Source organism: Arthrobacter sp. YAF16, from assembly GCF_052113385.1.
Classification (GTDB): Bacteria; Actinomycetota; Actinomycetes; order Actinomycetales; family Micrococcaceae; genus Arthrobacter.
Window position 1 is genome coordinate 1 of record NZ_JBFRDC010000004.1, and the last position, 228,451, is coordinate 228,451.

The window sequence follows — 228,451 nt, forward strand, 5'->3', positions numbered from 1 at the left end:
GCGTCACCGCACCATCCAACACCCGCGACGGATAATTCAACCGCCCCACCGCATTCTTCGCCTTCGACACCACCCACACACCACCATCGTTCAACTCCACCTCAGCAGTCTTAAACCCCGGATAGATGATGGCCCCCGTCACCAACACCGCAGCAGCAGCCACAAGGCCGGTTGCGGTCAGGTAGTTTTTGCGGTGTTTTGTCCGGGCTGCGGATGCGGTTTTGGTTCGGGCAGGGCGGACGCCGGGGCGTGTTTTTGCCCGCACGGTATCGAGGATGTTTTTCATTTCCTGCTGTCCCCCAGTGTCACGCCCGCTGGACGCAGTGAAGTGCCTTGGCGTGGTCGGATATCCACGACTATGACATATTGACCATCGAATAGAGAAACCTGCGCGCCGCTATTGCGGGCGTTCAGGGTCTTTGCCTGGCCGCCTAATCCAGGACCAGGCCCCTCCCGCTGCCCCGTTGCAGCTCCACGGGGTGGATTTCGCCGAAGCCGCGCACGTTCTCGGCGTCGCGGGGAAGCAGTACGAAGCGTTCGTCGTGTTCCAGCGCCGCCGCGGTCATGGAGTCCACCAGCACGGTGCCCGGATCGGCCAGCGCCGTGAGGCGGGCGGCCAGGTTCACGGTGGGCCCGTAGATGTCACCCAGCCGGGAGAGGATGCGGCCCCACACCATGGCCACGCGCGCCTGCGGCAGGATCTCGTCCTCGTTGAAGGCCTGCGAGAGGGCCAGCGAGATCTCGGCCCCGGCAGCAGGGGTTTCGGCAATGTAGAGGACTTCATCGCCGACCGTCTTCACGAGGCGTCCGCCGCCGACGGAAATGATTTCCGCGCACTTGTTCTCAAAGCGCTGCACCAGCTGGGCAAGCGTCTTTTCGTTCATCCGGCGGGACAGGCTGGTATAGGAGACCAGGTCCGCGAAGCCGACGGCGCGGGCGAGCGGCAGCGGGGCGTCGTCCTCGTCCCCTTCGCGGCCTTCCTCGCTTGAGGCCAGGCCGGCCTCGGCGCGCACGGCCAGGCGCTGCACCCCGGCGTTGAGCTGGCGGCGCCAGGAGTAGACCAGCATTTCCTCGAGTGCGTCCACGAGCGAGGGCAGTTCGCTGACCAACCGCTTGCGGGCCACGGCGTCGGTGACCCCCTGCTGGTGGACCATGTCCTCCACCAGGGCCTCGATCTGCCAGACCACCATGCGGTCCGTCATCTGGCCGATGGCGCGGGTGACGGAGATGGCCGCTTCCTCGGTGAGCTTGCCGGCGCGGACCAGGTCCACAATTGTGCTCAGCGCGGACTGGTCCCGTTCCGTGAACGCCACGTCGTCGTCGCCGAGGTTGGGGAACCCGAGGGCGCGCCAGAGTTTCCGGGCGGACAGCAGGGACAGCCCTGCACCGGCAGCCACCTCGCGGCGGCGCAGCTTGCGTTCGCCGCCCAGCAGCCGCTGCTCGAGGGCCTTGGTGGCGAGGCGTTCCGCGGACATGGTGCCGGTGGGAGGGGTGGCAGGCGGCTCTTCGGCGGCAGCCGGGCCGGCGGCGGCGGCGTCGTCGTCGGTATCAGCGTTGTCGTCGGTGGCGGGGTCAGCAGCACCGGTGGCGGGGTCAGCAGCACCGTCGGCGGGGTCAGTGGCGTCGGAGCCGGCGTCGGTGTCGAAGTCGGCCGGGTCATCCGCGTCGGAAGTTGCGAGGGAGTCCAGCACGGCGGCTTCGAGGGAGGACGCTTCGAGTACCGCTTCGGGCACGTCCGAGGGTTCGGCGGCCAGGAGTCCGGTGTCGGGGTGCACGTTCTCAGCGTTCATCTCTTCCACCTTCTCTCAAGTCCATGGGCCATTCGCCGGGATCGTGCATCGTGTCGTCGGCCTCAAGCAGTTCGTCCTCCGGAAGTTCGTCTAACGCGTCGAGAATGAAGTTCCGGAACGTCATGACTTCGGGGACGTCCGGAATCACCGTGCTGGAGGGGTACCCGGTATCCAAGGATATATTCCCCGAGCGCAGGGTCCGTTGGAGCAGCGTCTGTTCGATGAACACATTACGGACCGCGGCCAGCGGAACCTGCTGGTCGCGCCGCCGCAACATGCCGTATCGGGCAACCAGGCGCCGGCTGGTCAGGGTGTAGCGGCTGGCGTGCCAGGTCACCACCCTGGGGAGGCAGTAGCCCACCAGCACCCAGGCCGCCAGCGCCAGGCAGCCGCCGATCAGCCACGGCGTCCAGTCGGGAGTGACGAGCGGGACGAGTTTGGCCGGCCCGCCCTTCACAATCCAGGCGCAGGCATAGGCGGTGAGGGCGGAGACCAGGATGAACAGCAGGCCCGGGACGATCAGTGTCCGCGGCTGGGGGCGGGTAACGACAATCACTTGCTCGCCCGGGAGGAGCTCCTTACGCATAGCCGCTTTCGCCGCCGGCCTCGCCGGGAGGGGTCCAGGGACGCAGGTGCACGACGTCGCCGGCGGTCACCACGTGCTCGTGCCCGGCCGCATCGACCACCAGCAGGGATCCGTAGTCGTCCAGCCTGTTGGCGTGGCCGATGATCTCGTGGTCGCCGGGAAGCTGGGCCCGGACCTGCTTGCCGAGGGTGGTCAGCACGTGCTCCACCCGCTTGTGCAGCGAAGGACCGCCAGCCATTCCCGCGGCGGGGTCGCCGTCGGCGTTGCAGAAGCTGCGGTAGAGCGTGGCGAAGCGGGAGAGGTAGCTTTTCAGCAGTGCCGTCCGGTCCACCGTCGTCGGGTGTTCCAGCAGCACCGAGGTGGCCGTGGGCACCGGAAGTTCGGCCTCGGTGAGACTGACGTTCAGCCCGGTCCCGAGCACCACGGGGGGAACGGCGCCGTCGCCCATGGGGCCCAGCTGTGCGAGGATGCCGGCGATCTTCTGGCCGCGGACCAGGACGTCGTTGGGCCATTTGAGTTCGGCCGGGATGCCGGCGGTTTCCAGCAGGGCCTCCCGCAGCGCGAGCGCGGCAAGCAGCGAAAGCCAGGAGTAGCTCTGGGTGGGCAGCGGGCGGCCCTCGGCGTTGACCGGCCGGAGCACGATCGAGACCGAAACGGAACTGCGGGCCGGGGCTTCCCAGTGCCGGTCCAGGCGGCCGCGGGCGGCGCTCTGGTACTCAGCAGTGAGCACGGACAGGTCCGGCCAGGCACCGGGATCCACGCTCACGCCGCGCAGCAGGTCCGCGTTGGTGGAGCCGGTGGACTCCACTACGGTCAGTTGCGGGATGCCGTTGGCCGAGAGGAACGCGGCGTCGCTGAGGGCGCCCTGGTCCAGGGGTGGACGGTCCGGTGTCTCCTGCGCGGCTTGCATGCTTGAATCCTACCGAGTTACCGTTCCGCCGGCTGCGGCCCGGTCACCGCGGAACGTCCCCACGTTTGGACGCCGCCGCCGGCGCGTTGCACTGACACGCCGCGGCATTCCGGCGTCGAACCCGCAAAGGTGGGGAGTTTCGGCGGCCCGCACCGCCCCGGAACGGCGAAAAGCGGCCGGAAACTCAGAGGAAAATGTCAGGAACCAGCCGGTCTTCCGGCGCGCCCAGGCTGTACGGCGCGAAGTCCGTGACGCCGGCTGCGGCCAGCACCTCTTCGTCGGTGTAGAAATTTCCGCTCCAGCTGCCGGATGCCGGGATGGCATTGCTGGCGGTCAGCACGGCGTGGGCGGCGTCGGCCATGATCTGCGGGCCGCGCGCACCGCGGACGATCTGCTCGCCGCCGGGCATGTTGCGGATCGCGGCGGTGTCGATCAGGGTGCAGGGCCAGAGCGAGTTCACGCTGATGCCGTCCACCTTGAGTTCCTCGGCCAGGCCCAGCGTGGTCAGGCTCATGCCGTACTTGGCCATGGTGTAGGCAAGGTGCATGCCGGCCCACTTGGGGTCCAGGTTCAGCGGCGGCGAGAGCGTGAGGATCTGCCCGGCCGTGGATTCGCGGAGCGCCGGCAGGGCGAGCTTGCTGAGCAGGAAGGTGCCGCGGACGTTGATGTCCTGCATGAGGTCATAGCGCTTCATGTCCACGGCGTCGGTCTTGGAGAGGTCGATCGCCGAGGCATTGTTGACCACAATGTCGATCCCGCCGAAGCGTTCGACGGCGGCGGCAACCGCGCCGGCGACGTCGGCGTCGTTGCGCACATCGCCGACCAGCGGCAGCGCCTGTCCCCCGGCCTCCTCGATCTGCTCGGCGGCCGAGTAGACGGTGCCCTCGAGTTTGGCGTGCGGCTGGCCGGTCTTGGCCAGCAGCACGATATTGGCGCCGTCCCGGGCCGCACGGAGGGCGATCGCCAGGCCGATGCCGCGGCTGCCGCCGGACATCAGGATGGTGCGGCCCGCCAGGGTACCCGAGGCCTGGTACGGCTCCGGCTGGCGGGGTTCCGGGGAGACGGCCGAAGCGTCGTTGCTTGAAGTCATAGCCCCACCTTAGCCGATGTTACTCACCAGTAACATACCTTTTCGCGGGACGGTCATGACGTTCCCGCCCGGTTATTGCCCGCGCGGACGCGGAAATATGGCCCGCACCCGCGGAATTCCGGGGTCCAGCCCCGGTGCGGCCGGGGGCAACTGGGCTGGAGCGCAGCAGCCGGCGGTGAAGCTTGGGGTGAAAATTGTAGGTTTTCTACAGCGGCGCGGACGAATACCGTCACTAGACTTGCCAGCACGGCCATGTTTTTGTGTGGAATCCACTTAAGCGCCACCGCACAGGCCTGCGACAGCCGTAACGATGAACAGCAGCGAACAACAGAGCCGGAGACACTTGATGAGCCACGATCTGACCACGACCGCGGGAAAGATTGCCGATTTCCGCGACCGCCAGGCCCGTGCCGAGCAGCCCTCCGGCCCGGAAGCGATCGAGAAACAGCACGCGCGCGGCAAGAACACCGCCCGCGAGCGCATCGACCTGCTGCTCGACGCCGGGTCCTTCGTCGAGTTCGACGCCCTCGCCGTGCACCGCTCCACGGCGTTCGGCATGGAGAAGAAGAAGCCGCTGGGCGACGGCCTGGTCTCCGGTTACGGCACCGTGGACGGCCGGCCCGTGGCCGTCTACAGCCAGGACTTCTCCGTCTACGGCGGTTCACTGAGCCAGGTCAACGGCGAGAAGATCGTCAAGGTCCAGGAGTTCGCGCTGCGCAACGGCTGCCCCGTGGTCGGCATCCTCGACGGCGGCGGCGCCCGCATCCAGGAAGGCGTCGCCTCGCTGGCCATGTTCGCGGACATCTTCCGCAACAACGTCCACGCCTCCGGCGTCGTGCCGCAGATTTCGCTCATCATGGGCCCCTCCGCCGGCGGCGCGGCCTACTCCCCCGCCCTGACCGACTACGTCGTCATGGTGGACAAGACCTCGCACATGTTCATCACCGGCCCGGACGTGATCAAGACCGTCACCGGCGAAGACGTCGACATGGAGACCCTCGGCGGGGCGCGGCAGCACAACGCCAACACCGGCACCTCCACCTACCTCGCCGCCGACGAGGCGGACGCCGTCGAGTTCGTCCGCGAACTGCTGGACTTCCTGCCCTCAAACAACCTCGCCGAAGCCCCGGTGCTGGAGCACAGCCAGCAGCCGGAGCTCGACGACGACGACCTGGCCCTCGATGTGCTCATCCCGGACTCGGCCAACCAGCCGTACGACATGCGCAAGGTGATCGAACAGATCGTCGACGACGCGCATTTCCTGGAGATGCAGTCGCTCTACGCGCCGAACGTGATCATCGGCTACGGCCGGGTCGAGGGCCACACTGTGGGCATCGTGGCCAACCAGCCGATGCAGTTCGCCGGCACCCTGGACATCGCAGCCTCGGAGAAGGCCGCCCGCTTTGTCCGGCACTGCGACGCCTTCAACATCCCCATCATCACGCTGGTGGACGTGCCGGGCTTCCTGCCGGGCAAGGACCAGGAGTTCCAGGGCATCATCCGCCGCGGCGCGAAACTGCTCTACGCCTACGCCGAGGCCACCGTGCCGAAGCTGACCGTGATCACCCGCAAGGCCTACGGCGGCGCGTACATCGTGATGGGCTCCAAGAAGCTCGGCGCCGACCTCAACCTGGCCTGGCCCACCGCGCAGATCGGCGTGATGGGCGCCCAGGGCGCGGTCAACATCCTGTACCGCCGCGAGCTCGCCGCGGTTGCGGAGGCCGGCGGCGACGTCGAGGCCAAGCGCGCCGAGGTCATCCGGCAGTACGAGGAGGAGCTGCTCAACCCGTACCAGGCCGCCCAGCTGGGCTACGTGGACGCGGTGATCGCCCCGTCCGAGACGCGGCTGCAGATCATCAAGGGCCTGCGCGCGCTGCGGGACAAGCGTGCCAGCCTGCCCGCCAAGAAGCACGGGAACATCCCGCTGTGACGCCCTCGATCGAACCGGGCACCGAGCCGGAAGCCACCACGCCGGCGGCGCAGCCGGCGCTCGCCGTCGTGAAGGGCGAGCCGACGGCCGAAGAACTCGCGGCGCTGACCGCAGTCGTCCTTTCCCTGGGCAGCGGCGAGACGGCCGCTGCGGAGAAGCCGGGCGTGCGGCACTGGATCCGGCGGCAGCAGCTGCAACTGGCGCCGAAGCCGGGCCCGGGCTCGTGGAAGCGCAGCCGCGGCTAAGAAAAGTTCAGTAACCCTTTCATAACTGGCGCGGCCCGGCTAGTCTCGTTCGGGTGACTACCCAAACAACTCAGAACACCACGCCCGACAATCCGGTTCCGGCACGCCCGCAGACCGCGATCGACGCCGTCGCTGACGCCTTCACGGACACCCTGATCCGGCTCAACCCGAGCTTCGCCACCGAGCTGGGCCTGCCCGGCCACGAAACCGAGTACCCGGACTTCTCCCCCGCCGGCCATGAGGAGTTCGCTGCCGCGGCCCGCGAGGCCCTCGCCGCGCTGGACGGGCTGGAGCCCGCTGACGACGTCGACGCCGTCACCCTGGACGCGATGCGCGAGCGCCTCGGCCTGCAGCTGGAGATCCACGACTCCGGCTGGGACCTGGCCGAGCTGAACAACATCGCCTCCCCGGCCCAGGAGATCCGCGCGATCTTCGACCTGATGCCGATGGACACCGCCGCGCAGTGGGAGCACATCGCCGGCCGCGCGCACAATGTCCCCGCTGCCCTGGACGGTTACATCGTGTCGCTGCGCACGGCCCGGGACGCCGGCCGGGTCTCCGCCGCCCGCCAGGTCCGGATCGTGATCGAACAGACCACCAAGCACGCCGCGGACGACGGCTTCTTCGCCAAGCTGGCCGCCGAGGCAAAGACCGCCGAGGGTCCGCTGCCCGAAGACGTGCAGTCCAAGCTCGACGCCGGAGCTGCCGCCGCCCGCGCGGCCTATGCCCGGCTGGCCGGCTTCCTGGAATCCGAACTGCTGCCGGCCGCCCCGGAAAAGGACGCCGTGGGCCGCGAACGCTATGCCCTGGCCTCCCGCTCCTTCCTCGGCGCCACGGTGGACCTTGAGGAGACCTACGCCTGGGGTGTCCAGGAACTCGACCGCCTGATCGCCGAACAGGAGCGCGTGGCCAACGAGATCCGGCCCGGCGCCACGGTCGAAGAGGCCAAGGAAATCCTGAACAACGATCCGGCCCGCCGGCTCAAGGGCACCGACGCCCTCCGGGCCTGGATGCAGGAGCTCTCCGACAAGGCTGTGGCCGACCTCGCCGGCGTGCACTTCGACATCCCGGACGCCATGAAGACGCTCGAGTGCAAGATTGCCCCCACCCAGGAAGGCGGCATCTACTACACCGGCCCCTCGGACGACTTCAGCCGGCCGGGCCGGATGTGGTGGTCCGTGCCGCCGGGCGAGGACACCCTCACCACCTGGGCCGAGACCACCACGGTCTACCACGAGGGCGTGCCGGGCCACCACCTGCAGGTCGCCACGGCCACTTACCGGCGGGAGCTGCTGAACAAGTGGCGGCGCAACGTCTGCTGGACCTCCGGGCACGGGGAAGGCTGGGCACTGTACGCCGAGAAGCTGATGCAGGAGCTCGGCTATTTGAAGGATCCGGGCGACCACATGGGCATGCTGGACATGCAGCGCATGCGGGCGGCCCGGGTGGTGTTCGACATCGGCGTGCACCTGGAGTTGGAGGTGCCCGAGCGTTGGGGGTCGGGCACCTGGACTCCGGACACGGGGTACGAGTTCCTGAAGCAGAACCTTGCGATCAGCGAGGGCCAGCTGAAGTTCGAGTTCACCCGTTACCTCGGCTGGCCGGGGCAGGCGCCGTCGTACAAGGTGGGCCAGCGGCTCTGGGAGCAGATCCGCGCCGAGCTCGAATCCCGGCCGGGCTTCGACCTCAAGGCCTTCCACACCAAGGCGCTCAACATGGGCTCCGTGGGGTTGGACACGCTGAAGCGGGCGCTGCTGGGGTAGGCCGGGCCTGTTGCAGGCACCCTGCCTGGTGTCCCGGGGGAGCAGCCATCCTCTGCGTGCTCGCTCGTTCCTCGCTTAGACGCACGCTGCCGGATGCCTGCTCCCCCGGGCCTATGGAGAGACAATCGCCACACCTGGGGCCGGAATAACTTCACAAACGGGCAGTCTTCCGGCGTCTTTGCGGGGTTCTTGCGCGCGCCGTTCAATTCGGGGCGCGTAACATTTCTCAACGTTTGTTCGCCGTGTTATGCAGCCCGGTCCTAGCGTATTCAGGTGACCACTCAGACAAGCACCCCCGCAACCGCAGGCAAGCCCGGTTTCAAGCTGCCCAAATGGGCCGGCTCATTCGGCTTCCAAATCATCGCCGCCCTGATCGTGGGCCTGGGCCTTGGCCTGCTCGCGAAATACACAGGCAGCACCAAGGCCAACCCCAACGCCCTCGGCGCCACCCTGCAGACCATCGGCTCGAGCTACGTCTCGCTGCTGCAGACCGCCGTCGTGCCGCTCATCTTTACCGCGGTCGTCAGCTCCATCTCCAACCTGCGCGCCGTCTCCAACGCGGCCCGGCTGGCCTGGAACACGCTGCTCTGGTTCGCGATCACCTCGCTGATCGCGGTGCTGATCGGCATCGGCCTGGGCGTGCTGCTGCAGCCCGGCGCTGGCACCGGCATCACCAAGCAGGCCGAGTACGCCGGCAAGTCCGGTGACTGGTGGGCGTTCCTGACCGGGCTGTTCCCGAAGAACTTCCTGGGCCTCGGCGCGAGCACCACCGTCACGGACGGCGTCGCGACCACCGCCGTGAGCTTCAATGTCCTCCAGATCCTCGTGATCGCGATCGCCGTCGGCATCGCGGCCCTGAAGGTGGGCAAGGCCGCCGAGCCGTTCCTGAACCTCAACGCCTCCGCACTCGCCGTGATCCAGAAGGTCCTCTGGTGGATCATCCGGATCGCCCCGCTCGGCACCGTCGGCCTGATCGGCAACGCCGTGGCAGTCTACGGCTGGGACACCATCGGCTCGCTCGGCAAGTTCACCTTTGCCATCTACGTTGGCCTCGCCCTCGTGCTGTTCGTGGTGTACCCGGTCCTGGTCCGCAGCCACGGCCTGTCCATCAAGCAGTACTTCTCCGGCGTCTGGCCCGCGGTGCAGCTGGCCTTCGTTTCCCGCTCCTCCGTAGGGACCCTGCCGCTGACCCAGCGCGTGACCGAACGCTCCCTGGGCGTGCCCCGCGCCTACGCCTCCTTCGCCGTGCCGCTGGGCGCCACCACCAAGATGGACGGCTGCGCCGCGATCTACCCGGCTGTATCCGCGATCTTCGTGGCCCAGTTCTTCGGCATCCAGCTGGACTTCACCCAGTACCTGCTGATCGCCCTCGTCTCCGTGCTGGGCTCCGCCGCGACCGCCGGCACCACCGGCGCCGTCGTCATGCTGACCCTGACACTCTCCACGCTGGGACTGCCGCTGGCCGGCGTCGGCCTCCTGCTGGCGATCGACCCGATCCTGGACATGGGCCGCACCGCGGTCAACGTGGCAGGCCAGGCCCTGGTCCCCACCATCGTGGCCAAGCGCCAGGGCATCCTGGACGAGTCGCTCTACAACGCCCCGCGCAACGGTGACCCGTTCAGCGACGACGTCGTGGACGCCGATGTTGTGGACGCCTCCCGTGTGGACGCCGACGGCGGTGTCCCGGCTGCCGAGGGACGCGAACTGGCCGGCGCCAAGGCCTAAGCCCAGCGCCCAACGAAAGCAGTCCCCGGGGTTCTCCTCCCGGGGACTACTTTTTTATGGTCCTGGTGCTGCTGCGCCCTAGTGGCCGCCTCCGCCGATAACGCCCTTCTCGATGGCCTTGGTGACCGCGTCGGCCTCGGCCTGGGTCAGGGTGCCGTCGCTGACAGCCTTGTCCAGCCTGGTCTTTAGCGCCGCGGCGCGTTCCGCCTGTTCGGCGGTGCGGAGCTCCGTCAGGGCCGCCGTCACCTTGGCCTCGTCAATGCCCAACGAGGACGCGAGGGACTTGGCCAGCTCCGCCTCCATGGCCGCCCTGTCCGGCCGGGTACCTTCAGCCGGCCGGGCGGTCGGTTTGTGGGCGTCGCGGAAAGCTTTCAGCGCGTCGGTGACCTTGGCTTCGTCCACGCCGAGCTTGGCCGCGAGTTCGGATGCCCGCGCACCGCCGAAGCCTCCGCGTTCGCCGCGTTCACCGCCAGGGCCGTGCCCGCCGCGCATTCCCATGCCGTCACCCTTTGTGCTGCTTCCGTCCGGGGAAGCGGTGGAGCTGGGGGTGGGGGTCGGCGTCGTGGTGGCGGAGGCCATCCCAGCGACTCCGACGCCGGCGCCCAGCGCCAGGGCGGCGGCCGAAATGCCGAGCGTGATTCTCTTGGTACGTGACATGTGCGCTCTCCTGGATATGCCGTACAGCGACGGCTCTGCGGTCAGTGGTCTTTCGCAAGACGTGACTCCAGTGTGTGCCGCGGGCTTCGGCGGGAGCTGTCCAGAACCTTTCATCTTCCTGTGAATGCTTCCAGGCCGTGCCGTTCCCCAAAACCTTCCCTTGTCCCGGGGCGCAAAGTGGCTAGGCTCAGGTCATGCTGATCGTCACCTCGAACGACATCCCCGGCCACCGGATTGACGCCGTCTTCGGCGAAGTCATGGGACTGACCGTGCGGTCGCGGGACGTCGGCGCCCAGGTCGTGGCGGGATTACGTGCGCTGGCCGGCGGCGAGCTGCGCGAACTGACCCAGGTGCTTTACGAGAGCCGGCAGGAGGTCATGGCGCGGATGGTCGCGGAGGCCGCGCAGCGCGGTGCCAACGCGATCGTGGCGATGCGGTTCGACACGGCCCACATGGCCAACAACTGGACGGAGATCTGCGCCTACGGCACGGCGGTGTTTGCCATCCCGCTGGGCGCCGGCGAGCCCGGCGCAACGGGCCAGTCCGTCCAGCTGACGAGCTGAGCCCAGAAACTTGCCCTGAGTGCAAACATGCACATAGTGTAAGTGCATGCCCACTCCGCCCCTTTCCGACCCCGACGGCGGGGCGGCGCCGCCGTCGCGGCGCGAGCTGAACAAGGCCGCCACCCGGCAGGCCATTACGGATGCCGCGCTCGGCCTGCTCCGTTCCAGGGGCCCGGGCAACTTCACGGTGGAGGACATCGCCGAAACCGCCGGCATCTCCCGCCGGACCTTCTTCAACTACTTCAGCAGCACCGAAGTGGTCATCGCCTCGGTAACCCACGGGTTCCTGGACACCGCGCTCCAGCAGTTCCGGCTGCGCCCGGCCGACGAACCGATCCTGGAATCAGCGCAGGCGGCCCTGGTTGAACTCGCCGACCCGATGACCATTGCTCCGCTGGCTGAGCTCTACAGCCTGGGCCAGTCCAACCCGCAGCTCAACCGGTCCGAGCTGGAGGCCTGGGACCACTGCACCGCCGAGATCATCGATGCCGCCCGCGAACGCTTCGCCCGGGGCTCCGGCGTCGAAATCGACGAGCTGTACCTGCGCGCCCTCGCCGGCTCGGTCATCTACTGCGGCAAAGCCGCCATGGATGTTTGGTTCGCACGCTGCGGCGGCTCACTCACCCCCGATTCGCTCTCCACCCTGCGCCAACTCCTGATCGACTCCATGGGCCTGCTGGGCTCCGGATTTGCCTCCCCCGCAGCCGTCCCGGCCGCCACCCCACCCGCCGCCCCTTCCCCAGATCGGTCCTGACATGGCTCTTTTGCTCTATCGACTCGGCAAGTTCTCCTACCGCCACCGCTGGCTCGTCATCTCCCTCTGGCTTGCCGTCATGGTTGCCGTCGGCGGTGCCGCGGCGGCGCTTCACGGCACGCTGTCCAACAACTTCCAGATCCCGGGTACCGAAACCCAGCAGATGGCGGACAAGCTCAAAGAGGAACTCCCGTCCTCCTCGGGCGGCTCCGCGAGCATCGTTTTTGAAGCCAACGACGCGCAGTTCGGCCAGGCCGGCAAGGACGCGGTCTCCGCCGCGCTGACCAAGCTGAAGACCCTCCCCGACGTCCAGGGGACCGTGGATCCGTTCGCCACCCAGGCCCAGCTGGACAAGGCCGTCACGGACCTTGCTGCCGGAGAGCAGAAGGCCGCGGCGGGCAGGGCCCAGCTGGACAAGGCCGCTGCGGAGCTCGCCGCCGGCAAGGCCCAGCTGGCCGACGCCGAGCAGCAGATGGCCGCCGCCGGGCTGCCGCCCGCGGCCGTCGAGGCCCAGCTCGGCCAGCAGAAGGCCGCCCTCGCCGCCGGGCAGGCCAAGCTCGACGCCGGCACCAAGGAACTCGAGGCCGGCAACGCCAAGCTGGCGCTCGGCAAGCGCCAGCTTGAGGCCTCCAACGGCCTGCGCTTTGTCTCCGAGGACGGCAAGGCCGCCATCGCCCAGGTGCAGTTCAAGACCTCGATCAACGGCCTCAAGCCGGAGGTGCGGCAGGAAGTCCAGGACATCGTCAAGGAGGTCTCCGCCGCCAACGTGACCGCCCTGCCCAGCAAGGAAATCAGCGAGGACATCTCCGAGATTTTCGGCACCGCGGAGATCATCGGCATCGCCGTCGCCGCCTTGGTGCTCATCATCATGCTCGGCACCCTCGTCGCCGCCGGCCTTCCGCTGCTGATGGCTATCGTCGGCGTGGCCGTCGGCGTCGGCGGTACCTTCGCGCTCAGCGGCGCCGTCGACATGAGCTCCATTTCCCCGATGCTGGCGCTCATGCTCGGCCTGGCCGTCGGCATCGACTACTCCCTGTTCATCGTCAACCGGCACCGCGGCCAGCTGCTCAAGGGCATGGATCCCGAGGAGTCCGTGGCCCTGGCCACCGGTACCTCCGGCAACGCGGTGCTCTTCGCCGGCCTCACGGTGATCATTGCCCTCGCTGCCCTCGTGGTGCCGGGGCTGCCGTTCCTCGCCGTCATGGGTCTCTCCGCCGCCGCCACGGTGGCCGTCGCCGTCGTCGTCGCCCTGACTTTGACGCCGGCCGTCCTGTCCCTGGTGGGCCGCAAACTGATTTCCAAGCGGGCCTGGGCCAAGGCGGAGCGGCACAACGCCGCCCCGGGCCACGAGACCGAGGACCGTGCCAGGGATGAATACCGCAGCAGCCACGGCTGGGGCGGCGTCGTCACCCGGCACCCCTGGCTGGCCCTGGTGGCCGGCGTGCTCCTGCTGGGCGTGGTGGCTCTGCCCGCCAGCCAGCTCCGGCTCGCCCTGCCGGATGCCAGTTCGGAGCCGGTCGCCTCGCAGGCGTTCAAGGCCTATGACGTCACCAAGCGGAGCTTTGGCGAGGGCATGACCGGGCCGATCATCGTCGTCGGCGACTTCCCCGCGGGCCTCAGTGCCGCCGAGGCGCAGGCCAAGCAGTTCGACGTCGCGGACATCCTGCGCAAGACGGACAACGTTGCCGCCGCGGTGCCGCTGGCGCTGAGCGAGGACCGCCGCACCGCCGTCTTCCAGATCCTGCCGAAGGAGGGTCCGGCCAGCGCCAGCACCGTCGAGGTGGTCTCGGATCTGCGCGCCGAAAAGGGCCGGATCCAGGACGCCACCGGCGTCGGCATCGGCCTCACCGGCCAGACCGCCGGCAACGTCGACGTCTCCAGCAAGCTCGGCGCCGCGCTGCCGCCCTACCTGGCGATCGTCGTCGGGCTCTCGCTGATCCTGCTGCTGCTGGTGTTCCGGTCCATCGTGGTGCCGCTCCTGGCCACCGGCGGATTCCTGCTCTCGCTCGCGGCCGCGTTCGGCGGCGTCGTCGCGGTGTACCAGTGGGGCTGGCTGGGAACCGTGTTCGGCGTCGAGAACCCCGGCGCGGTGCTGAGCTTCCTGCCCATCATCCTGATCGGCGTGCTGTTCGGCCTGGCCATGGACTACCAGGTGTTCATCGCCTCCGGCATGCGCGAGTCCTACATGCACGGCGAAACGGCCAAGCACGCGGTCCGTTCCGGCTTCAGCCACGCGGCCGCCGTGGTTACCGCGGCCGCGATCATCATGGTCAGCGTGTTCTCCGGCTTCATCTTCTCGCACCTGAACATGGTGCGGCCGCTGGGCTTCGCGATGGCCTTCGGCGTGCTGGTGGACGCGTTCGTGGTGCGCATGACGATCGTCCCGGCCGTGATGTACCTGCTCGGCCGCAAGGCCTGGTGGCTCCCCCGCTGGCTGGACCGCATCCTGCCGGACGTCGACGTCGAGGGCGCCAAGCTGCACAAGCCGACGTCCGACGCCGATGCCGACACCGACGCTGCCGGCGCCGGCGAGCCCGAGGAAGTCGCCGCGCGCTAGCCGGCACCGACCAAAGCAACGCGGGGTCACTTCGCGCCTATAAATCCCCTCCGGATGGGCGCGAAGTGACCCCGCGTTGCTGTACCGCCCGTCAACTAGGCTGGAGCCGTGACCCGCCTCATTCTTGCCTCCCAGTCCCCCGCCCGCACCAAGCTGCTCAGCAACGCCGGCATCGCCCACGACGTCCTCGTCTCGGACGTCGACGAGGACGCCGTGCAGGCCCGCTACGGTGTGACCGACCCGCACGACACCGCCCTGCTGCTGGCGCGCGCCAAGGCCGAGGCCGTCGCCTCGCTGCCCGAGGCCGACGGCGCCCTGGTGATCGGCTGCGACTCGGTCTTCGAGTTCGAGGGCGAGGCCCACGGCAAGCCGTACACCGCCGACGTCGCCAGGGAACGGATGCTCCGGATGAGCGGCAGCATGGGCGTGCTGCACACCGGCCACTGGCTGGTCGACTGCCGCGACACGGACACGAAATCCTCGGACGACGACGACGACGACGACGCCGGCACCGGCACCGGCGCGACGCTGGGCGCTGTCTCCTCCGCGGAGGTGCACTTCATGGAGATGAGCGAGGACGAGATCGACACGTACATCGCCACCGGCGAGCCGCTGCAGTGCGCCGGCTCCTTCACGATCGACGGCTACGGCGGGGCCTTTATCCGCAAGGTCGACGGCGACCCGCACACCGTCGTCGGGCTCTCCATCTCCACCCTGCGCAGCCTGCTGGGCCAGGCCAAAGTGAATGTCACCGAACTCTGGACCGGAGGGGCCGCCGACCCCGCCGACATCCGCGCCGAGTGAACTCCGGGGCACCTCCGCGGTCCGTGCCGAGTGAGCCATTTCGCACCACCTTGTAGGAACCCCACAAAGGATCGGCCGTTTACGCGCGGGATCCGCAAGTAATATCGGCGGAACCCACAAAACCGCGCTAGGCTCCCTGAAGGAAAGAAGGAGACGCCTTGTCAGCAAATTCGGAGCAGTCCGCAACGTCAGTGCCCGCAGCCACCACGCCGGGCACCCACCGCCTGAGCAAGGTGCTGATCGCCAACCGCGGCGAAATCGCCGTGCGCATCATCCGCGCCGCACGCGATGAAGGCATCGCCTCCGTGGCCGTCTACGCGGATCCGGACCGCGATGCCCTGCACGTCAAGCTCGCCGACGAGGCTTACGCCCTGGGCGGCAACACCGCCGCCGAGTCCTACCTGGTGATGGACAAGCTGATCGAGGTGGCCCAGCGCTCCGGCGCCGACGCCATCCACCCCGGCTACGGCTTCCTCGCCGAGAACGCCGAGTTTGCCTCGAAGGTGATCGCCGCCGGCATCACCTGGATCGGGCCCTCCCCCGAGGCCATCTCCGCCCTCGGCGACAAGGTCCAAGCCCGCCACATCGCCGAGAAGGTCGGCGCCCCGCAGGTCCCCGGCACCGCCGATCCGGTGAATTCCGCCGAGGAAATCCTCGAATTCGTCGACAAGTTCGGCCTGCCGGTCGCCATCAAGGCAGCCTTCGGCGGCGGCGGACGCGGCATCAAGGTCGCCCGCACCCGCGAGGAGATCCCCGAGCTTTTCGAATCCGCCGTCCGCGAAGCCACCGCAGCGTTCGGCCGCGGCGAGTGCTTCATCGAGCGCTTCCTGGACGCCCCGCGCCACGTCGAGACCCAGTGCCTCGCCGACGCCCACGGCAACGTCGTCGTCGTGTCCACCCGCGACTGCTCTCTGCAGCGCCGCAACCAGAAACTGGTGGAAGAGGCACCCGCCCCGTTCCTCACCGAGGAGCAGAACCAGCGGCTCTACGACTCCTCCAAGGCCATCCTCAAGGAAGCCGGCTACCTCGGCGCCGGCACCTGCGAGTTCCTCGTCGGCCAGGACGGCACCATCTCCTTCCTCGAGGTCAACACCCGCCTCCAGGTGGAGCACTGCGTCTCCGAGGAGGTCACCGGGATCGACCTGGTCCGCGAGCAGTTCCGGCTGGCCCGCGGCGAGGAGCTCGGCTACGGTGACCCCGAGGTCCGCGGCCACTCGATCGAATTCCGCATCACCGGCGAGGACCCGGGCCGGAACTTCATGCCCGCCCCCGGCACCATCACCAAGCTGTTGAATCCCACCGGTCCCGGCGTTCGGATCGACTCCGGCGTGGAGCAGGGCGACGTCATCAGCGGCAACTTCGACTCGATGCTCTCCAAGCTGATCGTCACCGGTGCCACCCGTGCCCAGGCCCTGCAGCGCTCCCGCCGCGCCCTCGAGGAAATGGTGGTCGAGGGCATCCCCACCGTCATCCCGTTCGACCTCGCCGTCGTCAGCGACCCCGACTTCGCCCCCGCCGAAGGCCCGTTCAAGGTCCACACCCGCTGGATCGAGACCGCCTTCGTCAACGACATCCCCGCCTGGACTCCCACCGGCACCGCAGCTGAAGCAGCCGACGCCGGCGAACGCCAGCGCGTCGTCGTCGAGGTCGGCGGCAAGCGCCTCGAAGTGGTGCTCCCGGCGTCCCTCGGCTCCATCTCCGGCGGCGGTGGCGGCAAGCCGGCGAAAGCCAAGAAGCGCTCCCGGAGCGCCGGCACGGCGGCGCCGGCCGGCGGCAACGCCCTGACCTCCCCGATGCAGGGCACCATCGTGAAGGTGGCCGTCGCCGAGGGCGAGCGGGTTTCCGAAGGCGACCTCGTCGTCGTGCTCGAAGCCATGAAGATGGAACAGCCGCTTACCGCACACCGCGCCGGCATCGTGATCGGGCTCTCCGCATCGGCCGGCGAGACCGTCTCCGCGGGCGCCGTGATCGCCATGATCGAGGACGGCGAGCCGGCCGAATAGCGGCATCGCCGGCGGCGGGGGCAGACTTAGTTACGTGAAGCCATTTCTGCTCCTCGCCTCCCGCGCCGAGGACGCCGCCGCCGACGACGAATACCTCGCCTACCTGCGCTACACCGGGCTCGCCGAGACCGAGCTGCACCGGGTCCGCATGGAGGCAGCCCCGCTGCCCCGGCTGGAGCTCAGCGAGTACTCCGGCGTGATTGTGGGCGGCAGCCCGTTTACCTCCAGCGACCCCGCGGAGCATAAGAGCGACGTCCAGCACCGGGTGGAGCGCGAGCTGTTCGCCTTACTGGACCGGATCGTGGCCGAGGACTTCCCGTTCCTGGGCGCCTGCTACGGCGTCGGCACCCTGGGACTGCACCAGGGCGCCGTGATCGACCGGACCTACGGCGAGGGCCTGGGCGGCGTCACCGTCAGCATCACTTCCGCCGGGCAGCAGGACCCGCTTCTGCGCGGCCTGCCGGAGCGGTTCACGGCGTTCGTGGGCCACAAGGAGGCCTGCACTGTGCTGCCCGGCGGGGCCGTGCTGCTGGCCAGTTCCGAGACCTGCCCGGTGCAGATGTTCCGGATCCGCTCTAACCTTTACGCCACCCAGTTCCACCCCGAGCTCGACGCCGACGGCCTCACCACGCGGATCGACATCTACCGCCACGCCGGCTACTTCCCACCCGACTCCGCCGAGGAGCTGATGGCCCAGGCCCGGCATCACAACGTCACCGAGCCGATGGCCATCCTGCGCAACTTCGTCGAGCGCTACGCCCGGTAAGGGCCCCGCCGCAGGCCCGTCGCGGGGCCCCGTCGTCGCGCTCCTGCCCAGTTATTCAGCCGCCACCGCCCCGGGACACGGAAATGCCCGGCGTGTCCACAGAACACACCGGGCATTTCAGCCAATATCCGGGCTGGAGCGTCAGGCTACGTTGTTCTCGTAATCCAGGTCGCGGGTTTCCTTGCTCACAAACAGGGCGATCAGCGTCAGCACGGCCATGGCGGTAAGGTACACGCCCACCAGCACGGGGCTGCCCTTCGCCAGTTCCCAGAGCCAGACGGCGATGAACGGTGCCACAGCCGCGCCCAGGATGCTGGAGACGTTGTAGCTGATGGCCGAGCCGGTGTACCGGACGTTGGTCGGGAACAGCTCCGGCAGCAGCGCGCCCATCGGCCCGAACGTGAGGCCCATCAGGGAGAAGCCGATGATCAGCAGGGCCATGGTGCCGACGAAGCCGCCGCTGAAGAGCGGAACGAACAGCAGGCCGAAGACGAAGATGCCCGCGGTCACGGCAATCAGCATCTTGCGGCGGCCGTACTTTTCGGCCAGCGGACCGGAGACCAGGGTGAAGATGCCGAAGAACACGACGCCGGCAATGAGCATCCAGAGGAAGTCGTTGCGGGTGAAGCCCAGGCCCGGGACAAAGGCAGCGGCTGCTGCCTCGGTCATCGGCTTGCCGGCCTTCTCGGCGGCGGCCTTGGCGGCGTCCAGGCTGGATGCGCGGGTGCCGTAGGTCAGGGTGAACGTGGTCATCAGGTAGAAGAGCACGTAGGTGGCGAGCATGATGAACGTGCCCAGGATCAGCTGGCGCCAGCTGCTCTTGAAGACCCGGCCCAGCGGCAGCTTGGCGACCTCGTTGGATTCGATGACCTTGGTGAAGGCCGGGGTTTCGATCAGCTTGAGCCGGACGTACAGGCCGATGATGACCATGACGGCGCTGAGCAGGAACGGCACGCGCCAGCCCCACGCTTCGAAGGCCGCCGGGCTCAGGGTGTAGCTGAAGACCAGGAAGATCACGTTGGCGATGATGAAGCCGATCGGCGCGCCCAGCTGCGGGAACGTGCCGTAGATGGCGCGTTTGTTGGCCGGGGCGTTCTCGGTGGCCAGCAGGGCCGCGCCGCTCCATTCGCCGCCGAGGGCGAGGCCCTGGGCGAAGCGCATCACGACGAGCAGGGCCGGGGCCCAGAAGGTCCAGCCGGGAACGGTGGCCGTAGGAAGGCAGCCGATCAGGAACGTCGCGATGCCCATGGTGAGCAGCGAGGCGACCAGGGTGCCCTTGCGGCCGAACTTGTCACCGAAGTGGCCGAAGACGATCGAGCCGAGCGGGCGGGCGATGAAGGCAACGCCGAAGACGGCGAAAGAGCTCAGCAGCTGGGTGGTCTCGTTCTGGCCCGGGAAGAAGAGCTTCGGGAAGACCAGGACGGCGGCCGTGGCGTAGACGTAGAAGTCGTAGAACTCAACGGTGGTGCCGATCAAGCTGGCGACGATCACGCGGCCGCGCGAGTTCACCTGCTTGGCGGACCCATGCTCCGTCGAAGTGGCAGTGGATGACATGTAGTGACGCTTTCATGAAGACCGGATCGCCCTGCGGAGAGGCGTCCGGCTAAGGAATGGATATATGTCTGATATTAGTTCCTCGTGTCCACGCAATGGACAAATGTTCCACTATTTGGACAATTCGTGTCGTCCCACCTGTTGGTCGCCCCCGCTGCGGCGCCCACGCCGCCTCACGCCGTCACAAAGGAGCCGATAGGCAAACGTCACAGCACGTTAACAAAGCGCGAGCGTCCCGGAAATGCGGCGTCCCTAGTTTTGAGGGACAACCCCGAAGGAGGTCCCCGTGACTGCTGAACGCATTGCCGACGCCGCAACCGGCGTTTCCCCCAACCACGACGCCGATGCCGCACCCGCCGCCGAGCGCACCGCCGTCGCCGGCCCCGCGCTCGAGTACCGCCCGGGCCGCTGGATCGCCAACTGGGACGCCGAGAACAAGACCCAGTGGGAGTCCCTGGGCCGCGGCATCGCCCGGCGGAACCTGAACTGGTCCATCTTCGCCGAGTTCCTGGGCTTTGTGGTCTGGCAGCTCTGGTCGATAGTGGTGGTCCAGCTCCCCGGGGCCGGCTTCCGCTTCTCCACCAACGAAATCTTCTGGCTGATCTCGATGCCCAGCCTGGTGGGTGCGACGCTCCGGATCCCCTACACCTTCATGGTTCCCCGCTTCGGCGGCCGGAACTGGACCATCGTCTCGGCCATGCTGCTGCTGATCCCCTCGACCGGGCTGGCCCTGTGCGTCGGAAACCCCGGCACCCCGTTCGGCGTCATGCTGCTCGTGGCCGCCCTGGCCGGATTCGGCGGCGGCAACTTCGCCAGCTCGATGGCCAACATCACCTTCTTCTACCCGGCCCGCGAAAAGGGCTGGGCGCTGGGGCTGAACGCCGCCGGCGGGAACCTGGGCGCCGCCGTCGCCCAGCTCGCCGTGCCGGTCGCCATTACCGTGCTGGCCGCCGGGACCGTGAACCTGCCGGTGGCCGGGCTGATGTGGATCCCGTTGATCCTGCTCGCCGCCTTCGGCGCCTGGAAGTACATGGACAACCTGACCAGCGCCAAGGGCGACGTCGCCGGCTCGCTCGCCGCGGTCAAGGAACCGCACCTGTGGATCATGGCGCTGCTCTACATTGGCACCTTCGGCTCCTTCATCGGCTTCGCCGGCGTGTTCCCCAAACTCATCAAGGACTACTTCCCGGCCTTCTCCTCGATCGGCGTCGGGACCGTGGCCTTGTCCCTGGCGTTCCTCGGGCCGCTGGTCGGCTCGCTGGCCCGGCCCTACGGCGGCAGGATGGCGGACAGGCTGGGCGGCGCGCGGATGACCGTGACCGCGTTCGCCGCGATGGCCGTCATCACCCTGACCATGGTCTGGACCCTGCCGCTGGGCAACTTCTGGCTCTTCCTGGCCCTGTTCCTGGCGCTGTTCACCGCCAGCGGCTTCGGCAACGGGGCCACCTACCGGATGATCCCGGTGATCTTCGCCCTGCACAGCCGGGCAGCCCTGTCCGGGGCCAGCACCGTGGCCACCCAGCGGCTGGCGTCCTCCGCGCTGGGCCTGATCTCCGCGATCGGCGCCTACGGCGGCTTCGTCATCCCGCAGGTCCTGAACGCTTCCAACACCGCCAGCGGTTCCTACACCCCGGCCTTTTACGGCTTCGTCGCGGCCTACCTGGTGATGCTGGCCGTCTGCTGGACCTGCTACCTGCGCCCCGCCACCCGCCACGGAAAAGGACACGTCTAAATGAGCGACGGTGCCGCCACGCACTGCCCGTACTGTGCGCTCCAGTGCGCCATGACGCTGACCGTTCCGGAGGTGCAACCGGCGTCGGCAGTTCCGGCGGCTGCAGCTCCGGCACGGCCCGAGGCTCCGCTGGAGGTGGCCGGGCGGGACTTCCCCACCAACCGCGGCGGCCTGTGCCGCAAGGGCTGGACCTCGGCGTCGCTGCTGGAGCACCCGGGGCGCGTCACCGAGCCGCTGCTCCGGGGCCCCGACGGCGTGCACCGACCGGTCAGCTGGGACACGGCCCTGGAGCTCACCGCCGCCGCGGTCAAGAACACCCGCGCCGCGTACGGGCCGGACGCCGTCGGGGTGTTTGGCGGTGGCGGCCTGACCAACGAGAAGGCCTACCAGCTGGGCAAATTCGCCCGGCTGGCCCTGGGCACCTCGCGGATCGACTACAACGGCAGGTTCTGCATGTCCGCCGCCGCCGCGGCCGGGATGCGGGCCTTCGGCCTGGACCGGGGCCTGCCGTTCCCGCTGGCGGACCTGGGTTCCGCCAGCACCGTCCTGCTGCTGGGCTCCAATGTCGCCGAGACCATGCCGCCGTTCGTCCAGCACCTGCAAGGGGCCCGCGACGCCGGCGGGCTGATCGTCGTCGACCCCCGGCGCTCCGCCACCGCGGCATTCACTGCGGACGGCGGCGGCCTGCACCTGCAGCCCCTGCCGGGCACCGACCTGGCCCTGCTGCTGGGCCTGGCCCACGTGGTCATCCACGAGGACCTGACGGACGGCGCCTATATCGCGGAGCGGACCACCGGCTACCCGGCCCTGGTCCGCAGCGTCGGCCCCTACTGGCCGGAGCGCGTGCAGTCCCTCACCGGGGTCCCGGCCGGGCTGGTCCGCGACACCGCCCGGCGGCTGGCCGAAGGTGCACGGCAGGGCGGCAGTTACATCCTCACCGGCCGCGGCGTGGAGCAGCACGTGGACGGCACGGACACGGCCACCGCCGCCATCAACCTCGCCCTGCTGCTGGGCCTGCCGGGCTCGGCGCGCAGCGGCTACGGCACCCTCACCGGCCAGGGCAACGGCCAGGGCGGCCGCGAGCACGGCCAGAAGGCGGACCAGCTTCCCGGCTACCGCAAGATCACCGACCCCGCCGCCCGCGCCCACGTCGCCGGCGTATGGGGTGTCCCCGAATCCTCGATCCCCGGTCCCGGCGTCCCCGCCGTCGAGCTGCTCAAGTCCCTGGGGCGGCCCCACGGCGTCCGCTGCCTCTTCGTTCACGGCGCCAACGTGGCCGTCTCCGCCCCGGATGCGAACGCCGTGATCGCCGGGCTGCGCAGCCTGGACTTCCTGGTGGTCTGCGACTTCTTTATGTCCGAGACCGCGGCCGAGGCCGACCTGGTCCTGCCGGTGACCCAGTGGGCGGAGGAGGAAGGCACCCTGACCAACCTCGAGGGCCGGGTGCTGCGCCGCCGGCGGGCCATCACTCCCCCGCCCGGGGTGCGCAGCGAACTCTGGATCATGACCCGGCTGGCCGCGCTGTTGGACGCGCCCTCGGCCTTCAGCGAGGATCCGGAGACCGTGTTCGAGGAGCTCCGGCTCGCCTCCGCGGGCGGCCTGGCCGACTACTCCGGGATCGACTACGCCTTGCTGGACCGCGGCGAGGAAGCCTACTGGCCCTACCCGGCCGGGAGCTCCGGGACGCCGCGGCTGTTCCTGGACTCCTTCGCCCATCCGGACGGCCGGGCGGTGTTCACTCCGGTGGCGCCGCGCCGTCGAACGCTTCCGGTCGCGGCGGGCGGCGCTGACCCGGCGGGCACCCCAATGACCCTGATCACCGGGCGTCTGCTGGAGCACTACCAGTCCGGCGTCCAGACCCGCCGGGTGGCCGCCCTCGCCGCCGCACAGCCCGAGGCGCGGCTGCAGATCCACCCGGCCGCCGCCGCGGCGCAGGGCATCGCCGAGGGCGACGTCGTAGCTGTCGCCAACGGGCGCGGCGAGGTCCTCTGCCGGGCGGAGCTGAGCGCGGGGATCCGGCCGGAGACGGTGTTCCTGCCGTTCCACTTCCCAGGATGGGAGAGCGCGAACCGGCTCACCGAGGCCGCCACGGACCCGGTCTCCGGGATGCCGGAATTCAAGACCAGCAAGGTATGGCTGCGGCCGGCTGCGGCAGGCTCCCGGGTCGAAGCAGTGCAGGCCGAAGTCCTCCAGATGGACGGTGCATCATGACCGAACGGATTGTGGTGGTGGGCTTCGGCCCGGTGGCGGCGCGGCTGATCGACGAGTTGCTGCCCGCGGTGCGGGGAGGCCTGGTGGAACTGACGGTGGTCGGCGAGGAGGCGGAGGCGGCCTACAACCGGGTGCTGGTGGCCGACCTCGGCGTCGGCCGGACCACGGCAGGCGCCATGGCGCTGGCCGATGCTGCGGCGCTGGTTGCCGACGGCGTGGATGTCCGGCTGGGCACCCGGGTCCGCCGGGTCGACCGCGCCCGGCAGCGGGTCCTCCTCAGCGACGGCAGCTCCCCCGGCTACGACCGGCTTGTCTTCGCCACCGGTTCCCGTCCGGTAATCCCCAACCTCACCGGGTTGAACCCGGATCCGGCCGCCCCGGTGCTGCCCGCCGGCGTGACGGCGCTGCGGGACCTGGCGGATGCCTCGGCGCTGCAGGCGGCGGTAGCCGGCGGAAAGCGCGTGGTGGTCCTCGGCGGCGGCGTTCTTGGACTCGAGACGGCGCTGGCCGCAGCCGAGGAGGGCGCCGCCGTGACCGTGGTGCACAACGGCCCGCACCCCCTGGGGCGCAACATGGACCGCGGCGGCGGCGCCGTGCTGGCAGCTTCGCTGCGGAACTGCGGCGTGAAGGTGGCCGGCAACGCGCGCTCGGTCGCCGTTGAACACAACGCGCCCGACGGCGGCTTCTCCGCGCTACTGCTGGAGGACGGTGCCGCGATCGACGGCGAGCTGCTGGTGCTCTCCTGCGGCGTCCGGCCGCGGACCGAACTCGCCGAGGGCTGCGGACTGTCGACGGCTGCCGGCATCCTGGTGGACCACCGGCTGCGGGCGCACCACGAACCCCACATCTTCGCGATCGGCGACTGTGCCGAGGTCCGCTGCCCCGACCCGGACTGCCTGGACTGCCGGAGCGCCCGGGGCCCGTCCGGGCTGGTGGGACCGGGCTGGCGGCAGGCCGAATGGCTCGCCGAATACCTGACGCTGCTGGCCTCCGGCTCCCCGGCCGGGGCGGAAACCTTGCCGCCGCTGCCGGCGGAACAGCCGGGCGTGCTGGTGCTCAAGGCCCGCGGGCTGACCATGGCCGTGGCCGGGGATGTTTCCGCGGATCCGTGGGACGAGGAAGCCCTGACCGCGGGCGCCGTTGGCGGCCGGGCCCGGCTGCAGGTGGCCCAGTGGGCCGACCCGGAGCAGGGGCGCTACGTCAAGATCAGCACGCGCGCTGGTGTGCTTGAGGGCCTCGTGGCGGTGGGGATGCCGCGCACGGGGGCGGAGCTGGTGCAGCTCTTCGAGCGCGGCGCGGAGCTCCCCGCGGACCGGTCGCTGCTGCTGCGCCTGGACGGCCCGGACCAAGCTGCTCCTACTGCTACTGATCCGGACCGCACGGTGTGCCGGTGCGCCGGGGTGAGCGGGACTTCCATTGCCGCCGCGGTTTCCTCCGGTTGCGGGACGGTGGCCGAGGTCTCAGCCTCCACCCGCGCCGGCACCGGCTGCGGCGGCTGCCACGAGGACATCAAGGGGCTCATCGAGAAGCACTTCCAAGGCGCGGTGGCCTAGGGACCTGCCTTAGAACGGGTTCAGCAGCCGGTCCACGAACTGCCGGGTGCGCTCCTCGCGCGGGGCGCGCAGCACCGTGTCCGGGTGCCCACGTTCCACGACCACCCCGCCGTCCATGAAGATGACTTCGTCGGCAACCTCGCGGGCGAAGGCGAGCTCGTGGGTGACCACGACCATGGTCCAGCCCTCGTCCGCCAACTCCTTGATGACGGTCAGGACGTCACCCACCAACTCCGGGTCAAGCGCCGACGTCGGCTCGTCAAAAAGCAGCAGTTGCGGCCGCAGGGCCAGGGCGCGCACGATGCCGACCCGCTGCTGCTGGCCGCCGGAGAGCTCGAAGGGATAGCTGTTTTCCTTGTCGGCAAGCCCGACCCGGGCGAGCAGTTCCCGGGCCTCCTTGACGGCCTCGGCCTTGGGCCGCTTCTGCACCTGGACCGGGCCCTCGATGACGTTTTCCAGGGTGGTCTTGTGCGGGAACAGGTTGTAGTGCTGGAACACCATCGCGCTGCGGTCCCGCATGGCCGCCAGCTGCTTCTTGGACACCTGCGCCGAAAAGTCGACCGAGAGGTCGCCGTCGAACTCCACGACGCCGGCGTCGGGAACTTCGAGGCCGTTGAGGCACCGCAGGACCGTCGTCTTGCCGGACCCGGAGGGCCCGATCAGGGTGACCACTTCACCCCGGCGGACGTTCACGTCAATGGATTTGAGCACTTCGTGCTTTCCAAACGCCTTGCGGAGTCCGCGGACGGACAGGAGCGGGGTGGCGTCCGGTGCTGCGTCCGGGAGGCCACCGTCCGGGAGATCGGATTCAGTGGGCGACATAGCGGTCCAATCTCTTCTCGAGGACTGACTGGCCGGCGGCGAGGACCAGGCAGATGATCCAGTAGATGACGGCTGCTTCCAGGTACAGCAGCATGAATTCCTGGCTGAAGGCCGCCACCTGTTGCGCCTGGCGGAACAGCTCGGTCACCAGGATCAGCGAAGCCAGCGAGGTGTCCTTGACCAGGCTGATGAAGGTGTTAGACAACGGCGGGACCGAGACCCGCGCGGCCTGCGGCAGGATGATCCGCACCAGTGACTGGCGCCGCGACATGCCGATGGTGTGGCCGGCCTCCCACTGGCCCTTGGGAACGGACAGGATGGCCGCCCGAATGACTTCGGCGGCGTAGCCGCCCACGTTCAGCGAGAAGGCGATGATCGCGCTGGGCCATGGACTGATGGTGATGCCGATGGACGGCAGCCCGTAGAAGATGACAAACAGCTGAACCAACAGCGGCGTGCCTCGGATTACGGAGATATAGATCCGTGCGATCGCCGAGAGGACGGGATTGCGGCTGAGCCGCATCAGGGCGACCAGCAGGGCAAGCAGCAGGCCCAGGGCGAACGAGGCCAGCGCCACGGGAATGGTGCCGGTGATCGCCCCCATCAGGATCGGTCCCAGCGACCCCCAGACGAGATCCCAGTTGATCGTCATGATCGGGAGCCGCGTTCTTCGACGGTTTCCATCCGGCTACTTGGTGACGTCGGCGTTGAAGTACTTCTGCGAAATCTTCTTGAGGGTACCGTCGGCCTGCAGTTCGGTGAGGGCCTTGTCGACGGCGGCGGTCAGGCTGGTCGAGCCCTTGCGGAACGCGAAGGCGCTGAGTGACTTGTCCGTGGTCTCGGCGGCAATCTTGATGCTGTCATCGCGGGCCGTCTTCTGCTGGTCAAGGTATGTGAGCTTGTCGTTGATGGTGGCATCGACGCGGCCCTGCTTGAGCAGCGTGATGGCCTGTGCCCAGCCCTCGACCGCCTGCACGTTGGCTCCGCTCTGCTGTGCCAGCTTGTACCAGTTGCTCGTCAGCGACTGCGCCGTGGTCTTGCCCTTCAGGCTGTCGAAGGAGGTGATGTCCCCGTTGTCGGACTTGGTGACAATGACGCCGGTGCTGACGGTGTACGGCGTGGAGAAGTCGTATTTCGCCTTGCGTTCGTCCGTGATTGAGACCTGGTTGGCGACGACGTCGAACCGCTTGGCCTCGAGTCCGGCAAAGATGGCGTCGAACTGCGTCTCCTGGAAGGCCGGCTTGACGCCGAGCTTGCCGGCGACGGCGGTGATGATCTCCACGTCGTAGCCGGTCAGTTCGCCGCTGCCGTTGGCGTGGAAGGAGAAAGGCTTGTAGGTGCCCTCGGTGCCGACCCTGAGCACCCCGGCGCTCTTGACGTCGCTCAACGAGGTGTCCGGGCCGCCTGCCGGTGCGGAGCTGGCAGGCGTCGTGGACGCCGAACCGCATCCGGCCAGGGCGAGTCCTGCAGCTGCGATGAGGCCGATAACGGAAAGTCGTGTGCGCTTCATGGTGGTCCTTCGTCGAGGAGCCGGCAAGGGCTCGCCAGCTTGGCCGCGTGGCGGCATTCTTACTTGCGACGATAGCAAGACCGCTCCTCGATGGAAGACCCCAAATGACGGCGTATGACGGCCCGGCATGAGACAGGTTTGACGATTGCACTCGTTCGCCCCATCAGGCCTTTCTCCCCTTGGCCGCGCTTCCCCGCTGGGCTTCAATAAGCACAGGATCCCACCGCCCCTGGGAGGCACCCATGTCGGTCCCCATCATCCTGGCCGTGGCCGCCGTCGTCGTGGTCGCCGTCGTGCTCGGAGTTGTGCTCAACCGGCAGAAGGATCCGCAGCGGCGCGCGACCGCGCTGACCCGGACGGGCGCGGTGCTGATGACGGTCTTCACCGTGTTCGGCGCGGCATTCATCGGCGGCTACGCCCTGGAGGAACCGGGCGGGTCGTCCGGTCTGACGGTACTCCTGGCCTGGGCGGTTCCGATGCTGGTCCCAGCGGCCCTCGCCTGGTTCTGGCCGGCGGGGGCAGCTCCCCTGCTGGTGGCACTGACGGCGGCCTTCGTGGCGCTTTGCGTGTGGTTTGCCGTCGACTCGACCATGGCGCGCAGCTTCCAGGAAGTGAACGGACCGGTGCTGGCCGTCGGCGTCGTCGCCCTGGCGTTCCCGGCCGCCATCCTCGGGTTGAAGCGGACCGCCCTGGCGGGTTGGCTGCTGTTGGCCCTGGGTGCGCTGCCGCTGCTGATCACGGTGCTCGGCCGGTCGGGCCCGATCGCCTCGCTCGCGGCGGCAAGCGCGGTCCCGCTGATCACCGGTGCCGTCTACCTGCTGGCGGCCCGGATGGCCAGAGGCAGTTCGGCGTCGGGAAGCGTTCGGACCGCGGTCGTCTAGGCGCTGGCGGCGGGCAAGCCGGCCAGGAAGTCCTCCGCAAAGCGCCGGACGCCGTCCCACTCGGTATAGACGTAGTCGCGGGACATGTCCGTGTCCGGGGAACCCTGTCCGCTGACGATCCTCTTCATCATGTGCCGCTTGAAGAAGCCGTACTCGCTGTACAGCAGGGCCCCGCCGAACAAGCCGACGTGCGCCGGCCGCCACCCCGTTTCCTCCTCGAACTTCTCCACATAGCTTTCCGCCCGTTCCGCGTCCCCGACCACGGCGAGGCTGACCGAGAACAACGCCGAAGGCAAACGTTCCAGCGCGGCCTTGTTCGCGCGGACGAAGTCGGTGACGACCCCCTCGTGCTTGCCCATGTGGACCGAGGCGCCGACGATGACGGCGTCGTACTCATCCGGGAGGGCGTCGCCGGCGGTCTGCAAGTCGGCGGTCCGTGCCTCGTGGCCGTGCTCACGGATGACGTAGGCGATGTACTCGGCGATCCGGGCCGTCTGGCCCTCGACGGTCCCGAACGGAAGGTAAATGTTGGCCATGGTCCACTGTGCGAGCACCGTTTAGCGCCGGACTAGGGCCTAATGTCACCGAGGGTCTTGACGGCGGAGCCGGCACAGCATGTGATGGACGGGATCGGCCCGTACGCTTTCGGCCCGGCGGACGGCCGCACCAGACTGCCTCAGGCAGCCCCACGATGAAAGGACAGACATGTCCCTGCTCGACTCAGCCCTCTGGGAGGGCAAGATCTACCTCAACGGCTGGCGCACCGGCGGCGGTGGGACCGCCGACGCCGTCGAACCAGCCACCGGCGACACCCTGGGCAGCTACGGCGTTGCCTCCGTTGCGGATGTCCGGGAGGCCGCCACGGCCGCTGCCAAGGCACAGAAGGAATGGGCCGCCCGCAATCCCGAGGACCGCGCGGCCGTACTGCGCCGTGCCGGGCAGCTCTGGGAGGAGCACGGCGCGGAAATCCAGGACTGGATCGTGCGCGAATCCGGCGGCATCCCGCCCAAGGCCGGACTGGAAACGCACATCGCCGCCAACGAATGCTATGACGCCTCTGCACTGCCCGCACTCCCGGCCGGCGACGTGCTCACCTCCAACGAAAACCGTTGGTCCTTCGCCCGACGCCGGCCGGTGGGCGTGGTCTCGGTGATCGCACCGTTCAACTTCCCGCTGATCCTCTCGATCCGCGCCGTCGCCCCCGCCCTCGCCCTCGGCAACGCCGTGCTGCTCAAGCCGGACCCCCGCACCGCGGTCTGCGGCGGGGTGACGCTGATGCGGATCTTCGAGGAGGCCGGACTCCCGCAGGGACTGCTCTCGCTGCTGCCCGGCGGCGCGGACATCGGCGCCGCCGTCGTCGAAGCTCCCGAAGTCCGGGTGATCGCCTTTACCGGCTCGACGGCGGCCGGCCGCAAGATCGGCGAAACCGCCGGCCGGCTGCTCAAGCGTGCCCACCTCGAACTGGGCGGCAACAACGCGCTGATCGTGCTGCCCGGCGCCGACCTGGCGAAGGCGGCTTCGGCGGCGGCGTTCGGATCGTTCATGCACCAGGGCCAGATCTGCATGGCGGCCGGCCGGCACATAGTGCACGAGGACATTTACGAGGACTACGTCGCCGCCCTCGCCGAGAAGGCCGGCCACCTGCCGGTGGGGGATCCGAAGAGCGGCACCGTGGCACTGGGCCCGGTGATCGACGAACGCCAGCTGCACCGGGTTGACGGAATTGTCCAGGACGCGGTGCAGGCCGGCGCCCGGCTGGCTGCCGGCGGCACCCACGACGGCCGGTTCTACCAGCCCACCGTGCTGGTGGACCTGAAGGAGGACAGCCCGGCGTGGAAGGACGAGATCTTCGGCCCGGTGGCGCCGGTGATGAAGTTCTTCACCCTTGACGAGGCCGTGGCGCTGGCCAACGACAACGAATACGGCCTGTCGATCGGCATCCTGGGCGACGTCGGCATGGCCATGACCATCGCGGACCGGCTCGACTCCGGCAAGGTCCATATCAATGAGCAGACGGTCTCCGACGAGGCGAACTCCCCGTTCGGCGGAACGAAGAACTCCGGCAACGGTTCCCGGATCGGCGGCCACCACGCCAACATGGAGTCCTTCACGGAGATCCAGTGGCTCACGATGCGCCCGGACATCGCGCCGTACCCGTTCTGAGCGGCCGCCTGAGCGGAACAAAAAAGGGAGGGACCGGCGGGGATTTCCGCCGGTTCCTCCCTTTTCCGCCGGCGCGAGTCGGTAAGGTGCACCGTCCCTGGTGTCGACGTGGCCTACGGCCTGAGCGTTGCGGCTTCCGCCGTCTCGACCAGGGCCTCGAGCCAGTGTTGGTGCTGCCGTTCGATGCTCCGCTTCACTACCGGTCCGAGAAGCCGCGCGATGATTCCGCTTTGGACCTCTTCGGTCACAATGAGCGTGCCGCCGTCGGAGGTGGGCTGCAGATCCCAGCGGTGGTATCCGGAGGACCCGCGCCCGGCGCCCTCCCAGGCCAGCCGGCTGGACGGGGCGAACTCCCGGACTGTGCTCGCCACGCGGAGGCCGAAGGTGATCCAGGTGAAGGTCGATGCGCTGGTCAGCAGTTGCCCTCCGCCATCAATGCTTACGTCGCGGGCATTGCGGTACCACCGGGGCCACGCGGCCGCTTCGATGAGCACCTGCCAAAGCAGTTCGGCAGGCAGGTGGGTGCGGATCTCGTTGTAGGCGTAAACCCGCGCCGTCGAGGGGTCGAAGGGTGCGGGCCAACTGTCGGTGGGCTTCATTTCTTGCTCTTGAACTGCAGGCGGAGGTAGGCATCGAAAAGTCCCGAGCCCAGGAACCGCCGGGACTGGACGATGGCTTTGGCGGCCGGGGTGACGGTATAGCGGGGCCGGGGCCGGCGGGACGTCACTGCGTGCTCAACCGCGCTGGCGACGGCGTCGGGTTCGGCAGCGAGGACCGGCGAGGCGTAGGAGGTGGCCATTTGCTCGTCCGCGGCAGCCCGCAGGGCCGCGTACGGTCCTGCCGCTTTGCCGGAGGCGGCCAGGGTCCGGGAGGCGGTGGCACCAAAGCCGGTGCGGATCAGGCCCGGGGCGATCAGGGAGGTGTGGATGCCGAAGGGCGCGGTCTCGAAGCGGAGCGCGTCAGTGATGGCCTCCACGGCGTACTTAGTGGCGTGATAGTAGCCGCCGACGGGGAACGTGACCCGGCCTCCCATCGAACCGATGTTGACGATCCGCCCGGCCCCGGCGGCCCGCATCCCCGGCAGCACCAGCTGGATCATCCGGGAAAAGCCGAAAACGTTGGTCTCGAACTGACGCCTGACCGCATCCAGCTCGGCTTCCTCGATCGTCCCGTACTCGCCGTAACCGGCATTGTTGATGAGGACTCCGACGCTGCCGTGCTGTTCCTCGACGGCGCCAACGGCCGCGACCATCGATGCTTCGTCGGTGACGTCGAGCGCCAGGACTTTGGCTCCGGCACGCCCAAGATCGGCAATCGCCTCAGGCTGTCGCGCGGTGGCGTAGACGGTGAACCCGGGTTGGGCGAGCAGCCGTTCGGCTGTCGCGCGGCCAATGCCGGAGGAGGCTCCGGTGATCAGTACTGCTGTGGTCATGGTTGTTCCTTCGTAGGAGTGAGGCTGTTGAGACCGGTGACGAAGACTTCGACGCCCCGACGCAGGCGCTCGGGCAGGGCGGCTGGATTGGAAACGCCCGCCTCCAGGCCGCGGGTGAAGGCCAGCAGGATCTCGGCCGCTTCCGGGGCGTCCGCCGCCGGGTAAGAATCGTGAACTGTCCGCGTCAGCAGACCGAGCATTGCCTCGTCGTAGCGTCCAAGCACGTCCGAACTCAGGCGTGTGTCGACGCCAAGGAGTTCTGCCGCATGTGCCGGGCTGTCCCGCCAGATCTGCATCACCAGACCGAGCTTGGCCGACAGGATCCCTGCCAGCCGCGCCTCGGGGAGCCCTTCCATTTCCGCCGCATGTTCGGAGGCGGCGAGGGCACCGGCCAGCAGGCGCTCGACCAGCGCCCGGAACACGTCTTCCTTGTTGCGGAAGTACTGGTACAGGGCCGCCCGGGACATGCCGGCTTCCTCCGCCAGGTCGTGCATTGTGGTCCGGCGGGCACCGTGGCGGGTGAAGCACACGTAGGCCGCGTCGATGATGGCGTCTGGACGGCTATTCATTCTGACAATATATGCATGAAATGTCAGATTGTAAACCGGCACGGAAGATGGCTCCCCTGCTCAAACCAACACACCGGGCTTAAAGCCAAGCACCGGCGCCCTGGGGGGCGCCGGTGCTGACTTTTCGCGGCTGAAAGAAACTCTCGGCCAGCTACATGTGGACGTGCAACCGCCGTGCCGCTTCGGAGATGGAGCCGCTGAGCGACGGGTACACCGTGAAGGTGCTGGCGACGTCGTCGACGTGCAGTTTCTGCGTCACCGCGAGGGAGATCGCGAAGATCAGCTCGGAGGCGTTCGGCCCCACCACGACGCCGCCGATCACAGTGCCGGAGCCCTTGCGGGCGAAGATCTTGATGAAGCCGTCCTTGTGGTTGCGCATCTTGGCGCGCGCGTTGCTGCGCAGCGAGAGCTTGACGACGTCGCCCTGGTATTTGCCGGAGTCGATCTCCGCCTCGGAGACGCCGACGTTGGCGATCTCCGGGGAGGTGAAGATGTTCGAGGCCACTTGGTGCAGCTTGAGCGGGGTGACGCTGTCGCCGAGGAAGTGCGCGATCGCGATGCGTCCCTGCATGGCCGCGACCGAAGCGAGGGCCAGCACGCCGGTGCAGTCGCCCGCGGCGTAGATGTTCGGCGCGGTGGTGCGCGAGACGCCGTCGACCTTGATGTGGCCGCTCTCGGTCAGCGCGACGCCGGCCTCCTCCAGGCCGATCCCGGCGGTGTTCGGAATGGAGCCGACGGCCACCAGGCAGTGGCTGCCGGTGACCTTGGAACCGTCGCCGAGGGTGACCACGACGCCGCCCTCCGTGCGCTCCACGGTCTCTGCGCGGGCCCGGGACAACACCTTCACGCCGCGGCGTTCGAAGACGCCTTCCAGCACCTCGGCCGCGTCCGTGTCCGAGCCGGGCAGCACCCTGTCGCGGGAAGAAATCAGGGTGACCTTGGAGCCCAGGCCGTTGTACGCGGAGGCGAATTCGGCGCCGGTGACGCCCGAGCCCACCACGATCAGTTCCTCGGGCAGCTCGTCCATGTTGTAGATCTGTGCCCAGTTCAGGATGCGCTCGCCGTCCGGCCGGGCCGTGGGCAGTTCGCGCGGGTGGGCGCCTACGGCGAGCAGGATGGCGTCGGCCTCAATGGTCTCGGTGCCCTCGGAAGTGAGGACCTCGATCGTGTGGTTGTCCAGCATCTTGCCGGAGCCGAGCAGGATGCGGACGCCCTGGCCCTCCAGGCCCTTCTGGATGTCGGCGGACTGCTGCCGGGCGAGGCCCAGCAGGCGGTCGTTGATGTGCTTGAGGTCCGCACGCATCGTCGGGCTGCAGTCGCCGCCGTCGAGGTCGAACTTCACACCCAGCTCGCCGGCCTCCCCCACGCGGGTCATCAGGTCCGCCGTCGCGATCAAGGTCTTGGACGGCACGACGTCGGTCAGCACCGCCGATCCGCCGAGTCCGGCGCGCTCAATAATGGTGACCTGCGCTCCCAGCGATGCGGCGACCATGGCGGCTTCGTAGCCACCGGGCCCTCCGCCAAGAATTGCGATCCGGGGGGCACTGAAATCGGGATGCGTAGTCACAATCATCCATTGTCCATCATCCGGACCGGCGCCACCAATAAAGATGCTGTGCGGTGCGGCACGGGCACGGTAGCTTGTACCAGTGAGTAATACAGAATTCCTGAACACGGACCCCTTCGACGCCGCCCGCGCCGCCGCCGACTACATTGCCGAAGAGACCGGCGTCGACAGCCACGATGTCGCGCTGGTGCTTGGCTCGGGCTGGGGCGACGCTGCCGAACTGATCGGCGAGACCACCGCCACGCTCTCCGCGGACGAGGTCCCCGGCTTTTCCTCCCCCTCCGTGGTGGGCCACGTGGGCACCATCCGCTCGGTGCTGACCCGGGAAGGCAAGCGCGCCCTGGTCCTGGGCGCCCGCACGCACTACTACGAGGGCAAGGGCGTCCGCGCCGTCGTGCATGGCGTTCGCACCGCGGCCGCCGCCGGCTGCAAGACGCTGGTCCTCACCAACGGCTGCGGCGGATTGAACGAGAACTGGGCGCCGGGCACCCCCGTGCTGATCAGCGACCACATCAACCTCACCGCCACGTCCCCCCTCGAGGGCGCTACCTTCGTGGACCTCACCGACCTGTACTCCTCGCGGATCCGCGGCCTGGCCCGTGAGGTAGATCCCAGCTTGGACGAAGGCGTCTACGCGCAGTTCACCGGCCCGCACTACGAGACCCCGGCCGAGGTGCAGTACGCCAAGCGGATCGGCGCGTCCCTGGTGGGCATGTCCACCGCGCTGGAGGCCATCGCCGGCCGCCATGCGGGCATGGAGGTCTTCGGCATCTCGCTGGTCACCAACCTTGCCGCCGGCATCAGCCCGGTGCCGCTGAGCCATGAGGAGGTCCTTGAGGCCGGCCAGGCCGCGGGTCCGCGCATCTCCAAGCTGCTCGCGGAGATCATCGCCAAGCTCTAAGCCGGCCCCTGCAGGCCGGGCGCGGGCCGGGGCCCCTAAAGCCCCCAGCGCCCCTAGCCCAGGCCTGCGGTGAGACGGCGGACGGCCTTGTCGCGGCCGCCGGGAAGCCGACGCTCCATCGAGTCTGCGATCCCGGCGATGGTCTGCCGTGCCAGCGCCTGCCGCCAGGCCAGCTCCGCCTGCCGCATGGTCTGGGAGATCAGGCAGGTCCGAACGAAGTTCTCCTGCCGGTCAGCCTCCGGCATGTCGCCGAGGATGGCTTCACAGCGGAAGGCCGGCTCCTGCCCTTCCAGGGCCAGGACCACATCCAGCACGGTGATGTTCTCCGGCCTGCGCGCGAGGTGGAAGCCGCCGCGCGGGCCCGAGACCGAGGTCAGGATCCCGGCGCGGACCAGGGCCTGGAGCTGCTTGTTCAGGTACGCCGCGGGGAGCTTGTACAAGGCCGCAAGCCTGGCGCTGTTCACGGCCTCCCCCGGCGGCGTCCAGGCCATGTTGACGCACGAGTGCACGGCCCATTCCACCCCACGCCCCATTTTCATATTCCAGACGTTACGTGTCCGGAAAAATGCGTGTCAATGACCCGCCACTGCCTTCGCCGCGGTCTTGAGCCGATCCTTCGGAAGACCTGCGCCGAGCCGACCCTTCGCGGCAGCACCGGCCGGAAAACACTGCCGTGATGTGCCAGCCCGCGCGCCCCTGGCCGCCCGGGTGTGATGGAACTGTAAGCCCCGCCCGCGCTTGTCGGGGCGCGCCCGGCCCAGCTTTGACGCTAGTTTGGTACCCATGACGTCTTCCGATGCCGCACTGACCCGACTGTTGAGCGACGCCCGCACCTGGGCGGCCCAGGACCCGGATCCCGCGACCGCCGCCGCCCTGACCGAGCTGGTCCGCCTTACCGACGAGGGAGCAGCGGGAGCACGGCAGGAACTGGCGGACAGCTTCAGCGGCACGCTCCAGTTCGGCACCGCGGGCCTGCGGGCGGCCCTCGGCGCCGGGCCGAACCGGATGAACCGCGTCGTGGTGCGCCGCGCCGCCGCGGGCCTGGCGGCCTTCCTCGGCAGCGCTGTTGCGCAGGCCGCGCCGGGGACCCGGCCGCGCGCCGTCGTCGGCTACGACGCCCGCTACAACTCCGACATCTTCGCCGAAGAAACCGCCGCGATCTTCACCGCCGCCGGCATCGAGACGTTCCTGATGCCGGCGGCGCTGCCCACGCCGCTGCTCGCCTACGCGGTCCGCGCCCTGGACTGCGACGGCGGCGTGATGGTCACGGCAAGCCACAACCCGCCGCAGGACAACGGCTACAAGGTCTACCTTGGCCGCCACGCCGTCGAGGAGAGCGGACGCGGCGCCCAGATCGTGGCGCCCTACGATGCGCTGATCGCCGCGGAGATCGACGCCGTCGGCGCACTGGATTCGATTGCCCTGGCCGCCGGGGGCTGGACGGTGCTGGACCCCTCCATCGCCACCGACTACGAGGCCGCCGTCGCCGCCCTCGCCGTGCCGGAGCGCTTCCCGGCCCGCGAGCTGAAGATCGTCCTGACCCCCATGCACGGTGTGGGCGGCGAGACGGCCGTGGCGGTACTCAAAGCCGCGGGATTCACCGACGTCACGCTGGTGGCCGAGCAGGCCGAACCTGACCCCGATTTCCCCACCGTGAACTTCCCCAACCCCGAGGAGCCCGGCGCGCTGGACCTCGCGCTGGAAACCGCGGCCCGGGTGGACGCGGACATTGTGATCGCCAACGACCCCGACGCCGACCGCGCCGCGGTTGCCGCGAAGGACCCGGACACCGGCGCCTGGCGGATGCTGCGCGGGGACGAGGTGGGCGCCCTGCTGGGGGCACACGTCGTGGCCCGGCTGGCCACCGACGGGGCCGCAGGGGGTGCCGCTGCCGGCGTCTTCGCCAATTCGATCGTGTCATCCCGGCTGCTGGCCCGCATCGCCGCCGCCGCGGGCTACGCCCACGAGGAAACCCTCACCGGATTCAAGTGGATCGCCCGTGTGCCCGGCCTGCTCTACGGCTACGAGGAGGCGCTGGGCTACTGCGTCGCGCCGTCGCTGGTGCGGGACAAGGACGGCATTTCGGCCGCGGTGCTGATCGCCGAACTCGCCGCGGCCGCGAAGGCCGAGGGCAAGACCATCTTCGACACCCTGGACGAGCTGTACCTGGTGCACGGGCTGCACGCGAGCGACCAGCTCAGCATCCGGGTTGCGGACCTGGGCCTGCTGGACGCCATGATGAACCGGCTGCGGGTCAGCCCGCCGGACTCCTTCGGGGGCTCCGCCGTCGAGACCGCGGCGGACCTGGCCGAGGGCAGCGAACAGCTCCCGCCCACCGACGGACTGCTCTACCTGACGAAGGACGGCAGCCGCGTCATCATCCGCCCCAGCGGCACGGAACCGAAGCTCAAGTGCTACCTCGAGGTGATCCGCAGCGTCGGATCCGCCGCCGAATTGCCGCAGGCGCGCCTCGAAGCCCGTGCGGCCCTGGACGGCGTCCTGGCCGACGTGCGCGAGGCGCTCGGGCTCTAGAGCGCCACCTCGACGAAGCCGTCCGTCACCCGGACGGCGTACGTGCCCAGGCGCAGCTCGGGGGTGCCTAGGCACTCCCCTGTCCCGAGGTCGTAGACCTCCTTGTGCAGCGGCGAGGCCAGCGTGGGGCGCGCACCGCGGGAGCCGGTGATGCCGCGGGCCATGACATGGGCGCCGGTGGCAGGATCGGCGTGCTCGACGGCGAACACCTCACCGGCCGCGGTACGGATCAAGGCCACCTGGTGTCCGGCGATCAGCGCGGCCTCGCCCCAGCCGGGCTCCAGGTCTTCCACGGCGCACACCCGGTGCCAGCCGCTTTCGTCGGCGGTTCGCTCCACAAAGCTGCGGGCTGCGCTTTCCAGTACGGCAGTCATGTCGGCCCCTCTCAAAGTTTCCTGGCCACAGCTGCGGCCATGGCTCCACGCTAGGAGCGGGGTGTTTCAACGGCGTGCTGCCAATGTGTCCGGCCGGTAAAAGAGACCTCACGCAGCCCGAAACGCAGCCGTGATGCAGAAGTTAAGATCACGAAACAAAAGGGAAACTGAAGCGAAACTGCCGGTCCCTAGGCTGAACGGACCAGCCGATCGATGCCGCTGACAGCACGGGCCGATCGAAGCAGCTGGATCTAACCGTTGCAGAGCACCGCCTGCGGCCCAACGAAAGGCCACCCGTGACCGGACAGACCGCCAGCCCCGAAAACGAACGCTCCCGGACGGAATCCCGGCAGGTCCCCCGACGCGTCGTCGTCGCCGGCGGCGGACCCGCCGCGCACCGCTTCGCCGACGCCATGCACGCCCGCGGCCTCGACGGCTGGCAGGTCACCGTCCTCACCGAGGAAGCGCACCTCCCCTACGACCGCGTCGCGCTCAGCAAGGCGCTCACCGATGCGGACGTGGACCTCACCCTGGGCAGCGCCTCAATGTGGGACCACGACGCCCTCACGCTCAGGACCGGCGAGCGCGTCACCGGCATCGACACCGCCGCGAAAACCGTGGAAACCGCCGCGGGCACCGTCTACCCGTACGACGAACTGGTCGTCGCGACCGGCTCCGACGCCGCCCGCCTGCCCATCCCCGGCGCCGAACTCACCCACGTCTACCGCACCCTCGAGGACGTCCGGGCCATCAACCAGGCGATCGCCGAACTCACCGCCAAGCTGGGCCGGAAGGTCAACGCCGTCACGATCGGCGGCGGCCTGCTCGGCCTCGAATCCGCGGCCGGCACCGAACAGCTCGGCGCCGTGCCGATCGTCATCAACGGCTCCCCCTGGCTGATGAACACCCAGCTGGACGAGGGCGCCGGGCAGGCGCTCGGCCGACTGATCGAGGCCAAGGGCTTCACCGTCCACGGCGGCGTCTTCCCCGCCGAGGTCCTCTCCGACGACGACGGCCAGGTCACCGGCGTGCTGATGGCCGACGGCCGCACCGTGGAGGCCGACATTGTGATCGTCGCAATCGGCGTACGCCCCCGCGACGAACTGTTCCGGGCCGGCGAGGGCGCACAGCAGCAGTTCGAACTCGGCCCGCGCGGCGGCGTCGTGATCTCCGACGGCTGCCAGACCCAGGTGCCCGGCGTCTGGGCGATCGGCGAGGTCGCCAACTTCGGCGGCATGTGCCTGGGCCTGGTGGCCCCCGCCAACACCATGGCGGAGATCGTCGCGGACCGGCTGCACGGCGGGGGCGCGACCTTCCCGGGCTTCGACACCGCCACCAAGCTCAAGCTCTCCGGCGTCGACGTCGCCAGCTTCGGCGACGCCTTCGCCCGCACGGACCGCGCCCTCGAAATCGTCTACGCGGACCCGGCCCGCGGCGTGTACCAGAAGATCGTCACCACCGACGACGCCAAGACCCTGCTGGGCGGCATCTTCGTCGGCGACGCGACCCCGTACACCTCGCTGCGCCCCATGCTCGGCCGCGAACTGGCCGCCGAACCCGGCGCCTACCTCACCGCGGCCGGCGGCGGCGAAGCCTTGGAGGCCTGCCTCCCGGACGACGCCATCCTGTGCTCCTGCAACAACGTGGCCGCCGGAGCCATCCGCGACGCCATCAATGGCTGCGGCGCCTGCGAGGGCAACGCCCCGGTCCAGGACCTCGGCGACCTCAAGGGCTGCACCCGTGCCGGCACCCAGTGCGGCTCCTGCGTGCCGATGCTGAAGAAGCTGCTCGAAGGCGAACTGGCCAAGTCCGGCGTCGCCGTCTCCAAGGCCCTCTGCGAACACTTCGAACTCTCCCGGCAGGAACTCTTCGACGCCATCAAGGTCCTGGAACTGGCCTCCTTCGAGGACATCCTGGCCCGCTACGGCACCGGCACCGGCTGCGACATCTGCAAGCCCACCATCGCCAACATCCTCGCCAGCCAGCACAGCGCCTACGTGCTCGACGCCGGCCGCGGGACCCTGCAGGACACCAACGACCGCGCCCTGGCCAACATGCAAAAGGATGGCAGCTACTCGGTGGTTCCCCGGATCGCGGGCGGCGAGATCACCCCGAAGAAGCTCGGCGTGATCGCCGCCGTCGCCGAGAAGTACGGCCTCTACACCAAGATCACCGGCGGCCAGCGGATCGACATGTTCGGCGCCCGGCTGGAACAGCTCCCGGACATCTGGAAGGAACTCGTGGACGCGGGTTTCGAGTCCGGCCAGGCCTACGGCAAGTCGCTGCGCACCGTGAAGTCCTGCGTCGGGTCCACTTGGTGCCGCTTCGGCGTCCAGGACGCCGTCGCCCTCGCGATCACGCTGGAGCTGCGCTACCGCGGACTGCGCAGCCCGCACAAGCTGAAGATGGGCGTCTCCGGCTGCGCCCGCGAATGCGCCGAGGCCCGCGGCAAGGACGTCGGCGTGATCGCCACGGACAAGGGCTGGAACCTCTACGTGGGCGGCAACGGCGGCTTCCAGCCGGCGCACGCCCAGCTCCTCGCGCAGGACCTGGACGAGGAGACCCTGCTGAAGTACATCGACCGCTACCTGATGTACTACATCCGCACCGCGGACCGGCTGCAGCGCACCGCGCGCTGGCAGGAAGAGCTCGACGGCGGCCTGAAGCACGTCGAGGACGTGGTGGTGCGCGACTCGCTCGGCATCGCCGCGGACCTTGAGGCAGCCATGGCCAAGCACGTGGACACCTACCAGGACGAGTGGGCCGAGACGCTCAAGGACCCTGAACGGCTGCGCCGCTTCCGCTCCTTCGTCAACGCCCCGGACCAAAAGGACGACTCGATCTCCTTCGTCCCGGAGCGCGGCCAGATGCGCCCCGCCACCGCGGAGGAGAAGGCGCAGGCCGGGCAGCAGCCGGTGCTGATCGCCGCCAGCATCCCGGTCCGTCCCGCCGACGCCGACAGCGGCCCCGCAACTGCCGGCCCCGCCGTCTCGTCTGCCCCTACCGAAAGCCAGGCCTAACATGCAGCTCAGCATCGATCTCAGCGGCCGCGAAGTCCTCGTCACCGGCGCGGACACCGCCGCCCGCCAGGCCGTCCGGCGCTACCAGGCGGCCGGGGCCGTGGTGTCCCGGCTCAGCCGCCCGGACGGCGGAGCGCACGACGGCGCGCTGCCGGAGCGTCCCTTCCTGGTCGCCGCGGTCGACGACGGCCAGCCGGGCTGGGCGGCCCTGCTGGAGCGCTGCCACGAGACCGGCATCCCGGTCGCGGCAGAGCCCGCCGCCGGCCCCGCCGGCCATGTCACCCTGGTGGGCGGCGGACCCGGGACCACTGAATTGCTGACCGTGGCGGCCGTCCAGGCGCTGCGGGGCGCCGACGTCGTGTTCTATGACCGGCTCGCCCCCTACCAGGAACTGCCCGCACTGACGACGGCGGAGCTCGTGGATGTGGGCAAGCGGCCCGGCCACCACCCCGTCAGCCAGTCCGGTATTGAGGAGCTCATGGTCGACGCAGCCCTGGCCGGGAAGAACGTGGTCCGGCTCAAGGGCGGGGACCCGTACGTCTTCGGCCGGGGCGGCGAGGAAGTGGCCGCCTGCGTGAAGGCGGGCGTGCCCGTGCGGGTGGTCTCCGGGGTCACCAGCGCCATCTCCGTCCCCGCCGCGGCCGGGATCCCGGTCACGCACCGCGAGGTCAGCCACATGTTCACCGTGGTTTCCGGCCACGCCCCGCTGACCGAGAAGGAACACACGCACTTGGCCGGGCTGGGCGGCACCATCGTGGTGCTGATGGGCATTGGCACCCTGCACCAGCTGGCCGCGGGACTGCGGCGCGCCGGGATGCGCGCGGACATGCCGATGGCCGTCGTCGAACGCGGCTACCGCCCGGGCCAGCGGACCACCATCGCCGAACTGGGCAGCATTACGACGGCGGCCGCGGACTGCAGCAACCCCGCCGTGCTGGTGATCGGCGAGGTGGTGAGGGTGGCCGAGGCCAACCGCGGCTGTGCCGAAGCCGAAGCCGAACTGGACCGCCTCGCCGCGTCCCTGATGGGAGCGTGAGCGCCGTGAGCGCGCTGGAGGCCATTGCCGCCGCCGGCCCGGGAGCGCAGGCCGCCGGAGCACCCTCGCCCGGGGCAACCGCCACAGAGGAAGCGCCGGAGAAGGCTGAGCTGCCGCTGGAGGGCTTCAGGATCGGGGTCACCTCGCACCGCCGTTCCCAGGACCTGATCGAGGCCCTGGAACGGCGCGGCGCGGAGGTGCTGCACGCCCCGGCGCTGAAGATCGCCCCGGTCCAGGAAGACCTGCGGCTGATCGAGGATACCCGCGCCATCATCGAGGCCCGGCCGGAGCTCTGCATCGCCACCACCGCCTACGGCATGCGCCGCTGGTGCGAGGCGGCGGACACCTTCGGCATCGGCGAACAGCTGCTGGAAACCCTCGGCGCCACCCGGATGTTCGTCCGCGGCCCCAAGGCCCGCGGCGCCGTCCGCGCGGCCGGCCTGGCCGACGTCGGGATCAGCAGCGACGAGACCACCTCCACCCTGGTGGACATGCTGCTGGCCGAGGGGGTGCGGGGCAAGACCGTCGCCGTGCAGCTGCACGGCTACACCGATGTCCGGCAGCTGGAGCGGCTGCGGATGTCCGGCGCCAACGTCATGACCGTCACTCCGTACCGCTGGGTCAAGCCCGACGGCGCGGACCGGCTGCCGAAACTGATCGAGGCGGCGTGCGGCGGCAACCTGGACGTGCTGACCTTCACAAGCGCCCCCGCCGTCGATGCGCTGTGGAGCACGGCGCACGAGATGGGCCTCTACAAACAGCTTGTGGAGAGCCTGAAGACCACGGTGGCCACCGCCGTCGTCGGACCCATCACCGCCCAGCCGCTGCTCGACGCCGGGGTGCAGCCGCTGATCCCGGAACGGTTTCGGATGGGCGCCCTGATCCGGCTGGTCGTGGAACACCTGGCCCTGAACCATGTACGGCGGCTGGATACCGCCTCGGGCGCGGTGGAGCTGCGCGGCAGGTCGCTGCGGATCGACGGCGAGGCCGTGGAGCTGGCCCCGGCGCCGCTCTTGTTGCTGCGGGCGCTGCTGGGTGCCGGTGGGGCCGTGCTGTCCCGCGACGCGCTCTCCGAACTGCTGGAGCTGCGCGGATCGGTCCACGCCCTGGACATGACCGTCAGCAGGCTCCGCTCCGCGCTGCCGGACGGCAGCCTGGTGGAGACGGTGGTCAAGCGCGGCTACCGGATCCGGGTGTGACCCACGGCATTACCAGCTGGTAACAACTGGCGAACGAAGCGCGAAAATACTGCAACACCGCGGAAACCTCCACGAAAAGCCGGCCCCCTACGCTGGGGAACATCAAGAACACGGGCCACATCCGGCCCACCAGCGAAAGGGCCAGCACATGTCCGTTACGGAAGCCTCCGCCATCTCCACCGTGTCCGCCACCGCCCAGACCCGGCCGCGGATCGTCGTCGCCGGGGCCGGCCCGGCCGCCCAGGCGCTGGTCCGCCAGCTCACGCGCACCCCTTTCGCCGGCGGCATCACCGTGCTCAGCAACCGCGACGATGCCCCGGAGGAGCTGCTGGAACTCGCCGCCCTGCCCCAGGTCTCGGTCCGCTTCGGGCAGCCTGCCAGCTTCATCGACGCGACGGAGCGGCGGGTCACCACCGCGGACGGCCTCGAGTTCAGCTACGACCAGCTGGTAATCGCCACCGGTTCGACGCCGGCCCTCGCGCCGATCGAGGGTGCGGGCCGCTGCCTCAGCTACTCCACGATTGATGACGCCACCCGCCTGGGCGACGCCGTCAAGGACGTCACCCGGGTCCTGGGCCGCAGGCCGCTGGGCATCCTGGTGGGCACCGGCACCGCCGCGGGCCAGGCCGAGGCGGTGCTCCGGGCGCGCGGCGTCCGGCCCGTCCGCACCACGCTGCGCCCGTCCGCCGTCGTCCCCACCCTCGCCGGCTCCGCGCTGCCCGCCGCCGGGATCGTGTTCGACGACGGCTCCAGCATGAGCGGGGACCTCGTAGTCCTCGCCGAAGAGCGCGTTTCCCGCGACAGCCTCGCCCGCACCGCCGGCCTGGCCACCGCGCCGCAGGGCGGCATCGTGGTGGGCACGGACTACCGCACCTCCGTGCCGGGGATCTGGGCCATCGGCGACGCGGCGGCGTACGACGGCGTACGGCTGGGCCTGCTGGTCGCCGCCGGTTCCGCCGCCGGCGTCTGCGCCGCGGCGCTGCTTCAGGCGTCCCTCTCAGAGCCCCTCGCGCAGGCGGCGTAGGCCCGACGCCGGCCGGGTGGCGTTATGGCAAGATGGTGCACTGAGAAGCCACGACACACGCCGTGTCAGCACGCCGGACCGGGCATGAACCAGGTCCGCCAGGAAAGGGACCATCATGAGCAACGAAGCCAACACGGCCACCGACGCCGCCGGCACCGACAACCAGGGCGCTGCGGGCAACATTGCCTCGTACATCGACCACACCCTGCTCAAGCCGGAGGCCAGTGAGGCCGAGGTCCTGAAGGTCTGCGCCGAGGCGGCCGAGTACCACTTCAAGTCCGTCTGCGTGAACCCCATCTGGGTCAAGACCGTCAAGACCGCGCTCAGGGGTTCCGGCGTGCTGAGCTGCTCCGTGATCGGCTTCCCGCTGGGCGCCACCCCCAGCGACGTCAAGGCCTTCGAAGCCCGCGGCGCGGTGCTCGACGGCGCCGACGAGATCGACATGGTGATCAACATCGCCGCGGCACGGGCAAACGACAAAGGCGCCCTGGTGGATGACATCCGCGCCGTCGCCGAGGCCGTCCACTCCGGCGGCGCCATCCTGAAGGTCATCATCGAGACCGCACTGCTCGACGACGCCCAGAAGGTCCTCGCCTGCGAGGCCGCCGTCGAGGCCGGCGCGGACTTCGTGAAGACCTCCACCGGATTCAACGGCGGCGGAGCCACGGCCGAGGACGTCGCCCTGATGCGCCGCACCGTGGGTCCGGGGCTCGGTGTCAAGGCCTCGGGCGGCGTGCGTTCGCTCGCCGACGCGCAGGCTATGATTGCTGCAGGTGCAACACGTATTGGCGCCAGCTCCGGCATCGCGATCGTCAAGGGCGAACAGGGTTCGTCCGCGTACTGACCGTGCACCGGTCACAGCCGCTGCCGCCACAGTTTTTGAGCCCCGCGGGGCCGAGGAGGAACGAATGTCCAGCAACACCACCAAGACCCAGCGCGGCGAAAACAGCCTGGCATCCAGCGTCGTGCTGTTTGTCCTGATGATGGCCCTGTTCTTCGGCGCCCTGTATTCGCTGTCCTTCCTCAGCCTGGGCAACCCCTGGCCGATGGCCGCCTGCCTCATCCTGTTCGCCCTGGCGTTCTGGATCCCGCAGACCATCACGGGCCGCTCCGACTCCGCAGGCGAGAGCTAACCACGTTTCGAACTGAAGCCCCGGTTTTCCGGGGCTTCAGTTGTTTAAGCGGCCGGTCCGGACAAGCGCGGCGGATGCGGGCTAAGGCACCCGGGATCCGGGCCGCGCACGTCCGGAACCGCAGCGGAAAAGCGCGGCGGCCCTAGCCGCCGACGACGGCCAGCAGGCGGCTGACCAGCGCGGTCCCCAGCGCGAGGGCGGCCGGGAAGTGCCCCTTGGCCAGGGCAAGCACGGCGGAGAACATCCCGACCATGGCGTACGCGCTGACCGGGATCAGCACGAACCATTCGCGCCGCGAGCCGGCCCGGCCCAGCAGCGGGATGGAAAATGCCCCGTTGGCCTTCCAGACGTCCTTGACCAGCGGCAGCCTGCGCAGGAACTTCGGCGGCTTGACCACCAGCGGCCAGAGCAGCGGCACTCCCCCGGTGGTGATCATGTCGCCCACGATGTGCACCAGGACGCCGGTGAGCATCGACACCGGCAGCCAGGACCACTGGTGCGGCGCGAACCAGGTCACCAGGCCCGCCATGGTCAGGGCGAAGATCCAGTTGCTGATCCAGCCGTACTTGGGAAACAGCTTCAGCGCCTTTGCGGCAATGTTGATCATGAACATGCACAGCAGCCCTGCGCCCACGGAGAGCAGCCCCCAGTCCGTCTGCAGCTGGGCCTGCCCGGCCATGGCCGCGAGCAGCACGAAGAACGCGGCGCCGAGGACCGAGTGGGTGCCCTGGCGGTGGCCGCCGGAGGCATTCTCGATCCCCACGGCGATCATGTTCGAGAGCGGCGGCAGGGCATGCGCCACCGTGCTGGAGCGGTGGTCCCAGTCGCAGACCAGCGCAGTCCCGGCCGTTGCCATCCCGCCGATCACGATGCCGGTTGCATCCAGCGGATACCAGCCCAGCGCGTAGGGCCCGGTCGAGGCAATAGCCACCCACGCCGCGGCCCCGGACGCGGCGTGGTGTCCTCCCATCACGGTTTAGCCCACCGAGAGCGGGACGTCGGAGAAGATCGCCTCGATCACGCCGTTGGCCCAGGCCAGGATCTCGGCATCCTGCAAGTCGCGGCCGCCGATCCGGGCCGTCTTGGGCTTGGGGATCAGCACCGCGTCCAAAGCCGGTTTCGCCTGCGAGCCGGGGTACATCCGGGCCAGCCGCATCAGCTTGGACTCCGGCAGCTGGGCCGGCGAGAACTTGATGAAGTTGCCCTGCAGGGCGACGTCAGTGAGGCCGGCCTCGCGCGCCCCGACCCGGAAACGGGCCACCGCGATGAGGTTCTTCGCCGGCAGCGGCAGCTCCCCGTAGCGGTCCACGAGCTCGGCCTCGACCTCCTCGATCGCCTCATTGCTCAGTGCCGCGGCCAGCTTCCGGTAGGCCTCGAGGCGCAACCGCTCACCGGGTACGTAGTCGTGCGGCAGGTGCGCGTTGACCGGCAGCTCGATCTTCATCTCCGCGGCCTTCTCCTCGGCCTCGCCCCGGTAGTCCGCCACGGCCTCGCCGACCAGCCGGATGTAGAGGTCGAAGCCGACGCCCTGGATGTGGCCGGACTGCTCGCCGCCGAGCAGGTTGCCGGCGCCGCGGATCTCGAGGTCCTTCATGGCCAGCTGCATGCCGGCGCCGAGTTCGTTGTGCGTCGCTACGGCCTTGAGCCGTTCCAGCGCCACCTCGCCCAGCGGCTTTTCGGAGGGGTAGAGGAAGTAGGCGTAGGCCCGTTCCCGGCCGCGGCCCACGCGCCCGCGCAGCTGGTGCAGCTGGGAGAGCCCGTACTTGTCCGCGCCGTCGACAATCAGGGTGTTGGCGTTGGAGATGTCCAGCCCGGTCTCGATGATGGTGGTGCAGACCAGGACGTCGAAGCGCTTCTCCCAGAAGTCCACGATGATCTGTTCCAGCCGGCTTTCGGACATCTTGCCGTGCGCCACCTCGACGCGGGCTTCCGGGACCAGTTCGCGGATCTTTGCGGCCGTGCGTTCGATCGTGGAAACCCGGTTATGCACGAAGAAGACCTGTCCTTCGCGCATCAGCTCGCGGCGGATCGCGGCCGACGTCTGCTTGTCCGTGTAAGGGCCGACGTAGGTGAGCACGGGGTGCCGCTCCTCCGGCGGGGTCGCCAGCGTGGACGTTTCGCGGATGCCGGTCAGCGACATCTCCAGGGTGCGCGGGATGGGGGTGGCGCTCATGGCCAGGACGTCCACGTTGGTGCGCATCTTCTTCAGCGCTTCCTTGTGTTCGACGCCGAAGCGCTGCTCCTCGTCCACGATCACGAGCCCCAGGTCCTTGAACGCGAAGTCCTTGGACAGCAGCCGGTGCGTGCCAATCACGACGTCCACCGAGCCGTTCTTCACTCCCTCGGCCGTTTCCTTGGCCTCCTTGGCGCCCTGGAAGCGGGACAGCGGCTTGACCCGCAGCGGGAAGCCGGAGAAGCGCTCGGTGAAGGTCTCGTAGTGCTGCTGCGCCAGCAGCGTGGTGGGCACCAGCACGGCCACCTGCTTGCCGTCCTGGACTGCCTTGAACGCCGCCCGGACGGCAATCTCGGTCTTGCCGTAGCCGACGTCGCCGGAGACCAGGCGGTCCATCGGGATCTCCCGTTCCATGTCCGCCTTGACCTCGTTGATGGTGGTCAGCTGATCCGGGGTCTCCACGTAGGGGAAGGCCTCCTCGAGTTCGCGCTGCCACGGGGTGTCGGGGCCGAAGGCGTGGCCGCGGGAGGCCATCCGGGCCGAGTACAGCCGGATCAGTTCGCCGGCGATCTCCTTGACGGCCTTGCGCGCCTTGGACTTGGTGCTGGCCCAGTCCGAGCCGCCCATCTTGCTCAGCACCGGGGTGTCGCCGCCGACGTAGCGGGTGACCTGGTCCAGCTGGTCGGTGGGGACGAAGAGCCGGTCACCCGGGGCACCGCGCTTGGAAGGCGCGTATTCGAGCACCAGGTATTCGCGCACGCCGTCTCCCCCGCCCGCGACCTTGCGCTGGATCAGCTCCACGAACCGGCCGATGCCGTGCTGTTCGTGCACCACGAAGTCGCCGGCCAGCAGTTGCAGCGGGTCCACGGCGTTGCGCCGCTTGGACGGCATCCGGCGCATGTCCTTGGTGGACCCGGCGGAGGTGCGGCCCAGCAGGTCGGCCTCGGTCAGCAGGGCCACCTTGAGCCGGTCAAGGACGAAACCGCGGCCGACGGCGGCGGTGGTCACCTCGATCAGGCCGGGCTGCGGGTCGGCGTCGAGGGTTTCCACCCGGGCGCACGGGATGTCGTTGTCGTGGAACAGTTCGGCGAGGCGCTGCGCCGGGCCGGGGCCCTCGGTGGCGACGACGATCCGCCACTGGTCCCGCACGTGCGAACCGATGAAGTCCATCATCTCGGCCACGTCGCCCTGGTAGCCGCGGGGTTCGCGGGCGTGCAGGTTCAGCACGTCGATCTCCGGCAGCAGTTCCTCGTCGCTGGCGAGCGAGGTGATGGACCACCAGGAGACTCCGTGCGCGAGGGCTGTGCTGCGGGTCTCGCCCAGCGAGCGGAAGCTCGCCGAGTGCAGGGCCTCCGAGGCCGCGGAGCTCAAATCCAGCGGGGCGGTCCCGCCGTCGGAGGCCGTGGACCAGGCTGCCTCGAGGAACTCCTCGTTGGTGGCGGCGAGGTCGTGGGCGCGGGTGCGGACCTTTTCGGGTTCAATCACCACCGAGATGGAGCCCTCCGGGAACTGGTCCAGGAAGGGCACCATGGAATCGACCAGCACCGGGGCCAGGGATTCCATTCCCTCGACGGCGATGCCGCCGGCGATCTTTTCCAGCATGTCCGCCGCGGCCGGCAGCTGGGACTTCAGCGTCGCGGCCCGGGACATCACCGAGGGCGTGATCAGGATTTCGCGGCAGGGCGGGGCGTGCAGTTCGGTGGGGTGGTGCACGCCCGGCGCGGTTAGCGAGCGCTGGTCGGCGACGGCGAACCAGCGCATCTGCTCGACCTCGTCGCCGAAGAATTCCACCCGGATCGGGTGGTCCTCGGTGGGCGGGAAAACGTCCAGCATGCCGCCGCGGACCGCGAATTCACCGCGCCGGGTGACCATGTCCACCCGGGCGTAGGCGGCGTCGGCGAGGTTCTTCACGACGTCGCCGAACGGGACCTCCTGGCCGAGCTTGAGGGTCACCGGGACCAGCTCGCCGAGCCCGGCCACGATCGGCTGCACCACGGCCCGGACCGGGGCGACGACGACGCGCAGGGCGCCCCCGGCCTCGGGGTGCGCGAGGCGGCGGAGCACGGAGAGCCGGCGGCCGACGGTGTCCGAGCGTGGCGAGAGCCGCTCGTGCGGCAGGGTCTCCCAGCTGGGGAATTCCGCGACCGTGCCGGCCGGCAGGAAGGCGCCCAGCGCGGCGGCAAGGTCTTCGGCCTCGCGGCCGGTGGCGGTGACGGCCAGCACCACCGGGGCGGCGGCGCCGTCGGCAGCCCCGCCGTCGGACGCGAGGCCGTCGGCCATCTCCGCGAGCAGCGCAGCGCGCAGCCCGGCGGGGGCGCTGATCTGGTAGTCCTCGCTGCGGGCCGTGAACGGCCGGGACGCTTCGGCCTGCACCCGGGCAAAGGACGTGTCCTCGGCGAGGACACGCCGCAGACCGGTGAGAGAAGGGCCGTTGAGGCTCATGGCGGGAACTCCTGGGGTGATCACGGGCATGCAGGCAACACGAATACCCGAAATTCGCAAGAATCCCGGGTACTTCCAGCCTACCGCGACCCGGAGGCGGGCCGGCACCCGGGACTAAGCTGGCAGGACGGGGATCCGGCCGTCCAGGCTGCAGTCCAGCGCGGCCGGCGCTCCGAATGGCTTATATCCGCAATGATGAAGGAGCCACCCATGAACGGCACCCCCAACGCCACGAACCCGAAGACCGTGCTCGTGACCGGCGCCACCGGTTACATCGGCGGCCGGCTGGTCCCCCGGCTGCTTGAGGCCGGCCACCGGGTGAAGGTCCTGGTCCGCACCCCGGCCAAAATCGCCGGCGTCCCCTGGCTGGACCAGGTCGAGGTGGTCCAGAGCAGCCTCGACGACGGCGCGGCGCTGCAGGAGGCGCTGGCCGGCGTCGACGTGCTCTACTACCTGGTCCACTCGATGGCCGGCGGCGCCGGGTTCGAGGCGAAGGAAAAGGCGATGGCCGAGACGGCGGCGCAGGCGGCCGCGGGGGCCGGCGTGGACCGGATCGTCTACCTCGGCGGGCTGCACCCCTCCGGCGCCGAGCTCTCCACCCACATGCGCTCCCGCGAGGCCGTGGGCAAGGTCTTCCTCGACGGCCCGGTGGACGCGGTCGTGTTCCAGGCCGGCGTGGTGATCGGCTCCGGCTCGGCCTCCTTCGAAATGATCCGGCACCTGTCCGAGACCCTGCCGGTGATGCCCGCCCCCAGCTGGGTACGGAACAAGATCGAGGCCATCGCGGTGCGGGACGTTCTGTACTTCCTTGTCGGTGCGGCGTCGCTGGAGGGCAAGATCAACCGCACCTTCGACATCGGCTCACGGCAGGTGCTCAGCTACGCCGGGATGATGCAGGAGTACGCGGCGGAGGCCGGACTCCCGCACCGGGTGGTGCTTGCCCTTCCCATCCCCGCGCCCAAGCTCGCGGGCATGTGGGTCGCGCTGACCACGCCGATCCCGCTGTCCATGTCGCTGCCCCTGGTGGAGTCGCTGCAGCACGACGCCGTCTCCCGGGAGCATGACATCGACTCCTACATCCCGCTGCCGGAGGGCGGCCTCACTCCCTACCGGCGGGCCGTCGCCCTGGCGCTGGGCAAGGAACGGGACGGCCAGGTGGAGACCACCTGGGCCAGCGCCGGAGCCGACGCCGATCCGCTGCCGAGCGATCCGGAGTGGGCCGGCCACCGCGTCTACCTCGACGAGCGCAGCTACTCCAGTGCGGTGGACCCGAAACACGTCTGGACCATCATCGAAGGCATCGGCGGCCGCAACGGCTGGTATTCGCTGCCGCTGGCCTGGAGCGTACGCGGATGGCTGGACAAGCTCACCGGCGGCGCGGGCCTGGCGCGCGGCCGGAGGCACCCGCACCTGCTGGCCGAAGGCGAGGTGGTGGACTGGTGGCGGGTCGAGCGGATCGACCGCGGCCGGCTGCTCCGGCTGCGGGCCGAGATGCGGGCACCCGGCCGGGCCTGGCTGGAACTTTCGGTCGAACCCGAGGGCACCGGCAGCCGCTACCGGCAACGGGCCATCTTCTTCCCGAAGGGCCTCAGCGGCAAGCTCTACTGGCTCGCGGTCCTGCCGTTCCACAGCCTCATTTTCCCCGCGATGTCGCGGAATATCGCGGCAGCGGCGCAGCGCCTCGCAGAGACGGAGCCAGCCGCCGAATCGGAACCGGCGGGGCCCACCGCGTAGGATGTTGGGAGCCCGAAACGTCCAGCCCCACCCCATGGAGGACCCCCAATGGCCCTGAGTGCATCCACCACCCTTCCGCACAGCGTTGAGAGCGTCACGGCAGTTTTCGTCAACGAGGACTTCCTGCGCCACACCAGCGAACTCGTCGGCGGAACCCTTGAATCGTTTACCGTCGACGGCGACCCCTCCGGCGCCTTCAACACCACGACGGTCCGCACCATCCCCACGACCCGGATGCCGGACCTGGCCCGTAAGTTCGTCGGTGAGAGCCTGAAGGTGACGCAGCTGGAGAGCTGGGGCGCCCCGGAGGCCGACGGTTCGCGGCAGAGCAACATCTCGCTGAAGGTCGCCGGCGCCCCGCTGGACGTCAACGCCGTGCAGCGCCTCGTGGCCGACGGCGGCAGCACCCGGATCGAGCTGGAGGGAACGGTCACCTCGTCCGTGCCGCTGCTGGGCGGGAAGATCGCCGACGCGGCCGAGCCGATGGTCGGCAAGGCCCTCAACATCCAGTCCACGCAGGCCCAGGCCTGGCTCGAAAGCCACTAGGCGATGGAGCTGCCCGGTGCCCTGGCCGCCGTCCTGATCGTGGCCGGCGTCTGGTCCCTGGCCGTCTGGCCCCAGTTCCTGCGCCGGGTCATGAAGGACCCGCGGGCGCGCGACGCCGGCGGCAAGGCCACCCGCTTCCTCACCGTCCACGTCGTGCTGGTCAGCATTTCGATGCTGCTCGGCGCGGCGACGGCGGCGATCGGGATCACGGGCCTGCTGAACTGACCGGCTCTCCCCCGGCCAACTGGCTCGCAGTTGTTGACGTTATGACTCTTCAAAACGACAACAACTGCGAGCCAGTTGGGTTAACCCCGCTGCGGCGGCGGGGCTAGACTCAGGAAAATGCCTGTCCACTGCCGAAGGGGGATGCCTTGCGGCCCCAGCGCGTGGCCACGTGGGGACTCATCGCCTACGTCGCGGTGCTGGCTGCCGTCGCCCTGTGGCCGCAGCCGGTGGACCGCCCGGTCGCCGGGCTGCTGCGCGCGGCGTTGAGGTGGCTGCACGGCCGAGGCATTCCCGGCTGGGTCGACTACGGCTTTGTGGAGTCCGCCGCCAATGTGCTGCTCTTCGTTCCGCTGGGCGCCCTCGTGGCCTTGATCATCGGCCGTGGCTACTGGTGGGTCGGCGCGGCCGCCGGGCTCCTGATCTCGTGCGCCATCGAACTTGCACAGTTGCTCTTCCTGCCCGGACGCTATCCCACGATGGCCGATGTCCTGGCCAACACCCTGGGGGCCGTCCTCGGCGCCCTGCTCACATTGCTGGTCCGGCGGCGCCGCTGGGCCCCTTGAGGCCCCTGCGGTCCTGGCCGCTTGGGTCCTAAGAGGTACGGACCTAGGAGGTACGGTTCTGGGCCGCGACCGCCTGGCCGAGGGCGTCCTCGGCAGCGACCCAGGAGAGCATCGCGCACTTGACCCGAGCGGCGTAGCGGGACACACCTTCAAAGGCCGCCGCGTCGCCCAGGATCTCCGGGTCGGCGGGCACCTTGCCGCGGGAGCGCAGCACCTCGCGGAAGCTGTCGATCACGCTGCGCAGCTCGTCCGGATCCAGTCCCTCGGCGAGGTCGGTCAGCACGGAGGCCGACGCCATCGAGATCGAACAGCCCTCGCCGTCCCAGCGCAGCTCGCTGACCTTTCCGCCTGCCACCGACACCCGCAGCGTGATTTCGTCGCCGCAGACCGGGTTGAGCTGGTGCGACTGGCCGCTGCTGGCCCCTTCGGGCACTCCGGCACCGGCCAGGCCGCTGCCGTGGCGTGCTTTGGAGTGCTCCAGGATGATCTGTTGGTACAGCTGGTCAAGACTCATGCAGTGCCGTCCTCAGGCTTGAAAGTATCCGCGGACCCCGGCGACGGCGTCGAGGAACGCGTCGACGTCGTCCGTGGTGTTGTACAGGTAGGTGCTGGCCCTCGTGCTCGCGGTGAGTCCGAGCCGGCGGTGCAGCGGCTGGGCGCAGTGGTGGCCCACGCGGACGGCGATCCCGCGGCTGTCCAGGAACTGCCCGACGTCGTGCGCGTGCACTCCGGCGACGTCGAACGCGGCCAGGCCGATCCGTTCCTCCCCCGCCGCCGGGCCCAGCACGCGGATCCCGGGGATGGCCGCGAGGCCTGCCACGAGCCGCTGGCCCAGTTCCGTTTCCCAGGCGTGGATCCGGGCCAGGCCGGTTTCGCTGAGGTAGTTGGCGGCGGCGGCGAGCGCCACGGCCTGGGAGATCTTCTGGGTGCCGGCCTCGAAGCGCTGCGGGCTGGGCAGGAAACCGGCGCGCTCCATCGTGACAGTGGTGATCATGGAGCCGCCGGTCAGGAAGGGAGGCATGGCATTGAGCAGTTCCGAGCGCCCGTAGAGTCCGCCGATTCCGGTGGGGCCGAGCATCTTGTGCCCCGAGAAAACGGCGAAGTCCACGTCCAGGGCCTTGACGTCGAGGGGCAGGTGCGGGGCGGACTGGCAGGCGTCCAGCACGACGAGGGCACCGACGGCGCGGGCCAGCGGGACCAGCGTGGACACCGGGTTGATGGTCCCCAGGACGTTGGAGGCGTGAGTGAAGGCCAGCACGCGGGTGCGGCCGCCGATCAGGCGCGCGGCGGCGTCGAGGTCCAGGGCGCCGGCATCGTCGACCGGGATGAACTTCAGTACGGCGCCGGTCCGGTCCGCCAGCTGCTGCCAGGGAATCAGGTTGGCGTGGTGCTCCATCTCGGTGACCACGATCTCGTCGCCGGCGGCCAGCGCGAAGCGGGCAGCTTCCGCCGGGGCGCCGGGCAGGGAGGCGTTCAGGAAGGAGTAGCTGAGCAGGTTCAGGCCCTCGGTGGCGTTGGACGTCCAGATCAGTTCGTCCGGGTCCGCGCCGATGAAGCCCGCCACGGTCTCCCGGGCGTCCTCGAAGGCCTCGGTGGCCTCCACCGCGAGGTAGTGCGCGCCGCGGTGCACCGCGGAGTTCCGCTGTTCGTAGAACTCCTGCTCCGCTTCCAGCACGCTGAGCGGATTCTGTGACGTGGCACCGGAATCCAGGTAGACGAGCGGGTGCCCGTTGACGGACCGGTGCAGGATCGGGAAGTCGTTGCGGATCCGCAGGACCTCCTCGTTGCCCAGCGCCGTGGCTGAGCGGAGGAGATGGGCTGGTGTGGCAACCATGGGCAGTAACTCCTGGATCGGCTTTCGCTGGGCGTAGCGGGGGCGCCCGGCCGGGCTGGTCCTATTACGTCACGCAGATTAGACCTAATTATCCCACGTTCCGGCGGCGCCCGGTTTCGGCCCGGCCGTTGTGTCGGGCCAAGCGGGCCACAGGGACATCCGTACCGCTGGCGGCTCGCCGGATTGTGCTCCGCGGTGAAGCCGGCACATGTCCCGAAACGGTTCCGGAACGTCAAATGCCCCGCCGGGTGCCGTGGCACCCTGGCGGGGCTTTGATCCGAACCGTTGCCTCGCCTACTGGGGCGGGCGCAGTGTCCGTTGCCGCGTCTACGGCAGTTCCCCCGACTTTCCGTGCTGCAGACCGTAAAAAGGGAGCCGGCGGCGGCTGGGGGGAGAGCCTCGGTCTCAGAAGGCTCTGACGCCGCCGGCTCCGTCTTTGGGGTACGGCTGCCGCCTGCGGCACCGTACCGTTCCAATGAAGGAGTTCGGGTGTGGGAGGTGTCTACGCAGCCAGCGTTTCCGGTGGCTGCTGCGGTTGCCCGCGTTCCAATACCGCCCTCTAAATACTAATTTTAGGACTTTTTGAGTCGTTCCCGGGACTGACTTAAGTCAATCGCGGGGGCCGGATCTGCACACGAGTAGGATTTACCCGACTTCTCCCTCTTTCCTGGCTGCGGAACTACTTGGCCATACTCGTCCGGCGTTCGTGTCACTCGCTCGATACGCAGGCCACCGGGGGACGCCTGTAGCTGCGGGACTGGGCGCCCTCGATGCCTTGGTTACTGTCGGTCTGGAGGCTAGGGCAAATCAAGATCCTTTTGGATTTCGACGAGTTCGCCGCGGCGACTGACGCCGAGCTTCCCGAAGATCCGGTACAGGTGTCCCTCGACGGTCCGCTGGGAAACGGTGAGTTTGGCGGCAATTTCCGCGTTCGTGTCCCCGGCCGTCACCAGCTTCAGGATCTCGGATTCGCGGGCGGTCAACTCGGCACGGTGTTCACCTTGGGCGTTGCTCAATGGACCGGACATGCCGGCCGCGACCATCCGGCGGTGCACCTTGCGCTGCACGGCTGTGAGCTTCCATTTTTCCGGGTCGTTCTCCAGTAGTCGTGCGGCCTGCTGCGCGGCTTCGAGCGCCAGCAGCAGGTGCCCCGCGTTCACGGCCTGGTCGCTGAGCGCCGTGAGCGCCGTCGAATCCGCGGCCGTGACGGCGAGCGCGTAGGCCCGCAGCAGGCGCGCCTCCGGCACGTCGACGGCGCCGCTGCTGGCCGCCAGCGCCGCGGCGGCTGCAGTGTCCCCACCGCGGAGGGCCAACCGGCGGATGTCGGTCTCGACGGCTCTGAGCCCCTGCTGCTGCGCCTCGTCCGCGAGCCGGCCCAGCTCGCGGCGCGCGTCGTCCGCGTCCCCGCCGGAGGCCTGATCGGCGGCGGTACAGTAAGCCTCTGCGAGGAGCCGCAGTGTCTCCGGCGCCCGGTAGGCGGCACTGCGGAAGGCTTGCGCCTGCTCTGCCGCCTCGCCTGGATGCCCGACGGCGGAGGCGGCGTAGGCTGTCACCGCACGGGCGAAGGCGGACAGTTCCCAGGGGTCGGCGATCAGGAGTTCTTCGACGCCGAGCAGCAGCTCCGCCAGGCTTTCCGGGACCCGCCCCTGCCGCAGCCGGGAGTAGCCGCGCATCACGTGCAGCAGTCCGCCGCTGTACACCAGCCGCGGGGCCAGGTTCGAGGAATAGTCGTCCAGGACCGAAGCGAGTTCCTCCCACTCCCCGGCCCGGACCAGGCTCAGGCAGTACCGCGCCAGGACGTCCTCGTGGACGAGGGGAAGCACCAGGCCGTCCTCCTGCACGTCGCGCCAGGCCTCCCGGCCGAGACCCAGTCCCTCCAGCACCCGGCCTTGCGCGGTCCAGACCTCGGCCAGGCGCGACATCGCCGGGATACGGATTTCCGCGTTGGCGTCGGCGGCGGTGATCAGCTCCCGAAGCCTCTCCTGAAGCTCCGTGGTCCTGCCCTCCCAGTCCTCCAGCAAGAGTGCGGTGGCGAGGCCCACGCTTGCCTCCGCCCAGGCCGGCTCATCCGGGATGCCGGGAATCGGTTCCCCGGCGCCAGCCTCACGCGGCACATCGACGCCTGCCACCAAGTTCCCGAGCCGGGCAGCCAGGAGTGCGGCGAGATAGGACGCGCGGCCGTACCGCCACGGCTGCGCGGCCTCGAGAAAGTCGGCCGCCTCCCCGTGGCGGCCGAGGATATAGCTGGAATAGGCCAGCTGGATCCTGGCCTCCGACATGAACCGGTCCTCCTGGATCGCCCCGGCGGCCCGGATCGCCGTCGCGGCGTCCAGGCCCGCGTTGGCGGCCGTGGCAGCCGCGAGCAGCTCCGGGGACGCTGGTTCCGCGCCGGAATCCAGCGACCAGCGCACCTGGTTCAGGAATGCGTCCGGGTGCACGGCGCCCACCCAGGGAAGGGCCAGGAGGCTGGACCTGAGGCTGACACTCCGGCCCGCAGGGACGCGGCGGCGGATGATTTCGCCGATGAGCGGGCTGGCCGGCCTGACGATGCGGTCCAGGTCCCGCGAGACCGTGATGATTCCGGCCATTTCAAGGGCGTCGACGGCACGGGGGCTGCTGAACCGGAGAATCTGGCCCAGCGACAGGGGCCCGGCCAGGGCGACGATGGCGGCGGCGGTTTTTTCCTCCGCTGACATGGAACGGAGCTGGTGGTCCACCAGATCCGCTGCCGGGACATCGCCGAGGTCCGGCGGGGCCAGGAGGAACCACGTTCCGCGGCGCTTTCCGATCGCGCCCGTGTCCCGTGCATGGTCTATCAGCGACATCAGCATGAACGGATTGCCCGCGGTCATTTTGGCGAACAGTTCGCTCACCCACGGAGACACGTCCGCCCGCAGCACCTGTTCGCAGAGTTGGTGCACCTCACCCCGGCTCAGGGCGGCCAGGTCAAACTTCGAGATGAGGCCGTCGCCCCAGAGCGCCAGGAACTCCTCGGGGACCAGCGGACCAGGCCGACAGGCGGCGAGCAGCCGCGCCGCGCCGGTGGCGACCGCCTGCGCGATCAGCTGGATAGTCCCCCGGTCCAGGTGTTGGGCGTCGTCGATCACGAACAGCGCGAGGGCCGGCTCGGATCTGAGGCTGGCAGTCACCGCCCCCAGCACGGCCGCATAGGAATCGAGATCGTGGTCCGGCAGGCCCGCCAGGTAGGGCGTCAGCGCTCCGAAGCGGACCGCTGCGAGCGCCGGTGTGGCGGCGAGGCGGATCACCGCTCCCTGTGGCCGAAGCTCCGCCAGCACGGCCTTGATGACGACAGTTTTCCCGGACCCCGCTCCCCCGACAATCAAGGCCCCGGCCCTGCCCTCCTCGCGCAGGCAGTGGATCACGTCCCGGACGACGCCGAATCGGCCGATCAGGGTGGCCGCATCAGTCAGGCCTTCCACAGCGGGCCCCTCGCACCGTCGTCGACCGAGCCCCGCGTGCCGGGTCTGCCCCTGCGCCGGTCAGCCGATGCGGGCGCTGGCCGCCGGTGCCGAGATGACATCCTTCAGCTCCGATCGGCTCGCGACATGGAGTTTTGAGTACACCTGGTAAAGGTGGCCTTCCACCGTCCGGACCGAAACGTGCATCTGTTCCGCGATCTTGCGGTTGGATGTTCCGGCCGCCGCCCGGACAGCCACTTCGCACTCGCGGGCCGTCAGCGTGGAGGTGGTCAGCGAATGCAGGCCGTTTCCGGGGCTTCCGAACCTGTCATCGAGGGACTGTTCCGTGCGCTGCGAGATGCGGAGCGCGATCCGGTTCCCGGCTTCATTGGCGCAGTAGACCGCCCGCCGGGCCACGTCGCGGGCAAAGAGCGCGTTCCCGGCGGCATCGGCATCCTTGGCCACAGCCAGCAGCTGCTCGCTGGCGCCGTCCTTCACTCCCTCTGCCAGGCGCAGGCACAGCTGGGCGAACTGCCCGGTGACCTGGGCGGCGAGGCCGGCAAGCTTCTGGCAAAGCTGGCGGTCCCCGAGCCGTGCCGCCGCGGACAGGAAGAGCAGCCCGGTGGCCGGCGAGCCGGCGTCCGCCTCGCTCGCCGCCTCGGCGAGGAGGGTGCGGATGGCAGCTGCGCGTTGGCCGAGTTCAGCCAGCGCGCAAAGCTCAAAGTAGCGCGTCACCCGGCCAACCAGCCAGGAACCGTGGCGTTGCGGCTGCGCCACTTCGGCGAGCAGCAGGCTGGCTTTTTCCTCGTCGCCGGCGAGCCCTGCCGCATAAGCACATGCGGCCGTGGCCAGGCCGGACAACCCGTCGGGATCCTGGGTCCGGAGCTGCCACATCCCGGCCTCCAGCCAGGGAATGGCGCTCTCAAGGCGCCCGGCATGAAGATCGATGACACCCTGGCCGATTTCGAACATCCCCCCGAGGCGGGCGTGCGGCTCGGCCGTGCCGGTCGCGGTCGCAATGAAGGCAGACGCCTCCCGGAACTTCGCGGAAAGGAGCAGGAGCAGCAGGAAGCGTCCCCTGATGTCGCGCACGGTGGTGTCTGCCAGCGGGACGGTCGCGGCCGCCGCCATAATCTGCTTGCCCAGCGCCATGGCGCCGAGGACATTTCCGCTGACGGCCATGGTCTCGCAGAGCAGGCTCGCGGTGAGAATGCCTGTTTCGCTGCCCAGTTCGGGGTCAAGATCGGCACGGACTGCCAGAACGTCGTCATAGCGGCCCTCGAAGGCGGCAAGTTTGACTTCGGCGAGGCGCAGCTGCCCGCGGGCCCATTCCAGTTCGGCCGGATCTTGCGCGGGCTGCCCGTAAAGGCGCTCGCGGACCATCCGCAACCTGGCCGGGGCTTCGGCTGCGGTGGCCGCGCTCCGGTGGTCCAGCTCGGCCCGAAGGAGCTGCAGGGCGACCCACTCGGTCAGCGGGTACTCCTCGGCGGCAGAATCATCGAGTCCGTGGAGGATCCGCCGCGCGGACTCGTTGTTGTTGAACGAGATATGGGCCTTCACCGTTTCGACGACCGCCCCGGCGAGCGCCCCGCAACCATCGATTTCGTGGATGAACCTCAGCGCCGAAGTGGGATCCGAGGCGTTGTTGGCCTGGCGTGCGGCCGCCACGGCGGTTTCCGCGCTGATCCGCTCCCCGCAGTCGAGCGCCCAGGCGAGGTCCGTGGCTCCGCCGGCTTTGGCCTGTTCGGTGTCCGACAGCACGGCCGTGAGCCGGCGCCGGAGTTCCGCGCTGCGGCCCGGAGGGACCACGCTGGCGACGATTGACGCGGTGACCGCGTTGGCGACACTGACCATCGGCGGGTGGTCGTGGCTGACCTGGATCAGGGCGCGCTCCTGCAGGTTGTCCATGTCCTGCGGATTGAAGATCCTCATGAGCGTCTGCAGCGGGACGGCGCCGGCGAGCGCCAACAGTTCGAAGACGTCGCGCTGGCCCGGGCTGAGCCGGTTCAGCCGGGCCTTGACGACGTCCCGCACCTCACCGGTCAGCGCGATTGGGCGTCCGTCCAGGATCCACGAGCCGTCCTGCCGGACGACGGTGCCGAGCTTGATCTGCTCCCGGGCCAGCGAATGCAGGAAGAGCGCGTTCCCTCCGCTGGCAGTCCAGAGCGCCCGGGCGGCGGAATGCGAGAAGTGTCCCCCATACTCCTGGTTGAGCGTGGCCGAGGTCTCGGCGAAGTCGAAGGGTTCCAGGTCCACGCGGCGGAGCAGGTCGTCCTTCCAGAGCCCCATGATGTCCCCGCCAACATGGTGCAGGTCCACGCTGGCGGCGAGCAGCGTCACGTGCCCTCCGGCGCTGAGCTGGGCCACCATCATGCAGGACAGGTCATCCAGGTCGTGGGCGTTGTCCACGAACAGGACGACGCCGCGGCCCTGGGCTTTGGTCTGCAGCAAGTGGGTGAGTCCGCGCAGCACCATGAGGGGGTGTTCCAGGTGCGAGGCATCGAGGTCATTGAGGAGTACGCTCAGGGCGCCGTAGGGCAGCTTTGAGGCTATGGAACTCCCGCGGACCTGGACAACCAGGTAGTCATCGCCGAGCTGTTCGAGGGCGCGCTGGGCGATGAAGGACTTCCCGGCCCCGTGTTCGCCCACGAGCACGACGCCGCAGCCTGCTCCTGAGGTCAGGGTTTCGACGATCTCCGAAACAGTCTGTTGTCGGGTGAAGGGCTTATCCTGCCGTCCCTGGGTTGGCCGGTGTATTGCTAAGAGCGCGTCCGTTTTACCGCTGCCAGCAGGCACGCCGGCTTCTTGCTGAAACATGGGAGAGACCTTCGCAATCAATGTTTAACCAGTGATATCTCCACGGTATGGACTACCCCGGGCAAAGGCATCCGTAGGTAGTACTCGATTGCGGTGCGGGTATCGATCCCGGGTCTACGTGGCTGTACTCGGAAACCCCGAGGCGCCCCCGGGCCGCAAACCAAGTAGTCGCCGGCGGTCTACGAGTGCCGCCGGTGTGGTGCGCTCCGGCGAAGCAGGAAACACCTACTCCCCGGCCACCCTTCGAAGTTCGTCGCGTCCGCTGATGTTCAACTTGGCGTAGCTGCGGTACAGGTGGCCCTCAACGGTCCGGACCGAGACCTGCAGTTCCGCGGCGATCTGACGGTCGCTCAGGCCGCGGACGGCCAGCGCCACGATGTCGCGTTCCCGGCGGGTCAGCAGTCCGAGCGTGTCGTCCGGCCCGGCGGGTTCCTGCCCCGGCAGGCTCTCGGCACGATCGCGGCAGCGCTGCTGCTGCGACACTGCCATCCGCTCCCGCAGCGTGTCGCCGGCGGCGTGGTAGGCGCTCGCGGCGGCGCCGTACGCCAGGCCCGCGAAGCCCCAAAGTTCGGCTTCCTCGCAGCTCTTGGCGGCGTCAATCAGCTGCGCGGGCTGCTCCGTGCCGAGCGCCTCGGCGTAGCCGCAGACGGCCGCGGCCCGGCGGCCCTCCAGTACCGGCTTGAGCTCCCGCAGGCGCACGGCGGCATCCGTATCGCCGAGGGCCAGCCGGAAGGCCAGGGCGTCGAACTCCAGTCCCGCGGTGTCGCCGGCGCCGTCGGGCCTGCCCAGTTTTTCCAGCTCCTCCGCCGCGCGACGGTGGCCGCCCAGCCTGGCTTTGCCGTACACCACTGCCATCTCGGAGAGCGTCCGCAGGTACCTGGAGACAGCCGGCCGGGCGGATTCGTAGTCCGCCAGCAACCCTGCGGCTTTCTCCGTGGCGCCGATCTCGGCGGCGGCGGCGAAGGCCATGGCCGCCGTCAGGGAAAACAGTTGCTGGGGATCCGCGACCCGCAGGGCCTCAAGCGCCGCACGCAGCGTCCGTTTGGCCTCCGCCGCCTTGCCTTGGTAGAGCAGGATGATGCCGGTGGCCGCGTGCACCCCGCCGCCGAACGAGATCAGGCTTGGTCCAAAGGCCGCCACGAACCCTCCAAGCAGGCTTTCCGCCGCGGTCCAGTCCCCTGCGTGGATAGCCGCTGTGACGGCGCGGACCACCAGGAAGTCGGAGAGGAAATACAGTTCGCCGTGGTCGGCCCCGGCTGCTTCCAAGGCTGCCGTGGCCGCCGCGAAGGCGCTGTCAGGTTTGCCCTGAACCAGCAGCTGCTCCGACTGGAGCGCCAGGCTGAAGGCCCTGTCAAGATTGTTGGCGGCTGGCGGCCGGTCATCGTCGCCGCCGGAAACACTGCCGCCGGTTTCACGGTCCGGGGCTCCGGCAGCCGCCGCGCTCTCGCCGTAGCCCGCGAGTGCCAGGACCATGCTGCGGATGGTCCGCACCCGGTCGCGGGTGGCGGTAAGGATGCTGTCGGCGTCGCCGGGGTTCTCCGCGGCGAGTCGCTCGCCGGCGCGCAGCAGTGCGTCAGCGCGCTTAATGATGTCGGCCGGGGAATGGCCCAGCGCGGAGAGGACCGCCGCCCACAGCAGGGACCCGGTGAGCAGGCTCGTCACCGTGCGTCCCTTGGCGAAATCCGCCTCCAGGATGTCCCGGGCAGAGGCATGGTTGGAGGTGTTGTAGTGCGTGCGTGCTATCACCGACCGCGCCGCGATCTGCAGCTCCGGGTCCTTGACCTGGGACGCGGCCTTGCGGGCGAGGTCGTCCTCGAAGAGCCTGCTGGCGAGCACCGCGGCCCGGAGCAGCTGCCGGTCCTCGACCTCGACGCCGCATTCCATCGACCAGCTCACGTGCCGGAGGAGGCCCTCGGCCGACGCCGGTTCCCGGTCCATCAGCCGCAGCAGGCTCTGCCGGAGCTGGAGGCTGCGTGCCGGGGAGATCAGGTTCCGGAGAGTGTCGCCGTAGACCGAATGCCACAGCCGCAGTTCAGGCTGGGGGGCGTCCGAAACCCGGACCAGCTCCTCTTCGATCAGCCCCGCCACGGTGGCTTCGTCCACCAAGGCTTCAATCAGCGTCCGGGACACCGGCTCGGCCAGCGCCACAAGGTTCAGGGCCTTGCGTTCGTCGGCCGAGCGCCGGAGCAGTTGGCGCCGGACGACGTCGGTCAGCCGTTCGCCGTGGCTGTTCAGCGGGCGGGTGAGCAGCCACACCCCGTTGCGCTGGAGCAGCGAACCGTCGTTTTTTGCGTCGTCGACCAGGCAGCTGAGCAGCAGCGGGTTGCCGGCGGACGCCTCCCAGAGCACCTCGGCGACGCTGGGCAGGACCTGGGGACCCAGCTGGTGCACCAGGATTTCGGTCGTTTGCTCCCGGGTGAGCGGACGCAGGTCGTGACGTTCGGCAATGCCCTCGAACCAAAGCTGGAGGAGCGGCTCCGGCAGTCCCGGGCGGGCCGCCGCGCTGACGAGCAGTTTTGCCCAGCCGGCGGCGGCGAGTTCCACGAGGACACCGGCCGTCGCCTCATCCAGGTCATGGGCGTCGTCGACAATCAGCAGGAGAGGTTTCTGGGTCGCCCGCCGCTGCCCCTCGAGGTAGCTCCAGAAGATCCGCAAAACGGCCAGCTGGGAGGTGGCGTCCTCGACGGGCAAGTCGACGATGAACGGCGCCAGGACGCCGTACGGCACGTGGCTCAGGGCCGGGCTGCCGTGCAGGCGCACCGGCGTCACCTCGCCGCTGAGTTTGGCCGCGACGGCCTCCATCACCGTTGACTTGCCGATCCCGTGGTCCCCGAGCAGCAGCACGGCGACCCGCGTGCCGCCCTGGAGTGCCTCCACCGCGGAGCTTACGTCCTCCGAGCGCCCCGTCAGGACGCGGTTCTCCTCCTCCACAGGCGTTTCCGCCCGGGCCCTAGATGAGTCCAAGCAGATCACTCCGCGAGGACACCCCGAGTTTCGTGAATACCTGGTACAAGTGCCCCTCCACCGTTCGAACCGAAATACCCACTTCCAGGGCAATGTCCTTGTTGGAAACTCCATTCCCGGCGAGGGCCGCAATTTGCCGCTCCCGCTCCGTCAGCAGGGGCCCCTTGGTCCGGGGAACGATTGGCAGCGCCGGCACCGATTCGGACAGGACCTCCAGCATGTTGTGCGCAGCAGTCGCGGTCCCCGCCAGCCCGGCCGCCTTGGCAAAGTCGAACGCGAGCGCCGCGCACCTGGCCTGGACGGCGTCGAGCTCCAGCGCGGCCGCCTGTCCGGCGGCCTCGAGCATCACGACGGCGTCCTTCTTCCGGCTTCCGACCGCCACCACCCGGGACAGCTCCGCGAGCGGGCCCTGCCGGAGCGCTGCGATGTCTTCCATGAACTGGAAGTCCTTGACGCTGCCGTTGACCGTGGCGCCCAGCATGCAGATCCCGGCCAGGGTGTAGCGGCCGTTGCGGAAGTGCCGCTCGGCGGCGTGAACCAGCCGGTCTTTCGCTTCGGGGTCGCCCAGCCACCGGGAGGCCATATCCATGCAGAACTCGGTCGAACTGCTGACCACGAAGCGTGCCGGCCCGTCGGCGGAGCGTGCGCGGTCCAGGTAGACGGTGGCCTGCACTGAATTGCCCGTCTGCGCGTACGCAAAGGCCGTTGCGGCGTAGGCCTGCCGCAGCGCATGCAGGCTGGTCCTGACTTCAAGCTGGGCGATCGCGGCCAGCAGCGGGTCAAGGGCCAGGTAGCCCCGGCCCGCGTACACATAGGCGAGCCCGACGGCGAGGTCGGTGGCGGCGCTGCCGGAATGCAGGCCGTGCCCGGCACGCCCGCTGGCGTCCTTGAGCATGTCGATGCTTTGGCGCCACTGGCCCGAGAGCAGCAGGACGTTGAAGGCCCGCCAGGCGAAGTTCTCGCGGATCCGCGGGACGTTGGACCAGTCGCCCAGCTTCCCGCCGATCTCGCGCATCAGCTGGCGGGCCTCGAGTTCCTTGCCCGTCACGCAGAGGGCTTCCATCAGGATGATCGAGGTCCGGAGCCGGTGCACCGGGTCCAGCGCGTCGGCGTCGGCGGCCGTGGCGGCGGCGCGGAGCCGGTCCATCATCGGCTCGTAGTCGCCGATAAAGGACAGGTAATTGAACTCGCACAGGTCCAGGCACAGGCCGGCGCGGGCCAGTGCTTCAGCGCCGGCCGGCGGGTCGCCCTGCCGGAATTCCTGCAGCCGCAGCCGGGCCTGCCGGATAAGCTCCGGCACCTTCCCGCTGCGGTCCTCCAGCCACGCCATGCAATCGGCCTTGGCCGCAACCAGCTCGGCGAAGGTCTCCGGCTCCAGCCCGTTGATCTGTGCCTCGGAAATGTCGTCGAGCGCGGACATCGCTTGCAGGGGAAGCCCCAGCTGCAGGTATGCGGCGGCCTTCTGCAGTTGCCCGGCGGGCCATTCGCCGTCGCCGGAGCTGATGCTGCCGGCGCACTTGAGCGCGAACTTCGGGTCGAAGAGGCGGACAGCGGCCTGGGCTGCCGCCAGCGCGTGGGCCGGCGCCAGCTCGGCGTGGCAGTCGTGCGTCCAGGCCGCGTAGGCCAGCAGGTCCTCGACGGTCAGTTCCGCCAGTTCATGTTCCTGGTGGCCGGGAACCTTGTCGCGCAGCTCCAGCCGGCGCTCGACACTCAGCCAGTTCCGGACGATGTCGCCCAGGTACCGGTCCCCGAGCGTTACGAGGTGCTGGTCGGTGCGGTCGACGACGATCTGCCCGGCATCCTCCATGTCAGCGATGAGTCCCGGGCCGTACATCCGGGCAAGCCGGGACAGGGACATGCAGCGTGCGCAGGAAAGCACCTCGATCACTTCCCGCGCCTCCGGCGATTCCCTGGCGTACCGGGCCCTGACGATGTCCTCCAGCGCCGTCTTCCCGTCCAGCACGACCTCGTCCACCAGCGTCCACACGGAGCCGGACAGCACCAGATTGCCGCGTTCGATCTGCTCCGACACGACGGCCTGCAGGAGCGTGGGGCTGCCGCCGACGAGTTCGTGCATCTGGCTTGCCAGGGCGGTTGAGACCCGGTGCCCGAGCGCGGCCTGGAGCACTTCCCGGGTTTCGATCTCGGTCATGGTGTCGAGCCGGACCTCGGCGAGCTGTCCGGAGGTGATGAGCCAGTAGAAGTCGGGCGGCAGGTCGGTGGCGCGCTGTGCGGTGGCGACGAGCCTGGCCGTTCCGGTTTGCAGCAGGTTCAGCAGCACCCCGGTGCTTTGTTCGTCGAGGGAGCCCGCATTGTCCAGCAGGATCACGCACTTTCGGCCGGCGGCGTCGTTGCGGATCAGCGAGGTGATGCCGTGCAGGATCGCGGTGGGCGATCCGAGGGCGCTTTGCGGGAGCCGGGCCAGGGTGAATGCGAGGCATCCGTAGGGCGTGGCGGAGCCGGACCCGGAACTTCGGAGCTGGAGTGTAAAGACGTCCGGACCGAAGCCGGCGAGGGCACTGCGTCCGACGAGGGATTTGCCGACTCCCCGGTCCCCCGTGATGACCACACCCATGCTGTCGGGCGCGGTCAGGGCGGCCCGCACGCGGTCGGCATCGGCGCCGCGTGCCAGACCGGACCACGCGTGTCTATTCACCGGCCCCGCGGCCTCTCGAACTTCGGCCGGTGCCAATGCAGTGGAAACATTCCCCCAGCCCAGTGAATCCCTCGACATCTAGTTTCCTTCGTACCGCTGTGCGGACGGCAAACCTGAAACCGTCCGCCTAGAAGTAGCGTAACCCTATCCCCCGACAAGTAGACAGATCATAACGGCAAGCCGGGACGCTTGGAAAGGAAGACCGGCCCTTGAGACGGGGCGGGTGTCACTGGGCTCCCGCCGCCTCGGCAGGGCGAGGGCGGCTACTCGGCTTTCGCGGGGTGGAACTTTTGTTGGGCAGACTGGAGTCCGTCACGGACCAGTGCCTCCACCGCGTCGGCAGCCGCGTCGATCAGGAACGGGAGTTCCTTCTTCTCCGGCGCGGCGAAGTCCCGCAGCACGAAATCGGCGGTGTCCATCCGGCCGGGCGGCCGGCCCACGCCCACGCGGACCCGCAGGTAGTCCTTCGTGGCCAGCGCCTTGGAGATATCGCGCAGCCCGTTGTGGCCGCCCTCGCCGCCGCCGATCTTGAGCTTGACGGTGTTGAAAGGAATGTCAATCTCGTCGTGGACGGCAATGACGCGGGCGGGCTCGATGTCGTAGAACTTCGCCAGCGCGGAGACCGGCCCGCCGGAGACATTCATGTAGCTCAGGGGCTTGGCGAGCACCACGCGGGGACCGCCGATACCGAGCCGGCCCTCGAGGACCTGGGCGCGGGATTTGTGCGACTTGAAGCCGCCGCCGACCCGGTGCGCGAGTTCATCGAGCACCATCTGACCCACGTTATGCCGGTTGTGGGCGTATTCGGCACCCGGGTTGCCGAGGCCTACGATCAGCCAGCTGTCAGTCATGGATCAATCCTTCTTGGGGCGTCGGGCCAGGTGCGGCGGGGGGCGGAGACGACGGCGGCCGGGCCCCGTCGGGACCCGGCCACCTGAGAATGCGCCGGAATTACTCGGCGGCAGCCTCGGAGGACTCTGCGGCTTCGGCGGCCGGAGCAGCCTCTTCCGTGGTCTCTTCTTCCTCGACGATTTCGACGGCTTCGGAGATGTTGACAACCAGGGCGTCCGCGTCTGCCAGCAGGAGGGTGCCCTTCGGCAGCACGAGGCCGGACGCGTGGATGTGCTCGCCGGCGCCGCGGCCTTCGATGCTGACCTCGACGGCGGTCGGCAGGTGGGTTGCCTCGGCCTCGAGCGAGACGGTGGTCATCTCGAGGTTGTGGACGTTGCCCGGGGCAACGTCGCCGGTGACGTGAACGGGGACGTCAACGGTGACCTTCTCGCCCTTGCGGACGGTCAGCAGGTCGAGGTGCTCGATGATCTGCTTGATCGGGTTGCGCTGGATGTCCTTGACCAGGGCGAGGTGCTCTTCGCCGTTGATGTCCAGGGACAGCAGGGCGTTGGCGGTGCGGACGGCCAGGGTGGTGGCCTTGGCCGGCAGGGTGATGTGGATCGGCTCTGCGCCGTGGCCGTAGATGACGGCCGGGATCAGGTTGGCCATGCGGGCGCGGCGGGCGAAGCCCTTGCCGAATTCGGTGCGGACTTCTGCTGCGAGCTTCTGCTCAGACATGGATATCTCCTCTGGGACGAACGGTGTTCAGCAAGGGCGGAGGTCTGTCAGCGACCTTCAACGCCGGGCGGCCGGGCCGCCCTTCAGAAGGGAGATTCAGACCCAGTCGATTACGGAGACCAGCAGTACAGCCAACCGCGCACATTTTCCGTGCAAGCGGTTTACCGGTGCTCTCCCTCGCCAAGGTATCGGAACGAGTTTAGCAGTGCCGGGCCCCGTTTAGCGAAAACGGGGCCCGGCACCGGGTACCGGGTGCCCGGACGGGCACGCGGCTGGGTGTTGCTGCTTAGCCGCTAGGCGTTGCCGTCGAAGAGGCTCGTGACGGAACCATCGTCGAACACTTCGCGGATCGCGCGGGCGATCAGCGGAGCGATGGACAGCACGGTGAGCTGCGGGAAGTGCTTGCTCGGGGAGATCGGCAGGGTGTTGGTGACCACGACTTCACGGGCGCCGGATTCGGCGAGGCGCTGCGACGCCGGGTCGGAGAACACAGCGTGGGTCGCGGCGATGATGACATCCTTGGCGCCGGCGTTCTTGAGCACCTGGACGGCGCCGGAGATGGTTCCGCCGGTGTCGATCATGTCGTCGATCAGCACGCAGGTGCGGCCCTCGATCTGGCCCACGACGGTCTTGGAGACCGCCTGGTTGGGCACGGTCAGGTCACGGCTCTTGTGCACGAAGGCCAGCGGCGCGCCGCCGAGGCGTTCGGCCCACTGCTCGGCCACGCGGACGCGCCCGGTGTCCGGGGACACGACGGTGATCTTGTCCGAGCCGACGCGGGTGCGGATGTAGTCCGCGAGGAGCGGGATAGCCATCAGGTGGTCCACGGGGCCGTCGAAGAAGCCCTGGATCTGCGAGGTGTGCAGGTCCACGCTCATGATGCGGTCGGCGCCGGCGGTCTTGTACAGGTCCGCGACCAGACGGGCGGAGATCGGCTCGCGGCCGCGGCCCTTCTTGTCCTGGCGGGCGTACGGGTAGAACGGCGAGACCACGGTGATGCGCTTGGCGGAGGCCCGCTTGAGCGAATCGATCATGATCAGCTGTTCCATGAGCCAGTTGTTCAGCGGTGCCGGGTGCGCCTGGATGACAAAGGCGTCGGTGCCGCGGACGCTTTCGCCGGCCCGGACGTAGATCTCGCCGTTGGCGAAGTCGTAGGCGTCCAGGGGCAGCAGTTCGGTGCCCAGCTCCTTGGCGATCTCGCGCGCCAGCTCCGGGTGTGCCCGCCCGGCGGCGAGCACCAGCTTCTTCTCCCCGTGTGCCGTAATTTCGCTCATGTTTGCTAGCCCTCTTCTGTCGATGCCGGAGTACTGGAAGATGATGAGGTGGCGCCGGCGGCTTCCGCCAGCGCGGCGGAGATGGAGCCCGGGCGGTGCGAGAGGACCCAGCCTTCGGAGTTCCGCTGCTTGGCGATGGTCAAGGCCAGGGCTCCGGCGGGGACGTCGCTGCGGATCACGGCGCCCGCTCCGCTGTACGCACCGTCGCCCACCTGGACCGGAGCCACGAACACCGTGTTGGATCCGGTGCGGACACCGGAGCCGATGACCGTGCGGTGCTTCTTCTCGCCGTCGTAGTTGGCCGTGATGTTGCCGCAGCCGATGTTGGTGTCCTCGCCGATCTCCGCGTCGCCGGCGTAGCCGAGGTGGGAGAGTTTCGAGCCGCGGCCGATGGTGACGTTCTTGGTCTCGTAGAACGCGCCGATCTTGCCGGTCTCGCCCAGGACGGTGCCGGGGCGCAGGTAGGTGAAGGGGCCGACGCTGGCGTTGGCGCCGATGGTGGAGCCGGCCCCGTGGGTGCGGACCACCTTGGCGCCTTCGCCGATCCGCACGTCGGTCAGCGTGGTGTCCGGGCCGACGACGGCGTCGCGCGCCACGGTGGTGGAGCCGTGCAGCTGGGTGTTGGGCAGCAGGCGGACATCCTCGTCGAGGGTCACGGTGGCGTCGATCCAAGTGGTGGCCGGGTCGACGACGGTGACACCGGCGCGCATCCAGGCCTCGACGATGCGCCGGTTGTGTTCGGCGCCGAGGGCGGAGAGCTGAACGCGGTCGTTCGCGCCTTCGACCTGCCAGCGGTCCTCGGTCACGACGGCGGCGACCCGTCCCCCGGCGGCGCGGGCCAGGGAGAGGACATCGGTGAGGTACTTCTCGCCCTGGACGTTGTCCGTGGTGACGTGGACCAGGGCGTCCCGCAGCACGCCGGCGTCGAAAGCGTAGATGCCGGAGTTGACTTCGCGGATTTCGCGTTCGACGTCGCTGGCGTCCTTGTGTTCGCGGATGCCGGTCACGGTGCGGTCCACGCCGCGGAGGATGCGGCCGTAGCCGGTGGCATCGTCCAGGACGGCGGTGAGGACGGTGACGGCGTTGCCGTCCGCCTCGTGCACGGCGACCAGTTCGGAAAGCAGTTCGCCGGTGAGCAGGGGGACGTCGCCGTAGGTGACGACGACGGTTCCGCTCAGCCGGGCTTCGGGGTGGAGCGCGTCGAGGGCCTCGAGGGCGGCTTCGACGGCACGGCCGGTGCCGGGGACGTCGTCCTGGTCGACGATCAAGGCCTGCGGGTCGATTTCGGCGATGTGCGCGGCGACCTGGTCGCGTTCGTGGCGGACCACGAGGGCCAGCTCGCGGGGCCGGATGGCGCGGGCGGCGTTGAGGGCGTGGCCGACGAGGGAGCGACCGCCAATCTCGTGGAGGATCTTGGGGGTACGGGATTTCATCCGGGTACCGGCGCCTGCAGCTAGGACGATGACGGCGGCGGGGCCGGTGTTCTCGGGGCTCACGTACGGGCTCTCCTTGCTCAGTGGCCTGACTCAGTGCCGCTGTTCGGTCGATCTCGGTTGACCCGGGGCGACAGCCAGGTGGTCCACCTTGTTGCCGGCTCCGCGCGGCCGTGCCGGACCGCAATCCGGTCGCGGCATGCTCTTCATCCTACTGGACTTCCGCCGGCCCCCGCCCGCCCGGACCGGTTCCTCCGGCTGCGGGCGCCCACGACAGTTCCGCCCATAGGACTCGAACCTATACTCCACGGCTCCAAAGGCCGGGGTGCTGCCATTACACCAGAGCGGACCATGCCACGGCAGCGAGCCGGTGGCACAAGAGACAATTCTGCCACGAAGGATGTTGCTCGTGCGACACAACGCCCGGGGATGGGCACCGCTGTAAGGCATGATGGTGCTGTGAGCAACAGCGCAGGCGTGTCCGGAGGGGCGGACCACCGCACCGGCAGGCCGGTGCGGGCCTCCGGCTACATCCCCAGGTCGCGAATGACCGGGCCCCAGCGGCGCACCCAGCTGATCGGCATCGGCCGGGGACTCTTCGCCCTCCGCGGCCTCGACGGCACCACCCTCGAAGAGATTGCCGCCGCAGCCGGCGTTTCGAAGCCGGTGATTTACGAACACTTCGGCTCCAAGGAAGGCCTCTACACCCAGGTGGTGGAGCACGAATTCCGGATCCTGCTCGGCTCCATCAATGACGCGCTCTCCGAGGAGGCCAAGCCCCGCGTCCTGGTGGAGCGGGCCGCCCTGGCGCTGCTGGGCTACATCGAGGACCGGACCGACGGCTTCCGCATCCTGATGCGCGACGCCCCGCCGTCACAGCCCGAAGGCGCGTTCTCCACCCTGCTCTCGCAGGTGGCGGCACGGGTCGAGTACATCCTGGCCGACGAGTTCGCCCACCGTGGCTTCAGCGCAGCCGACGGAGCCATGTACGCCCAGATGCTGGTCGGCATGGTCGCGATGACCGGGCAGTGGTGGCAGGACAGCCGGACCCCGGACAAACGCGAAGTCGCCGCGCACCTGGTCAACCTCGCCTGGAACGGCCTCACCGGCCTGCAAAAGGACCCGGGACTCCGCAGCGAGGACTGAGCAACCCCGCCCAATGGTTGGTTGCCCAGCGGTCACTTACGCGGCGCAGCGGCCCTGAGCCCGGAACGGGAGCCACAAGCAATCCTCCGTGTGCCCACCCGCGGGACATGCCCGTCCCTGCTCGCGGGCCGAGGGACATGCCCGGCGGCCCCGCTTCACGCCCACCCGAGGGACATGCCCGTCCCTGCTCGCGGACAATGGACATATCACCAATATGCCCATTCCCGGGGCCGAACGACGGACATGTCCGTGAGTCCTGCAGGGTTGGAGCGGGCATGCCCATTCCCGGGCCCGAACGACGGACATGTCCGTGAGTCCTGCAGGGTTGGAGCGGGCATGCCCATTCCCGGGCCCGAACGACGGACATGTCCGTGAGTCCTGCAGGGCTGCAGCGGGCATGCCCATTCCTGACCCTGCACACGGAACATGTCCGGAGAAGACTCCGCCTTGGGCTTTACTCGCCGAGGACCTCGAGGGCTTCGAGCCATTCGAGTTCGAGGGCCTCGCGTTCGGCGGAGAGCTGCTGCAGCTTCGCGTTCAGGCCAGCCAGCTCGTCGAACTTGGAGGCGTCACCGGCGCCGGCGGTCATCTGGGCGTGGATCTTGTCTTCCTGCTGCTTGAGTTTGCCCAGCTGCCGGTCGATCCGGTTCTTGGCCTTGCGGGCGTCGCGCTTTTCGGCTTCGGACGGTCCGGTGGCAGCCGGGGCCGCAGCGGCGCTGGAGGAGGTGACCGGGTTGCCGCCGCCGGTGATGGTGGAGCCTGCCAGCGCAGCCTCGCGCAGTTCCAAGTACTGGTCCACGCCGCGCGGCAGGGCGCGGATCTTGCCGTCACCGAGCAGGGCCATCTGGTGGTCCGTGACGCGTTCCAGCAGATAGCGGTCGTGGCTGACCACCACGAGCGTGCCCGGCCAGCCGTCCAGCACGTCCTCGACGGCGGCGAGGGTGTCCGTGTCGAGGTCGTTGGTGGGCTCATCAAGCATCAGGACGTTCGGCTCCCCCACCAGCAGGCGCAGGAGCTGGAGGCGGCGGCGTTCGCCACCGGAGAGGTCCTTGACCGGGGTCCACTGCTTCTCGTTCGTGAAGCCGAGCTGCTCCACGAGCTGCCCGGCGGTGAACTCCTTGCCGCCGACGTTGAACGATCGCTTCTCGCGCTCGATCACTTCGATGACGCGCAGGTCCTTGACGTCGTCGAGCTCCTTGACCTCCTGGGTCAGGACCGCGGTGACCACGGTCTTGCCGCGCTTGACCTTCCCGGAGGTGGGCTGGATTTCGCCGTTGAGGAGCTTCAGCAGGGTGGTTTTGCCGGCACCGTTGACCCCCACGAGTCCCAGCCGCTCGCCCGGCGCGAGCCGCAGCGTGATGTTGTCGAAGAGCTTCTGCCCGGGCTCGCCGCCGAGGAAGTCGAGGGAGACGTTCTCGAGGTCCAGGACGTCCTTGCCGAGCCGGGCGGTGGCCATCTTGCTCAGGGCCGTCGAGTCGCGTGGCTCCGGGACATCCGCAATCAGGGCGTTGGCTGCCTCGATCCGGAACTTGGGCTTCGCGGTGCGGGCGGGGGCGCCGCGCCGGAGCCAGGCTAGTTCCTTCTTGACGAGCTGCTGGCGTTTGCCCTCCGTCACGGAGGCAGCCCGGTCACGCTCGGCGCGGGCCAGCACGTAGGCGGCGTAACCGCCGTCGAACGGGTCCATGATGCCGTCGTGGATTTCCCAGGTCTTGTTGCAGACTTCGTCGAGGAACCAGCGGTCGTGGGTGACCACGAGGAACGCACCCTGGTTGGGCCGCCAGCGGGTCTTCAGGTGCCGTGACAGCCACGCGACGCCCTCGACGTCGAGGTGGTTGGTGGGCTCGTCGAGCATGATGACATCGTGGTCCTCGATCAGCAGCTTGGCCAGCGCCACACGGCGCTTCTGCCCGCCGGAGAGCGCGTGCACGTTGGCGTGCCAGTCGACGTCGGACACGAGTCCGCCCATGATTTCGCGGATCTGCGGGTTGCGGGCCCATTCGTAGTCGGCCTGGTCCCCGACGATCGCGGCGCCGACGGTGAGGTCGCCGTCGAGCACGTCGCTCTGGTCCAGGTAGCCGATGTTGACCTCGCTGCGCTTGGTCACCCGGCCGGAGTCGGGGGTGGCACGCATGGCCAGCAGCCGCATCAACGTCGACTTGCCGTCGCCGTTGCGGCCCACCATGCCGATCCGGTCGCCCTCTTCAAGGCCGAGGGTGATGCCATCGAGGACGGTACGGGTTGCGTACGAGACCGTGAGGTTCTCGCCGCCGAGCAGGTGTGCCACTGGGAACTGCTTTCCTAGATGAAATGGTCGAGCTAAAGACGCTGCTTAGCTGACGCAGCTCTGACGTATATGACGTATATACGGTCAAAGCTACTAAAGGAGCGTATCGGAAATGATCCGGGCGCCGTGCACCGGGCCGTGGACCGCCAGGGCGTCGAGGCCGTGGTGGCGCAGGTCTTCGGCGAGTCCCTCGGCCGCGGCCGGGCTGTGCGCCAGCAGCGCCACCGTGGGGCCGGAGCCGGAGACGATTCCCGCGATCGCGCCGCAGGATTCGCCCAGCCCCAGGACGTCGCGGAGCCCGGGTGCCAGCTCGATCGAGGCGCGCTGCAGATCGTTGACCAAGACCCGGCTGAGCGCATCGGCGTCGCCGCTGCGGAGCGCGGCGAGGACGCGGGGATCGACGGCGGTGGGCTCCTCGACTTCCACCCCTTCGTCCGCGCGCAGCCGGTCCAGGGTTTTATAGACCGCGGGGGTAGGCAGACCGAAATCCGCGGTGACGAGCACCCAGTCCGTCTGAGCCTTCACCAGCGCCGGGGAGAGCTCGTCGCCCAGGCCCAGTCCGACGGCAGTCCCTCCCAGCAGGGAGAACGGCACGTCGGCCCCCAGCTCGGCAGCGAGGTGGGCCAGTTCGTCCCGGGAGAGCCCGCTGTTCCACAGCGCGTCGCAGGCCAGCAGGGTGGCCGCGGCGTCGGCCGAGCCGCCGCCCATGCCCCCGGCGACCGGAACCCGCTTGATGATTTCGAGGTGCACGCCGGTGGAGTGCTCCGAGACATCGGCCATGATGGCCGCGGCCTTGTACGCAAGGTTGCGTTCGTCGAGCGGGATGTCGACGCCGTCCAGGTCAAGGGTGCTGGCCGGGCTGATGCTGACCGTTATCTCGCCGGTGTCCGTGCTGGTGGCGGCGACCTCTTCATACAGGGATACGGCAAGGTAGACGCTTGCCACCGAGTGGTAGCCGTCCGGGCGTAGCGGTCCGACATCCAGTGAGACGTTCACCTTGCCGGGTGCCTTGACCCGGACAGTCCTGGCGGCAAAGCGCCCTCTCACTGCGTTCATGGCTCCACGCTATGGCATGGCAGGCTGAGGCTCCAAGCAGAACCGTCGGCCGTGGCGCTCAGGTGCCGGGCCGGGCGTGTGCTTCGGCGATGCGGGCGAAGGCGGTGATATCGAGCACTTCGCCCCGGGCGGTGGGGTCGACGCCGGCGGCCCGGAGACAGCGTTCGGCTTCGGCGGCGCTTCCGGCCCAGCCCGCCAGAGCGGCCCGGAGGGTCTTGCGCCGCTGGGCGAAGGCCGCATCGATGACGGCGAAGACCTCTTCCCGGGTGGCGGAGGTTGCCGGCGGGTCCCGCCGGGTGAAGGCGACGAGCCCGGAATGGATCTTGGGCGCCGGCCAGAAGACGTTCATCCCGATCACACCGGCCTTGCGCATGCCGCTGTACCAGGCTGCCTTGACCGAGGGGACGCCGTAGGTCTTGGAACCCGGGCCGGCGGCGAGCCGGTCGGCCACCTCGTCCTGGACCATGACCAGGCCGTGCCGCAGGCTCGGGAAATGCTGCAGCAGGTGCAGCACGACGGGGACGGCCACGTTGTAGGGAAGATTGGCGACCAGCGCCGTGGGCTGCACCGGCAGCTCGGTCACCTTCATCGCGTCGGCGAGGACCAGGTGGAAATTTTCGACGGCGCCGGGGCGCCAGCGTGCCACGGTGTCGGGCAGTTTGGCGGCGAGGACCGGGTCGATTTCGACGGCGACGACCGAGGTGGCGGCGTCCAGCAGGCCCAAGGTCAGCGAGCCGAGGCCCGGGCCGACTTCCAGCACGGTCTCGTCCGCGCTGATCTCCGCCGCGGCGACGATGCGCCGGATGGTGTTGCCGTCGATGACGAAGTTCTGGCCCAAGGTCTTGGTGGGACGGACCCCGATTTCCTCGGCCAGCCTGCGGATGTCGGAGGCGCCCAGGAGCTGCGCTGGGGCACCGGCGGTCGCCGCGGAGCGCTCGACGGGGGCGGAGGGGGTCGGTTCAGTCACCTAGGTATCCTATCCCGCGGCGGCAACGGCGAAGGCCGGTCCCGGGATCCGGGACCGGCCTTCGAAGGTGCGCCGCGGCGGTGGTCAGCCGATGCGGCAACCGTGGTTGCCTGACCGGCCACGCGGGCCGGAATGGGGTGTCAGCTGGAGGCCGCCCAGCCGCAGCCCCACGGGGACAGTCCGCGCTCAGCGTAGACGCGGTTGGCAATGGCAATCTGCTGGGCCTTGCTGGCCTGGCTGGCGTTGGGGGCATACGCGCCGCCGCCGGCACCGAGCCAGGTCTGGACGTCGAACTGGAGCCCGCCGTAGTAGCCGTTGCCGGAGTTGATGGACCAGTTGCCGCCGGACTCGCACTGCGCGATCTTGTCCCACATGCCCACGTTCATCATCGCCGGGGCCGCGGCGCCGGTGTTTGCGGCGGCCGGGGCGGCAGCCTCCACCTTGGGCTTCTCCTTGGTGCCGATGCTGACCTTTTCGGTGACCGGCTCGCGCGTGACCTTCTGGGCCACGAGCGTCCGGGAGGCGATACGGCCGTCCACGAGGACCAGCTTGAAGCTCTTGCTCATGCTGCCGGCCACACCGGCCTGGATGACCTTCTGCTCGCCCTTCGGCAGCGCCGCGTCCTCGGCGGTCAGCGTCTCGAAGGGTACGGCTTCGGTGGTGGCCGCGGTCTTGGACGTGTCAACGCGGGAGACCTTGACCACCATGTTGTTGACGACCGGCGCGTTTCCGGGCTGCGAGGTGCGGTCGCTGGCGCCGAGCTTGACGCCGGCGTCGGCGAGGACGCCGCCGACGGTCGCCGCCGTCGTCATGGTCTTGGTGGCCTTGCCGTCGGCCACGAGGGTCACGGCCTTCGGCGTGGAGATACTGACGAAGGAACCGGAAACGGCCAGCTGCGCGTCCTTCGGAACGGAGATCTTCGAGGCGGAGGCGACGCCGAGTTCCGTCACGAGCCCTTCGACGGTGGGCGCGGTGGTGGTGATGGTCCGCTCGGCGCCGTCCACGCTGACCTTCACGGCCTTGGCGAGGTTGACGTTGATGACGGATCCGTCCTGCACATGGGATTCAGCCGAAGGCGACACCTTGTCGGCGGCCTGCAGCTCGACCTTGGCGCCGCGGACCACTTGACCGACGGTGCCGCCGAAGGTCTGCACGGAGCTCACTCGTCCGTCGACGTTGAGGGTGACCGTCTTGTTGTTGCCAACGAAGGCGACCAGGCCGAGCACGAGTGCCACGAGCACCACGAGTTGCGCGCCGACCTTGACGAAGCTGAACTTGCCGTCCGATGTGAAGAACTTGACCACGATTGCCCATATCTTTTGGACCATCCGGGCACGGGGAAAAGCGCACACGTTTCCCCGGCGCAAACACCCCCAAGGGCAGCTCCGGAGCAGCTCCGGATATTTGCGGAAAACGCGGGCACCGCCACACTCCCAAACGAGAGCGCACACGTGGATCCTTTGCCACAATGCGCGCCCTGAGGTAGTGAAATTCTCCGAAGGCCTTCCCCGACCCCGGCTAATAGTTGTCCACTGTAACCGTAGCGTTATAAACCAACCAAGATTTTGTGCATACCCGGTATGTTGCCAGAGTGACGGCGGGTGCTGCCTTTAGTCCCAGGATCCGTATGCCTGCAGGGTATTTTCGGCCAACCGCGTGCACAGCGCGGAGAGCTCGCGGCCTGTCAATTCCGCCATCGCCCGAACCGTGTAAGGAATCATGTAGCTGGCGTTCGGCCTCCCCCGGTGCGGGTGCGGAGTGAGGAACGGGGCGTCGGTTTCGACAAGGATGCGTCCGGGCTCGGCGATGGCCAGGGCCGCGCGCAGGTTCGCCGCGTTCTTGAAGGTCACCGTCCCGGCGAACGACATGTACCAGCCCTCGGCGTTGCAGGTCCGGGCGAGCTCCTCGCCGCCGGAGAAGCAGTGGAAAACCACCCGTTCCGGAGCGCCCTCCTCCCGGAGCACCTGTACGACGTCGTCATGGGCGTCGCGGTCGTGGATCTGCAGAGTCAGGCCAAGCCGCTTGGCGATATCGATGTGGCGGCGGAAGGAGTACCGCTGCTGGGCGAGCCCCTCCCCCTCGGTGCGGAAGAAATCAAGGCCGGTCTCGCCGATGGCACGGATCCGCGGGTGGGAGGCCAGCGCCTCGATTTCCGCCAGCGCCTCCTCCAGTTCGCCGCGGGCCGCGTAGGCCGGGGCGTCGTTGGGGTGCAGCGCGACGGCGCCAAGCAGCCGCGAGTCCTCCTCCACCGCCTGCACGGTGAAGCGGGATGACTCAAGGTCGCAGCCCACCTGCACGGCGCCCCGGACCCCCACGGCCTCGGCGGCGTCGAGGGCATCTTTGATGCTGACTGCCGGGCCCCCGTTGGCAAAATCGGCATCCGGGAAGTCCAGGTGGGTGTGGTTGTCCATCACCGGGACGGGCAGCGGTTCCGGCGCCGGCGGATACGGCTTCCGGCCGGACGGGGCAGTTCCGGACGGGCCGGCGCCGCGTCCGTCGCTGCCGGTCTCGCGGAAGGGTGCGGGGATCAGCGGATTGCACATCCTTCCAGCCTAGCTGCGGGCCGGGCGGAGAATTACCCGGAACTCTCTGTCTGCTTTGTCAGTTGTGTTAGTACGCTGATACCAAGACAGGCGTGCAGCAGTGGGGGCCCGGCCTTCCCGCCGCTCCGCCCGGACCGCACCAGGGCTGAAAGGCTGCCGATGGACTACCACCGACGTACCTCCGTTGACGAAGCGCTGCCGGAGCCGCAGGGCCTCCCGGCGCGAGCCGGCGTTACGCCGGCGCCGATGGAGGCCGCGGCATTCCACGCCGCCAGCGAGCGCATCCTGCGGGCCATCAACACGGTGATCGACGGCAAGGCCGAAGCCGCCAAGCTGGCGCTGACTGTGCTCCTCGCCCAGGGCCACCTGCTCCTCGAGGACGTTCCCGGCGTGGGCAAGACGCTGCTGGCCAAGACCCTCGCCCGGACCATCGACTGTTCCGTCAGCCGGATCCAGTTCACCCCGGATCTGCTGCCCTCCGATGTCACGGGCGTGTCCATCTATAACCAGGCCTCCCGGATGTTCGAGTTCCGCCCCGGCGCGGTGTTCGCCAATATCGTGATCGGCGACGAGATCAACCGCGCCTCCGCCAAGACCCAGTCCGCGCTGTTGGAGTGCATGGAGGAGCACCAGGTCACGGTGGACGGGAAATCCTACAAACTGGACGAACCCTTCATGGTGGTGGCGACGCAGAACCCGATCGAGATGGAAGGCACCTATCCGCTGCCGGAAGCGCAGCGCGACCGCTTCATGGCCCGAATCTCGATGGGCTATCCGGACCGCGACGCCGAGATGGAGATGCTGGAGACCCACCAGGCTACGTCCCCGCTGACCAAGGTGACGGCCGTGGTAACCGCGGACGAGGTGGCGTCAATGATCGCCACCGTCCAGCAGGTCTATGTATCCCGCCCGATCAAGGAATACACGGTGGCCCTGGGCCGCGCCACGAGGGAGAGCGCCATGCTCCGGCTTGGCGCGAGCCCCCGGTCCATGCTGCAGCTGCTGCGTGCTGCGAAGGCCACCGCCGCACTGGAGGGCCGGGACTTCGTGCTGCCCGACGACGTCGTGAGCGTGGCGGAATCGGTGCTGGCCCACCGGATCATCCTGGACCGCAAGGCCGCCAGCACCGGAGAGACGCCGCAGAGCGTCATCCGGTCCATCCTCGCGCGGGTGCCGGTCGGGCAGGAAACGGCGCCAGCGCAGGCCCGGACCCGCACCGACGGCGACGGCGGCCGTTCCGCCGCGCGGCCGTCGGCCCTCCCCACCGGCCGCTAGGGGGCTGAGGCGGCCGTGGCGGTGCTGGACCGGTTCCCTAGGCACATCTTCAGCTCGCGCGGCTGGGGCCTGTTGGGAGCGGGCGTCCTGTCCCTGCTGGCCGCTCAAATACTGGGCCGCCGCGACCTGCTGGCGCTGGCGCTCCTGTTGCTGGTCCTCCCGCTGCTGTCCCTTGCCGGCACGCGCGTGCTGAAACCCCGGTTCCGGGTCTACCGCGAGTTCAACCCATCCCCGGTGGAAACCTCCGCGACGACCACCGTCCGGCTGGCGGTGGCCCGCGCCGGTCCGGGCAACGGCCTGGCCCTGATGGAGGAGCAGCTGCCGTCCCGGTTCGGGCAGTCCCCGGTGTTCCGCTTCCCGGCGCGGACCGCCGTCGCGGGAACCAGCCGCTACGAATACCAGCTTCGGAGCGCGAAACGCGGCCAGTTCCTGATCGGGCCGGTCACGGCCGAATTCAGCGACCCTTTCGGGCTCTCCGTGCACCGCCACGCGATCGACGCCGGCGACGTCCTCACGGTGACCCCCGCCGCCGTCGAGCTCCCCGCGACCGGGCTCGCGGGCGCACGCGGCCACGACGGCGTCACCGCGACGCGGATCCGCGCGAACCCCAGCGACGACGACGTCATGACCCGCGAGTACCGGCACGGCGATCCGATGCGACGCGTGCACTGGGCGGCGACCGCCCGGCACGGCTCCCTCATGGTGCGGCAGGAGGAATCGGTCACGACTCCGGAAGCCACGATCATCCTGGACCAGCGCTTCCAGGCCTACGCGCAGGGCGCAGGCTATGTTTCCGGCGGCGCGGCCGCGGACGGGCATGAACTGGTCACCAGCGACGCCTTCGAATGGGCCGTCACGGCCGCGATGTCCATCAGCACCCACCTTGGCGAGCGCAACTACGCGCTGCGCTGCCTGGACCCGGCCGGGGATCCAGCCTTCCTGAATTCGCCGTCGGCGCCGGAGCCGGAGGCCGACGAGTACGCCGGGACCGGTGGCCTGCAGTCCATTGCGGAGAGCCTGGCCGCCATCGCGCTCAGCGGTCCGCGCCACGGCGCAGCCGACGCCGGGCCGCAGCCTTTCGACGACCGGCTGATGGACAAGCTCTCCGCGCACCGCCTGCGGGGGCCGATCCTGGCGATCCTGGGCCGTCTCTCGCCGGCGGAGGCGCGCGCGCTGGCCCCGGCGGCGGGGTTCGGCGCGAATGCCTTCGCCCTCCTGGTCACGGACCGCGCGGCTGACACCGGGCCGGTCCTGGAGATCCTGCGCCGCGGCGGCTGGCGCGCCGTCGCCGTCTCCGCGGCTACCCCGCTGCCGGCCGCCTGGTCCGCCTTCGACCAGGACGGCGCCGCCGGGCTTCCGCCGGCCGCAGGATCAGCGGCGGCCGACGGAGCCCGGCCCGTCGCGGGAGGCCGGCGATGACCCTGACCCCGCAGCGCAACAGGGTCCCGGGACCGTCCGCGGCCGAGCCCGGACGGCCCTCCGTCCCGGTGCCGGGCGCGGCCGCCGGGCCGAAGGGTGCCGGTGTCGAGCCCTGGGCAATGGGGCTCGCCGTCGCGGTGGCCGTCGCCGGCGCGGCGCTGGGGCTCAACGGCGTGCTGCGCGGCTGGGCCTGGTACCCGGCGGTGCTCACCACGGTTTTCACCGTCGCGCTGGCGATGGCGGGGCTCCGGGCCCTGCGGCTGCACGGCGTCCTGGTCGGCGCGGGAGGCTTCGTGGTGCTGGCCCTGGTCCTCACCTTCACCTTCTTCCGCCAGCACAGCATCGCCGGATTCATTCCGTCCGGCGACACCATGGCCCAGCTGCAGCGGTACCTGCGGCGGGCCAGCGAGACCGTGCTCGCCGAGAGCTCACCGGTGGCGCCCAACGCCGGCATCGTCCTGCTGATCTGCGGGGTGCTCGGCCTGGTGGTGGTCCTGGTCGACGCCCTCGCCGTCCCGCTCGCGCTGCCGGCGACCAGCGGGCTCGGGATCCTGGCCATCCTGGTGGTTCCGGCCATGGTGAAACCGCAGAGCGTCGGCTGGCTGGGCTTCACCGGCGCCGCGGCGGGCTACCTCATGATCTTGGCCAGCAGCCACTGGTTCCACCCCAACTCCCGGACCCGGGCGGACACGGCGCGCAATCCCGGCCAGCTCAAACGCGCTTCCCTGACCGGGGCGGTGGCGCTGGTCCTGACGCTGCTGTTCCAGCTGGCCATCCCGGGCTTCGACCAGGGCATCTTTCCGCAGGGATCCCGGCTGAATCCCTGGGGATCCGCGAGCGGATTGAACCCTATGATCAGCCTCGGCAACAGCCTGCGCAGCCCCACCGGCGACGGACGGATTACCTACGCCACCAACGCCTCGCAGGCGCCGTACCTGCGCTCCGTCACCGTGGACAGCTTCGACGGCGATGCGTGGGCGCCGGACGACCGTGACGCCAGCCGGCAGCCGGGCACCGGAAGAATGGACCCGGGGCCCGCCCCCAGCGTGGAAGAACAGGTCCGGGTGGTCACGGCCGTCAACACGGGCCAGTTCACGAGCCCGTACCTGCCCGCCCCCTACGCGCCCGAGTCGGTGAACGGCCTGACCGGCCGGTGGAGCTGGGATCCGGCCACGCTGAGCATCAAGGGCCTGGACACCAACTCGCGCAACCAGCAGTACGTTGTGGCGTCGGTGGCGCCGAAGCTCACCCGGGCCGTGCTGGCTGACTCCCCGGACAGGGCGCAGGCGGTGCCGGACACCTTCACCCGGGTCCCCGCCAACGTCCCCCAGATCGTGCGGCAGACCGCGGACACGGTCACGGCGGGAAGCCGCGGCAACTACGCCAAGGCCATGGCGATCCAGCAGTACCTGCGTTCCGCGGAGTTCAGCTACTCGCTCCAGTCCCCCGTCCAGGGTGGCTACGACGGCAACGGGTTGTCCGTGCTGGCGGACTTCCTGGCCCAGAAGAGCGGCTACTGCATCCACTTCTCCTCGGCGATGGCCGTGATGGCGCGGCTGGAGGGGATCCCGAGCCGGGTCGCCGTCGGCTACGCTCCCGGACGCGCCACCGGGTCCACCGTGACGATCCCGGGCCTGGGGGCGCTGCCCGAGTATGAGGTGGACGCCCGTGACGCGCATGCCTGGCCCGAACTGTACTTCCAGGGCGTCGGCTGGGTGGCCTTCGAGCCGACGCCCTCGCGCGGCGTGGTGCCGGGCTACGCCACCGAGCCGGCGGCGCGCAGCGGCGCCAGCACCAACGAGAACAACGATGGCCTGATCCCCGAGGATGACCTCAAACCCACGGCGGCCCCTGCGCCCGCACCGTTGCCGTTGCCCGCAACCGCGGGCGGGGACGGGTCCGGCAGCAGCTTGGTCCCCCTGTTGTACGGCTCCGGCGGGCTGCTGCTGGTGCTCCTGCTGCTGTCGGCCCCGGCGCTGGCGCGCGGCGGCGTCCGGCGGCGGCGGCTCAAGGCCTCCGGCTTGTCGGGGGCAGCCGCCCCGGCCTGGGCGGAGCTGCGGGACCTGGCCACGGACTTCGGGATCCCGCCGCGCAGCAGCGAAACGCCGCGGCATTTTTCCGCCCGGCTGCGCGGTTCAGCGGCGCTCGGCGAGCCGGGCGGCGTGGACGCCCCGGCCCACGCTGCCGTGGCCTCCCTGAGCGCCGACTTTGAACGGCAGCGCTACGGCCGCCCCGGCCCGGACTCCCCGGCGGGCAACTCCCGGCCGGACTCCCGGCCGGACTCCCTGCCGGGCTCCCTGCCGGACTCTCCCGCGGACAGGGTCGAACAGGTCCGGGACGCATTGCGCGCCCACGCTTCGTGGTGGACCCGTTGGCGCGCCATCTGGCTGCCGCCGTCGCTCACGGCCGGCTGGCGGCGCCGGGCATGGACACCGCTGCGGGCCGTTTCGGTCCCGGCCAGGGCAGCCGGACGCGGCGCCGCGGAATCCTGGTCCAGGGTCCGCGACGCCGCCCGCAGGCTTCGCCGAAGCTAGCCGGCGTAGGGGTCGGCGATGCCGATGTACTGCGTGTAGAGGTATTCCTCGATGCCTTCGAGGCCGCCCTCGCGGCCCAGGCCGGACTGCTTGACTCCGCCGAACGGTGCTGCCGCGTTGGACACGACGCCGGCGTTCAGGCCCAGCATGCCGGTTTCGAGGCGTTCGCCCATCCGGATGCCCCGGTTGAGGTCCTTGGTGAAGACGTACGCCACCAGGCCGTATTCGGTGTTGTTCGCGAGCCGGACGGCCTCGTCCTCGGTGTCGAAGGTGATGATCGGGGCGACGGGTCCGAAGATCTCCTCGGACAGGATCCGGGTGCCCTCGGTGACGCCCTTGAGGATCGTGGGCTGGTAGAAGTAGCCCGGACCCTCGACGGCGGCGCCGCCCAGCACTGTCACAGCGCCGGCGTTCACCGCGTCCGTGACGAGCTCGTGGACCTTGTCGCGGCTCTTCGCGTCGATCAGCGGGCCGACCTTGGAGTCCGCCTCGGTGCCCCGGGCCGTGGTCATGTCCTTCATCTTCGCGGCGAACTTCTCCGCGAACTCGTCGGCCACGGACTCGTGCACGATGAAGCGGTTCGCCGCGGTGCAGGCCTCGCCCATGTTCCGCAGCTTCGCCAGCATTGCTCCGGCTACCGCGGCGTCGACGTCGGCGTCCTCAAACACCACGAACGGGGCGTTGCCGCCGAGTTCCATCGAGGTCCGCAGCACCGTCTCGGAGGCGTCCGCGAGCAGCCGGCGGCCCACCTCGGTGGAGCCGGTGAAGGAAAGCTTACGGAGCCGGGAATCCTTGATCAGCGGGCCGGTCGTGGCGCCCGCGGTGGAGGTCGGGATCACGTTCAGCACGCCCGCGGGCAGGCCGGCTTCCAGCATGACGGCAGCAAAGAGCTGCGAGGTCAGCGGCGTGAGGTTCGCGGACTTGAGCACCATGGTGCAGCCGGCGGCGACGGCCGGGGCGATCTTGCGGGTGGCCATGGCCAGCGGGAAGTTCCACGGCGTGATCAGCAGGCACGGCCCCACCGGCTTCTTGGTCACCAGGAGCCGGGACTTGCCGTCCGGGGAAACCGAGTAGCGGCCAAACGCGCGGACGGCTTCCTCGGAGAACCAGCGCAGGAACTCGGCGCCGTACGTGACTTCGCCGCGGGCTTCGGCCAGCGGCTTGCCCATCTCCAGGGTCATCAGCAGCGCGAAGTCCTCGGCCCGTTCGGTGACGAGCTCGAAGGCGCGGCGCAGGATCTCACCGCGCTCCCGCGGCGGGACCTTGGCCCAGGACTCCTGCGCGGCGGCGGCCGCGTCCAGGGCGGCGGCGCCGTCCTCGGGACCGGCGTCGGCCAGGCTCAACAGCACCTTGCCGGTGGCGGGATCCTCGACGTCGAACGTCTTGCCGGACGCGGCCGGACGCCACTGTCCGTCAATCAGCAGGCCTGTCGGCACGGACGCCAGCAGTGCGGCCTCGCGCTCCGCGGTAACGGTGGGCTGGGCAGTTACAGTCACAATGACTCCCTCGTCAGCAATGGGTTCGGAAAATTTTCTGATCAGCCCCGCACCGGCTTGCGCCGCGGGCCTGGACTACTGCCACGGTACTGCCGGGCTCTCCGGGGTGTCTACGCATCTGCGCACTAGACCAAGCCGGATCTGCTGTGCAGCTGCACAACGGCGGCGCGGCCCCGCAGCCCGCGGCCGGAGCCCCGCGTCAGCGCGCGGCGAGAACGGCGGAATAGAGTTCGCGTTTGCTGACCCTGGCGTCATCGGCCACCGCGGCGACGGCCTCCTTCAGCCTGATGCCCTGGGCGATCAGCGCGTTCACGGCCGCGACCTGGTCCTCCGGCTTACCCGGCTCCCGCTCGGGCGCACCGCCCACGACGACGGCGATCTCGCCACGGACCTCGTTGGTTTCGGCCCAGCGGAGCAGTTCGCGCAGGGTCCCGCGGATGACCTCTTCGTAGGTTTTGGTGAGTTCCCGGCAGACGGCCGCGCGGCGGTCGGCGCCGAAGCGTTCGTGCAAGGCCCGGAGCATGGGCTCCAGCCGGTGCGGCGCCTCGAAGAACACCATGGTGCGACGCTCGGCGTCGAGGTCCGCGAGCCGCGAGGTCCGTTCGCCGGCCTTCCGCGGCAGGAAGCCCTCGAAACAAAAGCGGTCCGTCGGCAGCCCGGACAGGGCGAGCGCGGTCAGTACGGCGGACGGGCCCGGAACGGCGGTGACGGTGAGCCCGGCGGCGACGGCGCCTTCGACCAGGCGGAAGCCGGGGTCCGAGACCGAGGGCATGCCGGCGTCGGTCACCATGACCAGGGTCTTGCCGGAGCGGACCTGGTCCAGGAGTTCGCCGGTCTTGGCTGCCTCGTTGTGCTCGTGGTAGCTGATCACCCGGCCCGCCACGGTGATGCCGAGGCTTTGAACCAGCCGGTGCAGCCGCCGGGTGTCCTCGGCGGCGACGATGTCCGCCGTTTCCAGCAGCCCGATCAGCCGGGCGGAGGCGTCGCCGACGTTGCCGATCGGGGTGGCGGCAAGCACGATCCGGCCCGGTCCGGCGGCCGTCCCCGCTGCCGGAACGGCGTCGGCGGAGGCGGGTGCCGGGGAATTGCCTTGGGAGGTGCTTTGTTCGGGATCCACCCCATAAGCCTACTGCCGGCGGGCGCGCGGGACCGACGATCACGGCCGCGAAAGGTAGCATGGCAACGTGACGCAGACCCCCATGCGGCCTGCCGAGGCCGGTTCAGCCGAGGCCGTGCCCGCCGACGGCAGCCCGGACAGCACCCGCCACCACGCCCGGAAGCCGGACCTGCCGGGCACCGGACGCAACCTCGAGGGGCACCGCTGGATCAGCCGTCCCGGCAAGGCATTCGACGCCGAGGACCTGACAGAGCGGCTGATCGGCAACATCCGCAGCTGGCGCGACTATCCGCCCTCGCTGCGCCTGTGGTTCTGGCTCATCCCGGCCCTCACCGCGGTGCTCGGCGGAATCCTGCGCTTCGTCCGGCTGGACACCCCGCACAACCTGGTGTTCGACGAAACCTACTACGTCAAGGACGGCTACTCCCTCCTGGTCAGCGGCTACGAGCGCGCCTGGCCGGACAAGGCCAACGACTCCTTCATCGCGGGCAACCCCGGGGTACTGCTGGACAGCCCCGAGTACGTGGTCCACCCGCCGGTGGGCAAGTGGATGATCGCCGCCGGGATGTGGCTCTTCGGCCCGGAAAACCCGTTCGGGTGGCGCTTCGGGGCCGCCCTGACCGGCACCCTTTCGATCTTCCTGCTCGCCTTGATTGCGCAGAAGCTTTTCCGCTCGCTCACCCTGGGCGCCGTGGCCGGGGTGCTGCTGGCGGTGGACGGCCACCACCTGGTGATGTCCCGCACCTCGCTGCTGGACATTTTCCTGATGTTCTGGATCCTCGCGGCCTTTGGCGCGCTGTTGATGGACCGCGACGACGGCCGACGCCGGCTCGCGAAGCGGCTCGGCAGACAAGCCGCGGCCTCCGCCGAGGAGCGCCCCTCCCGGCTGCAGCTTGCGGCCGGGCCGTGGCTGGGGATCCGCTGGTGGCGGCTGGCCGCCGGTGTCTGCCTCGGTCTCGCGGTCGGCACCAAATGGTCAGCTCTGTTCTTCCTGGCCGGCTTCGGGCTGATGACGGTCCTGTGGGACCTCAGCGCGCGCCGGATCGCCGGCGTGCTTGGCTGGATCACGGGCGGCATCCTCAAGGACGGCATCGGCGCCTTCCTGAGCATCGTCCCGGTCGCGGCACTGGTCTATACGGCCACCTGGGCCGGCTGGTTCCGCTCCAGCAACGCCTATTTCCGGCACTGGGCCGAAACCAACCCCTCGGCCCAGTGGGGCTGGCTGCCCGATTCACTCCGTTCGTTGGCCCACTACCACCTCGAGGCCTACAAGTTCCATCAGGGCCTGAGCGCGGACCACCCCTACGAGGCGAGTGCCTGGAGCTGGCTGGTCCTGGGCCGGCCTACGTCGTTCTTCTATGAGTCGTCCAAGCAGGGAACGGCCGGCTGCGAGCTGCCCAGTTGCACCTCGGCCATCCTCTCGGTCGGCAACCCGCTGATCTGGTGGAGCGCGGCGGTCTGCCTCGGCATCTTGCTCTTCTGGTGGGCGGGCCGGCGCGACTGGCGCGCCGGGGCCATCCTGGCCGCCGTGGGCGCCGGCTACCTGCCGTGGTTCATGTACCCGGAACGCACCATGTTCTTCTTCTATGCGGTGTCCTTCGAGCCGTTCCTGGTGCTGGCCCTGGTGTACTGCCTGGGGCTGGTCCTGGGCCGGCGCACCGACCCGCTCTGGCGGCGCCGCTCCGGCCTCCTACTCGTCGCGCTGTTTGTCGTCGCGGCCGTGCTGCTCTCGGCGTTCTTTTACCCGGTGTGGACCGCGGAGCTGATTACGTACCAGGACTGGCGCCTGCGGATGTGGATGCCGTCCTGGATCTAGGGCAGGATTACTAGCGGAGCCCGCGTCCGCGGGGCCGCGGACCGGAACGGGAGACACGGGTTGTGAGAGAAGCTAGCACCGGACTGCTCGTCGAGCTGGATCCGGAAAGCAATGTCACGGACCTGCTGCTGGAGCAGCACGCCAAGGATCCGGTGCATGCGCTCTATGCCCGCAAGGGCCCCGCCGGCTGGACAGACATTCCGGCCCAGCAGTTCCTGGACCAGGTCACGGCCCTGGCCAAGGGGCTGATCGCCGGCGGACTTACCCCGGGCGAGACGGTCGCGGTCATGTCCGCCACCCGGTACGAATGGACCGTGGTGGACTTCGCCATCTGGTTCGCCGGCGGCGTCACCGTCCCCATCTATGAGACCTCCTCCGCCAGCCAGGTCGAGTGGATCCTGCACGACTCCGGCGCCCGCCGCGTCGTCGTCGAAAACGCGGCGAAGGCCACGCTGGTACAGGGCGTGCTGGACGGCTCGGAGCTGCTGGCGGGCCGGGTGCTCGGCGTGGTCCGGATGGACTACGCCGGCGCGGCGCCGAACCTCGCCAGCCTGGCTGCCGCCGGCACCGGCGTCAGCGACGCAGAGCTGGAGCGGCAGCGCTCGGCGGCCGGCCTCGCCGATGTGGCCTCCCTGGTCTACACTTCCGGCACCACGGGCCGGCCCAAGGGCTGCGAAATCACGCACGGCAACTTTGCCCTCGTCGCGAAGAACATCGTCCTGTTCCTGCCGGAGATCCTGCTGCAGCCCCCCACCCGGACGCTGATGTTCCTCCCGCTGGCCCACGTCCTGGCCCGCGCCGTGCAGGTGATCTGCCTCAGTGCCGGGACCACGCTGGGCCACACCTCCAATGCCAAGGAACTGCTGGAGGACCTCGGCACGTTCCAGCCGACCTTCCTGCTCGTGGTGCCCCGGATCTTTGAGAAGGTCTATGCCGGCGCCGCGCACAAAGCGGCGCTGGCCGGCAAGGACCGCCTCTTCGAGGCGGCCGCCGCCGTCGCCGTCGACTACTCAAAGGCGCTCGACGCCGCCGCCCGCGGTGAGGGCGCGGGGCCCGGCTGGCTCCTACGCGCCAAGCACGGCGTCTTCGACCGGGTGCTGTACCCGAAACTGCGGCAGGCGTTCGGCGGCCGCCTCGGCTACACCGTCTCCGGGGCCAGCCCGCTCAGTTCCCACGATGCGCACTTCTTCCGCGGCGCCGGCGTCCCCGTTCTCGAAGGCTACGGCCTGACCGAAACGACGGCGCCGTGCACGGCCAACACCCCGACGCGCACCAAAGTGGGGACCGTGGGCATCCCGGTGCCCGGCACCACCATCAGGATCGCCGACGACGGCGAGATCCTGGTCAAGGGCATCGGTGTCTTCAAGGGGTACCACGCCAACGAGGCGGCCAACGCCGAAGCGTTCGTCGACGGGTTTTTCCGCACCGGCGACCTCGGCTCCCTGGACGCCGACGGTTTCCTGACCATCACGGGGCGGAAGAAGGACCTGCTGGTCACCGCGGGCGGAAAGAACGTGGCACCCGGACCGCTGGAGGAAAAGATCCGCGAGCACCAGCTGGTGGCGCAGGCAGTGGTGGTCGGTGACGGGCGGCCGTTTGTGTCAGCCCTGGTCAACCTGGACCCGGAGGGCCTGGAGAACTGGTGTGCCGCGCAGCGCATCCCCGTCATGGGCGCCACGGAGGCGGCGGCCAACGACCAGGTCCGGGCCGCCATCCAGGCCGCCGTCGACGACGCCAACGCCTTGGTGTCCAAGGCGGAGTCGATCCGCACCTTCGTGGTGCTGGACGCCGATTTCACGGTCGAGTCCGGGCACCTCACGCCGTCACTGAAGCTCAAGCGCTCCGCCGTTGTGCGTGATTTCCAGGCCCACATCGACCGGATCTACGGCTAGGGACGCGGCGCCCGGCAGCGGCGCACGCAAAAGCGGCCGGCACTCTCGTGCCGGCCGCTTTTTGTCTCTCCGGGTCTGTGGGTCTCCGGGTCTCCAGGCTTAGGAGGCGCCCTCGCGGCGAGCGGCTGCCGCTTCGTTGCTGGCGGCGTCGGTTCCGGCGTCTGCGTCGCGGCCGGCCGGGCCGTCGACGGCGCCGTTCCGGCTGCGCTTGAAGCGGCGGCCCTTGAGCTCGGCCGGGTCCGCGGCGACGTCCCCGGCGTCCTCGGCGGCGGAGGCATTCCGGACCCGGGGTGGCAGTCCGCGGCGTTTGCGGGTCGGCCAGGTGAGGATCAGCGTGAGCAGGGCTGCGAGCAGGACGAGGGCACCGATCACGATCCCGGCGTCAACCCAGAATTGGCCCGGGAACAGCCGGATCAGGGTGTCCTGAAGGGAGAAGGTCCAGGTGCCGTTGGCGAAGAAGACGCGGTGGAACTCGGTGAAGAACTGCTCCCAGCCCAGCACCGCGAGTACGCCCAGGCCGACGATGATCACGAGCGTGACGATGGAACCTGCGAACAGGCCGGGGCGTACTCCCCCGGTGCTGCGCCGGCGCAGGTACAGGATGGCAACCAGGCTGAGCACCACCAGCAAGGCACCGGCTCCGAAGGCGGAGAGGATGACAAGCTTGACGTCGGCCATGTGGCTGACTTCGCCGTCCTTGAAAAGCGGCTCGCCGGAGCGGTTCACGAGCTCGCCGAGGTAGCGCGGGCCGGACCAGTTGCTCAGGTAGTCGACAGCGTAGGAGCCGTACGTCATCCGGTCGTCGGTGTTGAAGCCGTAGCCGTCCCCCGGGAAGCCCGGGCGGTTGTATTCCACCCAGAGGAACAGCGGGCTGGTCACGGCGCGGACGGCCAGGACCAGCAGGATCACCGGGTAGCAGACCGCGAGCAGGACCTGCATCACCCGGGGGGCGACCGGCTTGGCGTTGGCGGCATGTTCGCGCTCGGCGTTGCGGCGTTCCACCTCTTCGCGCGGCGGCCGGACCTGCAGGGCCGAGGTGGGCAGCGACTCGTTGAATTCTTCGGTCCCGGCAGCGCCGGCCGCGGCGTCGTCGGCTGCCTTCCGTTCGGCGCGCCGGCCCTGGCGTTCACCGGCGGCCGGGGTTCCGGCCGGATCGACCGGAACCGGCGCCGCGGCCGTGCGCTCAGCGTCCGGCGCCGCGGCGGTGGGCTCAGCGTCCGGCGCCGCGGCGGTCCGCTCGGTCTCGGGAGCTCCGGAGGCTGCGTCGGACCGCTTGCCCGCGCCGGCCGGCTTCATCCACTCGAAGGCAGGCTCGCCGGCGTCGTCGGCAGAATCCAGGTGCGGATCCTGCCGATTCGGAGGGGTGGGACTTTTTTCGGTCACTGCAGCTTCGCTTCCGTAGGGTTCCGCGCCGCCGGGCCTTGGGCCGGCGGCGCCACATATCTGACACCGAGCCTACCGTCAGGGCCTCAGCCCCGGCGAGGTGCCACCCCGTGGCCGGGCGGATTCAGGCGGAAATTTCGGCGTAACCGGCGTCCCCGCTGCCGAGGTCACCGGTGGCGCCGGAACGGTGCGCACGCCCGCCAAACACCAGCACGTACGCCCAGTAAGCGGCCAGGACGGCGGCGCCGATGGTGATCTTGGCCCACACCGGCAGATCGCTCGGCGTCACATAGCCTTCAACCACGCCCGAGACCAGCAGCACCAGGACGAGGCCGAGGGCCACGGTGATGAGCGAGCGGCCCTCGGCGGCGAGCGCCTGCGAGCGGCGGCGTGGCCCGGGCGCCACCACTGCCCAGAAGATCCGCAGCCCTGCCGCGCAGGCCACGAAGACCGCCGTCAGTTCCATCAGCCCGTGCGGGAGGATGTAGCTGAAGAACACGTCGAGCTTGCCGGCGCCGGCGAAGACCCCGGCGGCGACACCGACACCCTGGGCATTGCCGATCAGGATCATCGGGACCCAGAACCCGGTGATGCCCAGCGCCACGGCCTGAGCGGCGATCCAGGCGTTGTTGGTCCAGACCAGGCCGGCGAAGGACGCGGCGGGATTCTCCGAGTAGTAGTTGATGAAGTCCTGCTCCACGTAGCGGCGGACCTCGGCATCCGAGCCCAGGGCGCGCAGGGCCTCCGGGGAGTTGCCGATCCAGAGCGCATAGGCGGCGGCGATCAGGCAGAACGCGAGCCCGCACCAGGCGGTCAGCCAGCGGATCCGGTAGAGGGCGGCGGGCAGTGCGACGACGAAGAACTGGGCGAGGTCCTCCATGAAGTTGGATCTCGCGCCGGTGAAGCGGGTGCGGGCCTGAGCAAGGCTGGCGGACAGCGCGGCGGACAGCCCGCTCTCGGGGGCCACGGACCGCAGCAGCGAAAGGTCGGCCGATGCGCCCTGGTAGAGCCGCAACAGCTCGTCGGCGTCGGTCCCGCTGAGCCTGCGCTGGTGCGCCAGCGCGTGCAGCCGCGCCCATTTGTCCCCGTTCACCAGGGAGAACGCCTCGATGTCCACGGCACCACCCTAGCGCCCGCGAACGGGCAGTTGCGGCCCCACCACGGCGCGAACGGGCAGTTCCGGCCCCGGTTGCCCCGGAAAACGTGGCGGCAAAGGTCTGTCCGCGCTCAGGACCGGCACCTGACGATGGTTAGACTGTGCCTGACTGGCAGACGAGCGGGGGTCCGGGTTGAGTTCCATCATCACAGGCGAGGGCGTCGTCCTGGAGTTGCGGCCGGCGTCGTTCGCCGCCCGGGCGCTGGGCCTGCTGCTGGACGTCCTGGCACACACCGCCGTGCTCTGGGGCCTGCTGGTGGTAGTCGGCGCCGCCGCCCCCGAGCTGGATCGTGCCGCCATGGGCGCCCTGGTCACCGTCGTCGTCGTCTTCTGCTTCGTGGTGCTGCCCGTCACGGTGGAAACCCTCAGCCGCGGCCTGTCGCTGGGGAAGCTGGCAACCGGCCTGCGGATCGTGCGCGACGACGGCGGCGCGATCCGTTTCCGGCATGCCCTGATCCGGGGCCTGATAGGTTTCCTCGAGATTTACACGACGCTGGGCGGACTGGCGATCGCCGTCGCGCTCTTCAACGGGAAGTCCAAGCGGCTCGGTGACCTGGTGGCCGGCACCTATGCGTTGCGACGGCGGGTGCAGGCCGAAGCTCCCGTGCTGCACAGCGTGCCGTTCCACCTCCAGCCCTGGGTGTCGCTCGCGGACATTGGCCGGATTCCGGACGCCGCGGCCCGCCGCGCCTCGCTCTTCATCCGCCAGGCCCACCGCATGTCCCCCGGCTCCCGGGTGGCGATGGCGCAGTCGCTGGCCACCGAGCTAGCGGCGCACGTTGCTCCCCCGCCGCCGGCCGGAACCGGGCCGGAGGAATACCTGGCCGCGGTGCTGGGCGAGCGGAGCCGCCGCGAGCTGGACCGCCTGCGGCTCACCCGGGAACGCAACGCGCGCCTCGGCGCACGGCTTGGGCGGCTGCCGCACCAGCGGGCCCGCTGACCTCGTCCGGCCGCGGGGCTCGGCGTTTGCCGGCCGCGCGGGCTCAGCGCTTGCCGTACTGGGCCCAGGGGATGTTCCAGTCACCGAAGCCTTCCAGCGGCTCCACCGGCGCCGCCCCCGTGTTCAGGGTCTGCACCACGTCGCCGGTCCTCATGTTGTTGAAGAACCACTGGGCGTCCGCCGGGAGCAGTCCAACACAACCGTGAGAGACGTTGAACCGGCCCACCGCGCCCCACGCGGACTCCAGTGCCTGGTGGACGTAGACGCCCGACGTCGTCAGCCGGTTGGCGTACTCGACGGTAAGCGGCGGGTAGTAGCCTTTGTCGCCGGGCTTGAGGCCGATGCTGCCGGCGTTGAATTTGGAGCGGCGTTCCTGCTCCATGATGACGGCGTAACCGGAGGGTGATAGCCAGTCCTCGCCGCCCAGGGTGACCGGTGCGGTCTTGACCAGCCGGCCGTCGAAGTAGACCTTCATCGTCTTCGTGACGTCGTCCACGACGGCGAGCCGCTGCGGCCCCACCTTGTAGGACACCGGGACGTTCGAGTTGCCGACCATGCCGTTGCCGAAGTCGACGCCGAACAGCTTCAGGTCCACGGTGATCCGGCTGTTGGCGGCCCAGAAGCGCTCCGGCCGGATCCGGACGCGCCGGTCCGAGTACCAGCGCCAGGCGACGGCCTGACCGGAGGAGACGGTGACCTTCACGGCCTTCTCCATGGCCGCCTTGTTGATGACCGGCTCGCTGAACACGATCTCAATGGGCTGCCCGGCGCCAATGGTGCTGTCGCCCCGCGGATAGACCGCGGCGTCGGCTTCGTTGGCCGTGGCGACGGTCGAGAAGCTTTGGACCTTCTTCGTCTCCCGGCCGGCCAGGTCCACGATCGTGAAGCTGTAGTGGTACCGGGTGTCGAACTCCAGGGGGTCCCCGGCGGTCCAGATGGAGCCGTCCGCGCTGGTGGTGCCGGGGACCGGGGCGCCGCCGGGTTCGGGCCGCAGCACCACGTCCTTGACTACGCCGTTGACGGCTTTGACCGACGGCAGGGCGGCCGGGTTGACGTCCCGGGCGCCGTCGGTCGGCGTTACCCCGAGTTCAACGGCCTTCACGACAGGCGCAACCAGGCCCGAGACGTTGCGCATCGGCGACCCCGCTTCCGAGGGCAGGTCGCTGTCCGCCCAGACCGGGCCGGTGGCGACGCCAATTCCGCCGGCACAGATGGCGAGGCAGATGCCGGCTACTGCCAGCATCTTGCCGGTACTTCGACCGCTCTTGCCTTGCCTTACCGTCTTGGCCATCCCGCATCCCCCAACTGCAATTCCCCCATTGTGCAAATCCCCCGGCGCCTTGCCAGGCGCCCCGGCTCAGTTCGCGTACTTCGCCCAGGGGATGTTCCAGTCCCCGAAGCCGTCGTCGTACGCCGCATAGTCGCCGTCGGTGTTGACCACCTGGACCACGTCCCCGGTCGTCATGTTGTCGAAGACCCACTTGGCACCGGCCGGTCCCAGGCCGACGCAGCCGTGTGAGAGGTTCACCTTGCCGATGTAGGGCATCGCGGAGGCCGTGGCCTGGTGGATGAACTCGCCGCTGGGGGTCAGTCGTGTGGCGTAATTGACGTCGAGCTGCCCGTAGTAGGCCGGGTCGCCCGGTTTGAGGCCGATGGTGCGGGCGTCCATGTGCTCCACCCGGTATTTCTCCATCAGCACCAGGTAGCCGCGCGCCGACGGGAACCGGGTGTCCCCCATGGTCGCGGGCCACCGCCCGACTTGCCGGTCGTTGATCGAGGCCGTGAAGGTGTGCGCCTTGGCATCCGCCACGGCGACCTTCTTGTCGCCAATGTGGACCGTGACCAACTTATTGAAGTTGCCGACCTGGCCCTTGCCCAGATTGACGCCAAAGAGCTTGATGTCCATGGTGATGGTGCTGTTGGCCGCCCAAAAATTCTGCGGCCGGTACCGGACCATGGTGTTGCTGAACCAGTGGAAGTCCCCGACCTGGCCCGAGGTGGAGCTGATCTTGATTGCCTTTTCGACGGCGGCGCGGTTCAGTACCGGCTCGCTGAAGGTGAGCTGGAGCGGCTGCGCGACCCCGACCTTCATGCCGTCCAGCGGATAGATGGCAGCGTCCGCCTCGTTGGCGGTGGTCACCGTGGTGAAGCTGCGGGTGTTCTCGGTTGATCGTCCCGCGCCGTCAACCACTGAGTAGCTGTAGCTGTAGCGGGTGTTGAATTCCAGCGGCCCGGTGGCGGCCCAGCTGGATCCGTCGGCGCTGAGCTTCCCGTCCACGGACTGGCCCGTCTCGCTTGTCAGGGCCGCCCGCTCAATCCGGCCGTTGCCCACCTTCAGGGTGACCGGGGCGGCCGGGTTGACCTGGACGGCGGCGTCGGCGGGCGCGGCGGCGAGCTGGAGCGGGGGCACCACCGGGAAGGCCAGGCCTTGGGTCGATCGCTCCGGCGATCCTGCTTCGGAGGCAAAGGAGGCGTGCGCCAGGGGTCCTGCCGCGGCGAAGACTCCGCCGCCGGCTGCCAGGGCGCATACGGCTGCCAGCACGGCGGCTTTCCGGCCGGTGCTCCAGCTTTTCGGGGCGATCACAATACTCGGGTCCTTCCAGACGTTACCTTGAAAGCATATGTGAATTTCTGGTGCGGCCCGCCGTTGCCAGCGCCACGATACGGTCACAAAAGGGGCCCCGGACGCTAAGTCCAGGGCCCCTTTTGCTCGCAGTGTCGCGCTTAGTAGCGGTAGTGCTCCGGCTTGTACGGGCCGGCGACGTCGAGGTCCAGGTAGGCAGCCTGTTCCTTGGTCAGCTCGGTCAGTTGCACGCCGAGGGCGCCAAGGTGCAGCCGGGCCACCTTCTCGTCGAGGATCTTCGGCAGCACGTAAACCTGCTTTTCGTACTCGCGCTCACCTTCCGGCTGGCCCGCCTTGGTGAACAGTTCGATCTGCGCGATGGTCTGGTTGGCGAAGGAGTTGCTCATCACGAAGGAGGGGTGCCCAGTCGCGTTGCCGAGGTTCAGCAGCCGGCCCTCGGACAGGACGATGATGGAGCGCTCTTCCGCGGTCCCGGCATCGAAGACCCACTCGTGCACCTGCGGCTTGATCTCGACCTTCTTGATGCCGGGGATCCGGGCGAGCCCGGCCATGTCAATCTCGTTGTCGAAGTGGCCGATGTTGCCCACGATCGCCTTGTCGCGCATCCCGGCCATGTGCTCGGCCATGATGACGTCCTTGTTGCCCGTGGTGGTGATGAAGATGTGGCCTTCAGCCAGCACGCTCTCGAGCGTGGCCACCTGGTAGCCGTCCATCGCCGCCTGCAGCGCGCAGATCGGGTCGATTTCGGTGACGATCACGCGCGAGCCCTGGCCCCGGAACGCCTCCGCGGCGCCCTTGCCGACGTCGCCGTACCCGCATACGACGGCGACCTTGCCGCCCATCAGCACATCGGTGGCGCGGTTGATGCCGTCCGGCAGCGAGTGGCGGATGCCGTACTTGTTGTCGAACTTGCTCTTGGTGACGGAGTCGTTGACGTTGATCGCCGGGAACAACAGCTTGCCCTGCTCGGCGAGCTGGTAGAGACGGTGGACGCCTGTGGTGGTCTCCTCGGTTACGCCGAGCAGGCGCGAGCCGATCCGGGTCCACTTCTGCGGGTCCTTCTGCAGCGAGGCGCGCAGCACCTCGAGGAAGACGCGGCCCTCCTCGGACTCATCGTCGCCTGCCGCCGGCACGGCGCCCAGGGCCTCGAATTCCGCGCCCTTGTGCACCAGCATGGTGGCGTCGCCGCCGTCGTCGAGGATCATGTTCGGGCCCAGGTCCGGGTTGCTGTCCGCACCGGGCCAGGTCAGGATCTGCTCGGCCGTCCACCAGTATTCCTCGAGCGTCTCGCCCTTCCAGGCGAACACCGGAACGCCCTGCGGGTCCTCGACGGTGCCCTGGCCGACCACGACGGCGGCTGCGGCCTCATTCTGGGTGGAGAAGATGTTGCAGGAAGCCCAGCGGACCTCGGCGCCGAGGGCGGTGAGGGTCTCGATCAGCACGGCCGTCTGCACCGTCATGTGCAGGGAGCCGGCGATCCGGGCACCCTTGAGTGGCTGGCTCGCGCCGAACTCCTCGCGCAGGGACATCAGCCCGGGCATCTCGTGCTCTGCGAGGCGGATCTGGTGCCGGCCGGCCTCGGCCAGCGAAATGTCGGCAATTTTATAGTCGAAAGTCATGGGGATCCTTTGGGGTAGCCGGAATATAGCTGAAGGGACTGCAAGTGGTTCGGCGCCGGGGCGCCCTCCGATGGGTCGGCTGCGCTTGTTCCGTCCGCCGCCCGCACCGGAGGGCGGGGCTACTCTGCGGCGTGGCGGGGCGCGCCGTCGTGACGGCCGCCGTCGTGCTGATCGGAGGAGGCGGCGGTGGCCGCGGCCAGCAGCTCCGGCGGCAGCAGCAGCGGGATGCCGTCCTCGATCGTGTAGCGCAGCTTCTGCCCGTTCGAGTCGGGCGACGCGGCGACGAGCTCTTCGCCCTCCTGCACCAGGGCTGAGCCGGTCACGGGGCAGCGCAGGACAGACAACAGTTCGGGACTGATCAGTGGCATGGTGAAGGCTCCCTGGGGGCGACGCCGCTGGCGCCGGTGGCGTACGGAAATTTCAGTTCCCAGCCTACCGCCAGTTCGCGGCTCAGGAGGGTTCGCGCAGGACGCGCAGGTGCCCGCGGCGCGTACCGTCGGCGGCGGCCGGGGCTTCGAGGGCCGGATGCGCGGCACGCTGGCCCTGGGCGGGCTCTGCGGCTGCGGGCCGGGCTGCGGCCTCGCGGACCGCATGGGCAAGGGCCAGCAGGTCATCGGGCCCGGGACCGGCCGGAGTGGCCGGCATCGCGAGCCTCAGGACTTCCCAGCCCCGCGGCACGGTCAGGGTGCCGGCGTGTTGTTCGCAAAGGTCGTAGCAGTGCGGCTCGGCGTAGGTGGCCAGCGGGCCGAGCACCGCGGTGGAGTCGGCATACACGTACGTCAAAGTAGCCACCGCCGAATTGCGGCAGGCTGACCTTGAACACTGACGAATTGCACCCACGACATCACAGACTACTCCCCCACCTGCCCGCTCCCGCGCATTGAAACGCCCGTCCGGCCCCGGGACGCTGCGCCCAGGGCGGCCGACGGCGTCGGGCGGGCTCCGACGGCGGGTCGCGGCGGCCGCCATATCGCAGAAATCAGGCGCCGGGTTTAGAGTCAAGATATGCAGTCATCGCACCATGATCCCGGCTTTACGGTCCGGTTGGCTGACCCCGGCGACGGCGGCGCCGCCAAGGGGAAGAGCTTCCGGCAACGCCGCAGGAACCGGCACGGCCGCGGCCTGCGCGGCGAGCTGATGCTCCCGACGCTGCCCGGCTACCGGACACGTTCGGACCGCTTCGATGACTTTGTCCTGGATTCGGCCCAGCGCCTGCACGATATCTGGGGCAAGCCGCTGGACGGGGTCCGTTTTGCGGTCGAGGAAATCCCGCCCGGACTCGAGAAACTCGTAGCCGACGGCACCCCGGCGCCGATGGGCTCCTACACACCGGCGACGGCGGAGGAGGGCCCCGTGATCACACTTTACCGGAGGGTTGTCGAGCAGGCCTGCGGCAGCCGCGACGAACTCCAGGACCTCGTGCATGACGTGGTGGTGGAGCGTACCGCGGAGATGCTCGGCGTCCCGCCCGAGTCGCTGGACCCGGTGTACCGCCGCCGCTATTAGGCCGCCGTTGCTGGGCGCCGGCCGTCGCGGTTAATACCCGAGGGTGACCGGGATCTGTTCCTGGCCGGCCGCCCCGGGGAGAACCGGGATGCTGGCGATGTCGGACCTGCCGCCCTGCTGCAGCATGACGGCCCCGTAGGCCGCATCCCCCGCCGCCGAGACCAGGTACCCCACCAGCGGCGAGCCACCCACGTCCCCGGGAATTCTGACGGAGGCGGTGGTTCCGCCGGCAATGTCCATTGTGGCCGCGGCCCGGACCTTGCCGTCGGCAGTGATCGGCGTGTACGAGATCTTGGCGCGGCCTTCCGGCGCGCCGAACATCAGGAACCGCTCGCCCGTCCGGGGCACCGGAACGACGTGCTGGCTTCCGAGCCTCGCCGAAGACGGCGCCCAGGCCAAATCGGCGGCTTCCTCGGCCTTGAGCCCACGGGTGACCCGGGCCGCGGCGGCGAAGGAAACGTCCGAGCTGGCCGCCACCGTGTAGTGCCCCGCCGGGACGCCCGCGAGGGAGACCTCGGTGACGGCGCCCGACTTGGCGGTGACTACGCCGCCGCCGGGCAGGGCCTTTTGGCCGTCGCGCCCGAATAGTTTCACTTCCACCACGGCGTCCGCGGCGCCGGGGACGGTGATCTGCAGGGCAGGTTTGGCGTCGGCAAAGCCGGTTTTGGCGGCCAGCGCCGCCAGGGCGTCCGGGTTCTGGATATCAATGCCGGAGATGACCTGGCGGGTCGCGGGGGCCGTTCCCGGCGAAATGAAATCCACCCCGCCGGGGGTCAGCCCGCGCAGCACGCTTTGCTGGATGACGGCTGCGACGGGGCCGCCGGTGCTGCGCACCCGCACGCTCAGCTGGTCCTGCCCGGGCGCCAGGCCGGCCAGGATGATGGACCGGGTGCTGCCCGGCGCGACCAGCAGCCCGCGGCTGCCGGGGGCCTGGATGGGGCCTTTGGCGCCGAAGAGATCCAGGCTGACGGTAGCCGGCGTCCCGGAGGCGTTGCTGAGGTTCAGCACGGCGGTCCGGCCGAGGGCGGTGTTCGCCCCGACCAGCCACAGGTCGTTGGCCGGACGCTGGCAGGCGGCGGCAGCCGTGCCGCGCAGATCCCCGTCCGTGGCCGTGTAGCTCATCACGGCCCCGGCAGAGGGCTGCTGGTTTCCCTGGGCATCCGCGCTGAGCACACTGACGGCGTCGACAGCGCGCTGCGGCACCACGCCGGCCCGCAGCGCCGAAGGGGCGCCCGGGGCGGGGCTTGCGGCCGGCCCCGCGGTGGCAGGGGTGGCCTTGGCAAGTTCCACCAGCCGGCTGCCGGCCAGCGCGGCGAGCCGGCTTCCGGGAAGTGCGCCGGTGCTGGAACTGATGACGACGGCGCTGACCGCGCTCTTGGCGGTCGCCGATTCCGGGCTGAACTGCGGGTCGGTGCCGACGGGCGTGCCTTCGAGCAGCCGTGCAGGTCCGGGGCAGATGCCCACGCTGCTGCCGGCCGGAACCGCGGACAGCGGCGCCTCCAGCGGCCGGCTGCCGGTGACCTGCGGGGTGAGTGCGGCTGCCGCGACCAGCCCGCCGCCGGCGGCGACGAGCACTGCGGCGGAGAGAACTCCGCCGACGGCCCCCGAGAGGCTCTTCAGCCGGGCCAACGCGGTAACCCCGGTGTGGGCCGTGTCCGGCTGGGCGCCGCGTGCGCTTCTGTCCCGCCGGCTCTCAACCGCCGGTGTCTGGGGCTGCTTGGCCGGTTCGGGCCGTTCCGGAGGCGTTGGGGCCCCATGGTTGTCATGCATGCTGATGTTCCTTACGCAGGGAGCCTTCGTCCCTGGAGAGCCCGGTGTTCGGGCGGCGGGCAGGCATCGGAATGGCCAGCAGGATTGTCAGGCCGATCACGACGGCCTGGACGATTCCGGTCCAGAGGGCCCACGGGTTTTCGTAGCGGATGCTGAGCTGGCCGCCCTGGGCCGGCAGGGTAAACGCCTGCGCCCAGTCGGCGGTGGTGGCGGTCAGGCGCCGGCCATCGAGCCAGGCGCTCCAGCCCGGATCGGCGCGGTCGGCGAGGACCACCAGCCGGCCTTCGGGCCCGGCAGGCACGGCCGCGTCGGCGGCGACCACCCCGGCGGGCAGCAGCCCGACGGTGGTGCCGGCAGCGTTGACGACGCGCACGCGGTGCGCGACGTCGGCGGCCTTGGCAGCCGTCTCGTTCAGCGGGCTGATCCGCCACAACCAGCCGACGTCGGTCTGGCCGACGGCCACGAGGCCGGGAACGGCGTCCATCCGGCTGGCCGTCAGTTCCGCCGAGCTGTCGCTGGCCTCCAGGACCACGAACCCGACGCCGAGCTGCTCGAGCTGCCAGCGGGGGTCCACGCCCTGGCCGGCGGCAATCGTGGCGACCACGCTGCGCAGGGAAGCCGCGACGGCGTCGTCGTCCCGGACCGTTTCCTTGCCCGGCTCGCCCATCACCTGACGGGCGGAGGCCACGGCGGACAGCTCGTCCAGCCTGGTACCGTCGCCCCGCATGAGCGCGGCCGCGAACGTTCCGTCCTCCTTGGCGGAGAGGACCAGGGTCCGGGTCTGTTCCGGTCCCTCGCCGCGGTCGATGGCCGTCGCCGGGAGCGTGCGGGCCTTGCTGGCCTGGACCAGCTGGCGGGTGCCGAGCGCACCATTGCCATGGTCAGCGTTGGTGTCCGCATCCGCCCCCGCGATGCTGCCGGCGGCGGCATCTGACGCGTCCCCGCCCGGGGCGGCCGCGGCGGCCGGAGGCGGGTCGGACTGCAGCACGTTGTGCGCGGCCCACGCGGCGAGCCCGGCCAGGGGCCCGGCGAGCAGGAGCACCGTTGCGGTGACGGCGGTGCCCCGGATGAGGATTTTGCGAACCAAAAACGCCCGGCCCGGTGCGGCCGTAGCGGTCGCGTCTGCGGCGTCGAGGACGGCTTCGGCGCCGAGCAGCGCCGCCCCCAGCAGCGCGAACGCCGCCGCCGATACCGTCGGCCCGGTGAAAGGGGAGACCAGAACGTCGGCGCTGGCGCCGGTGGCGACGTGCCCGGCCAGCCAGCCGCCCGCCAGCATCAGCACGGCGGCGGCCCAGAAACTGCGGGCCAGCCGCGGCCGCCGGCCCGTGCCGCGCCGGCCCGGGAGGAACAGCGCGGTGAGGGCCAGCAGCAGGAGGGGCAGGCCGAGCAGCAGTGCCAGCAGCAGCGCCCACGGCACGGCCCCCGGCCCGAAGACCGTCAGTCCGGCCAGGCCGGCGCCGGACTCGAACCGCAGCGGCTGCCCCAGCGCCTGCTGCCAGAGCGGCGCGGCATCGAAGCCCAGCGGTAGGCCCGGGTCGGCCAGCAGGGCCCGCGGCCGGTCCAGGGCAGAGAGGGCAAAGGGAAGGAACAGGGCAAGGCTGGGAAGCAGCGACCACCAGACGGTCCGCCCACGGCCTCGCAGCAGCACGCCGCACAGTATGACGACGGTGAAGGAGGGCAGCAGCAGCGACGGCGCCGCCGCGGTAACGACTGCCAGCGCCAGTCCCGCCGCGGCCGCCGCGGTCCAGGACGGCGTGCCGTTGATTCCGGGCTTGACGGGAGGCGCCTCGGTGAAGCGCCGCTCGCCCGGCGCGGGGACGGCGTAGCGTCCGCGGCCCGGGACGGAGCCGGTGGCGCGGAGCAGGGCCATGACTAGCAACGGCATCATCACGTGCGCAATGAGCGCGCCGAGGCGGCCCTGGTTGAGTGCCACCTGGAGGGCGGGAGCGCCGGCCCAGATGAGCGCGGCAACAAGACGCAGCCTGCGCCGGCGCGTCAGGGCGCCGGCGGCGAACCAGGCCCCCAGCGCGGACAACGGCATGGCCAGCACCAGCAGCCAGGCCACGGCGCCGTTGGTGTTGCCGGCGCCAAGGACGCCCAGCCCCCAGAGCACGTAGCCGAACGGGTCGCCGTGGCCCGGCAGGCCGGCACCGAGGGCAATCCACCAGCCAGAGGCATGGTTCCAGATGTCGCCGAGGCGGGCCGAGACCGGGATCAGCGCCCCGCCGGTGACTGCGTCGGCGCGGAACAGGCTCAGCAGGCCGATCAGGGAGGCTGCGGCGGTGAGCAGCAGCGCCAGCAGGGCGCCGTTTCCCGCCCAGCCGCGCCCGGTGATGTCCAGGGCGGCGAAGTCGTCGGCGGAATCACCGCTGGGCTGTTCGGCCAGCGGGTCGTGCCTGGACGACGCGTCGGTATCGTCGGATCCGAGCGCCTCCATCAGCGAACGCCGGTGCGCCCAGACCTCGCGCCGCGGCGTCTGCAGCCCCTTGATGACGGAGCGGCGGATGCGCCGTGTGCGGGCCGCGTTGCGCCGGCCGCGGTACACGGCCGCGGGCCTCCCGAGGGCGCCAAGGGTTGCCAGCAGCTGGGAGAATCCGTGGCCGGGGTCCTTGACGGCGATGCTGAGGACAAGTTTGAAGAGGCTGCCCAGCAGGGCGCCGACGGCGTGCAGCGGAACCTTCCAGGCCGAGGCGTGCTTGAGCCGCAGGTGGACCTGGGCCTTGCGGGCCGCCGTCGCGTTGCCCTGGGCGTGCGGCCGGTGCGACACGTGGAAGATCCGGGCGCTCGGGACCACCACTACGCGGTGGCCGGCGAGCCGGTTGCGCCAGCAGAAGTCGACGTCGTCGCCGCTGCCCGGAAGGGCAGGATCGAAGCCGCGGAGCTCCTCCCAGACGTCGCGGCGCACCAGCATGCCGGCCGAGTTGACGGCGAAGGTGTCGCTGCGGCCGTCGTACTGGCCCTGGTCGAGTTCGTCGGCTTCGATGAGCGTCAGGCGCTCGGCCCAGCGGCTGGTGGAAAGTCCGACGTCGATCAGCCGTCGGCCGGCGTGCCAGTCCAGCTGCTTGCAGCCGGCCACGGTGACCGATGGCGCCCGCTCCACGGCGTGCAGGAGCTCGGCGAGGGCCTCGGGAGCCGGCGCGGCGTCGTCGTGCAGCAACCAGATCCATTCGGAGGCGGCGTGCCCGGCGTCCCCGCGCCAGGGCGCGAGCGCCTTCAGTCCGGCCTGGACGGCACCGCCCATACCGGTCCTGGCCTGGTCGAAGACGGTGACGCTGGCTTTGCCGAGCGCCTGCTCAAGCAGTGCCGCCGAGTGGTCGCGTGATCCGGTGTCGATCCCGATGGCTGCATCCGCTGGACGGGTCTGCGCCGCCAATGCCGCCAGGGTCCTGGGGAGATAGTCACCGCCGTTGTGGGCTACCACAACGGCGGTGACTCGTACTTCTTGAAGAATTAGACTGCCCGCTTCCTAAGCCGGCGGCGTTCCCGCTCGGAGAGGCCGCCCCAGATGCCGAAGCGCTCGTCGTTGGACAAGGCGTACTCCAGGCACTGTGAGCGTACATTGCATGCACCGCACACCTTCTTGGCGTCGCGGGTGGAGCCCCCCTTTTCAGGGAAGAAGGCCTCCGGGTCGGTCTGCGCGCAGAGTGCGTCTGTCTGCCATCCGAGCTCGCCTTCGTCATCGAAGTCCTGCCGGGACGGCAACCCGATCCACACCGGCTGGGCGGTGGTTCCGGAGTGCAGGGTCTGCAGTTCCATTGGCGGGTCGAGCGGATCATTGTCCTGCTCCGGATTCCCCGCCAGAAGTGCTTCATGGGCTGCGAGGAAGGCCGTGGCCTGGTCCTGCAGCGAATCCTGGGTGTGTTCGTTGTACCGCTCCGCGGCGTCCGGATCGGCCGGGTCGACGTACCAGTCACTCGGCACCCCGCGTGAACGGTATTTTGCCGTCGCCTGGCCGGCGACAACTTCATCTTCATGGATACGCTCTGCAAGCCCCATTGGCGTTCCCTCTCTGATTTTGCAGCCTTTGCCTGACCCTCGGACACTCGGTTGTGTGCCGCCTGATGCGCATTGGCTTTCGATACCTAATTACACGCGTGTAAGTATCCGGGAGTCAAGCCGCAGCGGAGATAATAATCAATTCCCGTCAGAATGCCGGGGCACGCCACGCCCGGGAGTTTTCGCGCTCCGTCCGCCCGCTGGCAAGGAATTGACAGCCTGCTGACCACTTTCTTGTGCTTTTTCTGCGATTCTCCTGCGTTCACGCTGATTTTCCGGCGCCGCCCTCCACCGCCCTGCCACCCTCCGGGACGGGTCACCGTTCCGGCTGTGACCGAGATCACGCCCGCGCCGCCGTGGCAAGATGAGGGCATGAGCATCCCGGCAATCGAACTGATGAAAGCCCTGCGATCCGGCCAGTCGACCTCGCCCCGGTTGACTTGGTACGGGCCCGACGCCGAACGCGTGGAACTCTCCGGCCGGGTGCTGGACAACTGGGTGGCCAAGACCAGCAATCTCTTGCAGGACGAGCTGGACGCTGAGCCGGGAACGCGGTTGAGACTGGATCTGCCGGCGCACTGGAAATCCGTGGTGCTCGCGCTGGCCGCCTGGCAGCTCGGCATGGAAGTGGTGCTCGACGCCGTGGAAGCCGAGCTGCTCGCCACCGCGGAGCCGGGGCCGGCGGCCGCGGAAGGTGCGTTCGACGCCGTCGTGGCGGTCGCGCTGCCGGCGCTGGCGATGCGCTGGCTGGGCGAGTTGCCTTCCGGCGTCGTGGACTACGCCGCCGAGGTGCGCTCCCATGGCGACTTCTTCATGCCGCACGTGGACCCGGAAGCCGGCCGCCGGGCCGTGCAGGGTGCTGCGGGCGGGGCGTACAGCCACGCCGAGCTGCTGCAGGGTTTTGCCGCCCCGGCGAAGGGCCCGGCGGCGGAGTCCGCGGAGGGCGGGGAGCGGTTGCTGGTCCGGGCCGCCGAGGGCCTCGAATCGGTCCTGGCGCAGTCCCTCGGGGCGTGGCAGCGCGATGGTTCCGTGGTGCTGGTGCACCCGGACGTTGCGGTGACCGACCGGCTGCTCAGTGACGAGCGCGTCAGCCGGAGCTGACCCGGGCCGGCCTTGTCAGCGGCGGGACCGGATCAGCGATGGTCGGGTTCGACTCCGGGAACGTCCGGGTCCTGGAGGCCCTGCCCGGGAACTCTGACGGTGTCCTGGCCGTGCGGGTGCCGTTCGATGATTTCGTGGTCGTGCGAGAACTCCGGCTCGTCGTCGAGTTCCTTGTTGAAAACCAGGAAGCGGTAGGCGAAGAACCGCACCACCGTGGCGACGAGGATGCCGACGATGCCGGCGGAGAAAAGCATGTTCTTGTCCGTGATGCCCATGCCGTACTTGGCGAGGGCGGTGAGGCCGGTGGAGATGCCGATGCCAATGCCGTTGATGAGGACGAACATGGCGAATTCACGCAGCACGTTTTCCTGGCGCCGGTGGCGGAAGGTCCAGAAGCGGTTCGCGATCCAGGAGAAGATCGTGGCGACGGTTGCACCGACGAAGCGGGCCTTCGCCTCGCTGTCGGACATGGCGCCGTGCATCAGGTAGTACGTCAGGCCGTTGTCGATGATGAAGGCGACACCGCCGACGGCGCCGAACTTGGCCACTTCGCGCCAGAAGAGCGAGGCAAGCCCACGCGCACGATCTGCAAGTGTGTTAATCATGACCCTCCATGGCCGTTTGAATCTGGTGGAATCTGGCGGCCACATGGCCAACGGCCCATTTTAGCGCCGTTTCCCGGGTGTGCGCCCCCAGCCGGCCCCAATCCGCGGCGGCGCCCGGCAAACCGCGCCGAAAATGCCGCTGTTTAGAGGGCTGTTTGGGCGGCCCGGGCGTGCGAAGGCCGGTTCCGCGCAGGTGTTCGGTAGGCTGGGAGATGTGACTTTTCCTGTAATCGGTGTGGTTGGCGGCGGCCAGCTTGCCCGCATGATGGCCCCTGCCGCGACCGCCCTCGGCTTCGAACTCCGTGTCCTCGCCGAGGCTGAGGACGTTTCCGCCGTCGCGGCCGTGGCCAAGGCTCCGGTCGGCGACTACACGGACCTTGACCACCTGCTGGAGTTCTCCCGTGGCCTGGACGTGCTGACCTTTGACCATGAGCATGTCCCCACCGGGCACCTGCGCGCCCTGATCGAGGCCGGCGTCAACGTCCACCCGGGCCCGGATGCCCTCGTCAACGCCCAGGACAAGCTGGTGATGCGCGCAGCGATCGACCGGCTGGAGCTTCCCAACCCGCGCTGGGCCGCCGTGGCGGACGTGCAGGATCTGGTTGCCTTCGGGGACGACGCCGGCTGGCCGGTGGTGCTCAAGACGCCGCGGGGCGGCTACGACGGCAAGGGCGTCCGGATCGTCGCCTCCGCCGACGATGCCGCGGACGCGGCCGACTGGTTCGAGGCGATGAGCCCGCTGCTGGCCGAGGCTAAGGTGGAGTTCAGCCGTGAACTCTCGGCCATGGTTGCGCGGACGCCCGACGGCGAATCCCGGGCCTGGCCAGTGGTCCACACCGTCCAGGTCGACGGTGTCTGCGACGAAGTCATCGCCCCCGCCCTGGACATCCCGCTGGAGGTCGCCGCCGCGGCCGAGGACGCCGCCGTCCGGATCGCCAACGAGCTCGGCGTCACCGGCGTCATGGCCGTGGAGATGTTCGAAACCCCCGGGGTCGGCGCCGGCTTCCTGATCAATGAACTCGCCATGCGTCCGCACAACACCGGCCACTGGACGCAGGACGGCTCGGTCACGAGCCAGTTCGAACAGCACCTGCGCGCCATCCTGAACCTGCCGCTGGGAGCCACCGACCTGCTGGGACCTGTGGTGGTCATGAAGAATTTCCTCGGCGGCGCGAACCAGAACCTGTTCTCCGCCTACCCCGCGGCCCTCGCCAGTGAGCCGGCCGCCAAAGTCCACTGCTACGGCAAGGCCGTGCGGCCTGGCCGCAAAATCGGGCACGTCAATCTGGTCGGGGCCTCTGCCGCCGACGTCGACTCCGTCCGGCAGCGGGCCGCGACCGTCGCCAACATCATCCGGGACGGACGGGCGCATGCCGCCGCCCCGGGGAACCCCGAGGAGAACGCGTGAACGCCAGCACCGAAGCCCAAGACTCCGTTTCCCGGAACTCCGGCAACGGGGCCGCCCCGATTGTGGGCCTCGTGATGGGGTCCGACTCCGACTGGCCCGTGATGGAGGCCGCCGCCGAGGCGCTGGCCGAATTCGGTATCCCCTTCGAAGCTGACGTCGTCTCCGCCCACCGCATGCCCACCGAGATGATCCGCTACGGGCAGACCGCGCATGAACGCGGCCTGCGCGTGATCATCGCCGGCGCCGGCGGCGCAGCACACCTCCCCGGCATGCTCGCCTCCGTGACTCCCCTGCCCGTGGTTGGCGTGCCCGTGCCGCTGAAGACCCTGGACGGGATGGACTCGCTGCTGTCCATCGTTCAGATGCCCGCCGGTGTGCCGGTGGCCACGGTCTCGATCGCCGGCGCCCGCAACGCCGGGTTGCTCGCGGTCCGGATGCTGGCCTCGGGCACGGACGCCCTCGCGGACCAGCTGCGGTCCGAACTGGTGCAGTTTGCCCAGGAACTCAACGACGCCGCCACCCGGAAGGGTGCGAACCTGCGCAGCAAGGTGGCCGAAGTCTTCTCGGACGAAAACAGCGTCACGCGGGGCGGCCGGTAGGGGTCCAGCACATGAGCAAAGGTTTCGCCGCTGCGCAGGAAAAGTCGCAGCCGCCACGGAGCGCCCTGACGGACCCGGTCCGCTACCCCTCCGGAGCGGCGTCGCCGGTCCTGGCCAAGCGCGCCTTCCTGCTGATCCTGATGACGCTGCTGGTCCCCGGCAGCGCCCAGACCGTCGCGGGCAACCGCCGGCTGGGGCGGTTCGCGCTCCGCGTCACCCTGACCGCATGGGTCCTGGTCATCGCGGCCCTGGTCCTGCTGGTGGTGTCCCGCCCGACGCTGATCAACTTCATCGCCAATCCCGCCACCTCGCTGGTGCTGGTCATCGTGCTTGCGCTGCTCGCCCTCGGCTGGGCGGCCCTGTTCCTGAATACGCTGCGCCTGGTCCGCCCGGTGCTGCTTGAGACCGGGACGCGCACCGCCGTCGTCGCCACCTTGGTGCTGGCCATGCTGCTCAGCAGCGGCAGCCTGGGCTACGCGGCGTACCTGCTGAACGTCGGCCGGGACGCCATCGGCACGATCTTCGCCGACGGCCCGGCCATGGAGCCGTCCGAGGGCCGCTACAACTTCCTGATGATGGGCGGCGACGCCGGGGCGGACCGCACCGGCCGCCGCCCGGACAGCCTGTCCGTGATCAGCGTGGACGCCAAGACCGGCAAGGCGGCGATCATCTCCATCCCCCGCAACCTCCAGAACGCGCAGTTCAGCGAGGGCTCCCCGATGCGGAAGATCTACCCGGACGGCTACGACTGCGGCAATGAGTGCCTCATCAACGCCATCAACACCGAGGTCACCAACAAGTACAAGGATCTTTACCCCGGCGTGCAGGACCCGGGCGCCCAAGCCACCCTCGAGGCGGTTTCCGGCACCCTCGGCATCAAGGTCCAGGCCTATGTGCTGGTGGACATGGACGGCTTCGCCAAACTCATCGACGCCATGGGCGGCATCCGGATCAAGGCCGGCGGGTGGGTCCCGATCAGCGGCCCCACCATCGACGAAGCCAACGGAATCCACGGCATGCCGCTGGGCTGGATCCCGGCCGGCGACAACAAGCTCGACGGCTATCACGCCCTCTGGTACGGCCGCTCCCGTGAATTCGTCGACGATTACGCCCGGATCGCCCGCCAGCAGTGCGTCCAGCAGGCGATGCTCAAGCAGATGGATCCCGCGACGCTGCTCGCGAAATTCGAGGGGATCGTCAAGGCCGGCACCAAGGTGGTCGACTCCAACATTTCCGCCAGCCAGCTCGGCAGCTTCGTGGACCTCGCGATGAAGTCCAAGGGCCAGCCCGTAAGCCGGCTGACGATCGGGCCGCCGGACTTCGACGCCTCCTTCTCCACGGTGCCGGACTTCAACAAGATCCACCAGGCGGTGGACAAGTTGCTCGGCCCCGCTCCCGCGGCCGGGGCAGCCGACGACTCCATCCGCCAGCCGGCCCTGGTGCCCGGACCGCTCTCCGCGGCCGGAGCACTCTCCGCCACCGAGCCTTCGCCGTCGCCGTCGTCGTCGGACTTCACCCCCGTGACCACCACGCCGGAGGGCGAGCCGATTACGGAGAAAATGCTCAACGACTTCAAACGCAACGGCGATGAGCAGTCCATCCGCAACCTGGTGGCCACCAACGGCCAGTGCGCGCCACTCTAGGTCCGGACGGTTGTTCCGTCCCTCCAGCAGGTTCCAGCCACCAGCTCGCCATGAGCAGATAGGTATTCCGTGTACGAACTTGAGAACGTCCTCCGGCCCTACGCCTGGGGGTCGACCACCGCGATCGCCGGTCTGCTCGGCCGGCCGGCCTCCGGCGGCCCGGAGGCCGAGCTCTGGATCGGCGCCCACCCGGACTCCCCGTCGCTGGCAGTCACCGCAGCAGCCGCCGACGGCGACGGCGGCCGGCTGGCCCTGGACGAGCTGATCGCCAGCGACCCGGAGCACCATCTGGGCGGCGACAGCGTGGCCCGCTTCGGTCCCCGGCTGCCGTTCCTGCTCAAGGTTCTTGCCGCCGAACGCCCGCTGTCCCTGCAGGTGCATCCGACGCTGGAGCAGGCGCGGGCCGGGTTCGCCCGCGAGGAGGCTGCCGGCGTCGACCGGGCCGCCACGGAGCGGAACTACAAGGACGACAACCACAAGCCGGAGATGATTTTCGCCCTGACGCCGTTCGAGGCCCTCTGCGGGTTCCGGCCGGCGGCAGAGTCGCGGGCCGTGTTCCTGCACCTGGTGCAGTGCCTTGAGGTCGCGGGCCTGGACGTCCCGGCCCTGCTCCCCCGGCTGCTTGAAGACCTGGCCCGGTCCGACGAACCGGCGGCCCTTAGGGCAGCCTTCGAGCGGCTGATCGCCGGCGGCGAGGACGTCGCCGCCGCGACGGCCGCCGTCGTCGCCGCGCTGGTCTCCGGCGCGCCCATGGCATCGCACGGGGCGGAGCTGACCACGGTGGTGAACCTCAACCAGGACTACCCCGGGGATCCCGGCGTGCTGATCTCGCTGCTGCTGAACCGGATTTCCCTCGCCCCCGGCGAGGCCGTGTACCTGCCCGCCGGCAATGTGCACGCGTACCTGCACGGGCTCGGCATCGAGGTGATGGCGTCCTCGGACAACGTGCTGCGCGGCGGGCTGACACCGAAATTCGTGGACGTGCCGGAACTGCTGAAGACGATCGCCTTCGAGGCCGTCGGCGTGCCGGCGCTCAGCGCGGAGACGACGATGCTCGGCCAGGAGATCTATCGGCCGCCGTTCCAGGAATTCGCGCTGCAGCGGGTGGAACTGCGCCCCGGCGCGGAACCCGTGCCGCTGGCGCAGGCCGGCGCCGCGGTCATCATCGTGGTGTCCGGCGCAATCCTGCTGGACTCCCCCAAGGGCGATCTGCAGCTGGAGCGGGGCGCTTCGGCATTCCTCCCGGCCGCCGAGGCGCCGGTCAACGTGCACTCCGTCGCGGGTGCCACCGGGCCCGCCGTGGCCTTTGCCGTCTCTACCGGAATGAAGGCCTGAACCGTGGATTACTTCCTGCAGGGCCCGCACTGGGCCGACGTCCAGCGCGCCCTGGGCCGCACCGTGCACGAGCAGGCCGGGGAGGGCTGGCGTTTCCTCGCCGTCGAGGAACGCAACCCTGCCGGGAAGGTGCTGTACGTGCCGTACGGGCCGCTGGCGGAGTCCCTAGCCGCCTTCGACGCCGCGCTGGAGTCCCTGACGGCGCTGGCGCAACGGTGCGGGGCGGTGTGCATCCGGCTGGAACCGGTCAGCGCCGGGTTCGCGGCCGCCGACGCCGGCACCGTGCTGCGCAGCCGCGGCCTGCGGCCCGCGCCGGCGAACCTGCAGCCCGAACTGAGCTGGATCGTGGACCTGGACCGCGACTTCAAGGGCGTCCTGGCGGACATGAAGCCGGTCAACCGCAACCTGTACCGCAACGTCCATAAGAAGGGTGTGACCTTCCGGTCCAGCCAGGATCCCGCGGAAATTTCCGTGCTGCTGGAGTTCCTGCACCTGACCGCGGCACGCAACGGCTTCAAGCCGCAAAGTGACGAGTACCTGACCCAGGTTGCACGTTCGCTGATGCCGGCCGGCGCCGCCACGCTCTTCATCGCCGAACTCGAGGGCAAGCCGATCGCTGCGGCCCTGGCCTACGACTCCGCGGACACCCGCACCTATGCGCACGCCGCCCTGGATGACACGCACCGGAAGCTCAGCGCGGGTATCCCGCTGCTGGTCACGCTGATGGCCGATGCCAAGGACAAGGGCCTGGCGCACGTGGACCTCTGGGGCGTGGCCCCCGCGGACCAGCCCGACCATAAGTGGGCCGGATTCACGGCGTTCAAGAAATCCTTTGGCGGCCGTGAAATTTCGTACCCCGGAACCTGGGACCTGCCGGTGAAGAAGGTCCGCTACGGCGCGTACCAGCTCGCCCGCAAGGCCGCCCAGCTCCTCAAGGGCCTGCGCGCCAGGCTCGGTAAGTAGCGCTAGCTTCCGGCCGAAACCGCGCGTTTCTGCGCCTCGTAGGCGCTGGCGACCATCTCCTCGACAGAGTGGCGCATCTTCCAGTCAAGGTCTCGGCCGGCCAGGGTCCCGTCGGCGACGATCCGGTCGGGATCCCCGGGCCGGCGCGGCCCGATCTCCGGCTCGAAGTCGATGCCGGTCACTTGAGCCATGGCCGTCATGATCTGCCGGACCGACAGGCCGTCGCCGGATCCGAGGTTGTAGACACGCTCCAGTGTCCGGCCCGCAGCGAGGGCCTGGGCCGCGGCCACGTGGGACGACGCGAGGTCGGCGACGTGGACGTAGTCGCGCACGCAGGTGCCGTCCTCGGTGTTGTAGTCGGTGCCGTAGATCTTCGGGGTCTTCCCCGACGTCAGTGCCCGCAGCACGATCGGGAAAAGGTTGTGCGGGCTCGTGTCGTAAAGCTCGGGCGATCCGGAGCCGACGACGTTGAAGTAACGCAGCGAGGTGTGCTGCAGTCCCCGGGCCCGTCCCTGGTCCCGGATGAGCCACTCGCCGATGAGCTTGCTCTCGCCGTACGGGGATTCCGGCCGGGTGGGCGTGTCCTCGGTGACGATGTCCCCGGACGGGGTGCCGTACGTGGCTGCGGAGGAAGAGAACACCAGTTTGTCGACTCCGGCGAGCTCCATCGCCTTGAGCAGTTCCGCCGTTCCGGTGACGTTTTGCTCATATGTGAGCAGCGGCTCCTGCACGGAGACACCGGCGTACTTGAAGCCGGCGAGGTGGATCACCCCTGTCACGCCGTGGTCGAGCATGGTGCGGGCCATCAGCTCGGCATCGAGGATGTTCCCGTGCACAAAGGGCACGTCGTCCGGGACGAATTCCCGGTGCCCGCTGGACAGTGAATCCACCACCACCGATGGCATCGACGCCGCGCGCAAAGCCGCGACCACATGGGAACCGATATATCCTGCGCCGCCAGTAACAAGCCAAGTCATGGCTCCACCCTATCCAATGCCGGCGAAAGCCCGGCAAGCCGACGTCGGGCTGCCGCACAAATAAGAGATCCCGGGACGCAGGGCGCGTCCCGGGATCTCTTGAGTGCCCCTGGTGCTAGCTCTTGCGGGCGTAGCCTTCCCACTTGCTGGCCTGGTGCTCGCCGTCCACGAAGCGGATGGTGCCCGACTTGGAGCGCATCACGATGGACTGGGTGAGGACCTTGTCCTTGGAGTAGCGGACACCCTTGAGCAGGTCGCCGTCGGTGATTCCGGTAGCCGCGAAGTAGCAGTTGTCGCTCGAGACCAGGTCGTTGGTGGAGAGCACCCGGTCCAGGTCATGTCCGGCGTCGATGGCCTTTTGCTTCTCTTCGTCGCTGGTGGGCCAGAGCCGGCCCTGGATGACGCCGCCCAGGGACTTGATGGCGCAGGCGGCGACGATCCCTTCCGGCGTTCCGCCGATGCCCATCAGGGCGTCGACGCCGGTACCGGCACGGGCCGCGGCGATGGCGCCGGCGACGTCGCCGTCCATGATGAACTTCGTGCGGGCGCCGGCCTCGCGGATTTCCTCGACCAGCGGGCGGTGCCGGTCCCGGTCCAGGATCATCACGTTGAGCTGGTTGACCTTGACGCCCTTGGCCTTGGCGATCAAGTGCAGGTTCTGCTTCACCGGCAGGCGCAGGTCCACCATGTCGGCGGCTTCCGGACCGGTGACGAGCTTCTCCATGTAGAACACGGCGGAGGGGTCGAACATGGAGCCGCGCTCGGCCACGGCCAGGACGGCCAGGGCGTTGTTGATGCCGAGGGCGGTCAGCCGGGTTCCGTCGATCGGGTCGACGGCGACGTCGCACTCGGGGCCGGTGCCGTCGCCGACACGCTCGCCGTTGAACAGCATCGGGGCTTCGTCTTTTTCGCCCTCACCGATGACCACGACGCCGTTGAAGTGGACGGTCTGCAGGAAGGAGCGCATGGCGTCGACGGCGGCGCCGTCGGCCTTGTTCTTGTCGCCAAAACCGACCCAGTGGCCGCCGGCGATGGCCGCGGCCTCCGTGACGCGGACCAGCTCCAAGGCAAGGTTGCGGTCAGGCTCGTCGATGCCGACGGCGAGCGACGGGGAAAGCGTGGAGTACTTCTGGGTCATGGACGCTGGTGACACGTGAACCTCTTCTTCGAGTGGCGATCATTGAACCCGCGGCATCCGGTCTCCGGCCACCGCGGTGATTCGTCTGGTACTGATCATAGTCGCGGCGGCCTCCATCGGTCATGGAATGACCAAACCGTGAACCTGCCCGGATTCGGCAGGCGCCCTCCCGCCGAATGTGAGATCGGTCCGGAATGGGCGACTATAGAGGGGTGAATGAATTGCAGGACACGTCGCCCGAGGCCCCCGGATCGCCCTCCGTTGGTGCAACGCCGGACGGCGAAAGCGCCGCCGGCGAACAGCCCGTCAAGCCCGTCATCCGCGCCGCAGCGGCAAAGCGGGCCAACGCCTCGGTGATCGGTATGATCATCGCGCTGGCCCTGAGCATTGGCGCGTTCCTGCCGGTGGTCTTGATGAACCCTTCGCCTAAGAGCGATGGGTACCGTCCGGACATCAACGTCAGCGCCATCGCGCAAAACGCCGAGGGTGTGGCGGGATTCACACCGGTAACCCCGGAAACCGGCGACACATTCCGCTCGAACTACGCCCGCTGGGAGTCCGGTTCCGGCAGTGGCGTGGCCACCTGGGAGGTCGGCTACCTGACGCCCAAGGAGTCCTTCATCGGGCTGGTTCAGACCCGGCAGGCCAACCCGACCTGGCTGCTTCAGCAGACGAAAAACGCGCCGGTGACCGGGACGCGGACCGCCGGCGGCCGCGACTGGCAGCTGCGCGACACCGGCAAGGGGGAGAAATCCATGGTGCTCGATTACCGCGGGACCACAGTGATCCTGACCGGGCCCGCGCAGCTGGAAGAATTCTCGGTGCTCGCCGCGGCGGTCGTTAAGTCGCTGGAAGGTAACCCGGCAGCCACGGTTTCCCCCTCAGCCACCCCGGCGTCGTAAGGTAGGGCCGTGGCTACTTATCTGACTCCCGCCCTCGCCTGGCGCCGCCTGCGCGAAGGCAATGACCGTTTCGTCGCCGGCGAATCCTCGCACCCGAACCAGGACGCCTCGCGGCGGTCCTCCCTGGTGGAGAACCAGCATCCGTTCGCCGTCATCTTCGGCTGCGCCGACTCGCGCCTGGCCGCCGAAATCATCTTCGACCTGGGCCTCGGCGACGCGTTCGTCGTCCGGACCGCGGGCCAGGTGATCGACGACGCCGTGCTCGGCTCGCTCGAATACAGCATCAGCGTGCTCGGTGTGCCGCTGATCGTGGTCCTTGGCCACGACAGCTGCGGTGCCGTCATCGCCACCAAGGACGCCGTGGAGACCGGCCAGATGCCGGTTGGTTTCATGCGGAGCCTGGTCGAACGGATCACGCCGTCGGTGCTGACCTCGCTGCGCAACGACCAGCACGAGGTCAACGACATGGTGGTGGAGAACGTCAAGCAGACCTCGCAGCGCCTGGTGGACAGTTCCCGGGTGATTTCCGACGCCGTCGGAAGCGGCCGTGCCGCCGTGATCGGGCTTGCGTACAGCCTCGCCGAGGGCCGGGCAGACCTCGTCTCCGGGATCGGTGAGCTCTAGGGGCCTCGTTTCAGTGCCGGTTCATGGTTTTCGGTGCGACGCTTGGGCGGAATAAGCTAGGCCCATGACTTCCACAGCAGACTTGAACACTGAAGAATTCCGCATTGAACACGACACGATGGGCGAAGTCCGCGTTCCCGTGAACGCCCTGTACCGGGCACAGACGCAGCGCGCGGTCGAGAACTTCCCGATCTCCGGCAAGACCTTGGAGCGCGCCCACATCGAGGCCCTCGCCCGTGTCAAGAAGGCTGCAGCCCAGGCGAACGCAGAGCTGGGAGTGCTCGACGGCGAGCTTGCCCAGGCGATTGCGGACGCCGCCGATGAGGTTGCCGCCGGCAAGTACGACGGCGACTTCCCGATCGACGTCTTCCAGACCGGTTCCGGAACCTCCTCGAACATGAACACCAACGAGGTCATCGCCGAGCTCGCGTCCCGCGCGCTCAAGGCAGCCGGCAGCGACAAGGTGGTTCACCCGAACGACCACGTCAACGCCTCGCAGTCCTCCAACGATGTCTTCCCGACCTCGGTCCACGTGGCTGCCACCTCGGCGCTGATCAACGACCTGATCCCGGCGCTGGGCTACCTCGCCGACTCGCTGGACCGCAAGGCCATCGAGTTCAAGGACGTGGTGAAGTCCGGCCGCACGCACCTCATGGACGCTACCCCCGTCACCCTCGGCCAGGAGTTCGGCGGCTACGCCGCGCAGGTCCGCTACGGCATCGAACGCATCAACGCCTCCCTCCCCCGCGTCGCCGAGGTCCCGCTGGGCGGCACCGCCGTCGGCACCGGCATCAACACCCCGGCAGGCTTCCCGGAGCGCGTCATCGAACTCCTCGCCGCCGACACCGGACTGCCGCTGACCGAGGCCCGCGACCACTTCGAGGCCCAGGCAAACCGCGACGGCCTGATCGAAGCGTCCAGCCAGCTGCGCAACATCGCGATCTCCTTCATGAAGATCAACAACGACCTCCGCTGGATGGGCTCCGGCCCCAACACCGGCCTCGGCGAAATCGCAATCCCGGACCTGCAGCCCGGCTCCTCGATCATGCCCGGCAAGGTCAACCCGGTCATCTGCGAGGCCTCCATCATGGTCTGCGCCCAGGTCATCGGCAATGACACCGCCATCGCCTGGTCCGGCACCAACGGCGCCTTCGAACTGAACGTCGGCATCCCCGTGATGGCCGCCAACCTGCTCGAATCCGTGCGCCTGCTGGCCAACACCAGCCGCGTCATGGCGGACAAGATGATCGATGGCATCACCGCCAACGTGGAGCGCGCCCGCTTCCTCGCCGAAGCCTCGCCGTCCATCGTCACGCCGCTGAACAAGTTCATCGGCTACGAGAACGCCGCCAAGATCGCCAAGAAGGCAGTCGCCGAGGGCCTGACCATCCGCGAGACCGTCGTGGCCATGGGCTTCCTGGAGCGCGGCGAGCTGACCGAAGAGCAGCTCGACACCGCCCTGGACGTCATGTCCATGACGCGTCCGCCGCACAAGGCCTAGTCGCCAGGCTCCGCGGCCCGTAGCGTCCGACGGCGGCCGGCACCTTCCCAGCGGAAGGCGCCGGCCGCCGTCGTGCGTTTAGCCGGCACGGCGCTCATCCGAAAGGCGGGCGGTGCTACTCCAGCGGCACCTCTCCTCCCGCGGCGCGGCGTTCCTCCGCGGTGTAGGCAGAGTAGGCAGCGGCTTCGTCCAGGCTGGCACCCGCCATGCGGGCTTCCCGGAGCCGCCGGGTCTTGGCGGACTGGCCGGAGAAGGCGGCGTCCACGTTGCCGGCCGCGTACGTCAGGGCATCCTCGGCCCGGATGCCCAGCCCGTGCGCCGTCAGGACGGCGTCCTGGTTGGCCCCAAGGTAGGTGAACTGCCAGCCCCACTGGTGCTGCTGACGTTCGACCAGGGCCTTGACCATGGCACCGCTGGCCTCGCGTGAGGCATTTTCGTGGCCGTCGGTGAGCACCGCCACGAGCACGGTGCCCGGGCGCTCCGGTTCGGGCAGCGCCGCCAGCTCAGCGCCGGCCTCCCCGATCAGCCGGACCATGGCGTCGTGCAGGGCCGTAGTGCCGCGCGGCTGGAGCACCAGCGGCGGAACGTCCCGGATGTCCACCGCGGCGTAGACCCGCTCGTAGACGTCGTCGAACTGCGCTAGCGAAAGCTTGCATCGGCCCGCCACCGCCTGCTGCTCGCGGACGAAAGCCGCGAAGCCTCCCACGGTGTCATCGGCGATGGAGCTCATGGAACCGGAGCGGTCCAGGAGGACATAAACGTGCGTCAGTGCTGAATCTGTCATGCTTCCCCATTTCCGGCCCGGGCGTGCCCGGGCCACTGTCGCCAGCTGGGAGAGCTGGATGGAAGCAGGCTATGGCCGGGCTGTGACAATCATGTCCGCGGTCCGGCCGGGCGGACCGGCCTACGTCAGCTCCGGAAGTGCGCCGCGCCGTCCGGATCCCGGGCTTGTTCGATCGATTCCAGATGCCCGGGCATCAGCTCGGGGAATTCTTCGGGCCGGAACCAGCCCACGGCGAGGGATTCGTCGTCGTTGACGCGCGCCTCCCCGGAGACATAACGGCAGCGGAACACGAGCGTCAGGAAGTGGCAGACGTCGCCATTCGGGTAGGTGGTGGGACCAACGGCGTCCACCGAGACCAGCCTTTCGGCAACGGCCACCACGCCGGTTTCCTCCAGGACTTCGCGCAGCAGGCCCGGCGCGGGCTCCTCGCCCGGTTCCAGGATCCCGGTGATCAGGCCCCACCGGCCGTTGTCGGCGCGCTGGCCGAGCAGGACCCGGCCGGCGTCGTCGAAGACCACGGCGCAGGCGCCGGGAATCCAGAGGGGTTCCTGGCCGATCTTCTCACGCAGTTTCAGGATGAATTCAGGGGTGGCCATCCCGCCAGCCTAACCTCCGGGCAACAGCATCGCGGCCGCAGTCCCGGCCAGCATGAAGGGGCCGAACGGAATGTCCGACTTCAGCGTTCCGCGCCGCGAAACGAGCAACGCCATACTCCAGAGTCCGCCGAACAGGAACGCCGCAAACGTTCCGGCAAAGACCTGCCCCCAGCCGAGGAACCCGAGGTACATGCCCAGTACGCCGGCGAGCTTGACGTCGCCAAAGCCCATCCCCGCCGGATAGACGGCCCGCAGGATGAAGTAGAACAGCCAGAGGACGGCCCCGCCGGCCACGACCCGGAGCCCCGGCACGCCGAACAGCCCGGCCCCGCCGTCCTGCGCTGACGCTAACGCTGCGGTCGGGACCCCCGCCACCGCCTGCGCCGCGGCAGCGCCGACCAGGAGCACGCCCGCGACCGCGTAGGAGGGAAAGATGATCCGGTTGGGCAGCAAGTGGTGCCGCACGTCGATGACCGTCAGCCGGGCAGCCATGACGGCGAAGTACGCGCACGCCAGCAGCGCCAGCCAGAAGGCCAGCGGGGCGGCTCCCCCAAGTTCGCCGAGTCGATGGATCACCCTCGGATGCTACTGGATTTTGCCGTGTCCGTGCCGCTCCCCGCCAGGGTCGGCGTGTGACTGGCGGCCACCGCGCCCCGCCGTTAGGCTTCCGGGATGACCGCGCCCGACTCCTACTGGCCCCCGTTCGCCCTCTCGCTGGCCACGCCCCGCCTCACGCTCCGGCCCATCCGCGACGAGGACATCCCGGCCGCGGTGCAGGCAGCCCTGAGCGGCGTCCACGAACCAGGCCGCAGCCCGTTCAGCCGGCCTTGGGCGGAAATGCCGGCCCGGGAGCTCGGCCCGAACATGGCGCAGTGGTACTGGCGCTGCCGCGGGAATATGTCCCCGCAGGAATGGACCCTGCTGCTAGGCGTCTGGCACGACGGCGAGTTCGTCGGCTGCCAGGACGTCGAAGCCAAGGACTTCGCCACCCTGAAGACGGTCAGCACCGGCTCCTGGCTCCGACAAAGCGTCCAGGGCCGCGGACTGGGCAAGGAAATGCGGGCCGCCGTCGCCCTCTACGCCTTTGACTGGCTCGGCGCCGAAGTCGCCGAATCCGAGGCGGCGGCCTGGAACCAGCGGTCGCTCGGCGTCTCCCGCTCCCTCGGCTACGAGCTCAACGGCATCACCCGCGCCAACTGGGGCGGCGAACTCCAGGACTCCCAACGGGTCCGCCTCACCCCCGCCACCTTCAAACGCCCCGACTGGACCCTGGAAGTCCAAGGCCACGACCCCACCGCGAAGTTCCTGGGCATCGGATAACCCGAGGCGAATTTGCGGCCCCGCGCAGATGGGAAGCTCGCCAGCCGCGCCGCGGGCCTTTCGCGTAGTCGCGCATCGCGGCACATCGGCCCCCCAGAGGTCGCCCGCGACCGTCGGGGCCGATGGGACGTGTCTAAGCGACGGCGAAAGGGCCGTGGCGGGCGAACCCGACCACGGCCCCAAACCCAGGCGAGCTGAAATCGACAGAGCTAGATCTCCGCCCCCTCGAGCATGTCCGTCACCAACGCAGCGATCGGCGAGCGCTCGGAACGGGTGAGGGTGATGTGGCCGAAGAGCGGGTGGCCCTTGAGGGTTTCGACGACGGCTGCCACGCCGTCGTGCCGTCCCACCCGGAGGTTGTCGCGCTGGGCGACGTCGTGGGTCAGCACGATTTTGGAGTTCTGGCCGATCCGGCTCATCACGGTGAGCAGGACGTTCTTCTCGAGGGATTGCGCCTCGTCCACGATCACGAACGCGTCGTGGAGTGAACGCCCGCGGATGTGCGTGAGCGGCATGACTTCGAGCATGCCGCGGTCCATGACCTCCTCCACCACTTCCTCGCTGACCAACGCGCCCAGGGTGTCGAAGACGGCCTGCGCCCAGGGGTTCATCTTCTCGGACTCGGAGCCGGGCAGGTAGCCGAGTTCCTGGCCGCCGACGGCGTAGAGCGGCCGGAACACGATTACCTTGCGGTGCTCCCGCCGTTCCAGGACGGCTTCCAGGCCGGCGCACAGGGCCAGCGCGGACTTGCCGGTGCCGGCCCGCCCGCCGAGGGACACGATGCCCACGGACGGGTCCATCAGCAGGTCGATCGCGAGCCGCTGCTCGGCCGAGCGTCCGTGCAGGCCAAAGACGTCCCGGTCCCCCTTGACCAGGCGGACCTGCTTGTCGGCTCCGACCCGGCCCAGGGCGGAGCCGCGGTTGGAGAGAAGCACCAGGCCGGTGTTCACCGGAAGTTCGGCCGCGGCCGGGATGAAGACCGGTTCGTGGCCGTAGAGCGTGGCCAGCTCGTCCTCGGCGGCGTCGATCTCGGCGATGCCGGTCCAGCCGGAGTCCTTGACGAGCTCATTGCGGTATTCGTCGGCGAGCAGCCCCATGGCGGAGGCCTTGACCCGCATCGGCAGGTCCTTGGACACCACGGTCACGTCGCGGCCCTCGTTGGCGAGGCTCTTGGCGACGGCGAGGATCCGGCTGTCGTTGTCGCCGCCGCGGAATCCGGCCGGGAGCACCTCGGCAGAGATGTGGTTCATCTCGACCATCAGGGTGCCGCCGTCGTTGCCCAGCGGGATCGCGCGGTCCAGGCCGCCGTGCTCCACCCGGAGGTCGTCGAGCAGGCGCAGCGCCTTGCGGGCGAAGTAGCCCAGTTCCGGGTCGTGCCGCTTGCCTTCAAGCTCGGTGATGACAACGATCGGCAGGATCACCTCATGCTCGGCGAAGCGCAGCAGCGCCCGCGGGTCCGAAAGCAGCACGGAGGTGTCGATCACGTAGCTTCGGGCGGCCTCCCGGCTTGCTGTTCCTTCCCCGGAAACAGCAAGACCGGCCGCAGCGTCGGAATGCGCTGCGCCGGTCTTGGAAGTGGCTCGCTTGGCGCGAGAGGCAGCTTTCTTGCCCTGGTCGGAAATGACGCCGGGCAGTTCTGCAGAAATAGCCACATCGACTCCAGCCCCGGGCCGCTGGCCCGGAATTGTTATTGGTGAGGCGGCTCGGCCTCGAGGCCGGACGCGGCCTCCCATACATCCGGTGCGAACTTCCGCTCCATGTACTGGCCTCCCCGATCAGCCGGCGGTTTGCCCGCTGATGGGATTAACGTACGTCCATGGCCCGCGCATTGCCGATCTATTTTTCGGCGATTCTTGAATACATCAGGTGAAGCCCGGATGAACCGTGTCAGGAACCGAAGCGGCGCTGCCGGCCGGCGTAGTCGCGCAGCGCGCGGAGGAAGTCCACCTTGCGGAACGCCGGCCACAGGGCCTCGCAGAAGTAGAACTCGCTGTAGGCGCTTTGCCACATCAGGAAGCCGGACAGCCGCTGCTCCCCGGAGGTGCGGATCACGAGGTCGGGGTCGGGCTGGCCGCGGGTGTAGAGGAAACGCGAGATGTCGTCGACGCTGAGTTCGTCGGCCAGCTTGCCGATGTCGGCGCCGCGGGCGACGGCGTCGTGCAGCAGTTCGCGGACGGCGTCGACGATCTCCCGGCGGCCGCCGTAGCCGACGGCGACATTGACGTGGATCTTTTCGTGCACGGGGGTGCGGGCCGTGAGCTTGTTGAGCCGCTCGGCGAGGTAGTCCGGCAGCAGTTCCGGGGCGCCCATGGCGTGCACCGAGATGTCGGCGTCTTCGTCGAGGCGGTCCAGGGTGTTGGCGATGATGCCCATCAGCAGGTCCAGCTCTTCGCCGGAGCGGTTCATGTTGTCCGTGGAGAGCATGTAGAGCGTGACGACTTTGATCCCCAGCTCCTGGCACCAGCCGAGGAATTCGTGGATCTTGTCCGCGCCGGCCTGGTGGCCCTGGCTGGTGGGGGCGTTGAACTGCCGGGCCCAGCGCCTGTTGCCGTCGACCATGACGCCGATGTGCTTGGGGACGCGCTCCGGGTCAAGGGAGCGCTGGAGGCTGCGCTCGTAGAAGCCATACAGGAACCCGGGCAGTTCCATCCGGAGATTCACCTGGCTTCCTTGAGGTCTGACGTCAGTGCATTCCTAGGCTACCCGCCGGAGGGCAGGTACCGCGCACACCGCGGTCGCGATTTTCCTCCGCGGACCTTGTTACCCGCGGGTAACTTACCGGACCGTAGGTTATTATTGCGGCATGGAGAGCACCAGTCCGGAGCCCGGATCCGAGCGGTCCGCGCACAGCGAAAACAGCCCCAAGGGCCGGGAAAGCAGCCCGGTGGACGACGCCGCCGTCAGGATCGCCGAGCTCCTGATGATCAAGCCGAAATGGCGCGGCTGGATCCACACCGTCACGGCGCCACTGGCCTTTGCTGCAGGCCTGGTGCTGGTACTTCTGGCCCCGACCGCCGAGCTGAAGACCGCCTCGGCGGTCTATGCCTTCACAGGGGTGCTGCTCTTCGGCGTCAGCGCTGTCTACCACCGCGGGAACTGGTCCCCCGGGGTCAAAATCGTGCTGAAGCGGCTGGACCACACGAACATCATGCTGGTGATCGCCGGCAGCTACACACCGCTGGCTTGGGCGCTCCTGGACCGGCCCAAGGCCGTGCTGCTGCTGTGGGTAATTTGGTCCGGCGCGGTGCTCGGGGTGCTCTTCCGCTTGTTCTGGACCCACGCCCCGCGCTGGCTCTACGTGCCGATCTACATCGCCCTGGGTTGCGGGGCCTTGTTCTACCTGCCCGATTTCTTCGCCGCCAGCGCCCCTGCCGCCGTGCTGATCTGCGTGGGCGGAGCCCTCTACATTGCCGGCGCCGTGTTCTACGCGCTGAAGAAGCCGAATTTCAGCTACGAGCACTTCGGCTTCCACGAGCTATTCCATGCCTTCACGGTCTTTGCCTTCGCCGCGCACTACATCGCGATCGCGATCGCCGTCCTGGGCTGACCGCTGAGCCCGGCCGGGCCGCCGGCCCGCCGGCCGGACTGGATTCTCCCCACCTTTGAATTCCAGACGCCGGGAATCGCCGGGGTTCCGGCCCGACACACCGGGCGCCCACTCCAAAGTTGGGGAAATCCAGCGCCGGCGCCACCCTCAGCCCGGCCGGCCCGCGGCAATCAACTCCGGGAGCTGGCGCATGTCGTGGAAGACCGTGGTGCCGGGGCCGGCGAGCCATTCCGCGGGGGTCACTCCGCCCGCATAGGCGAACGCGTGCATCCCCGCGGCCCGCGCCGCCTGCACCCCGTAGGCACTGTCTTCGACGACGGCGCAGCGCTCCGGCGCGGTCCGGAGCACCCCGGCCGCATGCAGGAAAAGATCCGGGGCCGGCTTGCCGTTGGCCACCTCCGTGGCACTGAAGATCCGGCCGGCAAAACGGTCTAGCAGCCCGGTCCGGCCCAGTGTCCGCCGCATCTTCGCGTGGCTGCCGCTGGAGGCAACACAGTGCGGAAGCCGGAGCCGGTCCAGGGCCTCCTCCACGCCGTCGACGGTGGTGAGCTCGCGTTCGAAGGCATCGTGGTACCACGTCTGGTAGGTCCTGTCCCAGCCTTCGGCCAGTTCGATGCCCAGTTCCCGTTCGACGGTGGCGATGAAGTTGGCCTCGCTCCGGCCGACGAAGCGCCGCACGATTTCCTCGATCTCCAGCTCCCAGCCAAGGTCGGCCAGGACCCGCTGGTCCACCTGGACCGAGATCACCTCCGAGTCCACCAGGACGCCGTCGCAGTCAAATACCACCAGGTCAAAGGGAGCCGGGTCCCCCAGGGCAAAAGTCATTCCGCCATGGTAGCCAGCCGGGCACGGAGCGCGGCGACAGAACCCGCCGGAAGGTCGCAGACCATGCCGCGGCACAGGTAGACCTGCGGCGACCCGCCCGGCCCCGCAGTGCGGCCGCGGAGCAGGGGGACCTGGCCGCCCCCGGCGTCCCCTGCCGGGTCCTGGAGCGCAATCACCAGTCCCGGGCTGGGCGAGAGCAGCAGCGCGCGGTGCAGCGCCGTCCGCTCCGGCGTGCCGGCCCCGACTACGGCGGCTTCCACCGGGCCCGCCAGCGCGGCCTGCGCCGTGGCCAGCAGCCACCCGGCCACCCGGGGTGCGTTGGTGGCTAGCGGCGGCAGCAGGGACAGGATGTTTCCGGCCATGGCGCGGCGCTCCGAGCATCCGGACAGCGCGGCAGAGGACAGCAGGACCCCGGCAAATGCGGCCGCACCGCTGGGGGTGGCGTTGTCGAAGGGATCCATTCCGGCCCGGCCCCCCTGGGCGTTGAGGACCTGTGCTGATTCCCCGGCGGCGTCTCGCAGCGCCCCACCGGCCGCGAACCGGGTGCAGGCGGACGCCAGGATGGCCTCGGCCAGGGCATACCATCGCGTCCGCCCGGAGACGGCGTAAAGCGCGAACAGGCCCTCCACGCAAAAGGCGTAGTCCTCCAGCAGGCCGCCGATCCCGCGGGCAGACCCGTCGTGGGACACCCGGAGCAGCCGGCCGGGCTCCCCGCCCTGACCCGGGGTCCAGTGCACCCGTTCCAGGTAGCCGGCGATCCGCTCGGCCGCGCCAAGCAATTCGGGGCGGCCCAGCACGGCACTGGCCTCGGCCAACGCCGCGAGGGCCAGCCCGTTCCAGCCGGCCACCACCTTGTCATCCCGGGCAGGCTGCGGCCGCGCCGCGCGGGCCAGCCGCAGCACGGGCCGGACCCGCTGCCACAACGCGCCTTCCGGGCCGTCCAGCGCGTGGCCGGGATGCAGCGGCGACCCGGCTTCGGACACGGTGCCGGCATCGGAGACATGCATCAGCCGGGCCACGGCGGCGCCGTCCGCGGGCCCCAGCAGCTCCGCCAGTTCTCCGGGGGTCCACAGATAGCTGGCGCCCTCGGAGTGCACCCCGTCCACCACGGTGTCCGCATCGAGGGACGACGCAAGCGCCGCCGGGCCTTCGGCGCCGCCTTGGCTAGCTTGCGCCGCCGCACCGGCCAGGCCCAGCGAGTCGAGCATCCAGTCCGCGGTGCTGCCCGCGACGGCGGCGGCCTCCGCGGCCGGGTACCCGTCCGTGCCGCCGAGACGGGCCCAGTGGACGTAGACGCGAAGTAACTGGGCGTTGTCGTAGAGCATCTTCTCGAAGTGCGGCACGGACCAGTCGCGCGTCACGGAGTAGCGGGCAAAGCCGCCGTCGAGCTGGTCGAACAGTGCCGAACGCGCCATGGCGGCGAGCGTGCGGCCCGCCACGTCCCGGGCCGCCTCCGCAGTGTCGGAGGCCGTGGCTGCGTGCCGGATCAGGAACTCCAGGACGGCCGACGGCGGGAATTTGGGCGCGGCGCCAAAGCCTCCCGCGGCATCTTCGGAGCGGGCCAGGGCGCGCACCGCCGCGGAAAGCAGGGCCGGGTCGAGGACGGCCGCGGGCGCGTCCAAGCGGACGGCGGACGCGGACTGCGCGGCGGCGATGCCGCGCGCCAGCGTGGCGGCGTTCTGCTCGACGGCGTCGCGGCGTTCCAGCCAGGCCTCGCGGACGGCTTCCAGCACCTGGCGGAAGGAGGGCCTGCCGGGCATCGGCCGCGGCGGGTAGTAGGTGCCGGCGTGGAAGGCCCGGCCGTCAGGCAGCAGGAAGACTGACATCGGCCAGCCGCCCTCGCCGCTGATGGCCTGCGTGGCGGCCATGTAGACGGCGTCGACGTCGGGGCGTTCCTCCCGGTCCACCTTCACGGGGACGAAGTTGGCGTTCAGGAAGTCGGCGGTGTCCTGGTCTTCGAAGGACTCGCCGGCCATGACATGGCACCAGTGGCAGGCGGCGTAGCCGATCGACAGGAACACCGGAACGTCCCGGGCCGCGGCGAACGCGAACGCTTCGTCGCCGAAGGGTTGCCAGTGCACGGGGTTGCCGGCGTGCTGGCGGAGATAGGCGGAGGGTTCCCCGCCCAGGGCGTTGGCCGCCCAGGGTGAGGCATCGGAGGCGCCGCGGTCAGCGGTTCCCGGACCCTGCATCACCGTTGGCTTCCGGCCGGATGTCCGCGCCGTCGCCGGTTTGCGGGTATCCCCCCAGGCTGCCGCCCCCGGGCTGCCCGGCCTGGACCTGTCCGGCTTCCTCGGCGGCGGCCCACTCTTCCTCCACCTGCGCCCGGTAACGGACCCGACGGATCCGGCGCACCATGTCCACAATCAGCAGCGCCGTTAGCACCACGATGAACGCGGTCAGCAGGAAACCCAGCAGGCCCGGGGTGACCTGGTCCTGGTCGAGTCCCGGGCGCAGCGACGGCGTCGGTGTCGGTGCCGGGGAAGCCGCCAGGGCGATGAACAAGGAATGCACGGTGGGAACCTTCTGTGGGGAACGTCTTTTGCGGGTCTTCCGGTACCACTCTTCTACGCGGCATAGAAGTCCCTGCTGGAACTATCTTAGCCCGGCAAAGAAGTCCGTCTCGGGCACGTCGGTGGGGACCCGGGACTGGATCAGCGAGTAGTCCTCCCACGGCCAGGTCTGCCGCTGCATTGCCGGCGTCACCGCGAAGAAGAAGCCCTCCGGATCGATCTGGGTGCGGTGCGAGCGCAGGGCGTCGTCGCGGGCCTCGAAGAAGTCCCCGCACTCGATCTGGGTGGTGGTGGGGTGCGTGGGCGCGGGCGGGGTGTGCCCTTCCGCGTCCGCCTCAAGCCAGGCCGCGAGCCGCTCGGCGTACGGCGACTGCAGGCCGGCTTCCTCGAGAGCGTAGTGCAGGGCGCGGAAGCGTTCGGGACTGAACGCACGGTCGTAGTAGAGCTTGCTGGGTGCCCAGGCTTCGCCGGTTCCGGGGTAGCGTGCCGGGTCGCCGGCGGCTTCGAAGGCCTCGACGGCGACCCGGTGCGCCATGATGTGGTCCGGGTGCGGATAGCCGCCGTTCTCGTCGTAGCTGAGGATGACCTGCGGCTTGAAGTGGCGGACCAGCCGGACCAGCGGGGCGGCGGCCCGCTCCAGCGGCAGCGTGGCGAACGAGCCGACCGGAAGCGGAGGCAGCGGGTCGCCTTCGGGCAGGCCGGAGTCGACGAAGCCCAGCCAGCGCTGGCGGATTCCGAGGACCTTGGCCGCGTTGTCCATCTCCAGCCGGCGGGCGCCCGCCATGTCCCGTTTGGGGTGCGGCGCACTCTCCATCGCCGGGTTCTGGATGTCGCCGCGGGAGCCGTCGGTGCAGGTGGCCACCATGACTTCGACGCCGGAGGCGGCGTACATGGCCATCGTCGCGGCGCCCTTGCTGGACTCGTCGTCGGGGTGCGCGTGGACGGCGAGCAGCCGAAGCTTGGCTGACGGGCTGGGGGACGCTGTCATCGTTGGACGGCTCCTCTTTCTTCTGCGGGGTCGGTGCTGCGCGGGCGGAACGGCGGTGCGGAAATTCCCCTGCCCGATCCACACTAAACTGGACTGGTGACTTCCGAGGAGCAGCCTGCCGCGCCCGCGCCGGCACCTACCAGCCTAGCCAATCGCTACGGCGGCCAAAAGCGCACACTGGGCGGCAGGACCAAGCGCAACATCCTGATCGCTGCCCTCGCGGCCGGAATCGGCTTCATGGCGTGGGTTTCGACGTCGGCCTCCACCGAATCCGTCAGCTTCAAGGACATCGGCTACAGCACGCCCGACGCCACCGTGGCCGAGGCGGATTTCCAGGTCACCAAGAATCCGGCCACGGCCGCCAAGTGCGCCGTCAAGGCCCTGGATGCCAAGTTCGCCGTCATCGGCTGGAAGGTCGTCGACGTCGGTCCCAACGCCGTCGATGCCGGCGCCGACGGCGGCCGCACCACCGTGCACCGGGTGACCATCCGCACCGAATCGCAGGCCGTGTCCGCCGTCGTGGACAACTGCTGGATTCCGGACGCCTCGAAGTAGCCGCATCCCGAAGGAATCGGGCCCGGAACCCGGGCCCGGGCAGGGCTCAAGGCGCAACACAGTGTGATCTGCGCCGCAGCGGTTCTTGGGTTTATCCACAGCATTGACTACAATGGATCAATACCCCTGCCCCGCTGAGCTGGTTACTGAGATCCATAAGTGGCCACCGTGGCGGGGTCTTTGCTTGTTTGACCAGCTTGTTTGACCATCAAAAGGAGAAGTCCGTGTCGACCACCAACAGCGCAACTGCAGCTTGGCTTACCCAGGAAGCTTTTGACCGCCTGAAGGCAGAGCTGGACCACCTCTCCGGCGCCGGGCGTGCAGACATCGTTCAGAAGATCGAAGCCGCCCGCCAGGAAGGCGACCTCAAGGAGAACGGCGGCTACCACGCGGCCAAGGAAGAGCAGGGCAAGATCGAGGCCCGCATCCGCCAGCTGACCGTGCTGCTCCGCGATGCGCACGTGGGCGAGGCCGCTGCCGACGACGGCATTGTCGAGGCCGGCATGATCGTCGTGGCGAAGATCGCCGGGGACGAAGAGACCTTCCTGCTGGGCTCCCGCGAGATCGCCGGCGACTCCGAGCTGGACGTCTTCAGCGAGAAGTCCCCGCTGGGTTCCGCCATCGTCGGCCACAAGGAAGGCGATAAGCTCAGCTACACCGCCCCGAACGGCAAGGACATCACGGTGGAGATCATCTCCGCCAAGCCGTACGTCGGCTAACAGCACCAGTGCTCGACGCCGGCCCTCCCCTGCAACGGGAGGGCCGGCGTCGCCGTTTAATTACCGTATCGGCTCTAACTACCGGCGCCGGCTCAGCAGCAGGGCCGCGACGACGCCGCCGGCGGCCCCGCCCAGGTGCGCCTGCCAGGAGACGTAGCCCGCCACGATGGGCAGCATGCCGAAGAGGATGCCGCCGTAGGCCAAGAAGAGCACCAGCGAGAGCAGGATCTGGCCCCAGTGGCGGTTGAAGAAGCCCCGTACCAGCAGGAATGCGAAGAGCCCGAAGACCAGCCCGGACGCTCCCACCGTGATGTTGAACCCGCCGATCAGCCACACCGCCGCTCCCGAGCCGAGCCAGCTGGAGGCCAGCGCCGTGGCGAAGACCCGCACGCCGGACAGGAACACCAGGAACCCGAAAATGATCAGCGGCAGGGTGTTGGAGAGCAGGTGGGCCAGGTTGGCGTGCAGCAGCGGGAAGGTCAGGATGTCCAGCAGCCCGTCGGCGGAGCGCGGGCGCAGTCCGAAGGTGGCGTTCAGCGAATGCATCGTCAGGGAGTTGACGATCTCGATCGCGTAGAGCAACAGCACGAAGGAGCCCACCACCAGCAGGCCCAGCCGGGCCCGGGCAGCGGGGGTATCCCGCCGCTCGGCCTTGGACGCTTCTAGCACGGCGGCCGCCTAGTGCACCACGATCGGCTGGAATCCTTCGGCCCGGAGCGCGCCGAGGACCTGCTCGCAGTGCTCGTGGCCCTTGGTTTCCAGGTTGACGGTGATGGAGACGTCGCCCATGCTGATCGAGCCGCCCACCCGGGTGTGGTCCAGCCCGGTCACGTTCGCGTCGTTTTCGGCGATGATCCGGGCGATGGTCGCGAGCGAGCCGGGCCGGTCGTCCAGCATCATCCGCACGGTCATGTAGCGGCCGGCGGCGGAGAGGCCGCGCTGGATGACTTTGAGCATGAGCATCGGATCGATGTTGCCGCCGGAGAGCACGACGGCGGTGGTCCCGGGGTTTTCGATCTTGCCTTCCATCAGGGCGGCCACGCCCACGGCGCCGGCCGGTTCGACCACCATCTTGGCCCGTTCCAGCAGGAAGATCAGCGCCCGGGCCAGCGCGTCCTCGCTGACGGTGACGACGTCGTCGACGAGCTCGCGGATGATGCTGAAGGGCAGCTGCCCCGGCCGGCCGACGGCGATGCCGTCCGCCATGGTGGAGACGCGCTTGAGCGGGACGAGGGCGTCGGCGGCGAGTGAGGGCGGGTAGGCGGCGGCGTTTTCGGCCTGCACGCCAATGATCCGGATCTCCCGGCCGAGTTCCTTGGCCCTTGCCTTCACGGCCACCGCGACGCCCGCCAGCAGGCCGCCGCCGCCGACGCCCATCAGGATGGTGTCCACGTTCGGGATCTGCTCGAGGATTTCCAGTCCCACGGTGCCCTGGCCGGCCACGACGTCGACGTCGTCGAAGGGGTGGACAAAGACGGCGCCCGATTCGTCCGCGTAGCGCTTGGCCTCGGCCAGCGCCTCGTCGACGTTGTGGCCGTGCAGCACCACCTCGGCGCCGTGGCTGCGCGTCGCGGCAAGCTTGGGCAGGGCGACGCCGAGCGGCATGTAGATGCGGGCCTTGATGCCGAGGGACTTCGCCGCGACGGCCACGCCCTGGGCGTGGTTGCCGGCCGATGCCGCGACGACGCCGCGTTTCTTCTCCTCCGCGGAGAGCTTGGCCATCCGGACGTAGGCGCCGCGCACCTTGAAGGAACCGGCGCGCTGCAGGTTCTCGCACTTGAAGTAGACGTCGCCGCCGGCGATGCTGCCCAGCGCCCGGGAGGACTCCACCGGGGTCCGCGTAATAATCCCGTCGAGCAGCTTCTGCGCCTCCAGGACATCGTCCAACGTGACGGGCAGGCTCTCGAGGGTATTCACGAACTAGTCTCCTTTAGGGGTTCCGGCGTCGGCGCCAGGGCGGTGGACCTCCCTGAAGCCCGGGTCCTGGCCGGCGCCGGCAAGGGCAGGGGCTCCCTGCGGGCTTGCGGCTGCCAGCTCCCCATCATGTTCCCACGTTCTGGCCGCAATGTACCGAATGGCCGAGTTTGCTACGGCGAGGATCGGCACGGAGAACAGGGCGCCCGGGATGCCGGCGAGGTAGGAACCCGCGGCGACGGACAGGATGACGGCGACCGGGTGGAGCGAGACGGCCTTGCCCATGACCAGGGGCTGCAGGATATGGCCTTCCAGCTGCTGGACCAGCAGCACAATACCGACCATGATGAGGGCGTTGACCAGGCCGTTGGCCACAAGGGCCAGCAGCACGGCTACTGCGCCGGTGACGAGTGCGCCGACCAGCGGGATGAACGAACCGATGAACACCAGCACGCCAAGCGGCAGGGCCAGCGGGACGCCGATGATCGCTGCTCCGACACCGATCCCCAAGGCATCCACGAAGGCCACGAACATCTGGATCCGGGTGTAGCTGACCATTGAGGTCCAGCCGCGCCGGCCGGCGCCGTTAACGGCCGGACGGGCCTTCCGCGGCATCAGCCGGACCAGGAACCCCCAGATCCGTTCGCCTTCGAGCAGGAAGAAGATCGTGACGAACAAGGCAATCAGGAGCCCGGCGGCGAAATGCCCGGCGGTGCTGCCGAAGGTCAGCGCGCCGCTGAGGATGCTGCTGCTGTTCTTCTGCAGCGCGTCGGCTCCTTCCTTGACGTAGGTGTCGATCTGGGCGGCAGTCAGGTGCAGCGGGCCGTCGGCCAGCCAGGTCTGGACCTGTTGCAGGCCCGTAAGCGCCTGGCTCCAGAGCTCGCCGAAGCCGGCGGTGAGCTGGCGGCCGACGAGGGCGAGCGCGCCGGCGATAACCCCGATGAAGCCGAGCAGGGTGATGGCGACGGCGGCGCCGTTGGGCACCCGGCGCCTGCGCAGCCAGCGGGTGACCGGGCTGAGCAGTCCGGCCAGCAGGGCGGCGACCATCACCGGGATGATGAGGAAGCTGATTTTGCTGAGCAGCCAGACGAGCACGCCGGTGACAAGCAGGATCAGGCCGATCCGCCACGCCCACGACGCCGCAATCCGCACGCCGTAGGGGATGTCCTCGTCCAGTTCCCGGTCGCTGCGGGCCCGCGGTGCCGTCGGGGCAGCGCCCGGCACCGGGCCGGCAGGCACTCCGGCAGCTACGCCGGCGGCGGGGCCGGCAGGAGGGGCGGAAAGGCCGGGCGCGGCATATCCGGGGAGCTCGGAGTCGGGTCGTTGGGTGGCGTCCTCAGCTGGCGTCATAGCCCCATAATTCCCTAGTGCGGCGCGCAAAGGAAACGGCGCGGAACGAGCCGGGGTATCCGGGCAAGGGTACGGGCAGCGGGGCTTTGGCCGGCTAGCTGCCGAGGGAGGCAGTAATTCCCCAGCTCATCGTGAAGGACTCCCCCGCAGGCAGCCAGCCCAGGCCGTCGCCGCTGTTGAAGGCGTTGGCCGGTCCGGTCATGGGCTCAAGCGCCACGGCCGTGGTCCGGCCCGGGAACTTGCCGGTGACGAAGACGTGGACGTAGCGGCAGTGCTCGTCCTGCCAGAGGCTTACGCTGCGGCCGTCGGCGGCGCGCAGTGTGCTGCGTGCCAGGCCGCCGTCGAAGTCCAGGTCCGTGTACGCGCAGTCCAGGTCGAGGTCCCCGGCGAGCCGGCCCGCCCGGAGGTCGAAGTCGCCGGCGACCGGCTCGGTGCTGCGCGGAATCAGGCGCTCGTCGGTCACCAGCCGGGTGCGGCCGCTGACGGTCACGGTGAGTTCTTCGCTCGGCACCTCCCCCAGCCGCAGGTACGGGTGCGCGCCGAGGACGAAGGGGGCCGGCTCCTGCGAATCGTTGATCAGCGTCTGGCGGACGGTGAGCCCCAGGTCCTCCTCCAGTTCGTAGCGCACCCGGTGCCGCAGCAGGAACGGGTAGCCGTGCTGCGGAAACACAGCCGCCTCAAGGGTCACGGAGAATTCCGATTCCTCCACCAACTCGTAGGAGGCGTTCCGCAGCAGCCCGTGGCTGGCATTGTTTCTGGCCACCTCGGTGATATCGAGCTGCTGTTTCTTCCCGTTGAGGTACCAGATGCCGTCTTCCACGCGGTTTGCCCACGGCGCCAGCGTGATCCCGGTGGCGCCGGGCGGGATGTCGGCGTCGCCGTAGCTCTCGGTCAGTTGGGTGCCCGCACGGCTGTAGAGCCGCAGGCCGGCCGCGAGTTCGGTCACCACGGCCAGGGCGTCGCCCCGGCGCAGTTCGTATTGCCTGCCGCTCGCGTAGCGCCGGGTGGAGGTGCCCGGTCCGCCTGCGGCGGAAATTGCGGCAGCGGAAACTGCGGCGACGGAAGGGTCTGGGGAGGCCGGGGAAGCAGGGAGGTCCATGGGCACCACGGTACCGAACCGTGTGCCCGCCCGTACACGGCGGGGCTTTGCCGGAAAGTCGTGAAGTCTGATCGAATGATGGAATGCGCGCCAACAGCATCACCCAAGGCACCCTCGCCGACGGCCGGGAGCTCTATTACTTCGATGATGCCGCCGGGGAGGCAGCCGCCGATTCAGGCACGCGGCGGCGTCGGCCGCAGGCCCACGACGACCGCCGGGAGCTGGACGGACGGGCCGCCGCCGGCGAGCTGCGCTTCGACGCGCTGACCGGCGAATGGGTGGCGATCGCCGCGCACCGCCAGTCCCGGACGCACCTTCCGCCGGCCGATGAGTGCCCGCTGTGTCCGAGCACCTCGGCCAACCCCTCGGAAATCCCGGCGCCGGACTACGACGTCGCGGTCTTCGAAAACCGCTTCCCCTCGCTGGGCCCCGACCTCGGCCAGCTCCCGGCGCAGCCGGCATGGGAAACCAGCGTGCCGGCGTACGGGCGCTGCGAGGTGGTCTCCTTCACCCCGGACCATACCGGTTCCTTCGGCGGCCTCGGCGAGGTTCGTGCCCGTACCGTGGTGGAGGCCTGGGCCGTCCGCACTGCGGCGCTCAGCGCGCTGCCCGGGATCCGGCAGGTGTTCCCGTTCGAGAACCGCGGCGCGGAAATCGGTGTCACGCTGCACCACCCGCACGGCCAGATCTACGCCTACCCCTACCTGCCGCCGCGCGCGGCCGTGCTGGCCGCCGCCGCGCGGAAACATTACGACGACGCCGGGGGCCGGGACACGCTCACCGGATCGCTGCTGCGCGCCGAGCGCACGGACGGCAGCCGGATGGTCCTCGAGGGCCGGCATTTCAGCGCCTACGTGCCCTTCGCCGCCCGCTGGCCGCTGGAAGTCCACCTCGTCCCGCATCGGCAGGTCCCCGACCTCGCCGCCCTCGACGGCGACGAGAGGGACGAACTCGCACAGCTGTACCTGGACCTACTGCGGCGCCTGGATGCCCTCTACCCCACCCCCACCCCGTACATCGCCGCGTGGCAGCAGGCGCCGCTGGACAGTTTGCTACGCCCCGCCGGCTACCTGCACCTGCAACTGACCTCGCCCCGCCGCGCCGCGGACAAGCTCAAGTACCTGGCCGGCTCGGAGGCAGCGATGGGGGCATTCATCAACGACACCACGCCGGAGGCCGTCGCGGCCCGGCTGCGCGACGCAGCCGCCAAGGGTTACCCAGTCCCCACGGAAAGCAGCACCCTATGAACCCCCCGCCGGGCACCAAGGAACTTCGGTCGCGGTTCAAGGAGGTCTTCGGGGCCGCCCCGGACGGCGTTTGGCAGGCCCCGGGGCGGGTCAACCTGATCGGCGAACACACGGATTACAACGAGGGGTTCGTGCTGCCGTTCGCCATCGACCGGACCGCCCGGGTGGCCGTCCGGCTCCGGCCCGACTCCACGCTGCGGATGCTGTCCACGTTCGGAAACCAAGGGCTGACGACGGCGGACGCTTGCGTCCTGGACCCCGCCACGGCCAGGGGCTGGACCAAGTATCCGCTCGGCGTGCTCTGGGCCCTCGAGCAGCGCGGTATCGCCGTCCCCGGACTGGACCTGCTGCTGGACTCCGACGTGCCGCGGGGAGCCGGGCTGTCCTCCTCGCATGCCATCGAATGCGCCATCATCCTGGCCGTCAACGAGCTGACCGGCGCAGGGCTCAGCGTGGAGGACATGGTCCTGGCCACCCAGCGCGCGGAGAACGACTTTGTCGGAGCCCCCACCGGGATCATGGACCAGTCGGCCTCGCTCCGGGGCGCCGCGGGCCGGGCCGTGTTCCTCGACTGCCGGGACCAGAGCGTCCGGCTGGTGCCGTTCGACGCCGAGGCAGCCGGCCTGGTGCTGCTGGTGATCGACACGAAGGTCTCGCACTCGCATGCCGGCGGTGGCTACGCGGCCCGGCGCGCGTCCTGCGAGCTGGCCGCCGATGTGCTCGGCGTCCGGGCGCTGCGCGACGTCGGGGTCAGGGATCTCGAGGAGGCTGCCGGGCTGCTGGACACGGAAACGTTCCACCGGGTCCGCCACGTCGTCACCGAGAACGACCGCGTGCTGCAGACCGTGGAACTCCTCGAGGGCGACGGGCCGCAGGCCATCGGCGCGCTGCTGGACGCCTCGCACGCCTCGATGCGGGACGATTTCGAAATTTCCTGCCCCGAATTGGACCTCGCGGTGGACACAGCCCGCGCCGGCGGCGCCATCGGCGCCCGGATGACCGGCGGCGGCTTCGGCGGCGCCGCGATCGCCCTTACCCCGGCAGGCGCGGAGCAGCGGGTGCGTTCCGACGTCGGGCGGGCCTTCGCGCGCGCCGGCTACGCCGCCCCGGAGGTCTTCCGCGTCCGCCCCGCGGCGGGAGCCCGCAGGCTGGACTGAAGCCGGCCTGAGGCTGGCCCGAGGGGAAGGCATGAAGCGGGCCCCGCCATCCGGCGGGGCCCGCTTCATAAGTCGTGCTGTTGTGCGGCTGCCGGCTAGTCGTCGCCGCGCAGGATGGCCAGCAGGCGGATGATCTCGACGTAGAGCCAGACGAGGGTGACCGTGAGGCCGAACGCCGCGGTCCAGGAGAAGCGCTGCGGGGCGCCACTGCGGACGCCGGCTTCGATGCTGGTGAAGTCCATGATCAGGGAGAACGCGGCGAGGCCGATCGCGAGCAGGCCGATGAAGACACCCAGCGGGATCCCGAAGAGCTCCACCTGGGTACGCAGGCCGAACGGGGTCTGCACGGCGCCGGTCCACATCATGACCATGTTGACGAGCGCGAAGACGGCGTAGCCGATCATCGCGATCATGAAGAAGCGCATGGCCCGGGGCGTCGCGCGGACCTTGCCACTCTTGAACAACACCAGGGTCACGGCGAAGACGGAGAGCGTCCCGATCACGGCCTGGAGGCCGACGCCGGGGAACATCCCGTCGAGGATCCGGGTCAGGCCGCCGAGGAACAGGCCCTCAAGGGCTGCGTAGGCCAGGATCAGCGCCGGCGAGGGCTGCTTCTTGAAGGTGTTGACGAGGGCCAGGACAAAGCCGCCCAGCGCGCCGACAATCATCAGCATCGAGGCGAGGCCCTGCGCCACCACGAGGGTGACGGCCGCGCCGGCGATCACGGCGGCGAGGCAGGCCGCCGTCTTCATGATGACGTCATCGAAGGTCATGCGGCCGCTGTCGGCCGGTCCGGCCGCCGGGCGGTTGTACATGTCCTGCAGCTGGTCGCTGCTCATCGCCTGCTGCGACGGGTTCCAGCCGGCCTGGGCCTGGCCGAACTGGCCCTGGCCATACGGGTTCTGGCCGTACTGGTTCTGGCCGTAGCTCTGCCCGTACGGCGCTTGCGGGGCAGGCGGTGCCTGGGTGGCTCCACGGAAGTTCTTTCCGTTGAAGATCGGGTTTCCGCCAAGTGCCATTGCTGGTGTCCTCCAAATTAAGGGGGTAGGTGATGATCGGTGGTGAGGATCGTTATGACTCACGCTACCAATTCCCACGCCCGGCAGGCAGGGATAGTTCCCTTCGGGTTCCCGCCGCAACAAAACCGTGATCTGGGGCGGCCCGCCCCCGCCCTGCTTCCGCCCCGGTGAAGCGCTTCTTCGCGAATGTTTAGGAATCCTCGGGAACAACAAAAGTTTTCTTTAGCTCGGCTAAATCCCGCTTGGGCGCCGGCTTCACGGTTGTTACGCGATCGCGACGTTCTGCCTGCTCGCAGCGGCATTAGTTACCCCGCCCGGCCTGTAACATTGGCCCAACAGGGTGACGAACATCACAAGCAAGAACCGCTCCATCGCATCGAAGTATCCGTTCTACCCTCGTCCCCTGACCGTTCGCAGCGGTTGCAATGGCGCAACCCAGACCACCCCCATGTGGAGGTTTTCAATTTGAGAAGCACACCGAGAGGCCTGTCGCAGCGACGGCGCGGCAGAATGCTGAAAGCTGTGGGGGCCCTTTTCGCCGCCGTGGCCGCCCTTCTGCTCGTCGTCGCCCCGGCATCCCAGGCCGCGACCCCCTCGCCGACACCATCCCCGTCGAGCACCTCGTTCCAAAACAGCATCAGCGGCTTCCTCCGCGGTGATGACCGCGCCCCGCTCGCTGGTGTCAGCATCACCGCTAAGAGCGGCGACTTTACCGGAACAACCAAATCGGGTCCCAACGGTTCCTGGACCATCGGCGTCCCCACCCAGGGGACCTACGAGGTCGAACTGGACGTGAAAACCCTGCCCCAGGGCATCAAGCTCGCCGAGGGCCAGGAAAACCCCCGCAAGGTCAGCTTCAGCCAGACATCCAATCTTTCGGTGATCTTCGCCTTCGGCAAGGGCATCGTGGTCCAGCAGGAAGACTTCGGCCAGAACCTGCTTAACCGCCTGGTGGCGGGCCTGAGCTTCGGCCTGCTGCTCGCCCTCGCGTCGGTGGGGTTGTCGCTGATCTTCGGTACCACCGGCCTGACCAACTTCGCCCACGGCGAGATGGTCACGCTTGGCGCCGTCCTCGTCTTCGGCTTCAACGCCATGAACCTGCCGTTTTGGCTTTCCATCATCCTCGCCCTCCTCGGCGGCGGGCTCTTCGGCTACGTCCAAGACGCCGGGCTGTGGAAGCCGCTGCGGCGCCGCGGCACCGGCCTGGTCCCGATGATGATCGTCAGCATCGGCCTCGCCCTGGCCGTCCGCTACGTGATCCAGTTCTACTTCGGCGGCGCCACCCAGCAGCTGCCCTTCGCCCAGAGCGCGGAAATCCAGATCGGGCCGGTCTCCATCTCGCCCAACAACCTCTGGTCCCTGCTCATCAGCGTCGTGGTCATCGCCGTCCTCGGCGTCGTACTGCTCAAGACCCGGCTGGGCAAAGCAACCCGCGCGGTCGCCGACAACCCGGCACTGGCCGCGGCCTCCGGCATCGACGTCGACGCGGTTATCCGGATCGTCTGGGTCACCGGCGGCATGCTCGCCTCGCTCGGCGGCATTCTCTGGGCGTACTACCGTCCCGGCGTCACTTTCGATATGGGTTCGCAGATCCTGCTGCTCATCTTCGCCGGCGTGACCCTCGGCGGCCTCGGCACCGTCTGGGGCGCCCTGTTCGGATCCATCATCGTCGGCATCTTCGTGGAGCTGACCACCGTCTTCGGCCTCGCCGCCGACCTCAAGTACGTGGGAGCACTGTTCATCATGATCGTTGTCCTCTTGTTCCGGCCTCAGGGCATCCTGGGCCGCCGCGAGCGCGTGGGTTAGGAGACAGACATGGACTTCGGATTCATTCTTTCCAGCGCTGCCGGTGAGCTGTTCAGCCCGACGACGGCGGCGTACGCGCTTGCCGCGCTCGGCCTGGCGGTCCACTTCGGCTACTCGGGCCTGCTGAACTTCGGCCAGGCCGGCTTCATGGCGGTGGGAGCCTACGGCTTCGCCATCTCCACCCTGACGTTCCACGTGCCGTTCTTCGTGGGCCTGCTGATCGCCGTCGTCTGCTCGGCGATCTTCGCCTTGCTGCTCGGCATCCCCACACTCCGGCTGCGGGCCGACTACCTCGCCATCGTGACGATCGCGGCCGCGGAAATCGTCCGCTACATCGTCACCACGAACCAGCTCACCTCGGTGACCGGTTCCGCCAACGGCCTGGCCGCCTTCGAAGGCGACTTCTACGCCATGAACCCGTTCCCCGAAGGGTCCTACTTTGGGATGAACAACCGCGACTTCTTCATCCGCGTCGTCGGCTGGGCCTTGGTGATCGTCTGCTGCCTGCTGGTCTGGCTGCTGATGCGCAGCCCCTGGGGCCGCGTCCTCAAGGGCATCCGTGAAGACGAGAATGCGGTCCGCTCGCTTGGCAAGAACGTCTACTCCTACAAGATGCAGGCCCTCGTCATCGGCGGCGTGCTCGGAGCCCTCGCGGGCATGGTCTTCACCCTCCCCCGCGGTGCGGTGCAGCCGGCCAACTACGGCACCGAGCTGACCTTCTTCCTCTACACCTGCCTGCTGCTCGGCGGTCTCGGCACCGTGCTGGGACCCGTCGTCGGGGCGATGATCTTCTGGGTCGTGCTGTCGCTCACCCAGGGCGTGCTGTACGGCTTGATCGAATCGGGCGCGGTCACGTGGCTGAACACGGTCCAGGCCGGCCAGCTGCGTTACATCCTGGTCGGCATCGCGCTGATGCTGCTGATGATCTTCAGGCCTCAGGGCGTCTTCGGCAATAAGAAGGAGCTGGCGTTCGCATGAGCATGCACAGCGAAGAACCAAAGCCCGGCCTCGGGTCCACCGAGACCGCGGAGGGCATCGACTACATGACGGACACGCGTCCGATTGCGGCCGGCGAGATTGCTCCCGGCTGCAAGAAGCGCGACCCGATTGTGGTGGCGGAAAATGTCACCCGCAGCTTCGGCGGCATCAACGCCGTCGACGTCGAATACCTCGAGATCCCGCGGCACAAGATCACGGCCCTGATCGGCCCCAACGGTGCCGGCAAGACCACCCTGTTCAACCTGTTGACGGGCTTCGATACGCCGAACACGGGCAAATGGCAGTTCGAAGGAAACAGCCTGGCCGGCGTCTCCTCCTACAAGGTGGCCCGCATGGGCATGGTCCGCACCTTCCAGCTGACCAAGGTCATGGGCAAGCTCACCGTCATGGAAAACATGCGGCTGGGCGCTTCACACCAATCCGGTGAGAAGCTCTCCAAGGCCCTGTTCAAGGGGATCTGGGGCGGCCAGGAAAAGAAGATCACCGAAGAAGCCAACGTGCTGCTGGAGAAGTTCAAGCTCGACGCCAAGAAGGACGACTACGCGGCGTCCCTCTCCGGCGGCCAGCGCAAGCTCCTCGAAATGGCCCGTTCGCTGATGGTTCGTCCGAAGCTCGTGATGCTGGACGAACCGATGGCAGGCGTCAACCCGGCGCTCACCCAGTCCCTGCTGGACCACATCAAGAACCTCAAGGCCGAGGGCATGACCGTGTTGTTTGTCGAGCACGACATGCACATGGTCCGCCACATCGCCGACTGGGTGGTGGTGATGGCCGAGGGGAAGATCGTGGCCGAGGGGCCGCCCGCTGAGGTCATGAAGAACCCGGCCGTGATTGACGCCTACCTGGGCGCCCACCACGACGTGGATCTTGGCGATTCGGAAGGCATCAAGGTGCTCGCAGCCGAACTCGAGGCGGACGAGGAATCAATCGTCGGCACCGAGAACGCGGGCATCATCTCCGCCGACGTGCTCGTGACGGAGGCGCCCGGGCACGACACCGCCAACGGTGCGGCGCACGGCCGGCGAAGTGCCGAGGAACCGGGCCTCGGCGAGCCGAACCGGACAGAGCCGAACCGCGTTGAGCCGAACCGGACAGAGAAGGACACAGAATGAGCGCCACGAGTGCGGCCACCGCCGCGAAGAACGCATACGAGGGCGATTCGGTCGTCAAGGTCACCGACCTGGTGGCCGGTTACATCCCGGGCGTCAACATCCTCAACGGCTGCAGCATCGAGGCCCGCAAGGGTGAGTTGATTGGCATCATCGGTCCCAACGGCGCCGGCAAGTCGACCCTGCTGAAGGCCATGTTCGGCCTCGTCAAGGTCCACTCCGGCTCCGTGGTGGTCCGCGGCCAGGACATCACCGGGCTGAAGGCCAACAAGCTGGTCAGCCGGGGCGTTGGGTTTGTCCCGCAGACTAACAACGTGTTCGCGGCCCTGACCATCGAAGAGAACCTCCAGATGGGCATGTTCCAGCGCCCTAAGGACTTCGCCAAGCGGTTCGACTTCGTCGCGGAGCTGTTCCCGGAGCTGGCCAAGCGCCGGGCCCAGCGCGCCGGCTCGCTCTCCGGCGGTGAGCGCCAGATGGTCGCCATGGGACGGGCCCTGATGATGGACCCGGCCGTGCTGCTGCTCGACGAGCCCTCGGCAGGCCTCTCCCCCGTCAAGCAGGACGAAACCTTCCTGCGGGTGCACGAGATCAACCGGGCCGGCGTCTCCGTGATCATGGTGGAGCAGAACGCGCGCCGCTGCCTGCAGATCTGCGACCGCGGCTACGTCCTGGACCAGGGCAAGGACGCGTACACGGGAACCGGCCGGGAACTCATGAAGGATCCCAAGGTCATCCAGCTGTACCTGGGCACCTTGGCGGACACGGTCGACTAGTCCGGCCATCGCTGTCCAGAAGGGCCGTCACCAGCCGGTGGCGGCCCTTCTGCATGCCCGGCGCGTGTCCGGTTCCCGTGGGTGCCGTCCCGGGCGCCCAGGGTCCCCGCAGGGCTCCGGCGACAGCCACTTGCTCGGCGCCTGCCCCCGTCACCCTCTGCGTGACTCTCGCCGAACGCTCTGCGGCACCCAAGCCAGGTTTCCGCGGCGGTTCCGGACAGACGCAGCCCGGATCCGAGCAGCCTTTGTCCGATTCCGTAGCCTCCATCCGTTGCTTTAGCCCCGGCGGCCACAGCGCGCCGTCGGAACCCCTCCCCGGCTATGCGACGGCGTCACGCGCAGCAGAGTCTTGGGCCTCCACCCGGCGGGTTGGGCTGGTTCTGCGGGGTCGAACTGAACGGGGCGGCCCGAAGGACTGACCTGCGTGACGCCTAGGCCCGGTCGCGTCCTTCGCCCCCGCTCCCCTCCCTGCTTCCGGCACGCAAGAGACCCCCGTCCGGAGGGGACGGGGGTCTCTTGTTTGTCTTGGAGAGCGGCTTTACAGCTTGCCGAATTCTTCCTTGACGGGCTTGTAGCTGTTGTCATCCTGGAACTCGTAGATGCCGATGTAGGCTTCCGTCGGGTCACCGGCGTCGGAGAACGTTACGGGGCCGGACTGGCCGTCGTAGTCGATGTCCTTGCCGTTACGGAGCAGGGTGACGCAGGAGGCGAAGTTGTTGCACTTCTCGCCGCCTTCAGAGACCGCCTTGAGCTGCTTGGCGATATCCACGCCCTTGGTGCTCTTGGCGGCTTCAGAAGCCAGTGCGATCAGGTTCACGGCGTCGTAGGACTCGCCTGCGTAGCTGTAGTCCTTGAGCGCCGGATCGATGGCGAGGAGCTTCTTCTTGAAGTCATCCTTGGCGAAGGTGCCCGGGATGGTGCCCTGGGCGCCCTTCAGGGTGCCTGCCTTGAAATCCTTGCTGTAGTCGGACATGTTGCCGTCCACCATGAAGATCTGGGTGGGCTTGATGCCCTTGCCCGTCATCAGCGGGACGATGCTCTTGGCCTGGTCGAAGGTGATCAGGGCGATGGCATCCGGCTTGGCCGCGAGGACCTTGTCCACCTGGCTGCTGAACTGGGAATCGCCTTCGTTGAAGAGCTCTTCCGCCACAACCTTGCCGCCGGCAGATTCAACGGCCGACTTGACGTTCTTTGCCAGACCCGTGCCGTAAGCGTCGTTCAATACGATCATGCCAACGGTCTGGGCGCCACAGGTGGCCATGTAGTTGCCGAGGACCTTGCCCTGCAGGACGTCCGACGGAGCGGTGCGCCAGTAGAGGCCCTTGTCGTCCCACGTGGTGAAGTCCGGCGAGGTGTTGGCCGGCGAGAACTGGATGACTCCGGCGCCGGTGATCTGGTTGATCACGGTCTTGGAAACACCCGAGGAGGCGGCACCGACAATGGCGCTGACACCCTGGCCCAGCAACGCGGTGGTGGACTGGGTGGCGATGTCCGTCTTGGTGTCGCCCGAGTCGCGGTGGATGACCTGGACCGGCTTGCCGAGGACGCCGCCGGCGTCGTTGATTTCCTTGATGCCAAGGTTCACGCCTGCGATTTCGGGCGGGCCGAGGAAGGCAAGGGAACCGGTGGTCGGCAGGAGCGAGCCGATCTTGAGCGGGGTATCCGTGGTGGTCGAGGACGCGGGCACGGAGCCTGCCGCGCTGGCCGAGCTGGTGGAGCCTCCGGTTGCGCTCGGGGCCGGGCAAGCGATGCCGGCGGCCTGGGCGGATGCCGAGCCGCTTGACGCCGGCGCGGTGGACGTACCGCCACAAGCCGTAGCCAGAAGGGCGACGCCGAGGCTAAGCACTGTGAGCTTAGCGATGCGCGGCGCCACCTGGGGGAGTGAAGTCATAGAGAAATCTCCTCGATCTAAAGGTGCGAACGGCCTTTGATGCGAAAGATCAGGTGTTCCTGATTTAGATTCAAGCTAATGCAATTTCCGCCCGAAAATAAGTGACTACGGTCACATCCTTATAACACTCGTTGCATAGAGGAAATCAGCGTACGGGAAAAGCGCGGTGATTGGCTTGGGGGCGGCCCGGGAGGCCACGCCAGGGCCCACCACCCCCGGCGCCCCAAGGCGCCTGCCGGGGCCGCGAGCAGCAATTGTGGCGCGCAGTGCGGCAATTATGAAGTGCCCCAGGTGGGACTCGAACCCACAACACGCGGATTTTAAGTCCGCTGCCTCTGCCAATTGGGCTACTGGGGCGCCCGGTCAATGGTATCCCGGCCACGGCTCCCTACGACGCCGCCGGCACCCCGTCGAAGGGCTCGGCGTAGCGGAACGTCCCGCTGACCCCGCCGGGCCAAAGCGCCAGCGGCAGCAGCTGGAAATGGTCGCCCCAGGACGGATCCGGCGCCTGCACGCCGAGCGAGGTGGAAGGCACGAAGCCAAACCTGGCGTAATACTCCGGGCTGCCGAGCAACGCAATGCCCCGCTCCCCCGCGGCATTCGCACGGTCGATGGTTTCCTTCATCAGCGCCGATCCGATTCCGTGCCGCTGCAGCCGCGGCACCACCCCGATCGGGCCCAGCCCCAGCAGCTCCAGCTCCCCCGCCCTGCCCCGGGTGCTGATGACATGGCCCACGATCTCACCATCCAGCTCGGCGACAATGCTGAAATCCGGCAGGTACTCCCCGCAATCGAAGAGCCGCCGCAGCAGGTCCACTTCCTCCGGCTCCCCTTCAACCGGCAGGCCCGTGACCGGCGAGATGGAGAAGGCCGCTGCGGTGAGGGCCAGGAGCGCCGGCCGGTCCTCGGGCTGTTCGCCGCGCAGGACCAGCTTCGGCACCGGCAACTGCCCGCCGCCGTTCGCGCTGCGGCTGTCCGCGGAGAGCTCGTGGAGCACCTCGAGGGCGCGTTCGGCATCGGCCACCGGAACGAGCAGGTGGTCGTGGTGGAATCCGGCCAGCACGTTGCAGCTGATCTTGGCCTCGGTCAGGGCGGCACTGACGGCAGCAGTAAGTCCGATCGCTTCGAGCGAGGAATGCACCTGCAGGGTGATCCAGGCCGCCACGAAGTCGTACTTGAGGCCCAGGGCATCGGCGTCGGCCCGCGGCAGCACCACGGTCAAACCCTCGGCCTCCCGGACCGCGGCCGCAATGTGGCCGGCCAGCGGTTTGCCGTGCGGCCACAGCGCATAGACGTACTCGCCCTCGCGCACCACCGGCCGCATGGTCGCCAGCAAGGTGTTCAGGTCCTTCTCAGCGGGAGTCATGGGCCCAGTCTAGGCAGGTCGGCCCGTCCCACGGCCAATCCGACCGGCAATCCAGGCGGTGCCGGCGGCGGCACCAACGACGACGGCGGCCGCTCCCCCGAAGGGGAACGGCCGCCGTCGTCGGCTTGCTGCCGGCTACTTGGAGTTGGCCGGGGCAGCTTCCTTCGCAGGCGCTTCGGCCGGCTTATCGGCGGCCGGAGCCGGAGCAGCCGCCGGCTTCGGAGCCGGCGTCGCCGCGGCCACGAAGGCCCCGCGCGGGTTGTCCAGGTCCATCAGTTGTGTGGTGTCGCGGCCCAGGAAGAGCTGCCAGAACCAACCGGAGATCACGCGGATCTTGCGCTCGACCGTCGGCATGGCCAGGCCGTGGTAGCCGCGGTGTGCGAGCCAGGCCAGCGGGCCCTTGAGGCCGATGCGGCCGACGAGGTTGATGTTGGCAACGCCCTTCCATTCGCCGAAGCCGGCGACGGCGCCCAGGTTCTTGTGCTTGTAGTCCTTGAGCTCCTTGTCCCAGCGGGAGGCCCACAGGTTCTTGGCAAGCCGCTTGGCCTGGCGCAGCGCGTGCTGGGCGTTCGGGACGCAGGTGCCGTCCGGCAGGCCGCTGCCGGTGAGGTCCGGCACGGCCGCGATGTCGCCGGCGGCCCAGGCATTTTCGATGATGCCTTCGTCGCCGGAGACGCGCAGGTCCGGGAGAACACGGACACGGCCGCGGGGTTCCAGCGGGAAGTCGGTGGAGCGGACCATCGGGTTGGCCTGCACGCCGGCAGTCCAAACCAGGGTGTCGGATTCGAATTCCTGGGCAGGGGTCTTGTCCGGCAGGTTGATGAGCTTCAGGGAGCCCTCGGCGTTGTCCAGCGAGGTGTTGAGCAGCACCTCGATGCCGCGGCTGCGCAGGTGCTCGACGACCCACTCGGCCTGCTTGGCCGTGACCTCGGGCATGATGCGGCCCATGGCCTCGACCAGGACGAAGCGAACTTCCTCCTGCTTGATGCGCGGGTTCTTCTTGACCGCGGCGCGGGCCAGGTCTTCCATTTCGGTGATGCACTCGATGCCGGCGAAGCCGCCACCGACGACGACGAACGTCAGGGCGCGGGCGCGCTCGGCCGGGTCGGTCATCAGCGAGCCGGTTTCGATGCGCTCCAGGACACCGTTGCGCAGGGCGACGGCTTCCTCGATCGTCTTCAGGCCGATGCCCTTGTCCGCGAGGCCCTTGATCGGGAACGTGCGGGTGATCGCGCCGGCGGCCAGCACGACGTCGAAGTAGGGGATCTCGAAGTTCTCGCCGCCGTCAGCCGGCGCCACCACGGCCGTACGGTTGGCGTGGTCGATCGAGGTGACGCGGCCCTGGATCAGTTCGGTCTGCTTGAGGTGCTTGCGGTGCGAGACGACGGCGTGACGCGCCTCGATGTTTCCGCCGGCCACTTCCGGCAGGAAGGGCTGGTAAGTCATGTAGGGCAGCGGATCAACGACGGTGACGATGCCACCGGCATTCGCGATCTTTTTCTGCAGTTTGAGGGCTACGTACAGGCCGACGTACCCGCCGCCGACGACGAGTACCCTGGGACGGTCCTGGAGCTGAGGGGTGGATGCCATGGATCAAGAATACCGTAGTTTGTGAAAAACTTCACTAACTACTGCGGGGCCTGGTCTTGCACCGAATCCGGCACCGCTGCCCCCGGGTCGCGGGGGCCCGCGGCGGTGCCTGGATCGGTGCCCGGCACGGGTGCGGTGCCGGGCCCGCGGAGGGCACGGCGCAGCTGGATGGCGGCCCCGGCGATGATGCAGACGAAGAGCCCGCCGAAGCCGAGGACCACCATTGCCGGGACGGCGCTGTCGGCCGGCGACGGGGCCTCCGCGACGGGAAGGGTGGCTTCGGGCAGGGTCGGCGCCGCACTCGAGGGGCTGGGTTCGGCTGCCGGGGCGGGACTCACCGGGTTTCCCCGCCGGTGCACACGGATCCAATCGGAGATCGAACCCAGCGGATTGAGGGTGGTTTCCGGCACATCGGCCTTCAGTGCAGCCTCGGCGTTCAGCACGCCGAAGCCGTACAGCGGGTCCTTGCCCGGCAGCCCGGCATCCTTCGCGGTGCTGACAATCCGGTTAATAACCTGGCTGGCGGACATCTCCGGCCATTTCGAGCGGATCAGGGCAGCGACGCCGGCAACGATCGGGGTTGCGCCCGAAGTGCCCGCCCACTCGGCGTAGCCGCCGCCGGGCAGGCCGCCGACCAGGTCCTCGGCCGGTGCCGCCACGCCGATGCTGATGCCCTGGGACGAGGAGTCAATGCTGGCGACGCCCTTGCGGTTCAGGCCGGCCACCGTCAGCACGCCGGGGATCGTCGCCGGGGCGCCCACCTGGATGTTGCCGCCCACCCGGTTGCCGGCGGCGGCGACAATGACGACGTCCTTCTGCTCGGCGTAAAGGAACGCCGCGTCCCAGCTTTGCGGCCACTCCGGGGAGGTGCTGCCGAGCGAGATGTTGATGACCCGGGCGCCATTGTCGACGGCCCAGCGGACCGCGGCGGGGATCTGGTCCTGGTCGCTCTTTCCGCCCGGGTTAGCGGATCCGAGCCAGGTGGAGACGGAGAGGATCTCGGCTTCGGGGGCGACGCCGACGATCCCGTCGGGGCCTACTCCGGCTGTGGCTGAGGGCCGGGCGGTGGATTTTGTCGACTTTGCCGGTTGGTGTCCGCGGCCGGCGAGCATGGTCGCCACCAGGGTGCCGTGCTCGGGTTTGGCGCCGATGCTTTTCCTGCCGTCCGCGGCTCCCGCCCCGGACACGTCCGTGCCCCCGGTCAGCACGCCCTTGAGGTCCGGATGTTTGCCGTCCACGCCGCTGTCGATGACGGCGATCTTAACGTTGGCGCCCTTCGAGACGGCCCAGGCCTTCTTGATGCCGGACTCGGCGAGCCAGTACTCCTTGTCCCGGGTGCTGTCCGCGTGTGCAGCGGGGGCAGCCGACAGCGCTCCCGCGACGCTGCCGCCGGCAAGAGCCAGGGCCATCAACGCGGAGGCGGTCCGGCGGCGCCGGGCTGTTGCTCTGGTCATTCGGGTCCAATCGGCGGTGTGGCTGCGGCCGCGACCGTTCCGGGCGCGCGGCAGGGGTGGCGGCTGCTCCTGCCGGCGCTGCCGGACAGGGCCGGGAGTGGGTTGGTGCCGGCGCGGAGCTAGCTGATGCTCAGGGCAATACCGTCCAGAATATCGTGTTCGCTCGTCACGGCCGACGTGATGCGGCCCTCTGTGACGTCCGCCATGCGTTCGAGCACGCGCCGCCAGACAAGGCCGCCGGCGCCGATCACGTCCACCCGGCCCGGGTGCATGTAGGGCAGGGCGGCGCGGGCGTCCCGCGTCATTTCGAGCAGCGAGGTGCAGGCCTCCCGGGCAGTGTCCAGGCCAAGTTCGGTGCCGTGGATGGCGGCCGGCGAGTACTCGGTGAGCTTCAAGGCGTGGGCGGTGATTGTGGTCACTGACCCCGCGACGCCGACCACGGCGGTGGCGCGCTCCAGCGGCACCGTCAGCGCCGCGTGGCTGATGGCGGCGTCGACGTCGGCTTCCGCCGCGGCGATCTGTTCCGCCGTGGGCGGGTCGTCCTGCAAGTGCCGTTCGGTCATCCGGACGCAGCCCACATCGACCGATTTGGCGGCGATGACGCCGTCGGCGTCGCCCAGCACGAACTCCGTGCTGCCGCCGCCCAGGTCCACCACCAGCACCGGGTCCTTGCCCCGCGAGGGCAGCACGCTGCTGGCGCCGGCGAAGGACAGGGCGGCTTCTTCGTCGCCGCTGATCACCTCCGGTTCGACGCCGAGCAGTTCCCGGACCCCGTCGATGAAGACCTGGCGGTTCCGGGCGTCCCGGGTTGCGGATGTTGCCACGAAACGGACCTTCCCGGCGCCGTGGCGGCGGATCAGCTCGGCGTAGTCACGGGTGGCCTCGAGGGTGCGGTCCAGCGCGTCCTGGGCGAATTCGCCGGTGGCGTCGACGCCTTGGCCGAGCCTGACGACGCGCATCTCGCGCACGACGTCGGTCAGCTTCGGCAGGGTATCGCCGCCCGCGGCGACATCTGCGATGAGCAGGCGGATGGAGTTGGTGCCGCAGTCGATCGCGGCCACGCGGCTCACTGCCCGGCTCCGGCGGCGATATCGGCGCCGTTCTCGTCATGCCCGGTTCGGGACTTCCGCACCGGGGCCGGCCGGCCGACGATTTCGGGCAGACCCTGCGGACCGTGCCGGCTCAGGTCCTGGGAAGGGGCCTCTCCGCCGGTGTCCCACGCGCCGTCGCAGTAGCAACGGTCCGGGGTCCACCACTCGCTGATGCCGGCTACGGCCTCGTCGCCGAGCGGGTTGACTCCGGGACCGGCAGCGAGCGAGTGGCCCACCAGGACATGCAGGCACTTCACGCGGGTGGGCATGCCGCCTGCGGAGATCCCGTCGATCTCCGGGACGGCCCCGATGCCGGACCGGGCGCCGATCTCGGCGCGGGACTGCAGGTACGCCTCATGCGCGGCACGGTAGTCCGCCGCCAGCGCCTCGTCGGCACCGAGCCGTTCGTTCATCTCATTCATCAACCCGGCCGCCTCCAGCCTGGACACGGCCGAGGTGATGACCGGATGGGTCAGGTAGAAGGTGGTGGGGAACGGCGTCCCGTTGCTCAGCCGCGGCGAGGTGGCCGCCACCAGCGGGTTGCCGCAGACGCAGCGGGCAGGGATCTCGACGACGTCGCGCACCGGCCGCCCCAATTGCCGGCTGAGCACGTCAAGGTCGCGGGCCGACGGCTGGCGGGAATCCCCCGTCGCCGGGGTCCCTTCCATGGGGGTCGCGTCGATGGGGTTCCCGGTCCGGGGATCGTCCGCTCGGTTCTCGTCCACTGGCGCGGCACCTTCCTGCCCTGTTGGAATTACCGGGTTGCGGTAATCCGGCGGCGGGCGCCGCTCCTAGTCTGTTGCCGACCGCCTGATGGAGTCCCAAAGGGAATCCACCCACGGCAGATTGGCCGGGTCTGTGGCTGTTCCTGCTGCGGCGCCGGAACCGGACGTTGCGGCAGGAAGATCGCTGCCGTAAACCCAGTAGCCGGTTTCGCCGGGCATAACCATGTTAATGCGGTCACGGGCTTGTTGTTTCACGTAGTTCGGGTCCTGCCAGCGCGAGACCTCACGTTTGAGGTCCGTCTGCTTCGCCTGCTGGGCCGAAATTTCGGCCTCCAGGTCAGCTATTTCGGCGCGCTTTTCAAGGAAGATCCTGACCGTGGGCGCCAGCATGATCGTGATGGCGATCATCACGACGCCGAGTGCCAGCAGTCGTCCGGAGAAGGCCTTGGCCGGGACGGGATCGAGCCCGTCGGTTTGCCCGGGCTGTCCGGACTTCGTGCCGGCTCCGCTGCCCGCAGCCGGCGTGGCTGGCCCGGTCTCGCGTGCGCCGGTCTTCGCAGCGCCGGTCTTTGCAGCTCCGGTCCGGGCGGGCGCAGCGGTTCCGCCGACGGGGCCGGGTTTGCCGGTTCCCGGCGCTTCAGACGCCGGCCGTCCGGCGTCGTGGCCGGCTGGCCGGCCGGCGGGTTCGATGCCGTGCCGCGGGCTGCCGAAATCAGCCCTGATGACGTCGCCGCCGTCGGCTTCCCCCCGGCCGGAGGCCGGAGACTTCGGGGCCGCAGCAGCGGCCCGGGGAACCTTGGGACGGCGGGTTGCCATGTCACTCCTTCAAACAGGCCAATCGAACCGGCCAAAACAGGCCGCCAAAAAAGAACGGGCCAAAACAGAACCGGTGGCCATGGTCTTTCCACCATAGCCACCGGTACCTGATTCTTGCGGGTACTAGCCCTTGAAACGCGGGAAGGCGCTGCGTCCGGCGTAGCGTGCGGCGTCGTCGAGTTCCTCTTCGATGCGCAGCAGCTGGTTGTACTTGGCGACGCGCTCGGAGCGGGCCGGGGCACCGGTCTTGATCTGGCCCGCGTTGGTGGCAACGGCGATGTCAGCGATGGTGGTGTCCTCGGTTTCGCCGGAGCGGTGCGAGGTGATGGTCGTGTAACCCGCGCGCTGGGCGAGGGATACGGCGTCGAGCGTCTCGGTCAGCGAACCGATCTGGTTGACCTTGACCAGCAGCGAGTTGGCGGTCTTCGAATCGATGCCGGTCTGGAGGCGCTCCGGGTTCGTGACGAACAGGTCATCGCCCACGATCTGGACCTTGTCGCCGATCGAGTCGGTGAGGGCCTTCCAGCCTTCCCAGTCGTTCTCGTCCAGCGGGTCCTCGATGGAGACCAGCGGGTAGTCCGCCACCAGCTCGGCGTAATAGGCGCTCATCTCGGCGGAGCTGAGGGCCTTGCCTTCGAACTGGTACGCGCCGTCCTTGAAGAACTCGGAGGAGGCGACGTCGAGGGCCAGCGCGATGTCCTTGCCCGGGGTGTAGCCGGCGTTCTTAATGGCTTCCTGGATCAGGTCCAGGGCCGCGCGGTTAGACGGCAGGTTCGGGGCGAAGCCGCCCTCGTCACCCAGGCCGGTGGCCAGGCCCTTGGACTGCAGCACCGCCTTGAGCGCGTGGTAAACCTCGACGCCCCAGCGCAGGCCCTCGGAGAAGGTCTCGGCGCCGAGCGGGACAACCATGAACTCCTGGATGTCGACGTCGGAGTCGGCGTGCGAGCCGCCGTTGAGGATGTTCATCAGCGGCACCGGCAGGACGTGCGCGTTGGGCCCGCCCAGGTACTTGTAAAGCGGCAGGTCGGCCGAGGCGGCCGCGGCGTTGGCAACGGCGAGGGACACGCCCAGGATCGCGTTGGCACCGAGCTTGCCCTTGTTGGCCGTGCCGTCCAGGTCGATCATGGCCTGGTCGATGCTGCGCTGGTCGGTCGCGTCGAAGCCGATGAGGGCCGGGGCGATCTGGTCGATGACGGCGTCGACGGCCTTCTGGACGCCCTTGCCGAGGTAACGGCCCTTGTCGCCGTCGCGGAGTTCCACGGCCTCGTGTTCGCCGGTGGAGGCGCCGGAGGGAACTGCTGCGCGGCCGATCTGGCCGTCGGAGAGCAGGACTTCAACTTCTACGGTCGGGTTGCCGCGGGAATCGAGGATCTCGCGGGCGTGGATGGCATCGATAAGCGCCATGAATATGCTCCTTTGGGTGAAGCGATCTGCTGGGAATCTGACTGCTGGAAATCTAGCGGTGGATCAAGCTGGAAACCGACGTCCTCGTCGCCCCTAGCCTAGTCGAGAGTGGGATAAGTTACGGAAAGCTATCCAGTCCCCGGACTCGGTGCTCCCGCGCCGGTGCCGCCGGGCTCGCTGCCGGGCTGGCTCTCCTGGAAATGGCGGTTGACCGCGCGCAGGGCGCGTTCGGCGTCCAGGCCGTTGCGCCGGGCGGCCGCGACAATGCCGAACAGCAGCTCGCCTAGCTCCCGCTCGGTCGCCGGGGCGGGTGGTCCCGCGGCGGGTGCGGAGGCGGCGGCCTCCAAGGCGGGGGCCTCCATCGCGGGCGCCGGCTCCAACGCAGTCGGCAGTCCGGCCCGTTCGGCCCGGTCCTGGAGCTTCTGCGCCCGGGCCAGCGCCGGCAGCGCGGCCGGGACGCCGTCGAAGGCGTGGCCCCGGCCGGGCTTTTCGGTTTTCTTGACCGCATCCCACTTCAGCACGATCTCCTGGACCGTGGCCGGGAAGGAGTCCTGCAGGGAGCCGTCGGCGCGGAAGACGTGCGGATTGCGCCGGACCATCTTGTCCCGCAGGCCGCGGGCGACGTCGTCGAAGTCGAAGGCGCCGCGCTCCTCGGCGAGCCGGGCATGCAGCACCACCTGCAGCAGGACATCGCCTAGTTCCGCCCGCAGCTCGGCGTCGCCGCCGTCTGACTCGATGGTTTCAGCCACCTCATAGGCCTCCTCGAGGAGGTATTCCACGAGGGATTCGTGGCTGAGGGCGCCCATCCAGGGGCAGTGGACGCGCAGCTCGGCGATGGTTCGCAACAAATCCCTGAGCGGCGCGTCCACCGGGTTGGAGTCCTTAGCCAAGGTCGGCGTAGGCCTCGTTGATGTATTCGACCAGGGCTTCCTTCTCCTCCAGCGGCAGGAACGCGGCTTCGGCTGCGTTCAGGGTCAGCTCGAGCAGGTCGTCCAGGTCGTAGTCGAACGTCTCCACGAGCAGTTCGAACTCGTCGGTGAGGGTCACGCCGCTCATCAGCCGGTTGTCCGTGTTGATCGTGACGTTGAAGCCCAGCTGGTAGAGCATGTCCACCGGGTGGCTTTCGATGCCCTCGCCGAAGCCGGCAATGGCGCCGGTCTGCAGGTTGGAGGACGGGCAGATCTCCAGTGCGATGCCGCGGTCCCGGACCCAGCTGGCGAGCTCGCCGAGGGTTACCAGGCCGATGTTGTCGTCGACCTCGTCGCTGTCGGCGTTGATATCGGAGACATCGTCGGCGTCGGCGGCGTCGGCCTCTTCGAACTCGACGGTGACGTCCTCGGCGATCCGAACGCCGTGGCCCAGGCGCAGGGCCCGGCCGTCAACGAGTGCGGATTGGATACTCTCCAGGCCGGCGGCCTCGCCGGCGTGGATCGTGGCCGGGAAGTTGTGCTGGGCAAGGTAGGTGAAGGCGTCCTTGAAGCGGGAAGGCAGGAAGCCGTCCTCGGCGCCGGCGATGTCGAAGCCGACTGCACCCTTGTAGCGGTGCCGGACGGCCAGTTCGGCGATTTCCTGGCCGCGGTCGGCGTGGCGCATGGCGGTGATCAGCTGGCCGACCTGGATCTCGCGGCCGGTCTCGGCGACGGCGTCGACGCCTGCATCGAGGCCCGCCTGGACGGCCTCAACGACGTCGTCCAGCGACAGGCCCTGCTGCAGGTGCTGTTCCGGGGCCCAGCGCACTTCGCCGTACACGACGCCGTCGTCCGCGAGGTCTTCAACGAACTCCTTGGCGACGCGGAACAGGCCTTCCTTGGTCTGCATGACGGCGATGGTGTGGTCGAACGTCTCGAGGTAGCGGACCAGCGAACCGGAGTCGGCGGATTCGCGGAACCACTCCCCCAGCGCGACCGGGTCGGTGGAGGGCAGCGTGTGGCCGACCGCTTCGGCAAGTTCAATGATGGTGGCCGGACGCAGTCCGCCGTCCAGGTGGTCGTGAAGGGAAACCTTGGGAAGGCCCTTCAGGTCGAATTCGAGGTCAGGGGCAGCGTCAAGAATAGTCTCAGTCACGTTCCAACCATAGGGTCGGACGGCTCCCCGCGCTACTTGCGGGAAGCGTCGGTCTCCTTCGACCAGGCGGTCAGCGCCGGCTCGGACCCGGAAGCCGCGGCATCGTCCGCCGCGTCGGCCTCCGCGGCTTCCGGCTCGTCGTGCCGGCCCAGGCGCTTGTGCCACCAGCGCAGCAGGTGGTCAACGGCCACGCCGAGGACAATAGCGAAGACGACGGCGATCCCGGCGCTCAGGAGCGGGTTGTGGTGCAGCCAGGGGAAGGAACTGGCCAGAATGCCGATCCCGAGCGAGTAGATCACCCAGGTGACGCAGGCGAAGGCGTCCAGGAGGAAGAACCTGCGGTGCGGGAACCCGGTGGTGCCGGCGACGTAGTTGACGGCCACGCGGCCCCACGGGATGTACCGGGCGGTGAAGATCAGCACCGCGCCGCGCTTTTCCAGTTCGTAGCGGGCCCAGGCGAAGACCCGCTGGACCTTGGGCTTGCGCATCCAGCGGAACCGTTCGATGCCGATTTTGCGCCCCAGCAGGTAGGCCATGTTGTCGCCGGCGATGGCGCCGATGAGCGCCGTGAGGCCGAGAATCCACAGATTGGGCTGTCCGCTGTGCCGGGAGTACGCGGCGAGGGCGACAATCAGGGTCTCGCTGGGGACCACCATGGCGAAGCCGTCGACGAAGAAGAACACCAGCAGGAGGGGGTAGATCCACCACTGGCCTGCTGCATGGAGCACTGCCTCATTAATGAACTCCACGCGGGCTGTGCTCCTAGAAAACTGAAGGGGTGGGACGTACCCGGGACGGACATGAGATACAGCTGGGCGCACACGGCACGGACGTGACGTGAATCGCACCTAAGTGTCCCACGGGCCGGGCGTCCTGCGCTACGCACCGCAGCGATGTTTCCGGCCGTGGCGCGGGCGTTCCCGGCACGGTCCTAGCCGTCGGCCGGCGGCGCGGGCCGGTCCGGGTCGTCCGGGACCAGCTCCCCCGGCGCACGGCCGCGAAGCCTGCTCAGGGTGAGGTCGACGGCGATGCCGAGGATGATCGCGCAGATGATCGCGATGGTGGCGCCGAGCAGGTGGTTGTCTTCGAACCATTGCCCGAAGAAAAGGCCGATTCCCACCGAATAGCCGGACCACAGCATCGCGGAAAGCACCGTCAGGGCGAGAAAACGGGATTGCGCATAGTTGGTGGCGCCGGCGGTCAGGTTGACGGCCACCCGGCCGATCGGGACAAACCGGGCGACCATGATCAGCGACGCGGGCCGCTTCCGGAGCTCGCCGCCGGCCCAGAGGAAGGCCCGCTGCGCCCGGTATCCGCGCATCCACGCCCAGCGTCCGGTCCCGGTGGCCCGCCCGATCAGGTAGGCGATGTTGTCCCCGGAGAACGCCCCGGCGGCTGCCACGGCCACCAGCAGAAGCGGGTTGGGCACCTCGGCCGCCGCGGCGACGGCGGCCAGGCCCACCACCACCGATTCGCTGGGAACCGGGGGAAAGAACCCGTCGATCAGGCAGCACGCGAACACGAGGAACAGGACCCAGGGTTGGCCTGCGGCGGCCAGGATGAAGTCGTTGATTGCCTGCACGGTTTCCTAACGCACGGCGGTGCCCGGTTTCTCCCGGAATACTGTGGTGCCAGTGTACTGCCGGACCCGGCGCCGTTGCCCTATCACTTGGGGCTGCCAACCCCCGGGGTTGGGGACCAGGAGTGATAGGGCAAGGCGGCAGCCGGAGCCTCAGGCGATGCGGTCGATGATGAGTTGCTGGGCCGGGCGGGAGCCCTCGGGGGCGATCACGGCGGCGTGCTCGAGCGCTTCCTTGGCACGTTCGAACTTCTCCGGGGTGTCCGTCAGCAGGGTCATCAGCGGCTCGCCGGCGCGGACCGTGGCGCCCGGCTTGGCGTGCATCCGCACCCCGGCGCCGGCCTGGACCTGGTCCTCCTTGCGGGCGCGGCCGGCGCCGAGGCGCCAGGCTGCGACGCCAACGGCCATGGCGTCGAGTTCCACCAGCACGCCGTCGGCCGGCGCGTAGATAGTCTCGGATTCCTTGGCCACCGGCAGTTTGGCGCGCGGATCGCCGCCCTGGGCCTCGATCATCCGGTTCCAGACGTCCATGGCGCGGCCGTCCCGGAGCGCGGCGCGCGGATCGGCGTCGTGGACGCCGGCGCAGGCCAGCATCTCCTCGGCCAGCCGGACGGTGAGTTCGACGACGTCTTCGGGGCCTCCGCCGTCGAGGATCTCCACGGATTCCTCGACCTCGATCGCGTTGCCCGCGGTGAGGCCCAGGGGCGTGTTCATATTGGTCAGCAGCGCCACCGTGTTGACCCCGGCGTCCTTGCCCAGCGCCACCATGGTCTCGGCCAGCTCGCGGGCACGCGCCTCGTCCTTCATGAACGCGCCGCTGCCCACCTTGACGTCCAGGACCAGCGATCCGGTGCCTTCGGCGATCTTCTTGCTCATGATCGAGGAGGCGATCAGCGGGATGGCCTCGACCGTGCCGGTGACGTCACGCAGGGCGTAGAGCTTCTTGTCCGCCGGGGCCAGGCCGGCGCCGGCGGCGCAGATGACGGCCCCCACGTCCTGCAGCTGGGCCAGCATCTCCTCGTTGCTCAGCGCCGCGCGCCAGCCGGGGATGGACTCGAGCTTGTCCAGGGTGCCGCCGGTGTGGCCGAGGCCGCGGCCGGAGAGCTGCGGAACGGCGACACCGAACACGGCCACGAGGGGTGCCAGCGGAAGGGTGATCTTGTCCCCCACCCCGCCGGTGGAGTGCTTGTCAGAGGTGGCTTTCACGCCGCCGTCGGGCCGGCGCAGACTGGAGAAGTCCATCCGCTCGCCGGAGGCGATCATCGCCGCGGTCCAGCGGGAAATCTCCGCGCGGTCCATTCCGTTGAGCAGGATGGCCATGTTCAGCGCGGCCATCTGCTCATCGGCGATGGCGCCGCGTGTGTAGGCGTCGATCGTCCAGTCGATCTGGGCGGCGCTGAGCACGCCCTTGTCGCGCTTGATGCGGATGATGTCGACGGCGTCGAAGGCTTCAGTGCCGCTGGCAGTGGTGCTGGTGGTCTGTGTCACCGGGTTTCCTCCAGGTGTTGGGGGCCAAATGCGTCGGGAAGCACCTGGTCCATCGTCTTGATGCCCTGTGTGGTCATGAGTTCCATGTCCGGGGCCCGGAATTCGTAGAGCAGCTGCCGGCAGCGCCCGCACGGCATCAGCACGTTGCCGTCCGCGTCCACGCAGTAGAAGGCGCGCAGCAGGCCGCCGCCGCTCATGTGCAGGTTGCCGACCAGCGTGCACTCGGCGCACAGCGTGAGCCCGTAGCTGGCGTTTTCGACGTTGCAGCCGCTGACGATCCGGCCGTCCGCGGTGAGGGCCGCTGCCCCCACCGCGAACTTCGAATACGGCGCATAGGCGTTCTTCATCGCCGCGACCGCGGCGGCCTCGAGGGCTGCCCAGTCCACGCCGGCGGCCGGGACCGCTGCCGGGCTGCCGTTCCCGCTAATGTGATCAGCCATGGTCAGCCCTTCACGTACGGGATGCCGCTGGCCGCCGGCGGCCGGGAGCGTCCGACGAGCCCGGCCACGGCGAGCACCGTCACGAGGTACGGCAGCATCGCCATGAACTGGCTCGGAACCGGGGTGCCGATGATCGTCACGATGCTTTGCAGGTTGTCGGCGAAGCCGAACAGCAGCGCCGCGAAGAAGGCGCCGATCGGGTTCCAACGGCCGAAGATCAGTGCGGCCAGGGCGATGAAGCCGCGTCCGCCGGAGATTTCCTTGGTGAAGCTGTCGATCGCCACGAGGGTGAAGAAGGAACCGCCGATGCCGGCGATGGCGCCGCCGAGGGTGACGTTCCAGAAGCGGGTGGCGTTGACCTTGATGCCCATGGTGTCGGCTGCCTGCGGGTGTTCGCCGACGGCGCGGACGCGCAGGCCCCACTTGGTCTTGAACAGCCCTACCCAGACCACGATCACGGCGATGTACATCAGGTAGCCGATCAAGGACTGCTTGAACAGGATCGGGCCGATCAGCGGGATGTCGCCCAAAACCGGGATGGTGATCGGATCCAGGTGCGCGGGAGAGTTGAACTTCTCCTTGTCCGCCTGCATGACCGTGCTGAACAGGAAGCCGGTGACGCCGGAGACGAGGACGTTGAGCACGACGCCGACGATGATCTGGTTGACCACGTACTTGATGCTGAACAGGGCCAGGATCATGGAGACGAGGGCCCCGGCGATGGCCGCCGCGAGCAGGCCCAGGAAGGGGTTGTGCGTCAGGGTGGCGATGATCGCGGCCGTGAAGGCGCCGCCCAGGAGCTGGCCTTCGATCGCGATGTTCACGACGCCGACGCGTTCGCAGAGCACGCCGGACAGGGAGCCGAAGACCAGCGGCACGGCCAGGGTCACGGACCCTGCGATCAGCCCGGCGAGGGAAATGCTGGTGGTGCGGGCCCCGCCGACCACCCAGATCAGGAACGCGGCGACAAACAGCGCGATGAAGGCGATCGTGACCCAGCCCGGGACCTTGCGGTTCCGGGTCTTGAGGAACACGGCATAGCCGGCCAGCGCCAGCATGATCACCGAGAGAACGATGCCGCCGAGGAAGGCCTGAACCTCCAGGGCCGGCAGCTGGAAGAAGTCGCTCCCGGTGGAGATTCCGAACTTGGCGGTCTGGTGCGGCCCCATCAGTCCGAAGAAGACGAACGCCACGATGGCCAGCACCAGCAGGGTGACCGGGAGCTTCCAGGTCACGGGCTTGGCGGTCACGGCCGTGTGGTGGTGCTTGGCCGCGGGAGCTCCGTCCAGGGGTGCAGGCTGCGGCTTCCCCGGCTGGGGCGACGTTGCTGTTGTGCTCATGCTGCTACTCCGGTGGTTGCTGCCGTCTTGGACTTGTTGGCCTTGACGGCCTTCTTCTTGCGCGGGTTCAGGCCGAACACCGCCCGCACCAGCGGCGGGGCGGCGATGAAGAGCACGATCAGCGACTGGACCACCAGCACGATGTCGATCGGGGTTCCGGTCTGGATCTGCATCTGGACGGCGCCGGCGCGGAAGGCGCCGAAGAGCAGGCCTGCGGCGAAGGTGCCCCACGGCGTCGAGCGTCCCAGCAGCGCAACCGTGATGGCGTCAAAGCCGTAGGTGGCCGCGACGCCGTCGGTGAGGACCTTTTCGGTGCCGGCCACCTGGGCGACGCCGGACATGCCGGCGAGGGCGCCCGCGATGGCCATCACCAGGATGGTGGCGCGCGGGACGTTGATGCCGGCGGTCAGGGCGGCCTTCGGGTTGGCGCCGACGGCCCGGAATTCGAAGCCGATCGTGGAGCGGTTCAGCACCCACCAGACGAAGACGGTCGCCGCGATGGCCAGGATGAAGCCCAGGTGCAGCCGGTACTGGGTGCCCAAAATCTGCGGGTAGACGGCGCTGGGGTCCAGGATCGGGGAAATCGGGTTGGTCTCGCCCGGCCGCTGGAACGCGGGGGTGTTGAGCAGGTAGCGCAGGAAGTACAGCGCGATGTAGTTGAACATGATCGTCAGGATCACCTCGTGGGCGCCGGTGCGGGCCTTGAGGAAGCCGACCAGGCCGGCCCAGAGGGCGCCGCCGAGGATGCCGGCCACGAGGACCAGCAGCAGGTGCAGGCCCATCGGCAGGTGCAGGGCGAAGCCGACCCACGAGGCGAGGATGCCGGCCATGATGATCTGGCCCTGAGCACCGATGTTGAAGAGTCCGGCGCGGAAGGCCAGGGCGACGCCGAGGCCGGCGGTGATCAGCGGGGTGGCGATGGTGAGGGTTTCCATCAGCGGGGCGAACTGCCCGGCCGCGCCGGTGCCGCGGGGGTTGAACACGGAGCCCTGGAAGAGCGCCACGTAGGAGCGGGTAGCGGCGGACCAGACGGCGGAGAAGAAGTCGCTGGGCCGGGCGAAGAGGTAGCCCGCGCTCGCGCTGACGGCCTTGTCCGTGCTGGCGATCAGCAGGCCGCCGAGGATCAGCGCGAGCAGCACGGCCAGCACGGAGACCATGCCGCTTCCGGTGAAGATTTTGCGCATGAGCGAGTCGGGGCCGCCGGGGACGATGCCGCTCTGGCCCGAGACCGGGACGGCCGAGGGGCGCATCGCCCCGCCAGCGGTGTCCAGCGAGGTGGCGGTGGTGGCGTCCGTGGCGTCGGTGGTTTCGGCGGTTTCGACGTCGGGGGTGTTCGGCGTCGCGGTTGGCTGGGCTGCGGTTCCCGCGGTTTTCGCCGGATCGGATTCAGCCGCGTGGCGTGGCCGGTTGGTTTCAGTCATGGTGCTCTCCTACGGCGCCGGAGGTGGACTCCTGTGCGGGCTGGGCGGCGGCGGCCGGGGCGGCGGCTGCGGTTGCCGGGGTCTTGGTGCTGTCGGCGTGGGCCTCGTCGGGCGACAGGCCGGCCATCATGAGGCCCAGGACGTCACGTCCGGTGCCGGCCGGGACGATGCCCACCAGCCTGCCCTTGTAAAGCACAGCGATCCGGTCCGCCAGCTCGATCACTTCGTCGAGTTCGGTGGAGACGATCATCACGGGGGTGCCGTGGTCGCGTTCCGCTACGATCCGCTTGTGCAGGAACTCGATGGAGCCGACGTCGACGCCGCGGGTCGGCTGGGACGCGATAAAGAGGCGCAGCGGGCGCGACAGCTCGCGAGCCATGACCACCTTCTGCTGGTTGCCGCCGGACAGGGTGCCCGCGGCGAGCGAGCCGGACGGGGTGCGCACGTCGAACTCGTCGATCCGGGTCTTCGCGTTTTCCAGCACCTTCGCCGGGCTCATGCTGATGCCCTTCGCGAACGGTTCCTGGTCGTAGCGGTCCAGGATCAGGTTCTCGGCGATCGAGAACGTTCCGATCAGACCGTCCACCGAGCGGTCCTCGGGCACGAAGCCGACGCCGGCCTTCAGCACGTCCTTGACGCTGCGGCCCACCAACTCCTCGCCGTCGAGCAGGATGGAGCCGTGGACCCGGTCCTGCAGGCCGAGGATCGCCTCGGTCAGCTCGGTCTGCCCGTTGCCCTGCACGCCGGCGACGGCCAGGATCTCGCCGCGGGCAATGTCGAAGCTGATCCCGTCCACGACGTGCTGGCCGCTCGGTGCGATCACGGTGAGGTCCTTGACCTGGAACGTGGTCTCCTGCGGCCGGGCCGGGGCCTTGTCCAGGGTCAGGTTGACTGCCCGGCCCACCATCATGGAGGCGAGTTCCGTCGTCGAGGCCGTGGGGCTGGCCGTGCCGACGACCTTGCCGCGCCGGATCACCGTGATGGTGTCCGAGACGGCCTTGACCTCGCGCAGCTTGTGCGAGATGAAGACGATCGAGGTGCCGTGGCTCTTGAGCTGGCGCATGATGTCCAGCAGCTCGTCGGTGTCCTGCGGGGTCAGTACGGCGGTGGGCTCGTCGAGGATGAGCACCTTGGCGTCGCGGACCAGGGCCTTGATGATCTCCACGCGCTGCTGGACGCCGACCGGCAGGTCCTCGATCAGGGCGTCGGGGTCGACGTCGAAGCCGTACCGGTCGGAGATCTCCTGGATCTTCCGGCGGGTGTCATCGAGATTGAGGAAGCCGCCGGCCTTGGTGGTTTCCGCCCCGAGGGCCACGTTTTCGGCGACCGTGAAGACCGGGACCAGCATGAAGTGTTGGTGCACCATGCCGATGCCTGCCGCCATCGCGTCCCCCGGGCCGCGGAAGCTGACGGGTTTGTCGTCGATGAGGATTTCGCCGTCGGTGGGTTCGTAGAGCCCGTAGAGGACGTTCATCAGCGTGGACTTGCCGGCGCCGTTCTCGCCGAGCAGACAGTGGATCTGCCCGGGTTCAACGACCACGTCAATGTGGTCGTTGGCTACCAGGGAGCCGAAGCGTTTGGTGATCCCCTTGAGTTCAAGTTTCAAAACTCTGACCAATCTCGAAGTGTGTCCGGGTCACGACCGGACGGGGTGATGGGGCTGCAGAACCAGCCTAGTGCCTGCCGCCAGCGCTGCGGCCAAGAGTAGCCGCAACGAAAAGCGCCACAGCCCGTGCGGTCTGGGACCGTCCGGGCCGTGGCGCTTAGCGGCGGAAGTTACGCCTTCGGGCTGGCTGCGGACTCAACCTTCAGCTTGCCGTCGGCGATGTCCTTCTTGATCTGGTCCAGCTCGGACTTCAGTTCGGCCGGAACCTGGGAGTCCAGGTCGTGGAACGGAGCCAGCTGGACGCCGTCGTTCGCGAGGGTGCCGACGTAAGGCGTGTTGGTGAACTTGCCTTCCGTGTCTTCCTTCACGACGGTCTCAACGGCCTCGCCCATCTGCTTCATCACGGAGGAGAGCATGATGTCCTTGTAATCCGGGGCGGTCAGGAAGCCGTCGGAGTCAACCCAGATGAGCTTGACGTCCTTGCCTGCTGCCTTGGCTTCCTTCAGCGCTGCGCCTGCACCCTTGCCGACCGGACCCGCGACGGGCATGACAATGTCCGCACCCTGGTCCAGGAAGTTCTGGGTGAACTGCTTGCCCTTGTCCTGCTTCTCGAAGTCGCCGGTGAAGGAGCCGTCCTGCTTGGCCTTGTCCCAGCCAAGAACCTTGACGTTCTTGCCCTTCTTCTCGTTGTAGTACTTCACGCCGTCGGCGTAGCCGTCCATGAAGATGGTGACGGTGGGGATCTTGATGCCGCCGAAGGTCGCGACGGTACCGGTCTTGGTGGTGCCCGCGGCGAGGTAGCCGGCCAGGAAGGCAGCCTGGGCCGTGTCATAGATGATCGGCTTGACGTTGGCGATCGGCTTGTCGTAGCCGAAGTCGATGATCGCGAAGTGCTTGTCCGGGTTCGCCGTGGCCTGGGCCTTGGTGGCGTCGCCGAGCAGGAAGCCGACCGTGATGGTCAGGTTGCAGCCGGCAGTGACCATGGCGCGCAGGTTCGGCTCGAAGTCGTTGTTGGTCTTCGACTCGACCTGGTTGACCTTGATGCCGAGATCCTTCTCGGTCTTCTTCAGGCCCTCGTAGGAGGACTGGTTGAACGACTGGTCGTCGAATCCGCCGGAGTCGGACACGATGCAGCCGGTGTAGTTGCTGGCGCTTGCGCTGGCGGTGCTGCTGGCGGTCGGGGCAGCCCCGCAACCGGTGAGCAGCAAAGCGGCCGCACCTGCGGTGGCGACGCCGGCCATTGAACCGCGCTTGAAAGTTGCGCGCAGTGAGTTCGTCAAAGTTCCTCCAGGAAGAAAGAGATAGGCGCTACGACGGGAGTTCAATGAGTGTCTGCTTCCGGTTTTCCCCCGAAACACTGTTGTCACTGACGGATTCGCAGCACTGCGCCGAGGCGCACTGATGCAAGTTACTTTAGTGTCATGGAACACGTCGAGTAACACACTTCACAGCCATTTCACAGATTGTTGAGAACTTGTTACCAAGCGCTGCGCCGTTCCCGCGCGACCGTACGCGTGAGGCCCCGAAATCGTGGAAATCGGGGCCCCAGGGGCAACGTTCGCGCCTGCGCTGGAGGCGGAGTTAGCTTAGAGGCGGACCAGCATCTTGCCGGTGTTGGCCCCCTCCAGCAGGTCCATGAAGGCCTGCGGTGCGTTCTCCAGCCCGTCCACCACGGTCTCGTCGTAACGGACGGTGCCGTCGGCCAGCCAGCCGGAGAGCTTCTCGACGAACTCGCCCATATACTGCCAGTAACCGCCCACCAGGAAGCCCTTGAGGGTCAGCTGCTTGCCGATGGCCAGCATGAGGTTCCGCGGGGCCGGCGTCGGCTCGGTAGAGTTGTACTGAGAGATGGCGCCGCACATGGCGACGCGGCCGCCGACGTTGAGCACGGACAGCGCGGCCTCGAGGTGCTCGCCGCCGACGTTGTCGAAGTAGACGTCGATGCCCTTCTCCCCCGCCGCCTCCTTCAGCAGGTCTCGGACCGGGCCGTCATGGTAGTTGAAGGCGGCGTCGAAGCCGAGCTCCAGCAGGCGGGCCACCTTCTCCGGGGTGCCGGCGCTGCCGATCACCCGGGAGGCGCCCATGGCCTTGGCAATCTGCCCCACCAGCGAGCCGACGGCGCCGGCTGCGCCGGAGACGAAGACGGCCTCGCCCGGCTTGAACTCGGCGACCTTGAGCAGTCCGGCGTAGGCGGTCAGGCCGGTCATGCCGAGGGCACCCAGGAAGGCCGACGCCGGGGCCAGGTCGGTGCGGGCCGGCGTCGTCGCGGCGGCGTCCAGGACGGCGTACTCGCGCCAGCCGAGGCTGTGCACCACAGTGTCCCCAACCGCGCGGTCGGCCGAGCGGGAGGCGATGACCTCGCCGACGGCGCCGCCCTCCATGGCGGCGTCCAGGGCGAACGGCGCGGAGTAGGACTTCACGTCGTTCATCCGGCCGCGCATGTAGGGGTCCACGGAGATGAACAGGTTGCGGACCAGGACCTGGCCGTCCTGGAGCTCCGGCAGCGGGGATTCGGCCAGCCGGAAGTTCTCCGGCACGGGGCGGCCGTGCGGGCGGGAGGCCAGCTGGATCTCTCGGGTGGTGGCGGGAAGGGTGCTGTTCTCGGTGCTCATGCGGCGACCTCCAGGATGGTGATGTCTACGGTGATGTTGCCACGGGTGGCGTTGGAGTAGGGGCAGACCTCGTGGGCCTTGGCGACGAGCGCTTCGGCGGTTTCGCGGTCCACGGCCGGCAGCGCGATCTCGAGTTCGGCGGCGATGCCATAGCCGGAGCCGCCGTCGAGGGCGCCGAGGTGGATCTTCGCGGCGACGGCGGAGTCGGTCAGGTCCGCCTTCTGCTGGCGGCCCACCAGGCGCAGGGCAGAGTGGAAGCAGGCGGCGTACCCGGCGGCGAAGAGCTGCTCGGGGTTGGTGCCTTCGCCGTTGCCGCCGAGCTCAACCGGGCTGGCCAGGGTGACATTGAGTTTGCCGTCGGACGTCTGCGCGTTGCCGTCGCGGCCTTCGCCGGAGGCCAGTGCTTCGGCCGTATAGAGGGTCTTCATGGGGATTCCAATCTGTTGGGGGAAGGGAAGCTTGTGGGGTTGCCGCGCGGCCGCAGCCCGCAATTGGCGGGGCCGGTCAGCGGCCGGACTGCAGCGCGGCGGTGAGCCGGCCCAGGGTCTCGCGGAGCTGGTCGAGCTCGTTAGCGGAGAGTCCGGCGGCATCGGCGAGCCGCTGCGGAATTCCGGTGGCACGGGCGCTGAGGGCGGCGCCGGACTCAGTGAGGAAGACCTCGACGCGCCGTTCGTCCGCCGCGGACCGCCGTCGTTCCACGTATCCCAGGTACTCGAGGCGCTTGAGCAGCGGCGAGAGGGTTCCGGAGTCCAGCCCGAGTTCCTCGCCCAGCTCGCGGACGCTGCGGGGCTGGTCCTCCCAGAGCACCATCATCACGAGGTACTGCGGGTACGTCAGTCCGAGTTCCTCGAGTATGGGCCGGTAGACGGCGGTAGCGGCCCGCGAAGCCGAGTACATGGCGAAGCACACCTGCCTGTCCAGGCGGGGGGCGTCGGTCCCGGCGGACGCAGGGGAATCAGTTTTGCTCACCTAAAAACCTTAGCGCACAACTAAGTTGCGCACAACTGAGTTGTGCACAACGCATTTACCGGTGCAGCCGCCCGCCGGATTTCCCCAACTTCAAGGGGCGCCGACGGCGTGTCCGCAGGCAGCGCTGGCGCGTCCCGGCCCCGCGAAGGGAAAGGTGGGGAATTTCCGCGGGCACGCCCGCCCTTGAGCAGGCGAAGGTGCGGCTCCGGAGCGTCGGCCGGCGCCTGCCCTAGAGGTCGCGGAGGGTGCGGAGGGCCGCCGCCGTGAGCACCCGGATGCCGAGGCCCAGGGCGCGTTCGTCCAGGATGTAGTCGCCGCGGTGCAGGTCGTACTCCTCGCCGCCGGGGGTTTTCGTGCCCAGCCGCATCATCGCGCCGGGCAGGTCCGCGAGGAACCAGGCGAAGTCCTCGCCGCCCATCGACTGCGGCGTCAGCACCACGGAGCTCTCGCCGATTTCGGCCCGGGCCGAAGCCTCGATCAGCGCGGTCTCGTGTTCGGAGTTCACTACGGGCGGCACGCCGCGGGTGTGCTCCAGGTGCACGTCGACGCCGTAGGGCGCCGCGATCTGCTGCACCACCTCGTCGAGGATCTCCCCCGCGCTGTGCCAGGCATCCCGGTCCAGGCAGCGCATGGTGCCGGCCATGTAGCCGCTCGCCGGGATGGCGTTCGGTGCGGAGCCAGCCGAGATGTGTCCCCAGACCACGGACACCCCGCTGCGGACGTCGACGCGCCGGGAGAGCACGGCCGGGACGTTGATGGCGATCTGCGCGAGGGCGAAGACGAGTTCCTCGGTCAGGTGCGGGCGCGAGGTGTGGCCGCCTCGGCCGCTCAGTTCAATCTTGATGGTGTCCGACGCCGAGGTGATGGCGCCGATCCGGGTGCCGATCTTGCCGACCTCGATCCGGGGGTCGCAGTGCAGCGCCAGGATCCGCGGCACCCCCTCCAGCACACCTTGTTCGATGCACGCGTGCGCGCCGCCGGGCATGGTCTCCTCGGCCGGCTGGAAGATGATCCGCACCGTGCCGCCCAGCGGCGAGGAGTCGTGCATCCGCTGCAGGATCAGGGCGATGCCCAGCATCGTGGTGGTGTGGACGTCGTGGCCGCAGGCGTGCGTCACGCCGTGGTTCTTGGACGCGAACGGCAGTCCGGTCTCCTCGATGATGGGCAGGGCGTCAATGTCGCCGCGGAGCGCGGTGGCGATGGGGCCCTCGCCGACATCCACGGTCAGCCCGGTACCCTCGAGCCGGCGCGGGGTCAGGCCGGCAGCCTCAAGCCGCTTGGCCAGCTTATCCGTGGTGCGGAACTCCTTGAAGGACAGCTCGGGGTGCGCGTGCAGGTCGCGGCGGAAGGCGATCAGCTCCGGCAGGAGTGGCTCCAGCCACGGCCCCACCAGGGTGGTTGGCTCAGCTTCAGTAGTGTAATTGCGCACACAATCACTCTAGCGAGAGTCAGAAAAATAGCGGCATCGCAGTCGGACGGTTACGGCAGTACAGTCCCGCTTACCTGAAGGGGACTAGAGGACGTCCGTGTCGCCGCTGGCCTTGAGCGCGTCCACGGCGGCCTTGACCCGCTGCGAATGCGCCTTCGTCATCACGAGCAGGGCATCGGGGGTGTCCACGATCACCACATCCTCGATGCCGATCAGGGCGATCACACGCTTGGTGTCGGAGACCACCACGCCGCTCGAGTTCTCAGTGAAGACCCGGGCACCCTCGCCGATCACGGTGACGTCGTCGACTTCCTTGGCACTGTTGAGCCGGCCCACGGAGGCGAAGTCCCCGACGTCGTCCCAGCGGAAGGTGCCGGGCACGACGGCGACGTCCCCGGCTGCCGCGGCGGGCTCGGCGACCGCGTAGTCGATAGCGATCTTGGGCAGGGTTGGCCAGACGCGGGAGGTGACCTCGTCGCGCAGCGGGGTGTCCCAGGCCTTGGCAATCTCCTGCAGGCCCGCGAAGAGTTCCGGCTGGTTGGCCTCCAGGTGCTTGAGCATGAGCGAGACCGGCGCGACGAACATGCCCGCGTTCCAGACGTACTCGCCGCTGTCCACGTACTGCTGGGCGACTTCCTCGCTGGGCTTCTCGACGAATTCGACGACTGTGTGGGCGCTCGGGGCGCCGGGCACACTCAACTTGTCGCCGGCGCGGATGTAGCCAAAGCCGGTGGACGGGTGCGTGGGCTTGATGCCAATGGTGACGATCTTGCCGGCGGCCGCCGTGTGGATGGCCTCACGGACCGCGTCCTGGAACAGTGCGTCGGGGCTGATGACCTGATCCGCGGCGAAGGAACCCATGATCGTTTCCGGATCGCGCTCGAACAGGATCGCCGCGGCGAGGCCGATGGCCGCACCCGAGTCCTTGGGCTCGCTCTCCAGCACCAGGTCCGCCTCGCGCACCTCGGGCAGTTGGCGGCACACGGCCTCGCGGTGCGCCGTTCCGGTGACGACCAGCACGCGGCTGCCGGCGAGGGGTTCCAGCCGGTCGTAGGTGGCGCGCAGCAACGTGCTGCCGGATCCGGTGAGATCGTGCAGGAATTTGGGGGCGGCGGCCCGGGACAGCGGCCAGAGCCGGGTCCCCACACCGCCTGCCGGAATCACCGCGATGAAACGCCGCAGCGGGGAGTCCGCCGCAGCGTCCTGGGGTGAGTCATGGCTGGCCATATTGTCTGTAGTCATCACGGCTACTTTAGCGGAACGCCGCCCGCACACCCCGGAGTTGGCACGCAACGCACGCAAACGGAGTCGACGGCGGCGCAAGCAAATGTGGCGTTCGTCTCAAAAGCGGTCAAAAACCGCGCCGGGCGCCGTCACCATCGATCCGCTGAATTGAATAAGCTGAGGGCGAAGCCTAGATTTAGGCTTGAGCTTACGAGTGCTCTCGCAGCAGGCGTTCCCCCCGCGTGGATCCCATGCCAGCGCCGCTGTGTTGCAGGGAGGTTTATTCAGTGCCGACAAAACCAGCTGGCACCTTGTACCGCGGCCGTGAAGGCATGTGGTCCTGGGTTGGACACCGCGTTACCGGTGTAGTGATCTTTTTCTTCTTGTTGGTCCACGTGCTGGACACCTCATTGGTGCGTGTGTCCCCCGAGGCCTACACCGCCGTGATCGGTGCCTACAAGAACCCCCTTATGGCCCTGGGTGAAACGGGCCTCGTCGCAGCGATCGTATTCCACGCCTTCAACGGCCTGCGCATCATCGCCGTCGACTTCTGGAAGAAGGGCGCGAAGTACCAGCGCCAGATGCTGTGGACCGTCCTGGCCCTCTGGGTCATCGTCATGGTCGGCTTCTCCATCCGCCACCTGTCCCTCGCCCTCGGAGGTCACTAAGCCATGAGTGCAACCATTCAGAGTCCGCGCAGCGGCAAGATTGCGCCGCAGTACCGCCGCAGCGGTTCGTCCAAGGGCAACTTCGAAATGCTGGCATGGCTCTTCATGCGGCTTTCCGGCGTCGTCCTCGTGGTCCTCATCTTCGGCCACCTGACCGTCAACCTGCTGGTGGGCGAAGGCATCCACGCGATCGACTTCGGCTTCGTGGCCGGCAAGTGGGCCGACCCGTTCTGGCAGGTCTGGGACCTGGCCATGCTGTGGCTCGCCATGCTGCACGGCACCAACGGCGTGCGCACCATCATCAACGACTACGCCGAAAAGGACGCGACGCGTCTCTGGCTGAAGATCGTGCTCTATGCCGCGGCCGCAGCCATCATCATCCTCGGCACGCTGGTGATCTTCACCTTCAACCCGTGCCCAGTGGTCGACGGCGTGCAGCTGCCCGGCGGGTTCTGCCCCGCTCCGTAGCGGCCCGGGCCTCCGGGCGCTGATCCTTGCCTGCCCGCGCGGGACACAGGGATCACGAGACTTCACTGCGCAGGCTCCGCCGGCGGTGTTTTACAGCGAATTTTGAGAGAAAGAGCATCTGGTATGCAGGTCCATAAGTACGACGTCGTCATTGTCGGTGCCGGTGGCGCTGGCATGCGCGCCGCGATCGAATCCGGTCAGCGTGCGCGAACAGCAGTACTGACCAAGCTTTACCCCACGCGCTCCCACACCGGCGCGGCACAGGGCGGCATGTGTGCAGCCCTGGCCAACGTCGAGGAAGACAACTGGGAGTGGCACACCTTCGACACCATCAAGGGCGGCGACTACCTGGTGGACCAGGACGCCGCCGAGGTCATGGCGAAGGAAGCGATCGACGCCGTCCTGGACCTTGAGAAGATGGGCCTGCCGTTCAACCGCACGCCCGAGGGCCGGATCGACCAGCGCCGCTTCGGCGGCCACACTCGCGACCACGGCAAGGCTCCGGTCCGCCGTGCCTGCTACGCCGCGGACCGCACCGGCCACATGATCCTGCAGACGCTGTACCAAAACTGCGTCAAGCACAACGTCGAGTTCTACAACGAGTACTACGTCCTCGACCTGCTCACCGTCGAGGAAGACGCAGTCCGCGAGGACGGCACGGCGTACAAGCAGAAGCGCGTTGCCGGCGTCGTGTCCTACGACCTCGCCTCCGGCGAACTGCACGTCTTCCAGGCCAAGTCCGTGGTGTTCGCCTCGGGCGGCGCCGGCAAGGTCTTCAAGACCACCTCCAACGCGCACACCCTCACCGGTGACGGCATGGGCATCGCGTTCCGCCGCGGCATCCCGCTGGAGGACATGGAGTTCTTCCAGTTCCACCCGACCGGCCTGGCCGGCCTGGGCATCCTGCTCTCCGAGGCCGCCCGCGGCGAAGGCGCGATCCTGCGCAACTCCGAGGGTGAGCGCTTCATGGAGCGCTATGCACCCACCATCAAGGACCTCGCCCCGCGCGACATCGTGGCCCGCTCCATGGCCAACGAAGTCCGTGAAGGCCGCGGCTGCGGCCCGAACAAGGACTACGTCCTGCTTGACCTGACGCACCTCGAGCCGGCGCACATCGACGCCAAGCTCCCGGACATCACCGAGTTTGCCCGCACCTACCTGGGTGTGGAGCCGTACACGGAGCCGGTTCCGGTCTTCCCGACGGCGCACTACGCCATGGGCGGCATCCCCACCAACATCAGCGCCGAGGTCCTGCAGGACAACGACACCGTCGTCCCGGGCCTCTACGCGGCGGGCGAGGTTGCTTGCGTCTCGGTGCACGGTTCCAACCGGCTGGGCACCAACTCGCTGCTGGACATCAACGTCTTCGGCAAGCGCGCGGGCATCGCCGCCGCCGAATACGCCAAGACCGCGGACTTCGTGGAACTGCCCGCGGATCCCGAGGCCTACACGCTGAACCTGCTGGAGCACGTCCGCACCTCTGACGGCACCGAAAAGGTGGCCCAGATCCGCAAGGAACTGCAGGACACCATGGACGCCAACATGCAGGTGTTTCGCACCGCCGAGACGCTCAACCAGGTCCTGAAGGACATCGCGTCCTTCGAGGAGCGGTACCAGCGCATCAACGTCCAGGACAAGGGCAAGCGCTTCAACCTGGACCTGCTCGAGGCCGTGGAACTGGGCTTCCTGCTGGAGCTCGCCAAGGTCATGACCGTGGCGGCCCTGCACCGCGAGGAATCCCGCGGCGGACACTTCCGCGAGGACTTCCCCGAGCGCGACGACGAAAAATTCATGAAGCACTCCATGGCGTACAAGGATGACCACGCACCGGCGGACGGTTCCGCCGAGTCGATTGCCGGCATCCGGCTTGCCACCAAACCGGTGGTCTTTACGCGCTACGAGCCGATGGTGAGGAAGTACTAAGATGACCGCTGAACTCGCTGAGCCAGCCTCCAAGATCGAACTGCCCGCCGGCGTCGGCGGCGGCGGGGACATCCCGTCCTTCGACGTCCACCTGCGGGTGCGCCGCTACAACCCGGAGGTCTCCGACGAGTCCACCTGGGACGACTTCCACGTCACCATGTACGGCACGGACCGTGTCCTGGACGCCCTGCACAAGGTCAAGTGGGAGATTGACGGCAGCGTCTCCTTCCGCCGGTCCTGCGCCCACGGCGTCTGCGGTTCCGATGCCATGCGCATCAACGGCCGCAACCGCCTCGCCTGCAAGACCCTGCTCAAGGACCTGGACACCTCCAAGCCCATCACGGTCGAGCCGATCAAGGGCTTGCCGGTGGAAAAGGACCTGATCGTGGACATGGAGCCGTTCTTCCAGTCCTTCCGCGAAGTCATGCCCTTCCTGATCAACCGCGGCCACGAGCCGACCAAGGAACGCCTGCAGTCCGCCGAGGACCGCGAACGGTTCGACGACACCACCAAGTGCATCCTGTGCGCCGCGTGCACCTCGTCCTGCCCGGTGTTCTGGACCGACGGCCAGTACTTCGGCCCGGCCGCAATCGTCAACGCGCACCGCTTCATCTTCGATTCCCGTGATGACGCCGGCGACATGCGCCTGGAGATCCTCAACGACAAGGAAGGCGTGTGGCGCTGCCGCACCACCTTCAACTGCACCGAGGCCTGCCCGCGCGGCATCCAGGTCACGCAGGCAATCGCCGAGGTCAAGCAGGCCATCCTGGCCCGCAAGATCTAGCGCACGCCTGCCACCAGCTCCAACGACGACGGCGCCTCCCACCCTCCGGTGGGGGCGCCGCCGTCGTAAGCCCCCTAAATGAAAGGGCCCCCGTGTCCCGCTCCGAAAAAGTGTCCTTCGAAGGTTCCACCGGCGAGCTGCTCTCCGGCGTAATCGACCTCCCCGAGGGTCCGATAAAAGGCTGGGGCGTGTTCTCCCACGGCTTCACGCTGGGCAAGGACAGCCCCTCGGCCTCACGGATGTGCAAGGCGCTGGCGGACAACGGGGTGGGCATGCTCCGCTTCGACAATCTCGGCCTGGGCGAGTCCGCGGGGCTCTGGTCCGAGGGGTCCTTCAGCCACAAGGTGGCGGACACCGTCCGGGCGGCCGAGTTCATGCGCGACTCCGGCCGCGCCGTCTCGCTGCTCGTGGGTCACTCGTTCGGCGGGGCCGCGGTGCTGGCGGCCGCAGGCAGCATCCCGGAACTCGACGCCGTCGCCACGGTAGGGGCACCGTTCTCGCCCAAGCACGTCGCGCATGTCTTTGACGCCGCGCTGGACCGCATCCTGAGCGAGGGCAGCGCCGAGGTGGACCTCGGCGGCAAGCGGGTGGAGATCCGCCGGCATTTCGTCGAGGACCTGGAAAACGCGGACCTGACCGATTGCATTCGGCGGCTGCACAAGCCCCTGATGGTGCTGCACTCCCCCACCGACAACACGGTGGGCATCGACAATGCCAGCAGCATCTTCCAGACCGCGCGGCACCCGCGCAGCTTCGTCTCGCTCGAGGGCTCCGACCACCTGCTCACCGGCAAGGGCCAGGCAGCCCGCGCCGCCAGGATTATTTCGGCGTGGGCCGATCAGTACCTCGACGCCGGAAGCTAGCCGCCGGGCGGCGTCTCTCCCGCTGCTCGGCCGGCGTCTTCCCGGGCTGGACCTGGCGCGCTCCCCAGCCGGCAGTCCTGGCGGACGGGGCGGTTGTGACGTCCTCTTCGCGGATCGCTGACCACGCGGCCGAGACGAGGTAGACCTGGCTGACCAGGTTGAACCAGATGAGCAGGCCGATGATGATGGCGAAAGGCGCGAGGATAGGGTTCCGGCCGGCGCTGGCGAGGAGTTCGGCGCTGAAGATCTGCAGGACGCTGGTGCCCACCGCGGCCAGGATGGTGCCTTCCAGCAGGGCCCGGCGCTGCAGTTTGAGCCCGCCGGCGAGCCGGAACATGATCAGCGCGGTCACCCAGCCCAGAACCAGCGGCACCGCGATCTTGATGGACGTGGTCAGCGGGCCGGCCACCAGCGGGTCCAGGTGGAGCTGTTCGGCCACCCAGCCGGCGGCGGTGCCGAACACGAGCGAGGCACCGGCGCTGATCACCAGGGCGACACCGAGAAGCAGCAGGGTGCCGGTGTCGCGCAGTTTCAACAGGACCGGGTTGACCTTGAGCGGGGGAAGCCGCAGCACGCCGCGCAGGCCGTCACGCAGGCCGGCAATCCAGCCCAGCGAGGTCACCACGGTGACGACGGCGGCGATCACCGCCGTCCAGCCGAGGCCGCTGGGGTTCAGCAGCTCCTGCGGGTCCACCAGCCCCTCCCGGCCGCCGACCTTGAGCAGTCCGGGGGCACTGGTGGCGACGCTGCCGACGACCTTGTCCAGCAGCGCCGGCTGGCCGCGCAGCAACAGCCCGGCGATCGAAAAGCCGGTGGCCAGCAGGCCGGTGATGGAGAAGAACATGTTGAAGCCGATGCCGGCGCTCATCAGCGGGCCGTGCTGCAGGTTGTAATGCCGGAAGGCCCGCATCGGCCGGAACACGTTGAGCCGGGCGAGCAGCCACTGGACCATGGCCAGCGGCGCGGCCAGGCCTCCGCCGGCGGAGCGCCGAGCCTTGCCCCAGTCCACCCTTTTCCGGATGACTTCCAGCCTCAGCTGGGCGAGGTCGGTGGGAAGCGGAGGTTCAGCGGGCGCCTGTTGCGCCGGCCGCGCCTCGGTGGTCGTCAGGTTCGGTGCCAAAGTCAAGCTCTTCCCGTAGCTGCCAGATGCCGTTGTCGTCGTGCTCGTAAAGTCCCATGCTAGCCACCGGGAAGCTGGCCCTGTAATTCTTCAGCGCCGTCTCGGCCTCGTCGAGGCTTTCCGGGGCCACGTCGTGGGCCACGGTGACGTGCGGGTGGTAGGCAAACGGCAGTTCGCGCTCCAGCGGCCCGGTCTGGAGCTGCTGGTGCAGCCTGACGCACTCGCCGAAACCGGCCTCGACGTTCAGGTAGACCACCGGCGATACCGGGCGGAAGGACCCGGTGCCGGCGATCGTCACGGTGAACGGCTCTTGCCCCCGCGCCACCTCGCGGACGTGGTTGCGGGTTGCTTCCCAGTCCTGCGTCATGGTGGTGGTGACCAGGGTGATGTGCGCCGGTATGGACGCGGCCATCGGGTCCCCGAAGGAGGCCCGCCAACGCTGCAGTTCCTCGGCGATCTCCCGCGGGAAACCGAGGATGACGCCGATGCTGATGCCCTCATCCGGGGTCTGTCCGTTGCCGGCCGCCGCACTTTGGTGGGGTGCGGCGCCTGAACCCTTGCGTGCGCTGTGGTGGACGGCGCGCCCGGTGTCGTTGGCGGTGACTTTGCTGGCAGAGGACATTGCGCTAGTGGACTCCCCGTGCTCCGGCGTAGGGCAGGAAGCCGACCTTGGCGTAGACGTCCCGGAGGGTGACCGAGGCGATCTCCCGGGCTTTGTCCGCGCCCAGGGCGAGCAGCCGGTCCAGCTCCGCAGGATCGTCCAGCAGCTGGTTCGCCCGGTCCCGGATCGGGCTCAGGTGTTCCGTGACCACCTCGGCGAGGTCCACCTTGAGGTGGCCGTACATCTTGCCCTCATACGCGGCGACGAGTTGCTCCACGCTCTGCCCGCTGATGGCCGAGTAGATCGTCAGCAGGTTGGAGACGCCGGGCTTGTTCTCGCGGTCGAAGCGGATTTCGGTTTCCGCGTCCGTCACGGCGGATTTGATCCGCTTGGCGATCACCTTGGGGTCGTCCAGCAGGTTGATCAGGCCGGCCGGCGACTCCGCGGACTTCGACATCTTCGCCGTCGGGTGCTGCAGGTCGTAGATCTTGGCCGACTCCTTCTGGATGAAGGGCTGGGGCACCGTGAAGGTCTCACCGAAGCGGGTGTTGAAGCGCTGCGCGAGGTCGCGGCTCAGCTCCACGTGCTGGCGCTGGTCCTCCCCCACCGGCACGCCGTGCGGCTGGTAGAGCAGGATGTCCGCGGCCTGCAGGATCGGGTAGGTGAAGAGTCCGACGCTGGCCTGGTCCGAGCCCTGTTTCAGGGCCTTGTCCTTGAACTGGGTCATCCGGGAGGCCTCGCCGAAGCCGGTGATGCAGTTGAGCACCCAGGCCAGCTGGGCGTGTTCCGGGACCTGGGACTGGACGAAGAGCGTGCACTTGTCCACGTCGACGCCGCCGGCAATGTACTGCGCGGCGGTGACGCGGGTGCGGTGGGCCAGCTCGGCAGGATCCTGCGGCACCGTGATCGCGTGCAGGTCCGGGATGAAGAAGACGGCGTCGTATTCGTCCTGCATCCTGACCCAGTTGACGAGGGCACCGAGGTAGTTGCCGAGGTGCAGCGAGTCGGCGGAGGGCTGCATGCCGGAGAGAATGCGGTGCCTGGCACCGGGAACCGCCGGAGCCTGTCCGGCGGGTGAGACGACGGCGTCCAGTGCGACGCCGGCGTCGACGCCGGCCAGAGTCGACGCGTTTGAAGGAGAGGTCATGGGAGGAACCTTAAGACTAGAGCCGGTAGTCCACTACCAGCGGGGCGTGGTCGGAGAAGCGTGTGTCCCAGGACGGCGCCCGGTCAACAACTGCTGACACCGCCGCGGCGGCGAGAGCGGGCGTGGCCATGTGGTAATCAATGCGCCAGCCGGTGTCGTTGTCGAAGGCCTGTCCCCTCTGCGACCACCAAGTGTAGGGGCCGTCGACGCTACCCGCCAGGCCCCTGTGAACATCCTTCCAGCCGATTTCCTCGCCGAAGAAGCGGTCGAAGTAGGCACGCTCCTCGGGCAGGAAGCCGGCACGTTTGACGTTGCCCTTCCAGTTCTTGATGTCCAGCTCGGTGTGGCCGACGTTGAGGTCGCCCACCACCAGGGCATGGTCGCTGTGCTTGGCCAGCTCCGGCAGCCGGTTTGCCATCACGTCCAGGAAACGGAACTTGTCATCCTGCTTCGGGGTGCCGGCCTCGCCGGAGTGCACGTAGGCGCTGGCCACGGTCAGCTGCGAGGCCTGGCCCGCGGCGTCGCGGACAATGTAGTCGGCTTCCACCCAGCGGCCAGCCGTCGCGAAGTAGTCGTCGCCGATGCCGGAACGGGTGGCGACGGGCTCGGTGCGGGAGGCAATGGCGACGCCGGCCCGGCCTTTGGCCTCGGCCTCGGCGTGCAGGATGTGCCAGCCCTCGCCGAGGAGCTCGTGGACGATCGCATCAGGCGCGCGCACTTCCTGGAGGCAGAGGATATCGACCTCACGCGGCGCCAGCCATTCCGCCATGCCTTTTTTGTAGGCGGCGCGGAGGCCGTTGACGTTAACCGATGCGATGCGAAGGTGGTCCTTCTTCAATGCCGAGCTCACCCGTTCCACTCTAGTCGATGATGGTTCCGTGGACCGGCTGGTCGGTGCCATCCGCGGACTTGATCATGTCCCGTGCATTGGTGGCCGTGATCTCGATGGTTTCCAGCGCCCGGCGAATGGTGTCCTGGTCTGCGGCGCCGCCCTTGGCCTGTTCCTGCTCCACCACGCGGACCTGCACCTGGACAATCTTGAAGGAGTGGTCCAGCTTCATGTCGCGGACCTCGTCCGCTCCGCGGCGGTCGCCGACAAGGCGGGTGCCGCCGTGGTCGGCGCTGCCGGACGACGGCGCCCGGCCCACCGCGGAGTTGAACGCGTTCTGCGCCTCGTTCAGCTTGGCGCCGGCTTTCTTGGCAGCCCGCTGGATGCTGAACACCACGAACGACGCCAGAGCGAGCCAAAAGGCGGCGATGACCGCGACAACCCAGCCCACGACGTCGTTCTGGTTCGCCGCGAAGATGACGGCCACCAGGAACGCGATGATGAAGACCGTCATCCCGAGACCGCCGATGCGGAACATCGAGAATTTTCCGGTGGCCGCGTTGAACGCGGACGGCTTGGCAGAAGGGTTGTCCAGAGATCGCATGTGCCTATTATCGCAAACCGGCCGGACCCGGGGTTGCGCTTCCACCCCGGGCGAACGGCGCGGGGGAACTACGCCGTCACTTCGCCGTCAGGACAGCACCAGGCAAAACGGGTGCCCGCTGGGGTCCGAGTAGACCCGGAAGGACTCTCCGCCGGCGAACAGGTTCGTGGCGCCGAGCTTCAGCACCTCGTCCTCCGCGGCGTCGAGGTCCCCCACCATCACGTCCACGTGCATCTGCTGCGGGTGGTCCGCGTCCGGCCACTGCGGCCGGACCAGCCGCTGGACCCGCTGGAAAGCGAGCGCGGGGCGGTCGGCCGCGTCGCCGATCGTGATCCAGTCCGCATCCTCGTCCACCCGGACCATGCCGAGCAGCTGCTGGTAGAAGGTCGCGGCCGTGTCCGGCTGCTCGCAGTCGATGACGAGGGCGTGCCATTTGCCGATCATGGGGTTCTCCTTTGCGCCGGGCCTGTGACGACCGGTTGTGTCACTTCAGGAACAGTTTGCGGAGCCGGCCGGTGGTCAACGCCACGCCGAGCACGATCATGGCGAGGTAGTAGCCGATGTGCACCGCGGTGGCGGGGGTGAACACGCCGACGCTGATCTGGCGCAGCAGCTCCACCCCGTGCCACAGCGGCATCGCCTGGATCAGCCACTGGATCCACTGCGGGTACACGCTCAACGGGTAGAAGGTGGCGCTGAAGAGGAACATCGGCAGCATCACGAAGTTGATCCAGTCCATCTGCTGGAAGGTCTTCATGAAGCTGGTGATGCCCATGCCGAAGCTCGCGAAACCGAACGCGATCAGCACCGACGCCGGGATCATCAGGATGGCCCACGGCGTGGTGATCAGGCCCATCACGCCCATCACGGCGGTGAAGCCGGTGGCGTACATGAGTCCGCGGAGCAGGGCGAGGAAAATTTCGCCCATCGCGACGTCGATCGGTCCCAGGGAGGTGTAGAGCATGCCCTGGTACAGCTTCGCGAAGTTCATCTTGAAGAAAACGTTCCAGGTGGAGTCGTAGACGGCGCCGTTCATCGCCGAGACCGCCAGCAGGGCCGGGGCGATGTAGGCCGCGTACGAGATCTGCTGCCCGCCGGGACCCTGAACCGCGCCGACGATCGCGCCCAGCCCCACGCCCATCGAGATCAGGTACAGCACCGGTTCGAAGAATCCGGAGACCATGACCATCCAGTTGCTGCTCTTGGTGGCCATCAGCCCGCGGGCGACGACGGCGCGCACGTTGCGCGAGTAAAGCGGCCCGAAGCGGCGGTTGCGGGCGGCCTCGGTGACGCTCTGGCCGCCCGCCTGGTTTCCCGGATCGCGGTGTCCGGCGAGCACGCTCATGATGCCATCCTTTTGGCGAACTGGCGCCGGGTCAGGACCCAGCCGAGAACGGCGAGGCCGAGCAGGAAGACGACGTGGACCACGGTGAGCAGCGGCGCTTCCTGATAGCCGTAGCTGAAGACGCGGCCCAGTTCGGTGCCATGCCAGATCGGCGAGATCCAGCCGATCCAGCGGACCGCCAGGGGCAGGGTGTCCAGCGGGAAGAAGGTCCCGGAGAAAAGGAACAGCGGCATCACAATGAAGCGCATGACCATGGCGAACTGGCCCCTGTCGTTCTTGATGGTGGCCGCGTAGGCCATCAGCGGCAGACCGAAGGACAGCCCGGCCAGCGTGGCCACCAGGATCGAGACCCAGCCCCAGGCGCCCGGGGACGCACCGAAGAGTGCGACGACGCCGAAGTAGATGGCGGACTGCAGCACGAACCGCACCGTGACGGCAATGATCTGCCCGGCCGCGATCTGCTCCGGGGTCAGCGGCGAGGCGTGCGGACCGTAGTAGACCCGGCGCCATTTGAAGCCGTCCAACACCGGGAAGGTGAACTCGTTGGCGGCGGTCATCACGGCGGCGGAAATTAGCAGGGCGGGCGCGATGAAGGCCAGGTAGCTGACGCCGCCGAAGGCCGCCGTGGAGTTCGTGTCCACCAGCGTGGCCAGGCCCACGCCCATGGCGAAGAGGTAGGCCACCGGCTGGCCGACGCCGTACATGACGATGGTCCAGCCGTAGCCCTTCATGACCCGCAGGACCTGCTCGGCGTAGTAGAAGGCGCCCCAGCGGCGGGCGCGGGCTGCCGAGACGGCCGGCGAATGAGCGCGCAGGGCGGGCGGTGCCGTCGTCCCCGCCGCGGCGTTAATTGAATTAGTCAACGAGGCTCCGGCCGGTCAGGCGCAGGAAGACGTCTTCCAGCGAGGAACGGCGGACCAGCGAGGTGACCGGGTGCAGTCCCCGGGCGGACACCTGCTCCAGGGCGGCCTCGCCGTCATGGGCGTAAATGAGCACGCGGTCCGGCAGGGTCTCGATCCGTTCGCCGATGCCTTCGAGCTCGGAGCCGACCGTGGCGTTGCGCTCGGAGCCGAAGCGCAGCTCCAGGACTTCGCGGGTGGAGTATTCGCGGATCAGGCTCGCCGGGGACCCTTCGGCCATGATTTTGCCCTTGTCCACCACGATCAGGCGGTCGCAGAGCTGCTCGGCCTCGTCCATGTAGTGGGTGGTGAGGATCAGGGTGACGCCCTGCTCTTTGAGCCGGAACAGCCGGTCCCAGAGGATGTGCCGGGCCTGCGGGTCAAGCCCGGTGGTGGGCTCGTCCAGGAGCAGGATCCGCGGTTCGTTGATCAGGGAACGGGCGATCGTGAGGCGGCGCTTCATGCCCCCGGAGAGCGCGTCGACCTTGGATTTGGCCTTGTCCGTCAGCTGCGCGAACTCGAGCAGTTCGTCCGCCTTGGGTTTGAGGTAGCTCATCGGCAGGCCGAAGTAGCGGCCGTAGACCAGCAGATTGTCCCGGACCTTCAGTTCCTCATCCAGGTTGTCCTGCTGCGGCACCACGCCGAGGTGGGCGCGGACTTCGGGGCCGTGCTGCTCCGGGTCCAGGCCCATGATGCTGAGGCTGCCGGAGGTGCGCTGCGAAACTCCGCCGATCATCTTCATGGTGGTGGACTTGCCGGCGCCGTTGGGCCCGAGCAGTCCGAAGGCTTCGCCGGCGGGCACGCGGAAGGAGATGCCGTCGACGGCGGTGATGTCACCGTACTTCTTGGTGAGGTTTTCGGCGGTAATGACGTACTGGGGAGAGCCCGATCCTTCGGGGCTGCTCACAGGGGATTCTTTCGAGACAAGTTCAGACACCCGAAACACGGTAGTCGATCCCGGCAAACTATGAAAGAGTCTCTTCGTAAAATATTCCAGACGTTTGCCAATCCGTGATGTCCGGCTTAAACGGCCAGGGCGCCCGCTCCCGAAGGAGGGGCGCCCTGCGCGCTCAGTACGCCTAGGCGGCGGGCCCGCTTGCCAGCTGGCGTTCCGCGGTTTCCACCACGTTGGCCAGCAGCATGGCGCGGGTCATCGGCCCCACTCCCCCGGGGTTCGGCGACAGCCAGGCGGCGACGTCGGCCGCGGCAGGCTCGACATCCCCGGTCACCACGGCCTTGCCGGTGCCGTCGTCGACGCGGCTGACGCCGACGTCGAGCACGATGGCGCCGGGCTTGAGGTCCTCTGCCTTGATCATGTGCGGCTGGCCGGCCGCAGCGATCACGACGTCGGCCTGCCGGAGTTCGGCGGGCAGGTCCACGGTGCCGGTGTGGGCCAGGATGACGGTGGCGTTGACGTCCTTGCGGGTGAGCAGGAGGCCCACCGGGCGGCCGATCGTGACACCGCGGCCCACCACGAGGACGCGTTTGCCGTTGAGGTCGATGCCGTGCCGGGTCAGGAGTTCCACGCAGCCCTTGGGCGTGCAGGGCAGCGGGGACTTCATGGGCCCGCTGACGTTAGCCACGAGCCGGCCCAGATTCATCGGGTGCAGGCCGTCGGCGTCTTTCTCCGGATCCATGGCCTCCAGGATGACGTCCTGGTCAATGTGCGCCGGCAGCGGCAGCTGGACGATGTAGCCCGTGCATTCCGGGTTCTCATTGAGCTCCCGCACCACGGCCAGCAGCTCCTCCTGGCTGGTCTCTTCCGGCAGGTCGCGGCGGATCGAGGTGATCCCCACCTCGGCGCAGTCCTTGTGTTTGCCGCCCACGTACCAGGTGCTGCCCGGGTCGGAGCCGACCAGGATGGTGCCGAGGCCCGGAACGATCCCATGCGTCTTCAGCGCGGCGACGCGTTCGGTAAGCTCGGCCTTGATCGCGGCCGCGGTCGCCTTGCCGTCCAGGACCCGGGCGGTGTTCGCCTGCGTCGGTGCGGAGCCTGCGGGGACAGAGTCAGTGGCGGTCATCGGATCACCACTGCTCGTGCTGCGGGTACAGCGGGAAGTCCTCGGCAAGCTTGTCCACGCGGGTTTGGAGCGCTTCGACGTCGGTCGCGGAACCCGCCTTGAGCGCGGTGGCGATGATCTCCGCGACCTCGGTGAATTCCTTGGCGCCGAAGCCTCGGGTGGCCAGGGCCGGAGTGCCGATGCGCAGGCCCGAGGTGACCATCGGCGGGCGCGGGTCGAAGGGAACGGCGTTTCGGTTGACCGTGATGCCGACCGAGTGCAGGAGGTCCTCAGCCTGCTGTCCGTCCAGCTGGGAGTTGCGCAGGTCCACGAGGACCAGGTGCACGTCGGTGCCTCCGGTCAGCACGGAGACTCCGGCGTCGGAGAGATCGGACTGGTTCAGGCGGTCGGCGATGATCCGGGCGCCCTCCAGCACACGCTCCTGGCGCTCCTTGAATTCTTCCGTGCCGGCGATCTTGAAGGCGACGGCCTTCGCGGCGATGACGTGCATCAGCGGTCCGCCCTGCTGGCCGGGGAAGACGTTGGAGTTGATCTTCTTCGCCCACTCCTGCTTGGCCAGGATCACGCCGGAGCGGGGACCGGCGAGGGTCTTGTGCACGGTGGAGGTGACGACGTCGGAGTGCGGGACCGGGCTCGGGTGCAGTCCCGCGGCCACCAGGCCGGCGAAGTGCGCCATGTCGGTCCAGAGCAGCGCGCCGACCTCGTCGGCGATCGAGCGGAAGGCCGCGAAGTCGAGGTGGCGGGGGTAGGCCGACCAGCCGGCGATAATGACCTTGGGCTTCTCGGCGATGGCCTGCGCGCGGAGCTTGTCCATGTCGATCCGGAAGTTGTCTTCCTCGACCTGGTAGGCGGCGACCTCGTACAGTTTGCCGGAGAAGTTCAGCTTCATTCCGTGGGTGAGGTGGCCGCCGTGGGCCAGCGAGAGGCCCAGGATCTTATCTCCCGGGGTGATCATGGCGGAGAGCGCTGCGGCGTTGGCCTGCGCACCGGAGTGCGGCTGGACGTTGGCGAACTCGGCGCCGAAAAGCTCCTTGACGCGGTCGATCGCGAGCTGCTCGGCGATGTCGACGTACTCGCAGCCGCCGTAGTAGCGGCGTCCCGGGTAGCCCTCGGCGTACTTGTTGGTCAGGACGGAACCCTGTGCCTCCATCACGGCGCGCGGCGCGAAGTTCTCGGAGGCGATCATTTCCAGGGTGCCGCGCTGGCGGCCGAGCTCCTGGGCCAGGACGGCGGCAATTTCGGGGTCGAGTTCAGCGAGCGGCTGGTTGCTCACGGCTGCTGAGGAAAGGCTAAGGGAAGTAGTCACGAAGAACTCCTGGCTTGGCAACGGTCACTGCTTTAAGGTCAGGTTACCGGCTGGCCCGCCGCGGCGCCGCTAAATTACGGGCACCCGAAACGGGGCCCATACTGCAGGCGCAGCACCCTGAGGGGATGCCGTCGGCGGGACGGCAGCGTGGCTGCCGTCCGGAAAAACATGACCCTCGGCCCAGGCGTACGATCCGTGGTCTGCGTGCGTGCCGCTCCCTGGTGGTTAGCCACCCAACGCCAGTTGCGACGGGTCCAGACTATCCCAGCCGCGGGTAGGCTGTCTTTCGTGACTGAAGACCAGCTGACTGCCTCCTACGTTCTGACCCTCTCCTGCCCGGACCGCCCCGGGATCGTGCACGCCGTGGCCGGCGCCCTCCTCGTGGCCGGCTGCAATATTACGGACTCGCAGCAGTACGGCAGCCAGGGCACCGGAACGTTCTTCATGCGGGTCGAGGCGACGACGGCGGCCGCGCCGGCCGAGTTGCACGCCGCGCTTGAACCGGTGGCCCAGGCCTTCGGCATGCAATGGAGCCTTAACCCGGCCGGGCGGAAGGTCCGTACCCTGCTGATGGCGAGCACCTCGGCGCACTGCCTCAATGACCTGCTGTTCCTGCAGCGTTCCGGCACCCTGCCGATCGAGATCCCGGCTATCGTCTCAAACCACCGGGATCTCGCGGGCCTGGCCGAGTTCTACGGCATCCCGTTCCACCACATCCCCGTCACCCGCGAGACCAAGGTCGAGGCCGAGGACGCGCTGCGGAAGCTCATGGCCGAGCACGACATCGAGCTCACGGTGCTGGCCCGGTACATGCAGATCCTCTCCGACGAGCTGTGCACGGAGCTCACCGGCAAGGCCATCAACATCCACCATTCCTTCCTGCCGTCCTTCAAGGGCGCCAAGCCGTACCACCAGGCCCATGCCCGCGGCGTGAAGCTTATTGGCGCCACGGCTCACTACGTCACCGCAGCCCTGGACGAGGGGCCGATCATCGAGCAGGAAGTCATCCGGGTGGACCACCGGCGCACCGCCGAGCAGTTTGTCCAGATGGGCCGCGACGTCGAGGGCCGCACGCTCGCCCAGGCCGTCCAGTGGCACGCCGAGCACCGGGTGCTGCTGGACGGCAACCGGACCGTTGTTTTCAGCTAAGGCCGTCCAGCTAAGGGCGTTCAGCCAGGGCTTGTCTTCACTCCGGCTCCGCCCTTAACTGGAGCCATGGCATCAACGCGGCAGGACAATCTCTCCGGTTTTCTCGCCCTCCTCAAGGCCGAGGGCCGGCGGGGCGTGCTGGGCCTGGACTGCGGCTCCGGCGCGGACGGGCTGCTCTTTGTCCGCGCCGGGATCCACTTCACCGGCGTGGACGCCTCCGAGGAGAACATCCATGCCGCCCGGGCCAGGGGGCTCTCCGCCTCCGTCGCGACCGGCCGTGCGCTGCCCTTTGCCGATGCAGCCTTCCCCGCCGTCTGGGCGGTGGACGCGCTGGCGGGATCGCCGCCGTCGGAGTGGGACGACGTCGTCCGTGAGCTGCGGCGGGTGGCGGAACCCGGGGCGCCGGTCGCCGTCGTCGTGCCCGAACCCGGGCACCCCGGCCTCGGACGCGGCTTCACGGTCCTCCGCTCCCCCGCCTGAGCAGCGCCCCCGGCGTCTCCAGCACACGCTCCCGCACGTGTGGCGGGAGCGTTCCGCCGATTTCCGCCGGATCCGCGGGAGCGTCTGTCTGTCAGGGGCGTCGGACGCTGCGCATGTAGCCGCCCAGGAAGCCGCCCGCAACCAGCAGGACGGCGCCCACCCGTGCCAGGCGCACGCCCAGCCGGTGGCGGTCCTTGCGCCGCGCGCGCCAAGACGCCAGGAAGAGCAGCGTCGCAGCGAGGTTGGAGGCGGCATGGACGACGCCGACGCGCCGCGTGGCTGGGTCGGCCCGCGCCCATTCCGCCCAGCCGCTGAGTCCGGTCGGCGCCGCTGCGAGGAGGCCGAGGCCCACCAGCCGGCGGGCGGCGCGTCGGCTGCCCTCGTCCGGAAAGAGGTCCAGGAAGATCGCCATGAACCACGCCCCGAAGGGTACATCGGTGAGGATCACGTGCGGCGGGATGCCGGTGGCGTCGCCGCGGAAGAAGCGCCGGAGCCGGGCGTCGGCGATCAGGCGGGAGGCCAGCGGCTCCGCGGCCCGGACGGCCGGGTCGAGCACATCGGCGCCTTCCAAACGTTTCATCAACTGCAGGAACATCTCGGCCACCTCCAGGGGTGTGCGTTGGAATGGCCCCGATACTACTCAGCGCCGCCCTGCCCGCAAGAGGCCGGTGTCCTAGGCTGGAGGCATGAGTCCCGTTTACGCTTTCGCCGGTGACACCCCGGCCGTCCACGAATCCGCCTTCGTTGCCCCGAGCGCCTCGGTGATTGGCAGGGCCACGCTGGCAGAGAACTCCAGCGCCTTCTACGGCGTCTCGGTCCGGGCCGACACCGCCGCGATCACCGTGGGTGCCGGCACCAACCTGCAGGACAACGTCGTGCTGCACGCGGACCCGGACTTCCCCTGCACCATTGGCGCCCGGGTCAGTGTCGGCCACAGCGCCGTGGTGCACGGCTGCACGGTCGAGGACGACTGCCTGATCGGCATGAGCGCCACCATCCTGAACGGCGCGGTGATCGGCGCCGGCTCGCTCGTGGCCGCCGGCGCGGTGGTCCTGGAAGGCACCGTGGTGCCGCCCCGGTCACTCGTCGCAGGGGTGCCGGCGAAGGTCCGCCGCGAACTGAGCGATGAGGAGTTCGAGGGCGTCAAGCACAACGCCGCCCACTACCAGGAGCTAGCCCGCGCCCACCGCGAACTGCACGCCTGACCGCCCGGGTGCCAGCGCGGGGGCTGGACCCGGGCCGTTCAGTCCGTTCAGTCCGGACCCACTCCGTCCAGTCCGTTCAGTCCAGGGCGATCGGGCCCAGTTCGGAGAGCAGCTCTCCCGGTCCCGGGTTCCCCGGGGCGCTCCGGCCGCCGAGATGGTTGACCACGCCCCAGACCGCGTTCAAACCGGTGGTGACGGCACCCTCCGCCCAGCCGGCGGTGAAGGAAATGTCGTCGCCGGCGAGGAAGATGCCGCGCTGTTCGGCGGCCAGGGCATCCTGCTTGAAGTGGGTGAAGAGCCGCTGCTGGTAGCGGTAGTGCCCCGGCAGGTTGGCTTTGAACGCGCCCATGAAGTTGGGGTCGGCCTCCCATGAGACGGTGATCGGCTGGCCAACGATGTGGCTGGCAATGTCGACGCCCGGGTAGATCTGCTCGAGCGAGTGCAGCATGAGCTTCACGCGTTCTTCGGCATCGAGTGCCAGCCACTTCAGCGCGTCGTCGTTCCAGGTGTAGGACAGCAGGATCACGGCCGGCTGGTCCGGGCCGTTGTCCAGCAGGTACGTGGCCCGGTTCAGCCGGTCGGTCAGCGTCATGGACAGGACCTCACGGCCGCTCTCCGCGTCGATGTCCTTCCAGAACGGCCGGTCGACCATGACGAAGGTCTTGGAGGACTGCATGTAGTGCGAGCGCTCGATCGCGGTCCACAGCTGCGCCGGAAACAGGGACTCGTCCGTGTGGATGCGCGTCGACAGCAGCCACGACTGGCACGTGGTCACCACCGCCGGGTACGCCGCCTCGCGTCCCCAGCGTTCCCGGACCCGGAAGTCCCCGTCGCCGTCCCGCGCGATGCGGTCCACGGCGCCCCGCGGGGCGCCGGCGTGCAGGGAAGCCAGGGAGGTGCCGTCCGGCCAGTGGGCCATGCCCGACGGCGCGTGCTCCCACAGCGCCTCGGGGAGCCGCTGCGCGCCGCCGGCGATGAGCCGGTGCTGATCATCGGCGTCGGTGTAGACCACCCGAAGGATTTCGAGGATGGAGTTGGGGAAGTCGGTGTCCCAGCCGCCGGTGCCGAAGCCCACCTGGCCGAACGCCTCGCGGTGGGCGAAGCCGGCCTGCTTGAAGGCGTCGCTGCCGGCGATGAAGCCGTAGAACGTCTGCTCGTCCAGTTCGGGGAGCAGCGCGTTCCACAGCTCCTTGATTCGGGCCGTGTCCCGGGCCCGGATGGCCTCCTGCATGTCGGCGAACGCGGCGCCGTCGTTCACGGCCGCCTTCCAGGCGTCCGCCACCTCAAGGAAGAACGGCGGCAGGTCCGCGGCGGTCTCGGCGTAGTACTTCTGGCCCGCGAGCTCGATCACGGTGCTGGAGGTCGCCGGCGCCAGCGGATTCGGGAACTCCTGGGTCTGCAGGCCGAGGAGGTCGACGTAGTGGTAGAAAGCCTTGCCCGAGACCGGGAAACGCATGCCGCCGAGGTCCGCCACGACGCCGGGGGCGGACGGGAAACTGGCCGTCCTCAGCCGGCCGCCGATCCGGTCGGCCTCATAGACCACCGGCCGCAGGCCCAGCTTCATCAGCTCGTAGGCGGTCACCAACCCGGACAGGCCGGCCCCGACGACGGCGACTTCGGTCCCGTACAGTTCGGGCGGCACGGAGCCCAAGCCGTCCGGGTGGGCCAGGTAGTGGTCGTAGCTGAACGGGAAATCCGGATTCAGCATGGTGATGGGCGCCGCGGGCGCTCCGTCCCCGGCCGGGACATGAGCCGGGGTGGAAGCCGGACCGGGCGGCGGCAGTTCGGTGGCGGTGGTCATGAGATCTCTGCCTTCACTTCCTGGGTTGGGGTGGTGTTTGCGGGTTGGCGGCCGGATAGTTCACGGTATTCCTCGTGGCTCAGGGCTGCCACCCTGGAATTCTTCCGGCCGTAGCCGAAGTAGGCGGCAAGGCCCACGAGCATCCAGGCAGCGAAGACCGCCCAGGTCTCGGCACCGAGGTTGGCCATCAGGTAGGCGCACATGATGGCGCCGAGGACCGGTGTCAGCGGAAAGAGCGGGACGCGGAAACTGCGGGTGAGTTCCGGCCGGCTGCGCCGCAGGTGGATGACGGCCACGTTGACCAGCGCGAACGCGAAGAGGGTGCCGATGCTGGTGGCATCCGCGAGGGCGCCGAGCGGCACCAGGCCGGCGGTCAGCGCGACGGCGGTGCCCACGATCAGGGTTCCGGCAACCGGGGTCCCGGTCCGGGCCGAGACCCGGCCGAAGACCTTGGGAACGAGGCCGTCGCGGGACATGGACAGCAGGATCCGGGTCTGTCCGTAGAGGACGGTCAGCACGATGCTGGCGATGGCGAGCACGGCGCCGACGGCGAACAGCACACCGACCCACGGCTGGCCGGTGATTTCCTCCAGGATTTTCACGAGCGCCGCTTCGGTGCCGTCGAACCAGCCCCAGGGCCGGGCGCCGATCGCGGCGACGGCCACCAGCACGTAGATGCTGGTGACGATCAGCATGGAGAGCAGGATGGCCCGCGGAAGGTCGCGCTTGGGATCGCGGGCTTCCTCGCCCGCCGTGGAGGCGGCGTCGAAGCCGATGTAGGAGAAGAAGACCCGGGAGGCAGCGGCCGAGACTCCGGCGGCGCCCATTGGCATCAGGGGTTCGAAGTGCCCGCCGTTGAAGGCGGTGAAGGCCACGGCGCAGAAGAACAGCAGGATGCCGACCTTGACCAGGACGATCGCGGTGTTGATCCAGGCGCTTTCCTTGGCGCCGCGGACCAGGAGCACCATGGCCAGGACGACTATGACGATCGCGGGCAGGTTCAGCACGCCGCCTGCTCCCGGCGGCTGCGAAACAGTGTCCGGAAGCGTCAGGCCGAAGACAGCCAGGGCCTCGTTGACGTACTGGCCCGCACCGACCGCGACGGCGGCCACGGAGACAGCGTATTCGAGCACCAGGCACCAGCCGCAGATCCAGGCCATGCCCTCGCCCATCGTGGCGTACGTGTAGGAGTAGCTTGACCCGGCGGCGGGCACCAGGCCGGCCATCTCCGCGTACGACACGGCCGAGAGCAAGGCCGCCAAGCCGGCGATGGCAAAGGAGATCCAGATGGCCGGGCCGGCCAGCGGGACCGATTCGCCCAGGATCACCAGGATGCCCGTGCCGAGTGTGGCGCCGACGCTGATCATGGTCAGCTGCAACACACCGAAGCTGCGGACCAGCCGCGTGCCGCCGTGCCCGGTTTCGGCCTCGCGGACCAGTTGTCCGATCGGCTTGCGGCGCAGGAGCTGGGCGGCGAGCCCGGGGCGGCTGGCGGCGGCCGGTGGGCGTTCCCCGAGCAGAGTTGGCACAGTCATCGTTGACGTCCTTATCTTCAGTAGTGGTCGGTTTCCCCAGACCAACCCTAGGGCTGTGAGCCACCTCTCACCGTTGTGCAAAATGACCTATAGTCTTCAGTCATGAGACATATTGCACCGGGACACGGCGCGCCGGGCCGCCGCCGGAAAGGCCCCGGCCGTGGCTGCTGAGGACGCCGAGCGCTTCGGCTTCGTCACGCTGGCGCAGTTCCTGCGCCAGCTCCCGGCGCTGGAGGTCCTGCACGACGCCGGCAACGGGGACGAGCGCTTACGCTGGGTCGAGCCGAGCGAGCTGGCCGACCCGACCCCCTACCTGCTCGACGGCGAGTTCCTGCTTACCGCCGGCCTTCCCTTCGAGGGCGTCGGCGGCAGCGAGGCGGCGGTGGATGCCTACGTGCAGCGCCTGGTCCGGGCCCGGGTCGGGGCGCTCGGCTTCGGCTTGGAACCTTATTTCGAGGCCGTGCCGGACGCTGTGGTCGCGGCCTGCCGGCGGCACGGGCTGACCCTGGTGTCCATCCCGGGCAGCCTCCCCTTCGCCGCCCTGGGACTCGAATTCTCCCGGCTCCTCGAATCCGACAACGCCAAGACTTTCCGCCAACTGGCCGACACCAACCGGCAACTGATGCGCGCGGTCCTGTCTGCGCGTCCCGAACATGAACTCCTCGCGGCCCTCGTGCAGCGCGTCCCGGTCTGGGCCGTGTTGTTCGGCGCGGACGGACGAGTCCGGGCCCGCGGCGCGGCCGGTTCCGCCGGGCTCCAAGCCGGCGCCGGCGCCGCAGCGGGAGTCGATTCCGCCGCTTTGCAGCCGTTGCTGACCCGGCTGCTCGCCGGCAGCGGTCCCCGGGTGGAAATGGATTCATTCGACGCCGCAGGCTCCTCGCTGGTCTTCGGGTATCCGTTGCGCAGCACCCGGGACGCCAACCTCGGCGCGCTTGTCCTCGGCACGGACGCACCGCTGACCCCGGCCCAGAACAGTGTCGTCTCCACCGCCGTCGGGCTGCTGGAACTGCTGGTCCGCCAGCGCACAAGCGGTTCCCTGGCCCCGAGCCAGCTGGCCACGGCGTTGCTGTTGCATCCGGAGACCGTGGCCTCCGGAACGGCACGGCACGTCACCGGCTTGAAGGACCTGCTGGCGCAGAGCATTTCCTCCACCCGGTCCGGGCAGTTGCGCGTCGTCCAGGGAGTCCGGGTCGGCGCCGCCGCCGGGGGCGCCCGGCCGGCGGACGGTCCGCGCCGCACAGGCGAAGCCCCGGTGCGGGAGCTGCTCGAATGGCGCCGGCTCTTCGACACCAAACTCGTGGAGCTCACCGACTACGGCTTTGCCGCCATTACCCGGCTCAGGGTCGACGACGCGCTGCTCGCCGAGGTGGAACGTCTCGGCTGGCGCCTGGTGATCGGCGGGGGCACCGACTTCGAGGGCCTGGCCGGCGCCCACCAGCGCGCCACCTCGCTGCGAAACCAGGTCCTCACCGGCCGCCGGAGCGTGCGGGAGGACGACGTCACCTGGTCCGTGACGGGCCTGCTCGGCCCCGAGGCCGGCACCCTGCTGGCCGGGCGCCTGCTGGCACCCGTACTCGCCCTCGAACCGGAGCGCCGCGACAGCCTGCTCGGCATCCTGCGCGCGTGGATTGGCGAGAACGGCAGCTGGGACGCCACCGCGAAGGCCACGGGACTGCACCGTAACAGCGTCCGCCGGCACCTCGGCGTCATTGCTGACCTGCTGGGCCTGGATCTCAACCAGGCCCAGGCCCGCGCGGAGCTCTGGGTCGCGCTGCAGTACCTGGGCGGCCCGGAGCTGGCCGACGCCGGGGCCGGCGCCACCGTCCCGGCTGTCTTCGCGGCCGCCGCTACCGACTCCCCGGCAGCCTCAACGTTCGCCGGACGGACGTCCGCCGCTCAGATCCCCCAGGCGCGGTAGAGCTCCGGGCGGCGATCGCGCAGATAGGCCACCGCGGCGTCGGCACCGTGCTCCGCGGCGTCCTCGGCGGCGTCCGCCGGCACACCGACGTCGGCGAACAGCAGCTCCACGCCGGGTCCGGCCGCGGCCAGGACGGAACCGTCCGGGCCGGCGACGATGCTGCCGCCCCGGAACTCGCAGCCCGCCTCCACGCCGGTGTGGTTGGCGTAGGCCACGGTCAGCTGGTTCTCCAGCGCCCGGGCCCGGACCAGCACCTCCGGCACGGCGTCGAATCCGCCGGCGAGGGCCGTGGGCACCAGCAGCAGTTCGGCGCCGCGCAGGGCGGCGGCGCGGGCGGACTCGGGAAACTCGATGTCGTAGCAAATGACCAGCGAGGTCTTGAACCCGTGGAACTCCACGACATCCGGGGCCTCGCGGGCGGCAGCAAACGCTTCCCGTTCATCGGGGCCGAACAAGTGCACCTTTTCGTAGCGGAGCAACTCCTCGCCGGACTCATCCACCAGGGTGGCGGAGATCCGCCACTCCCCTGCCGGCGTCACGGCGGGCAGGCTGTACACCAGCGCGATCCGGTGCCGCCGGGCCACCCCGGCCAGGGCCGCGCGGAGCGCCGGCAGCGTGGCAGGATCAAAGGCCGCACGCAGCCGGATCGGCGCGTACCCGACCGGAAAGAGTTCCGGCGTCAGCAGCAGCTGCGCGCCCTCGGCGGATGCTGCACGCGCAGCCTCCTCGACCGCCGCCACGTTCGCCGCCACGTCGAGCACGGCCGAGTTCGCTTGCATCAGGGCCAGCAGCACCATTACCACCTCGAGATTCTCCGGACTTTCCGCAGGCCTGCCGCGGACTCTATTCCAGCCTAGCCTCGGCCCGGAAAGGCCGGGCTGGTGCAAATCCGCCCGGTCGGAGGGCGGTCAGGGCGGAACGTCCCTGCGGCGGGGCGCAGGCCGGGTGGCACCCCGCGGCGCCGCCGGAATCCCGTTACGCCGCACTCCATGCGTTAACTTCTTGACTACAAGCCCCGGATGCGGCACTCTTCATTGCATGCCCTCACCAACGCGCTCAACGAGGAGCCGCACTAAAAACCCCGGGTCGCAGTCCGCGCTTCGACATCTGAACCAGCAGCGGATCATTGAATGCCTACTGGCCGGCCCCTCCACCCAGGCGGAACTGGCCCGGCAGACCGGACTCTCCACCGCCACGGTCTCCAACATCGTCAAGATCATGCAGGACGCGGGGCTGGCGTCCACCGAACCAATCACCAGCTCCGGGCGCCGCGCCCTGAACGTCCGGCTCAACAGCAACGGTGCCGTCGCCGTCGGCATCGACTTCGGCCGCCGCCACCTGCGGGTGGTCCTGGCCTCGCTCAGCTACCACGTGGTGGCGGAGGAATCGGTCCTGTTGCCACTGGGCCACCACGCCGAGGAGGGCATCACCGCCGCCGTCGGGGTGCTCGACCGGCTGCTGGCCAATAGCGGCGTGGAACGCAGCGCCCTGGTGGGGGCCGGCGTCGGCATCCCGGGCCCTATCGACCGCCGTACCGGCACTGTGGCGCAGGGCGCCATCCTGCCCGAGTGGGTGGGCATCAACATCCTCAAACGCCTTGAGGAAGCGCTGGATCTGCCGGTATTCGTCGACAACGACGCGAATCTGGGCGCGCTCTCCGAGGTGACGTGGGGCCCGCACACCGGCATCAGCAACCTGCTCTTCCTGAAGATCGGCTCGGGCATCGGCGCCGGGCTGATCCTGAACGGAATGCCGTACTACGGGAACGTCGGGATCACCGGCGAAATCGGCCATGCCACCATCCACGAGCACGGCCTCGTCTGCCGCTGCGGGAACCGCGGCTGCCTGGAAACCATCGCCTCCACCACCACCATGATCGAGCTGCTGGGCCGGGGCGAGGACGCACCGCTGACCCCGGAGGACATCGTGCGCAAGGCACGCGCCCGGGACTCGGCAACGCTCCGGGTGGTGGACGACGCCGGGCTCGCCGTCGGCCGCGCGCTGGGCAACGTCGCGAACCTCATCAACCCGGAGGTGATCGTGGTGGGAGGCCCGCTGGCGGGGCTCGGCGAACTGCTGCTGGACCCGATCCGGCGCGGCCTGGTGCGCCACGCGGTCCCCGTCATCGGTGAAACCACCACCCTGACGATGTCCTCGCTTGGCGACCGTGCCGAGGCCCTTGGCGCCACCGCGCTGGTCTTCCAACATGCCGGAATACGGCGAAACTAAAGCAGCCGTTACCTAGCCGTTGCGTTAAAGACTTGACGACAACGGCGTGATCCAGTTTACTTTTCCATCAGACGGCCCTGCGGTTTGCAGGGGCGGACAACGAAGTCATGCATTGGAGGCGTAAGGGCAGATGACGTCCCTCAACACGCACAGCGATCCGATAATTCTCGAGATGCGCTCCATCACCAAAGAGTTCCCCGGCGTTAAAGCATTGGCCGAGGTGAACCTGCGGGTGAAGGCCGGCGAAATCCACGCCATCTGCGGCGAAAACGGCGCCGGAAAATCCACCCTCATGAAGGTGCTCTCGGGCGTTTACCCCTACGGCAGCTACACCGGCGACATCGTCTACCAGAGCGAAGTCCAGCAGTTCAAGGACATCCGGGCCAGCGAGCACGCCGGCATCGTGATCATCCACCAGGAACTGGCCCTCATCCCGGAGCTGTCCATCATGGAGAACATCTTCCTGGGCAACGAGCCGACCAGGCGCGGGGTGATCGACTGGGCCGAGGCACGGATCCGCTCCACCGAACTGCTCGCCCGGGTCGGGCTCCGCGAGGACCCGGACACCCCGGTCAAGGAAATCGGCGTCGGCAAGCAGCAGCTGGTCGAGATCGCCAAGGCGCTGAACAAGAAGGTCAAGCTCCTCATCCTCGACGAGCCCACCGCGGCCCTGAACGAATCGGACTCCCAGCACCTGCTGGATCTGATCCTGGGCCTGAAGGGCCGGGGCATCACCTCGATCATCATTTCGCACAAGCTCAACGAGATCGAGCAGATCGCCGACTCCATCACGATCATCCGCGACGGCAAGTCGATCGAGACCCTCGACGTCAAGGCTGACGGCGTCGACGAGGACCGCATCATCAAGGGCATGGTGGGCCGGACCCTGGAATCCCGGTTCCCGGAGCACGAACCCAAAATCGGCGAGACGTTCTTCGAGGTCAAAAACTGGAACGTGGGGCACCCGCAGATCCAGGACCGCCTGGTCTGCAAGAACTCCAACTTCTTCGTGCGCCGCGGCGAGATCGTCGGCTTCGCCGGCCTGATGGGCGCCGGGCGCACCGAACTCGCCCGCTCCCTCTTCGGCCGCTCCTACGGCCGCTTCATCTCCGGCCAGGTCTACAAGGACGGCAAGGAACTGCACCTCAAGACCGTCAAGCAGGCGATCGACGCGGGCCTCGGCTACGTCACGGAGGACCGCAAGTCCCTCGGGCTGAACCTGCTGGACGACATCAAGGCCACCACGGTTTCGGCGGCGCTGAAGAAGATCAGCAAGCACAACGTCGTCGACGCCGACAAGGAATTCACCGTCGCCGAGCAGTATCGCAAGTCGCTGCGCACCAAGACGCCGTCCGTGGAGGAAGGCGTCGCCAAGTTGTCCGGCGGCAACCAGCAGAAGGTGGTGCTGGCGAAGTGGATGTTCACCGACCCGGACCTGCTGATCCTGGACGAGCCGACCCGGGGGATCGACGTCGGCGCCAAGTACGAGATTTACGGGATCATCCAGCAACTGGCCAACCAGGGCAAGGGCGTCATCGTGATCTCCTCGGAGCTTCCTGAACTGTTGGGGCTCTCCGACCGCATCTACACCATCTTCGAAGGCGCCATCACCGGCGTGCTGAACAAAGAGGAAGCCAGCCAGGAAAGCCTCATGAAACTCATGACTTCCGCCCGCAAGACTGCCTGACCCTCTGGACCATCCAGAACATTCCGGACAACAAGGACTGACAAAATGAACGCGCTCAAGAAGCTCTTTGGCGGCAATACCCGCCAATTCGGCATGATCTTCGCCCTGGTTGCACTGATCGTCTTCTTCCAGATCGCCACCGGGGGAAACACCCTCACCCCGGGCAACGTGATCAACCTCTTCAACGGCAACTCCTACATCCTGATCCTCGCGATCGGCATGGTGCTGGTGATCATCGCCGGCCACATCGACCTCTCCGTAGGGTCGGTCGCGGCATTCGTCGGCGTCAGCGTCGCCCTGATGATCCAGGACTGGGGCATCCCGTGGTACCTCGGCATCCTGTTCGGCTTGCTGCTCGGCGTCCTGATCGGCGCCTGGCAGGGCTTCTGGACCGCCTATGTCGGCATCCCGGCCTTCATCGTCACCCTGGCCGGCATGCTGCTCTTCCGCGGCTTCAACCAGTTCGTCGGCAAGTCCAACACCATCCCCGTCCCCGCCGACTTCCAGTACATCGGTTCCGGCTACCTGCCTGAATTCGGGCCGGTCACCGGCTACAACAACCTGACCCTGCTGCTGGGGCTGGCCGGTGTGGCATTCGTCATCGTCAGCGAGATCCGCTCCCGCCGGAAGGCCAAGGCCCTGGGCGCCGAGGTTCCCGAAGCCTGGGTGACCGTCACCAAGCTCGTCCTGATCTGCGGCGCCATCCTCTACGCCACGTACCTGTTCGCGACCGGCCGTCCGGGCACCTCGTTCCCGATCCCTGGCCTGATCCTCGCCGTACTGGTCCTGGTCTATGGCTTCATCTCCTCCAAGACCATCGTGGGCCGCCACGTCTACGCCGTCGGCGGCAACCGGCACGCGGCCGAGCTGTCCGGCGTGCAGTCCAAGAAGATCAACTTCCTGGTCATGATGAACATGTCCATCCTGGCCGGCCTCGCCGGCATGATCTTCGTCGGCCGCTCCACCGCCTCGGGCCCGTTCGACGGCGTCGGCTGGGAACTTGACGCGATCGCTGCCGTCTTCATCGGCGGCGCCGCGGTCACCGGCGGCGTCGGCACCGTGATCGGCTCGATCGTCGGTGGCCTCGTGATGGCCGTGCTGAACAACGGCCTGCAGCTGCTCGGCGTCGGCGCCGACCTCACCCAGATCATCAAGGGCCTCGTGCTCCTGATCGCCGTCGCCTTCGACGTCTACAACAAGTCCCAGGGCAAGCGGTCGATCATCGGCATGATGATGAAGAACTTCGGCCGCGGCAACGAGATCAAGCCCGACGAAACCACCTCCACCAAAGAGGTCATTGCCAAGGAAGCCTGACCGGTTTCTTGGCCCCGATACCCCTGATTCTCCGAACACCATCTATAGAAAGTGAACCAAGCAATGCAAATGATTGGTAAAGCAGGAAAGGCAGCAGCGATCGCTGCTATTGCGGCACTGGCGCTGACAGCCTGCGGCCGTTCCGACAGCGGAACGTCCGGTGGCGCGAGCAGCGGCGCCGAGGCGTTCCCCAAGGACTCCTCGATCGGCGTCGCACTCCCCCAGAAGACCAGTGAAAACTGGGTGCTGGCGGAGAAGCTGTTCAACGACGGCCTCAAGGGTGCCGGTTTCAAGGCAGATGTGCAGTTCGCCAACGGCGGCGTCTCGGAACAGCAGAACCAGATCAGCGCCATGGTCACCAAGGGTGCCAAGGTCATCATCGTGGGTGCCATCGACGGCGCCCAGCTGGGTACCCAGCTCAAGCAGGCCAAGGACGCCGGCGCCACCATCATCGCGTACGACCGTCTGCTCCTGAACACCCCCAACGTGGACTACTACGTGGCATACGACAACTTCAAGGTTGGCGAGCTGCAGGGCCAGGCCCTGCTGGACGGCATGAAGGCCAAGAAGCCCTCGGGCCCGTACAACATCGAACTGTTCGCCGGATCCCCCGACGACGCCAACGCGAAGGTCTTCTTCGACGGCGCCATGAAGGTGCTCCAGCCGAAGATCGACGACGGCACCCTGGTGGTCAAGTCGGGCCAGAAGACCTTCGAACAGGCCGTCACCCAGGGCTGGAAGGCTGAGAACGCCCAGCGCCGTATGGACACCCTGCTCGCCGGCACCTACGGCAGCGCCTCCGTGGACGGCGTGCTGTCCCCGAACGACACGCTGGCCCGCGCCATCCTGACCTCGGTCAAGGCCGCAGGCAAGCCGTTGCCGGTCGTCACCGGGCAGGACTCCGAAGTTGAGTCCGTGAAGTCCATCATGGCCGGTGAGCAGTACTCCACCATCAACAAGGACACCCGCAAGCTCGTCGAGCACGCGATCACCATGGTCAAGGACATCCAGGCCGGCAAGACGCCTGAGATCAACGATGACAAGTCCTACAACAACAAGGTCAAGACCGTCCCGGCCTACCTGCTGGAGCCGGTCATCGTGACCAAGGAAAACGTTAAGACCGCTTACGTCGACGATCCGGTACTCGGACCGATCACCAAGTAGTCTGACGCTCTAAAACCGGGCCCCGGTTCTCCCGCAGTGACCAGTTCACTGCGGGAGGGCCGGGGCCTTTTTGTACCCCAAAACCGCGCCCCTCCCGCAGCTCGCGCCGCCAAACACCCGCCCCTCCCGCAGCCGGGTGAGAAGATGGCAGCATGTCTGCCCCTATCGCGAAGCCGTGGCTGTCCAACCAACCCGACCAGGACCCGCGGACGGCCACCGGCGCCCGGCTGCGGTGGGGTGTGGTCGCCACCGGCGGGATCGCCGCCGCCGTCACCAGGGACCTCGAACTCCTCCCGGACGCGGAGCTCTACGCGGTGAGCTCGCGCAGCCAGGCAGCGGCCGACGCGTTCGCGGCCGACTATGGCTTTGCCCGCGCTTACGGGGACCACGACGGCGTGGCCGGCTACGACCGGCTGCTGGCCAATGACGCCGTCGACGTCGTCTATGTCGCCACGCCGCACGCCCACCACCACGAAATCGCATTGGCGGCCCTGCGGGCCGGCAAGCATGTGTTGTGCGAGAAGGCCCTTACCGTCAACGCCCGGGAGGCGGCCGAGCTCGTGGAGCTGGCGCGGGACAAGGGCCTGTTCCTGATGGAAGCAATGTGGAGCCGGTTCCTGCCCAGCATGCAGCGGGCCTTCGAGATCGCTGCTTCGGGTGAGATCGGCGAGGTCAAGTGGGTCGGCGCGGACCTGGGCTTCCCGGCCCCCTACTCCCCCACCTCCCGGCTGTGGGCTCCCAGGGACGGCGGCGGAGCCCTGCTGGACATCACCATCTATCCGCTGCTGTGGGCGCTGGGCACGCTGGGTTTCCCGCAGACGGTCAGTGCCACCGGCTGGATCAATGACGACGGCGTGGACGCCCAAAACGCGCTGACCCTGGGCTATCACCACGGGGCCCAGGCGCAGCTGACCTCCTCGCTTCTGGCCCATGGGCCGCGCGCCGCCACGGTGGCCGGGAGCCAGGGGTTCCTGCAGAGCCTGGGCTCGGTCAACAACCCCACGGAACTCGTCGTGCGGGTCGGCTTCGAGGAGCCGCGCACCGAACAGTTCAGCGTTGTGGGGCGCGGCTACAGCTACGAACTCCGCGAGGTCACCCGATGCATCCAGCAGGGCCTCACCGAGAGTCCGGTGATGCCCTTGGAGGACTCCCTCAACACCATGCGGCTGTTCGACGGCGTCCGCGCCCAGCTGGGAGTGAGCTACCCGAACGACGTGCGCTGACCCTGGATTTCCGGGCTTTGTGGGCCCAAGTTTGCCGTGGGCTATGGACTCGCCCCGGCCCCCGGACTTACTCTGTAGGCCAATCGTCGATGGATTTCGGGGAGGTGTGTTGCGCATGGAATCTGCAGCCAGCCGTCCCCGTGCGCGCCGCTTCCTGCGACGGGGGCTGCTGGCCTTGGGAGCCGGACTGTCCTGGCTGGCGCTCTCCGCCGCCTCGGCCAACGCCGACGAACTCAAGGTCTCCAGCGCAGTTCCACCCGCCCCCGGTTCGGCCGTCGTGACCATGATCCAATTCCCGAAGGCCGATGACCCGATAGCACCCGTAAGCCCGGCACCGTCGGCTCCAGCCCCGACTGCGCCTGCCGTCACCCCGGCTCCGGTTTCGCCGCCGGTTTCGCCTCCGGCTGTACCTGTGCCGGCTGTCCCGGCGCCAGTTGTCGCGGAGCCCGCCGTCGTGCAACCCGTTGTGCCGCTTGCGGCGCCCGACGCGCCTCCTGTCGTCCCGCAACCGGTGTTGCCGGTTGCCCAGCCCGAACCGGCCTCCCAGGTTACCGAGACTCCGGCCCCCGTCCCACCGGTCAGTGAGCCGGTCGCCAGTCCCCCGGCCGAGCCCGCCCCGGCTCCCGCGCCGGTCCCGCCCGGAGAGCCTGCGCCCGCCCCTTCCAGTGATCCGGCACCGGTCACGGACCCGGCTGTTCCGGTCACCGCTCCCGACACCGGCGCCGGAGACCTCCCGGCTGTCCCGTCCGCTCCCGAGCCAGCGCCCCCAGTGAGCGGATCCGTGCCCGGCACGGTACCCCCGGCCACCCCGCCTGCGGTGGTACCGGTGCCGGTGGTCGTCCCCGTGGTCGTCCCGGGCCAGGTCGGGGCCGGCCCTGCACCGCTTGTCCCGCCACGGAAGACCGCCGCAGGTACCCCGGCAAGCGCTGATCCTTTGCTGAAGCAAAGCCCGGCGGCTGTGGACCGGCCGCGCGGCCTTCAAGCCGTTTACCCTGCGGCGGGCTACGGCTACGTTCCCTCCCTGACCCTGCCGGACGTCCCGGCCCGCGGCAGCCTGCCGGGTGCCTTGGCGGCAGGGAACCGAACTCCTGCGGGCCCCCGGTCGACCGGAGACGGTGCCCCCGCGGCGCCGACGGGCGGCAATGACGCGCCCCGGCCCCGTGGCGGCGACACCGGGCTGCCTGCCCCCGCTGCGCTCCCGCCGACCCCAGGGTCGGGGTCCGGCAGCGGTTCCACGTCCAGCGGGCCTTCCGGCGCTGCCGCGTGGACGCCAAGCGCGTTCTTCCTCATCCCACCAATGGGCACCGACCCCATCAGCGGCCCGCTACAGCACGTCCATCCTGCTGTCGCCGCCGATCCGGGATCTTCTCCTGACTAGTAGGGCCGTCCTCTGCCACTTTCCTGCGCAGAGCACGGTCCTTCGGGCTGCCACGCACGCCCGCCACCAGTCATTCAGGAGATTTCCCCATGGACACCACCGTCCGCGACCGGATACCCGGCACCAACGCTTCGCCTAGGCGCGCCGTCTCAGCGCTCCTCGCGTCCGGTCCGGCCCCCACCCAACGCGCATCCCTGCGGCAATGCCCACGCCGGCTGCTGCGCCCGACGCCGGCGCAAGCTCCGCCCGCGGGACGGCCACCGTAACGCGTGGCCGCTCCCGTCCAGGTCTATTGCCGCCGGAGCGAAGTCGTTGGGTCCGCTGGGGGATTCAACGGCCTCGCAGGCTCCGGCGGCACCCCCTCCCTTCGCGAGAAAGGTGAAACCGCCACCACAGACGACAGCTGAACGATGCGGCCCGTGCCGGAACCCGATACCCGCACCCGTATTATTCTTTAGGGACGCCACCGCGGCGCCAGGACGAAAGACGGGGAACATCGTGGACGCTTTACCCAGTGAGGTCACGACCGAGATCCTGAGCGGCCGCTACCGTCTGGGCGAAGTGATCGGCCGGGGCGGCATGGCGTCCGTGTACTCTGCCCGGGACGAGAACCTGGGCCGGGACGTCGCGCTCAAGCTCTTCGCCCCGCAATCCGCGGAGGCCGATGAGCTCAAGCGCCAGCAGGCCGAGATCGAACTCCTGGCCACACTGAACCATCCGAGCCTCGTAACGCTCTTCGACGCCGGCACGGACACCCGGATCCCGGACGAGCCCAGGCCCTTCCTGACCATGGAACTGGTGGAGGGCCAGGACCTCCGGAGCCGGATCCGGCACAGCCCGGTCCCTTTCGACGAGCTTGCCGTGATCGGCGCGGGACTCGCGGATGCCCTCGCCTACGTCCACTCCCTCGGAATCATCCACCGCGACATCAAGCCGGCCAACGTCCTGCTGGTGCAGGTCCGACCCGGAGAACCGCTGCGGCCAAAGCTGACCGATTTTGGCATTGCCAGGATCATCGACGGGACCAGGCTCACCGCCACCGGAACGATGGTGGGAACGGCCGCCTACCTGAGTCCGGAGCAGGCCCGCGGCGCCGACATGGGCCCGGCCAGCGACATCTACTCGCTGGGACTGGTCCTGCTGGAGTGCATCAAGGGCTCCGTGGAGTACCCGGGAAGCGCCGTCGAATCGGCAGTGGCCCGGTTGCACCGCGCCCCCGTTGTTCCTGACGCGGTGCCGGCCGAGTGGGCCCAGCTGATCCGGGCCATGACCGCACTGGACCCCCTGGACCGGCCCTCGGCGGCCGACCTGGAGGCTGCGTTGCGCCAGGCCCTGGTCTCCCCCGACTCCTTGCCGGGCCTGCTGGCCGAAGAACGGACCAGGGTACTGCCCGCACCGCCCGCCAGGCCGCCGCGCTCGGCGACGGGAGTTCGGGACTTTGTCCAGGACACAGCTCAGGACCCTGTCCAACGCACAGCGGCGGGCTCGGCCGGCCACGCCCCGGGCATCAGGCCCGGAACCCGCCGGCACCACGCACTGACCCCGGACGAGGCCCCGGCGCGCCGCGCAGGCGTGCTGGCCCGCCCGCTCGCACGCTTCCGGCGGGCCCGACTCCGCACGAGGATCGCGGTCGTCCTCGCGTTGGTGGCGCTCCTAGCGGCAGCCGCCGTCGCCGTCTCCCTCACTGTCCCCCAGCCGCCCGCCGTCGTGCCCTATCCGGCCGTCTCCGGCGATTTGGGCGAGCACCTGAAGCAACTGCAGAAGAGCGTGCAACCATGAATGCCACTGGCAAACGGCGGTGGAACCTGGCCATAGCCGGTCCGCTGCTCACCGCTGCCCTGATCGCAGGGTCGCTCACCGGATGCGGCGCTCCTCCCGAGCTGGACGGCACGGCTGCACGTCAGCTCCAGTCCCAGGTCCTGGCAGTGACCGAGGCCGCAGCCACCAACGACTCCGCCGGCGCATTGAAACTGCTGGACGAACTGACGGCCAGGCTCGACGCGGCGGCAGCGGACGGACAAGTGTCCTTCAAACGCCACCAAAGCATCAAGGCGGCCATCGATGCCGTGCGCGCCGACCTCACGGCCAAGCAGGCGGCGGCCGACAAAGCCGCCCGGGATGCGGCGGCGGCCAAGAAGGCAGCAGCCGACAAGGCTGCGGCGGCAGCCAAGGCAGCGGCGGCAGCAGCAGCCGCGAAGGCGGCCGCCGCGGCCCAGGCAGCGGCGGCGCCGGCTCCCGTGGCGCCTGTCCCCGTAGTGAAGAGCAAGCCCAAGGGCAAGGGCAAGGGCGGCCACTGACGGCGCGCGGACTTTCACAATTAGCCGGATCCGGCTAGCTTGGTCAGTCAGGCCGGAAACGGCCTGACTGACCCAACCGCTGTCCGAGCACTTGTACCAACCTTGTATCCGTCCCTTGCAACGACGCGCAGGCCGCAGCCTGCCAGCCGAAGGAGTGAAAGCAAGCATGGCAACAGTCCAGGAATCCATCGCCGTCAACGTCCCCCTGAGCCAGGCCTACAACCAGTGGACCCAGTTCGAAGACTTCCCGCAGTTTATGAGCGGCGTCGACGCCGTCCAGCAGCTCGATGACACCACCGTCCACTTCCAGACCAGCATCGGCGGGGTCAAGCGCGACTACGACGCCAGGATCACCAGCCAGGACCCCGACCGGCAGGTGTCGTGGGAAAGCCTGGACAGCCCCCGAAACGCCGGCACCGTGCGCTTCGCGGAGCTGGGACCGGCGGAGACCCGGGTCGACGTCGAACTCAGTTGGGAGCCCGGCACTGCAACCGAGAAAATCGGCGCTGCGGTCGGGCTGGACTCCCGGCAAGTGGGGGCGGATCTGCAGCGGTTCAAGAAGTTCATTGAGGGCCGCGACTTTGAGACCGGCGCGTGGCGCGAACGGGTCAACAGCGGGGAAGCGGGCGGGCTGACGCCGGTGACAGACCCGGAGTACGACGTGCTGGGGACCGGAGCGCCGCTGGACGCGGACCCGGATCTGGCAACCGAACCGGCCAGCGAGGCCGGCGGCGACCGGAGGATCTCCGACCGCTAGGCACTCGCCGGCCGACACGGTCCGACGACGGTGGGACGCACCGCCGTCGTCGGCCGGACATGGACCGGCCGGTTGCTTAAACGCCGAACGGCGCACCGGGAACTCCCGGTGCGCCGTTCGCGTTGTGCGGGCTAGCCCAGCAGGGACAGCACTTCGCTGAACTTGGCCGAGGGCCGCATCACGGCGGAGACCTTGGCTTCGTCCGGACGGTAGTAGCCGCCGATGTCCACCGGGGATCCCTGGACCGAAAGCAGTTCGCCAACGATGGTTTCCTCGTTGGCGGCCAGGGCGTCCGAGACGGCGGCGAAGGCCGCGGCCAGCTCGGTGTCGTCGCTCTGGCGTGCCAGCTCGTCGGCCCAGAACTTGGCCAGGTAGAAGTGGCTGCCGCGGTTGTCCAGCTCGCCGGCCTTGCGCTTCGGGGACTTGTTCTCCAGCAGGAACGTGCCGGTGGCGCGGTCCAGGGTGTCCGCGAGGACCTGCGCGCGGGCGTTGCCCGTGGAGGTTGCCAGGTGCTCGAAGCTCACGGCGAGGGCAAGGAACTCGCCCAGGCTGTCCCAGCGCAGGTGGTTTTCCTTGAGCAGCTGCTGGACGTGCTTCGGGGCCGAGCCGCCGGCGCCGGTCTCGAACAGGCCGCCGCCGTTGATCAGCGGAACGATCGAGAGCATCTTGGCGCTGGTGCCGAGCTCAAGGATCGGGAACAGGTCCGTGAGGTAGTCGCGGAGCACGTTGCCGGTGACCGAGATCGTGTCCTCGCCCTTGCGCAGTCGGGCCAGGGTGAAGGCCGTGGCCTCGTCCGGGGACATGATTTCGAGCTGCAGGCCCTCGGTGTCGTGGTCCTTGAGGTATTCCTCGACCTTGGCGATCATCCGGGCGTCGTGCGCGCGGCCCTTGTCCAGCCAGAACACGGCCGGGGTGGCGGAGGCGCGGGCGCGGGTGACGGCGAGCTTGACCCAGTCGCGGATCGGCACGTCCTTGGTCTGGCAGGCGCGCCAGATGTCACCGGGGGCAACCTGGTGTTCGATCAGGACGGTGCCGGCGTCGTCGACCACCTGGACGGTGCCGGCGGCCTGGATCTCGAAGGTCTTGTCGTGGCTGCCGTATTCCTCGGCGGCCTGGGCCATCAGCCCGACGTTCGGGACCGTACCCATGGTGGTCGGGTCGAAGGCGCCGTTGGCGCGGCAGTCGTCGATGACGACCTGGTAGATCCCGGCGTAGCTGCTGTCCGGGAGGACGGCGAGGGTGTCGGCCTCCTGGCCATCGCGGCCCCACATGTGGCCGGAGCTGCGGATCATGGCCGGCATCGAGGCATCGACGATGACGTCGGAGGGAACGTGCAGGTTGGTGATGCCCTTGTCCGAGTCGACCATCGCCAGCTCGGGGCCGTCGTTGAGGCCCTTCTCGATGGCGGCTTCGACGTCGCCGCGGATCTCTTCCGGGAGGTCCTCGAGGCCGTTGAGGATGGAGGCGAGGCCATTGTTGGGGCTCAGGCCGGCCGCGGCGATCTGGTCGCCGTAGGTGGCAAAGAGATCCGAGAAGTAGGCCTTGACGACGTGGCCGAAGATGATCGGGTCGGAGACCTTCATCATGGTGGCCTTCAGGTGTGCGGAGAAGAGCACGCCTTCTTCCTTGGCCCGGGCAACCTGGGCGGCGAGGAAGGTGTCCAGGGCGGCGGCGCGCATCACGGTGCCGTCGATGACTTCGCCGGCCAGCACGGCGAACGCCCGCTTCAGGACCTTGACCGTGCCGTCTTCCTTGACCAGCTGGACCTTGAGGTTGGTATCCGCCTCAATGACCACGGACTTCTCGTTAGAGCGGAAGTCGTCGGCATCCATGTGGGCGACGTTGGTCTTGGACTCCGGGGTCCAGGCGCCCATGCTGTGCGGGTTCTTCCGGGCGTAGTTCTTGACCGAGAGCGGCGCGCGGCGGTCGGAGTTGCCTTCGCGCAGGACCGGGTTCACGGCGGAGCCCTTGATCTTGTCGTAGCGGGAGCGGATGTCCGTCTCCTCGTCCGAGGCCGGGTTGTCCGGGTAGTCCGGCAGGGCGTAGCCCTGGCCCTGGAGCTCGGCGATGGCGGCCTTCAGCTGCGGCACGGAGGCGCTGATGTTGGGCAGCTTGATGATGTTGGCCTCGGGCTTTTTGGCGAGCGCGCCCAGTTCAGCCAGGGCGTCACTGACGCGCTGCTCTTCGGTGAGGTAGTCGCCGAAGACGGCGATGATGCGGCCGGCTAGCGAAATGTCGCGGGTCTCCACTTCCACACCGGCCGTCGACGCGAATGCCTCGACAATCGGCAAGAACGAATAGGTAGCCAGCATCGGCGCTTCGTCGGTGTGGGTATAGATAATCTTGGCCATTGCTCGGGCGTCTCCCTGAAAGTCTGCGGATATCCGGAAATCTTGTGTTATCTCAACGGCTCTAACTTACCCGAGGTGGCCCCATTGGCGCCTATCCGGGACGGGCTCCGGCGCCCCCGTGACTCGTGCAGCCGGCCTAACCCTGCGCGAATCTGCTGTGACAGTTGTTGACAAAGTTCTTTACATGTTCGTCAAGTTGACGTAGTTTCTAACCCATCACAGCGGCCCGCACCCGCAGGCCGCCCCGCATTCCTCCCGGTTAGGACACCCATGAGAACACCCAAGACTCTGGCCACCAGCCTCCTCAGCCTCTCCGCCGCGGCCCTCCTGGCCATCTGCGCGGCCGGCGGCGCCACCGCCTCGACCGTTGCGGCGCAGGACAAGAAGGCTCCCCAGGTGGCCAGCCAGTCCGTCGACGGCTCGCGGGCCGCCGACTACTGGACGCCCGAGCGGATGAAGTCGGCCATTCCGGGCGACGTGCTGGCGGACAAGGCTCTGGCCCGCGGGAACAAGTCCTCCGCTGCCACCGTGGAGAAGGGTGCCAGCACGCAGATCTCCGGCAAGGCCGCCAAGGGCAAGACCACCCTGCACGCCGACGAGTCGCCGATCTCCAACATCGGCAAAGTGTTCTTCACGATGGGCGGCAGCAACTACGTCTGCTCCGGCAACTCGGTAACCTCCACCAACAAGAGCACCGTCTCCACCGCCGGACACTGCGTCAACGAGGGTCCGGGGGCCTTCGCCACCAACTTCGTCTTCGTCCCCGCGTACCTCAACGGCGCCGCCCCGTACGGCAAGTGGGCTGCCAAGGCCCTCTACACCACGACCCAGTGGAGCTCGGCCGGCGACATGCAGTACGACACCGGATTCGCCGTCGTGTCCCCGCTGAACGGACAGAACCTGTCCGACGCCGTCGGCGCCTCCGGCGTCCAGTTCAACGCAGCGCGCGGCCTCACCTACAAGTCCTACGGCTACCCGGCCGCGGCGCCCTTCGACGGCCAGTCGTTGAAGAGCTGCACCGGCCCGGCCTCCGATGATCCCAACAATCCCCAGTTCAACGCCCAGGGCATCCCGTGCGATATGACCGGCGGATCGTCCGGCGGCCCCTGGTTCATCGGTACCAGCTCCGCCGGCTACCAGAATTCCATCAACAGCTACGGCTACGGCAGCCGCTCCACCGTGATGTACGGCCCGTACTGGGGCTCGGTGATCCAGCAGGCCTACAGCACCGCCGCAGCCGCCTAAGAACCCCACCCCCAATACACCCACACCCTAGGAAAGGAATAGGGCAACGCGGGGTCACTTGCCACCCTCCCCCTCGACAGGGCCGCAAGTGACCCCGCGTTGCTGTGTGCTGGTCCCTGAGCCTGGCCTCCCACCGGACATGCCCATCGCTCAGACCACCCGAGGGACATGCCCATCGCTCAGACCACCCGCCGGACATAACCTCCATATGTCCATTCGTGGGTTCCAAGGATGGGCATGTCCGTCAGGCCTGGAGGTCTTGCCCGGTCCGAACTGCGAAGGATGGACATGCCCGTCGGCCATGCTCCTTGGCGCTCCGAGTGGACATGCCCGCCGCACGCGCCGGCCGGTGGACATAATCCCCATATGCCCACTCCTTGGCGCGCACGATGAGCATGTCCCGCCGAGTCTTCCGCCCGCGCCCACTCCTGGCCCCGACGAATGAGCATGTCCGGCGGCCTCAGCTCCCTGGACCCCGAAGCACACCAAAGGCAGCACAAAAATGGACATGCCCTCCCGGAAAGGAAGGGCATGTCCATTCTTGGTGGCAGCAGTTGAGCATGTCCCCTAGTGGAAGAAGTGCCGAGCTCCGGTGAAGTACATCGTGATGCCGGCGGCGTTGGCTGCGGCGATGACTTCCTCGTCGCGGACGGATCCGCCGGGCTGCACGACGGCGCGGACGCCGGCGTCGATCAGGATCTGCAGGCCGTCGGCGAACGGGAAGAACGCGTCCGAGGCTGCAACGGCGCCGCGGGCCCGTTCCGGAGCGCCGGCGGCATCGGTGTTAGATGCCCCGCCGGCACCTTCCACATCGGACTCCACCGTGACACCCAGGGTGTTGGCCCGCTCGACGGCGAGACGGCAGGAGTCGAGCCGGTTGACCTGGCCCATGCCGATCCCGACGGCGGCACCGTCGGCGGCGAGCAGGATCGCGTTGGACTTGGCCGCGCGGCAGGCCGTCCAGGCGAAGGCGAGGTCGGCCAGGGTGGCGGCGTCGGCGGCCTCTCCCGCAGCGAGCGTCCAGTTGGCCGGGTCGTCGCCCTCGGCGTCGACCTTGTCCGTGGCCTGGACCAGCATGCCGCCGGAGACCTGGCGGAACTCGGTCGGGTAGCGGCCGTAGCCCTCGGGCAGGGTCAGGAGGCGGATGTTCTTCTTCTTGACAAGGATCTCCACGGCCTCGTCCTCAAAGCCCGGCGCGATGACGACCTCGGTGAAGATCCCGGCCACGGTCCGGGCCATGCCGGCGGTGACGGTGCGGTTGGCCGCGATCACGCCGCCGAACGCTGACACCGGATCGCAGGCGTGGGCCTTGGCGTGGGCGTCGGCGATCGGGTCCGCCGCGGCGGCGGAACCCACGGCAACGCCGCAGGGGTTGGCGTGCTTGATGATCGCAACGGCGGGCTCGGCAAAGTCGAACGCGGCGCGCAGGGCGGCGTCGGCGTCGACGAAGTTGTTGTAGCTCATCGCCTTGCCGTGCAGCTGGTCGGCCTGGGCGATACCTGCCGGGGCAGCCTTGTCCACATACAGCGCGGCCTGCTGGTGCGGGTTTTCGCCGTAGCGGAGGACCTCGGAGCGTTCCAGGGCCAGGCCGGCGTAGGCGGGCCAGTCGATCACGCCGTCGCCGTCTTCATCCAGGAACTGGCTGGCGGTCCAGGTGGCCACGGCGGTGTCGTAGGACGCGGTGTGCGCGAACGCCTTGGCGGCGAGCCGGCGTCGGGTCTTCAGGTCGAAGCCGCCCGAGGAGGCCGCCTCCACGACGGAACCGTAGGAGGCCGGGTCCACCACGATCGCGACGGCGGCGTGGTTCTTCGCGGCCGACCGCACCATCGCGGGGCCGCCGATGTCGATCTGCTCGACGACGTCGTCCTGCGCGGCGCCGGACTTTACGGTCTCCACGAAGGGGTAGAGGTTCACGACGACGAGGTCGAACGGCTCGATCGACATGTCCTCGAGCGTCTTCATGTGCGCCGGGACGCGGCGGTCGGCGAGGATGCCGCCGTGCACGCGCGGGTGCAGGGTCTTGACGCGGCCGTCCAGCATTTCCGGGGAGCCGGTGACTTCTTCGACTTCCTGCACCGGGATTCCGGCGGCGGCGATCTTCTTGGCGGTGGAACCGGTGGAGACGATCTTGACGCCGGCTTCGTGCAGGCCCTTGGCGAGCTCCTCCAGACCGGTCTTGTCGTAGACCGAGATGAGGGCCCGGCGGATGGGAACACGGTCGATGGATACACGCTCAAGCTGCGTAAAGCTCACAAAAGTCTCCGTCTTATATCGCGGCGCGGCCGCGGGTGGTGGGGATGCGGCCAGTTTATCGCGTCATGGCTCTCTGCATCCCCGCCGGGAGCCAGCGCGCCCGAGTGTGAAGCTTCACCGCTGGCGCGCGCCGGGACGTAGAGTTTTCCCAGGAGGCGAGATGAATACTTACACCACTGTGCCCAGCGGCGAACAGGTGGTCCAGGAACTGCCGTGGCGGTGGAAGGTCCAGGGCCGGATTTTCCTGATCGGCGGCCTGGGCTTCATGTTCGATGCCTGGGACGTCACGCTGAACGGGATCCTCATTCCGTTGCTGTCAAAGCACTGGTCCCTGACCGCTGGCGACGCGGCCTGGATCGGCACCTCCAACCTGATCGGTATGGCCGTGGGCGCCTTTGTCTGGGGCACCATCGCGGACACGATCGGGCGCAAGAAGGCTTTCACCGCCACCTTGTTGATCTTCTCGGTGTTCACGGTGCTGGGCGCGTTCTCCCCCGACTTCCTCTGGTTCGTGGCGTTCCGGTTCATGGCGGGCTTCGGCCTGGGCGGTTGCATCCCGGTGGACTACGCACTGGTGGGCGAGTTCACGCCCCGCAAGCAGCGCGGCCGGGTCCTCACCGCGATGGATGGCTGGTGGCCGATCGGTGCGGCGCTGTGCGGGTTCGTCTCGGCCGGGCTGATCGCCGCCTTCGCCGACTGGCGGCTGACCATGCTGATCATGGTGCTGCCCGCGCTGCTGGTGTTCTGGATCCGGCGCAGCGTCCCGGAGTCGCCGCTGTTCCTGATCCGCAAGGGCCGCCGCGAGGAAGCCGCCAGGGTGATCGACGACCTGGTCGCGGCCACCGGCGCCGAGGCCCGGGTCTACAGCCTGCCCGAACCCCAGGACGCGCCCCGGCTTTCCGCCGGCAGCGCCTGGACCCAGTTGCGCGCGCTCTGGCAGTTCAATTGGAAGATTACGACGGCGGCCTGGGCTTTGTTCTTCAGCATCCTGCTGGTCTATTACCTGTCGTTGACCTGGATGCCCCGGATCCTGATCGGCGCCGGCTTCGAGGAGTACAAGGCGTTCCTGACGACGGCGTCGATGGCCGCCGTCGGCCTGCTGGGCGTGGTGGTCGCCGCGCTGCTGGTGGAGCGGACGGGCCGCAAGTGGATCCTTGCCATCACCGGCCCGCTGTCGGCGCTGACGCTGGTGATTGTCGCCGTCGTCGTGGACATCCCGACGGCGGCCGTGTTCTGGCTGCTGGTGTTCGGCTTCGTGGTGCAGGTGGCGATCCCGGTGCTGTACGCCTACGTGTCGGAGCTCTACCCGACCGAGCTGCGCGGCTCGGGCTTCGGCTGGGCCTCGACGTTCTCCCGGCTCGGCGCCGGGTTCGGGCCGTTGATCTTCGCCACGTTCCTGTGGCCTGAACTGGGGCTGGCCACGTCCTTCGCCCTGGCCGGCGGCCTGGTGTTGATCTCGGTGCTGTGGATGGCGTTCTTTGCCCCGGAAACCAAGCAGCGCCGTCTGGAGTAGCTTTCCCGCCACCGCTCCCCCGCCGGCCCGGGACGCCGAAATGCCCTATCCCTTTTGGTTGCCCTGAGGGTCTCAGAAGCACCACAAGTGATAGGGCATTCGGGGGGTGGCTACTGGATGCAGGTCGCGTACACCGTCATGGCCGTAGTTGTCCGCTGCGTTACGGTCCAGCCGGTAGGCGTCCCGCCGGTCATGACGGGCTGGCTGACAACGGCGCCGTTGTTGCCGGTGGTGGAGCCCAGCGAGTAGCCGCCCGAGACGGCGGTCCTGCCGGCTGGGCAGTTGACCTGAACCACGAGCGTTGAGCCGCTGTTCGACTCGACAGTCACGCTGGTCGACGCGGCCGCCCCGGTGGCTCCGGTGGCCCCGGTGGCTCCGGTGGCTCCGGTCGCACCTGTGGCCCCCCTGGCACCGGCCGGTCCAACGGGGCCGATGGCTCCGGTGTCGCCCTTTTCGCCTTGCAGCCCGGTGGCGCCTGTTGCACCGACGGCACCGGTAGCTCCGGGCTCGCCCTTCTCGCCCTGGATGCCCTGGGCACCGGTCTCGCCGGTGTCGCCCTTCTCGCCCTGGGCTCCGGTGGCTCCCATGGCGCCGGCCTCGCCGGTATCACCCTTGTCGCCCTTCTCACCCTGGGCTCCGGTGGCTCCCATGGCGCCGGCCTCGCCGGTATCACCCTTGTCGCCCTTCTCACCCTGGGCTCCGGTGGCTCCCATGGCGCCAGTGGCGCCGGCCTCGCCTACGAGCCCCTGGATCCCCTGCGGGCCGGCGATCCCTGGGATCCCCTGCGGGCCGGCAATGCCCTGGATCCCCTGCATGTTCCAAGAGATGGCGGTTTCCTTCTTCAAATCGCACGTTTGGCCGGCTGCCAGCACCCGGAGCTGGCCGCCGTTGTTGATGTTGTAGCAGCCGCTGATTTCGCCGGTGCCGGACGTCGTCGAAGCGGCATAGGCGGCAGAAACGGCGCCCGTTCCGAGGACGAGCGCCGCAGTAAGGCAGAGAACCTTCGGGCTGGTTTTGGCAAAGCTGAACTGTGACACGATGGACCCCCAGGGACGCAAGAGACGAATGAGACTGCGTCAGACTATGGCCCCGGACGGCCCCTCAACCGGCGGCGAGATACCCGATTTTCGCCAGTCACTACCCGACTTATTCGCGGAGTACTCGCTTTTGTCGAGCCGACTACTTGGTTGGGTATTTCCCCGTCGAAAAACGGCCGTCGGCGCCGCCCCGGGAGGGCCCAACTGCCTCGCAGTTGTTGTCGTTTTGAGGGCTCAAAACGACAACAACTGCGGGCTAGTTGGGGGTCTTAGCTCCCGCGGCGAGCGACTTCAGCGTCGACACCAGCAACCGCCGCTCTACCGTCTTGATGCGCTCGTGCAGGGTTTCCTCGGTGTCGCCGTCGTCCACGCTCACGGCTTCCTGGGCGATGATCGGGCCGGTGTCGACGCCCGCGTCCGCCCAGTGCACCGTGCACCCGGTGACCTTCACGCCGTAGGCCAGGGCGTCGCGGACGCCGTGCGCGCCGGGGAAGGCCGGCAGCAGCGCCGGATGGGTGTTCAGGTACTTGCCGCCGAACGCGTCGATGAAGTCGGCACTGACAATCCGCATGAACCCGGAGGACACGACGACGTCGGGCCGGTAGGCGGCAACGGCTTCGGTCAGCGCGGCATTCCACGCGGCCCGGTCCGGGTAGGCCTTGAAATCCACCACGAAGGTCGGGATCCCAGCGGCCGCGGAGCGCTCCACCCCGTACGTTCCGGGCCGGTCGGCGCCAACGGCGGCGAGTTCCACGTCCAGCTCGCCGGCCCTGACGGCGTCGATGACTGCCTGGAGATTGGAGCCGGTGCCTGAGACGAGGACAACTATGCGCATTGACTTAGCTTATGGGGCCACTCGCGTACGCTGGAAAATATGAATTCCCCCCAGGACCCCGGCGGAGCCCAGCGGGGACAGAATCCCCGGAGCGAAGCGGCCAAGGCATCGCTGCTCCGGACGCACAACCTGTTCCGCGCGTTTATCGTCACGGTGCTTGGGGCGTTCTTCGTCTTCCAGCTGGACGTCAGCTACCTCTGGCTCACCGCAATCCTTACCGCGGCCGCACTGGTGCTCGGCATCGTACTGCTCGTGCGTGCGGCGAAGCTCAAGGAATCCCGCCTGGTGCTGTTCGGCACCATCTCCGGTTTGGTGGTCTCCGCGGTCATGGTGCTGATGGTGCTGGCCTCCGCGGTGTTCTTCAACCAGATCCGGGACTACCAGCAGTGCGCCCGCCATGCCCTGACCCAGCAGGCTGCCTCGGCGTGCCGGACCCAGCTGGAGAATTCGCTGCCCACGCAGCTGCGCTAGCGCCGGCCACCCGCCAGGCCCGGAACGTCGCCGTTTAATCGGCTTCGGCGGCCAGTTCCAGATCCGCTTCGTGCAGTTTCTGCCGTCGTTCCAGCCACGGCCCGGCCGCGTAGCCGATCACGACGCCGATGCCCGTTTCAGCTGCCACGAACAACGCCGTTGTCAGGGGGTCCGGGCCGATGTCCGTGAGCCGTCCGATGCCGGCGGAACCGCGGGCCAACCAAGCCAGCGCCGCCGCGAGCAGACCTGCCACGGCGCCGATCATGGCGCCCAGGACCAGCGTGGAGACGGTGGCCGTGAACCAGCGCGCCTTGACCTTGATGGAGAGCCATTCGTCGAAGTGGTTTTCGCCTTCGCGCAGGAACCACCAGCCCGCCAGGAGCCCGGCGAGCGCAGGAATCACGAGGGCCACGAAGCCATACTCCAGCGCACCGGCGGGCAGCGCGGCGAACACCGGGATGGAGGGCAGCGGCCCGACGGCGGTGGCCAGCGGCCCGGCCTGCGATCCGACGCCGAGCGCGAACCCGGAGCCGGAAGTCCAGGCCAGCGCGAACACGGCCAGGTTGGGCAGGTAGCCCAACTGCGCGATGGTGAGCGCCGCGCCGCCCACCGGGCCGGCGTCGAGCGCCTCGTAGACGGCAATGATGAGGTTCCAGTGGATGATGAGGTCCACGGTGAGGAGGGCGGCAGCCATGGCCAGGCTGGCCATCACGGCCACGAAGCCGGCCTTGACGGCGGAGCCAAGGTAGGAGCCTGCCCAGCGCGAGTGCTGGCTGGTGCGCGAGAGCCAGGCGACGGCGTCGACGCCGATCAGCCGGCTCCAGGAGCCCGCTTCCCGGCGGGCACCAATCACCATGCCGAGCGCGAAGGGGATCAACGGGACGATGGAGGCGTACCACAGGCTGACACCGACCTCGGAGGTGCGGCAGACGAAACCGGTGGCGAATCCGAAGGCGCCGTACATCATCCAGGAGCCGAGCAGCGCCTGCCAGAGCTGGTCCGTGTAGGAGGCGCGGGCCAGCCGCCGCCCCGCGCGCCAGGCGAGCAGGAACGGGAGGAGCGTGAGGCCCAGCGGGATCAGCGACAGGGTGCCGGATTCGGGCCGTCCCGCGGTTCCGGCGCCGACGGTTTCGAGCAGCAAGGGGACGCCGTGGATCAGCAGCCAGGCCTGGCCGGCCAGCCGGGCGAGGAATTCAAAGCCGCCCTCGCGGAATCCGGCCGTGGCCCAGACCGCGATAATTGGTGCGATCACGACGAGTGCGGAGATCACGGCGGCCTGCGCGGACTCCAGCGCCCCCTGCAGCCATAGAGGCATCGGAAGGCCACGGTTCCCGGTCTGATCAGCGCGCAGTTTCATCGTCTTCCATGGTGCCACGTGCGGGGCCTTCCGCCGGGTTCCGACAGGCTCTTGTGCCCCCGATTTCAGCCGGCCGGAAACGTTGCCGCCGCCGCCCGCCGCGCCCCGAGCGCACCACCGCAGGTGGCCCCGCGGCGGCGCTTTTTCCGCTACCCCGCCGTAAAATTTAAGGTGTCCGCAATCAGTGGTTGGAGGCAGAAAATGACTACCGCATCCCCACATGCACACGGCGTACATTTCGGACGGACTGATGTCCAAAACGTCGGCATGGGTGTGGGTATTGTCCTTCTTGTCGTGGGTGTCCTGGGGTTCATCCCGGGCATCACCACGCAGTACAGCGAGCTGAGGTTCTTCGGGCCAGATTCCAGGGCCATGTTCCTTGGCCTGTTCCAGGTGTCCATGCTGCTGAACATCGTTCAGCTGGCCATTGGCGCCGCGGGCTTGACCATGTCCCGCAACGGCATGGGAGCCCGGAACTTCCTCATGGGCTTCGGCCTGCTGTACATCGTCTTTAGCGTTTACGGGCTGATCGTCGGCGTGGGGTCGGCGGCCAATTTCCTGGCGTTCAACACCATGGACAACTGGACCCACATGGTGCTGGGCGTGGCAATGATTGGCGCCGGCTGGCTGCTCTCGAGGCATCTGGCCGATGACGCACAAACCCGGTAAGCGAACACCGGGAAAAGGGAGCCGCGAATGAGGACCGATTCTCAGTAATCCAACAAATTCGTACTACCTGCTGGTGCGGGCGCCTGGAGCTTCATGGGTGTCCGCACCAGCTTTCTTTTGCCCCAGCCGTTCCGCCAAATGCTGGACTTATTCGGCGGCAGCACCCCAGACTGGCCTGACCCAACGACCTGAAAGAGTTTCCATGCCGGACTTCTCAGCTTTTATCCCGTTCCTCGCGGTCCTCGTCGGGGCACTCGTCGTCGTCGCCGTGATCTGGATTTCGATCAAGCTGATGTGGAAGGTGGCCGAACCGAACGAGGCCCTGATCATCTCCGGCCTGACCCGCGGAACCCTCGAGACGCGGGACGGCATGGACTTCAAGATCGTCACCGGCAAGGGGGCGCTCGTGTTTCCCGGCCTGCAGACCGTGCGGACCCTGTCCCTGACCCTGAACGAGACGGAGCTCAAGGTCTCCTGCGTGACCTCCCAGGGCATCCAGGTGATCGTCGAGGGCGTGGTGATCTACAAGATCGGCGACGCGCCGCCGTTCATCGCGAACGCTGCGCGCCGCTTCCTCGGCCAGCAGCCCAAGATGCAGAGCCAGGTCTACAACGTCTTCGAGGGACATTTGCGCTCCATCATCGGCAGCATGACCGTGGAGGAGATCATCCGCGAGCGCGACAAGCTCGGCTCGCAGGTCCGCAGCGCCAGCGGGGTGGAGATGGAAAAGCTCGGCCTGGTGGTGGATTCGCTCCAGATCAAGGACCTCCAGGACCCCACCGGCTACATCCAGAACATCGCCAAGCCGCACATCGCCCAGGTAAAGATGGAAGCCCGGATCGCGGAGGCCACCCGGAACCGTGAGGCGGCCGAGCGGGAGGCGGAGGCGGCCGCGCAAATCGCCGACGCCCAGAGCCTCTCCGCGATCAAACAGTCGGAGGCGCAGGCCAACGCCGAACGGGCCCGGGCCAACGCCGCCCAGGCCGGACCGCTGGCCGAGGCCACCGCGCGGCAGCAGGTGGTGGTGCAGGAAACCGAGGTCGCCAAGCTCGAGGCGGACCGTGAGGAACAAAAACTCCAGACCACCATCCGCAAGCCCGCCGACGCCAAGGCCTACGCCAAGCGCACCGAGGCCGAGGGGCAGAAATCCGCGGACATCAGCGCGGCCGAGGCGCTGGCCCGCCGGACCGAACTCGAGGCACAGGTCAACGCCCGGCGCACCGAGCTCCAGGCGCAGGCCAATGCGACAGCTGCCGCGGCCGCCGCCGGGGCCACCCGCGTCACCGGTGAAGCCGAGGCTGCCGCCACGAAGGCCCGCGGTGACGCGACGGCGTCGTCGATCAAGGCCAAAGCGCTGGCCGAAGCCGACGGCATCAAGGCGCGCGGCGAAGCCCTCGGCACCAACCAGGACGCGGTCATCTCGCAGCAGCTGGCCGAGAACATGCCGGCCATCATCGCCGCGGCCGCGGAGCCGTTCGCCCACGTCGGGCAGCTCACCGTCCTCAACGGCGGGGAGGGCATCAACCGGATGATCGGCGGCATCCTGGCGCAGGTCGGCGACTACCTTCCTGCGCTGCGGACGGCATTGAAAGATGGCCGGCAGGCAGCCAAGCAGCCACCGAAAGCCCCGGATGCATAAGGAAGTCGACCGCAGCCTGACCGGCCGGATCGGCCGGGTGACGGGGCGGGTGGGGCCCGGCACCATCGGGGAGGTCATGCTGCCGTTCCGCGGCGGGACGAGTGCCTTCCATGCCCACCCGTTCGACAAGGAGAGCGTCTTCGCCGTCGGGGACGAGGTGCTGGTCATCTACTACGAGCCGCCCCAGACGGTCTACGTGGACGAACTCCCGGACGTGCTGCGGCACGATCCGCGCCGCTGACGCTGGCCGGCGCGGCACCTGGCACTGCGGGCATTCCGGGGCACCGGGCACTCCGGGGAGCTCCGGGGAGCTCCTGGGCGCCGGGCACTCCGGCCCCGAGCGCGAACCGCGCCCGTTTTGCCGGAGATGGCCGCTCCGAGGCCCGGCTTGGCGGCCATCTCCGGCAAACGGGCGGCCCTGGACTGGAAGGACCACGGGAACCAGCGCACTCCGGCACCATCCACTTGCCAGAAGCGGCCGCCTGGGCAGCTGGTTTGCGGCCATTTTTGGATAATCGTCATTCGGCGCGGCAGCGAGCGCGCGTATTGGGATGATGTCCGGACACGCGTCCGGCCGACGGGCATGCACAGTGGGACACCGAAGGGCCCGCCAGGCCCCGGAACCCGCGGCCCACCCACGCCTGTTAACCCACTCTTCCCCCGCAGGCCACACCGGGAACCCCGCGCCGTCAGCCGCCGCGGCCACGGTGGAGGCGTGAGGATCGCACTAGTCGCCGAATCATTCCTGCCGCAGATGAATGGGGTCACGCACTCCATCCTGAGGGTTCTGGAGCATCTGCAGGACCGCGGCGACGAGGTGCTGGTGATCGCGCCATCCGCGCAGGACCCCCAAGTCCCCGGCGAGGTCCACGGCGCGCGGGTGCACCGGCTCCCGTCCGTGCCGCTGGCCGGCTACACGAACGTACGGGTGGCGTTGGGCGGTGTGGCCCGGGTCAAGCGAATCCTTGCCGACTACGCCCCCGACGTCGTCCACCTCGCCTCGCCGTTCGTGCTCGGCTGGCGGGCAGCCCAAGCCGCGCACCAGCTTGGGATCCCCAGCGTCGCCGTCTACCAGACCGAGGTCCCCGGCTACGCGGGCCGCTACGGCGTCCCGTTCCTGGAAAACTGGGCCTGGAACCGGGTGGAGCAGATCCACCTGCTCGCCACCCGCACCCTGGTCCCGTCGACCTTTGCGCTGAACCAGTTCCTGGGCCGCGGCATTCCCCGGGTGCACATGTGGCGCCGCGGCGTGGACACCCGGCGGTTCAGCCCGGAGAAGCGCGACGACGCGTGGCGGGCCTCGGTCGCCCCCGGCGGCGAACGCATCATCGGCTACGTCGGCCGGCTCGCCGTCGAGAAACAAGTGGAGGACCTGGCCGTGCTCGCAGATATTCCCGGCACCCGGCTGGTGATCGTCGGCGGCGGGCCGCAGCGCGAAACCCTCGAAGCCGCGCTCCCGGACGCCGTGTTCACCGGGTTCCTCGGCGGCGAGGAACTGGCCCGGGCCGTCGCCTCGTTCGATCTGTTCGTCCACCCCGGCGAATTCGAGACCTTCTGCCAGACCATCCAGGAGGCTATGGCCTCCGGCGTCCCGGTGGTCGCCACCGGCCGCGGCGGCCCGCTGGACCTGGTGGAGAATTCGCGGACCGGCTGGCTTTACGAACCGGGTGATCTCGCAGCGCTCCGGTCCCGGGTGGCAGACCTTACGGGCGACGACGCCAAACGCCGCGCTTTCGCCGCCGCCGCCCACGCCTCGGTGCAGGGCCGGACCTGGCACGCGCTGGGCGAGGAGCTCGTGCGGCACTACGAAGCGGTCCGCACCGGTTCCGCCCGCACCGGTTCCGCCAGCACCGGTTCCGCCAGCCCCCGTTCAACCACCAGAGGAGCAACCCTGTGAAGATTTCTGTGATCGGCTGCGGCTACCTCGGCGCCGTGCACGCCGCCACCCTGGCCTCGATGGGGCACACCGTGGTGGGGATCGACGTCGACGCCGCCAAGGTGGCCCAGCTGGACCGCGGCGCCGCCCCGTTCTACGAACCGGGTCTGGACGAACTCCTGCGCGACGGCCGCGCCAACGGCCGGCTCGCCTTCTCCACCAGCTTCGCCGACGCCGCCGGCGCGCAGTTGCATTTTCTCTGCGTCGGAACACCGCAGTCCAAGACCTCCGACGGCGCCGACTTGAGCTACCTGGTCTCCGCCACCGAAGCGTTGCTCCCGTTCCTGGCGCCGCGTGCCGCCGTCGTCGGCAAGTCCACCGTGCCGGTGGGAACGGTGGACATGCTCCGCGGTGTGCTGGCCGGGCGCCCGGATGTGCTCCTCGGCTGGAACCCCGAGTTCCTGCGCCAGGGCACGGCGGTGAAGGATTCCCTGGTGCCGGACCGGCTGGTGTACGGCGTACCGGGCGGCAAGGAATCCGCGCGGCACCCGAACAGCCCCGGCGCCGCCGTCACCGCCGCCCTGGACACGGTGTACGGGCCGCTGCTCTGCGCCGGAATCCCCCGGCTCATCTGCAACTTCGCGACCGCTGAGCTGATCAAATCGGCGTCGAACGCCTATCTGGCCACCAAACTGAGCTTCATCAACGCGATGGCCGAACTCTGCGAGGCATCCGGCGCGGACGTGACGGAGCTCGGCGAGGCGATGGGCCTGGATCCGCGGATCGGCGGCCGGTACCTGCATGCCGGCCTCGGCTTTGGCGGCGGCTGCCTGCCCAAGGACATCCGTTCCCTCCGGGTGCAGGCCGCCGCGTTGGGCGTGGACTCGGTGGACGCCTGGATGGCCACGGTGGACGGCATCAACCGCGGCCAGCGCACCCGCACCGTGGAGGCTGCCCGGGAGCTGTGCGGCGGCCAGCTGGGCGGCCGGCGGGTAACCGTGCTCGGGGCGGCCTTCAAACCGGACACCGACGACATCCGCGACTCCCCCGCCCTGGATGTGGCCCAGCAACTGGCCGAAGCGGGGGCGCATGTCACCGTCACCGATCCGGCGGCGATCAACAACGCCTGGCTGCGGTATCCGCAGCTGCGCTTCGAGGCCGCCGTCGAGCAGGCGCTCGACGGCGCCGAACTGGTGCTGCTGCTGACCGAGTGGGAGGCCTACCGCGCGCTCTCCCCGACCGCGGCCGGGGAGCTGGTCCGACGCCGGACGGTGCTGGACGCCCGGAACGCCCTCGACGCCGCCGCCTGGACCGCGGCGGGGTGGACGGTGCGGGGCCTGGGAAGGGCCGACGCCGGAATTGGCGCGGACGCGGCCGCCGCCGGCCGACTGGCCACCGCCGACTGAGCGGCCCGGCCCCAGCGGCCCGGTCTGAGCGGCCCGGCCCCAGCCCGGACCCAGCGCCCCGGCCCAGCGGCCCGGCCCCAGCGGGAGCGCGGCAACCCGCCGGACGCCCGCGCCGTGGCGCTGGGCCCGCGCTTCGCCCCCTATGATTTCTGAGGGGAGGATTCAGAATGCAGCATCGTTGGTCTCAGATTTGTCCGGTTACGGCCGCGTGAGCACTTCAGCGCGCCCCGAGGAGGACGCCCGGCTCCGCGAAGCCATGTCCCTGCTCTCAGCCACACTGGAATCCACCGCGGACGGCATCCTTGTGGTCAGTGCCGAGGGCCGGATCTCCTCCGTCAACAACCAGTTCCTCTCGATGTGGGGCATCCCCCGCGAACTCGTGGACACCGGCGACGACGAGTCCGTGATGGGCTTCGTCCTGGGCCAGCTCACGGACCCCGAGCAGTTCCTCGCAAAGGTCACGGCCCTCTACGCCGATCCGGAAGCCGAGAGCCACGACGTGCTGCGCTTCCGCGACGGGCGGACCTTTGAACGGTATTCCCGCCCGCAGAAGGTCGAGGACCGCGTGGTGGGCCGCGTCTGGAGCTTCCGGGACGTCACCGCGGCCCGGCGAGCCCAGGACCAGATCAACCAGGCCATGGCGGACCTCGCGCAGCAGGCCAGCCAGCTGAAGACCCTCGCGTTCCAGGATCCGCTGACCGGGCTCTCCAACCGCCAGCTCTTCAACGACCGTCTGGCGCACGCCTTGGCCGGACCCTACGGGACCGCCGTCGACGTCCTGCTGCTGGACCTGGACGACTTCAAGGAAGTCAACGACATCCACGGCCACCATGCCGGGGACCAGATGCTGATCGAGGTCGGCCGCCGGCTGCGCGCCTGCGTCCGGCCCAACGACGTTGTAGCACGGCTGGGCGGCGACGAATTCGTGGTCCTGCTGGTCGGGTCGCTCGACGCCGACGCGGCCGCCGCGCGGGTCGTCGAATCCCTCAAGCTGCCGGTCTGGATTGATGGCACCATGCTGCGGCCCAGCCTGAGCCTGGGGCTGGCGTCCATCAGCGAAGACGCCGTCGATGCCTCCGAGCTGCTCCGCCGCGCCGACATCGCCATGTACGCTGCCAAGTCCGCCGGCAAGAACCGCTACCTGCGCTTCCGCCCGGAAATGATGACCGCACTGCTGGAGCGCACCGACCTGGAGGCCGGGCTGCGCACCGCGGTCGACAGCGGGGAGATCGCGGTGCATTACCAGCCAATTGTCTCCGCCCGGCTGGGCACCGTTGTCAAGGTCGAGGCGCTGGCCCGCTGGGAACGCGACGGTGCCCTCGTCCCGCCGCATCAGTTCATTCCCGCCGCGGAGCGCAGCGGCCTGATCGTCGAAATCGGCACCGAGGTCCTGCTGCGCGGCTGCACGGAGCTGGAGCCCTGGCTTTCCGCGGACCCCACCCGGTCCCTCGCCGTCAACGTCTCCGGTGTGCAGCTCCAGCACGGCAACTTCCCGGAGCTGCTGTTCGCTACCGCGGGCTCCTGCGGGGTGGATCCGCACCAGCTGGTCGTGGAGGTCACCGAGAGTGTCTTCTTCGACGACGACTGCCAGGTCCAGCGCCAGCTGGTGCAGCTCCGCGGCGCCGGGGTGCGGGTGGCGCTGGACGACTTCGGCACCGGCTACTCCTCGCTGGGCCGCCTGCAGGACCTCCCGGTGGACACGCTCAAGATCGATCAGTCCTTCGTCGCCTTGATCCACGCCGGTACCGAGGAGCTCCCCATCCTGAACTGCATGATCGACATGGCCCACGGCCTGGGCCTGACCGTCACCGCTGAAGGCGTCGAGACCCGGGAACAGGCCGAGTACCTGATGCGACGCGGATGCGATTCCCTCCAGGGCTTCCTGTTTTCCCGGCCCCAACCGGCGACCGGTCTGCCCGCTGCGCTCTCGGCGTCGGCCCGGACCATCACCGCATTGCGCCACGACACTGCCGCCCAAACGCAGTCGGTGCTGTGATTTGGGTCTCATGGCCCTATGATGCTTGAAGTTTAATGACCACCGCCCTGCCGGTGGATTCGAGTGACGAACGCCCGGGGGCTGGCATCGACGTGGAACAAGGATTGGCGGAAACCCTGCTGACGCAGGGCCCTGACGCGTTGCTGCAACTCACCACGGAGGGGGTCATCTCCTATCTGAATCCCGCGGCGGAGCGCCTGTTCGGCTACTCCGGCGAGGAGCTGATCGGCGTCGCGCACAACCGGCTGCTGGTGGAGGACGACCGCGGCGGCTTCCTGCGGGTTCTGAGCCGGCTCGGCCGCGCAGGGACGTCGGGGACGAGGCCTTTCCCCGGCCTCGGGCTGCACCGCGACGGCCGCGAACTGCCGTTGGAAATCACCTGCTCGCTCGTGACCACGCCGGCCGGAACGTCGGTGGCGGTCGCAGTCCGCGACACCACGCACCGCCAGGACCACGACGCCGGCCGGCGCAGCGCCGTCTCGCTCCTGGACGCGACGCTGGAGACGACGGCGGACGCCATCGTGGTGGTGTCCAACACCGGCCAGATCACCGGCGTCAACGAACAGTACCTGCGGCTGTGGGACATGCCGCGGGAGATCCTCGCCGAGGAGGACGCCTACGCCCTGGTCAAATTCATCGCCCAGAAATTGGTTGCCCCGGACTGCTTCAAGGCCAAGGTCGCCGAGCTCTACGCCAACCACGAGCTGCACAGCCACGACGTCCTCGAGTTCCAGGACGGCCGCACCGTGGAGCTGTATTCCCGCCCGCAGAAGGTCGCCGATGAGGTGGTGGGCCGGATCTGGAACTTCCGCGACGTCACCTCCCGCACCGTGGCGCAGGACCAGGCCCGCCGCGCCCTCGACGAGCTGGCACAGCAGGCTGATCAGCTGAAGGCCCTCGCGTTCCAGGATCCGCTGACCGGGCTGGCGAACCGGATGCTGTTCAACGAACGCGCCACCGCCGCGTTGGAGTCCCCCGGACCGGTGGCGGTGCTGCTGCTGGACCTGGACGACTTCAAGGAAGTCAACGACATCCTGGGCCACCACGCCGGGGACCAGATGCTGGTGGAGATTTCCCGCCGGCTGCAAAACTGCGTGGGCCCGCACGGCACCGTGGCCCGCCTGGGCGGCGACGAATTCGTGGTGCTGCTGGTCGGCTGCGGCGATTCGGACGCGGTCGCGCAGCGGATCGTGGCCACGCTGAACGCCCCGGTCTCCATCGAGGGCACCCTGATGCGCCCGGGGCTGAGCCTGGGCGTGGCGACGCGCGGCACCGAGGACATGTCTTCCTCCGAGCTGTTGCGGCAGGCCGATGTGGCCATGTACGCCGCCAAGGAGGCAGGCAAGAACTGCTACGTGCACTTCCAGCCGGAGATGCTGGCCACCTTGCTGGAACGCACGCAGCTGACCGCGGGGCTGCGCCGCGCCGTCGAACTCGGCCAGATCACCGTCTTCTACCAGCCCGTAATCTCCACGAACCGCCGCGAGGTGATCCAGTTTGAGGCCCTGGCCCGCTGGGAACGCGACGGGGTGCTGATGGCGCCGGACGCCTTCATCCAGACCGCGGAGCGCAGCGGCCTGATCCGCGACATCGGGGCCGAGGTGCTCCGGCAAAGCTGCACCGAGCTGCAGTCCTGGCTGGCGGAGGACCCCGGGCGGACCCTGGCCGTCAACGTCTCCGGCGTGCAGCTGCAGCACAAGGACTTCGCCGAGCGGGTGCTGGACATCGCCGCATGGAGCCGGGTTGATCCGCACCAGCTGGTCCTGGAGGTCACCGAAAGCGTGTTCTTCGACGCCGACTCCCACGTCATCCAGCAGCTGATCACCCTGCGCGCCGCGGGCATCCGGGTGGCGCTGGACGACTTCGGCACCGGCTACTCCTCGCTGGGCCGCCTGCAGGAGCTTCCGGTGGACGCGGTCAAGATCGACAAGTCGTTCGTGTCCATGCTGCACACCGGCGAGGAGCGGCTTCCCATCCTGACGTCCATGATCCACATGGCCCACAGCCTGGGCCTGCGGGTGACGGCGGAGGGCATCGAGACGCCCACCCAGGCCCGGTACCTGATGGAACACGAGTGCGACGCCCTGCAGGGCTACCTCTTCTCCCGCCCCGTGCCCGGGGCACGCCGGGCGGCGGCCGTCGCACAGTCCGCGGAGGCCATCACGGCCCTGCAGGAGCCGGCAGTGGCGCTCTAGTTCGGCCCCTTGTCTGGGCGACCGGACGACATATTCGCACGCTTTCACGATTACTGTCGGGGCGGCATGAGACTGTGCTAGCGACCACATATGATTTCAGCAGGCGCGGCCGCGGCGAACCCAATCCGGTTCCCGGCGGTGCGCGGCACCATTCACAGATCCATCGCTTTTGGGGGCAGTACACATCATGGACGCAGCGTTTGCACAGACAGTGCTGGAGCACAGCCCCGACGCCCTCTTGCTGCTTGGCCCGGATGGATCCATCGCTTTCCTGAACACTGCCGCGGAGCAGCTCTTCGGCTATTCCCGGGCGCAACTGCTGGGCGCCGACTACAGCATGCTGCTTGCCGAGTCGGCACGGGAGGACTTCCACAAGGTCCTCGCCGGACTGGAAGGCGGCGCCGGGCGGACGCCCTTCACCGGCGCGGGCCGCCGCGGCGACGCCTCCGAGTTCCCGGTCCAAATCACCTGCGCCGCGCTTCCGGCAGCGCCCGGCACGGCCGGGACCGTCGCAGTCTCCGTGCGCCCGGGAGTCCCGGCCCGCCCCGGCGCCACACCACCCGCAACCCCGCACGACGGCGGAGCCACGGCGGGTGCCGCCGCGGCGGCAGCCGCTCCCCGCCGTCGGACATTCGGCTCGCTGGAGGCAGAACTGGTGCCCGGCACCACCGGCGTGCTTCCCCGTCTCACTCCCGCGGAGCACGACGACCAGCTCAAGGCGGCCGTGCTGCGGGACACGCTGACCGGGCTGCCGAACGGGACCCTGTTCAACGAGCGCCTCGCCGCGGCGCTGCGCCGGCCGGACCCGGTGGATGTGCTGCTGATCAACGTGGACGATTTCAAGAGCTACAACGACATGCTGGGCCGTTCCGCCGCGGACGAGCTGCTTGTGGAGGTGGCCAGCCGGCTGCGCAACTGCGTCCGGCCGCACGACACTGTGGCCCGGCTGGGCGGCGACGAATTCGTGGTGCTGCTGACCGAGTGCCTCAATGCCGGAGCCGTGGCGAAGCGGATTTCCGAGTCCCTGTACGTCCCGGCACGGATCGGCGGATCGCTGGTGCGGCCCGCGGTCAGCATGGGACTGGCGGCCAAGACGCCGGAGACCCACGACGGCGCTGAACTGCTGCGGCAGGCGGATTCGGCCATGACGGCGGCCAAGGCGGCGGGGAAGAACACCTGGCTGCAGTTCCGGCCGGAGATGCTGAACACGGCCGCCAACAAAGCCCAGGGCGAGACCGGCCTGCGGCAGGCGGTGGAACTGGGGCAGATCTCGGTCCACTACCAGCCGGTGGTGTCCCCCGGGCTCGGCGCCGTGGTGCAGTTCGAGGCCTTCGCGCGCTGGGAGCGGCACGGCAAGCTGGTGCCGCCCAACCAGTTCCTGCCGGTGGCCGAACAGAGCGGCCTGATCCGCGAGATCGGCGACGAGGTCATGCGCCGCGCCTGTGCCGAGATCCGGCCCTGGCTGGCCGGCGATGCCGCGTACAGCGTGGCCGTGAATGTCTCCGGCCTGCAGTTCCAGCACCGCGACTTCGCCACCGACGTGCTGGGCATTGTCGCCTCCACCGGGGTGGACCCGCGCCAGCTCATGCTCGAACTGACCGAGAGCGTGTTCTTCGACGCCGATTCGGACGTGCTCCGGCAGTTGGCACAGCTGCGCGAGGCCGGCGTCCGGATCGCGATGGACGACTTCGGCACGGGTTACTCAACGCTGGGCCGGCTTAAGGAACTGCCGCTGGACAAGGTCAAGATCGACCGTTCCTTCGTGGCGATGATCAAGACGGGCAAGGAACACCTGCCGTTCTTCCGTACCATGATCAACGCCGCGCAAAACCTCGGGCTGAAGGTCACGGCCGAGGGCATCGAGACGCCGGCGCAGGCCAAGTACCTGATGGATCTGGGCTGCGACTCGCTGCAGGGGTACCTGTTTGCTAAGCCCGCCCCGGCCAGCGACCTCGCCGGGACGATGGAAAGCGCCCTGACGGCGATCGACAAGGTCGAAGCCGCAGGCTAGCCTCCGGCTCCCGCAGCTCCGGCGGCGCACGTGACGCTCCCGCAGCACAGCGGCCGACGTTCCCGCCCAGTTCTAACCTGCGGCAGCACTCCGGCAGCCCGGTGTAGCCCGGGTTGGCGCGGAGTGCACCTGTGACGGTGCCAAGAACTGGGCTGGAGCGTCGCCGCGGGCCGACAGGCGGGGCCCCGGCGCAAAGGTCGGTTTAGCGCTTTTCGCAGGCGATGCCGTCGTTGTCACGGTCGAGGTCGTACTCGCCGCGGTGCCGGACGGCGCCGCCGTCGTTGTAGCCGTACAGGGTGTTGTCCACGCGGAAGGTGGTGACCCGCTTGCCGGTGGTCTTGTCCTTGGCGCCCTTGCGGCCCACGCCGTGCGGGTAGACCTTGTTCAGCTCCGTGCAGTTCTTGTACGACTTCGGCGCCGGCGCGGCAGATGCCGGCACGGCGGTGCCGCTCAGCACGACGGCGCTGGCAGCCAGCGAGGCAATCATCAGTTTCTTCAGGCGCACCTTCGAGCACTCCCCCAATATGAAGCCCTCGGCCGCGTGTCGGCGAGGGGCAGGGAAAGACTATCCCACGATTCCGTTCATTGGGAGGAGGCTCAGCCGCGGGGGTCGAGCCTGTCGGAGTCCTGGGCCACCATCGCGGTGCTGCGCTCCCACAGTTCCCTGGAGAGTTCCGCGTCGTAGGCCTGCTTGTTGGCCTTCGCCAGCGCCCGCTTGGCGTAGTAGGCGCCCGGGACCCACTCCTGCCCCGGGACGGCCGTGGCAAGCCACACGAGGGTGTCAGCGCCCTGCTCCGGGGACAGCATGAACCGGTTGAGGAAGCTTCGGTACATAAAGCGGAACGGGCTGGTGGTGTCCGCGGCAAAGTTGGTGGCCACTACGCCGGGGTGGAACGCCGCCGTGGAGATGCCGGCTGCGTGGTAGCGGTTGTGCAGCTCGGCCGTGAAGAGGATGTTCTCCAGCTTCGCGTTACCGTAGGCCAGATTGGCGGAGTATTTGTTCGCGAGCTCCAGGTCGTCGATGTCCAGCCGGCCGTAGAGCGAATTGGCGGCGCTGGAAGTGTTGATGACGGTGGCCTTGCTGGCGGTCAGGGTGTCCAGCAGTTCGGTGGTGAGTAGGAACGGTGCCAAGTGGTTGATCTGGAAGGTCTTCTCGTGACCGTCGACCGTGAGCTCCCGGGTGCCCATGATGCCGCCAGCGTTGTTGGCCAGGACGTCGATCCGCGGGTACTTCTCCCGCAGGTGCGCGGCGAGCCGGCGCACCTGCGCCAGGTCGGCGAAGTCGCTGACGAAGTAGTCCGCGCCGATTTCGTTCGCGATCCGTTCGGTCTTCTCGGCCGAACGCCCGACGACGACGACGTTCTCGCCTCGTGCGGCGAGGGTCCGGGCGGCGGACGCGCCGATCCCGTCGCTGGCGCCGGTGATGACGATGGTCCGTGCAGTCATGGGATCTCCCGAGTTGGTTTTTAGTAGAAGCTACTCAAGAGTAATCAACGCTGAAACGCCGGCAGGTGTTCCTCCCCACCCAACACTCCCGCAGGTGTGGCAAGTTCCTGCCCTCGCTCCCGCACGTCCACAGGTTGCTACGGAGGCCTTCATCTCTGTGTTTGGGGTGTTAAAGGGCTCAGGCCCCGACACTGTGTGTCGGGGCCTGGCTGTAATGGTTGTCCGGCGGTGACCTACTCTCCCACACCCTCCCGGGTGCAGTACCATCGGCGCTGTGGGTCTTAGCTTCCGGGTTCGGGATGGGACC

At 68.8% G+C, this 228,451-nt stretch carries 190 protein-coding genes, 2 tRNA genes, 1 rRNA gene and 1 riboswitch; of the genes, 82 read left to right on the forward strand and 111 right to left on the reverse strand.

Annotated elements, in window-relative coordinates; genetic code table 11:
- From AB4Y91_RS10355 to AB4Y91_RS10375, 5 genes are all read right to left on the reverse strand, one after another.
- Positions 1–286 (reverse strand): hypothetical protein (locus tag AB4Y91_RS10355; RefSeq protein ID WP_441418399.1); only part of this gene is annotated, 286 nt, incomplete at its 3' end.
- A gap of 145 nt (positions 287–431) precedes the next feature.
- Positions 432–1,790: an adenylate/guanylate cyclase domain-containing protein gene (locus AB4Y91_RS10360; RefSeq protein ID WP_441418400.1), complete on the reverse strand. Its 1,359-nt coding sequence runs from the start codon at positions 1,788–1,790 to the stop codon at positions 432–434.
- Positions 1,780–2,376 carry a PH domain-containing protein gene (locus tag AB4Y91_RS10365; RefSeq protein ID WP_441418401.1) on the reverse strand — a complete coding sequence of 199 codons (597 nt, stop codon included), beginning with the start codon at positions 2,374–2,376 and terminating at the stop codon, positions 1,780–1,782. The genes AB4Y91_RS10360 and AB4Y91_RS10365 overlap by 11 nt, the downstream gene beginning before the upstream one ends.
- Entirely contained in the window at positions 2,369–3,286 is a 918-nt protein-coding gene (locus AB4Y91_RS10370; RefSeq protein WP_441418402.1) for a biotin--[acetyl-CoA-carboxylase] ligase, read from the reverse strand. Before AB4Y91_RS10370 ends, AB4Y91_RS10365 begins: the two co-directional genes overlap by 8 nt.
- A 184-nt stretch (positions 3,287–3,470) precedes the next feature.
- On the reverse strand, positions 3,471–4,376 hold the full coding sequence (locus AB4Y91_RS10375) for an SDR family oxidoreductase (protein ID WP_441418403.1): 906 nt from the start codon (positions 4,374–4,376) through the stop codon (positions 3,471–3,473).
- A 346-nt stretch (positions 4,377–4,722) separates the two neighbouring features.
- On the opposite strand from AB4Y91_RS10375, the gene AB4Y91_RS10380 reads away from it, so the two are divergent.
- The 4 genes from AB4Y91_RS10380 to AB4Y91_RS10395 all read left to right on the forward strand — a co-directional run bounded on the left by AB4Y91_RS10380 (position 4,723) and on the right by AB4Y91_RS10395 (position 10,039).
- Positions 4,723–6,306, forward strand: a complete 1,584-nt coding sequence (locus AB4Y91_RS10380; RefSeq protein WP_441418404.1) for an acyl-CoA carboxylase subunit beta — start codon at positions 4,723–4,725, stop codon at positions 6,304–6,306.
- The gene (locus AB4Y91_RS10385; RefSeq protein WP_441418405.1) at positions 6,303–6,551 is read left to right on the forward strand and encodes an acyl-CoA carboxylase subunit epsilon; all 249 of its coding nucleotides are present in this window, start codon (positions 6,303–6,305) and stop codon (positions 6,549–6,551) included. The genes AB4Y91_RS10380 and AB4Y91_RS10385 overlap by 4 nt, the downstream gene beginning before the upstream one ends.
- Positions 6,552–6,604: 53 nt before the next feature.
- Positions 6,605–8,314 carry a DUF885 domain-containing protein gene (locus AB4Y91_RS10390; RefSeq protein WP_441418406.1) on the forward strand — a complete coding sequence of 570 codons (1,710 nt, stop codon included), beginning with the start codon at positions 6,605–6,607 and terminating at the stop codon, positions 8,312–8,314.
- A 273-nt stretch (positions 8,315–8,587) separates the two neighbouring features.
- On the forward strand, positions 8,588–10,039 hold the full coding sequence (locus AB4Y91_RS10395) for a dicarboxylate/amino acid:cation symporter (RefSeq protein WP_441418407.1): 1,452 nt from the start codon (positions 8,588–8,590) through the stop codon (positions 10,037–10,039).
- A gap of 78 nt (positions 10,040–10,117) precedes the next feature.
- Here AB4Y91_RS10395 and AB4Y91_RS10400 read toward each other — a convergent pair whose 3' ends face one another.
- Entirely contained in the window at positions 10,118–10,696 is a 579-nt protein-coding gene (locus AB4Y91_RS10400; RefSeq protein ID WP_441418408.1) for a hypothetical protein, read from the reverse strand.
- 194 nt (positions 10,697–10,890) lie between these two features.
- Here AB4Y91_RS10400 and AB4Y91_RS10405 point away from each other — a divergent pair, with 194 nt between their 5' ends.
- The 6 genes from AB4Y91_RS10405 (at position 10,891) to AB4Y91_RS10430 (ending at position 18,143) form a co-directional block, all read left to right on the forward strand.
- Positions 10,891–11,259 (forward strand): YbjQ family protein, encoded by a 369-nt coding sequence (locus AB4Y91_RS10405; RefSeq protein WP_441418409.1) that lies wholly within the window; start codon positions 10,891–10,893, stop codon positions 11,257–11,259.
- 46 nt (positions 11,260–11,305) lie between these two features.
- Positions 11,306–12,013 (forward strand): TetR/AcrR family transcriptional regulator, encoded by a 708-nt coding sequence (locus AB4Y91_RS10410; protein ID WP_441418410.1) that lies wholly within the window; start codon positions 11,306–11,308, stop codon positions 12,011–12,013.
- A 1-nt stretch (position 12,014) separates the two neighbouring features.
- Complete coding sequence (locus AB4Y91_RS10415; protein ID WP_441418411.1) at positions 12,015–14,570, forward strand: MMPL family transporter; 2,556 nt, start codon at positions 12,015–12,017, stop codon at positions 14,568–14,570.
- A 108-nt stretch (positions 14,571–14,678) separates the two neighbouring features.
- The gene (locus tag AB4Y91_RS10420; protein ID WP_441418412.1) at positions 14,679–15,374 is read left to right on the forward strand and encodes a Maf family protein; all 696 of its coding nucleotides are present in this window, start codon (positions 14,679–14,681) and stop codon (positions 15,372–15,374) included.
- A 191-nt stretch (positions 15,375–15,565) separates the two neighbouring features.
- Complete coding sequence (locus AB4Y91_RS10425) at positions 15,566–17,377, forward strand: acetyl/propionyl/methylcrotonyl-CoA carboxylase subunit alpha (RefSeq protein ID WP_441418560.1); 1,812 nt, start codon at positions 15,566–15,568, stop codon at positions 17,375–17,377.
- Between the two features lie 34 nt (positions 17,378–17,411).
- Complete coding sequence (locus tag AB4Y91_RS10430) at positions 17,412–18,143, forward strand: glutamine amidotransferase (RefSeq protein ID WP_441418413.1); 732 nt, start codon at positions 17,412–17,414, stop codon at positions 18,141–18,143.
- 141 nt (positions 18,144–18,284) lie between these two features.
- Here AB4Y91_RS10430 and AB4Y91_RS10435 read toward each other — a convergent pair whose 3' ends face one another.
- Positions 18,285–19,697 carry an MFS transporter gene (locus AB4Y91_RS10435; RefSeq protein WP_441418414.1) on the reverse strand — a complete coding sequence of 471 codons (1,413 nt, stop codon included), beginning with the start codon at positions 19,695–19,697 and terminating at the stop codon, positions 18,285–18,287.
- A 286-nt stretch (positions 19,698–19,983) separates the two neighbouring features.
- Between AB4Y91_RS10435 and AB4Y91_RS10440 the strand changes: the two genes are divergently transcribed.
- The 3 genes from AB4Y91_RS10440 to AB4Y91_RS10450 are packed head-to-tail and all read left to right on the forward strand — an operon-like array spanning position 19,984 to position 25,193.
- Entirely contained in the window at positions 19,984–21,429 is a 1,446-nt protein-coding gene (locus AB4Y91_RS10440) for an MFS transporter (protein ID WP_441418415.1), read from the forward strand.
- A complete protein-coding gene (locus AB4Y91_RS10445) occupies positions 21,430–23,640 on the forward strand; it encodes a molybdopterin oxidoreductase family protein (RefSeq protein WP_441418416.1) in 2,211 nt (736 codons plus the stop codon).
- Positions 23,637–25,193, forward strand: coding sequence for an FAD-dependent oxidoreductase (locus AB4Y91_RS10450; RefSeq protein ID WP_441418417.1), 1,557 nt, complete (start codon positions 23,637–23,639; stop codon positions 25,191–25,193). Before AB4Y91_RS10445 ends, AB4Y91_RS10450 begins: the two co-directional genes overlap by 4 nt.
- Before the next feature lie 9 nt (positions 25,194–25,202).
- Here the strand turns inward: AB4Y91_RS10450 and AB4Y91_RS10455 are convergent, their stop codons facing one another.
- The 3 genes from AB4Y91_RS10455 to AB4Y91_RS10465 are packed head-to-tail and all read right to left on the reverse strand — an operon-like array spanning position 25,203 to position 27,525.
- Positions 25,203–26,015, reverse strand: a complete 813-nt coding sequence (locus AB4Y91_RS10455) for an amino acid ABC transporter ATP-binding protein (protein WP_441418418.1) — start codon at positions 26,013–26,015, stop codon at positions 25,203–25,205.
- Positions 26,002–26,661, reverse strand: a complete 660-nt coding sequence (locus AB4Y91_RS10460) for an amino acid ABC transporter permease (protein WP_441418561.1) — start codon at positions 26,659–26,661, stop codon at positions 26,002–26,004. The genes AB4Y91_RS10455 and AB4Y91_RS10460 overlap by 14 nt, the downstream gene beginning before the upstream one ends.
- Before the next feature lie 42 nt (positions 26,662–26,703).
- On the reverse strand, positions 26,704–27,525 hold the full coding sequence (locus AB4Y91_RS10465) for an amino acid ABC transporter substrate-binding protein (protein ID WP_441418419.1): 822 nt from the start codon (positions 27,523–27,525) through the stop codon (positions 26,704–26,706).
- Between the two features lie 242 nt (positions 27,526–27,767).
- Between AB4Y91_RS10465 and AB4Y91_RS10470 the strand changes: the two genes are divergently transcribed.
- Positions 27,768–28,406 carry a hypothetical protein gene (locus tag AB4Y91_RS10470; protein ID WP_441418420.1) on the forward strand — a complete coding sequence of 213 codons (639 nt, stop codon included), beginning with the start codon at positions 27,768–27,770 and terminating at the stop codon, positions 28,404–28,406.
- Here AB4Y91_RS10470 and AB4Y91_RS10475 read toward each other — a convergent pair.
- Positions 28,403–28,942, reverse strand: coding sequence for a flavodoxin domain-containing protein (locus AB4Y91_RS10475; protein ID WP_441418421.1), 540 nt, complete (start codon positions 28,940–28,942; stop codon positions 28,403–28,405). The two genes, AB4Y91_RS10470 and AB4Y91_RS10475, sit on opposite strands and share 4 nt — an antisense overlap.
- Positions 28,943–29,111: 169 nt before the next feature.
- Here AB4Y91_RS10475 and AB4Y91_RS10480 point away from each other — a divergent pair, with 169 nt between their 5' ends.
- Positions 29,112–30,569, forward strand: a complete 1,458-nt coding sequence (locus AB4Y91_RS10480; RefSeq protein WP_441418422.1) for a benzaldehyde dehydrogenase — start codon at positions 29,112–29,114, stop codon at positions 30,567–30,569.
- Positions 30,570–30,682: 113 nt separating this feature from the next.
- On the opposite strand, the gene AB4Y91_RS10485 is transcribed toward AB4Y91_RS10480, so the two are convergent.
- The 4 genes from AB4Y91_RS10485 to AB4Y91_RS10500 all read right to left on the reverse strand — a co-directional run bounded on the left by AB4Y91_RS10485 (position 30,683) and on the right by AB4Y91_RS10500 (position 34,137).
- Positions 30,683–31,168, reverse strand: a complete 486-nt coding sequence (locus tag AB4Y91_RS10485) for an SRPBCC domain-containing protein (RefSeq protein WP_441418423.1) — start codon at positions 31,166–31,168, stop codon at positions 30,683–30,685.
- The gene (locus tag AB4Y91_RS10490; RefSeq protein WP_441418424.1) at positions 31,165–32,001 is read right to left on the reverse strand and encodes an oxidoreductase; all 837 of its coding nucleotides are present in this window, start codon (positions 31,999–32,001) and stop codon (positions 31,165–31,167) included. The genes AB4Y91_RS10485 and AB4Y91_RS10490 overlap by 4 nt, the downstream gene beginning before the upstream one ends.
- Positions 31,998–32,570, reverse strand: a complete 573-nt coding sequence (locus AB4Y91_RS10495; RefSeq protein WP_441418425.1) for a TetR/AcrR family transcriptional regulator — start codon at positions 32,568–32,570, stop codon at positions 31,998–32,000. The genes AB4Y91_RS10490 and AB4Y91_RS10495 overlap by 4 nt, the downstream gene beginning before the upstream one ends.
- A 151-nt stretch (positions 32,571–32,721) precedes the next feature.
- On the reverse strand, positions 32,722–34,137 hold the full coding sequence (locus AB4Y91_RS10500; RefSeq protein ID WP_441418426.1) for an NAD(P)H-quinone dehydrogenase: 1,416 nt from the start codon (positions 34,135–34,137) through the stop codon (positions 32,722–32,724).
- A gap of 82 nt (positions 34,138–34,219) precedes the next feature.
- On the opposite strand from AB4Y91_RS10500, the gene AB4Y91_RS10505 reads away from it, so the two are divergent.
- Positions 34,220–35,038, forward strand: a complete 819-nt coding sequence (locus AB4Y91_RS10505) for a purine-nucleoside phosphorylase (RefSeq protein ID WP_441418427.1) — start codon at positions 34,220–34,222, stop codon at positions 35,036–35,038.
- 53 nt (positions 35,039–35,091) lie between these two features.
- On the opposite strand, the gene AB4Y91_RS10510 is transcribed toward AB4Y91_RS10505, so the two are convergent.
- The gene (locus AB4Y91_RS10510) at positions 35,092–35,577 is read right to left on the reverse strand and encodes an RrF2 family transcriptional regulator (RefSeq protein WP_441418428.1); all 486 of its coding nucleotides are present in this window, start codon (positions 35,575–35,577) and stop codon (positions 35,092–35,094) included.
- Between the two features lie 244 nt (positions 35,578–35,821).
- Here AB4Y91_RS10510 and AB4Y91_RS10515 point away from each other — a divergent pair, with 244 nt between their 5' ends.
- On the forward strand, positions 35,822–37,570 hold the full coding sequence (locus AB4Y91_RS10515) for a phospho-sugar mutase (protein WP_441418429.1): 1,749 nt from the start codon (positions 35,822–35,824) through the stop codon (positions 37,568–37,570).
- Here AB4Y91_RS10515 and nirD read toward each other — a convergent pair.
- Positions 37,567–37,944 (reverse strand): nitrite reductase small subunit NirD, encoded by a 378-nt coding sequence (nirD, locus tag AB4Y91_RS10520; RefSeq protein WP_441418430.1) that lies wholly within the window; start codon positions 37,942–37,944, stop codon positions 37,567–37,569. The genes AB4Y91_RS10515 and nirD overlap by 4 nt on opposite strands.
- Before the next feature lie 296 nt (positions 37,945–38,240).
- Here nirD and nirB point away from each other — a divergent pair, with 296 nt between their 5' ends.
- The 6 genes from nirB to AB4Y91_RS10550 all read left to right on the forward strand — a co-directional run bounded on the left by nirB (position 38,241) and on the right by AB4Y91_RS10550 (position 45,356).
- On the forward strand, positions 38,241–40,964 hold the full coding sequence (gene nirB, locus AB4Y91_RS10525) for a nitrite reductase large subunit NirB (RefSeq protein WP_441418431.1): 2,724 nt from the start codon (positions 38,241–38,243) through the stop codon (positions 40,962–40,964).
- Between the two features lies 1 nt (position 40,965).
- Positions 40,966–42,000 (forward strand): uroporphyrinogen-III C-methyltransferase, encoded by a 1,035-nt coding sequence (cobA, locus tag AB4Y91_RS10530; protein WP_441418432.1) that lies wholly within the window; start codon positions 40,966–40,968, stop codon positions 41,998–42,000.
- A gap of 110 nt (positions 42,001–42,110) precedes the next feature.
- Positions 42,111–43,199, forward strand: coding sequence for a uroporphyrinogen-III synthase (locus AB4Y91_RS10535; protein WP_441418562.1), 1,089 nt, complete (start codon positions 42,111–42,113; stop codon positions 43,197–43,199).
- A 148-nt stretch (positions 43,200–43,347) separates the two neighbouring features.
- Positions 43,348–44,223, forward strand: coding sequence for an FAD-dependent oxidoreductase (locus AB4Y91_RS10540; protein ID WP_441418433.1), 876 nt, complete (start codon positions 43,348–43,350; stop codon positions 44,221–44,223).
- Between the two features lie 115 nt (positions 44,224–44,338).
- Complete coding sequence (deoC, locus tag AB4Y91_RS10545; protein ID WP_441418434.1) at positions 44,339–45,067, forward strand: deoxyribose-phosphate aldolase; 729 nt, start codon at positions 44,339–44,341, stop codon at positions 45,065–45,067.
- A gap of 64 nt (positions 45,068–45,131) precedes the next feature.
- Positions 45,132–45,356, forward strand: coding sequence for a hypothetical protein (locus AB4Y91_RS10550; protein ID WP_175322755.1), 225 nt, complete (start codon positions 45,132–45,134; stop codon positions 45,354–45,356).
- Between the two features lie 142 nt (positions 45,357–45,498).
- Here the strand turns inward: AB4Y91_RS10550 and AB4Y91_RS10555 are convergent, their stop codons facing one another.
- Positions 45,499–46,326, reverse strand: a complete 828-nt coding sequence (locus AB4Y91_RS10555; RefSeq protein ID WP_441418563.1) for a metal-dependent hydrolase — start codon at positions 46,324–46,326, stop codon at positions 45,499–45,501.
- 6 nt (positions 46,327–46,332) lie between these two features.
- Entirely contained in the window at positions 46,333–49,971 is a 3,639-nt protein-coding gene (gene mfd / locus AB4Y91_RS10560; protein WP_441418435.1) for a transcription-repair coupling factor, read from the reverse strand.
- 210 nt (positions 49,972–50,181) lie between these two features.
- On the opposite strand from mfd, the gene AB4Y91_RS10565 reads away from it, so the two are divergent.
- From AB4Y91_RS10565 to AB4Y91_RS10580, 4 genes are all read left to right on the forward strand, one after another.
- Positions 50,182–51,705, forward strand: coding sequence for an SDR family oxidoreductase (locus AB4Y91_RS10565; protein WP_441418436.1), 1,524 nt, complete (start codon positions 50,182–50,184; stop codon positions 51,703–51,705).
- A 48-nt stretch (positions 51,706–51,753) separates the two neighbouring features.
- Positions 51,754–52,251, forward strand: a complete 498-nt coding sequence (locus AB4Y91_RS10570; protein ID WP_441418437.1) for a DUF2505 domain-containing protein — start codon at positions 51,754–51,756, stop codon at positions 52,249–52,251.
- A 3-nt stretch (positions 52,252–52,254) separates the two neighbouring features.
- The gene (locus tag AB4Y91_RS10575) at positions 52,255–52,476 is read left to right on the forward strand and encodes an SCO4848 family membrane protein (protein WP_441418438.1); all 222 of its coding nucleotides are present in this window, start codon (positions 52,255–52,257) and stop codon (positions 52,474–52,476) included.
- A 146-nt stretch (positions 52,477–52,622) separates the two neighbouring features.
- Complete coding sequence (locus tag AB4Y91_RS10580; RefSeq protein ID WP_441418439.1) at positions 52,623–53,039, forward strand: VanZ family protein; 417 nt, start codon at positions 52,623–52,625, stop codon at positions 53,037–53,039.
- A 43-nt stretch (positions 53,040–53,082) separates the two neighbouring features.
- Here the strand turns inward: AB4Y91_RS10580 and sufU are convergent, their stop codons facing one another.
- The 11 genes from sufU to AB4Y91_RS10635 all read right to left on the reverse strand — a co-directional run bounded on the left by sufU (position 53,083) and on the right by AB4Y91_RS10635 (position 71,354).
- Positions 53,083–53,553, reverse strand: a complete 471-nt coding sequence (sufU, locus tag AB4Y91_RS10585; protein WP_441418440.1) for a Fe-S cluster assembly sulfur transfer protein SufU — start codon at positions 53,551–53,553, stop codon at positions 53,083–53,085.
- 12 nt (positions 53,554–53,565) lie between these two features.
- The gene (locus tag AB4Y91_RS10590) at positions 53,566–54,879 is read right to left on the reverse strand and encodes a SufS family cysteine desulfurase (protein WP_441418564.1); all 1,314 of its coding nucleotides are present in this window, start codon (positions 54,877–54,879) and stop codon (positions 53,566–53,568) included.
- A gap of 791 nt (positions 54,880–55,670) precedes the next feature.
- Positions 55,671–58,313, reverse strand: a complete 2,643-nt coding sequence (locus AB4Y91_RS10595; RefSeq protein ID WP_441418441.1) for a LuxR C-terminal-related transcriptional regulator — start codon at positions 58,311–58,313, stop codon at positions 55,671–55,673.
- Between the two features lie 60 nt (positions 58,314–58,373).
- A complete protein-coding gene (locus AB4Y91_RS10600) occupies positions 58,374–61,109 on the reverse strand; it encodes a LuxR C-terminal-related transcriptional regulator (RefSeq protein ID WP_441418442.1) in 2,736 nt (911 codons plus the stop codon).
- Positions 61,110–61,334: 225 nt separating this feature from the next.
- Positions 61,335–64,040 (reverse strand): LuxR C-terminal-related transcriptional regulator, encoded by a 2,706-nt coding sequence (locus AB4Y91_RS10605; RefSeq protein ID WP_441418443.1) that lies wholly within the window; start codon positions 64,038–64,040, stop codon positions 61,335–61,337.
- 19 nt (positions 64,041–64,059) lie between these two features.
- Positions 64,060–66,729 (reverse strand): LuxR C-terminal-related transcriptional regulator, encoded by a 2,670-nt coding sequence (locus tag AB4Y91_RS10610; protein WP_441418444.1) that lies wholly within the window; start codon positions 66,727–66,729, stop codon positions 64,060–64,062.
- A gap of 263 nt (positions 66,730–66,992) precedes the next feature.
- The gene (gene pth, locus AB4Y91_RS10615; protein ID WP_441418445.1) at positions 66,993–67,580 is read right to left on the reverse strand and encodes an aminoacyl-tRNA hydrolase; all 588 of its coding nucleotides are present in this window, start codon (positions 67,578–67,580) and stop codon (positions 66,993–66,995) included.
- Positions 67,581–67,680: 100 nt separating this feature from the next.
- Positions 67,681–68,298 (reverse strand): 50S ribosomal protein L25/general stress protein Ctc, encoded by a 618-nt coding sequence (locus tag AB4Y91_RS10620; RefSeq protein WP_441418446.1) that lies wholly within the window; start codon positions 68,296–68,298, stop codon positions 67,681–67,683.
- Positions 68,299–68,591: 293 nt separating this feature from the next.
- Entirely contained in the window at positions 68,592–69,572 is a 981-nt protein-coding gene (locus tag AB4Y91_RS10625; protein WP_175322781.1) for a ribose-phosphate diphosphokinase, read from the reverse strand.
- Between the two features lie 5 nt (positions 69,573–69,577).
- The gene (gene glmU, locus AB4Y91_RS10630) at positions 69,578–71,068 is read right to left on the reverse strand and encodes a bifunctional UDP-N-acetylglucosamine diphosphorylase/glucosamine-1-phosphate N-acetyltransferase GlmU (RefSeq protein WP_441418447.1); all 1,491 of its coding nucleotides are present in this window, start codon (positions 71,066–71,068) and stop codon (positions 69,578–69,580) included.
- Between the two features lie 214 nt (positions 71,069–71,282).
- A tRNA-Gln gene (locus AB4Y91_RS10635) sits at positions 71,283–71,354 on the reverse strand.
- 197 nt (positions 71,355–71,551) lie between these two features.
- Here AB4Y91_RS10635 and AB4Y91_RS10640 point away from each other — a divergent pair.
- Entirely contained in the window at positions 71,552–72,151 is a 600-nt protein-coding gene (locus AB4Y91_RS10640; protein ID WP_441418565.1) for a TetR/AcrR family transcriptional regulator, read from the forward strand.
- A gap of 454 nt (positions 72,152–72,605) precedes the next feature.
- Here AB4Y91_RS10640 and AB4Y91_RS10645 read toward each other — a convergent pair whose 3' ends face one another.
- From AB4Y91_RS10645 to AB4Y91_RS10665, 5 genes are all read right to left on the reverse strand, one after another.
- Positions 72,606–74,435, reverse strand: a complete 1,830-nt coding sequence (locus AB4Y91_RS10645; protein WP_441418448.1) for an ABC-F family ATP-binding cassette domain-containing protein — start codon at positions 74,433–74,435, stop codon at positions 72,606–72,608.
- Between the two features lie 93 nt (positions 74,436–74,528).
- Entirely contained in the window at positions 74,529–75,491 is a 963-nt protein-coding gene (locus tag AB4Y91_RS10650; protein WP_441418449.1) for a 4-(cytidine 5'-diphospho)-2-C-methyl-D-erythritol kinase, read from the reverse strand.
- A gap of 58 nt (positions 75,492–75,549) precedes the next feature.
- Complete coding sequence (gene rsmA, locus AB4Y91_RS10655; RefSeq protein WP_441418450.1) at positions 75,550–76,458, reverse strand: 16S rRNA (adenine(1518)-N(6)/adenine(1519)-N(6))-dimethyltransferase RsmA; 909 nt, start codon at positions 76,456–76,458, stop codon at positions 75,550–75,552.
- A gap of 140 nt (positions 76,459–76,598) precedes the next feature.
- The gene (locus AB4Y91_RS10660; RefSeq protein ID WP_441418451.1) at positions 76,599–77,786 is read right to left on the reverse strand and encodes a ubiquitin-like domain-containing protein; all 1,188 of its coding nucleotides are present in this window, start codon (positions 77,784–77,786) and stop codon (positions 76,599–76,601) included.
- A 282-nt stretch (positions 77,787–78,068) separates the two neighbouring features.
- Positions 78,069–79,001: a TatD family hydrolase gene (locus tag AB4Y91_RS10665; protein ID WP_441418452.1), complete on the reverse strand. Its 933-nt coding sequence runs from the start codon at positions 78,999–79,001 to the stop codon at positions 78,069–78,071.
- A 159-nt stretch (positions 79,002–79,160) separates the two neighbouring features.
- Here AB4Y91_RS10665 and AB4Y91_RS10670 point away from each other — a divergent pair, with 159 nt between their 5' ends.
- Genes AB4Y91_RS10670 through AB4Y91_RS10680 form a run of 3 tightly spaced genes read left to right on the forward strand, consistent with a single transcriptional unit; the run spans position 79,161 to position 84,229 of the window.
- Entirely contained in the window at positions 79,161–80,276 is a 1,116-nt protein-coding gene (locus AB4Y91_RS10670) for an AAA family ATPase (protein WP_441418453.1), read from the forward strand.
- A 15-nt stretch (positions 80,277–80,291) separates the two neighbouring features.
- Positions 80,292–81,695, forward strand: a complete 1,404-nt coding sequence (locus AB4Y91_RS10675) for a DUF58 domain-containing protein (RefSeq protein WP_441418454.1) — start codon at positions 80,292–80,294, stop codon at positions 81,693–81,695.
- A complete protein-coding gene (locus tag AB4Y91_RS10680; protein WP_441418455.1) occupies positions 81,692–84,229 on the forward strand; it encodes a transglutaminase TgpA family protein in 2,538 nt (845 codons plus the stop codon). Before AB4Y91_RS10675 ends, AB4Y91_RS10680 begins: the two co-directional genes overlap by 4 nt.
- Here AB4Y91_RS10680 and AB4Y91_RS10685 read toward each other — a convergent pair.
- Both AB4Y91_RS10685 and rsmI read right to left on the reverse strand, forming a co-directional pair.
- Entirely contained in the window at positions 84,226–85,725 is a 1,500-nt protein-coding gene (locus tag AB4Y91_RS10685) for an NAD-dependent succinate-semialdehyde dehydrogenase (RefSeq protein ID WP_441418456.1), read from the reverse strand. The two genes, AB4Y91_RS10680 and AB4Y91_RS10685, sit on opposite strands and share 4 nt — an antisense overlap.
- Before the next feature lie 199 nt (positions 85,726–85,924).
- Positions 85,925–86,842 (reverse strand): 16S rRNA (cytidine(1402)-2'-O)-methyltransferase, encoded by a 918-nt coding sequence (gene rsmI / locus AB4Y91_RS10690; RefSeq protein ID WP_441418457.1) that lies wholly within the window; start codon positions 86,840–86,842, stop codon positions 85,925–85,927.
- A gap of 67 nt (positions 86,843–86,909) precedes the next feature.
- On the opposite strand from rsmI, the gene AB4Y91_RS10695 reads away from it, so the two are divergent.
- Positions 86,910–88,658: a dolichyl-phosphate-mannose--protein mannosyltransferase gene (locus AB4Y91_RS10695; RefSeq protein ID WP_441418458.1), complete on the forward strand. Its 1,749-nt coding sequence runs from the start codon at positions 86,910–86,912 to the stop codon at positions 88,656–88,658.
- A gap of 62 nt (positions 88,659–88,720) precedes the next feature.
- A complete protein-coding gene (locus tag AB4Y91_RS10700) occupies positions 88,721–90,550 on the forward strand; it encodes an AMP-dependent synthetase/ligase (protein WP_441418459.1) in 1,830 nt (609 codons plus the stop codon).
- 99 nt (positions 90,551–90,649) lie between these two features.
- Here the strand turns inward: AB4Y91_RS10700 and AB4Y91_RS10705 are convergent, their stop codons facing one another.
- A complete protein-coding gene (locus AB4Y91_RS10705) occupies positions 90,650–91,933 on the reverse strand; it encodes a TIGR01906 family membrane protein (RefSeq protein WP_441418460.1) in 1,284 nt (427 codons plus the stop codon).
- A gap of 124 nt (positions 91,934–92,057) precedes the next feature.
- Positions 92,058–93,050, reverse strand: a complete 993-nt coding sequence (locus AB4Y91_RS10710) for a stage II sporulation protein M (protein ID WP_441418461.1) — start codon at positions 93,048–93,050, stop codon at positions 92,058–92,060.
- Positions 93,051–93,222: 172 nt separating this feature from the next.
- Here AB4Y91_RS10710 and AB4Y91_RS10715 point away from each other — a divergent pair, with 172 nt between their 5' ends.
- Positions 93,223–94,029: an RDD family protein gene (locus tag AB4Y91_RS10715; protein WP_441418462.1), complete on the forward strand. Its 807-nt coding sequence runs from the start codon at positions 93,223–93,225 to the stop codon at positions 94,027–94,029.
- A 43-nt stretch (positions 94,030–94,072) separates the two neighbouring features.
- On the opposite strand, the gene AB4Y91_RS10720 is transcribed toward AB4Y91_RS10715, so the two are convergent.
- From AB4Y91_RS10720 to AB4Y91_RS10740, 5 genes are all read right to left on the reverse strand, one after another.
- Positions 94,073–95,272, reverse strand: a complete 1,200-nt coding sequence (locus AB4Y91_RS10720) for an Ig-like domain-containing protein (RefSeq protein ID WP_441418463.1) — start codon at positions 95,270–95,272, stop codon at positions 94,073–94,075.
- A 114-nt stretch (positions 95,273–95,386) separates the two neighbouring features.
- Positions 95,387–96,610, reverse strand: a complete 1,224-nt coding sequence (locus AB4Y91_RS10725; protein WP_441418566.1) for a L,D-transpeptidase — start codon at positions 96,608–96,610, stop codon at positions 95,387–95,389.
- Positions 96,611–96,753: 143 nt separating this feature from the next.
- Positions 96,754–98,232, reverse strand: coding sequence for an adenosylhomocysteinase (gene ahcY / locus AB4Y91_RS10730; protein WP_441418464.1), 1,479 nt, complete (start codon positions 98,230–98,232; stop codon positions 96,754–96,756).
- 119 nt (positions 98,233–98,351) lie between these two features.
- Positions 98,352–98,600 (reverse strand): Trm112 family protein, encoded by a 249-nt coding sequence (locus AB4Y91_RS10735; protein ID WP_441418465.1) that lies wholly within the window; start codon positions 98,598–98,600, stop codon positions 98,352–98,354.
- A gap of 82 nt (positions 98,601–98,682) precedes the next feature.
- Positions 98,683–99,072 (reverse strand): DUF3499 domain-containing protein, encoded by a 390-nt coding sequence (locus AB4Y91_RS10740; protein ID WP_175322798.1) that lies wholly within the window; start codon positions 99,070–99,072, stop codon positions 98,683–98,685.
- A 165-nt stretch (positions 99,073–99,237) separates the two neighbouring features.
- Between AB4Y91_RS10740 and AB4Y91_RS10745 the strand changes: the two genes are divergently transcribed.
- Positions 99,238–99,738, forward strand: a complete 501-nt coding sequence (locus AB4Y91_RS10745; RefSeq protein ID WP_441418466.1) for a metallopeptidase family protein — start codon at positions 99,238–99,240, stop codon at positions 99,736–99,738.
- A 30-nt stretch (positions 99,739–99,768) separates the two neighbouring features.
- Here the strand turns inward: AB4Y91_RS10745 and AB4Y91_RS10750 are convergent, their stop codons facing one another.
- From AB4Y91_RS10750 to AB4Y91_RS10760, 3 genes are read right to left on the reverse strand one after another with little or no spacing between them, the layout of a single operon-like run.
- On the reverse strand, positions 99,769–101,508 hold the full coding sequence (locus AB4Y91_RS10750; RefSeq protein ID WP_441418467.1) for a DUF5719 family protein: 1,740 nt from the start codon (positions 101,506–101,508) through the stop codon (positions 99,769–99,771).
- Positions 101,501–104,929, reverse strand: a complete 3,429-nt coding sequence (locus AB4Y91_RS10755) for a glycosyltransferase family 2 protein (protein ID WP_441418468.1) — start codon at positions 104,927–104,929, stop codon at positions 101,501–101,503. The genes AB4Y91_RS10750 and AB4Y91_RS10755 overlap by 8 nt, the downstream gene beginning before the upstream one ends.
- Before the next feature lie 29 nt (positions 104,930–104,958).
- Positions 104,959–105,504, reverse strand: a complete 546-nt coding sequence (locus AB4Y91_RS10760) for a WhiB family transcriptional regulator (protein WP_175322802.1) — start codon at positions 105,502–105,504, stop codon at positions 104,959–104,961.
- Positions 105,505–105,876: 372 nt separating this feature from the next.
- Between AB4Y91_RS10760 and AB4Y91_RS10765 the strand changes: the two genes are divergently transcribed.
- Positions 105,877–106,605: a TIGR03089 family protein gene (locus AB4Y91_RS10765; protein WP_441418469.1), complete on the forward strand. Its 729-nt coding sequence runs from the start codon at positions 105,877–105,879 to the stop codon at positions 106,603–106,605.
- Between the two features lie 32 nt (positions 106,606–106,637).
- Here the strand turns inward: AB4Y91_RS10765 and AB4Y91_RS10770 are convergent, their stop codons facing one another.
- Positions 106,638–107,210, reverse strand: a complete 573-nt coding sequence (locus AB4Y91_RS10770) for a GtrA family protein (RefSeq protein ID WP_441418470.1) — start codon at positions 107,208–107,210, stop codon at positions 106,638–106,640.
- 214 nt (positions 107,211–107,424) lie between these two features.
- Between AB4Y91_RS10770 and AB4Y91_RS10775 the strand changes: the two genes are divergently transcribed.
- The 5 genes from AB4Y91_RS10775 (at position 107,425) to AB4Y91_RS10795 (ending at position 113,158) form a co-directional block, all read left to right on the forward strand.
- Complete coding sequence (locus tag AB4Y91_RS10775) at positions 107,425–108,618, forward strand: 5-(carboxyamino)imidazole ribonucleotide synthase (RefSeq protein WP_441418471.1); 1,194 nt, start codon at positions 107,425–107,427, stop codon at positions 108,616–108,618.
- 74 nt (positions 108,619–108,692) lie between these two features.
- Positions 108,693–109,217, forward strand: coding sequence for a 5-(carboxyamino)imidazole ribonucleotide mutase (gene purE, locus AB4Y91_RS10780; RefSeq protein WP_441418567.1), 525 nt, complete (start codon positions 108,693–108,695; stop codon positions 109,215–109,217).
- Between the two features lie 11 nt (positions 109,218–109,228).
- Positions 109,229–110,860, forward strand: a complete 1,632-nt coding sequence (locus AB4Y91_RS10785; protein ID WP_441418472.1) for an LCP family protein — start codon at positions 109,229–109,231, stop codon at positions 110,858–110,860.
- A gap of 69 nt (positions 110,861–110,929) precedes the next feature.
- On the forward strand, positions 110,930–112,195 hold the full coding sequence (manA, locus tag AB4Y91_RS10790; RefSeq protein ID WP_441418473.1) for a mannose-6-phosphate isomerase, class I: 1,266 nt from the start codon (positions 110,930–110,932) through the stop codon (positions 112,193–112,195).
- A gap of 3 nt (positions 112,196–112,198) precedes the next feature.
- Positions 112,199–113,158, forward strand: coding sequence for a lipid II:glycine glycyltransferase FemX (locus AB4Y91_RS10795; RefSeq protein ID WP_441418474.1), 960 nt, complete (start codon positions 112,199–112,201; stop codon positions 113,156–113,158).
- Positions 113,159–113,160: 2 nt separating this feature from the next.
- Here AB4Y91_RS10795 and galE read toward each other — a convergent pair whose 3' ends face one another.
- Entirely contained in the window at positions 113,161–114,135 is a 975-nt protein-coding gene (gene galE / locus AB4Y91_RS10800; protein WP_441418475.1) for a UDP-glucose 4-epimerase GalE, read from the reverse strand.
- Positions 114,136–114,250: 115 nt separating this feature from the next.
- A complete protein-coding gene (glpX, locus tag AB4Y91_RS10805; protein WP_175322845.1) occupies positions 114,251–115,273 on the reverse strand; it encodes a class II fructose-bisphosphatase in 1,023 nt (340 codons plus the stop codon).
- Between the two features lie 221 nt (positions 115,274–115,494).
- On the opposite strand from glpX, the gene AB4Y91_RS10810 reads away from it, so the two are divergent.
- From AB4Y91_RS10810 to AB4Y91_RS10820, 3 genes are all read left to right on the forward strand, one after another.
- A complete protein-coding gene (locus tag AB4Y91_RS10810; protein WP_441418568.1) occupies positions 115,495–116,175 on the forward strand; it encodes a DUF4245 domain-containing protein in 681 nt (226 codons plus the stop codon).
- A 9-nt stretch (positions 116,176–116,184) separates the two neighbouring features.
- Positions 116,185–116,799: a carbonic anhydrase gene (locus AB4Y91_RS10815; RefSeq protein ID WP_441418476.1), complete on the forward strand. Its 615-nt coding sequence runs from the start codon at positions 116,185–116,187 to the stop codon at positions 116,797–116,799.
- A 64-nt stretch (positions 116,800–116,863) separates the two neighbouring features.
- The gene (locus AB4Y91_RS10820) at positions 116,864–118,300 is read left to right on the forward strand and encodes a class II fumarate hydratase (protein ID WP_441418477.1); all 1,437 of its coding nucleotides are present in this window, start codon (positions 116,864–116,866) and stop codon (positions 118,298–118,300) included.
- Between the two features lie 115 nt (positions 118,301–118,415).
- Here AB4Y91_RS10820 and AB4Y91_RS10825 read toward each other — a convergent pair whose 3' ends face one another.
- The 3 genes from AB4Y91_RS10825 to AB4Y91_RS10835 form a co-directional block, all read right to left on the reverse strand.
- Entirely contained in the window at positions 118,416–119,084 is a 669-nt protein-coding gene (locus AB4Y91_RS10825) for a VWA domain-containing protein (protein WP_441418478.1), read from the reverse strand.
- A gap of 125 nt (positions 119,085–119,209) precedes the next feature.
- Complete coding sequence (locus AB4Y91_RS10830) at positions 119,210–119,680, reverse strand: NUDIX hydrolase (protein ID WP_441418479.1); 471 nt, start codon at positions 119,678–119,680, stop codon at positions 119,210–119,212.
- A 9-nt stretch (positions 119,681–119,689) separates the two neighbouring features.
- Complete coding sequence (locus AB4Y91_RS10835; RefSeq protein ID WP_441418480.1) at positions 119,690–120,256, reverse strand: prepilin peptidase; 567 nt, start codon at positions 120,254–120,256, stop codon at positions 119,690–119,692.
- Positions 120,257–120,352: 96 nt separating this feature from the next.
- Between AB4Y91_RS10835 and AB4Y91_RS10840 the strand changes: the two genes are divergently transcribed.
- Positions 120,353–121,000, forward strand: a complete 648-nt coding sequence (locus AB4Y91_RS10840) for a GNAT family N-acetyltransferase (RefSeq protein WP_441418481.1) — start codon at positions 120,353–120,355, stop codon at positions 120,998–121,000.
- Positions 121,001–121,209: 209 nt separating this feature from the next.
- Here the strand turns inward: AB4Y91_RS10840 and AB4Y91_RS10845 are convergent, their stop codons facing one another.
- Positions 121,210–122,652, reverse strand: coding sequence for a PhoH family protein (locus AB4Y91_RS10845; protein ID WP_441418482.1), 1,443 nt, complete (start codon positions 122,650–122,652; stop codon positions 121,210–121,212).
- Between the two features lie 235 nt (positions 122,653–122,887).
- Positions 122,888–123,649, reverse strand: a complete 762-nt coding sequence (locus AB4Y91_RS10850; RefSeq protein WP_346959534.1) for an isoprenyl transferase — start codon at positions 123,647–123,649, stop codon at positions 122,888–122,890.
- A 256-nt stretch (positions 123,650–123,905) separates the two neighbouring features.
- Here AB4Y91_RS10850 and trhA point away from each other — a divergent pair, with 256 nt between their 5' ends.
- A complete protein-coding gene (trhA, locus tag AB4Y91_RS10855; RefSeq protein WP_441418569.1) occupies positions 123,906–124,547 on the forward strand; it encodes a PAQR family membrane homeostasis protein TrhA in 642 nt (213 codons plus the stop codon).
- 147 nt (positions 124,548–124,694) lie between these two features.
- Here trhA and AB4Y91_RS10860 read toward each other — a convergent pair whose 3' ends face one another.
- The 4 genes from AB4Y91_RS10860 to mca all read right to left on the reverse strand — a co-directional run bounded on the left by AB4Y91_RS10860 (position 124,695) and on the right by mca (position 128,873).
- Positions 124,695–125,372, reverse strand: coding sequence for an HAD family hydrolase (locus AB4Y91_RS10860; RefSeq protein ID WP_441418483.1), 678 nt, complete (start codon positions 125,370–125,372; stop codon positions 124,695–124,697).
- Positions 125,369–127,564 (reverse strand): thioredoxin domain-containing protein, encoded by a 2,196-nt coding sequence (locus AB4Y91_RS10865; protein ID WP_441418484.1) that lies wholly within the window; start codon positions 127,562–127,564, stop codon positions 125,369–125,371. Before AB4Y91_RS10865 ends, AB4Y91_RS10860 begins: the two co-directional genes overlap by 4 nt.
- Positions 127,542–127,886: a hypothetical protein gene (locus AB4Y91_RS10870; RefSeq protein WP_441418485.1), complete on the reverse strand. Its 345-nt coding sequence runs from the start codon at positions 127,884–127,886 to the stop codon at positions 127,542–127,544. The genes AB4Y91_RS10865 and AB4Y91_RS10870 overlap by 23 nt, the downstream gene beginning before the upstream one ends.
- Before the next feature lie 81 nt (positions 127,887–127,967).
- Positions 127,968–128,873: a mycothiol conjugate amidase Mca gene (gene mca / locus AB4Y91_RS10875; RefSeq protein ID WP_441418486.1), complete on the reverse strand. Its 906-nt coding sequence runs from the start codon at positions 128,871–128,873 to the stop codon at positions 127,968–127,970.
- Between the two features lie 96 nt (positions 128,874–128,969).
- Between mca and AB4Y91_RS10880 the strand changes: the two genes are divergently transcribed.
- Both AB4Y91_RS10880 and greA read left to right on the forward strand, forming a co-directional pair.
- Positions 128,970–129,428: a DUF4307 domain-containing protein gene (locus AB4Y91_RS10880; protein WP_441418487.1), complete on the forward strand. Its 459-nt coding sequence runs from the start codon at positions 128,970–128,972 to the stop codon at positions 129,426–129,428.
- 224 nt (positions 129,429–129,652) lie between these two features.
- Positions 129,653–130,147, forward strand: coding sequence for a transcription elongation factor GreA (greA, locus tag AB4Y91_RS10885; protein ID WP_138769984.1), 495 nt, complete (start codon positions 129,653–129,655; stop codon positions 130,145–130,147).
- A gap of 78 nt (positions 130,148–130,225) precedes the next feature.
- Here greA and AB4Y91_RS10890 read toward each other — a convergent pair whose 3' ends face one another.
- The 4 genes from AB4Y91_RS10890 to AB4Y91_RS10905 form a co-directional block, all read right to left on the reverse strand.
- A complete protein-coding gene (locus AB4Y91_RS10890) occupies positions 130,226–130,816 on the reverse strand; it encodes a rhomboid family intramembrane serine protease (protein WP_441418488.1) in 591 nt (196 codons plus the stop codon).
- A gap of 9 nt (positions 130,817–130,825) precedes the next feature.
- On the reverse strand, positions 130,826–132,064 hold the full coding sequence (gene ilvA, locus AB4Y91_RS10895; protein ID WP_441418489.1) for a threonine ammonia-lyase: 1,239 nt from the start codon (positions 132,062–132,064) through the stop codon (positions 130,826–130,828).
- Between the two features lie 3 nt (positions 132,065–132,067).
- Complete coding sequence (locus tag AB4Y91_RS10900) at positions 132,068–133,411, reverse strand: AI-2E family transporter (RefSeq protein WP_441418490.1); 1,344 nt, start codon at positions 133,409–133,411, stop codon at positions 132,068–132,070.
- 94 nt (positions 133,412–133,505) lie between these two features.
- Entirely contained in the window at positions 133,506–134,510 is a 1,005-nt protein-coding gene (locus AB4Y91_RS10905; protein WP_441418491.1) for an aldose 1-epimerase family protein, read from the reverse strand.
- An 83-nt stretch (positions 134,511–134,593) separates the two neighbouring features.
- Here AB4Y91_RS10905 and galT point away from each other — a divergent pair, with 83 nt between their 5' ends.
- Together galT and galK are read left to right on the forward strand one after the other, a co-directional pair.
- The gene (galT, locus tag AB4Y91_RS10910) at positions 134,594–135,757 is read left to right on the forward strand and encodes a galactose-1-phosphate uridylyltransferase (RefSeq protein WP_441418492.1); all 1,164 of its coding nucleotides are present in this window, start codon (positions 134,594–134,596) and stop codon (positions 135,755–135,757) included.
- A complete protein-coding gene (gene galK, locus AB4Y91_RS10915) occupies positions 135,754–136,914 on the forward strand; it encodes a galactokinase (RefSeq protein WP_441418493.1) in 1,161 nt (386 codons plus the stop codon). Before galT ends, galK begins: the two co-directional genes overlap by 4 nt.
- 95 nt (positions 136,915–137,009) lie before the next feature.
- On the opposite strand, the gene AB4Y91_RS10920 is transcribed toward galK, so the two are convergent.
- Positions 137,010–137,933, reverse strand: a complete 924-nt coding sequence (locus AB4Y91_RS10920; RefSeq protein ID WP_441418494.1) for a Bax inhibitor-1/YccA family protein — start codon at positions 137,931–137,933, stop codon at positions 137,010–137,012.
- Positions 137,934–138,443: 510 nt separating this feature from the next.
- Here AB4Y91_RS10920 and AB4Y91_RS10925 point away from each other — a divergent pair.
- The 4 genes from AB4Y91_RS10925 to AB4Y91_RS10940 are packed head-to-tail and all read left to right on the forward strand — an operon-like array spanning position 138,444 to position 142,620.
- Positions 138,444–139,739: a branched-chain amino acid ABC transporter permease gene (locus AB4Y91_RS10925; protein WP_441418495.1), complete on the forward strand. Its 1,296-nt coding sequence runs from the start codon at positions 138,444–138,446 to the stop codon at positions 139,737–139,739.
- A 9-nt stretch (positions 139,740–139,748) separates the two neighbouring features.
- A complete protein-coding gene (locus AB4Y91_RS10930; RefSeq protein ID WP_441418496.1) occupies positions 139,749–140,717 on the forward strand; it encodes a branched-chain amino acid ABC transporter permease in 969 nt (322 codons plus the stop codon).
- A complete protein-coding gene (locus AB4Y91_RS10935) occupies positions 140,714–141,850 on the forward strand; it encodes an ABC transporter ATP-binding protein (RefSeq protein WP_441418497.1) in 1,137 nt (378 codons plus the stop codon). Before AB4Y91_RS10930 ends, AB4Y91_RS10935 begins: the two co-directional genes overlap by 4 nt.
- Positions 141,847–142,620 carry an ABC transporter ATP-binding protein gene (locus AB4Y91_RS10940; protein ID WP_175322834.1) on the forward strand — a complete coding sequence of 258 codons (774 nt, stop codon included), beginning with the start codon at positions 141,847–141,849 and terminating at the stop codon, positions 142,618–142,620. Before AB4Y91_RS10935 ends, AB4Y91_RS10940 begins: the two co-directional genes overlap by 4 nt.
- 538 nt (positions 142,621–143,158) lie before the next feature.
- Here the strand turns inward: AB4Y91_RS10940 and AB4Y91_RS10945 are convergent.
- The 24 genes from AB4Y91_RS10945 to AB4Y91_RS11060 form a co-directional block, all read right to left on the reverse strand.
- A complete protein-coding gene (locus tag AB4Y91_RS10945) occupies positions 143,159–144,511 on the reverse strand; it encodes an ABC transporter substrate-binding protein (protein WP_441418498.1) in 1,353 nt (450 codons plus the stop codon).
- 283 nt (positions 144,512–144,794) lie between these two features.
- A tRNA-Leu gene (locus AB4Y91_RS10950) sits at positions 144,795–144,868 on the reverse strand.
- A 31-nt stretch (positions 144,869–144,899) separates the two neighbouring features.
- Complete coding sequence (locus AB4Y91_RS10955) at positions 144,900–145,877, reverse strand: N-acetyltransferase (RefSeq protein ID WP_441418499.1); 978 nt, start codon at positions 145,875–145,877, stop codon at positions 144,900–144,902.
- 135 nt (positions 145,878–146,012) lie between these two features.
- Entirely contained in the window at positions 146,013–147,467 is a 1,455-nt protein-coding gene (locus AB4Y91_RS10960) for an NAD(P)/FAD-dependent oxidoreductase (RefSeq protein ID WP_441418500.1), read from the reverse strand.
- Positions 147,468–147,505: 38 nt separating this feature from the next.
- The gene (locus AB4Y91_RS10965; RefSeq protein WP_441418501.1) at positions 147,506–148,921 is read right to left on the reverse strand and encodes a S8 family serine peptidase; all 1,416 of its coding nucleotides are present in this window, start codon (positions 148,919–148,921) and stop codon (positions 147,506–147,508) included.
- 119 nt (positions 148,922–149,040) lie between these two features.
- Entirely contained in the window at positions 149,041–149,991 is a 951-nt protein-coding gene (locus AB4Y91_RS10970; RefSeq protein WP_441418502.1) for a Ppx/GppA phosphatase family protein, read from the reverse strand.
- Entirely contained in the window at positions 149,988–150,680 is a 693-nt protein-coding gene (locus AB4Y91_RS10975) for a DUF501 domain-containing protein (RefSeq protein ID WP_441418570.1), read from the reverse strand. The genes AB4Y91_RS10970 and AB4Y91_RS10975 overlap by 4 nt, the downstream gene beginning before the upstream one ends.
- A 123-nt stretch (positions 150,681–150,803) precedes the next feature.
- A complete protein-coding gene (locus AB4Y91_RS10980; RefSeq protein WP_441418503.1) occupies positions 150,804–151,553 on the reverse strand; it encodes a septum formation initiator family protein in 750 nt (249 codons plus the stop codon).
- 123 nt (positions 151,554–151,676) lie between these two features.
- Entirely contained in the window at positions 151,677–152,957 is a 1,281-nt protein-coding gene (gene eno / locus AB4Y91_RS10985; protein WP_441418504.1) for a phosphopyruvate hydratase, read from the reverse strand.
- Between the two features lie 128 nt (positions 152,958–153,085).
- Positions 153,086–153,763, reverse strand: a complete 678-nt coding sequence (locus AB4Y91_RS10990; RefSeq protein ID WP_441418571.1) for a MazG nucleotide pyrophosphohydrolase domain-containing protein — start codon at positions 153,761–153,763, stop codon at positions 153,086–153,088.
- 76 nt (positions 153,764–153,839) lie between these two features.
- The gene (locus tag AB4Y91_RS10995; RefSeq protein WP_441418505.1) at positions 153,840–155,021 is read right to left on the reverse strand and encodes an adenosine deaminase; all 1,182 of its coding nucleotides are present in this window, start codon (positions 155,019–155,021) and stop codon (positions 153,840–153,842) included.
- Positions 155,022–155,053: 32 nt separating this feature from the next.
- A complete protein-coding gene (locus AB4Y91_RS11000) occupies positions 155,054–155,770 on the reverse strand; it encodes a DedA family protein (protein ID WP_441418506.1) in 717 nt (238 codons plus the stop codon).
- A gap of 182 nt (positions 155,771–155,952) precedes the next feature.
- Complete coding sequence (locus tag AB4Y91_RS11005; protein ID WP_441418507.1) at positions 155,953–156,603, reverse strand: DedA family protein; 651 nt, start codon at positions 156,601–156,603, stop codon at positions 155,953–155,955.
- Between the two features lie 150 nt (positions 156,604–156,753).
- Positions 156,754–158,088 carry a thymidine phosphorylase gene (locus AB4Y91_RS11010; protein ID WP_441418508.1) on the reverse strand — a complete coding sequence of 445 codons (1,335 nt, stop codon included), beginning with the start codon at positions 158,086–158,088 and terminating at the stop codon, positions 156,754–156,756.
- Positions 158,085–158,528 (reverse strand): cytidine deaminase, encoded by a 444-nt coding sequence (locus tag AB4Y91_RS11015; protein WP_441418509.1) that lies wholly within the window; start codon positions 158,526–158,528, stop codon positions 158,085–158,087. Before AB4Y91_RS11015 ends, AB4Y91_RS11010 begins: the two co-directional genes overlap by 4 nt.
- A gap of 2 nt (positions 158,529–158,530) precedes the next feature.
- Positions 158,531–159,868 carry an ABC transporter permease gene (locus AB4Y91_RS11020; RefSeq protein WP_441418510.1) on the reverse strand — a complete coding sequence of 446 codons (1,338 nt, stop codon included), beginning with the start codon at positions 159,866–159,868 and terminating at the stop codon, positions 158,531–158,533.
- Entirely contained in the window at positions 159,865–161,289 is a 1,425-nt protein-coding gene (locus AB4Y91_RS11025) for an ABC transporter permease (protein ID WP_441418511.1), read from the reverse strand. The genes AB4Y91_RS11020 and AB4Y91_RS11025 overlap by 4 nt, the downstream gene beginning before the upstream one ends.
- Positions 161,282–162,895 carry an ABC transporter ATP-binding protein gene (locus AB4Y91_RS11030; RefSeq protein ID WP_441418572.1) on the reverse strand — a complete coding sequence of 538 codons (1,614 nt, stop codon included), beginning with the start codon at positions 162,893–162,895 and terminating at the stop codon, positions 161,282–161,284. Before AB4Y91_RS11030 ends, AB4Y91_RS11025 begins: the two co-directional genes overlap by 8 nt.
- A 170-nt stretch (positions 162,896–163,065) precedes the next feature.
- Positions 163,066–164,175 carry a BMP family lipoprotein gene (locus AB4Y91_RS11035; RefSeq protein ID WP_441418512.1) on the reverse strand — a complete coding sequence of 370 codons (1,110 nt, stop codon included), beginning with the start codon at positions 164,173–164,175 and terminating at the stop codon, positions 163,066–163,068.
- 306 nt (positions 164,176–164,481) lie between these two features.
- The gene (locus tag AB4Y91_RS11040) at positions 164,482–165,507 is read right to left on the reverse strand and encodes an NADP-dependent oxidoreductase (RefSeq protein WP_441418513.1); all 1,026 of its coding nucleotides are present in this window, start codon (positions 165,505–165,507) and stop codon (positions 164,482–164,484) included.
- Positions 165,504–165,935 carry an organic hydroperoxide resistance protein gene (locus tag AB4Y91_RS11045; protein ID WP_441418514.1) on the reverse strand — a complete coding sequence of 144 codons (432 nt, stop codon included), beginning with the start codon at positions 165,933–165,935 and terminating at the stop codon, positions 165,504–165,506. Before AB4Y91_RS11045 ends, AB4Y91_RS11040 begins: the two co-directional genes overlap by 4 nt.
- A 76-nt stretch (positions 165,936–166,011) precedes the next feature.
- Positions 166,012–166,404: a MarR family winged helix-turn-helix transcriptional regulator gene (locus tag AB4Y91_RS11050; RefSeq protein WP_441418573.1), complete on the reverse strand. Its 393-nt coding sequence runs from the start codon at positions 166,402–166,404 to the stop codon at positions 166,012–166,014.
- 301 nt (positions 166,405–166,705) lie between these two features.
- Positions 166,706–167,905 (reverse strand): amidohydrolase, encoded by a 1,200-nt coding sequence (locus tag AB4Y91_RS11055; RefSeq protein ID WP_441418515.1) that lies wholly within the window; start codon positions 167,903–167,905, stop codon positions 166,706–166,708.
- Positions 167,906–167,989: 84 nt separating this feature from the next.
- Positions 167,990–169,147 carry a mannose-1-phosphate guanylyltransferase gene (locus AB4Y91_RS11060; RefSeq protein WP_441418516.1) on the reverse strand — a complete coding sequence of 386 codons (1,158 nt, stop codon included), beginning with the start codon at positions 169,145–169,147 and terminating at the stop codon, positions 167,990–167,992.
- A gap of 269 nt (positions 169,148–169,416) precedes the next feature.
- Here AB4Y91_RS11060 and sdhC point away from each other — a divergent pair, with 269 nt between their 5' ends.
- From sdhC to AB4Y91_RS11085, 5 genes are all read left to right on the forward strand, one after another.
- A complete protein-coding gene (gene sdhC / locus AB4Y91_RS11065) occupies positions 169,417–169,797 on the forward strand; it encodes a succinate dehydrogenase, cytochrome b556 subunit (RefSeq protein ID WP_412882392.1) in 381 nt (126 codons plus the stop codon).
- A 3-nt stretch (positions 169,798–169,800) separates the two neighbouring features.
- Positions 169,801–170,265 carry a succinate dehydrogenase hydrophobic membrane anchor subunit gene (locus tag AB4Y91_RS11070; RefSeq protein WP_175323591.1) on the forward strand — a complete coding sequence of 155 codons (465 nt, stop codon included), beginning with the start codon at positions 169,801–169,803 and terminating at the stop codon, positions 170,263–170,265.
- A 123-nt stretch (positions 170,266–170,388) separates the two neighbouring features.
- Positions 170,389–172,188 (forward strand): succinate dehydrogenase flavoprotein subunit, encoded by a 1,800-nt coding sequence (gene sdhA, locus AB4Y91_RS11075; RefSeq protein WP_441418517.1) that lies wholly within the window; start codon positions 170,389–170,391, stop codon positions 172,186–172,188.
- Between the two features lies 1 nt (position 172,189).
- A complete protein-coding gene (locus tag AB4Y91_RS11080) occupies positions 172,190–172,972 on the forward strand; it encodes a succinate dehydrogenase iron-sulfur subunit (RefSeq protein WP_138770016.1) in 783 nt (260 codons plus the stop codon).
- 92 nt (positions 172,973–173,064) lie between these two features.
- On the forward strand, positions 173,065–173,835 hold the full coding sequence (locus AB4Y91_RS11085; protein ID WP_441418518.1) for an alpha/beta hydrolase family protein: 771 nt from the start codon (positions 173,065–173,067) through the stop codon (positions 173,833–173,835).
- Here AB4Y91_RS11085 and AB4Y91_RS11090 read toward each other — a convergent pair.
- The 11 genes from AB4Y91_RS11090 to glyA form a co-directional block, all read right to left on the reverse strand.
- Positions 173,792–174,955 (reverse strand): YihY/virulence factor BrkB family protein, encoded by a 1,164-nt coding sequence (locus tag AB4Y91_RS11090; protein WP_441418519.1) that lies wholly within the window; start codon positions 174,953–174,955, stop codon positions 173,792–173,794. The genes AB4Y91_RS11085 and AB4Y91_RS11090 overlap by 44 nt on opposite strands.
- Positions 174,900–175,577, reverse strand: a complete 678-nt coding sequence (locus AB4Y91_RS11095; RefSeq protein WP_441418520.1) for a 2'-5' RNA ligase family protein — start codon at positions 175,575–175,577, stop codon at positions 174,900–174,902. The genes AB4Y91_RS11090 and AB4Y91_RS11095 overlap by 56 nt, the downstream gene beginning before the upstream one ends.
- Before the next feature lie 4 nt (positions 175,578–175,581).
- On the reverse strand, positions 175,582–176,703 hold the full coding sequence (gene trpS / locus AB4Y91_RS11100) for a tryptophan--tRNA ligase (protein ID WP_441418521.1): 1,122 nt from the start codon (positions 176,701–176,703) through the stop codon (positions 175,582–175,584).
- Between the two features lie 16 nt (positions 176,704–176,719).
- Positions 176,720–177,553, reverse strand: a complete 834-nt coding sequence (locus AB4Y91_RS11105) for an exodeoxyribonuclease III (RefSeq protein ID WP_441418522.1) — start codon at positions 177,551–177,553, stop codon at positions 176,720–176,722.
- 10 nt (positions 177,554–177,563) lie between these two features.
- Positions 177,564–178,136: a hypothetical protein gene (locus AB4Y91_RS11110; RefSeq protein WP_441418523.1), complete on the reverse strand. Its 573-nt coding sequence runs from the start codon at positions 178,134–178,136 to the stop codon at positions 177,564–177,566.
- Positions 178,137–178,223: 87 nt separating this feature from the next.
- The gene (locus tag AB4Y91_RS11115) at positions 178,224–178,580 is read right to left on the reverse strand and encodes a VOC family protein (protein WP_441418524.1); all 357 of its coding nucleotides are present in this window, start codon (positions 178,578–178,580) and stop codon (positions 178,224–178,226) included.
- A 40-nt stretch (positions 178,581–178,620) separates the two neighbouring features.
- On the reverse strand, positions 178,621–179,481 hold the full coding sequence (locus tag AB4Y91_RS11120; RefSeq protein WP_441418525.1) for an ABC transporter permease: 861 nt from the start codon (positions 179,479–179,481) through the stop codon (positions 178,621–178,623).
- Positions 179,478–180,344 carry an ABC transporter permease gene (locus tag AB4Y91_RS11125; RefSeq protein ID WP_441418526.1) on the reverse strand — a complete coding sequence of 289 codons (867 nt, stop codon included), beginning with the start codon at positions 180,342–180,344 and terminating at the stop codon, positions 179,478–179,480. Before AB4Y91_RS11125 ends, AB4Y91_RS11120 begins: the two co-directional genes overlap by 4 nt.
- A complete protein-coding gene (locus AB4Y91_RS11130) occupies positions 180,337–181,287 on the reverse strand; it encodes an ABC transporter ATP-binding protein (RefSeq protein WP_441418527.1) in 951 nt (316 codons plus the stop codon). Before AB4Y91_RS11130 ends, AB4Y91_RS11125 begins: the two co-directional genes overlap by 8 nt.
- 172 nt (positions 181,288–181,459) lie before the next feature.
- Positions 181,460–182,401: a bifunctional methylenetetrahydrofolate dehydrogenase/methenyltetrahydrofolate cyclohydrolase gene (locus tag AB4Y91_RS11135; protein ID WP_441418528.1), complete on the reverse strand. Its 942-nt coding sequence runs from the start codon at positions 182,399–182,401 to the stop codon at positions 181,460–181,462.
- A 4-nt stretch (positions 182,402–182,405) separates the two neighbouring features.
- Positions 182,406–183,707 (reverse strand): serine hydroxymethyltransferase, encoded by a 1,302-nt coding sequence (glyA, locus tag AB4Y91_RS11140; protein WP_441418529.1) that lies wholly within the window; start codon positions 183,705–183,707, stop codon positions 182,406–182,408.
- Positions 183,708–183,878: 171 nt separating this feature from the next.
- Positions 183,879–183,964, reverse strand: a riboswitch (ZMP/ZTP riboswitch).
- Between the two features lie 31 nt (positions 183,965–183,995).
- On the opposite strand from glyA, the gene purU reads away from it, so the two are divergent.
- Positions 183,996–184,856 (forward strand): formyltetrahydrofolate deformylase, encoded by an 861-nt coding sequence (gene purU, locus AB4Y91_RS11145; protein WP_441418530.1) that lies wholly within the window; start codon positions 183,996–183,998, stop codon positions 184,854–184,856.
- Positions 184,857–184,922: 66 nt separating this feature from the next.
- Entirely contained in the window at positions 184,923–185,336 is a 414-nt protein-coding gene (locus AB4Y91_RS11150; protein WP_441418531.1) for a class I SAM-dependent methyltransferase, read from the forward strand.
- Positions 185,337–185,427: 91 nt separating this feature from the next.
- On the opposite strand, the gene AB4Y91_RS11155 is transcribed toward AB4Y91_RS11150, so the two are convergent.
- Complete coding sequence (locus AB4Y91_RS11155; protein WP_441418532.1) at positions 185,428–185,916, reverse strand: DUF2231 domain-containing protein; 489 nt, start codon at positions 185,914–185,916, stop codon at positions 185,428–185,430.
- A 106-nt stretch (positions 185,917–186,022) separates the two neighbouring features.
- Between AB4Y91_RS11155 and AB4Y91_RS11160 the strand changes: the two genes are divergently transcribed.
- Positions 186,023–186,541: a gamma carbonic anhydrase family protein gene (locus AB4Y91_RS11160; RefSeq protein ID WP_441418533.1), complete on the forward strand. Its 519-nt coding sequence runs from the start codon at positions 186,023–186,025 to the stop codon at positions 186,539–186,541.
- Between the two features lie 76 nt (positions 186,542–186,617).
- On the opposite strand, the gene AB4Y91_RS11165 is transcribed toward AB4Y91_RS11160, so the two are convergent.
- Complete coding sequence (locus AB4Y91_RS11165) at positions 186,618–188,342, reverse strand: flavin monoamine oxidase family protein (protein ID WP_441418534.1); 1,725 nt, start codon at positions 188,340–188,342, stop codon at positions 186,618–186,620.
- On the reverse strand, positions 188,339–189,877 hold the full coding sequence (locus AB4Y91_RS11170) for an amino acid permease (RefSeq protein ID WP_441418535.1): 1,539 nt from the start codon (positions 189,875–189,877) through the stop codon (positions 188,339–188,341). Before AB4Y91_RS11170 ends, AB4Y91_RS11165 begins: the two co-directional genes overlap by 4 nt.
- A gap of 160 nt (positions 189,878–190,037) precedes the next feature.
- Between AB4Y91_RS11170 and AB4Y91_RS11175 the strand changes: the two genes are divergently transcribed.
- Complete coding sequence (locus tag AB4Y91_RS11175; protein WP_441418536.1) at positions 190,038–191,795, forward strand: PucR family transcriptional regulator ligand-binding domain-containing protein; 1,758 nt, start codon at positions 190,038–190,040, stop codon at positions 191,793–191,795.
- Here AB4Y91_RS11175 and AB4Y91_RS11180 read toward each other — a convergent pair.
- Entirely contained in the window at positions 191,774–192,592 is an 819-nt protein-coding gene (locus AB4Y91_RS11180; protein ID WP_441418574.1) for a nitrilase-related carbon-nitrogen hydrolase, read from the reverse strand. The two genes, AB4Y91_RS11175 and AB4Y91_RS11180, sit on opposite strands and share 22 nt — an antisense overlap.
- Before the next feature lie 241 nt (positions 192,593–192,833).
- Here AB4Y91_RS11180 and AB4Y91_RS11185 point away from each other — a divergent pair, with 241 nt between their 5' ends.
- The 8 genes from AB4Y91_RS11185 to AB4Y91_RS11220 all read left to right on the forward strand — a co-directional run bounded on the left by AB4Y91_RS11185 (position 192,834) and on the right by AB4Y91_RS11220 (position 203,844).
- Positions 192,834–194,024: an ROK family transcriptional regulator gene (locus AB4Y91_RS11185; RefSeq protein WP_441418537.1), complete on the forward strand. Its 1,191-nt coding sequence runs from the start codon at positions 192,834–192,836 to the stop codon at positions 194,022–194,024.
- Between the two features lie 130 nt (positions 194,025–194,154).
- Positions 194,155–195,711: a multiple monosaccharide ABC transporter ATP-binding protein gene (gene mmsA / locus AB4Y91_RS11190; protein ID WP_175323572.1), complete on the forward strand. Its 1,557-nt coding sequence runs from the start codon at positions 194,155–194,157 to the stop codon at positions 195,709–195,711.
- 45 nt (positions 195,712–195,756) lie between these two features.
- Positions 195,757–197,025 (forward strand): multiple monosaccharide ABC transporter permease, encoded by a 1,269-nt coding sequence (gene mmsB / locus AB4Y91_RS11195; protein WP_441418538.1) that lies wholly within the window; start codon positions 195,757–195,759, stop codon positions 197,023–197,025.
- 63 nt (positions 197,026–197,088) lie between these two features.
- On the forward strand, positions 197,089–198,189 hold the full coding sequence (locus tag AB4Y91_RS11200) for a substrate-binding domain-containing protein (RefSeq protein ID WP_441418539.1): 1,101 nt from the start codon (positions 197,089–197,091) through the stop codon (positions 198,187–198,189).
- Between the two features lie 152 nt (positions 198,190–198,341).
- Positions 198,342–199,412, forward strand: a complete 1,071-nt coding sequence (locus AB4Y91_RS11205) for a Gfo/Idh/MocA family protein (RefSeq protein ID WP_441418540.1) — start codon at positions 198,342–198,344, stop codon at positions 199,410–199,412.
- Positions 199,413–201,285: 1,873 nt separating this feature from the next.
- On the forward strand, positions 201,286–202,569 hold the full coding sequence (locus tag AB4Y91_RS11210) for a serine/threonine-protein kinase (RefSeq protein WP_441418575.1): 1,284 nt from the start codon (positions 201,286–201,288) through the stop codon (positions 202,567–202,569).
- Complete coding sequence (locus AB4Y91_RS11215) at positions 202,566–203,087, forward strand: mucin-associated surface protein (protein ID WP_441418541.1); 522 nt, start codon at positions 202,566–202,568, stop codon at positions 203,085–203,087. Before AB4Y91_RS11210 ends, AB4Y91_RS11215 begins: the two co-directional genes overlap by 4 nt.
- Positions 203,088–203,253: 166 nt before the next feature.
- The gene (locus AB4Y91_RS11220) at positions 203,254–203,844 is read left to right on the forward strand and encodes an SRPBCC family protein (protein WP_441418542.1); all 591 of its coding nucleotides are present in this window, start codon (positions 203,254–203,256) and stop codon (positions 203,842–203,844) included.
- 131 nt (positions 203,845–203,975) lie between these two features.
- On the opposite strand, the gene AB4Y91_RS11225 is transcribed toward AB4Y91_RS11220, so the two are convergent.
- Positions 203,976–206,195, reverse strand: a complete 2,220-nt coding sequence (locus AB4Y91_RS11225) for an NADP-dependent isocitrate dehydrogenase (protein ID WP_441418543.1) — start codon at positions 206,193–206,195, stop codon at positions 203,976–203,978.
- Between the two features lie 270 nt (positions 206,196–206,465).
- Between AB4Y91_RS11225 and AB4Y91_RS11230 the strand changes: the two genes are divergently transcribed.
- Positions 206,466–207,440 carry a trypsin-like serine peptidase gene (locus tag AB4Y91_RS11230; RefSeq protein WP_441418544.1) on the forward strand — a complete coding sequence of 325 codons (975 nt, stop codon included), beginning with the start codon at positions 206,466–206,468 and terminating at the stop codon, positions 207,438–207,440.
- Positions 207,441–208,007: 567 nt separating this feature from the next.
- Here AB4Y91_RS11230 and purH read toward each other — a convergent pair.
- Positions 208,008–209,693, reverse strand: a complete 1,686-nt coding sequence (purH, locus tag AB4Y91_RS11235; RefSeq protein ID WP_441418545.1) for a bifunctional phosphoribosylaminoimidazolecarboxamide formyltransferase/IMP cyclohydrolase — start codon at positions 209,691–209,693, stop codon at positions 208,008–208,010.
- 160 nt (positions 209,694–209,853) lie between these two features.
- On the opposite strand from purH, the gene AB4Y91_RS11240 reads away from it, so the two are divergent.
- A complete protein-coding gene (locus AB4Y91_RS11240) occupies positions 209,854–211,206 on the forward strand; it encodes an MFS transporter (RefSeq protein ID WP_441418546.1) in 1,353 nt (450 codons plus the stop codon).
- A gap of 110 nt (positions 211,207–211,316) precedes the next feature.
- Here the strand turns inward: AB4Y91_RS11240 and AB4Y91_RS11245 are convergent, their stop codons facing one another.
- Entirely contained in the window at positions 211,317–212,243 is a 927-nt protein-coding gene (locus AB4Y91_RS11245; protein ID WP_441418547.1) for a hypothetical protein, read from the reverse strand.
- 256 nt (positions 212,244–212,499) lie between these two features.
- Positions 212,500–213,078 (reverse strand): phosphoribosylglycinamide formyltransferase, encoded by a 579-nt coding sequence (gene purN / locus AB4Y91_RS11250; RefSeq protein WP_441418548.1) that lies wholly within the window; start codon positions 213,076–213,078, stop codon positions 212,500–212,502.
- Positions 213,079–213,117: 39 nt separating this feature from the next.
- On the opposite strand from purN, the gene AB4Y91_RS11255 reads away from it, so the two are divergent.
- Positions 213,118–213,549: a hypothetical protein gene (locus AB4Y91_RS11255; RefSeq protein WP_441418549.1), complete on the forward strand. Its 432-nt coding sequence runs from the start codon at positions 213,118–213,120 to the stop codon at positions 213,547–213,549.
- Positions 213,550–213,583: 34 nt separating this feature from the next.
- Here the strand turns inward: AB4Y91_RS11255 and AB4Y91_RS11260 are convergent, their stop codons facing one another.
- Positions 213,584–214,906: a cell division protein PerM gene (locus AB4Y91_RS11260; protein ID WP_441418576.1), complete on the reverse strand. Its 1,323-nt coding sequence runs from the start codon at positions 214,904–214,906 to the stop codon at positions 213,584–213,586.
- A 201-nt stretch (positions 214,907–215,107) separates the two neighbouring features.
- Here AB4Y91_RS11260 and AB4Y91_RS11265 point away from each other — a divergent pair, with 201 nt between their 5' ends.
- From AB4Y91_RS11265 to AB4Y91_RS11300, 8 genes are all read left to right on the forward strand, one after another.
- Positions 215,108–215,575 carry a DUF4383 domain-containing protein gene (locus AB4Y91_RS11265; RefSeq protein ID WP_441418550.1) on the forward strand — a complete coding sequence of 156 codons (468 nt, stop codon included), beginning with the start codon at positions 215,108–215,110 and terminating at the stop codon, positions 215,573–215,575.
- Positions 215,576–215,777: 202 nt separating this feature from the next.
- Complete coding sequence (locus AB4Y91_RS11270; RefSeq protein WP_441418551.1) at positions 215,778–217,214, forward strand: flotillin family protein; 1,437 nt, start codon at positions 215,778–215,780, stop codon at positions 217,212–217,214.
- Positions 217,207–217,455 (forward strand): hypothetical protein, encoded by a 249-nt coding sequence (locus tag AB4Y91_RS11275; RefSeq protein ID WP_441418552.1) that lies wholly within the window; start codon positions 217,207–217,209, stop codon positions 217,453–217,455. The genes AB4Y91_RS11270 and AB4Y91_RS11275 overlap by 8 nt, the downstream gene beginning before the upstream one ends.
- Positions 217,456–217,929: 474 nt before the next feature.
- Positions 217,930–219,111 carry a glycosyltransferase family 4 protein gene (locus AB4Y91_RS11280; protein ID WP_441418553.1) on the forward strand — a complete coding sequence of 394 codons (1,182 nt, stop codon included), beginning with the start codon at positions 217,930–217,932 and terminating at the stop codon, positions 219,109–219,111.
- The gene (locus tag AB4Y91_RS11285) at positions 219,108–220,496 is read left to right on the forward strand and encodes a UDP-glucose dehydrogenase family protein (RefSeq protein WP_441418554.1); all 1,389 of its coding nucleotides are present in this window, start codon (positions 219,108–219,110) and stop codon (positions 220,494–220,496) included. Before AB4Y91_RS11280 ends, AB4Y91_RS11285 begins: the two co-directional genes overlap by 4 nt.
- Positions 220,497–220,704: 208 nt before the next feature.
- Entirely contained in the window at positions 220,705–222,492 is a 1,788-nt protein-coding gene (locus AB4Y91_RS11290; RefSeq protein ID WP_441418555.1) for a putative bifunctional diguanylate cyclase/phosphodiesterase, read from the forward strand.
- Positions 222,493–222,527: 35 nt separating this feature from the next.
- A complete protein-coding gene (locus tag AB4Y91_RS11295) occupies positions 222,528–224,687 on the forward strand; it encodes a putative bifunctional diguanylate cyclase/phosphodiesterase (protein WP_441418556.1) in 2,160 nt (719 codons plus the stop codon).
- Between the two features lie 187 nt (positions 224,688–224,874).
- Entirely contained in the window at positions 224,875–226,698 is a 1,824-nt protein-coding gene (locus AB4Y91_RS11300) for a putative bifunctional diguanylate cyclase/phosphodiesterase (protein WP_441418557.1), read from the forward strand.
- Positions 226,699–226,900: 202 nt separating this feature from the next.
- Here the strand turns inward: AB4Y91_RS11300 and AB4Y91_RS11305 are convergent, their stop codons facing one another.
- The 3 genes from AB4Y91_RS11305 to rrf form a co-directional block, all read right to left on the reverse strand.
- Entirely contained in the window at positions 226,901–227,203 is a 303-nt protein-coding gene (locus AB4Y91_RS11305; RefSeq protein WP_441418558.1) for an excalibur calcium-binding domain-containing protein, read from the reverse strand.
- A 92-nt stretch (positions 227,204–227,295) separates the two neighbouring features.
- Positions 227,296–228,144, reverse strand: coding sequence for an SDR family NAD(P)-dependent oxidoreductase (locus AB4Y91_RS11310; RefSeq protein ID WP_441418559.1), 849 nt, complete (start codon positions 228,142–228,144; stop codon positions 227,296–227,298).
- Positions 228,145–228,364: 220 nt separating this feature from the next.
- Positions 228,365–228,451: ribosomal RNA gene (rrf, locus tag AB4Y91_RS11315) — 5S ribosomal RNA — on the reverse strand; the annotation flags it as partial.

What these genes read in the sequence shown, in the direction of transcription:
- AB4Y91_RS10360 (WP_441418400.1), bottom strand. Translation starts at nt 1,790, where the DNA reads ATGAACGCTGAGAACGTGCACCCCGACACCGGACTCCTGGCCGCCGAA.
- AB4Y91_RS10365 (WP_441418401.1), bottom strand. Translation starts at nt 2,376, where the DNA reads ATGCGTAAGGAGCTCCTCCCGGGCGAGCAAGTGATTGTCGTTACCCGC.
- AB4Y91_RS10370 (WP_441418402.1), bottom strand. Translation starts at nt 3,286, where the DNA reads ATGCAAGCCGCGCAGGAGACACCGGACCGTCCACCCCTGGACCAGGGC.
- AB4Y91_RS10375 (WP_441418403.1), bottom strand. Translation starts at nt 4,376, where the DNA reads ATGACTTCAAGCAACGACGCTTCGGCCGTCTCCCCGGAACCCCGCCAG.
- AB4Y91_RS10380 (WP_441418404.1), top strand. Translation starts at nt 4,723, where the DNA reads ATGAGCCACGATCTGACCACGACCGCGGGAAAGATTGCCGATTTCCGC.
- AB4Y91_RS10400 (WP_441418408.1), bottom strand. Translation starts at nt 10,696, where the DNA reads ATGTCACGTACCAAGAGAATCACGCTCGGCATTTCGGCCGCCGCCCTG.
- AB4Y91_RS10405 (WP_441418409.1), top strand. Translation starts at nt 10,891, where the DNA reads ATGCTGATCGTCACCTCGAACGACATCCCCGGCCACCGGATTGACGCC.
- AB4Y91_RS10410 (WP_441418410.1), top strand. Translation starts at nt 11,306, where the DNA reads ATGCCCACTCCGCCCCTTTCCGACCCCGACGGCGGGGCGGCGCCGCCG.
- AB4Y91_RS10415 (WP_441418411.1), top strand. Translation starts at nt 12,015, where the DNA reads ATGGCTCTTTTGCTCTATCGACTCGGCAAGTTCTCCTACCGCCACCGC.
- AB4Y91_RS10435 (WP_441418414.1), bottom strand. Translation starts at nt 19,697, where the DNA reads ATGTCATCCACTGCCACTTCGACGGAGCATGGGTCCGCCAAGCAGGTG.
- AB4Y91_RS10445 (WP_441418416.1), top strand. Translation starts at nt 21,430, where the DNA reads ATGAGCGACGGTGCCGCCACGCACTGCCCGTACTGTGCGCTCCAGTGC.
- AB4Y91_RS10450 (WP_441418417.1), top strand. Translation starts at nt 23,637, where the DNA reads ATGACCGAACGGATTGTGGTGGTGGGCTTCGGCCCGGTGGCGGCGCGG.
- AB4Y91_RS10455 (WP_441418418.1), bottom strand. Translation starts at nt 26,015, where the DNA reads ATGTCGCCCACTGAATCCGATCTCCCGGACGGTGGCCTCCCGGACGCA.
- AB4Y91_RS10465 (WP_441418419.1), bottom strand. Translation starts at nt 27,525, where the DNA reads ATGAAGCGCACACGACTTTCCGTTATCGGCCTCATCGCAGCTGCAGGA.
- AB4Y91_RS10470 (WP_441418420.1), top strand. Translation starts at nt 27,768, where the DNA reads ATGTCGGTCCCCATCATCCTGGCCGTGGCCGCCGTCGTCGTGGTCGCC.
- AB4Y91_RS10475 (WP_441418421.1), bottom strand. Translation starts at nt 28,942, where the DNA reads ATGGCCAACATTTACCTTCCGTTCGGGACCGTCGAGGGCCAGACGGCC.
- AB4Y91_RS10480 (WP_441418422.1), top strand. Translation starts at nt 29,112, where the DNA reads ATGTCCCTGCTCGACTCAGCCCTCTGGGAGGGCAAGATCTACCTCAAC.
- AB4Y91_RS10485 (WP_441418423.1), bottom strand. Translation starts at nt 31,168, where the DNA reads ATGAAGCCCACCGACAGTTGGCCCGCACCCTTCGACCCCTCGACGGCG.
- AB4Y91_RS10490 (WP_441418424.1), bottom strand. Translation starts at nt 32,001, where the DNA reads ATGACCACAGCAGTACTGATCACCGGAGCCTCCTCCGGCATTGGCCGC.
- AB4Y91_RS10495 (WP_441418425.1), bottom strand. Translation starts at nt 32,570, where the DNA reads ATGAATAGCCGTCCAGACGCCATCATCGACGCGGCCTACGTGTGCTTC.
- AB4Y91_RS10510 (WP_441418428.1), bottom strand. Translation starts at nt 35,577, where the DNA reads ATGAAAATGGGGCGTGGGGTGGAATGGGCCGTGCACTCGTGCGTCAAC.
- AB4Y91_RS10515 (WP_441418429.1), top strand. Translation starts at nt 35,822, where the DNA reads ATGACGTCTTCCGATGCCGCACTGACCCGACTGTTGAGCGACGCCCGC.
- nirD (WP_441418430.1), bottom strand. Translation starts at nt 37,944, where the DNA reads ATGACTGCCGTACTGGAAAGCGCAGCCCGCAGCTTTGTGGAGCGAACC.
- cobA (WP_441418432.1), top strand. Translation starts at nt 40,966, where the DNA reads ATGCAGCTCAGCATCGATCTCAGCGGCCGCGAAGTCCTCGTCACCGGC.
- AB4Y91_RS10540 (WP_441418433.1), top strand. Translation starts at nt 43,348, where the DNA reads ATGTCCGTTACGGAAGCCTCCGCCATCTCCACCGTGTCCGCCACCGCC.
- deoC (WP_441418434.1), top strand. Translation starts at nt 44,339, where the DNA reads ATGAGCAACGAAGCCAACACGGCCACCGACGCCGCCGGCACCGACAAC.
- AB4Y91_RS10550 (WP_175322755.1), top strand. Translation starts at nt 45,132, where the DNA reads ATGTCCAGCAACACCACCAAGACCCAGCGCGGCGAAAACAGCCTGGCA.
- AB4Y91_RS10555 (WP_441418563.1), bottom strand. Translation starts at nt 46,326, where the DNA reads ATGGGAGGACACCACGCCGCGTCCGGGGCCGCGGCGTGGGTGGCTATT.
- mfd (WP_441418435.1), bottom strand. Translation starts at nt 49,971, where the DNA reads ATGAGCCTCAACGGCCCTTCTCTCACCGGTCTGCGGCGTGTCCTCGCC.
- AB4Y91_RS10565 (WP_441418436.1), top strand. Translation starts at nt 50,182, where the DNA reads ATGAACGGCACCCCCAACGCCACGAACCCGAAGACCGTGCTCGTGACC.
- AB4Y91_RS10570 (WP_441418437.1), top strand. Translation starts at nt 51,754, where the DNA reads ATGGCCCTGAGTGCATCCACCACCCTTCCGCACAGCGTTGAGAGCGTC.
- AB4Y91_RS10575 (WP_441418438.1), top strand. Translation starts at nt 52,255, where the DNA reads ATGGAGCTGCCCGGTGCCCTGGCCGCCGTCCTGATCGTGGCCGGCGTC.
- sufU (WP_441418440.1), bottom strand. Translation starts at nt 53,553, where the DNA reads ATGAGTCTTGACCAGCTGTACCAACAGATCATCCTGGAGCACTCCAAA.
- AB4Y91_RS10600 (WP_441418442.1), bottom strand. Translation starts at nt 61,109, where the DNA reads ATGTTTCAGCAAGAAGCCGGCGTGCCTGCTGGCAGCGGTAAAACGGAC.
- pth (WP_441418445.1), bottom strand. Translation starts at nt 67,580, where the DNA reads ATGACTGACAGCTGGCTGATCGTAGGCCTCGGCAACCCGGGTGCCGAA.
- AB4Y91_RS10620 (WP_441418446.1), bottom strand. Translation starts at nt 68,298, where the DNA reads ATGTCTGAGCAGAAGCTCGCAGCAGAAGTCCGCACCGAATTCGGCAAG.
- AB4Y91_RS10625 (WP_175322781.1), bottom strand. Translation starts at nt 69,572, where the DNA reads ATGAGCGAAATTACGGCACACGGGGAGAAGAAGCTGGTGCTCGCCGCC.
- AB4Y91_RS10640 (WP_441418565.1), top strand. Translation starts at nt 71,552, where the DNA reads ATGACCGGGCCCCAGCGGCGCACCCAGCTGATCGGCATCGGCCGGGGA.
- AB4Y91_RS10650 (WP_441418449.1), bottom strand. Translation starts at nt 75,491, where the DNA reads ATGAACGCAGTGAGAGGGCGCTTTGCCGCCAGGACTGTCCGGGTCAAG.
- AB4Y91_RS10660 (WP_441418451.1), bottom strand. Translation starts at nt 77,786, where the DNA reads ATGGTCCAAAAGATATGGGCAATCGTGGTCAAGTTCTTCACATCGGAC.
- AB4Y91_RS10665 (WP_441418452.1), bottom strand. Translation starts at nt 79,001, where the DNA reads ATGTGCAATCCGCTGATCCCCGCACCCTTCCGCGAGACCGGCAGCGAC.
- AB4Y91_RS10670 (WP_441418453.1), top strand. Translation starts at nt 79,161, where the DNA reads ATGGACTACCACCGACGTACCTCCGTTGACGAAGCGCTGCCGGAGCCG.
- AB4Y91_RS10680 (WP_441418455.1), top strand. Translation starts at nt 81,692, where the DNA reads ATGACCCTGACCCCGCAGCGCAACAGGGTCCCGGGACCGTCCGCGGCC.
- AB4Y91_RS10720 (WP_441418463.1), bottom strand. Translation starts at nt 95,272, where the DNA reads ATGCTGGCAGTAGCCGGCATCTGCCTCGCCATCTGTGCCGGCGGAATT.
- ahcY (WP_441418464.1), bottom strand. Translation starts at nt 98,232, where the DNA reads ATGACTTTCGACTATAAAATTGCCGACATTTCGCTGGCCGAGGCCGGC.
- AB4Y91_RS10735 (WP_441418465.1), bottom strand. Translation starts at nt 98,600, where the DNA reads ATGCCACTGATCAGTCCCGAACTGTTGTCTGTCCTGCGCTGCCCCGTG.
- AB4Y91_RS10745 (WP_441418466.1), top strand. Translation starts at nt 99,238, where the DNA reads ATGCAGTCATCGCACCATGATCCCGGCTTTACGGTCCGGTTGGCTGAC.
- AB4Y91_RS10750 (WP_441418467.1), bottom strand. Translation starts at nt 101,508, where the DNA reads ATGCATGACAACCATGGGGCCCCAACGCCTCCGGAACGGCCCGAACCG.
- AB4Y91_RS10760 (WP_175322802.1), bottom strand. Translation starts at nt 105,504, where the DNA reads ATGGGGCTTGCAGAGCGTATCCATGAAGATGAAGTTGTCGCCGGCCAG.
- AB4Y91_RS10765 (WP_441418469.1), top strand. Translation starts at nt 105,877, where the DNA reads ATGAGCATCCCGGCAATCGAACTGATGAAAGCCCTGCGATCCGGCCAG.
- AB4Y91_RS10770 (WP_441418470.1), bottom strand. Translation starts at nt 107,210, where the DNA reads ATGATTAACACACTTGCAGATCGTGCGCGTGGGCTTGCCTCGCTCTTC.
- purE (WP_441418567.1), top strand. Translation starts at nt 108,693, where the DNA reads ATGGGGTCCGACTCCGACTGGCCCGTGATGGAGGCCGCCGCCGAGGCG.
- AB4Y91_RS10785 (WP_441418472.1), top strand. Translation starts at nt 109,229, where the DNA reads ATGAGCAAAGGTTTCGCCGCTGCGCAGGAAAAGTCGCAGCCGCCACGG.
- galE (WP_441418475.1), bottom strand. Translation starts at nt 114,135, where the DNA reads ATGACTTGGCTTGTTACTGGCGGCGCAGGATATATCGGTTCCCATGTG.
- glpX (WP_175322845.1), bottom strand. Translation starts at nt 115,273, where the DNA reads ATGACCCAGAAGTACTCCACGCTTTCCCCGTCGCTCGCCGTCGGCATC.
- AB4Y91_RS10820 (WP_441418477.1), top strand. Translation starts at nt 116,864, where the DNA reads ATGACTTCCACAGCAGACTTGAACACTGAAGAATTCCGCATTGAACAC.
- AB4Y91_RS10825 (WP_441418478.1), bottom strand. Translation starts at nt 119,084, where the DNA reads ATGACAGATTCAGCACTGACGCACGTTTATGTCCTCCTGGACCGCTCC.
- AB4Y91_RS10830 (WP_441418479.1), bottom strand. Translation starts at nt 119,680, where the DNA reads ATGGCCACCCCTGAATTCATCCTGAAACTGCGTGAGAAGATCGGCCAG.
- AB4Y91_RS10840 (WP_441418481.1), top strand. Translation starts at nt 120,353, where the DNA reads ATGACCGCGCCCGACTCCTACTGGCCCCCGTTCGCCCTCTCGCTGGCC.
- AB4Y91_RS10850 (WP_346959534.1), bottom strand. Translation starts at nt 123,649, where the DNA reads ATGGAACTGCCCGGGTTCCTGTATGGCTTCTACGAGCGCAGCCTCCAG.
- AB4Y91_RS10860 (WP_441418483.1), bottom strand. Translation starts at nt 125,372, where the DNA reads ATGACTTTTGCCCTGGGGGACCCGGCTCCCTTTGACCTGGTGGTATTT.
- AB4Y91_RS10865 (WP_441418484.1), bottom strand. Translation starts at nt 127,564, where the DNA reads ATGCAGGGTCCGGGAACCGCTGACCGCGGCGCCTCCGATGCCTCACCC.
- mca (WP_441418486.1), bottom strand. Translation starts at nt 128,873, where the DNA reads ATGACAGCGTCCCCCAGCCCGTCAGCCAAGCTTCGGCTGCTCGCCGTC.
- AB4Y91_RS10900 (WP_441418490.1), bottom strand. Translation starts at nt 133,411, where the DNA reads ATGACGCCAGCTGAGGACGCCACCCAACGACCCGACTCCGAGCTCCCC.
- AB4Y91_RS10905 (WP_441418491.1), bottom strand. Translation starts at nt 134,510, where the DNA reads ATGGACCTCCCTGCTTCCCCGGCCTCCCCAGACCCTTCCGTCGCCGCA.
- galT (WP_441418492.1), top strand. Translation starts at nt 134,594, where the DNA reads ATGCGCGCCAACAGCATCACCCAAGGCACCCTCGCCGACGGCCGGGAG.
- galK (WP_441418493.1), top strand. Translation starts at nt 135,754, where the DNA reads ATGAACCCCCCGCCGGGCACCAAGGAACTTCGGTCGCGGTTCAAGGAG.
- AB4Y91_RS10920 (WP_441418494.1), bottom strand. Translation starts at nt 137,933, where the DNA reads ATGGCACTTGGCGGAAACCCGATCTTCAACGGAAAGAACTTCCGTGGA.
- AB4Y91_RS10925 (WP_441418495.1), top strand. Translation starts at nt 138,444, where the DNA reads ATGCTGAAAGCTGTGGGGGCCCTTTTCGCCGCCGTGGCCGCCCTTCTG.
- AB4Y91_RS10930 (WP_441418496.1), top strand. Translation starts at nt 139,749, where the DNA reads ATGGACTTCGGATTCATTCTTTCCAGCGCTGCCGGTGAGCTGTTCAGC.
- AB4Y91_RS10935 (WP_441418497.1), top strand. Translation starts at nt 140,714, where the DNA reads ATGAGCATGCACAGCGAAGAACCAAAGCCCGGCCTCGGGTCCACCGAG.
- AB4Y91_RS10940 (WP_175322834.1), top strand. Translation starts at nt 141,847, where the DNA reads ATGAGCGCCACGAGTGCGGCCACCGCCGCGAAGAACGCATACGAGGGC.
- AB4Y91_RS10945 (WP_441418498.1), bottom strand. Translation starts at nt 144,511, where the DNA reads ATGACTTCACTCCCCCAGGTGGCGCCGCGCATCGCTAAGCTCACAGTG.
- AB4Y91_RS10955 (WP_441418499.1), bottom strand. Translation starts at nt 145,877, where the DNA reads ATGACTCCCGCTGAGAAGGACCTGAACACCTTGCTGGCGACCATGCGG.
- AB4Y91_RS10960 (WP_441418500.1), bottom strand. Translation starts at nt 147,467, where the DNA reads ATGGCATCCACCCCTCAGCTCCAGGACCGTCCCAGGGTACTCGTCGTC.
- AB4Y91_RS10965 (WP_441418501.1), bottom strand. Translation starts at nt 148,921, where the DNA reads ATGACCAGAGCAACAGCCCGGCGCCGCCGGACCGCCTCCGCGTTGATG.
- AB4Y91_RS10975 (WP_441418570.1), bottom strand. Translation starts at nt 150,680, where the DNA reads ATGGAAGGGACCCCGGCGACGGGGGATTCCCGCCAGCCGTCGGCCCGC.
- AB4Y91_RS10980 (WP_441418503.1), bottom strand. Translation starts at nt 151,553, where the DNA reads ATGGCAACCCGCCGTCCCAAGGTTCCCCGGGCCGCTGCTGCGGCCCCG.
- eno (WP_441418504.1), bottom strand. Translation starts at nt 152,957, where the DNA reads ATGGCGCTTATCGATGCCATCCACGCCCGCGAGATCCTCGATTCCCGC.
- AB4Y91_RS10990 (WP_441418571.1), bottom strand. Translation starts at nt 153,763, where the DNA reads ATGGGCGCCCTCAGCCACGAATCCCTCGTGGAATACCTCCTCGAGGAG.
- AB4Y91_RS11015 (WP_441418509.1), bottom strand. Translation starts at nt 158,528, where the DNA reads ATGGCTGATCACATTAGCGGGAACGGCAGCCCGGCAGCGGTCCCGGCC.
- AB4Y91_RS11020 (WP_441418510.1), bottom strand. Translation starts at nt 159,868, where the DNA reads ATGAGCACAACAGCAACGTCGCCCCAGCCGGGGAAGCCGCAGCCTGCA.
- AB4Y91_RS11025 (WP_441418511.1), bottom strand. Translation starts at nt 161,289, where the DNA reads ATGACTGAAACCAACCGGCCACGCCACGCGGCTGAATCCGATCCGGCG.
- AB4Y91_RS11040 (WP_441418513.1), bottom strand. Translation starts at nt 165,507, where the DNA reads ATGAGCACCGAGAACAGCACCCTTCCCGCCACCACCCGAGAGATCCAG.
- AB4Y91_RS11045 (WP_441418514.1), bottom strand. Translation starts at nt 165,935, where the DNA reads ATGAAGACCCTCTATACGGCCGAAGCACTGGCCTCCGGCGAAGGCCGC.
- AB4Y91_RS11050 (WP_441418573.1), bottom strand. Translation starts at nt 166,404, where the DNA reads ATGTACTCGGCTTCGCGGGCCGCTACCGCCGTCTACCGGCCCATACTC.
- AB4Y91_RS11060 (WP_441418516.1), bottom strand. Translation starts at nt 169,147, where the DNA reads ATGACTACAGACAATATGGCCAGCCATGACTCACCCCAGGACGCTGCG.
- AB4Y91_RS11070 (WP_175323591.1), top strand. Translation starts at nt 169,801, where the DNA reads ATGAGTGCAACCATTCAGAGTCCGCGCAGCGGCAAGATTGCGCCGCAG.
- sdhA (WP_441418517.1), top strand. Translation starts at nt 170,389, where the DNA reads ATGCAGGTCCATAAGTACGACGTCGTCATTGTCGGTGCCGGTGGCGCT.
- AB4Y91_RS11080 (WP_138770016.1), top strand. Translation starts at nt 172,190, where the DNA reads ATGACCGCTGAACTCGCTGAGCCAGCCTCCAAGATCGAACTGCCCGCC.
- AB4Y91_RS11095 (WP_441418520.1), bottom strand. Translation starts at nt 175,577, where the DNA reads ATGTCCTCTGCCAGCAAAGTCACCGCCAACGACACCGGGCGCGCCGTC.
- trpS (WP_441418521.1), bottom strand. Translation starts at nt 176,703, where the DNA reads ATGACCTCTCCTTCAAACGCGTCGACTCTGGCCGGCGTCGACGCCGGC.
- AB4Y91_RS11110 (WP_441418523.1), bottom strand. Translation starts at nt 178,136, where the DNA reads ATGCGATCTCTGGACAACCCTTCTGCCAAGCCGTCCGCGTTCAACGCG.
- AB4Y91_RS11115 (WP_441418524.1), bottom strand. Translation starts at nt 178,580, where the DNA reads ATGATCGGCAAATGGCACGCCCTCGTCATCGACTGCGAGCAGCCGGAC.
- AB4Y91_RS11120 (WP_441418525.1), bottom strand. Translation starts at nt 179,481, where the DNA reads ATGAGCGTGCTCGCCGGACACCGCGATCCGGGAAACCAGGCGGGCGGC.
- AB4Y91_RS11135 (WP_441418528.1), bottom strand. Translation starts at nt 182,401, where the DNA reads ATGACCGCCACTGACTCTGTCCCCGCAGGCTCCGCACCGACGCAGGCG.
- AB4Y91_RS11150 (WP_441418531.1), top strand. Translation starts at nt 184,923, where the DNA reads ATGGCATCAACGCGGCAGGACAATCTCTCCGGTTTTCTCGCCCTCCTC.
- AB4Y91_RS11155 (WP_441418532.1), bottom strand. Translation starts at nt 185,916, where the DNA reads ATGAAACGTTTGGAAGGCGCCGATGTGCTCGACCCGGCCGTCCGGGCC.
- AB4Y91_RS11160 (WP_441418533.1), top strand. Translation starts at nt 186,023, where the DNA reads ATGAGTCCCGTTTACGCTTTCGCCGGTGACACCCCGGCCGTCCACGAA.
- AB4Y91_RS11165 (WP_441418534.1), bottom strand. Translation starts at nt 188,342, where the DNA reads ATGACCACCGCCACCGAACTGCCGCCGCCCGGTCCGGCTTCCACCCCG.
- AB4Y91_RS11170 (WP_441418535.1), bottom strand. Translation starts at nt 189,877, where the DNA reads ATGACTGTGCCAACTCTGCTCGGGGAACGCCCACCGGCCGCCGCCAGC.
- AB4Y91_RS11180 (WP_441418574.1), bottom strand. Translation starts at nt 192,592, where the DNA reads ATGGTGCTGCTGGCCCTGATGCAAGCGAACTCGGCCGTGCTCGACGTG.
- AB4Y91_RS11185 (WP_441418537.1), top strand. Translation starts at nt 192,834, where the DNA reads ATGCCCTCACCAACGCGCTCAACGAGGAGCCGCACTAAAAACCCCGGG.
- mmsA (WP_175323572.1), top strand. Translation starts at nt 194,155, where the DNA reads ATGACGTCCCTCAACACGCACAGCGATCCGATAATTCTCGAGATGCGC.
- mmsB (WP_441418538.1), top strand. Translation starts at nt 195,757, where the DNA reads ATGAACGCGCTCAAGAAGCTCTTTGGCGGCAATACCCGCCAATTCGGC.
- AB4Y91_RS11200 (WP_441418539.1), top strand. Translation starts at nt 197,089, where the DNA reads ATGCAAATGATTGGTAAAGCAGGAAAGGCAGCAGCGATCGCTGCTATT.
- AB4Y91_RS11205 (WP_441418540.1), top strand. Translation starts at nt 198,342, where the DNA reads ATGTCTGCCCCTATCGCGAAGCCGTGGCTGTCCAACCAACCCGACCAG.
- AB4Y91_RS11215 (WP_441418541.1), top strand. Translation starts at nt 202,566, where the DNA reads ATGAATGCCACTGGCAAACGGCGGTGGAACCTGGCCATAGCCGGTCCG.
- AB4Y91_RS11220 (WP_441418542.1), top strand. Translation starts at nt 203,254, where the DNA reads ATGGCAACAGTCCAGGAATCCATCGCCGTCAACGTCCCCCTGAGCCAG.
- AB4Y91_RS11225 (WP_441418543.1), bottom strand. Translation starts at nt 206,195, where the DNA reads ATGGCCAAGATTATCTATACCCACACCGACGAAGCGCCGATGCTGGCT.
- AB4Y91_RS11230 (WP_441418544.1), top strand. Translation starts at nt 206,466, where the DNA reads ATGAGAACACCCAAGACTCTGGCCACCAGCCTCCTCAGCCTCTCCGCC.
- AB4Y91_RS11240 (WP_441418546.1), top strand. Translation starts at nt 209,854, where the DNA reads ATGAATACTTACACCACTGTGCCCAGCGGCGAACAGGTGGTCCAGGAA.
- purN (WP_441418548.1), bottom strand. Translation starts at nt 213,078, where the DNA reads ATGCGCATAGTTGTCCTCGTCTCAGGCACCGGCTCCAATCTCCAGGCA.
- AB4Y91_RS11255 (WP_441418549.1), top strand. Translation starts at nt 213,118, where the DNA reads ATGAATTCCCCCCAGGACCCCGGCGGAGCCCAGCGGGGACAGAATCCC.
- AB4Y91_RS11260 (WP_441418576.1), bottom strand. Translation starts at nt 214,906, where the DNA reads ATGAAACTGCGCGCTGATCAGACCGGGAACCGTGGCCTTCCGATGCCT.
- AB4Y91_RS11265 (WP_441418550.1), top strand. Translation starts at nt 215,108, where the DNA reads ATGACTACCGCATCCCCACATGCACACGGCGTACATTTCGGACGGACT.
- AB4Y91_RS11270 (WP_441418551.1), top strand. Translation starts at nt 215,778, where the DNA reads ATGCCGGACTTCTCAGCTTTTATCCCGTTCCTCGCGGTCCTCGTCGGG.
- AB4Y91_RS11275 (WP_441418552.1), top strand. Translation starts at nt 217,207, where the DNA reads ATGCATAAGGAAGTCGACCGCAGCCTGACCGGCCGGATCGGCCGGGTG.
- AB4Y91_RS11295 (WP_441418556.1), top strand. Translation starts at nt 222,528, where the DNA reads ATGACCACCGCCCTGCCGGTGGATTCGAGTGACGAACGCCCGGGGGCT.
- AB4Y91_RS11300 (WP_441418557.1), top strand. Translation starts at nt 224,875, where the DNA reads ATGGACGCAGCGTTTGCACAGACAGTGCTGGAGCACAGCCCCGACGCC.
- AB4Y91_RS11310 (WP_441418559.1), bottom strand. Translation starts at nt 228,144, where the DNA reads ATGACTGCACGGACCATCGTCATCACCGGCGCCAGCGACGGGATCGGC.